Source organism: Deefgea sp. CFH1-16, from assembly GCF_016881365.1.
Classification (GTDB): Bacteria; Pseudomonadota; Gammaproteobacteria; order Burkholderiales; family Chitinibacteraceae; genus Deefgea.
Map to the genome: position 1 here is coordinate 629,901 of NZ_WLYT01000001.1, position 230,686 is coordinate 860,586.

Consider the following 230,686-nt stretch of genomic DNA (forward strand, 5'->3'; position numbering starts at 1 on the left):
TGATTTACAAAATCAGCAGTTAAGATCCGCATAAATCCAGCCAACACCACCAAATCAGGCGCAAAACCATCAATCAAGTTTTGCAACGCCGCATCAAACGCGTCGCGCCCCGCAAAGGTTTTGTGGTCAAGCACGGCCGTGGTAATGCCACGCTCAGCCGCCCATGCCAATCCAGCAGCATCTGGCCGATTGGAAATCACTGCAGCAATCTGCGCGCCAGCAATCTGTGCGTTCACAATCGACTGCATATTGCTGCCACGGCCCGAAATTAAAATAACAATATTTTTTGGCATAAATTCTAACTAATGAGTGACGTATATGAATGCAAACTAGACATAGAAAAGACTACATTCGTATACCCACTAAACGTAGTGCTATGGACTTAAAAATAAAAAAGCGAGACCGACCTTGGTCTCGCCTAGCACCTCGCAAAAAAGGCAGGCAATCCATATTGATGTTTGCCTACCCATTCGCGATCAGCTGCGCGGTAACTTACGCCACTTGTGTTTGATGCTCTTCACCAACACGCGCACGCACAGTACCCAATTGGTAAACCGTTTCACCTTCAGCTTCAAGCAATGCCGTGGCCGCAGCTGCGTCTTGCGCCGACATAATCACCACCATGCCCACGCCGCAGTTAAAGGTTTTGTACATTTCTTGTGGCGCAACATTGCCTTCTTTTTGCAACCATTGGAATAATTTTGGCATCGTCCAGCTAGCGGCATCGATTTGTGCAACCACATTGGCTGGCAATACACGAGGCACGTTTTCAGTAATGCCGCCACCGGTGATGTGCGCCATGCCTTTGACGGTCATCTCGGCCATTAGTTTCAATAGCGGTTTCACATAGATGCGCGTTGGTGCCATCACCACGTCACCCAAGCTCTTGCCACCATCAAATTCTGCCGCGTAATCAGCATCTGCTAGATGCAAAATTTTGCGGATCAGCGAGTAACCATTGGAGTGCGCGCCATTAGAGGCCAAGCCCAACACCACGTCGCCAGCGGCAATCGTCGTGCCGTCGATGATTTTGCTTTTTTCAACGACGCCAACGGCAAAACCCGCCAAGTCGTATTCGCCAACCGGATACATGCCTGGCATTTCAGCGGTTTCGCCACCCGTTAAAGCGCAACCGGCTTGCTCGCAACCGGCGGCAATGCCTTTAATCACTTCAGTTGCGCTAGCAACGTCCAACTTGCCGCAAGCAAAATAATCAAGGAAAAACAGCGGCTCAGCACCTTGAACCAAAATATCATTCACGCTCATACCCACCAAATCAATCCCCACGGTATCGTGACGATTCAGTTCGAATGCGAGTTTGAGTTTAGTGCCCACACCATCGGTGCCAGACACCAACACTGGCTCTTGGAATTTTTTGCTGATTTCAACCAGCGCGCCAAAACCGCCGATGCCGCCAAGCACTTCTGGGCGCATCGTACGTTTAGCAAACGGTTTGATGTTTTCAACGAGCTGGTCACCAGCGTCGATATCAACACCGGCATCGCGGTAACTCAGACTTTGTTTGGACATGGATTAAGGCCTCGTACTGGAGTGATCTGGGCTGAGCGCGGGTAGCTTGGTAATGAGTTAACTCATTGACTGTCAAAACACCCGTCGTGTGCGTTAGAATAGAGAGCACATCAGCTAAACCACGCATTTTATATCAAAATTGACACTTCGCCTGCCCCCATTCACAGGAAGAATGCGTTTTCAACGCATAAATTGCCTCCCAAACCCACAAGGTCGCCCTGAATGAATCAGCTCGTCCTTGATCTGCACCTGCCACAACCCAAAAGTTTTGATGATTTTGTGCGCGGAGAAAATGCCGAACTGCTGTTTCAACTCAGCCAATGGGCCAGCGGCGATCGTACGGTTCGCGCAATTTATATTTGGGGTGAGCACGGCGCAGGTAAAAGCTATCTACTCGCTGCGGCCAAAGAGCGACTTATTGACGCACACACAGTGTATTTAGTGAATGCTAAACGCGACATGTTGCCGCAAACCTTGCCAAGCGATGCAGCATTGATTGTCGATAATGTAGAAAACCTCGACGCCGAACAGCAAATCGTTTTATTTGATCATTACAATACGCTGCGTGAAGGCAATGGCCGAATTTTAGTCAGCGGCCATTTGCCGCCAATGTTGCTGCCGCTGCGCGACGACTTAACCACCCGTTTGGGCTGGGGTTTGATTTATCAACTTAAAACGCTATCAGACACCGACAAAGCTGCCGCACTACAACGCCACGCGCGCAGTCTGGGTTTTTGAGCTGAGTGAAGAGCTGGTTGATTATTTAATGCGCCATGCCGAGCGCGACTTACCTAATTTATACCGACAAATCGACAGCATTAACGCCCTGTCTTTATCTAAGCAACGCCCAGTCACCATTGCCCTATTGCGCGAAGCGCTCAAAAACGAATCGGCTTAGTCATTAACGCTCTTGCTTTAAGACCCGCCACTCGTGCCCACGCTACAGCTCACTCTCCGACGCTGATCTGCCGATGTTTTTCGTTCAGAAAGCCAACTACTTTGCTGGGTCGGCTTTAGCCGACAATCCAAGTCATGCGCCTCGCAGACAAACGAAGCACCAAAAATCGATTGAAGCAGCAGACAGAATCGCCCTCTCAAAGCGATAAGGCACTGCGCCATACCTACAAATCGGTGGTGACACGCTCAGCCATCGCATACGGCAGGTATTAAGGCAAAATCCGTACGCCCATCGTGACCTGTGTCGCGCCTTGCCAACAGTCCGATGTCGCATCGTAGCTGGTGCCAGTCGCCGTGACCGCCCCTGCCGTAGCCGAGCTGCGCATCACGCCCGAGCTGGGAATACCATCATCCAGCAATCGATCAAGCGCACACACAAAGCGCAAATCCACCGCGCCCGTACCCGGCTGCATATAGTTGGTATTGGCTGCATAATTGCCGCTAGCCGCGCCAGCAACAGAGATTTGCCACGGCACACCAAAAATGCTATTTAAATCGGCCGCAGTCAGCATATTGGTGTTTTGTAACAAAATCAGTGCGTCACTCGCTTCGGTCGCATCATTAAGTAAACCATTGCGAGTACCGGCTACACAGTTACTCACGCCATTACCCAGCGCAGGCGCAGTGCCAGTACCTGGGCAACCATCGCCCGGATACGCGCCGTATTTATCAAAATAAGCATTTAAACGCGGTTTGCATTTTACCCACTTGCGCCGCCATATTTTTCACCTTGGCACTATCAATCAAGTCTTTACCTTTAAAGGCCGCGCCCAAAATCAGACCAATAATCACTAACACAATGGCCATTTCGACCAAGGTAAAGCCTCGTTTTTTTTTGCATGTCTGCACTCCCGCTATGATTGACGTTTGATCCATTCACCCATATGCCCTGATCACTGAGCTGGCAATTTCTTTCTTGGAACAACAAAATAGCATTCAATATTTGTCATTATTTGGCGCAAGGCAAGCCAATTTACCGCCCCTCGTCTCCGAAATCGTCAGAGTTCAACCCCAACGCAGCAGTTTTAAAACACGCACTCGGGTATAATCGCCGGATTGTTGTCAGCCATCCGCAGGTCCATTCATGCAAGAACAGTATTCACCGATTGAAGTCGAAGCCGCCGCCCAACAGCACTGGGAAGATGCACGCGCGTTTGAAGTCACTGAAGACGCCAGCCGTCCTAAGTATTACGCCTGCTCAATGCTGCCTTACCCATCGGGCAAGTTGCATATGGGCCACGTGCGTAACTACACCATCAACGACATGCTGGCGCGCCACCTACGGATGAAAGGCTTTAATGTTTTGATGCCAATGGGCTGGGATGCGTTTGGTCTGCCCGCAGAAAATGCCGCGATTGCCTACAACAAATCGCCCGCTGAATGGACTTATGCCAATATCGCCGACATGAAGTCGCAAATGAAACCACTGGGTTTGTCATTTGACTGGTCGCGTGAAATCGCCACTTGCGATCCTGAATACTATAAGTGGAACCAATGGTTCTTCTTAAAAATGCTGGAAAAAGGCGTTGCCTACAAAAAAACCCAAGTCGTGAACTGGGATCCAATTGATCAAACCGTATTGGCGAACGAACAAGTGGTTGATGGCCGTGGCTGGCGCTCTGGCGCTTTGGTCGAAAAACGCGAAATTCCAGGCTACTACTTTGGCATCACGCAATACGCCGAAGAATTGCTGGGCGACATCGATCAGCTCACTGGCTGGCCCGATATGGTGCGCGCGATGCAGCGCAACTGGATTGGTAAATCCGAAGGCGTGCGCTTTGCGTTTAATCACGACATTAAAGATGCCAACGGCGATTTAGTCCAAGACGGCAAATTGTTCGTGTTCACCACCCGCGCAGACACTATTATGGGCGTGACCTTCTGCGCCGTAGCCGCAGAACACCCCATCGCTACCCGCGCTGCTGAACTGAAACCTGAATTGCTGGCGTTTATTGAAGAATGCAAACAAGGTGGCGTTTCCGAAGCTGAAATCGCCAGCCAAGAAAAACTTGGTAAAGCCACGGGCCTGTTTGTAACGCATCCGCTCACAGGCGAAGCAGTTGAAGTATGGATCGGCAATTACGTGTTGATGGGTTACGGTGATGGCGCAGTGATGGCCGTGCCCGCGCACGACGAACGCGATTTTGGCTTTGCCAAAAAATACGACCTACCGATCAAACAAGTCATTGCGATTGAAGGCGAAACCTTCAGTCTTGATGCTTGGGCTGAATCCTACGGCGACAAAACGCGTGGCGTAACGATCAATTCTGGCAAATACGAATGGTTTGAGCTTTAAAGCCGCCGTGGATGCGGTTGCCGCTGACTTGGCTGCTATCGAGGCGGGCGAGAAAAAAAACCACCTGGCGTTTACGTGACTGGGGGATTAGCCGCCAACGTTATTGGGGCACCCCAATCCCAATCATCCACTGCCCATGCTGCGGTGATGTGCCGGTACCGTACGAGCAACTGCCTGTTGTGCTACCAACTGACTGCATTCCAGATGGCTCAGGCAATCCACTAAAACAGCGCGCCGACTTTTTAAATGTCGACTGCCCGAAGTGCGGTACAGCCGCGCAGCGCGAAACCGACACTATGGATACTTTCGTCGATTCGAGCTGGTATTTCATGCGGTATTGCGACCCAAAAAATACCGATGCCATGGTTGGCGACGGCACTCAATACTGGATGGGCGCCGGTTCAGATGCGGCTGGCGGCATGGATCAATACATCGGCGGCATTGAGCACGCGGTATTGCATTTGCTGTACGCCCGTTTTTGGACCAAGGCAATGCGCGATGAAGGTTTGATTAATTTTGACGAGCCCTTCAAAAACCTATTTACCCAAGGCATGTTGCTGCGCGATTGCTATTACCGCGAAGAAGCTTCGGGCAAAAAACGCTGGTTCTACCCGGCGGAAGTAGAAGTACAACACGACGAAAAAGGTCGCCCGATTTCAGCAATTTGCGTCGAAGACGGCCTGCCAGTCGTCATGGGCGGCATCGAGAAAATGTCGAAATCGAAAAACAACGTGGTTGAGCCCAAAGACATTATCGAAAAATTCGGCGCCGATACCGCGCGGCTATTTACGATGTTTGCTGGCCCACCAGAGCAAAGTGCAGCATGGTCAGACAGCGGCGTAGAAGGCGCGTATCGCTACCTGCGTCGTCTATGGGGGTATAGCGTTAAGCATGCTGATGCCATTAAATCAGCAAGCAATACCCTTGATAGCAGTGCGCTGAGCAAAGCGGACAAAACCTTGCGTTTTGAAATCCACAACACGCTCAAGCAAATCAATAACGACTACGAACGCCTGCAATACAACACCATCGTGTCCGGCGTGATGAAAATGCTCAATGCACTCGATGCATATACCGAGAGTAATGCAGCCGTCATGCGCGAATGCTTTGGTATTTTGCTGCGCGCAATCTACCCTGCTGCGCCGCATATTGCACACACTTTGTGGTTAGAGCTTAACTTTGCCGGTGAAATCGCCCACGCAGCATGGCCAGAGCCCGCTCTGGACGCGCTAACGCAAGACGAAATCAAAATGATGGTGCAAGTGAACGGCAAAGTTCGCGGCGAGATTTTTGTCGCCAAAGACGCCAGCAAAGACGCAATCGAAGCCGCCGCATTGGCCGATGAAGCGGTGCAAAAACACTTAACGGGCACGCCCAAGAAAGTGATTGTGGTGCCGAATAAATTGGTCAGTATTGTGGTTTAACTCTGCGCACTCGCATTGCAATCGCAAAGCGTTAACCTTGCTGTGCATCGAGTACGGCAAGGTCAAACGCTGCAACAGCAGCAGCACAAACCGCATGATGCCAAGGCCACCACCTTGGCATCATGCCGATCAGATAGAATCGATACACTAGGCGATCGAATCGACTGAACCGATGCGTAAACAAGCCTCAAAACTTGAATGCACCAGTCAATTCACCGACTCAATACCCTAGCGCGCCTTAAACCGCGAGCATTGAGCCCGCCACTATTTTGGAGTACAGCATGCCCTTACGTTTGAAAACCCTCGTCCTTGTTGGGCTCTGCCTTAGCCTAATGGCCTGCGGCTTTCATTTACGCGGACAAGGGCCGGCTTCGCAACTGAACTTTAAAACCATCCAAGTCAGCGGTGGCGGCAGCGCTGCGCAAGAGTTACGCAAAGCCATCATCGTGCAAGACAACGTTAAATTGGTGACCAGCGACGCACAAGTGGCAGTCAATATCATCAACGAAAGCAGCGATAAGCAAATTTTAAGTGTTAATAGCAAGGGCCAAGTGGTGCAATACCGCGTGTATTACCGCGTTCGCTTTACCGCCACGCTCGACAAACAACCATTGATCGAAGACGGTAGCATCTCGCTGAGCCGCACCTTGCAGTGGGATGAAGACAATATTCTCGCCAATGAAAGCGAAGAAGGTAAGTTGATTACCGAAATGCAGCGTGATTCTTCGCAGCAAATCATTCGCCGCATCAATGCCGCAGCCAAAGGCGTCAATAAAGCAGCAGCGGTATCGGCGGCCTCAGCAACAACATCGGCAGCATCAGCGATTGCGCCTACACAACCATAATGCGTAGCGAAGATTTAGCTGCCACAGCCAAACGCAAGCTCGCCCCGCTGTATATTATTCATGGCGACGAAGCGCTATTGAGCCTAGAAGCGGTGCAAACGCTCAGAGACATCGCACGGCAGCAAGGCTATAGCGAGCGCGAAGTCCTCACCGTGGAAAACGCGGCCCAGTTTCAATGGGAGCAGCTCATTTCTGCCGGGCAATCGCTGTCTTTATTTGCTGAACTGCGAATTTTGGAATTACGCATTCCCAATGGCAAACCCGGCACCGAAGGGGGTAAAGCGCTAGAAGCCTTTGCCAGTAAGCTACCCAGCGATACACTCACGATTATTACCCTACCTCGGCTCGACAAAACCGCGCTCAATAGTAAATGGATGTCGGCGCTGGCTAAAGCCGGTGAAGTCATCGAAGCCAAGCTCATCGAGCGTAGTGCCTTACCGCAATGGATTAGCAAACGGCTCGCCGCCCAAGCACAAAGCCTCAGCCCCGAAGCGATGGCGTGGTTGGTTGATCGCGTTGAAGGCAATTTGCTGGCGGCATTGCAAGAAATCCAAAAACTCGCACTCCTGCACCCTGCTGGCCTGTTAACACTGGACGATCTGACGGCGGCGGTGGCCAATGTGGCGCGCTACGATGTGTTTCAATTGGGCGAAGCGCTACTGATGGGCGACGCCGAGCGCATGGTGCATATGCTCAGCGGGCTTAAAGCCGAGGGCGAATCAGCGGTACTGGTACTGTGGGCGCTGACTGAAGAAACGCGTAATCTCTATCGTTTTGCCCAAGGCCGCGCGCGCAATATCCCCACTGCGCAACTGATCAAAGACTTACGCCTGTGGGGCAATAAACAAAAACTCATCGAAGCCGCCGCCGCCCGCGTTAACCGCCGCCAACTGACCCATGCACTACAACAGGCCGCACGCATCGACAGTTTGATTAAAGGCATTGGCGAAGGTGAAGTTTGGCATGAGCTGTGCAGTATGGCGCTCAGTTTAAGTAGGACGAACAATGCGAATCACCGCTAAGCAACACAGCGCCATCCAAAAAGCCGCTCAACAACACTTTGGCCCTAGTGCCACAGTCTGGCTATTTGGCAGCAGAGTCAACGATGCCGCCAAAGGCGGTGATTACGATTTGCTCATTGAAGCCGATTTAAACGCGGCGCAATTAATCCAAGCCAAATTAGCATTTTTGGTGCAACTGCACAGCCAGCCTTGCCTTGAAGATGAAAAAATCGACGTGGTACTCAGTAGCCCACAACTCACACAAGCCCCCGCCATCGTTGCGGTTGCCAAGCGAGAAGGAGTGATCTTATGAACCCAATTAAACTGCGCAGCATCTTTCAAAGCTGCCAACTGCATGCCAGCACCATGCAAAATGCGCTGCTGCAACTGGAACAATTTGATCACCCCGACTGGGGAAATCTGACAACACAACAACGCCAAATACTAGATCAACTGGCGTATCGCTTTGGTAAACTGCAAGACACATTAGGCATGTTGCTGCTCCCAGCAATCTGTGATTTAGCTGGAGAAGCTTTTCCGCCCAATACGCCATTCGCCGAAAAAACTACAACGGCTAGAGCGTCTGACCGTCATTCCTAGCGTTAACGAATGGAAAACACTGCGTGAAACTCGCAACACGCTAGCCCATGAATATCCTGATGATCCGCAACTGAGTGCCCAATTGATTCAACAGTTTCTAACGGGAACACAGCATTTATTAAGTATCTGGCAGCACATCGCTACGCATCCACTGAGCCAGTCTTTGAGACCACTATGAAAGAACAAATCCTCGTCAATATCACCCCGCAAGAAACCCGCGTCGCTAGCATTGATGAAGGTGTAGTTCACGACATTCATATCGAACGCGCCGCGCATCGCGGCTTGGTCGGTAATATTTATCTCGGCATGGTCAAGCGAGTGCTGCCCGGCATGCAAAGCGCTTTTATTGAAATCGGCCTTGAGCGCGCCGCGTTTTTGCACATTGCCGACGTCATCGAGCAAAGACAAAACCCCAGCGAAGTGCAGCGTATCGAACGGCTGATTCATGAAGGCCAAGCCATTATGGTGCAAGTGGTCAAAGACCCGATCGGCAGCAAAGGCGCACGGCTCTCGACGCAAATTAGCATTGCTGGCCGGTTTTTAGTGTTTTTTACCGCAAGATACGCACATTGGCATTTCACAGCGCATCGGCAACGATCAAGAACGTGATCGCTTTGCGCGTACGGATGGAAAGCCTATTGCCCGACAATCATCGCGGCTACATTATTCGCACCAGCGCCGATCATGCTTCCGACGACGAGCTACGCGCCGATATTGAATACCTCAGCTTGATTTGGGCCGACATCAAAAAAAATTCGATCACCCTACCGGCTCGCTCGCTATTATTTCAAGATTTATCGCTGCAATTGCGCGCCCTGCGCGATATGGTCACCACCGAAACCGACAGCGTTTGGGTCGATAGCCGGGAAAACTTCGCCAAAATGACTGAATTTGCCGGCCGGTTTGTGTCCGACGTGTTACCGCGCATTCAACTGTATTCGGGCGATCGCCCCTTGTTTGAGCTGCACGGCGTCGAAGCCGAAATCGAGCGCGCCATGAGCCGCCGCGTCAATCTCAAATTTGGCGGCTACCTGATCATCGATCAAACCGAAGCGATGACCACGGTAGACGTGAACACTGGCGGCTTTGTCGGCACCCGCTCATTTGACGATACCATTTTCAAAACCAATCTCGAAGCCACGCAAGTCATCGCTCGCCAACTGCGGCTACGCAATTTAGGCGGCATTATCATCGTTGATTTTATCGACATGGATAATGAAGAACACAAAACCGCCGTGCTGAGCGAACTGAATAAAGCGCTCGAAAAAGATCGCACCAAAATCACCGTCTCTAATTTCACTAGCCTGGGTTTAGTGGAAATCACCCGCAAACGCACCCGCGAATCCCTCGCCCATGTGCTGTGTGAGCCCTGCCCTACCTGCCAAGGGCGCGGCGAAATCAAAACCGCACAAACCATTTGCTATGAAATTTTGCGCGAGATTTTGCGCGAAGCCCGGCAATTTAACGCCAAAGAATACCGCATCCTCGCCGCACAATCGGTGGTCGATATGTTTCTGGACGAAGAATCAGCGAACCTCGCGCAACTGGCCGACTTCATCAAAAAACCGATTTATCTGCAGGTAGAAACGGCGTATACGCAAGAGCAATTTGATGTGGTGCTGGTGTAAATGAAAGGGTATATCAAGCCAAGCATTATGAAAAAAGGCTTAGACTAATATACCCAAACAAATTGAATCAAATGCCGCAAGCGAATACATCACCCACTTAGGGTCGCCTTCAGGCGACGAACAAGTCGGCTAAAGCCGACCCTACAAGACGCCGCTGAGCATGACCAACGACGATGTAAATTCATGCCAATGATCGCGCACCACTTGGTCGGGTTCAAAGCCAGACACATAGCACTGTAGCTCCGATAGAGCAAAACGAAATCGCAGGAATGGGCACAACGATTAAGCTCAGCGGACCTACAGTAGCCACCAACAAAAAGCGACCCGAAGGTCGCTTTACTAATCACCACAACTCAACAACTCAACAATTAGTTCGCAGTTGATTTTTCTGTTGGGGCCATATTCACGATTTGATTAGTCGAGCTATTAAATAGCAGTGGCTGCACTTGCAGTGATGAGGTACCTGCAGTGAAAGTCAACTCCCCATAGCCTGGCTTCACATTGGCCGAACCAACGGCAGCAGCAATTTCAGCAGGCGTGTATTGCGCATGAGCACCCGATTTCAACTTAACACCACCCTTCAATGCAGCCGCCGCTGTAGCTACACCATCTGGGCTACGATAGCTAACTTGGATAACTGACTCAGTTGCACCCGTATTTTGAACTCGAGTCAGAGTGTAAAACGGATCTGAAACACCCGCTGGCACATAGTAAGAGCCAGTCGTCACCGATGCACCATTTTCTGACAATTTATACAAATCAATCGTTTTCGTTACTGCAACCAAACTCTTACCATCATTAGCAACAGTAGTACCAGCTGCAATCGTGCTGGTTACTGTTGGAGTTGATGCAGCGATCGTCACTAATGGTGATTTATTAAACTTGGCGCATAAGAATGGCGATACAAATGGTGATGTACCAGCGGCAACCAAGGCCACACTCCACAAGGTTTTATCTGTGGCATCTTGTACCAATGCAGTTCCAGCAGTACCGCAAGTATTTGACGTTGCAGTAAACACCTCACTGGCCGAGCTCAGCGAAGCGCCTTTAATTGAAACTGTCAAAGCACCATAATTCGTCACTAAAGCAGCAATAGCATCCACCGGTGACAAATTGGCGGCATTCGCAATTGCAAGTTGGCCAAGATACAGTAGTGGTGCTGTTGCAGTGCCACCGGTTGTTAATACAGTCCCAGCTGTACCCGCACTAGTCACGTCAATTTTAGCGGTTTGAGTTGCGGCAGTAACTGTCGCTGTCACAGTATCCGCAACTGTAAGTAGTGTCGCAGCGGCTGCTGAGTCAAGAACAGCAGTGCCAGCCGCATTGGTCACTTGAATAGTGACTGTTGGTGCCGAGCCAGCTTTAAGGCCTTTAATTTTACCGCCAGCTAAAACCAAGGTAGCCGAAGTTAAAGTAGCACCAGTAGATAGCGTATCAACTTTAAACTGTAAAGTTTTAGGATTACTAATTAGCACACCATTGTTTGACAAAAATAGCCTGCGTGGTTGAACTACCCGTTGCCGTCATTGTTGAAAGAGCTGGGGTTACCCACTCTCCTTCGCTCAGCGTAACATTCACCAAGGTACCGACAGGCAAAACAATAGCAGTAGAAAATGCGAAACTTGAAGCCGCAGCAGGCAACAAAGTATCAGTAGCAGTCCCTGAATAAAATTCAGCAGCATATTTGGTTGTTGCGGGAGTGGTAGTACCCGCATTCGCAGCAACAGCGACAAAAGCGGTGGCGAAAGCAGCAGCAAGCATTAGATTACGTTTCATTTTTGACATCCCTATAGAAAATAAAAAGTGTTTACTTCGCTTCAACGACAACAAGCTCGCCAACATGGCTAAGCTCGGATTAATTCAAAACAAGCAAATACAAGGTAATTTACAAGAAAGCTACCAACCTAAATATTTACAATCCAAACCACATATCCACCTTAATACTTTCTAAAAAAATATCAAATAATTTCACAAGCTTTCTTCAAGCTATTTTAAAAAAAATAATTAAAACTAACAAAAGCAAAAAACAAGGCACACCCACACAAATTATGACGCATGGATATTTTCGCTTTAAAAGTCATCAAAAAAAACCACAAGCGGCTGATTTAACAGCATTTCTTACAACTTTAAACGACTAAAATCAGCATTTTTTCTGATTGATTAAATTAATTCATGCCGAATTAAAAAATGCTGCACTTGCACATTTACAACAAGATTCAGCGCTTAAATTACTGACTGGTCAATCAGCAACACGCCAAGAATGGTGTGCAATGAGTGTGCGCAAATGCGCCCCCTAAGCATTGCTTTCGTAGGGTGCGCCTTGGCGCACGCGGGTGCGATGCCCATTAGCGCCGTAGCGCCGTAGCTCCGATTAGCGCAGCGTAATCGGAGGCTTTAGCCGCGAATCACTAGCGCAACAGCATCACCCACCGCAGCGGCGTCATGACCAAAAATTCACCCAACATCGCCAATCACCTACGTCATGACCAACACTCACCCACACTGCCGCCCTCATGCGTCCGATTACGCTGCGCTAATCGGACCTACACCGCTCCACCTCTACCCATCGCATCACCTACCGCATCACCCATCGCATCACCCATCGCATCACCCATCGCATCACCCATCGCATCAACAGACATAAAAAAAGCGATTGATTCGTTAAAATCAATCGCTGCTTAAAACGACTCGCTACCGCAAATCACTGATCCATGCCGACCGGCCGTGGATTTGTGGTTAACGCGGCTGTTTCGATTGCGCTATGGCCTCAAGTAACTCGGGGTCGGTAATTATTTGTGCTTGGGGTAATGCATCCGGCGTCAATGTAGACATAGGTTGCGAGGTAATACTCGTCTCATTAGGCATTAATGGCATCACCGCTACGCTGGTTTCCAGCATATTGACGCTACTCGGCTGCATGATCAGTGGTGATAAGGCCACTGGCGTTGCCTTGATGCCAGCTAATGTTTCTAAGCCGGTGCGCGGCACTTTTAAGCTTGCGCCAATGTTTTCTCGCAAAGCACTGGTGATTTGCTCGGCATCTTCATCGCTTTCAATAATGTAGGGCGTTAATAATAAAATCAGCTCCGAGCGCGTCGAGCGGCTGGTATTGGTACGAAATGCTTGGCCGATGACCGGAATGTCTTTTAAATACGGAATACCGGCATCGCCCTCTTCATTGGCTTGGTCCATTAAGCCACCCAACACAATAGTGCGGCCATCCCGCGCAGTTAAGCGCGTATCTAAGCGGCGGGTGGCAAACGTCGGCGTCGTGCTTACGCCGGTGGTCGTTTGCTGCGGCGAGCTGACTTCTTGCATCACTTCCATATCAATGCGCCCGCCAGCATGAATCACCGGCCGAACTTTGAGCTGCACCCCGGTTTGCCGATATTGAATGGTTTGCAGCACCCCGCCAGTCGCCACACCGGTATTACTGTCGCTTTGCTGGCTAGTGATAATCGGCACTTCTTTACCGACATTAATGCTGGCGCTTTCACCGTTGCGCGCCATCAGCCGCGGGCTAGAAATAATCTGAGCGCGGTTATTATTGGCCAAAGCATTAATCACTGCTTTCACTTGGCCGGGCTTAATGTATTTGAGCAGTAAGCCGGCCGAACCGATGCCTAGGCCACCGAGCGTGCCGCCAACCACATTATTATTATCAAACGCCCATTCAATCCCCAGATTCAGATTGTCGCCCAGTGTGACCTCTGCAATGGTGGCCTCAATCAACACCATTTTGCTGGGGCGATCGAGCTCTTTGAGTAAGCCCATCCAGCGGGTGAATTCTTCGGCGCTGCCTTGAATAATCAGCGTATTGGTCGGTTTATTGACCACCACGCGGCTAGCGCGAGGTGCGGCACCGCCACTGGTGGCTGCCACTGGTGCGCCGTTCATGAGTTCTTGTAATGTTTTGGCCAATAACTCAGCATCGGTATGCCGCACCGGATAAGAAAAATACCCGCCGCCCGCATTGGCCGTAGGCTGGTCAAGTTTGATCGACCAATCAGCGACATGCTGTAAAACTTTGTCGCTGGTGGCAAACACCACAATGCTATTAATCGGCCCAATCGGCAGCATCACAATCGGCGCGCCACCACTTGGGCTATTGGAAATAGCAAAGCCCTCAGCGGTTAAAATATCTGACAGCCGCTTGACTAGCTCATCCACCGACCAATAGCTCGGATTAATCCGAATGCTCTTGCGGCCGCGCATTAAAGGCTGGTCGAGAATTTGTAATGTTTCTAATACCGCGCCCATTTCACCCGATTGCGTCGAAATCAATAAGGCGTTTTTCGCGCTGTCTTCCCGAATTTCGATTCGATTATTAAAAACTTGTTTTAAAGTACTGGCAACATCACTGGTTTTAACCGATTCAAGCTCAACAAAATGCCAAACTGGGCGTAGCGATGGTGGGGTTTCTGGATTGCTACTACTACGGCTAATCTCGGCCACATAGCCTTGCTTTTCATCATCGGCCACCGCGCGATAAAAGCCGCCCGATTCAAAAATCGCAATCCCATAGCTTTTGAGTAAGCTACGGGCAATTTTGTCGATTTGCGCAGCGGTCTGCGGCGCGCCAGTACGCACCGAAACTAGGTCAGTGCGTTTTTGTAAATTGGCATCAATCACAATCGGCTTACGCAGCACCGATCCATACAGCACCTGAATAAAAGTGGGTAATGGCACTTGATCAAAATTCAGACTCAATTCAGCTTTGGTTTGATCCAAGCTGCTGGGCGCGGCATCGGGTTTGACTGTGCTATTGCGAGTGGGTAATGGTGGCTTGGGATTATCGCGGCTAATTTGCGCCGCACGCGGTGCTGATTCACCGGAAAATGGCTTGGCTGACGCTGATGCTGCCGACTGCGCCGACACTGCGCTGGCCGAACTACTAGCTACACCAGAGGCAATGGCCGGACGTAAGCCTGCAGGCCAAATCGGCTCGGCACTGCCCGAATAGCTGGACACCGCAAACAGCGAAATGATGCTCAACGAAATAATGCGAAATCGATAATACATTGCTTATCCTATGTGTGATCGATGATCAACAGATCAGTCGCAGTCCCAATTGGCCCTTCTCAGCTAGGGTCTGTTGACGTTTGGTTTTCGGTCGCGCTGGAGCGATTTTCGCGGCAGATCAAGGCATTTTATGCGACCAATAACCCGTTATTCGAGCATGAAATAACGCAGAGATGCCGCGAAAAGCGCCCAGCCCTTAGGGTTTGGCTGCTTTTGGCCTGACTCTGCGTTGAAAAACGCTTGCATAGAATGACTATGCCACGCGTCTTTCGCCTTGTTTCAGGCCAAAATCAGCACAAACGCGATCCGCAAACCAAACGTCAACAGACCCTAACGAGTTTCTAAAGCAGGCCCCGATAATGGCAAGCAAATCACGCCTTTACTCGGTTGTAACAAATAATCTTGGGTGGCCAGCCGATCACCGGGCTGAACCACACTAGATTTTGATTTTTCTGCTTTCGCCACCACGCCTCCGCGAAAAGACACCTTTTCGCCATTGACGATAATGTCGCCCGGCGGCGTTACTGTTTTAACCGCATTCGCCGAGTTGGCTGAGTTAGCCGCTGGCGGCGGTAAATCCAATGTCGCCGGCATCACCACAAAATAAGGTTTGAGCCCCACCTTAATCTCGGCCAGCACATTCCACTGCGCCACAACAGGCAGCGACGCGCCCATTTTGTTCGGCCGAATAACGCTGGTAACGACCGCCACCGCCGATGCCGGACGCCCCTGCGCCACTGTGATCGGACTGGACGCGGCTTTGGTCGCCTCCCGTGCAAAAGGCGCTATGGTCTTTGCCGCCAGTCGAATGCAGATTTCACTATCTCTAATTCGCACAATCTGGCTGCCATCTGGCAATTCATCGCCTTGCTTTAGCTCTTGAGCTGGCAAATCAGCCACTTTGACCACGACATAGCTTTGCTTGGCACGCATAAAGCCGCCCATAATGCGCCAGCTCTGTACTTCATGCTTTTTTGCCCAAGTAATCCATCCCAAAAGCCCAATTCATACAGCGCTAAATAGCTGGCTTGCTGATCAACCGGAGCGACAATCGATTCCAGCGCTGCCATATTAATCAGCTCGGTGCGCGCTTTAGCTTTAACGATTTTTTTAGGCTGCGCTGGCAGCCAAGTATTCAAGCCAATCACCAAGCCAATCAGCACAAAAAACAGGATGAGTAAGCTGCACCAATGCCGATTGGTCATCTTGCTGAGGAATTTATTCATGTTTTTCCTCGCTGGCGTCGCTTTCGCGATAATAAGCACTCACCACTGCCTCGACTCGGGCGGCAGATTGGCCTTTGGGGGATTGGCCTTGTGCGGATTTTTTACCTGGGATAATTTTGAAAGATTCAAAGTGCAGCACTGGAGAGCTGTCCATATCGGCCAAAATAGCGCTGAGCGCTGCATGCTCATAATCAAATGCCAAATTAGCGCGCATACTTTTATAGCCAGCGGGCAATTGCACACTCATGCCACCCAAAATCGCCAAACCAACATCTTGGATCACCCCACTATTGGGATTGCTGGGCTGCGCAGTCTTAAGCATATTATTGAGTCGGTCACTTAAAGCTGCCCGTTGCATGGCTTGATTTTTATTGCGCCAAACCATCTGCTCTAGCTGATTCACGGTGTGCGCTAAGCGCTGAGCGCGTTGCAACCAATGCACTTCGGTGGCCAATTGCTGATAGTTTTTAATTTGTTGCTGTTGCTTAAGATAAGCCGCTTGCAGCTGAACCACCCGTTCTTGCCAAGTGAGTAATTGATAAATCGCCAAAATCGATAAAATCGCCGCCAAGGCCAAACGCGCCCGCAGATTTTTGCGTAAAACACTGAGCCATAAAGACAAAACTTTCATTTTGTATCCTCTTTAGGCGGTGTCATTTTCATACTGAGTTTTCTGCTGTTATTGGCGGCCAAATCAACCTGAACTTCAGAAAACTGCCCTCCTTCTGAAAGTCGCCGCACAATCTCTAAATCAGAGGGTGGACTATTGGGCCAAGTCATCGTGATATTGAGATAATCAGGGCGCCAATCAAATTCTTGCAGCTTGACTTGATCACCCATTACTTTTTGCACCACTTGCATTAATTGCAATGGATTTGAATTGGGTTGCAAAGTGGCTAAATCTTCGATTTTTAACGCCGATTGAATGGCGGATGCTTTGGCTTGATTAATCATCGCCACTTGCTGCTTTAAAGCCTGTAATTTGGGTTGATTTTTAGTAATGGCCTGCTGTAAATCGAGTTGCTGCGCCAATAAATACCAAGCAAAGGTAAAAATCAGCCCCACAATAAAACAATAAATCGTTGATTCATAATAAAGTTTTTGATTACCTAATTCAGAGCCTAAAACAATCGCCCACTGCGGCTTTGGTGCGGCAATTAATTCAATAGCATGAACCGGTTCATGCTGTAATGGCTGAGGTAATTCATTACGCCAATTTTCTGCAGTAAATTCGCTGTGTTTTAACCAACGCGACTGAATTAAATCACCGTTTTGCCATACTTGTATTTCATGCATTCCTGCTGCAGTAGCTGAATAAATACCGTTTTCTTGGCGTGGATAACAACAAGCTTCAGGCCGAGCGCGTGTCCATTGAATACCCGCTCCCGCTGCTTGGCTTATTTTTTCGAGATAAATGGCATCACAAAACCAGATTTCTGCACCTTGGCTATTCCAGTGCAACATAAATTGGGTTTGTTGAAATTGCGCCATTTGTGGCAATTGAAATGACAGCGTAGCCGCCCATTGACTACGCGGAATTCGTTGTAAATCGATAAAGCGAAATTGCAATAAGCTACGCTCGATAATCCAATATTGCAAAAACGGCAAACCGGGCTGCGTTTTAATCCCACTAGAACTGCACAGGTGTAACGTTGGCTTGAAGTGGTCCTTCATATTTTTGTTCCGGCAAGGGTATAAAAGCTGAAGATGATGCAGTACTGGTTAATGGCTGATGCTGTATTCGATAACGATATAACTCATTCCATGGTTTGCTATCAGCAGTGGGCGTAAGAGACAACACAATACGCTGTTGCCAATTATTTTCTGGGCTACTTAAAGTCAAACGCACGTCATCACCGGGGAAATGCGTAATGCCATACCCCATCGACATCGGCTCGCGCCCCAATAAAATTAAGAAGGTATCTGCGGAAAAAACAATACCAGACTTTCTTATTTCCAACAATTTATTTGCAGTTGAGTCGTTAATTCCTAACATTACCTGTAATGCGTGACTAGATGCTGTATTGGGATTAAACCCATTGCTACTGAGCACCGAAACATCGCCCTCAAACTGCGAGCGGCGTAATAAATTGGCCTGATCACGCCAACTAATTAATTCAAAAAGCTCTTGCGGCGTGAGTAACGGTGAATTTCGTGGTCCACGCAGGCCTAGTTGCTGATAGTCCGCTTTTTCTGCGCCATTGACGCGTTTAAAATGGTCGGCATCTTTATAATCTTCTAATACGTCATACAACTGATCTTGCAGTGAACTATTTTCAATGCCGTGTATTTTTAATAAGCGACTGAATACATCATGGTCAATTTTATTTAAATTAATTAAACCGCGAAGATCTTGTAGTTGAACTAAAACACCACTTTTATTTTGATAAATCGAATCATCCAGCAATACTTTATCGCCTTGTATCCCAATACCATCACGGGACTTTGGTGATGTTAACAGGCGGTAAATCATTTCATTTTTTGCATTAAATAATTTTAACTCAGTCGCAACAGCATGCTGTGAATATGCCGCTTGATCTAGCTTTAAATCATAGCGTTCAGCTAAATAATTAATCAATACCGATAAAATCGCCAATATCGACAACACCAAGGGCAAAACAAAGCCAAATACATCACGCTTTATCATTATGGACTAGCCGTAAATTGAGTATTAAATTTTCTTTGCCATGGGTTATTATTCATAGAAAAAAACCATTTAATTGGAAATTCAGATTCACTCAAGCGAAAAACGACATATTTAGGTTGAACCTTGGCATCAAAATTAAAATCAGATCTTTTCCATACTGAAATATCTTCATTTTTATCATTCAAATATAGCCACTCGGCTTTCCCTGCAGTCCATTCAAATAATACGATCGGTGCAGTTTCACCAACTTGATAGTTCAATTGTCCACCGATATTATTATTTTTAATTTGCAATACAAAAGGCACCGGCACACCATCGATCTCATTAATCGATGATAAAGTTAAACCTTGTATTTGACGCGAATCACCTTGCCCACCATGCCCCCATTCATCGTCAAGCCAAACCATGCCAGATAAGGTGCGAGCGATCCAGGCCTGAACCCGATATTGGCTGGTTAGTGTTTCTTGTTCAATTTGTCGATTAAAAATATTTAGCACATTGGCAAAAAATTGAAATGATAAAGTAACCACTAGCAAGACTAAAACTAGCGCCACCAGCATTTCTAGCAATGTAAATGCAAACTGTCGTTTAAACACCGGGCAGACCTAATTTGTCTTTAACTTGCGTTCGGCGATAACCCAATAAAATAATTTCTGCGGTATACACCACATCCTGATCCGCACGTTTCATTTCTAATTCACCAGTAAAGCGCTGCACACTAAATTCACCCACAGTGCTATCGCTTTTTAAAGCTTGCACCGCTTGCCCTATTGGCATAGCGCGCCAATTTAAATGATAATCACCAAAGTCTTCACTCCCCTGCTGTTGTTGCATTGGATTGATGTTTTCCATATAAACTAGACTGCGCTCCAGCATATTTTGATACGCTAGTTCTTGTGCCATTCTGCCTTGTGAACGAACGATTTGGCTTAACCATTCCACCATCGCCACGCCCATAAAAGAGAGAATCACTAAAGAAATAATTGCCTCGAGCAAAATACTACCTTGTTTATATTTCATAAATCTAAACGAGCCGGATAACAATGGGGCGAACGCAACTCCCATCGGTAGGTTTCATCATTACTTTGAATGAACCACCACCCCACCACTACAAAACCCATTGGCTAAATAGCTAATATTTTGCTCCAGCGATAAATGATAATTTTCAGGTAAATCAGGCAGAGAATATATTTCCCCAGTTTGAACCGCGCTTAATTCAAAATCAGGATTTAAAACCAAGTCATTGTTTTTTGATTTAGCCAAATCAGGGATATAACTCAGGATCAAACGAATACGATCAAGTTGGGCGTCTTTTTCTAAAGAGCCCACCATTTTGCTTAGATTTGGCACGACCATTGCCGTTAACAATGACAAAATAACCATCACGACTAATACCTCAATCAAAGTAAAACCATTGATTAAGCCATTAATTAAGCATTTTTTTGTATTGTCACTTAGCTTGCTCTGCGGCACCGTGCTCGAGCTGCGCACCAAAGTGCTTAATCGCAATTAACTTTCACCTAACGGTAAATAACCAATATCGGCATCATTTTCAGTACCGCCTTGCACCCCATCTGCGCCAAAAGAATACAGCGCAAATGGTTTACCGGGTGCGCCAGGAAATGCATATTGATAAGGATTACCCCAAGGATCATCGGGCATTGCTTCTTCGAGGTATGGGCCTTTCCAGCGCTTGGCATATTTACCTTCGGTGGGTGGGGTAATTAATATGCCCAGCCCTTCCTCTGAGGTAGGAAATCGGCCAATATCTAATTTAACGGTATCTAAAGCGCCTTTTAACATCTTAATTTGCGCTTGTGCCGTTTGTATTTTGGATGAATCAACGCGTGAAAATATTTTTGGCCCAACCAAACCGACCAATAAGCCAATAATCACCATCACGACTAGCATTTCAATTAGCGTAAAGCCTTTTTGATTTGAAGAAACATTAACTATTTGCATTGTTTGACTCTCATATTTTAATGTTACTGATACTGGTAATGGCCAACATAATCGCCACCATCATAAAACCAACTACGCCACCGATGATTAAAATAGCCATCGGCTCGAGTAATGAGATAAATCTTTTTTGTGCATCAGCCGCCTTTGTGTCATGAGCCGTTGAAATTTGAATCAACATTTCAGCAACACGACCCGTTTTTTCGCCTACTGTGAGCATATTCAGATCAATTCGATCTAATAAATGATGCATTTTAATAGTTTCAGAAAAGCGAACACCAGCCCGTAGATCTTTTGCCACTAAACGCAAACGATTACCGACAACCGCCACCTCACAAGCCTCGATGGTTAAATCAATTGCTGAAATAATATTAACGCGATTGAGCAATAACATGCCAAGCATGCCACTCCATTGGCTTGATTGACGCTCAACTAACCATGTAGAAATCAATGGAAAATTCCAAAAAAAACTCACCCAATCATATTGACTGGCTATTTTTCGATATACAAAGACCCCGGCAATAGCCAAAAAAACCAGTCCAACACCAATCTCAATTAAATGACTACGAAAATAAATACCCGAACCAATGACTAATTTTGAAATAATCGGTAAATCAACATGGCCATTTTTTAAAATAGTAGCAAACCGTGGCACGACAAATAAAAAAATAGTTACAATTGCCAAAATACCGGTAACAACTAAAATTATTGGATAAATCAAAGCCGTGATCGCGTCTTTTCTGGCTCTAATTTCTTTTTGCCATTGATCGATCCCCGATTGCAATGCGCTACCTAATACTCCAGATTCTTCTCCAGCCTTGGCCAAGTGGCGAATATAAATTGGAAAATTCAGCTCGGGCAGCGCTAGCATTTTAGAAACTGTTTCACCGGATCTTAATCCGGGGAGAATTTTTTGCTGCAAAATTTGGCCTAAGGCAGTGCCATCCCAAGTATCGGCCAAGGTATATAAAGCCTCGCCCATTGGAATACCGGCATTGAGCATCCCTACCCAACTACTTAAAAATTGTATCCGTTCTGCTACGCCAATTTTTTTATTCAGGCCTTCTTTTTTATTTCCTTGCTCTTGCAATGAAGTAATTGATAAACCTTGCTGTAATAAAGTCGCAATTGCAGTATTTTTATCGATTGCATTAAGCTCACCTTTTCTGGTTGAGCCTAAAGTATCGATGGCGGTATAGATAAAAATACTCATTGCATAGGCTCTGCAACAGCATTAACCGCGACCCGACAAACCTCTTCGATTGAGGTCAGCCCCATTCCTGCTTTAATTAAACCATCTTCAAATAATGTGCGAGCGCTGCCAGCCAAAAATGCCATTGCGGCAATTTCGGTTGCCGGTTTTTTGATTACGATGGCCTGCCTTATTTGCTCGTCAACCTTCATTAATTCAAACAAACCCATACGCCCTGAATAGCCAGTTTGGCTGCATAAATCGCAGCCCACCGCCTCACGAAAACGATAACTATTGGCAGTTAATCTGGGGTTTTTGAGTAGTATTTCAGAATACGCAGTAGCATAAATAGCCGGAATTTCAATCGGCTGAGCACAACTGCATAATTTTCTCAGTAAACGCTGGGCCAGTACGCCAGTGAGTGCTGAGGCAATTAAAAAAGGCTCAATACCCATGTCTATCAGCCGGGTTGCAGCACTGGCGGCATCATTGGTATGCAATGTAGAGAAAACCATATGCCCAGTTAAGGCCGATTGAATCGCTATTTTGGCTGTTTCTTGATCGCGAATTTCCCCCACCATAATGACATCTGGATCATGGCGCAAAATGGCGCGCAATCCTGCAGCAAAAGACATGCCGATTTCGTCTTTCACTTGAATTTGCGTAATACCATCAATTTTGTATTCAACCGGATCTTCAACGGTGATGATTTTTCGACTTCGGTCATCCACTAAACGAATTGAATTATAAAGTGTGGTGCTTTTACCTGAGCCAGTCGGGCCCGTTACCAATACAATGCCATGCGGCTCATTAATCATTTTTTAAAAATTCAATTTCATGATCAAGCAACATACCGGTATCGGCCAAATTTGCTACCAATTCCTTTTTTTCTAATAAGCGCATCACAATCGATTCGCCATACACACCAGGAATCGTAGACACCCTAACATCTAAATCTTTACCGCCAACGCGCAGACCAATACGCCCATCTTGCGGTAAGCGCCTTTCGGCAATATCTAATTCTGATATTAGTTTAATGCGTGAAGTTACCGCATCTAAATTGGTAACCGAATATTCAAATAGCGTTCGCATAACGCCATCAATTCTAAATCGTATCTGAAATGAATTGGATCGTGGCTCAAGATGGATATCCGAAGCGGATGATTCGACTGCTTGAGCAAAAATATTATTCACTAACTCAACAATCGGCGCTTCTTCGGCCAATTCTTTAAGATGAGCCGCATTATCATTTGAAATAAATTTTGAGTTATTAATCCCATCGAAAAATCGGATTAAATCAGCAGTGCGCGCTAAGAAAAAATTTCCTGAAAACTCATCTATCGCAGAAAAATAATCTTTAAAAATAGGTTCATTAGGAAATCGTGCGACATAACATAAAACATCGTTATGATAAAAAGGGATCAATAAATTACTCTGGCACCAAGCCAAAGATAAATTTAAGGCCTCAAGGCACTGCTCAAATCCAGCCCTGGGTATTTCTTCATGCCATGTAGGGATATCTAAAAATTGCGACAAAGCGGGAATTAACTTATCTTCGGAAACGACACCCAGCCGAACCAATCGACTTCCTAGTCGCCCATGAATAAGCTGCGCTTGTTCTAGTGCTTTTTCTAAATCTGGTTTAGAAATTAGTTTCTGCTGAACTAAATATTCACCCAAACGCATGCGACGATATCCTTTAATCGATAATCAAAATCAGGCTGCGCTTTGTAAAAATTATTAAAATTTGAAACTAGCCAAAGCAGGCTAAGGCAGTAATCATTCCCCTATCATTTAAAGTAGAGTACGTACCAGAAACACGAAAACAATCATTCACTTTCAGTTCATAGTAACAAATCCTTTCTGTTGGCGTCATCAAAAACAAAAACACTGTCGTCATATTCAACACAAGCTGAATATTTGAGTAATGATGCTCAGTATCCTAGATGCAGTCACCTCAACCTTTCACATCCCAGCCACAAAAAGCAAAACAGCCCAGCTAGCACAATATCTAAGTTTGGAGTGCAAACTAGCCTACTTGTTTAGGCTAAAAATAAGCAGCAACATAAAAAATGGCGCAGAAAATTCAATTTTCTGCGCCATTAAACTTAAAGCGATTTAATTTACTTAGATTAGCCAATGCGAACTTAACAACTCAAGATATAAATCTGGGATAGAAATAAGGTTCGTCTGTTAACGTTCAAACAAATGGTCGCGCACTGCTTGGTCTGGTTTAAAACCCGAAACGCAGCGCTGTAATATTCCGATGATTTGCGCTGAGTCATTACCCACACAAGCAATACTCAGATCGGCAATAACTTGCTCTAATTCATCGAGCTTTAAGCATTGCTCGTTGGCTTTCATAATACGGGCGTGCTCGGTGCCGCTAACATTGTCACCAATCAGCAGTTCTTCATACAGCTTTTCACCAGGGCGTAAGCCAGAAAACTCAATCGCAATATCGCCCGCAGGGTTAGCATCGTCTTTGACTTTGAAGCCAGTGAGGTGAATCATCCGCCGCGCCAAATCCACAATGCGAACGGGCTGCCCCATATCCAGCACAAACACTTCACCACTACCACCCATGGCCCCAGCCTGAATCACCAATTGCGATGCCTCGGGAATCGTCATAAAAAAACGATTAATCTCAGGATGGGTGACCTTCACTGGCCCACCTGCCAAGATTTGCTTACGAAATAACGGTACCACCGAGCCACTTGAACCCAGTACATTACCAAAACGCACCATACTAAATCGCGTTTTTAACCGAAGGATCAAGCGCATAAGCTTGTAAGGCCAACTCAGCCATTCGCTTACTCGCCCCCATAACATTGGTAGGACGAACCGCTTTATCAGTTGAAATGAGGACAAAGGATTCAACGCCAGCATCAATCGCCGCTGCCGCGGCAGCGCGAGTACCGAAGGCATTATTTAAAATCCCTCGGTAATATTAAATTCAACCAAGGGCACGTGTTTATACGCGGCAGCGTGATACACCGTTTGCACCCCATAGCGCGCCATAATCGCCGCAAGGCGTAAGCCATTTTGTACCGAACCCAACACGGGGTGCAGCTCAATCGGTAAGTCTTGTTCACGAATAATTTGGCTTAACTCTTGTTCAATCGTGTAAAGCGCGAATTCGGAAAGCTCGTACAAGACCAAATGCGTCGGTTGATTTTTAATAATTTGTCGACATAACTCTGAGCCGATTGAGCCACCTGCGCCAGTGACCATAACGGATTTACCACTGATATTACGGGCAAGTAACTCATAATTGGGCGGTACGGGTTCACGCCCCAGTAGCTCGTCAACGCCCACTTCACGTGCATCAGCCAAGCGCACTTCGCCACTAACCAAATCGGCCATTCCGGGCAATATTCGCACTTCGACTGCTAAAGGCTCAAGCTGATTAACGATCTCAATCTGCCGCGAGCGCGGCGCAGACGGCATCGCCAATAACACTTGACCAACCCGGCCCATTGTAATTTGGGCGTACATTTGATCGTTGCTAAAGACTTTAAGCCCACCAATTTGCAAGCCTTGTTGAGCGGGTGAATCGTCAACAAAACCAATCGGCTCATACTCTTGCCCCGTGCGCAAAGCAACCGCCAACTGCCGCCCCGCGCTACCGGCACCATAAATCAGTACCGTTTTTTCGCTCTTTAGATAGCGGAGCCAATTTACGCAACAGGCTACGCGCAGCAAAACGACTAATAATAATAATCGCCATGGCCAATAGCCAAAAAATCACTAAAGAACCACGTGGAATACCGGTAATTTGCAACAACTGAATCGCAGCTACAAAACCCATCAGCGCCAAACTCACCGCAGTGGCAATGGTTAACACCGCCCTATCTTCAATATAACGAATCACCGCCCGATACAAACCAAAGCGTATAAAAATCGGTGCGGCAATCATAGAAGGCAAGAAAAACACCCACCATGCAAATTGAGTAGGGTAAGACCAATCATCTAAACGCAGCGCAATTGCCACCCAGAGCGCCAAAGGCAATAAAATAAAATCAAGCGCTAAAATCAATAGGCTTTTAGTTGTTCTAGGTAGTGCAATTGCTTTATTTAACATAATTAACCCGAGCATTAGAGCAAGACAAGCTTATTGAACGGCACATAAATCTTGAAATTAAAATCAATGCGTTATCCCATCTCGACGAATTACTTTTAAGAAAGTAAGTAGCATAATTTTTAAATCAAATAAAAATGACCGTCGCTGCAAGTACTCAACATCAAAACCTACTTTAACCGGGATTGGTAATTCATCACGACCATTAATTTGCGCCCAACCTGTTAAGCCCGGCCGAATACGATCCACACCTTTTTCAGTGCGTAGTGCAATTAAATCATCTTGATTAAATAGCGCGGGTCGTGGCCCAACTAAGCTCATATCACCAACTAAAATACTCCACAACTGAGGTAATTCATCCAAACTCGATTTACGCAAAAAACCACCAATCGGCGTTAAGCAGGCCTTGGGATCTGCCAACAAATGCGTCGCAACTGCAGGCGTGTCAACCCGCATAGAGCGAAATTTAGGCATTTTAAAAATGCGATTATTCATCCCTACCCGATCAGACCAATATAAAGCAGGCCCTTTCGAAGTCAGCCGAACCAATATGGCGACAACAATAATAGGTAAAATAAAAAACAAGCTAACTATTAAAGCCAGTAAAAAATCAAAACAGCGCTTCAACATAAAATACCTAAAAGCAGTTCGTTTAAAAAATTAAGCATTACGCTTCAAAAATTCATCCGCAGTTTTTTGTAAAGCTTCATCCACAGTGAATGGTGGTGTCCAGCCCAATACATTTTTGGCTTTTGAAATATCAACTTGTAATGAGCCACATAAACGCTGCGCCATCGCTTGCTTACCTAATAATCTAGCTCCAAACTGTAAGCACCACATTGGAATAGGAATCAAGCGCGAGGAAACACCCAACGCTTTAGCCATTTTTTGCAAAAGTTCGGTCGTTGATAAATCCTCACCATCACCAGCTAAAAAAATCTGGTTTGCTGCAGCAGGATGATCAATGCAAGTCACAATCAAATCAACTAAATTGTCTAATGCCACCAAACTGCGCTGATTATGAATTGCACCCAATGGTAATGGAATACCTTTATTCAACCATTTCATCATTGCCGCAAAATTAGCTTTTACCCCGGGGCCATAAACTAATGGCGGGCGAATAATAACCACCTCTAAACCCGTTTCTTTTGCCAGCTGAAGCAAGCCCTGCTCGGCCTCACATTTAGAAACCCCATAGGGATCAAGTGGCGCGGCGAGATCATCAGCAAAAAATGGCAATCCTAATTCTGTTGACTCGCCATTCACTTTAATGGAACTAATAAAAATAAATCGACGAACACCTGCAGCAACAGCTTGCCGTGCTAAATTTAAAGTGCCCTCAACATTCACTTGGCGAAACTCGGCAAGCGGATCAAGCGTAGCATCATTCATCACATGAACTCGTGCGGCGGCATGCACAATTACTTCAATGCCTATCAAGGCATCCGTCCATTGCGTGTGTGTATCAATATTGCCAATAACAACATCACCATTATTGCTACTACGAGCAACTGTCCGATATTCAACATTTTGTTGTTTTAAATAAAAACTAACAGCACTCCCAACAAATCCATTGGCACCCGTTATTAGAATTCTATTGATCATGTTTACGCAACATTAAAATAAAAGCGATAAAGCCCAAGCGATCACGGACTCGTCGGCGACAGCTAGAAATTGAAAACAATAATTTAAGCTTATTTAATAGCGAAGGATTTTTAATCCATTGAATAGGAAGTACATCATTCGCATTAATTGCATTTGCAATTAACATAATTTGCTCTAAATACCAGCCACCCGCTAATTTATTAAACCTAGATTTTGCCGCTAAAAATCCATTATTCACACCAACAACATTATTTGCATGCTGCCGATAGCGCATACTTGGTTTAGGATCAATATACCAATTCAAGTCATTATGCCGAGCCCAAGCATAAATAAACCAATCATGCAGCGCAATTCCTTTCATCTTCTCGCTATTATCGTTAAGTAATGCTTTCAATTGATTGGCAACAACGGCCGTCATCACATATGTACAACCTGGACCTGCAGCCTCAAAATAATGATCCCATTTTTTTTGAGCCTGAGCCTTATCAATCAATATTTCTCGACCATCGTCCCAGAATGCGGTCACATTACTTGAATAAATATTGGTGTTCTCTTTATCAAGAGTACTAATTGCACGAATTAGCTTGTCTTCAGCCCAAATATCATCTTGATCGGCAAATGCGACATAATCAAACTCATCAAATGATACATCTCTCAATAATCTAAAAAAATTTGCACCTGCACTACCGTAGCGCTCTCCATATTGCAATAAAAAGATTCTTGGATAAGTTATAGACAAACTATTAATTAATTCTTCAGTTCCATCATTCGAAGCATCCACACTTAAAAAGATAGAAACACCTACAACCGAAGATTTCAATATACTATCCAGTTGCTGACTAACATGGACAACTCCATTATACGCGGCTAACAACACAGCTACTTTCATGTTTTCTCCAAAAAAATCATCGCAACAATCTGCGTAAAGGATACTTAATATTTTCTATTGATTTAGCCAATATACATAAACTGAAAGTTACAAAACCATCTGAATATAAAAGATCCCATGCTGCTTTATATTCACGATGCATTTTAATAAATGAGGCAGAAAGACCAGATTCACCAACTGCTTTTTTATACCCGCCAGCTAGATCTACTTTCATATACAAAAAATTACCATGACTTAAATTTGATACCCAGCATTTAAGGTCTTCTGAGCGAGTTAATCTGACATCAAAGGGTATAAGACCTGACTTCTTAACCATAACTGTTGGTGTAAAAACAGGATTACGAAATAAAAAACTATACAAAGAGATATTTTTTTATTCCCTTACTGCAAGAATTAAATTTATTCTTCTTTAGATCAAAAACATAACCATGACATGAGAAAAAAGCATTCGTGCGTATCATTAGCTCTTCTTGAAGTTCCAATTTATCTGGGTGCCAAATATCATCCGAATCAAGAAAAGCTACAAATTTGCCTACTGACTCTGATACTCCAACATTTCTCGCATACGCTGCACCATAGTTTCCATTCAAATCAACAACTTTGGCAACACCGCCCCATTCATCAACAATAATTTTTAATTCATCAAAATTTGATCCGTCATTTACAATAATAATCTCAAGAGCTTGGCGAGTTTGCTTTGATATTGACTCCAAAGCACGCAACAAAGTTTGAGCAGCATTATAGTACGGAATAACAACGCTCACATTTGAATTCATGTCACATCCCAATTAAAATTATAAGGTAAGAAAGGTGAAGGACCAACGCCTTCACCATCAACAAAATTTTTAACTTTTCCAGAAAATGCTAAAGTACCAATTATAAAAAAACATAATATAGAATACCTAAATTTCGAATAATTTGAACTAAAATTCAACTCAGAAATAGAACAAAAAAAACACAAAAAGAACAAGTAATTGCAAACGCAGGCCAGCGTATGTGTATCGACCCAAAAAAAAGGCACACAATTCAAGGAAAGCAAGGAAAATTAAATATTTCTTTGAAAGCCCTAGCTTAAGAAAATAAACAGCGAGGGCTGTTGACATAAAAATAACAATAGGAACCAAACCTGACAGACCACTAGGAGACTCAAGATCTTGATAAACTAAAAATTTATATAACAGTCTATCAATAAAAAAAAGTAACACTTATAGAAATAAAAATAGTAATTATGAATACATCACGTTTCCTGAATGAAGGTAACAGCAGCAATACAAAAACTAAAATCCCTGACATTTGCATTGCAATGCTCAATACAATCAAAAAACATGTAAATACTATATCTTTATTTTTATATGCAATAGCGGCATGAAATGCTAGCAAAAAAGAAACACCATACCTAATCCCATTCATTGACATGTCATATAAAAAATATGGAAATATCAACATAACAAAAACACAAAATTTCTCACGACTACTTGAAAAAATAAATACAGAATAAATAACTACAAACCCAGAAATAAAATTAACAATAAAGTGAGAGTTAAATCCAAGAAAATCAAAAAACTTCACAACTAAAACAAATCCATACTCGGTATCAACCTCCATCCCCGATAGGATATCAAGAACCATTTGCAGGTATACTGCAGTATCGGTACCAACGTTCCCTCGCAACACAATTATAAAAAATGCAGGGATCATACCAATACTAAAAAAAAAAATGGCAGGTATGATTCAGCCACACTGTCATACTTTATCCAGCATGCAACCCCAAATAAAGCCAACAGATACAAATAAGGGATTATATATACGATCATATTTTAAGCTTATTTTTTTGAGCTCTCACCAAATTTCGTAATTGCTCAGCAGCAGCTTCTGTACTAATTAAACCATTTAGAACAATTACATTTTTTTTAACACGCCGAGCAATCAAGCGATTAAGTATACGTTTAACCCCCCATGCAAACTCAAAAAAGATAGCACAGAAAAAACTGAAGAAAAATTTAAACTTACCCTCGGTACGAATTACTTCCTTCACTGGGATCACTAACCTAGAAATTTCATTAGGATGATAAATCATGCATTTTAAAAAAAGTCGACTAAAATCTGGCTTTAAATTGAGACTAGGGTCGTTTTCATTAAGTATTTCTACCGCCTTCAACAAAGAAAATGACCAAACAGTAGGTACTGAGTAAAAATCAGGAACTCTTGTATCCCAAACAAGATCCTTAAATGGAGAGATATGTGGATTATTACGAAGATCACCACGATGACCGCCATTTGCACTCTGACCAGTTGTACTTGCACCTGAAGCGCCTGGTATTATCACAGGATAATCTACTAAATAGCAATCTTTTGACTCTATTGAAATTAGTGCAGAACTAAAAATATCAGGACTTACACCACCAAATAAAAAACCATATTTTTTAATAATTTTATCAATCAGTTTGGATGAAATCATTCCCGAATAAGCTCTAGGCATTTCAAAAACACCACCTCCGAAATTACACAAAGCATAAGACAATGCCTTACGTGTAGGATGTCGCTCTACAACACCTGAAAATGGAGTGATGTGAAGAGTCCCAGCGTAAGAATCACCTCGCGTCTTATGGTGAAAATCAGGCCAATAATAAAAAGCAGGAAAATTGAACTTCAAACAATCGAAAGAGTTATTGCTAGCCCATTTTGCTAAAAACATAATATCTCATCACTGACAAAATCATCATCACCAATAAATACTAAATAATCACCATCTGCGGCATTTAATGCAATATTAAAATTATCAACAACGCTAATTGAATTAGGTGGACGTACTATTTTCAATTGATCTGAAGAATAACCGACAGAGAAAAAAGGCGAAATATCATCAAACTAGGCTAGTATCTGAAACAACAACTTGAATTTCATCTGAAATGGAGAGTACCGATTTAATCGTTGGGATTGCATAACGTGCTCGATTATGAGTTGGTATGATTACACTTAGCAGCATGATTTTTTCACTTTTAATTCAATACTTTTTTTACATAATCTAATGTCAATAACAGATTTTTAATCTCAACAACATTTAGCATATTTGTATTATGAGAAGTATAATCATCAACATTATTGGCTTCAGGTTGCCCCTCTAAAATAAATTTATCATAATTCAAATCTCGATTATCGGCAGGGATACGGTAATAACGCCCCATATCTTTCGCTTTGACCATTTCCTCACGAGAGACTAAAGATTCATACAATTTCTCTCCGTGCCGAGTACCGATAATATTAACGACTGCATCACTGTTTAATAATTCTTTAATGGCAACAGTTAAATCACCGATAGTGCTTGCTGGTGCTTTTTGGACAAAAATATCACCTTGCTCACCATGTTCAAATGCATGCAACACCAGATCTACCGAATCTTCAAGAGACATTAAAAAACGAGTCATATTGGGATCTGTAACCGTTAATGGCAACCCTGCTTTTATTTTTTCAATAAATAGGGGAATTACGGAACCGCGAGATGCCATTACATTTCCATAGCGTGTTGCACACATTACCGTGCCGCCAGCAGGTACGGTACGCGATTTGGCGACCAATACTTTTTCTGCCATTGCTTTAGAAATACCCATGGCATTAATTGGATATACGGCCTTATCTGTACTTAATAAAATAACGCGTTTTACACCCGCGTCGATAGCTGCATTTAGTACATTTTCTGTACCAATTACATTTGTTCTCACAGCCTCCATTGGGTAAAACTCACATGATGGAACCTGCTTTAATGCCGCAGCATGAAATACATAATCCACGCCCCGCATAGACTGTCTGACACTGGTATAGTCCCGCGTATCCCCGATATGAAATTTTACTTTTGGATTACTAATTGCAATCCTCATATCTTCTTGTTTTTTTTCATCCCGACTAAATACGATGATCTCACGCACATTTGTGTTTAAAAATCGATTCAATACAGTATTCCCGAATGAACCCGTACCACCAGTGATCATCAAGACTTTATCATCAAACATTTACAACTCCGAATAAGCTATTTCAATAAAAATAAACAAATAATAAGAAACAATAATACTGGGCCAATTGCTAGTGATGCGGCATAGACGGTGTACCGTCTAACTTGACGAAGCATTACAGAGCGCCCCCAAGATAAAATAGTCGAACAAGAATGGTATATCGCATAACTCACGCAAATAAAATCTAATCTATTAAGCCATGAGCCTATGAAAATACAGAAAATCAAAATCATTGTAAGTAAGACAGAAATTCTAGCTTGAAAATTAAAATCTTGAATCGAGGTTAAAAATACAAATGGAATAAATCCTAGCGCACCAATGGCTAGCCCAGGCATTAAAATTGCTACATACTTGGACACCAAAGGAACAAAAGGAAAAGAACTAAGCCACATATTTAATATGTCATCACGAAAAAATAGCAAAAATATAGAAATAGATAAAATAACTCCAATCATAGCAAATACAAAATATTTAACTAAATGAAGTATTTCTTCATTTTTTATTTGTGTCACCGCCGAAACTATTTTGGGTTGAAAATATTGTGCAATAGGCCCACCTAAGATTGCCAGTGGCGTCATACAAAATGTCATTGCAAAAAAATAAGCTGATACCTCTGCGGCAGACATATAGTGTGAAATTATTAATTTATCCGCCTGCAATGCTAAAGCACCAGCAACACCAAACAAAAAGAGTGGTCGGCCAGACATGGCCACCTTTTTTAGCCCAGCGAGAGTAATCCGCCCCCTATTTCGACAGTCTTTAAACGTGTTTATTCCAATAAAAACACGATGTAATATTAAAACATGCAGAATACCCAAACTACAATGCACGATTAAAAACCCATTAACTGATGACGTAACATATTTCAACACCAACAATGTACAAATTGCTTTAATTAAAACAGCGACAGCTTGAATGGCACTTGCTAATTTATATTTCTGTATCGAAATGAGTGCCGTTGTGATGGTATTTTGTAAAACACTCGTAAAAAACAACGTAATAGCAAGCAAAAAATTTCCTATAGTTATTTCATTTAAATAATCGAAAAATCCATGTGCGCTTATAAATAAAAATGTAACAACCATATAAATTAGCGTCAAGAAAGCTATAGAGCTAAAATAGGTATTTATTTTTTCTATGGGCTCAGATTCCATAGCTAACTCACGCCCAACAATAGTTGCCATTCCGAAATCTAGCATTAATAGTAATGCTTGAATCGACAAAATAACAACCAATACACTAAACTGATCTACACCTAATAACTTGCTATACAAGGGCAGAAAAACAACCCCCACGAGCACGCCACCTGCTTTGCTAAAAAATAGCATTACTAAGTCAACTAACCCTTTCCTTCTGAATACTGACTGCATTTTTATTCCAATTAAATTTACGCAGCAGCCAAGACTATATCCGCAATATATTTTACATCTGTATTATCAAGCCACCAACCACAAGGCAACGCCATAATACTCGCTTGCAATTTAATTGAATTTGGTAAGTTTCTGCTCGATATATGTTCATTAAAACAACTATATGTGCTATTCAAATTATGTAGAATCGAAGCTGAAATACCTTGCTTTTTTAGCGTTGCCAATACTTCATCACGTTTTGGTGTGCTAATAAGATAAACCCAATAGGCTGGTACACTTTGATCAAGTGGCTTGATTAATTTTATACTGGCATGCGTCATAAAACGTTCATCTAAATACGCAGCATGGCGACGCGCCTTAGCAACTCGTATTTCAACATCAGATAATTGGACAAATCCTAGAGCGGCGCAGAAATTATTCATTGTATAAGCCCAGCCGGCTTCCACAATATCTTCAGCCGGATTGATTTCACCATCAGCGCGCCTGAACTTATTTAAATTAATACCCAAGCGGCGTAACCGACGAGCATCTGCAGCGCTTTCGGGCGTTCGACAAACTAATGCACCACCCTCAGTAGTATTAATTTGCCGATTGGGATAAAAAGAATAAACAGCAAAATCACCCCATGCGCCAACATTTTTGCCTTCATACTTCGCTAAAAGTGCATTATCACAATCTTCAATTAATGCAATACCATGCTCGCGGCAAATCCTCGCAATTTCAGCTACTGGTCCAGGGTAACCTGCAACATGATATAAAATAACGGCTTTAGTTTTAGCTGTAATTAATGAAAGCAATGACTTTGCGTCAATACATACACTTTGTGGAGATACATCGGACCAAACAGCGGTTGCCCCCATAGCAGCAATTGGCGAATTTGTCGCAAGACATGCAAATGGAGAGGTAATGACTTCATCACCAGCTCTTACACCCGAAAGATACAAAGCCAAATGAATCGCACTGGTCATATCGACAGTCGTTACAACATGCTCCACATCAAGCAAGCGTGCCAAGCCAGACTCAAACTTAGGCACATACTCGCCTCCAGCAATACGGCCACTCCGCAATACCTCAATGGCAATGCTTTCCATTTCTGGCGAATTAAATACACTAAATAATGAAACAGGCTTCACACTTAACCCCGCTTTAAAGCATTAACTATTCTTTCTCGATCTTCATCGGTTACCCACCAACCGCACGGGATATGTATCATGCGCTGGTAGTATTTTTCAAGCTGTGGAAGTACTGCTGCATATGGTTTGAATATACTGTGATAGTGATTGGGGCGATGTAATTTGTTAGCGGCCACTCCAATCTCTGAAAGTCGCTTTTCAACATCGGCAGAATCATCAGACAATACCGTATAGAGCCAATAGCTAGGCTTCGCTGCAGCATCAAATTGAGGAATGTACAGTCCAGAAATATTAGAAATATGCTCGTCAAAATAATGACCGTTAGCTTGATGCCGACTAATAACATTATCAATCCTTCAAGCTGCGCCAAACCAATGGTGGCCGCTACATTATGCATATTGTATTTATAACCCACGCTTGTAATATCGATTTCGGTGCGCGGAATACCTTTCTCGAGCCCAAACCATCTAAACTTCTTGGCTGCCCGCAATAAAGACTCATCCTTAAAAGTGAGCACACCACCATCTACCGTCGTCATGTGCTTAATGGCTTGGAACGAGAAGATTGCGAAATCTCCAATACAACCAATGCCTTTATCATTGTATTGAGCGCCAAGTGCGTGAGCGCAATCTTCAATCAAAGGTATCCTATGGCGTTGAGCAATCTCTGCAATTTCTGCTAAGCGAACAGGAATTCCAGCGTAATGAACCACTACAATTGCACGGGTTTTATTTGTTATTTTCCGCTCAATATCCGCCGGATCCAAATTACCAGAATTAATGTCAACATCAGCAAATACTGGAGTTGCTCCAACCTGTAAAATAACTACATTCGTAGGTTCTGCGGTCATGCTCGTAGTAATAACCTCATCATCCGCAGTGACACCGGCCAAAACCAGGGCAGCATGTAATGCAGCAGTACCACTCGACATTGCAATTGCACGATCAAGCCCAAAATGCTGCGAAAATTGACGTTCAAATTCATAAACTGGCTCACCTTCTGCCAACATACCGCTATAAAGCACCTGCTCTAGCATTGGCATTAGTTTATTACTTTCTGGCAAACCTACTTTAATTAGTGGAAGCATTTTTTTCCTAAATTCTATCTAACAAACCAATCCAAATTTTTTCATGTATGGTATTCACATTAAAATTAGAATCGAAAACTAACCACATCTGATTTGCTTCTTCATCAAGAGTGACAACCCCATACTCTTTATCAATTTTTTTTTATTAAACAATCATCGCTAGATAATAAAAATTTAATTCTACGCGGCATCAAATTTCTAATGGCAGAAAATACCACATCGGGATCACCTGACCAATCGACAAGTGTTCTAATAGAACCATTATCTACATAACTAAATGAAGAAACATCAACAACTACTTTACAGCCTGAAATTGCAAATGAAGGAATAACAGCTAAATCAAACTGTTCAAATTTCTGATTAAAAATTAATTCTTCATCAAAAAAAATCTATTGAACCTGAAAATGCTTTTCCTACCATTTCAAAACCTTGCCTAATATATACAGCAGGGAATCGTGTCCATAAAGTGCAAGCTGAAAGACCAATATCTTTCGAAAATTTAATTGAACGATCTAATAATAATTTTGCTATACCACAGCCTCTAAATTCGCTTTCCACACAAACAAGTCCAATAATCCCATAAGCCCCAATTTCAGCATGCACACATCGCTTCAGAACTAAGCCACCAATGACACGGCCAGCTTTTTTACATAGAATAAAATAAATATTATCTGAGCCACTCAAAAGAAAAGGAAAGTGTTTTTTTAATGAAATTCCACGTTCTCTAGATTTAAAGAAAACATCCCAAACCAACTCAGAAAACACTACATTTGACTGTGTGCCAATAAAAATTTCAACATCGTCATTCATTAATAAAATCTTTTAATAAAGCCTGCTGATCAAAGGCAATACCCGCTTGATCTTTTTTGGACAGCTGAGGTTCAATATCTAAAGGCCATTGAATATTTAACTCTTGATCATTCCACAGCAAGCTACGTTCAAACTCTGGAAACCAATAATCAGTCGTTTTATATAAAAACTCAGCAGTTTCACTCACCACCATAAATCCATGGGCAAAGCCTTCAGGGATCCAGAGTTGACGTTTATTTTCTTCCGAAAGTGTTACACCAACCCATTGACCAAAGGTCGGTGACGTTTTACGCAGATCGACCGCCACATCAAATACTTCACCTTGTGTACAGCGAACTAATTTGCCTTGCGGATGCTGAATCTGATAATGCAGACCGCGCAAAACGCCTTTCACCGACTTGGAATGATTGTCCTGAACAAAGTTAACTTTACGCCCAATCGCAGTTTCAAATTTGGCTTGATTAAAGCTCTCATAAAAAAACCCACGTTCATCACCAAATACTTGTGGCTCAATGATTTTAACGTCGGGGATTTGGGTATCAATAATATTCATAGTTCAGGGAGTACGGTGTGGGGAATAGGGATTAAAAATCACCAGCAACCCAACGCCAAATTCTCAGTTCCTTTTATTTATAAGTCGGAGGTGCAGTTCGCTGCGCTTAATGCACCCCACTTTTAATAAATGATTATTTAATCATGCTCAGCAGGTATTGGCCGTAGGCGTTTTTCTTTAGCGGTTGGGCGAGTTTTTCTACTTGAGCGGCATCAATCCAACCTTTGCGATAGGCAATTTCTTCTGGGCAGCAAACCTTCAAGCCCTGCCGAGTTTCAATCGTTTGGATGAACTGGCTAGCATCGAGCATTGACTCATGCGTACCCGTATCCAGCCAAGCATAACCACGATGCATAATTTTTACATCTAATTGATTTTGCTGTAGATAGACTGCATTCACATCGGTAATTTCTAGTTCGCCACGTGACGAAGGTTTAATATTTTTAGCAACATTAATTACGCTATTGTCATAAAAATATAAACCAGTGACTGCATAATTAGATTTCGGTTTCAGTGGTTTTTCTTCGATAGAAAGAGCTTTACCAGTTGCATCAAAATCAACCACACCATAGCGCTCTGGATCATTCACGTGATAAGCAAAAACGCTAGCGCCATTTTCTTTATCCGCAGCGGTTTTTAATAAATCAGCAAATTCATGACCATAAAAAATATTATCGCCCAGCACCAGAGCCACATTATCTTGGCCGATAAATTCTTCGCCAATAATAAAGGCTTGCGCCAGACCATCTGGACTTGGCTGTACCGCGTATTGCAGTTTGATACCCCATTGGCTACCGTCGCCGAGCAATTGCTCAAAGCGTGGAGTGTCTTGTGGGGTAGAGATAATCAAAATATCGCGAATACCTGCGAGCAATAGCGTGCTCAGCGGGTAATAAATCATCGGTTTATCGTAAATCGGTAGCAATTGCTTCGATACGGCGATCGTAGCGGGGTAAAGTCGAGTACCCGAACCACCGGCTAAAATAATACCTTTACGGCTAGGATTTGCGATTAGAGATTGGGGATTAGTCATTTTTGCCATTTTTTGTCATGGATTATGCTTGTTTAAGCCACGAAACGGTTTTACCCGTCGCCATTTCATACAGTGTTTCTGGGCTCACATCAAATCCGCAGGGCCACGCTAACGTGGGCCATTCATCAAGATAAAATTGCGAAAATAGTGCTTTATCTTTCAGTTGCTGGGCAATTGGGTAGCGATTAATCAACTCAGTTAAATCAACAAGACCGATTTCATCGGTATTGAATTTCAATTGAATACAATAGCCATCCAAATATTTTGCGGATTCAATATGTATCATGATTTATCCTTCACACTCGTGGTGCGACTTTATGGAATTCTTTACATGCCCACATTGCCATTAATTCAAAGTTGCACTATCACCCGGGTAGCCAATCCCCCAACACTTCATCACTCGTCCATGGGCAAGCCTCTGGAAAAATATCAAATCCAAGTTGAGTTTCTTTATCGGCAGCTTCACGTGCATCTAGCCATGCATCGTCCCACCAACCGCGATCATTCAAACTCGCTTTTAGGCTGGGGGTATTTTCTAGGCGTCGGCTCAACGCCTTGCGCTGTTCACGGATCGTATTTTTCCAGCTGCTTCCTTGTCTGTCTGGCTGATATTGCCATTTGAGCAAGTGCGCTAGTAGTAATGCCATTCGGTTCGCCAATTCACGTTGTTCGCTTTTACCCACGTCTTCAATCTCCTCGGCAATATGCGCTAAATCCAGCAGTTCAAAGCGCCCTGCACGAATCAACCTCGCTTGCTCGCTAGCCCACGCAACAATGTCTTGTTCATAAGAAATAGTCATTGCAATCTCCTTCACTTTACATCCATCAATTGCGTCATCACTTGCTGCACACCGACTTGCCAATCGGGTAGCTCTAACCCAAAAGTGCTTTGCAACTTTTGCGTATTCAAGCGCGAATTAGCTGGACGTGGTGCGGGAACTGGGTAGTCACTTGCGGGAATCGCTTTAATCGCTTCGCTAGTAATTTTTAGGGTATAGCCCTGCTCGTTAGCAATTTTGTTGATTAGCGACGCATACCCATGCCACGAGGTTTCGCCTGAGGCGACCAGATGATAGGTGCCATTGATGCTAGGGAGTTGGGAGTGGGGAGTGGGGAGTAAGTTCTCAACCACATCTTCGCCACCTACCAGTCTACTTTGATCGACCATCGAGATAGCGGTGCTCTGAAGTAAGTGCGCGGCACTGCCTGCTACTCCCAAATCCCTACTCCCTACTCCCCACTCCCCACTATCCATCACCTGCCGTATCGCATGTGCGGTCACATCCGCGATTAAACTTGCTGAGGTTGGCGCGCCGATTTGATCGGCCACCACGCTCAGCGCATCGCGCTGCTGCATTAAGCGCAGCATGGTTTTTTTAAAAAATTAGCGCCATGCGCGCCAAATACCCAGCTAGTACGGAAAATCAAATGCTGACAACCGCTGGCACGAATCGCGTCCTCGCCGGCCAGTTTGGTTTTGCCGTAGACCGATTGCGGATTTGTTACGTCGTCTTCCAAATACGCACCGTCTTTGCGGCCGTCAAACACATAGTCGGTCGAATAATGCACTAGCAAAGCACCGAGCTTGGCGGCTTCGTCGGCAAAAACCTGCGGCGCGGTGGTATTGAGTAATGTTGCCAGCTCAACTTCAGATTCGGCCTTATCTACCGCAGTATGCGCGGCCGGGTTCACGATAATATCGGGGCGAATGCGTTGCACTAAGTCACGGATGGCATCAGGATTGGATAAATCACAATCATCGCGATCCACCGCAACCACCTCACCCAGTACGGCCAGGCTACGCTGCAGCTCAAAACCCACTTGGCCGTTTTTACCCGTGAGTAGAATGCGGGGAGTTGGGAGTGGGGATTGGGGATTTGTCATATTAATGACGCCATTTTTTTATGTAAGCCCGTCAGCAAACGCGCTGTCGTGCTAATTTGATTAAAAACTGGATGGTCTGCTGGTAAATACTCTAGCATTTTTGAAATTTCCAATTGGGTATCTAACTCTGCTAAAGACCCACGCGCAATATTCAAAAAATGCACATATTCCTTGGTAGATCCTCTAGCAACACCTTCGGCAATATTGGATGGAATCGACACCACTGCGCGTCTCATTTGGTTGGTTAAACTAAAGAGTTCTTCACGCGGATAAGTTGCGGTAATTTGATAAATCATTTTTACCAGCAGCATGGCCTGTATCCATACCTCCAGCTGCTTGTGGGTCTTTTCCATTCCCTACTCCCTACTCCCCACTCACCGCATACTGCTTTTCCACCCACTCACGATAAGCACCGCTGGTTACATTGCTCACCCAGTCTTGATTGGCCAAATACCACTCTACGGTTTTACGAATGCCCGATTCGAAAGTCTCTGCCGGTTTCCAGCCGAGTTCACGCTCGAGTTTTCGCGCATCAATGGCGTAGCGCCTATCATGCCCAGGGCGATCGGTTACATAAGTGATTTGGCTGCGGTAAGTGACGGGATTCGGTATTAGGGACTGGGGATTAACTGCACCATTCCCCACTCCCTCTTCCCCATTCCCCGCCTTACGAGGAGCCAGCTCATCCAGCAAGTCACAAATCGTATGCACCACATCGAGATTGGCTTTTTCATTCCAGCCACCAACGTTATACGTCTCGCCCACTTTGCCAGCTTCAAGCACGCGGCGAATTGCTGAGCAGTGATCTTTCACATACAACCAATCACGAATTTGCTGGCCATCGCCATAAATTGGCAACGGCTTACCTGCCAGTGCATTCAGAATTACCAGCGGAATCAGTTTTTCTGGAAAATGATATGGGCCGTAATTATTTGAGCAATTAGTGGTTAATACCGGCAAACCATAAGTATGGTGCCAAGCACGCACCAAATGATCCGATGCCGCTTTTGATGCTGAATACGGGCTATTGGGTTCAAACGCTTTAGTTTCGCTAAACGCAGGATCATCCGCTGCCAGCGTGCCGTAGACTTCGTCAGTCGACACATGCAAAAAGCGAAACGCCGCTTTTTGCTCCGCAGCCAAATCAGTCCAATAACCGCGCACGCTTTCTAATAAATTAAAGGTGCCAACCACATTGGTTTGTATAAATTCGCCTGGCCCAGTAATTGAGCGATCCACATGCGATTCGGCGGCAAAGTTAATCACTGCACGGGGTTGGTATTCGGCGAGCAATTTGCCAATAATGTCCCGATCACCGATATCTGCACGAACAAATAAATGACGGGTATCGCCCTCTAGCCCTTTAAGGGTATCGAGGTTACCGGCATACGTTAGCTTATCGACGTTAATCACCATCTCGTCACAGCCAGCTAACCAATCTAAAACAAAATTACCACCGATAAAACCAGCTGCGCCAGTTACTAAAATAGTCATTCAATCTCTACCTTTCGTGCAATTTATATAGCCACTATGGCTCTATATAAAACATGTAATTTATTAATTTTAACCGTGCAATTTCAGCAAAATAATTAGCATTTACCTGCATCAACGATGCATTACTTTGCCCTCCAAGCCGCAGCAATTTTGCTTAACAGCGCTAATGACTGGCTATTTTCTCTTGATTTGGTGATGGCTTCAGCAATAAATGCCCATAAAATACTTAAAAAAATAACGCGGCAAATGTTGCCAATAAAATGATTAATACACGCTTCGGACCGGATTTTTCATCAGGCACTTCGGCAGCAGTCATTTTTAATTCATCGCGCTCTTGTTTTTTAATTAAATCAATGCGGCGATCTAAGCGTTCAATTAAAGCATCCCAATACGCTTGCTGCTGCAAAGCACCGACTGCGGCAATCCATAAGCCGGTATTGTTGGCATTGCTTTGTTTTTTCATACTATCAACGACCAATCGCTGCAAACTCGAGAGCTGATCTTGCATTCGCACCAATTCGTTTTGCATCATATCGCTGACGCCACCTTGCAACGTTGATTCAGCCTGAATCGCCGCTAAGCTGGTAATGCCATAACGATCTGCAGCGGACAATTGATTAATCATTGCGGCCAAATCGGCTTGTTTAATTTCGGCATCGTATTTGTTTTTATTTTTTTGCGCCATTTCACGGCGAGTTTCTAAATCATAACGCTGCTTAGAGCTATCCAATAATCGCATTGCATATAAATTACTTTGCAACGCTGAACCCATTTTATTGGCTAACAAAGCCGCAAATTCCGGGTTTTCGTCGGTGACATTAATATCTAAAAAGCCATCTTTGGCATTTAACGTCACTTTAACCGCCTTGCCCATTTCTTTGCGCGTGGCTTGGCGGCCTTTTGTTTCAAAGTGCTCCGCCAGTTTCATTTCTTTGGCGATGGCTTCTTGCACTTGATCGTTGCCCAATACCCAGTTGTACACTGCCGCATTTTTCGACGGTGCAATTTTAAGTGTTGCCGTGTACTGATTGGGCAAACTGAACGCCACCACGGCTGCGATCACGGCCACCAGAATCGGAAGACCAATAATCAGTTTTTTATGTTTGGTTAGGACTAGCACCAGATCCAATAAAGAAATTTCTTCCTCTGCATCTGGCTTGTGATGAGATGTCTCGCTGGCGTTGACTGCAGTCATTGGCGTGTATTCTGTAAAAAGATTAAAAATTCAAAACATCGAAAAATGCCGACCATTATAATCGATGACGTTCAGTTTTGTTTTTTTGTAAGAAAAAAGCCAGCATTTGCGCTGGCTTTTTGATTTAAACCATACAAACGATCAAAATTCAAACGCAGGCATCGTCACCCGCATTCTTGGCAAGTTGTAATCAAAGACCTGCTTTTGCTCAAGCTGGGCACCTGCTTTCTGAAAGCGCGTGGCGTACATCATGGGCTCTTCACCAATCACCGCAATCAAGCTGCCGTTTTGCGCCAATTGCGCCAACAAGGCATCAGGCGCTTGGGCGAACGATGCAGTGGCGATAATCGCGTCAAACGGGGCTTGGCTATTGGCAGCCAAAGCATCGCCAACTTCAGCGCGCGCATTTTTAATGCCAGCGGCTTTCAGCTGGGCATTGATAAATGCCACATATTCAACATCCGCATCCACTGCCACCACTTGCGCACACAAACCGGCAGCCAAGGCCACCAAGTAAGCTGCGCCGGAGCCGACGATCAGCAATTTGTCGGTGGGTTTTAAGTCAATTTCTTGCAAGAAACGCGCTTCAACCTTAGGAGCAAGCATCAGCTGGCCATGTGCCAATGGCAATTCCACATCCACAAAAGCCAGTTCTTTTTTATCCGCAGGAACAAAATCTTCACGGCGTGTATTGAGCACCCGAGCAAGAATCACAGGATTCAACACATTCCACGGGCGAATTTGCTGCTCAACTAAAAGATAACGTGCGTTTTCCCAATCCATGTTTGCTTCACCTCAAGACAAGCCGACTACGGCGATTAGATTATTCAATTTGTCTTGCAATTATCCCACAACTCTTTTAATTTCACATTCATGAATCGCTAGGGGTTCCGATTTAAGCGACTTTTCTTCTGAAAATGCCATTTTTGGCCAATCTCACAAGAAACAACGTCAGCAAATCGGATGAGATATACCCTTGGAACCTGACCCGGTTAATACCGGCGTAGGAAAGCGAGTCGCTGACTTTTTGCGCCCTCACTCCTATGCCGTCTTTTTAAATCACGCGCCAACGAGCGCGACTGAATCACTCACTAGAGTTTGAATCAGTGCACAGGAGAACACCATGAACGCAAAAGCAGAATTTTCCGCCGATTCGGCCGTCGTTGACGAAGCCGCCATCAAGCCGCTGCCTAATTCACGCAAAATCTATGTACCAGGCTCACGCGCTGACATTCAAGTGCCAATGCGCGAAATCAGCCAAGCTGATACCCCATTGCAAATGAGCATCAGCGGCGCGGTGGAAAAAAACCCACCGATTTTTGTGTACGACTGCTCAGGTCCTTACACTGATCCAGCGGCTAAAATCGACGTGCGCAAAGGCTTAGAGCCAATTCGTGCGGCGTGGATTGCCGAGCGCAACGACACCGAAGTGCTTGCGGGCCTGACTAGCGAATTTGGCCGCATGCGCGAAGCGGATCAAAGCCTTGATGTACTGCGTTTCGAGCTCAAACGCCAACCGCGTAAAGCGCAAGCTGGCAAAAACGTATCGCAAATGCATTACGCCCGCCAAGGCATCATCACCCCAGAAATGGAATACGTCGCGATTCGTGAAAACATGAACCGTGCGGCTTACCTAGAAAGCCTCAAAACCGACAGCCCAACCGGCGACAAAATGTTGGCGATGATGAATCGTCAACACAAAGGCGAAAACTACGGCGCGAATATGCCGGATGTGATTACCCCAGAATTTGTGCGCAGCGAAATCGCCTGTGGCCGCGCCATTATCCCGAACAATATTAACCACCCAGAATCGGAGCCAATGATTATTGGCCGCAACTTCTTGGTGAAAATCAACGGCAATATCGGCAATTCTGCAGTAACGTCTTCGATCACCGAAGAAGTCGACAAAATGACTTGGGGTATCCGCTGGGGTGCCGACACGATTATGGATTTGTCGACTGGCAAAAATATTCATGAAACCCGCGAATGGATTTTGCGTAATTCGCCAGTACCAATCGGCACGGTGCCTATCTACCAAGCACTAGAAAAAGTCAACGGCAAGGCTGAAGACCTGACTTGGGAATTGTTCCGCGATACCTTGATTGAGCAAGCAGAGCAAGGCGTGGATTACTTCACGATTCATGCAGGCGTATTGCTGCAATACGTACCGATGACGGCCAATCGTATGACCGGTATTGTGTCACGCGGCGGCTCGATTATGGCCAAATGGTGCTTGGCGCATCACCAAGAAAACTTCTTGTACACGCACTTTGAAGACATTTGCCAAATCATGAAGGAATACGACGTTGCCTTCAGTTTGGGCGATGGCTTGCGTCCGGGTTCAATCTGGGATGCCAATGATGAAGCGCAATTGGGCGAACTCAAAACATTGGGTGAACTCACGCAAATCGCGTGGAAACACGACGTGCAAGTGATGATCGAAGGCCCAGGCCACGTGCCAATGCAATTGATCAAAGAAAACATGGATAAAGAGTTGGACTGGTGCCATGAAGCGCCGTTCTACACCCTTGGCCCATTGACCACCGATATTGCACCGGGTTACGACCACATTACGTCAGCGATTGGCGCTGCGCAAATCGGTTGGTACGGCTGCGCGATGCTGTGCTACGTAACGCCTAAAGAGCATTTAGGCTTGCCAAACAAAGCCGACGTGAAAGAAGGCATCATCACGTACAAACTCGCCGCGCACGCCGCTGATTTGGCCAAGGGTCATCCGGGCGCGCAGATTCGTGACAATGCACTCTCTAAAGCACGTTTCGAATTCCGCTGGGAAGATCAGTTCAATTTGGGCCTTGATCCAGACCGCGCGCGTGAGTTTCATGATGAAACGCTGCCCAAAGACAGCGCCAAAGTCGCGCATTTCTGCTCAATGTGTGGCCCGCATTTCTGCTCGATGAAAATCACCCAAGACGTACGCGAATTCGCCGCCAAACAAGGCATCAGCGAAATCGAAGCGCTCAAGAAAGGCATGGAAACCAAATCCATCGAATTCGTGAAAACCGGTGCCGAGGTATATCACAAGCAATAATACTAGCCGCTGGCTAGCGTGAGATACCCATAAAATAAGGGCAATATTCAGATTTGTTGTTGATGCTGTGTCGCGCTCGTCGAGCTGGGGCTTAATACCCCGTCTAAGCGCACCGAGTGAGGAGAGAGACAAACAGCTATATCGTTTGGCTCACGATGATCGAGGGCACAGCGGAGCTGGGCGAGATCAAAATCGCCTTTCTTTCCCCTCTTTTCTTTGGCGAGTCAAAGAAAGAGGGTGGCCGCCACTGACTGCGACTGTAAATCACCGTGCCGCAGGCACTTAAAACCATCAACAGCTATTTTGAACCGCATCAAAAAAACGCAGCGCAAAAATATTGGTCGCTGCGTTTTTTATTTCCTGCCAGTCCACTTTAAATCTGATTTAAATCCGATTTACCAGGCGTGCGACAGCACCAGCGAGATTTCTCGTTCTTTGCTTGTGCCTTGCGCAGTGCTCACCGGCCATTCGCCCACTAGCCGCACACTATTACCCCTCGACAAACGAAAATTAATCGCGCCGCCAGCGAGCCAATTATTGATTTGATCATTAGTAGCTCTACCGCCACGCGTCACCATGCCACCGGTTTGATATTCTAAAGTCGCCGCCAGCCACATCTCAGGAATCGGGCTGAAACTCGCCATGGTTTTAAAGTGATATATATTTTTTTGTTCAAATCGACCGATTTTATAGTCCGGATTGTCGGCAAACCAAGATAGTCCCGCCACACCCTCAAAAACCCATTGATTTCATCGTCCAAGCCAATTGGCACTCAGGAAACAGCATCCAGCGATTGGCGGTGATATTGGCTGATTGGTTTTTTTCATACGCGGCCGTTGGAATATTGACCTGTACCCCACAGGCGCTACTTAAGCCGTTGCGATCATAGTGTTTGATCGCCTCGCGATCTAAAGCCGGCCGGCGATAGACACCCACACCAAAGCCCAACATTACATCACCAATACCATCGGCCTCAGCCTGCGGGCGGCGACTATTTGCAAACGATTGATCCACAGTCACATACGGCAATTGCACCGCCACATACGCCAATTGCCCCGCAAGATCAAAATATTGCGCTTGCCGCAAGCTCACGCTGCGTTTCTTGACGACCTCAATCTCACGCGGTCCACGTGGCGATTCAATATGTAGCTGACGAAAACGCATCGAGGTGCGACTGGTATCATCCGCCACCAAACCATACTGCCGTGGGTCAACCGCATGCGTTGGCAAACTGATGAATACCCCTAGCACCACACTCCAAGCCACTTCTTATTCATTGCCATATCAAAACCCAAAACCCAGCGAGGCCGCATACAATATACGGACTTTACCTTATATAGCAGCAACACTTACAAACAAAACCAAAATAAACAATGAATTGAGTAAGCCCAACAACACTCGTCAATCCACACCCCAACCCGCACAAAATCATCCCAGCCAATCATACCGCTAAGCCTTTGAATACGTTATACTTCTGCCCCTTCGCCTGACTTGCTCTGGATTGCATTATGCTTTTGCCGCACCAACTTGAATTACTTGCCCCAGCCAAAACCGCCGAAATCGCGCGAGAAGCGATCTTGCACGGCGCAGATGCGGTGTATATCGGCGGCCCAAGTTTTGGCGCGCGGCACAATGCCAGCAATCCCATTGAAGACATCAGTGCCTTGGTGTCTGTTGCGCATCGCTATCATTCACGCGTATTTGTCACGCTCAATACCATTTTGCACGACAACGAACTCGAACCGGCACGCCAGCAAATTATTCAGCTGTATGAAGCCGGTGTCGATGCGCTGATTGTGCAAGACATGGGCGTACTCAAACTCGATATTCCGCCGATCCAGCTGCACGCCAGTACGCAATGCGATATTCGTAGTCCTGAAAAAGCTAAATTTTTATCGGATGCTGGTTTTTCGCAAATCGTGTTGGCGCGAGAATTGGGCGTAAAGCAAATTCGCGAAATCAGCGCGGCCATTGGTGACACCGCGACGATTGAATACTTTATCCACGGCGCTTTGTGCGTGGCGTTTTCTGGGCAATGCAATATCAGCCATGCAGCGACCAATCGCAGCGCCAATCGCGGCGATTGCTCGCAAGCTTGTCGCCTACCGTACACCTTGACCGATCACAAAGGCCAAGTGGTGGCGTTTGATAAGCATTTGCTGTCGATGAAAGACAACGACCAAACCGATAATCTCGCGTTGCTGGTCGACGCTGGTGTGCGCTCGTTCAAAATCGAGGGTCGCTATAAAGACGCGCAATACGTTAAAAACATCACCGCGCATTACCGTCAGCACCTTGATGCTATTTTGGAGCAACGTCCTGATTTAGCCCCGGCATCAAGTGGCCGCAGCGAGATTTTCTTTACCCCCAACGTCGATAAAACCTTCCACCGCGGCCATACCGATTATTTTGCCACTGAGCGTAAAACCGATATCGGCGCGTTTGATTCGCCCAAATACGTTGGCCCTACCTGTGGGAACGATCACTCGCGTCACCGACAAATTCTTTGAAATGCAAATCATCGACCCCACCGAGCCACTGGCTAACGGCGATGGTCTGAATTACATGAAAAAACGTGAAGTGGTCGGCGTGCAAGCCAATACCGTAGAAGCCATTGATAAAGCGGCTGGCCTATTTCGCGTATTCCCCAATGAGGCGATGAGTGAGCTTGTTGGCCTCAAAGCAGGTATTGGCATGAACCGCAATCGGGATCATGCTTGGGAGCAGATACTCAACAAAAAATCCGCTGAACGTAAAATCGGTGTGTGGCTCAATTTGTCTGAAACTGCGACGGGTCTTGCGCTCACCATGACCGATGCCGACGGCTGTACGGTGACTGTTGACGCGCCGATGGCGCTCGAAGTTTCACAGAATGCCGACAAAGCGTGGAGTGGTTTGATTGGTGGTTTGGGTAAACTCGGCAATACGATGTTTTACGCCGAAGACGTATCACTGAACTTGAGCCAGCCTTGGCATGTGGCCGCATCGGCAATTAATGCGCTGCGCCGCGAAGCCGTTGAGCAACTCGAACTTGCCCGCGTTGCGGCATGGCCTAAGCAAGAACGCAAAGTGCCGCTTGAGCCGCCAGCGATTTACCCCGACGAAACGCTGTCGTTTTTGGGTAATGTGTATAACAAAAAAGCCCGTGAATTTTATCAACAGCACGGCGTAAAACTCATCGCTGCCGCCTACGAGGCGCACGAAGAAGCCGGTGAAGTGCCGTTAATGATTACCAAGCATTGCCTGCGGTTTTTCGTTTGAACTCTGCCCGAAACAAGCCAAAGGCGTGATTGGTGTCAAAGGCCAAATCAAGGCCGAGCCAATGACGCTGTCGAACGACAAAGAAAGCTATACGCTCAAATTTGATTGCAAGCCGTGCGAAATGCATGTGATGGGCAAAATGAAACCGCACATTTTTAAAATCGCCACCACCGTCGATTATTCCAGTGCAGACCATTACCTTTCACAAAGCCAAACCTGAACCGGAAGGCTATAGCCATTAAACGACTGCACAAAAAATGCCGCTATGAAATGAGCGGCATTTTTTTAAACGAAAAATACAGTCTTTGACCTAGAGTCTTTGACCTAGGATTGCGCGGCATCCGGCGGCGTGCGCCATGGCGGTAATGGCGCATATTGCGCGAGTAATTGGCTAACGCGCTCAACACCATCGGCGGTCCCCACCAGAGATGCGGGCGACACGCCATTGAGCGCCACATGTGGGCAGGTAATCCACTTCACCACGGTATTTAAATCACCCAATTTATGCTCAGCCATATCAATCACGGCCAGCCAAGGCAGCAATATTTGCGGCTCAAATTGCACCACCGCCATTAAATCGGCATGCAAATCGGGCTGCCCAGCCAGCTCTCGCTCGAGTAATTCAAAAAAAACGCCAATTCGCGTTAAATCCATCATTGCCTCTACTGCGGTTTGTTCTACTGCGGTTCAGGTCTACGCCATCTTGATGCCATCAGCCTTACATTTTTCGGCAAGAAACGGTTCGATCTTCCCTGTGCTTAATAGCGCGCCATATTCGGCTCAACATCATTGGCCCACGCTGCAATCCCGCCGTCTAAATTAATCATATTTTCAAAACCTTGCCGTTCCAAAAATCCCGCCACTTGATAGCTACGCACGCCGTGATGGCAAATCACCACGTAAGTGGCATCAGGATCTAAGCGCGTTTGCTCACTGGGGATGTGACTCATCGGCACATTTTGACTGCCATTAATTTGGCATAAAGCCACTTCCCAAGGCTCGCGCACATCTAATAAAGCAGGCGCTGCACGGCTTGGGTCTTGCAGCCATAGGTAAAGATCATTCGGATTAATATGTTGCATTTTTATTGGCCTTTGCATACCACGACAACGCAAAAAATAATGCGCTGCGTATTTAAAATCGATTCAGTTTGAGCGCCAAATATCGCGACTCCCCCAAGTTGGCTGACCAATCCTTACCGTAATAGCGAGTACATCGATGACAAGCAGACCACGATGCAAACCCACTTTGGCTCAACGATTTGGCGCATGGCGCGCAAATTAAATCAGTTTCAGGCTAGAGGCAATCAATTTAATTCTTTACTATGGCCGCAGCTCGCTGTCGCAAGTCTTTTTTGGAGTTGTCATGACTTATCTTTATAGCTTATTCGCCCTCACCATTGGCCTCATTATTCCCTTGCAGGCGGCCATTAATAACCAACTCAAGTCCGTCATCGGCCACAGTACTTTACTGGCGGCCTTGGTGTCGTTCTCGGTGGGTACGCTGGCCCTACTCTGCATCAGTCTAGCAACTGGGCAAAAAATCAGTGCATTAGCGCAGCTCCCGAAAGCCGAGCCGTGGATGCTGTTGGGAGGTCTACTTGGCGCGGTGTTTGTTTTTGGCACCACCTTGATCGCGCCTAAACTCGGCGCAGCGACGATGTTGTCGCTCATTATCACTGGGCAAATTATTGCCTCAATGCTGTTTGATCGATTTGGCTGGTTTGCTATGCCGATGAAAGATTTGAGCTGGCCGCGCTTACTCGGCGCAGCCTTGATTATTATTGGCGTGGTCTTGGTGAACTTTGGCAATGATTGGCTTCATCCCAAGCCTTAGGCGCTGGCTTGCTAATTACCTCTATCTACCTTTAATTATACTTTTTTATAAGCACGCAAAAACTTTCAACAATAGAAATACTATGAATTAAATCAATACATTACTGACACTTTTATCAATTCACTAGTCTTTTTCATCCCCAGAATATTAATATGTTTTTGCTTACAAAAATCGAGTAGAACGGCAATCGTTTTCTGTCATCACCACCTTGCCATTCAACGAATGCGGCTCTTCTATGGTTCTTGTAATTTAAAAACAGCACTCGGCGGCGTCACGGATCGAAGTGCCATAAAAGGATGGAGACGGTATGTCAGAAATGAATCGTTGGATGTTGGCGGCAATCCCCGCCATGATGATCAGTGCTTATGCCCACGCCACTCCGGCATGGAGCGAAGGCAGTACTTACAATGCAGGAACAATCGTCAGTTACAAAGGGCTCAATTACAGCGCCCTCGTTACTCACACGGCTTACGTTGGCGCCGGCTGGACGCCTGACACCACGGCCACGCTCTGGAAAGTAGCGGCAAATAGCAGCACCGCGCCAACGGCAAAACCGAGCCCTAGCCCAAGCGCCTTACCCACTGCGACTGCGACACCGACACAAATACCAACGCCAACGCCAACGCCAAGCATTGCGCCCACGGCGACACCGACCACAGCCCCCACGACCCCAAGCAATTGCAGCACAACGTGGAATAGCGCCACCGCCTATCAAGGTGGCCAACGCGTGGTGTATAACAACATCTCTTTTGAAGCCAAATGGTGGGTACAAGGCACGATCCCATCGACCAGCGATCAATGGGGTCCGTGGAAAAACTTAGGCAGCTGCAACGGCGCGACGCCGACACCAACGGTAAAACCAACGGCAACGCCTACTGCAACACCAACCGCAACACCAACTGCAACACCAACCGCAACACCAACCGCAACACCAACCGCAACACCAACCGCAACACCAACCGCAACACCAACTGCAACGCCAACTGCAACGCCAACTGCAACACCAACTGCAACACCAACGGCAACACCAAGTTCAGTACCAACGGCAACGCCGACCAGCAGCCCAGTGGCCGCCTACAAGCCGCAAATTAGCTATGTTGCCGCACCCGCTGGCTATCCAAGCGCAGCGCAATTTAGCGCGGCTGAACGTGCTTTGTACGCTCAAGCCGGAGCGGACAGCCAAACCATTGATCGAATTCGCGCGGCGCTTCAAGTTCGCCCCGATAGCATTGTGAATGCCGTTAGCCCCGGCGCAGCGAGCAATCCAGACAACGTTAAACGCGTTGAACGGGTCTTGAGCTTGGCGAAATTTGATTATTTCTTCCCTGTTCGTAATGTGAAATACACCTACGACAGCTTGCTCAAAGGGGTGGCCAAATTCCCAGCCTATTGCGCAACGTATACCGATGGCCGCGATTCCGATTTGATCTGTAAAAAACTGCTGGCCACCTCGTTTGCCCACTTTGCACAAGAAACAGGCGCCAATTGGCCATCACTCACGCCTGCTGTTGCGCGTGGTTATCCCGAGCAAAATAATGCGGTGTTAGCCACACTCGAGCAAAACGTAGCGATCCCGACTTTCCGCCAAGGTTTATGGTTCTTGCGTGAGCAAGGCATGGTCGAAGGCAACGGCACAGGCGGTTATCAAGACTGCTTTAACGGTGCCGGTAGCTCGATTTTCTCGATTTTCTACCCGTGCAGCAAAAATGCCCAAGGCCAGAACCTGAGCTATTTTGGTCGTGGCTCTAAGCAACTTTCTTGGAATTACAACTACGGCCCATTCAGTAAATCACTGTATGGCGATGTGAATGTCTTACTCGATAAACCCGAACTGGTTGCCGATACTTCGCTCAATTTTGCCTCTGCGATTTGGTTTGCGGTGTATCCACAATCGCCAAAACCACCGATGACTTGGGTGATTGATGGCACTTGGGTGCCCAATCAAGTGGACGCGGCCAACAATATGAAACCGGGCTTTGGTGCCACCACCTACATCATTAACGGTGGCATTGAATGCGGTAAAGGCAGCGAAGTCTCGCAATCGCTCAATCGGATTGCGGCGTATAAAGAGTTCACCAAAGAACTTGGCATCGACATTACCGGTGAGCAGCTCACGTGTGGTAATTCCAAAGGCTTTACCGATGGCTCGGCCGCTGCGACCAAAACCTATTTGGATAAAGGCTGGGGTTACAACCCAAATAATCCAGGTGGCGTAGCATGGTCTTGCCAATTGGCGACATATCAAACGCCATTTAGCCTGGCCAATCCGGGTGATTACCAAGCCTGCGTTGATTACTTCTTCCGTGGCCAAGTGAAATTTAACGGCCAAATCGTCATCGACAACAGCAAATAAATTTTCGCCAACGCAGTAAAACCAATAAAAAACGCCGTTCATTGAATGAACGGCGTTTTTGTTCATCAAGCGAATGATTCGATCAACCTAGACTCAGCGTATTTATTGGCATTGGTAATCGCATTGACGCTGCTGCAAACTGATGTGACAGCCGTGCCGCGCTCGTCGGTCTGGGGCTTAATATCCCGTTCAAGCGCACCGAGTGCGGAGTGAGACAAACAGCTTTATCGTTTGGCTCACGACAATCGAGGGCATCGGGGACCGATGCGCGCTCGGGTCACCTTTCTTTTCCCCTCTTTTAGCTACGCAGAAACTTCGTTTTCTTTGGCGAGACAAATAAAAGAGGGTCCTCGCCACTGACTGCGACTGTAAAACAGCCGTGCCGCAGGCACTTAAAATCAGCAACACTGAATCCAAATAATACCGTTTATTAATAGGTATATCTATCTAGATCTTATCAATAAAAGGTTACAGACAAATACCCTTATACCAAACCTTTTTGCTGCGCCCAAAATACGCCAACAATGGTTTTGGCATCGGTAATGCGGCCATCGAGTACGCCAGCAATCAGCTCAGACATACTCATGGTGATGCTTTCTAAAAACTCACCATCATCCAGTTGTCGTTCACCGGCAGTTAAGTCTCGTGCCAAATACAATTTAATTTCTTCGTCGGTATACGAAATAATCGGGTGAATCACCCCCAGATATTCCCAAGACGCGGCGCTATAACCTGTTTCTTCTAATAATTCGCGCTGCGCGCAAGCCAAAGGATCTTCGCCAGCATCGAGTTTGCCGGCAGGAAACTCGATAAACACCCGATCTAAAGGATAACGAAATTGCCGCTCAAGCAATAATCGGCCATCGGCCAGCTGTGGAATCACCATCACCGCGCCCGGGTGCTTAATATATTCGCGCGTTGCGGTGCTGCCATCGGGCAAAAACGCACGGTATCGCAAAAAGCATTGAGCAATTTGCCTTTAAATAAAGGCTGGCTAGAGAGCGTTTCTTCGATTAAATGGCGATCTACTGACATGATATGGATCCATAAAAAAAAAGGCGACCTTGCGGCCGCCCAGTTTAACGCGTTTTGTAAGTGATCAAACAAAAGTTGGCTGACAGCATTACCTTAGCTTGCCATAAAACAGTTTATGAGTGCTTAAAGCTTGACCGCCCGCGTATGCCAAATACGATCAGCGTATTCTTGAATCGTTCGATCCGATGAAAAATGCCCCATTGCCGCCACATTTAAAATGGCTTTTCTCGCCCAAAGATCGGGCTTAGCAAATAGCGCATCCACTTTGGCCTGCATGGCGACATAGGCTTCAAAATCGGCCAATAATTGGTAATGATCGCCCCAATTAACCAAGGTATCAAAAATCACCCGATAGCGCTCTGGCTCACTCGGGCTAAAAAATCCCGACGCCAACATATTGAGCGTATCGCGTAGCGCTTTATTGTTTTCATAAATGCTGCGCGGATTGTAGCCATCGCGGCGTAATGCACTGACTTCTTCGCTGGTATTGCCAAAAATAAACATATTATCGCCACCTATCGCGTCTTGCATTTCCACATTAGCGCCATCCAATGTGCCAATGGTTAATGCGCCATTAAGGGCAAATTTCATATTGCCAGTGCCCGAAGCTTCAGTGCCGGCAGTGGAGATTTGCTCGGATAAATCGGCAGCCGGAATAATCATTTCGGCCAAACTCACGCTGTAATTGGGTAAAAACACTACCTTTAATCGATCAGCAATTCGCTCATCATTATTAATTTTGATGCCAATATCATTAATGAGTTGAATGATCAATTTGGCCATATGGTAGGCCGACGCAGCTTTACCAGCAAAAATCACTACGCGCGGCTGCCATTTTTTATCGGGTTCAGCCAAAATTTGGTTATATCGCGTAATCACATGCAATACATTGAGTAATTGCCGTTTGTATTCATGGATTCGTTTAACCTGCACATCAAATAAAGCGTTTGGATTAATCACGCCGCCTAAAGTACGCGCCACATACATGGCTAAACGTTTTTTATTGGCTAATTTAGCGGCGCGAAATTCAGCCACAAATAGTGGATAATCGGCGTGGGCTTTGAGTTCAACCAGTTCATTTAAATTGCTGCGCCAAGTTTGGCCTATGGTTTTATCGATTAAGTGGGATAAATCAGGATTGGCCAAAGCTAGCCAACGGCGTGGCGTCACACCATTGGTCACATTGGTAAATCGATCTGGATACAAACGCGCAAAATCAGCAAAAATTGATTCCACCATCAGAGCCGAGTGCAGTGCCGAAACACCATTAACTTGATGGCTAGCAATCACCGCCAAATACGCCATCCTGACTTTTCTCTCGCCCTGCTCGTCAATTAAAGAGACGCGACGTAAAAAGTCAAAATCATTCGGGATCATTAAAGCGACTTCTTTTAAAAAAGCCTCATTCAAATCAAAAATTATTTTTTAAATGCCGAGGTAATAATCGCCCCAGCATATTCACTTCCCACGTCTCTAAGGCCTCAGACATCAAAGTATGATTGGTATAGCTAAATACTTTACCGGTAATGGCCCACGCTTCACGCCATTCATAATGATAATCATCAATCAATAAGCGCATTAATTCCGGAATCGCCAACACCGGATGAGTATCATTTAAATGAATCGCGACCTTATCGGCTAAATGATCCAAATTTTCATGGGTGCTTAAATAGCGATGAATAATATCTTGCAAACTCGCGGCAACAAAAAAATACTCTTGGCGTAAACGCAATTCTTTACCGACTAAAGTGGAATCATCGGGATATAAAACTCGCGATACGTTTTCAGAGAGATTTTTTTCCTCTACCGCTGAAAAATAATCGCCCTGATTAAACTTAGATAAATTAATTTCACGCGTAGAGCGCGCCGTCCACAGCCGCAAGGTATTGGTCGATTTAGTGGCAAACCCCGGAATAATAATATCGTGCGCCACCGCCAAAACATCGTGCTGACTATCGAGCCAGCGCACACTCTCGCCCTCTTGCTCGAGTCGCCCACCAAAACGCACGCGGTAACAGACTTCATCGCGCGGGAAATCAACAATATTGACCGATCCCAACCAAGTATCAGGCACTTCAACTTGGCGGCCTTCAATAATGCGCTGCTTAAACATGCCAAATTGATAGCGAATGCCGTAGCCCATACCCGGAATACCCAAGGTCGCCATCGAATCTAAAAAACACGCCGCCAAACGCCCTAAACCACCATTGCCCAAAGCGGCATCGGGCTCTAGACCCACTAATTCATCATAATCAACGCCCATTTTCATCGAGCGCAGTGCGCACCACGTCTTCCATATCCAGCGCCAATAAGGCATTGGATAAGGCGCGGCCAATCAAAAACTCCATCGATAGGTAATACACCCGCTTTAAGTCTTGCGAATATTGCGCGCGGGTGGTTTCCATCCAGCGCTCGACCATTTGATCGCGCACCGCTAAAAAGGTCGCCTCCATCCAGTCTTTGGGCTGCGCGGCACGCGGATCTTTGCCGATGGAATACATTAATTTATTGGCAATGGCTTTTTTCATTAGTTCGGCATCATGCAACTCCGCCGAGTCGTACTGGAAAGGCAAATTCATCAGTAACACTCCCAAACAAATGCAATGGCAAAGCCGCGCGCCATCGGTTTTGAACGAAACATTAAGCGCCTAAGCTGCGATATAAGTTGTGGTATTGTAAGGCTGCGCTATGCCAGCCAAAGTCAGTACGCATTGCTTCTTGCCGCACTGCTTTCCAGTCTTTCGGTCTGGCCCACAAAGCAAAAATTCGGCGAATACCCTGGGTGAGTTCTTCTTTGGAGAAGCCATTAAATACCGCGCCGGTGGCAATACCGTCTTCTAGGTTTTCTAAAGAACAATCCATCACCGTGTCGGCCAAGCCACCCACGCGGCGCACCAAGGGTAGCGCGCCATATTTCAAGCCGTAGAGCTGCGTTAAACCACAAGGCTCAAAGCGACTAGGCACCATCATCACATCACTACCGGCCATGATTTGATGCGAAAACGCTTCGTCATAGCCGATTTTGACCGCCACTTGCTGGGGGTTGTCGGCGGCAGCAGCGACAAAAGCCGCTTCCATTGCAGCGTCGCCACTACCCAGTAACACAAACTGCCCGCCGCGATCGGTGATTTCATTGAGCGCGGCCAACACCAAATGCAAACCTTTTTGCTCGGTTAAACGGCTAACGACGGCAAATAACGGTTTTTCTGTGGCGTGCTCTAAACCCATCACCGCTTGTAATGCCGCTTTACACTTGGCTTTGCCGGTTAATTTATCCACGCTATAGTTCGCGGCAATCAAGGCGTCGCTCTCTGGGTGCCACACGGCCTCATCAACGCCATTTAAAATGCCCGACAATACGTCTTGCCGCGCACGCAATAAGCCATCTAAGCCACAGCCTTGCTCTGGCGTGCTAATTTCTTGGGCATACGTTGGCGATACCGTCGTAATTCGGTCGGCGTAATAAATTCCCGCTTTCATAAACGAAATTTGTCCATGAAATTCCAGCCCATTTAATGCAAAAAAATGCGCGGGTAATTCAAGCTGCGCAAATTGATGAGCCGGAAAAATCCCCTGATAGGCTAAATTGTGAATCGTAAATACGCTCGTAGCCGGACGCCCAGCTGCGGCCAAATATGCGGGCACTAAACCGGCGTGCCAGTCATGCGCGTGCACAATGGCCGGTCGCCAATAGGTATCGATGCCTTCAGCAATACGCGTCGCCACCCAACCCAATAGCGCAAACCGCAGATGATTGTCGGCATATGGATGATGGTTGCCATCTTGATATGGATTACCACCGCGCGCGTATAAATGCGGCGCATCGATGACATACACGCCAATATCATCTGGCGTGCGGCCAAATTTCAAACCGATCTTGCCAGCAAACGTCTGCAACGTGGCGACATCACTCACTGCCGTTAATCCGGCCAATATTGAAGGGAAACCCGGCAATAAAACGCGAACATCGCAAGCCAACGGCGCTAAAGCCAAAGGCAGCGCGCCCGAAACATCCGCCAAACCACCGGTTTTGAGTAATGGAAACATTTCGGCACAAACATGAAGCACTCGCATTATTTAAAACCTTGTCGAAAGTTAATCGTTGGCGCTTGAAGGACTGGAATCTGAGATCTGGGATCTGGAAAAACACCCCACTCCCCACTCCCCACTCCCCACTCCCCACTCCCTACTCCCCATTCCCCATTCCCTACAATTTGGCCAGCATATCCCGCGTCACCAAAAACAACGCCGGTTTCGGTGCGATGAAAGCGGCGCGCATCGTCTTCGGCGTTTTCACCAATAATGGTGTTTTCGGGAATTTCGCATGCACGGTCAATAATGCAGCGCCGAATGCGCGAACCGCGACCGATCACCACTTGCGGCAAAATCACCGTTGAATCAATGGTGCAAAATGAATGAATTCGCACTTGCGAAAACAAGACCGAATTAATCACCAACGAGCCCGAAACAATACAACCGCCCGAAACCAAAGAATTGAGCGTCATGCCGTGGCTACCATTGCGATCTTGCACAAATTTGGCGGGCGGTAATTGCTCTTGCAGCGTCCAGATTGGCCAATCGGTGTCATACACATCGAGTTCTGGCGTGACTGAGGCCAAATCTAAATTGGCCGCCCAATACGCATCCACGGTACCGACGTCGCGCCAGTACGGCTCACCGCTAGACTCAGTCATCACGCACGATAAACTAAACGGATGTGCAAAAGCCTTGCCTTCTAAAACACTTTTGGGAATTAAATCTTTGCCAAAATCATGGCTAGAACCAGCCAGAACAATATCTTCTTCAAGTAAGCGCTCTAAATAACGGGTATTAAAGATATACACGCCCATTGAGGCCAAAGAGACATTGTCATTACCCGGCATGGCGGGTGGCGATTCGGGTTTTTCGATGAAATCGATGATTTTTCGCGACTCATCAACCGCCATCACGCCAAACGCACTTGCCTCGGCGCGCGGCACTTCGATGCAAGCGACTGTGACTTCGGCGCCCAGCAACACATGGTCGACCAGCATGCGTGAGTAATCCATTTTATAAATGTGATCACCCGCCAAAATCACCACGTATTCCGAACGATAAGTGCGCAAAATATCTAAGTTTTGATAAATCGCATCGGCCGTTCCACGATACCAATGCTCTTCGTCAACGCGCTGCTGCGCGGGCAGCACATCAACAAATTCATTCATTTCATTGCGTAAAAAAGACCAGCCGCGCTGCAAATGCCGCATTAAAGAATGCGATTTATATTGCGTAATCACGCCAATTCGGCGCACGCCCGAATTAATGCAATTGGATAAAGCAAAATCAATAATGCGAAACTTACCGCCAAAATAAACCCCGGGCTTAGCGCGATGATCGGTCAATTGCTTGAGCCGAGAACCGCGCCCGCCCGCCAACACCAGCGCCACCGCACGGCTAGGTAATTGACGCGCTAAAGTGGCTTTATCTATCAATTGCATTTCCATGGGTCTTGCTCCGTGTGATTGAGGCGCTGCGCGGTTTCAAGTACCTGCATACTGGTACTTGAAACTTCAGTCCGTAAAACGAATCCGATTACGTCACAACGGTGGCCGCCTCGCGACCTGTACGCGGTTTGATTTGGGCCAATTGCTCGGCAATGGCAATTAATCCCGCCAAAGCGGTTTGCGTTGGCACAGTATGCCCAGCGGCATCGGCGACGAATTTTTCGAGATAAACACGCAGCGTTGCGCCATCCGTGCCGGTACCCGACAAGCGAAATACCACACGGCTGCCATCCGTCATCACCACACGTATGCCTTGCTGCTCGCTGCGTGAACCATCAATCGGGTCGTCATAAGCAAAATCATCGGCCAGTTGCACGGTAAATTCACCGCGGGTTTGCCCCGCCAAAGTCGGCAACTGACGGCGTAAATGCGCCATCAAGTCGTTCGCTGCTAGCGTATCGAGCGCTTCGTAATCATGCCGCGAATAAAAATGCCGGCCATATTCTTGCCAATGCTGCTGCACAATGGCTTCAACCGACTGCCCCGTCACGGCAAGTAAATTGAGCCAAAACAGCACCGCCCACACGCCGTCTTTTTCGCGCACATGGTCCGAGCCCGTGCCATAGCTTTCTTCGCCGCACAACGTCACTTGGCCAGCATCCAGCAAATTGCCAAAAAACTTCCAACCGGTTGGTGTTTCAAAGCAAGCGATACCGCGCTTTTTGGCCACGGCATCCACCGCGCACGACGTGGGCATTGAGCGTGCCACGCCGGCAATACCCTGCGTATAGCCTTTAATTTTCTCAGCATTGGCCGCCATCACCGCCAAACTATCGGACGGGGTGACAATAAAATGCCGACCTAAAATCATATTGCGGTCAGCGTCGCCATCACTGGCCGCGCCAAAATCAGGCACGCTGCTGCCACGCTCGCCAAATAAATGCGCCACCAAATCATCGGCATACACTGGATTGGGGTCAGGATGTAAACCGCCAAAATCGGGAAGCGGAATGCCATTGACCACAGTGCCTTGCGGCGCGCCGAGTAAATCCTCAAGAATGCGTTTGGCGTACGGGCCAGACGCGGCGGACATCGCGTCAAATCGCATCTGATGCCCAGCAGCAAACCAAGCGCGAATCGCGGCAAAATCAAATAAATCGGCCATCAATTCGGCGTAATCGGCAACCGAGTCGAGCACTACCACCTGCATATGGCCAAGGGTATATTCACCAACAGCATCAATATCAAGGTCTGGTGCGGTATACGTCTGGTATTGGTTAATGGTTGTCGTGCGGGTATAAATCGCTTCGGTGATTTTTTCGGGTGCTGGCCCGCCATTACTGACGTTATATTTGATACCGAAATCGCCATCCGGTCCGCCCGGATTGTGCGAAGCCGATAAAACGATGCCGCCCACTGCAGCATATTTGCGAATAATGCAGCTCACTGCTGGCGTTGAGAGCAAACCTGCTTGCCCCACCAACACCTTGGCAACGCCATTGGCGGCGGCCATTTTTAAAATGGTCTGCACCGCGACGCGATTATAAAAACGACCATCGCCGCCCAGCACCAGCGTGGCGCCATTTAATTCGGGCACCACATCAAAGATCGCTTGTACGAAGTTTTCTAAGTAATGCGCTTGCTGAAATACCGTTACTTTTTTGCGTAAACCTGAAGTACCAGGACGTTGACCAGCATAAGGCTGGCTTGCTACGGTTAAAACACTCATTCGATCCTCTTTAATCGCCTTGATTACGGCTTAAATCTCTTTGTAAAATCGTGACGCTGCGCGCCGCAACGCGGCAGTCTTTGCCACTAAAGTCTGACTGTGGGTCGCCCGTACTGGCTAAGCGCATGGCCCAAATACCGGCCGGCAAATGAAAATGAATCTGATGCGCTGACGCATTCATCAGCACCAATAGATTTTTGGCTAAACACACCATCAACGCGCGCCCTGCGGCGTCTTCCCAATCGTGCGCTTGCAACGGCTGGCCCGATGGATTGAGCCACACCACATCTTGAATCTCATCTTCGTCGGGCTGACCCGTCCACCAACGGGTGTTTTGCAACACCGCACATTCTCGGCGAATTTTAATCAGTTCGGCGACATAATCAGTCAGTTTGTGATCGGCTTGCGACCAATTGAGCCAAGAAATCGCATTATTTTGACAGTAGGCATTATTATTGCCCTGCTGAGTGTGGCCGATTTCGTCCCCAGCGAGCAGCATCGGTGTGCCTTGGCTGAGTAATAAAGTGGCTAAAATCGCCTTGGTCGCCCGCATCCGAAGCAACAAAATCCCCGGATCTTCGCTAGGACCTTCCAAACCGCAATTCCAACTGTAATTGTGGCTATGGCCATCGCGGTTATGTTCTTTATTGGCCAAATTGTGTTTGTGGTTGTACGAGACTAAATCGCGCAAATTAAAGCCATCGTGTGCGGTAACAAAATTAAGTGAGGATTTAGGGCCACGGCGCTGTTTATGAAAGACATCGCTTGAGGCCGCAAAACGCCGCGCAAACAAGGCGCGGTTCACGCCATCATGCAGCCAAAATTTCCGCATGGCATCACGATACTGATCATTCCATTCGGACCAAGTCTGTGGAAAATGCCCGACTTGATAACCGCCAGCGCCAATATCCCAAGGTTCGGCAATCATTTTCACTGTGGATAGTTGCGGGTCTTGCGCGATGGCGACAAAAAATGGCGCATTGGCGGTAAAGTGTCCGTCTAATCGCCCCATAATCGGCGCTAAATCAAAGCGAAAACCATCGACATGGCATTCATTCACCCAGTAGCGCAAGCTATCCATCACCAATTGCAACACCCGTGGATGCGAGACATTGAGCACATTGCCACAACCACTCCAGTTTTCGTAATGTGCGGCGTTGCTATGGTTGAGCACGTAGTAATTGGCGTTATCAATGCCGCGAAAAGACAGCGTGGGCCCCATATGATCTTGCTCGGCGGTATGATTAAACACCACGTCTAAAATCACTTCGATGCCTGCTGAATGCAAGGCTTTGACCATATCGCGAAATTCCGACAACGGCGTAGTGCCAGCGCGGTGCGACCAATAACTGGCTTCAGGGCTAAAAAAATTAATGCTGTTATAACCCCAATAATTCTGTAGCTCGAGCTGCTTCAAGCGCGGCTCATCCAAATGCCAATGCACCGGCAACAATTCAATCGCGCTAATACCGAGCTGTTTAAAATGCGCCAGCATCACCGGATGGCCAATCGCCGCGTATGAGCCGCGAATTTCGGCCGGGATCTCTGGGTGCAATTGCGTCAAACCGCGCACATGCGCTTCGTAAATCACTGTTTTTGCCCAATCGGTATGGGGCGCCTCATCATCGCCCCAATCATAGGGCTCATGAATCACCCGCCCCTTCAAAGCCACGGCGGTATTGTCATCAACACTGGCCAATTCTGGATGAGCAGGCTGATACCCAAAGTACAATGGACTATCAACCCATTGCCCGACGATGTCTTTGGCATAGGGATCAAGCACCACTTTATGCGGATTAAACCGCTGACCTTCGGCGGGACGATAAGGGCCGCTCACGCGATAGCCATACACCAAGCCAGGCTGGGCATCGGGTAAATAGCCGTGCCAAATACCATGACTGCAATGCTCAACGGACAAGCTGGCGGTTTGAATTTGTCCCGTTTCATCATATAAACACAAGCTCACAGCGCTGGCGTTTTCACTGAATAGCGCAAAATTGACGCCATCACCGTCAAATGTAGCCCCCAAAGGATAAGGCGTTCCTTTGCTTAGCATGCGGTTTCACTCCAACGTAAATACAGCGTTGCTAATGGGGTATTGTCATGCAAATGGAATTTATCCTGCCATGTGCTGAAATACCCTCACTCAGTAGCAGCACATTCCCCAGATTACTACCACCATAAAAATAGGAATCGCTATTGAGTATTTCTTGGTAAAAACCCGCTTTGGGTACCCCTAGCCGATAACCATGCCTTGGCACTGGCGTGAAATTACTCACCACCAGCACAAATTCATCGGCCACGTCGCCGTGGCGAATAAAGCTAAAAATCGACTGCTCGCCCTCATCATGCGCAATCCACTCAAAGCCACGCGGTTCAAAATCGAGCTGATACAAAGCAGCTTGGCTGCGATAAGTGCGGTTTAAATCCTTCACTAATTGCTGCACGCCGCGATGATGGCCGTGTTCGGCGTCGAGCAAATGCCAATCCAAACTGGTTTCGTGTTGCCACTCAGCCACTTGCGCCAGCTCGCAACCCATAAACAGTAATTTTTTGCCCGGATGGCCCCACATAAAGGCGTAATACGCGCGCAGGTTGGCAAATTTTTGCCAATCATCCCCTGGCATTTTGCTCAACAGCGATCCTTTGCCATGCACCACTTCATCGTGCGACAAAGGCAACACAAAGTTCTCGGTAAAGGCGTACACCAAACCGAACGTCATTTTGTGATGATGATATTGACGGTTAATCGGGTCTTCTTGCATGTACGACAGCGTGTCGTTCATCCAACCCATATTCCATTTGTAATGAAAGCCCAAACCGCCCATCGCTGGCGGGCGCGATACCGCAGGAAATGACGTTGACTCCTCGGCCAAAGTCACGGCAGACGGTCGCTCCACGCCAACGACTTCATTCATCCGGCGTAAAAAATCAATCGCTTCAAGGTTTTCTCGGCCACCAAATTGGTTGGGAATCCATTCACCGTCTTTACGCGAATAATCGCGGTACAGCATCGAGGCCACCGCATCCACCCGCAGCCCATCAATGCCGTAGCGTTCCAGCCAATACAGTGCATTACCGATCAAAAAATTACGTACTTCATTGCGACCAAAGTTGTAAATCAGCGTATTCCAATCCGGATGAAAGCCCTCACGTGGATCGCTATGCTCGTACAACGGCGTGCCATCAAATTGCGCCAAACCATGTGCATCGGCTGGAAAATGCCCCGGCACCCAATCTAAAATCACCCCAATGCCTGCGGCTTGGAATGTGGCCACCATAAAGCGAAAATCATCCGGGGTACCATATCGGGAGGTTGGCGCATAAAGACCTAGCGGCTGATACCCCCATGAACCATCAAATGGATGCTCGCTAATCGGCAATAGTTCAATATGGGTAAAGCCCATATCGAGCACATAGGCGAGTAATTCGGTAGCCAGTTCGCGATAAGTGAGCCAGCGATTGTTGTCTTCTGGGCTGCGCCGCCAAGAGCCCAAATGCACTTCATAAATCGAGATCGGGGCATGAAGGGCATTGGCCGCTTTGCGGCTTTGCCGTGCCTTCAATCCATGCCGGTAATTGCGCTACTCGCGACGCTGTAGCTGGGCGTAATTCCGCCGAAAACGCATACGGATCAGCCTTACACTCCACCTGCCCTTGCTGATCGGTAATTTGATATTTGTAGGCTTGACCAACCTCCACCTGCGGCAAGAAAATCTCCCATACGCCGCATTCTTTACGTAAGCGCATGGCATGACGCCGACCATCCCAGCAATTAAAATCGCCAACCACCGCCACCCGCCGCGCATTAGGGGCCCAAACGGCAAAACTCACCCCAGCAACACCGTCTTGCATACAGCAATGCGTTCCCAAGCGCTCGTAAGGACGCAATTGATTGCCTTCGGCCAATAACCATAAATCCATTTCGCCTAAAATCGGCGCAAAGCGATATGGATCGTCAATATCAAGCGTCTTTTCTTGCCATTGCACGCGCAAATGATACGCAAAGCCATGCACCCGCCGTGGCACCACCACAGCAAAAAAACCGCGCTCATCAATACACTCTAAATCCGCTAGCTTTTTACCGGTTTTACTTTCGATTAAACTGCAATGTTTCGCCGTAGGTAGCCAAGCTCGCACTTGCACCGTGTTGTCAACGATATGCATACCCAAGAAAGAAAATGGGTCCGCATCCTGACCAGAACAAACGGTAGCAACGCGGGCTAAATCAACTGAAATCATCGAAACCTCGATCGGCGGTAGCTTGCGCAATGATTGTTTATAGTCAAACCTAAGACTAACTGCTGAGTTAGCAGCGCTTATCGATCTTATGTGTTTGCTAATAACTTACGCAAGACGAAAAGAACCATAGTCCTATATTGCCGACACATTGGCCCCCGTAAGGAATACCTGCGATGAAAAAATCTGATTGGTGGCGCGGTGCGGTGATTTATCAAATCTATCCACGTAGCTTTATGGATAGCAATAATGATGGCGTTGGTGATTTACGTGGCATTTTGCAGCGCTTACCGTATTTACAATCGCTCAATGTCGATGCCTTGTGGATTTCACCATTTTTTAAATCACCGATGGCCGATTTTGGCTACGATGTCAGCGATTATTGTGCGGTTGATCCGCTGTTTGGCGACTTGGCCGATTTTGATGCGCTGATTCAAGCCGCGCACAAAGCCAAGCTCAAAATCATCATCGACCAAGTGCTATCGCATACCTCAGATCAACACGCTTGGTTTATTGAGAGCCGCAGTTCACGAAACAATGCCAAAGCCGATTGGTATGTTTGGGCTGATCCACAACCGGACGGCACGCCGCCGAACAATTGGTTATCGGTGTTTGGTGGCAGCGCTTGGCAATGGGATAGCCGTCGCTGCCAATATTATTTACACAATTTTTTAAGCAGCCAGCCAGATCTCAATTTTCACTGCAAAGCGGTGCAAAAAGCGCTGCTTGCCGAGCTGGAATTTTGGTTGCTACGCGGCGTAGATGGTTTTCGTTTTGATGCATGTATTTTTCATTTTCATGATGCATTGCTGCGCAACAACCCGCCAGCACTGGTCGCCGACACCACCAGTGTGGCGGCGAGCAATCCTTATGGCATGCAGCAACATTTGTACGATAAATCGCAGCCGGAAAATCTGGCCTTTTTAAAAAAAATCCGCAAGCGACTCAATCGCTATCGCGCCACCAGCATTGGTGAAATTGGTGACGATGATTCACCGAAACGCATAGCTGAATACACCGAGGGCGGTGACAAATTCCATCAAGCGTATAGCTTTGATTTACTCACCGAAACCTTTAGCGCCGCGCATATTCGCCAGCGCGTAGAAATCATGGAAAGCCAATTTGCCGCACTGGCCAACCCCGGCTGGACGTGTTGGTCGCTGGGCAATCACGATGTACCCCGCGTGGCGACGCGCTGGGGCAAAGGGCGCGCCGGCGCGCCCTTTTCTAAACTGATGATTGCCTTGCAAGGCAGCTTGCGCGGATCGGTCTGCTTATATCAAGGCGACGAGCTGGGTCTGCCCGAGGCCGACCCATTCCATTTGAATTATTGCAAGACCCATACGGCAAAACATTTTGGCCCGAGTTTAAAGGTCGCGATGGCTGCCGCACCCCAATGCCTTGGCATATTGACGCACCCTTTGCTGGCTTTAGCGGCACTACGCCGTGGTTGCCAATCTCGCCTGAGCAACAAGCGCTCAGTGTTGATGTGCAGGATAAACCGCGCGATTCAATTTTAAATTTCACGCGGCGGTTTTTCGCTTGGCGACGGAAAAATCGATTATTAGTACTCGGCGACATCACTTTTTTGCCGGCACCTGAGCCGATTTTGCTATTTGAGCGCAGCAGCAATGGCGAAAAAATGTTAATCGCGTTTAACCTCAGCGCTAACGAACACCGCATCAAACTACCCAAACAATGGCAAAACATCGCCACCATGGATGGCCACGGCTTAATGGGCGGCGCCATCGTCAAGCAATACATCGTGCTGCAAGCTTGGGGCGGTTATTTTGGCAAAATTGAATAAGATGATCGCGTGCCGATTTGGTGTTGATGCGGTGCCACTCGCACATTAAACCATCCACACCGAATCAGCACCGAAGCAAAAATGTAAAGTGTATATGCTGGTAGCTACCATTAAATAACAGCTAGCGGCATATACCATCGAAAATACACAGATTACGGATTCATCCAATCCAAAATCACAAGTCACTCAGCGACTTCATTCAATGTCGCTCAATCTTAGCTAATCAAGCTCAAGCCGAGCCGCATTAAAAACTCAATCCCGCGTCCTGCCGTGCCCTACTCCACAAAGCAGCAATCGACAGCGATTGGCAATAAGGGCTGTAGAGCACTCGCTGTAGGGTATAAAACCGAGTAAAATAGTCAGCTTTTCAGCTCCCATTGAAATCCATCCCATGCTTGAGCGTTTGCGTGAAAATATCCGCGTGGTTTTTGACCGCGATCCTGCTGCCCGTTCAACACTCGAAGTCATTACGTGTTACCCGGGATTTCATGCGCTCACTTTGCATTTAATCGCCAATAGCTTATGGCGTCGCGATTGGAAACTGCTTGGGCGTATCGTGTCGCACACTTCACGCTTTTTGACGGGTATCGAGATCCATCCGGGCGCAACCATTGGTCGTCGGGTCTTTATCGATCACGGCATGGGCACGGTGATTGGCGAGCACGCCATCATTGGCGATGATTGCTCGCTCTACCAAGGCATTACTTTGGGCGGCTTAGGTTTGGCCTCCAAACCCGGTAAACGCCACCCAACGCTTGGTAAAGGCGTGGTGATTGGCGCTGGCGCCAAAATCATTGGCCCCATTGACATCGGCGACGATGCCAAAATCGGCCCCAATGCCGTGGTGATTAAAGACGTGCCAGCAGGTGCGACGATGGTGGCCAATTTAGCGCGCATGGTCGACAAATCGCTCGATCAACAACGCGCCGAAAAAGCTGAGCAATTGGGCTTTTCGGCTTATGGCGTGGGCAGTGATATGAATGATCCGATGGTGAAAGCGATTCATGCGCGCTACTGGATCATTCAGTCACCACCGATCAACGCCTAGAAATGGTGTTACAGCGCTTAGAACAACTCGGCGTAGACTGCAGCCAAGAAAGAGCCAGCGTGGATCAATTTGATCCCAAGCATCTGAATCAAATTGTCGATTAAATACAGATTACGTGGCTCGATTGAGCGACAAAAAGTCGGCTAAAGCGTATTTTTTAAGTGAAATCAAAGACCTGCTAACCGGCAACAAAATGTGCTCGACAATCAAGTTTAATCCCGACTATTTTAGTCGGACTTTTACTTGACTAAAATAGTCGGGATTTGATACCATCAAAACAAGATAAATCAGCAGAGAAACCTCATGCGCTTGACCACCAAAGGCCGCTTCGCCGTTACCGCGATGCTTGATCTGGCACTACGCCAAGCCGGTGGTCCTGTTACGCTCGCTGGAATTAGCGAACGGCAACATATCTCACTGTCTTATTTAGAACAATTATTCGGTAAATTACGTCGCCGCGAAATTGGTTGAGAGCGTGCGTGGTCCGGGTGGCGGTTATTGCCTTGCTCGTCCAGCGCCGCCAAAATCAATGTCGCCGAGATCATTCAAGCCGTTGACGAGCCGATCGATGCCACACAATGCGGTGGCAAAGAGAACTGTCGCGACGAAGGCCGCTGTATGACCCACGATTTGTGGAGCGATTTAAAGCAGCACCATTTTTGATTATTTATCTGGGGTGACCTTGGGTGATTTAATCGAGAAACAAAACAACAAATTAAAGCGCTGCAGTGATAAAACCGGTGTTTTACAAGACAAGCGCGCCAGCAATACCGCTAGCCACTGAGCGGCAAATGACTACACGGGGCCAACCCCATCGATTTTGAAATTGGAGCAAGACCTATGAATCTGTCACATCCGATCTATCTTGATTACTCGGCGACAACGCCAGTTGATCCACGCGTTGCGGCCAAGATGATTCCTTATCTGACCGAAATGTTTGGCAACCCAGCAAGTCGCTCGCATCCCTTTGGCTGGGAAGCTGAAGCCGCCGTCGAAGAAGCGCGGGAACAAGTAGCGGCTTTGGTCAATTGCGATCCCAAAGAAATCGTTTGGACCTCCGGTGCGACAGAATCGATTAACTTGGCACTTAAAGGCGCGGCGCACTTTTATAAAGCCAAGGGTCAACACATCATCACAGTAAAAAACCGAACACAAAGCCACGCTAGACACCGTGCGTGAACTTGAGCGCGAAGGTTTTGAAGCGACTTATCTCGACGTACAAGACAATGGTCTACTCGATTTAGACGCGCTCAAAGCTGCGATCCGCCCAGATACCATTTTGATTTCGGTAATGTCAGTCAATAACGAAATCGGTGTGATTCAAGACATCGCCACCATTGGCGAAATCTGCCGCGAACGCGGCATCGTATTCCATGTTGATAGCGCACAAGCTACGGGCAAAATCGCGCTTGATTTGTCGACACTGAAAGTCGATTTGATGAGTTTTTCGGCGCACAAAACCTACGGCCCGAAAGGCATGGGTGCACTCTACGTTCGCCGTAAACCCCGCATTCGTCTCGAAGCACAAATGCACGGTGGCGGTCATGAGCGCGGTTTCCGTTCAGGCACATTGGCAACGCATCAAATCGTCGGCATGGGCGAAGCGTTCAAAATCGCCCGTGAAGACATGCTTGAAGAAAATAAACGCATCGGCGCACTGCGTGATCGTTTGTGGAATGGCCTCAAAGAAATCGAAGAAACGCATTTGAATGGCGACATGGAACAACGCGTTCCGCACAATTTGAACGTGAGTTTCAATTATGTTGAAGGCGAATCGCTGATTATGGCGCTCAAAGACTTGGCAGTTTCATCAGGCTCGGCCTGTACTTCTGCGTCGCTTGAGCCATCGTACGTATTGCGCGCCTTGGGCCGCTCGGACGAATTGGCGCACAGCTCGATTCGTTTCACCATTGGCCGCTTTACGACTGAAGCTGAAATCGACTTTGCAATTGAATTGATCAAAGGCAAGATCGACAAGCTGCGTGCGTTGTCGCCATTGTGGGATATGTATAAAGAAGGCATCGATATTTCTACCATCGAATGGGCCGCCCACTAAAAATTGACTGCGGCTCGTAGCGCCATACTGCGTTGCGCTGCCGCTTGTTTACAGAAGTAAACGGCGCGACATCGCGCCTTGTCTGGCACTACGATCCACGCCAATTTGCACGGATAAATTGAGCAGACATAACAACCGATCCACCCGAAAAAGGTGGTTTGATTCTGGAAATAATTTAAATATTCAAAAATTTTCCAGCAAGGCACTTCAGGCGCAGACAGTACATTGAGTACGGCAAGCCTAAGTAACGCAGCTGGGGAATTTTTGATTTAGCAAAGAGGCACGTAAAATGGCATACAGCGAACAAGTACTCGATCATTACGAAAATCCACGCAATGTGGGTGCTTTTGAAAAAGGCGACGACACCGTGGGTACCGGCATGGTCGGCGCGCCAGCGTGTGGCGATGTGATGAAGTTGCAGATCAAAGTCGGTGCCGATGGCCTGATTGAAGACGCAAAATTCAAAACCTACGGCTGTGGCTCAGCCATTGCATCATCGTCATTGGTGACTGAATGGGTTAAAGGCAAAACGCTAGACCAAGCCTTGGCGATCAAAAATACCCAAATCGCTGAAGAATTGGCTTTGCCTCCAGTTAAAATCCATTGCTCGATCTTGGCTGAAGACGCAATCAAGGCCGCAGTAGAAGACTACAAGCAAAAACATCTGTGAGTCGGGAATTAGATTAGGGCAGTAGCAACGCCTAATCACCACGCCCAACTCCCAATATGGAGCAAATCATGGCACTGACATTGAGCGAAGCGGCTGCAAATCACGTCGCAAACTTTATTAAAAAACGCGGTAAAGGCCTTGGGATTCGTCTGGCAGTCAAAACCTCGGGCTGTTCAGGCATGGCCTACAAGCTTGAATTTGTTGACGCTGAAAGCGATACGGATTTGGTCTTTGAAAGCCATGGCGCCAAGATTTACACCGACGCCAAATCACTCGCTTATCTAGACGGTACCGAATTGGATTACACCAAGGAAGGACTGAACGAAGGGTTTAAATTTAATAATCCCAACGTTAAAAACGAATGCGGCTGTGGCGAAAGCTTTGGTGTGTAAGCGAAGTACAGTGAATGGGGACTGGAGAATGGGGAATGATCAGTATTTGTACTGTCGACTTAGAACTCTCTCCCGTCCTTTTTAATATCAATGTGTCAGCAAAAAAGTATGTTTTTGCTATTCCCTATTCCCCACTCACCCCATCCCCATGATCAACTTCAATCAATCCCATTTCGCCCTGTTTGATCTGCCCGTTGCCTTTGCAGTCGACGCCAAACTGCTCGATACCCGTTATCGCGAAGCCGTAGCTCAGTTTCATCCGGATCGTTTTGCAACGGCTAGCGATACAGAACACCGCCAAAGTTTGCAAGCGACCACGCACATCAACGAAGCCTATCAGACCTTGAAATCAGGCCTGGCTCGAGCGCGCTATTTACTCAAATTGGCCGACATCGATACGCAAGAAGAAACCAATACTGCGATGCCGATGGATTTTTTGATGGCGCAAATGGAATGGCGAGAAAGCATTGCGGAGGCTAAAGCCAGCCAAAATTTAAGCGCACTGGAAAACCTAGCCAGCGAGATGCGCGCCGAAATGCAAGCCCTTGAAGACAAATTGGCCATGCAAATCGATGGGCAAAAAGACTATATCCACGCTGCGCTGAGCGTGAGAAAATTACGCTTTATGGAAAAGCTCGACCAAGAAATTGGCGATGCGATTGAAGCGATAATGTATTGAAATGAGCTTGAGCATCCGCATTGCCACAACTGAGGACGCAGCAATTATTGCGTCAATGAATGCGCAATTAATTCTCGATGAAGGCCATCGCAATCCAATGGATTTAGCGCAACTAAGTGCGCGAATGCATACATGGCTGAACAATGAATACAAAGCCATGATGTTATATAGCGACGATATAATTAGTGGCTACTTATTGTATCGGCTAGATCAAGAACATGTATATATACGCCAACTGTTTATAAAAGCCGAATATCGGCGACAAGGATTTGGCCGGCAAGCCATACACTGGCTGCAAAATGAGCAGCAGAAAAAACTACGAATTGATGTTTTAGTAAATAATCTGAGTGGCCAGAAATTCTGGCAAGCACTGGGATTTCAGAACTATTGCATCACCATGGAATTAACCGACTTGCCTCAAGGCAGCTTCATCACACAAGCCTAGATCAAAGTACGAACAGGATTTTCGCCCATGGCGCTCTTACAAATCTCCGAACCCGGCCTTTCAGCCGCGCCGCATCAACACCGTCTTGCGGTGGGCATCGACTTGGGTACGACCAATTCATTAGTCGCAACAGTTAAAAGCGGCAGCGCGGTCTGCCTGCCCGACCACGATGGTCGCACGCTACTGCCATCGGTAGTGCATTACAGCCAATCTGGGCAAACGCTGGTTGGCCATGCGGCGCAAGCGCAGCAAAATGTCGACCCCAGCAATACGCTGCTGTCGGTGAAACGCTTTATGGGCCGTGGCATCAATGACATCGCCGATTTAGCCACGCCGTATCGTTTTGTTGACGAACCGGGCATGCTGAAAATCGTCACTCGTGCAGGGATTAAAAGCCCGGTGGAAGTGTCGAGTGAAATCCTCAAAAACCTCAAAGCGCGCGCGACTGAGAGCCTCGGCGGCGAACTCGTCGGCGCAGTAATTACTGTTCCAGCGTATTTTGATGACGCGCAGCGCCAAGCGACTAAAGACGCCGCGACCCTTGCTGGCATCAATGTTTTGCGGCTCTTAAATGAACCAACCGCCGCGGCAATTGCCTATGGTTTGGACAATGCGTCTGAAGGCACGTATGTGATTTACGATTTGGGTGGCGGCACATTTGACGTGTCGGTGCTCGAACTCACGCGCGGCGTGTTTGAAGTGCGCGCCACTTCGGGCGATTCGCAACTCGGTGGCGACGATTTTGACCACCGAATTTATTGCTGGATTTTAGAGCAAGCCGGCATTCACGGCCCCAATCCACACGATACCCGCCTACTGCTGACGCGCGCGCGTGAAGCCAAAGAAGCGCTGACTGATCACACCACCAGCACTCAAATTACCGCCGTTTTATCCGATGGGCAGGTGGTGGATTTAACGCTCAGCGCTGAACTCTTTCATAAAATGACCGCCCACCAAATCAGCAAAACGCTGTTGCCGGTGAAAAAAGCCCTGCGCGACGCCAAGCTCGATTTTGCCAGCGTAAAAGGCGTGGTGTTAGTCGGTGGCGCAACGCGGATGCCGCATGTACGCAAAGCGGTGCGTGATTTATTTGGCCAAGAGCCACTGACCAATCTGGACCCAGATAAAGTCGTTGCCATTGGCGCGGCGATTCAAGCCGATGTCTTAGCGGGCAATAAAGGGGACGACGATTGGTTGCTGCTGGATGTGATTCCACTGTCTTTGGGCTAGAAACCATGGGTGGTTTGGTTGAAAAAATCATTCCGCGCAATAGCACCATTCCAACCGCCCGCGCACAAGAATTCACCACGTTTAAAGACGGCCAAACTGCGATGGCGATTCATGTATTGCAAGGCGAGCGCGAATTGGTGAGCGATTGCCGTAGCTTGGCGCGGTTTGAGCTGCGCGGCATTCCAGCGATGGTTGCCGGTGCGGCGCGCATCCGCGTGACTTTCCAAGTGGACGCCGATGGTTTGCTGTCGGTGTCTGCGCGTGAGCAATCGAGCGGTATTGAAGCGAGTATCGCAGTCAAACCGTCGTATGGTCTGACCGACAATGAAATTAGCCGCATGCTCACCGAATCAATGACGCATGCCAATGTAGATTTGCAAGCCAGAAAGCTCGCCGAAGCGCGTGTTGAAGCCAGCAGCATTGTCGCTGCGGTATTGATTGCACTTGAAACTGATGGTCATTTACTCAATTCAAGTGAGCGTGCGCCGATTGATGCAGCCCTAGCCCACTTACAAGCGCTAATTGCTGGCGACGATGCCAACGCCTTAATTGCCGGCACCGAGCAACTGAATGCCGCCAGCGATGAGTTTGCCAGCCGCCGCATGAATGCAGCAGTCAAACGCGGCTTAAGCGGCCACAAAATTACTGATATTTAACGACACAGCGCGCTGCGCTCAATAATCGTTTTTGCTATTGCCAAAACCAGCCGCAAGGATTGCGCTGTTTTAATGAAGGATTGACCATGACTCAAATCGTTGTTTTACCCCACCCGACGCTTTGCCCGGAAGGGGCGGTACTCGAAGTCGAGCCCGGCACCACGATTTGTGATGCACTACTGGCGAACGATATTGAAATCGAACACGCTTGCGAAAAATCCTGTGCCTGCACCACGTGCCACGTATTAATTCGTGAAGGTTTTAATAGCCTGAACGAAGCCGATGAGCTCGAAGAAGACCAACTGGATAAAGCTTGGGGCTTAGAATCTTGCTCACGCCTGTCGTGCCAAGCCGAAGTGGCCGACACTGAATTGGTGGTTGAATTACCTAAATACACCATCAACCATGCGCGTGAGCATCACTAATCGGCTAGGGTATCACCATCTAGCCATCTAAAATAAAAGCCTAGCCGACTATACCCAAGGAGCAAATTATGAAATGGACCGATAGCCGCGAAATCGCAATTCAATTGAGCGAAAAATTCCCTGATACCGATCCAAGCACCATTCGTTTCACTGATTTACGCGACTGGGTACTGGCACTAGATGGCTTTAACGATGACCCGCAACATTGTGGCGAAAAGATTCTTGAGGCGATTCAAATGACATGGATCGACGAAGCAGAGTAAATCAGCAACACTTTCATCAAATCTAGGCTCTGTTGATGTAGGTTTTCCGCCACGCTGGTGCGCTTTGTACCTTGCCTTCGGCCAAAATCCACACAAACGTAGTTGGTAAACTAAGCGTCAACAAATCCTAGGCTGTCATGCAAGAATATAATCAGCTAAACTAACACCATTGTCCTAATTGATGATGGTGTATGACCACTGACTTACTTTCTAGCGCGCAGCATATCTTGGCTGCACGTCAGCTGCTTGCGCCATGTTTAGCGCAAACGCCCAATCAAGCGAGTTTTATTGCGCAAATCAACGCAGTGATCACGCATCTATTGGCCGCTTGCGAACAAAATAGCAATGTGGCGTTAGCGATGATACAGCTTGATCTGAATGGTCCTTATACCGTGCGCCATCCGATCAATGTCGCCATTGTTGTCAATTTAGCGCTTAAAAACTTGGGGCATAGCGAGACTGAGCGCTGGCATTTTATTGCCGCAGCATTAACGATGAACATCGGCATGTATGAGCTGCAAAATGAATTATCCCAGCAAAGTAGCGCCCTCACCCCCGAACAGCTCGGCCAAAAATCAAACTCCACCCAGCACAAGGTCGCGAAACGCTACGCAACTTAGGCGTAGCCGACTCGATGTGGCTCGATTGCGTCTTACAGCATCATGAAGCGCCCGATGGCTCCGGCTATCCGCAGCAACTCGCAGGTGATACCGTGTTATTCGCTGCACGTTTAATTGGTCTTGCCGATCGCTATTGCGCCTTACTTTCGAACAGCACCTATCGCACCAGTCAATCGGCCGACGTGGCCTTACAAACCTCGCTCAATAGTGCTGGCGGTAGTCTGGACCAAAAATTGGTGAATTTATTTAGCCAAACGATCGGTAGCTATCCACCGGGCTCGGTGGTGTTACTCAATAATGGCGAATCTGGCGTGGTGCTTGAACAAGCGATTGGTGCCGCCGCACCGCAAATTCTGGCGCTGTTTGATCGTGATGATCGGCTCTATCCACAAGCCAATCGCCGTAATGGTCAACTGGCTGAATTTAGAATTTTGAAAGTACTTGATAGCCGCATCATTGCTGGTGCCATGTCGCTCAGCCAAATCTGGGGCCCTGACGCCCAGATTTAACGCGCTATTTCTTTACCGCATAAAAAAAACGCCAAGTCAGCTTGGCGTTTTTTTATGCCATCAACTGGCTGGCTTATTGATGATGCATTGGCATCGAAGCGTGCGCTGGCATCGACGCGTGGGCAGGCATTGAGCCATGCCCCATACCGCGATGGCCTTTTTTGCTTGAGCAATTGGCGCGCATAGCTTCACGTGCGGCACGGCGTTCAGCCACGGTCACGGTACCATCTTTATTGGCATCCATTTGCTCAAAGCGGGCATCCGACATTTTTTGATGCTCAGCCTTCGTGATGTCGCCTTTTGGCATTTGTGGGCAAGTTGGCGTAGCAGCAAAAGCCATCGAAGTGGTGAAAACAGTCGCAGCTAATAACAAAGCTTTCATTGAGGTATGCATTTTATTTCTCCAAACCAGCAAACTGCACTATGCAGCATGTTCTGTGTGATATAACGTCGCAATCTTCAATTCGGTTGACGACTAGGATAAAAAAAATGACTTTTGCTGAACAATTAGCACTGATGCCCACCACCATTGATCATTTATCAGCCATTGAGTTACTCGATGGTGAAACCGTGATCGCCCGCATTGACAATCGCCCCGGCCAAGCCGGTAGCGTGCGGCTGTATCATGCCTTGTACCAAGAATTTGGCGCTATTAGTGATATCGCCGCGCAAAAAGGCTTACGCCTATATGCCGAGCACACCGCCGATGCGCAAAGCTTTCCCGGTAAACACCCTAACATCGATCGTTTATTGCTTATCGCCGACAGTGGTCAGCCTTTAGCTATTCGCCTCATTGCCGCTTAAACCGACTCACTATCGCTCTGAGTATCTTATGCCCTGTGCTACATTAAACCGATGTATTGCCCGCTTAGCATTATCAGCAATGGCTTTAAGCGCAATACCTGCACAAGCTGAAATTGATTTAGGTTCTTTGGATTTTTTAGCCAGCGACAAACCGCATAGCCCGATACCCAGTGGACTGATTGTCGGCGGAGTCGTATTCGGTGGACAAGCACGTTATCAAGCAGCACAAGATGCAGCAGGGTATGCTATACCAGGGCTGATTTATTTTGGTGAACACCTCATGTATCTGGGTGATCGAGCCCGCTATTATTTTTATAAAGAAAATAAGCTCGGGCTGTACGCTTACGGCCGGGTTCGTTTTGGCAATCTAGACCCAGAGGATAATGCAGCATTGGCTGGCATGCTCAAACGTAAAGGCCAGCTTGAAGCGGGTGTTGGGCTCAATTACGCCCTGCCGTTTGCGCTATTAAGTATGCGCGTATCGAGCGATATCACTGGCAATAGTCGTGGGCAAGAAGCGCTATTTTGGACGGATTTCCCAATTGTTCGTGACAACCTACTCATCATGCCCGGTATGGGCGTCATGGTGCGCAGTAGCAAGATGGCCAATTATTATTTTGGTGGGGTTTCAGCGCAAGAAGCGAGTAATAGCCGCCCAAGCTGGGATACCGGCAGTACCGTCTCTCCGATGCTGGCCATCATTAGTAGCTACCGATTTAATAAAAGCTGGATTGGCATGGCCGCAGTCAATTACGAGCTGTACGATAAAAACATCCAAAATAGCCCGATTGTGCAACATCGCGGTGAGTTTTATGCCGGAATGGGGCTGGGTTATATCTGGTAAGCCAGCGCTCAATCCGCCGATGGCGAGCAAAAAAAAAGGGCCTTTCGGCCCTTTCGCATTTAATCGGCAATTAACCGTGTTTTTTCGGCAAGAACAACGCTGCAACTTGTGGTGCACGCTTGGGTAATTTAGGCAAATTACTCGGGAAAGCGGGTACTTCGCTGGCATCACGCTGCGCGCGCGATGGCATGCGTTGATATTCTTTTACGCCCTTATCGGTCGTTGGATCAACATGATGACGGCGCTCAGCGCGCGCTGGACGCTCATCGATCACTTGAATCGTACCTGGCGAAAAGCCATGCACTGGAATCAACGGCATTTCGCGATTGAGTAGCTTTTTGATGCCTTCGTAAGCCTTGCCTTCTTCGGGCGCAACCAGTGAAATCGCTACACCGGTAGCACCAGCACGACCGGTACGACCAATACGATGTACGTAATCTTCTGCGTTGGTCGGCAATTCGTAATTCACCACATACGGTAAATCAGAAATATCCAAACCGCGCGCGGCCACATCCGTCGCCACCAGTACTTGCGTTTCACCGGCTTTGAACTTAGTTAGCGCTTCAGTGCGGGCGCGTTGATCGCGGTCACCATGAATCGCTTCGCAATTAAAGCCAGCGCGTTTCAAATCACGCGCCACTTGATCGGCACCGATTTTGGTACGGCAAAACACAATCACTTGCGTCATTTGATGCACACGAATCAAATGCGCCAACAAAGCACGTTTGCGGGCAGTTTCTACCGGATGCAATTCTTGTTTGACCGATTCATTGGCTGAGTTTTGACGTGAAATTTCAATTTTCACTGGCTCATGCATAAATTGCTTAGACAGCTTGATAATTTCTGGCGCAAAAGTCGCTGAGAACAACAGCGTTTGCTTGCGATTGGTACACAAATTGAAAATATTTTGAATATCCAAAATGAAACCCATATCGAGCATGCGATCGGCTTCGTCTAGGACCAAAATTTCAACTTGCGATAAATTAATTGATTTTTGCTGGATATGATCGAGCAAACGACCGGGCGTGGCGACCAAGACTTCGATCCCTTCACGCAGCGCCGGTTGTTGCGCCTTCACATCCACACCGCCATACACCACATGGCTACGCAAACCCGTGCCCTTGCTGTAAGTGGCCACATTGGCATACACCTGATCGGCCAATTCACGCGTTGGCGTGAGAATCAAAGCGCGGATCGGGTGCCGTGCCGGAGAAGCACTGTGATTGGCGTGACGGATAATTCGGGTCAAAATTGGCAAAGTAAACGCGGCAGTTTTACCGGTACCAGTTTGCGCGGCACCTAACACGTCTTTACCGGCCAAAATAACCGGGATCGCTTCAGCTTGAATCGCAGTGGGAGTTTCATAGCCTTGTGCAACGACCGCCTTCAATACTTCAGGCGCCAAGCCTAATGATGCAAATGTGATACTCATTACACTCCAATACACGCGACAAAACTAAAAGGCAGCACTTTACACCAAGCGAGCCCATATGCCTACCTTCGTCTGCAGCCAATGACGCCGATCAGCAATAAAATCCAGCATAAAACCAAGCATTTAACGCTGATTTCCATTCATCGTCGGCCAGCCAAGGCGCACCAATCGAGCACGCGTAATCATTGCGCGAATACGGGCTAGATCAAATTATTCTGTTGAAATGACGGCAAGCTAAGCCAATCACAGTAAACTAGGGTCTGTTGTCGCTTGGTTTGCCAGCCGCGTTTATGCGGATTTTGGCCTGAGGCAAGGCGCGCAGTAACGCAGCATCAGGCAACTTTATTATAAAATCCGCCCCCAACCCTGCGAGCTAGACGCGGCGAAAAACCAAATGCCAACAGACCCTAGCACACTGTCACTACCCCACTTTGGAGCCCAACGTATGTACGATATCGCCCGTGAACATTTACGCACCGTGCGTGATCTGCACCGCTTTGCCGTCAGCCGTTTTAATACCGCTGAGTTATTTTATGGTCACGGCACCACTGAAGCGTGGGACGAAGCAGCTTATTTGATTTTAGCCACGCTCAAATTACCGGTTGACCGTCTCGAGCCGGTGTTTGACGCGCATTTATTGCCAGAAGAAATCGCCCAAGTGCTCGATGTGATTCAAGAACGTGTGGTTACGCGTAAGCCCGCAGCATATTTAACCAAAGAAGCGTATTTGGGCGAGTTTAAATTTTATGTTGATGAACGCGTGATTGTGCCGCGTTCATTTATCGCCGAGATTTTATTTAACGATGGCTTAGAGCCCTATGTCGAGCACCCAGAATTAGTTCACCGCGCGCTTGATTTGTGCACCGGCTCGGCTTGCTTGGCGATCTTAATGGCGCACGCCTTCCCTGACGCGGCCATTGATGCGATTGATCTCTCGCCTGATGCGCTCGATGTCGCGGAAATCAACGTCCTTGAATACGGCTTGGGTGATCGGGTTGATTTGCTCGACTCAAATTTATTCGAAGCGATCCCAGATGAACGCTACGACTTGATTATCTCCAATCCACCGTATGTCGACGCGCATAGCGTAGCCGAATTGCCACCAGAATATCTGCACGAGCCAGAAATGGCCTTAGGTAGCGGTGAAGATGGCCTCGATATCACTCGCGAAATCTTAGCTCAAGCGACCAAGCACTTAAACCCACGCGGTGTATTAGTCGTTGAAATCGGCCATAACCGGGACGAGCTCGAAGCGCAATTCCCAACGCTACCATTTGTATGGCTAAGCACCGAATCCGGTGACGGCTTTGTCTTCTTGCTCACGCGGGAAATGTTAGTTGAAGCAGGCTTGTAATCAATATGGGTATATCAATCTAGGTAATTATTTATAAAGCCTAGGCAGATATACCCACCCATTAAATCAAAGGCAATGTACAGATTTGGTGTTGATGCTGTGCCGCGTTCGTTGAGCAGGGGCTTAAAACCCGTCCAAGCGCACCGAGTGCGGAGGGAGACAAACTGTTTTATCGTTTGGCTCACGACAATCGAGGATACAGCGGAGCTGGGCGTGATCAAAAGCGACTTTCTTTCCCTCTCTTTCTTTGGCGAGTCAAAGAAAGAGAGTCCCCGTCGCGGACTGCGACTGTAAACAGCTGTGCTGCAGGCACTTAAAACCATCAATAGCCAATCAAATTGGGTATATCGACCCAAGCAATTTTTCTAGGTCGATATATCCCATCAATCAAGCTATCTCACCCCACTTCAACACGATTGCGCCCTGCTGCTTTTGCTCGATATAAAGCCGCATCCGCACGCTCAATCAAAGCGCTAAATGCTTCGCCCTCATTGCGCGTTGCGACACCGCAAGAGCACGTCAGTTGAATACCATTGGGCCACGCCACTTGCGCAATACTCTGCCTTAATTTATCCGCCAACCGCGCAGCCGCATCGAGTGGTGTACGTGGGCAAACGATTAAAAATTCTTCGCCACCCCAGCGCACCAATGCGTCGCTTTGCCGAATTTCTTGACGCAGCACTTGCGTAAATTGCTGCAATACGGCGTCACCCATCGCATGGCCAAAATCATCATTGATGCGTTTAAAGAAATCTAAATCAGCAAATAACAAGCTCATTCCCGCTTCATTTGGGCTGTCGCCCTGCCATTGCTGCAATAGAAAATCGCGCAAGCCTTCGCGATTGAGTGCGCCTGTCAGCGAATCAAAACGAACTTGATAACTCAAGGTTTCAGCTTGGATTGCTAATGCACGATTAATGTTTTTTAATTCAGTCATTTGCAAACGTTTGGCATGAATTTGCTGACGATAAATCACCAACTCCAAAAACAACCATGCCATGCCAAACACCAGCCAAACGATCACAATACCGGCCAATAGCTGGGTTAAATTAAGCCATTTACCGCGAAACTCAATCGCCTTAATCGCAATTTTATACTCCCCAGTCACCACGGCATTGGGGGTAATAATCTCCAGATGCGAAACATTGTTTAATTTCATATCGCTATGCACAAAAGGGATCTTTTGATCCACCAACCACCATGACGCCACGCGGAAATAGCGCAATGGAATGGTTAATTGCCCATTTTCCGGCACATCGACTTCAACCTCATTCACCTTGAGCGACAATGGCTCGCTTAAAGTAGAAAATTCAGGTTCGTAATTACGTAAATAAATCCTGATTTTTCGGCCTTTGGGCGAGCTCAGCCCTAAATCAAGATGCATTTCATCCAGCCCAGATAAATCTATGCCATCTGGCGCAATCGCAATCCGCACGCTGGCCTCACAAAACGGCCAAGCATAGGCTTGAGCATCAAGCGCACAAGAGAGCAGCATTGCGTCGCCCTGCCGTGTCACGCTGGACACCGTTTTACCGCCTAGCGGACGGTCATCAATCGGAAAAAAAATCCCCGCATCGTTCTCGGCATCAAAGCGAATAACGCGCGTCATCCCCCAATGTTGCCACATGAGCAACACCACGCTCAGCAACATTAAAGCCACCATAATGCGGCGTAAAAGACGGACTAGTCGTTGCGGCATATTACCTCCTCGAAGTCTTTTGGACTTTTTATAAGCGATTTGCTTTATAAGCATTTCCTAATAATGTAAATCTTACGCAACTCAGCCAAAGCAGCCCAGCACTCAGGGGGTAAAAACCATCTATTACGAGAGAAAAGAGTACAATTCACGCCCATATGCCTAATACTCCGCTGCACATTCTTGAACACACCTTTGGTTATCACGCTTTTCGTGGCCAACAGGGTGAAGTCGTCGACCATATTTGCGCCGGGGGTGATGCGCTCGTCCTCATGCCCACGGGGGGCGGTAAATCGCTGTGCTATCAAATCCCCGCCTTAGTACGAGACGGTTGCGCGGTGGTGGTCTCGCCGCTGATTGCGCTGATGCAAGACCAAGTCGATGCGCTCAAAGAATTGGGCGTGGCGGCGGCTTTTTTAAATTCAACACTGGATGCCAATGCGGCACGTGAAGTTGAGCGCGCTTTTGTCGCAGGGGAACTCAAGCTGCTGTATGTTGCGCCGGAGCGACTCACGACGATTCGCTTTCAATCCTTGCTGCGCCAAGCGCATATCGCCCTATTTGCGATTGATGAGGCGCATTGCGTTTCGCAGTGGGGCCATGATTTCCGCCCCGAATATCTGGCCTTATCGGTGTTGGCTGATGATTTTCCGCAAGTGCCACGCATTGCACTCACCGCCACGGCCGATCATGCCACGCGAACCGAGATGGTCATGCGCCTACGCCTTGAAGGTGCGGCGCAATATATTTCCAGCTTTGATCGCCCCAATTTGCGCTATGCCATTGTCGAGAAAAAAACCGCCCGCGATCAATTGCTGACTTTTTTGCGTCGGGAACACGAGCGAGATTCTGGCATTGTGTATTGTCTATCGCGCAAAAAAGTCGAAGACACTGCCGCTTGGCTTCGAGAAAAAGAAATCCGCGCGCTGCCGTATCACGCTGGGCTCGACGCCAGTGTACGCGCCAAAAATCAACAAACATTTCTGCGCGAAGAAGGTGTGGTGATGGTGGCCACCATCGCCTTTGGCATGGGAATTAATAAGCCTGATGTGCGCTTTGTCGCGCATTTGGATATGCCCAAAAGCATAGAAAACTACTACCAAGAAACTGGCCGCGCTGGCCGCGATGGTTTGCCCGCCAATACTTGGCTGGCGTATGGCTTAAACGACGTCATTTTGCTAGCGCAAATGATCGAGCAAGGCGGTAGCAGCGATGAGCAAAAACACATCGAGCGCCGCAAACTCGACGCTATGCTTGGCCTCGTTGAATCCACTGACTGCCGGCGGCAAACCTTGCTGGCCTATTTTGGCGAAACCATTACCCCGTGCGGTAATTGCGATAATTGTTTAAATCCACCTAAATTAGTCGAAATGAGCGCCGCGGCGCAAAAAGCCTTGTCTTGCGTGTATCGCACTGGCAATCGCTTTGGCGTTGCCCATTTGGTCGACGTGTTACGCGGAAAAACCACGCCCAAGGTCAAAGAATTTTTGCACGATAAACTCAGCACCTTTGGCATTGGCAAAGACGTTGACGAATCGAGCTGGCGCGCCGTGTTTCGCCAACTGATCGTGCGCGGCGCATTACAACTGGCGCCCGAAGGTCACGGCGGTTTGCAGCTGACTGATCTAGCCCGACCGTATTTAAAAGGCGAAACCGCGCTGTATTTACGTGCGCGCACCGAGAAATTTAATTACACCGACAAAGACAGCGACTTTGCCAATCCGCAAGAATTGGCGCTCTGGCAAGCATTGCGCCGACTCAGAAAACAACTCGCCGACGATCAAGACGTGCCAGCCTATGTGGTGTTTGGTGACGCTACGCTCAAAGAAATGATTCGACTGCATCCACGCGATCATTACGAGCTATCGCGTATTTCTGGCGTTGGTGATCGCAAACTCGACAAATATGGCGATGAATTTTTGGCGGTCTTAAACGCACCTTATCCATAAGTTCACGCCGTGGTTTTATCGCTGATGGTCGGCATTCTCTGTACAATGAATCGCATCTAGTAAGTACTAACGCAGTTGATTTGCTGCATCTGTTTTCTGGCAACTCAAAACGACAATGCTAGCCCTTTTTGCTGGCCCACTGAGCATTTTTTGGAGCGCGATATGTATCAAAAAATTGTGGTTCCCATTGACAATAGCGACACCGCTGCCGCCGCATTTGAACATGCTTTAGCCTTGGCCCAACTGGCAAAAAGCGAACTAATTTTGCTGCATGTGAGCGATATTTCGCGCGCCACCATCGCCAGCAGCGTGATGCCCGGCCTTGATCTGCCGAGCTATGACGAGCAACGCGAGCGCGTTGAAGGCGAAATTCAAGCCATGCTCGATCGCCTCAGTCAGCAAGCGCAAAGCCAAGGCGTTGCGTGTAGCAATCGCCTGATTGAGCAACGCGGCGGCAATGCCGCTGATGCGCTACTTAAAGCGGCGGCGCTGGTGCATGCCGATCTGATTGTGATGGGCACGCATGGCTACTCGGGATTTATGAATTTAATCTTTGGCAGCATGGCCGAAAGCTTATTACACCGCACCACGATTCCGGTTTTATTGGTGCGTTTAAATGAAGATGATGACGAATAAATCGCAATAATTACAATCGATTATTCAGGACTGTTGACGTTTGTTTTCTGGGTAATTTAAAACGATTTTTCGATTTGAAATAAGCATAAAAAAAGGCCGGTTCATCGTGAACCGGCCTTTTTTATTGCAATCCACTCGCTCAAACTAAATGCGGAATTTGGGTCATCAAAACGTCGAGTTTATCCACTTTGCGCCATAGCCATTCTTCATCATCCCAATGCGTTGCTGCGGCATGTTTGATGTCGTCAAATAAACTAAAATACGCCAGTCGGGTGCGTAAGCCCGCATCTTGTGGTGATTTGGCGAGATAGGTTGGCAATAATTTAAAATCCGGCCGCACATCCGACAAGTGAAATAAATCCAATTCTTTATGCGCAAAGCGCGCATGACACGGATCGATTACGCCGCATAAACGCTGGGTTTCCGGATCCACTAAAAAATTAGCCGCATGACAATCATCGTGAATCAACGTGGGTAAACCGATCACGGCCGGCGGTAAGGCATCAAATTGCTCCGCCAGCGCAATCAGCCTTTCGCGCAAATGCACGCCCAAACGCTGCGCCGCCCAATTGCTTTTCAACCACTGAATCCGCTGCTGCAAAAAGGCTTGATAGCTGCTGGCAAAATCAGCGTACTGACAGCCATCCAGTCCACTAAAACCTGTCGGCCGAGTGACTGAATGCCAGCTGAGTAATAAATCGGTGCATTCATCAGCAAAGCGATCAATCATCACCGGCGATTCAAGCGCATGACTGGCTGGAATCCCAGAAACATAGGTCATAATCAGTGCTTCACCGATATCACCAGGGGTATGCAGCGCAATCACCTCTGGGATCTTGATCCCATGGCTATACTGCCGCAAAAAATCCAAGCCTGCGGCTTCTAGCTGCGCTTGCCCCGGCAGACGGTAATACTTCAATACGGACCGTACTGACCCTACGGTGACCATATACACATCGGCATAAAAGCCGGTGACTTTTTCAACCTGATGCGGTGTGCCACCCAGATAAGTTTGGCACAGCCGAACCACGGGCCCTTGATCCAAAATCAGCATTGCCCCACCTCATTTCAATACCCTATTTCATCACAGCATGCACCACTCAAACTTGCACGGTTTTGCTTTGGCGCAAACAATGCAGCGGTTTAATCTTTAAGTAACATCATCGGTGTGGTTTGCGCAAAAATACGCAAGCGTCGCCACACGGTTAATGCTGCCAAAAGCATGCCCAGTAGTAAGGTATATAACGGCAATAACAGATTAAGCGCCATCGGGATATTCAGTAGTTGCGTGGCCAAACTCCAACCCAGCACACTGGCGCATACGCCCGCAATCAAGCCGGCCACGGCGCCGAGCAATAGACTTTCCACCCACCACACGGCGGCGAGCCGCTTTGACGTTGCCCCTAAAGCACGCATAATCGCCGCTTCGCGCCGTCGTTCGCTCTCTGTGGTATCTAAGGCGGCGATCAACACGGTTAAGCCCGCCAGCACGCATAAAATTAGCACCAAACGCAGCACTGAACTGGCTAAGGTAATGACTCTTTGCACTTCATTAAGCACCTGCCCCACATCAATGACGGTGATATTGGGCATGGCGCGCACCCAGCTAGCGATCCATTGCGTTTGATTGGGCGGTAAATAAAAACTGCTAATCCAACTGCCGGTCTGCGCTTGCAGTAAGCTGGCACTGCCCATGACAAAAAAAATTCACTTGGAATGATTCCCAAGCCACCTGACGTAAATTAGCCACAGGCGCACTAATGGGTATACCACCGACATCAAAGGTGAGCATATCGCCGACGGCAATACCTAAGGTTTTTGCTAAACCTTCCTCAACTGACCACGCCGGAATATTGGCTTGTAACGGCTGACCGGCCACAATTTTGCCCTGTGTTCGCGCACCGAGCTTGGCGCCACGCTTAGATTAAATTCACGCTCGGCCAAACGCTGCGCGCGCGCTTCGCTATAACGCTCAGGCTCGACCGCTTGCTGATTGATTGAGCGCCAGCCAACGCCCACGGATCATCGGCAATAAAGTCGGCGCAGCTAAACCTTGCTCGGTAAATTGCTGGGCCACGGCGCTGGCTTGTTCAGGCTGAATATTGATTGCAAAATGGTTTGGCGCATTGGCTGGAATTTGCCGCTGCCAAGCGCTTAATAAATCACTTTGCACTACGGTTAATAGCGCAATACCCATCAAGCCCAACGATAAAGCCCCCAACTGGGCGGCAACCAACACACGTTGGCGCTGCAATTGGCGCAAAGCAATTTTCACCGTTGCGCCTGGCAATATCCGCTGTAAGCCACGTAGCAATAACAGCCCTAACCCCCCCGCCAAAGCCAGCGCCACGACCACGCCTACCCCGACCATGAGCGCCAGCTGAATGTCATTGGCAATCCAATACAGTAAGCCAAGCATCAATCCAGCCGTCACCAGCCATTGCAGACCAACACGGGTACTGGGCTCAATCTCGCGGCGCAATACGCGTAGCGGCGGCGTTTGCGCCAGCGCCATTAACATTGGCCCTGCGCAACCGAGCAATAACACCACGCCCAACACACTCGCCAATAGCCACGGCAAACTACTGCCTGCGGGCAAAGGCGCGGGTAAACTCGACTTTAATGCAGCCACTAAAGCCGTTTGCGCCAACCAGCCCAATACGCCACCCAGCAGCGCGGCCATCGCTGCGACTAAAGCCAATTGCGCCAATAAAATCTGCTGCACTTGGCGACGCGTTGCGCCAAAGGTGCGCAGCAACGCCACCATATCGTAATGGCGTAGTGCAAAGCGGCGCGCCGCCAAAATCATCGCCACCGCCGCCAAACAAGCCGCCAATAAGGCGGCTAATTTTAAAAATCGACTGGCTCGATCTAAGGCGTCTTTCAGCTCGGGCCGGGCATCGCTGACGCTTTCTAGCTTTTGCCCGCGCTCTAATTGAGGTGCGGCTTGCAAACGCCACTCAGCCAGCGCCAAAGCATCACCAGCCAGCATTAAGCGGTATTTCACCCGACTACCAAAACCCAATAAACCACTGGCCGCTAAATCGGCGTCATTCATCATCAAGCGCGGTTGTAAACTCGAGAAATCAAATGCCGCATCCGGCTCTTGCCCCAAGATACCGACCACCCGTAACTGCAGCAAACCCACATCCAATATGGCGCCGACTTCAATACCCAGCATGGATTGTAGACGTTGATCAATCAGCGCCTGCCCAAGCTGCGGCGCAGTAGTACGCGTGCCATCTTGTAAACGCAAATCGCCACGTAAAGGATATAAGTCACTGACAGCCTTCACCGAGGCCAAAATCAGCGCTGCCGGTTCTGTTTCAGCTGAAATTGACGAGGCGACTGCATGTTGGTCACCGCTGACAAGCGGCGCGCCGTCCTGCTGATGAACGCCGACCATAGAAGGAAAGGTAGCGGTCTTAGCCACACGCAAACCCTGAACTTGCGCGGCATTACTCAGTGGCGCGGCAATCTCATGATCTGAGCGCAACACCAAATCAGCACCCAAAGTCTCGTTCGCTTGCCCCAGCAATAAATGCTGCACCCGCTCAGTGATTGATCCCACACTGCTTAAAGCGGCGATGGCGATGGTGAGCGCCAATAGCAAAGTACGAAACTCGCCGGCGGCTAAACTGCGGCGAAATAAAATCCAATTCATCGACCACTTCATGCTGCTAAACCTTCGGCTGTGACCACTCGGCCAGCGGCTAGACGCAGCTGAGATTGGCAGCGCGCGGCCAATGTTTCATCATGCGTCACCAGCACCAGCGTGGTGCCCGCTTCGCGATTGAGCGTAAACAATAAATCGGCAATCACCAGCCCCGTGGCCGAATCCAAACTGCCGGTGGGCTCATCGGCAAATAAAATCGCGGGCCCTGGGGCAAAAGCCCGCGCCAGCGCCAGCGCCACACGCTGCTGCTCGCCACCTGAGAGTTGCCGTGGCGTATGCTGCATGCGCTCGCTTAAACCGACTTTAGTCAGCCATTGCTCGGCAAGCAAACGCGCATCCGCCCGATCACTGAGCTCGAGCGGCAACATGACATTTTCTAAAGCGGTTAAATCCGGCAAGAGCTGAAAAGACTGAAACACAAACCCCGCTGTTTTAGCGCGTAATAAGGCCCGACCATCTTCACTCAAGCCACTTAAAGCATTGCCTGCCAAGTAGATTTCCCCTGAACTGGCCACATCTAAACCCGCCAGCAAGCCCAATAAAGTCGATTTGCCAGAGCCTGAACTACCGACAATGGCTAAACTAGCGCCATGAGCGACACTCAAGCTTAAATCGTGCAGAATAGTCAGCTTCGATTTGCCACTGGCAACGGTTTTAGTCAATTGCTGTACTTGCAAGATCGCCGATGTATCAACAGGCAAAGGAATCGTCATGAATCTAGTAATCCGTTTGAAATGGTTAATCAGTAAAGCCTGCGCCATGCTCACAAAGCGCAGTGCCAAATCTTGCAAGGCCAAGCCATACTGCTGGCTAGTTGCTGCCTTGCTCATCGCCAGCTCAGGGGTTTATGCCGCCAAGACGCCAACTATTTTGGTCTTTGGTGATAGTCTGTCTGCCGGATATGGTCTAAAAGCCGAACAAGCTTGGCCACGGTTGCTGCAAACCGAATTACAGCGGCGCGGTAAAAGCGTGCAGATTATCAACGCCAGTGTATCAGGAGAAACCACGGCTGGTGGGCTAACGCGCTTTGCTGCGATCCAAAATCAATACCCTGCGCAATTACTGATTTTGGCGCTTGGCGCGAACGATGGTTTACGCGGTCTACCCACGCAAACCATGCAAAATAATCTAGCAAAAATCATTCGCAGCGCACAAAGCAAGGGCACTGCGGTGCATTTGGTGGGCATGCAAATTCCACCGAATTTTGGTCCACAATACACCAGCGCGTTTGCGGCGAGTTATCAAAAACTCGCTAAAGAGTTTCAGCTGAGTTTCACGCCTTTTTTATTAGCGCCGATAATTAACAATAATGCGCTATTTCAAGCCGATCAATTACACCCTACCGCGCCTGCGCAAAAGCTCATTATGCAAGGGGTGCTGCAAGATTTACTTAAGCAACAAGCGGCTTTATTTAAATAATTCAAACAAAAACAGCGCTCATTTGAGCGCTGTTGATTTAAGCAAAAACCATCCATCAATTTATGGCGTTGTGCCTAAGCTAGGCTCGATTAATTTCACCACCTGCGCCACCCCTGAAACCGAAGCGGCAATATTGGCGATTTGGTTGGCAATTTGCGGTGATGCCAAGCCCAGTAAATAAACCACTTTGCGTTCTGTGACAATTTGCACATGTACGCTCGCACCATCAGGCACTTGCAACATCACAGCACTTTTTACCCTAGCGGTGAGCTGGCTATCATTTAAGCGATCCATCGCACTCGATGGTGGCGCAACCACGGTTTCGTTATAGACTTTACGCGTTTTAGGAAAGCTTTTAGCGATCGTCGTGGCTTCTTGCTGCGCCGCGGCACTTGGCAACTCCCCAACGAGCAATACCGCACCATTAAAGGTGTCGACATTCACATGCGCGAGCTCTTTCCAGCGATCAATGATTTTGGCACTGATATTGGCTGATAAATCGGCATCGTCTTTAATCATCACCGTTTTACGCGGGTCTGAACCAATCCAAGCGCCAACTGCAATCCCACCAACAACGACCAAAGGCACACATGCTGACAAACCTAAACTAGCAACCAAAATCGCGGCCGTGATGCGCCTTTTCATTAATCGCCCCCTAAGAGCATAAAGTCAACGGCATCACATAAAGCGTGAATCGCCGTGATATGGACTTCTTGAATCCGCGCAGTGCGTGGGTGAGGCACACATAAATGCACATCATCACCAGTCAATAAATCAGCAATCTGCCCACCATCGCGGCCGGTAAAGGCCAAAACCACCATATTGCGATCATGCGCGGCATGAATCGCCGAGATCACATTGGCTGAATTACCCGAAGTCGAAATCGCCAGCAAAATATCACCAGCGCGGCCAAGCGCATGCACTTGCTTAGAAAAAACCAAATCAAAATCATAGTCATTGGCAATGGCCGTCAGCGCCGATGAATCGGTCGTCAAAGCAATCGCCGGCAAACCAGGACGCTCACGCTCAAAACGGCCGACCATTTCGGCAGCAAAATGCTGAGCGTCCGCAGCGGATCCGCCATTGCCACAAGCCAAAATTTTGCCGTCGGCAATCAATGATTGCACGATTTTCTCGGCAGCAATCGCAATCGCTGGCGACAAAGCGCCCATTGATAATTGTTTGGCTTCGATACTTTCTACAAAGTGTTGCTGCACACGCTGGATCAAATCCATGAGGTTTCCTTTTTTAAACGTGCCACTCAAGGGCTCACGTGTTATCACGTGGTTGGGGACAATATGGGGCTAATCCGCTTGGATACAATCTTTTAGCCATTGCAAGTGTTCGTTATCAATGCAAATGGCGTCAAAACGACAGACTGGCAAAGATGCCATCGACTGTAAATAGCATTGTGCCGCTCGCAGTAATTTGCCTTGCTTGGCTGAATTAATACTGCCAGCCGCACCGCCAAAACGGGAATTACGTCGCGAACGAACCTCAATAAACACCAAAGTTCGCCCGTCTTGCATAATTAAATCAATCTCTCCGAGTTTACACGACCAATTGCGTGCAATCAGCCGTAAACCCTGCTGCTGTAAATACTCAAGCGCGGCTTGTTCAGCCGCTTGCCCGAGAGAATTCATTGTTTTTCTAGCGTCATCGTACGCAACATCATGTCGCGCACCACCACGCGATCGGGGCCATCATCGTGAGCTGGCCTGTCACCCCATCGATATTGAATGTGGGCTGCGTATCTTTGGCTAAAACACTGGCAATACGCCAAGCATCAACGCCAAAAGCAAATAAACGTTCTAAATCATACGCATTGGAGCGAGTGCGGTTATATAGATCATAGCCTTCGCGCTGCGGCATACCCAACCAGGGCATATCGACATAACGTATTCCAATCAAGTCTACCAGCGCAGTACGTCCTAGGCGACCCGAATCCACTTGGCTGGTGGCATAGATCGCCATATCGTTGCCCAGATAGGGGCGAATATATCGCGCCGACTTGCCATCCATCGCCAAAAAAAATCACATCCGCACCCAGCTGCGAAATTTGCTCACGCAGCAGCGCCGCATCATGACGCGCATCCACCACGGTAATCACCTGCACCTCATTGCCAGTGACTTTTTTCCATTCTTGGCTAAAGCCTTGCGCCATTCTTTGACTTAAGGCGTCCCCCACTTGCAATACCACCGGCCGCATTAATTGATTTTTTTGAATCAACAGCGCCACTTGCGCCGCTTCAGTCTCAACCGACAAGCTAAAGCTATATAAATTGGGCTGCTGCAAAGTCGTTTCATCAAAGCTATTGAGCGCCAAGACCGGAATGGTCAGCAAAGTGCTATCAGACAAATAATTAATTGCCGATTTGGTTAAAGGACCAATCACCGCTTGCGCACCATCTTGTTGGGCCTGTAAATAAGCCAAAATGACGTTTTCTTCTTTCTCATCCGTTGGATAAGCACGCACCAAAGGAATTTTCTGCGCCGCCATGCACCCGCTCAGCAGCCAGCACGCCCGCACGAATTGTATCGCTGACCGACTTAAATGCTTTGGCTTTGCTAGGCAAAATCAGCGCAATAAAGCCTGATGACTGCACCGGCTCCACCGTCAAATCCGTTGCTTGTGCGTGGATGGTAGTGGTCGTAAAGGCCAGCGCCCCGTATAGTATGAGCCCTAAGATCGCAGTATCGCGAAACCACGACACAGCCGCCTTTAAATGGGCAAGGAGAAATTTGGCGTGCATAACCCTGATATCCATGTCAGTAAGTCTTCATTATATGTGGTTGCCACCCCAATCGGAAACTGGGGTGATATGACAGCCCGGGCCATCGCGGTTTTAAACGCTGCCGATGTGATTGCAGCCGAAGATACCCGAGTCACGGGTCAACTACTGAAACAATATGGCATTACTACGCCGATGATTTCGGTGCGTGAACACAATGAGCGGGCCATGGCCGAAAAACTCATTGCGCGCTTGGCTGCCGGTGAAATCGTAGCGCAAGTTTCTGATGCAGGTACGCCAGCGGTATCTGACCCTGGCGCGGTATTGGCCGCCAGTGTGCATGCAGCAGGCTTTAAAGTCATCCCTATTCCTGGTGCATCGGCCTTAACCACCGCCCTATCGGCCAGTGGTTTTAGCTGTGCGCACAGTTTGTTTTATGGCTTTTTACCACCCAAAACCAAACAACGCTGTGATGAATTAACACGGCTGAAAGATTCACCGTATATCACCGTATTTTATGAAGCCCCGCATCGCATCGCCGAATGTGTCGCCGATATGAGCAGCATCTTCGGTGCTGAGCGCGAGGCTGTATTATGTCGTGAATTAACCAAAACGTTTGAAACAATTCGTCGCGGGCCACTCGCCGAACTCGCCGAGTGGATCAAAAACGATCCCAATCAGCAAAAAGGCGAATCGGTTGTGGTGGTGAATGCAGCGCCGCCAGCCGAAAAAGACGAAGCGGCAGCACATGACCAAGTTTTGGTGCCATTGGTTGCCGAATTACCGGTAAAACAAGCCGTTGCCCTGGCACAAGCCATTACTGGCGCGCCAAGAAATGCGCTCTATGAACGCGCTTTAGCACTAAAAAAAGCCGAACAAGAATAAAAACTCACTAAAACACTTGCCAAACTTAAAATACTTGGCTATTATGTCGGCTCGTTATCAGACACCTGCCCGGGTGGCGGAATTGGTAGACGCAGGGGACTCAAAATCCCCCGCCGAAAGGTGTGCCGGTTCGAGTCCGGCCCCGGGCACCAAACACAGAACCCACTTCAGAAATGAAGTGGGTTTTTTTGTCGTCTTTCGTTCAAAGAAAGCACTCCATCAGCTAGCCTTCCTGTTAAATTTAACTAAGCTTGTAGCAGAACAACACTGGGGCACACCATGCTCAAGCCACTACAAGAATGGATTTGTGACTGCTGTGGAAAAATCATTCCCCACGCTGATGCCGGCTATGTCATCTGGCGTCATGATGCAGATCAGCGAGACTTTGATTTTAAAATCATTCATAAATTTGTTTGCGAGCCGCCCAATTATCCGTCATCCACCCCGCTGACTGAATTCCTAGGCACCAAAGGCAGCACCTATTTATTGTCGTTTATTAGCCTAGGCAAAATCAAAGCGCGCGGCCGCTATCGCAATTACTGCCATGTGCTGGATTTTGATGAATATGTTGATTTTTATCGCCGAGTACAAATCCCCTATTACGAAGAAGCGCGAACAAAATTTAACAACCCCGTTTTATTAGCCGAAATGGAAGACGCCAGCGAATTACATCCCTACCAAGAAGATGTTTTAAAACAAATTATTGAACGCTTTTAATATCCTTCAACGCCCATAAGCGCAAAAAAATCAGCAAAATCAACGCAGTTTGACATTAAACCGCGTTGATTTAACCACAATGCATCAACACCCAAACAAAAAAGAAATATTCACGTAAGATATTACTTTTGCTTCCCCTGCCTCGACCATGCCTCAGCTACTTTATCGCCGTGCAACGCCAGCCGACTTAATGTGCATCTGCCAACTTAGCAATGTGGTGAATCAGCTGCACCATGAGCGCTTCCCACAACTCTTTGCCGCCGTGAATGAGCTTGATCGCGATGCCGCGCATTGGCATGCCGCAATTGCCGAAGGCGCTTGCTTTGTGGCCGAACTCGCGCATGAATCGAGCATTATTGGTTTTATCAGCGCACAAATCGGGCAAGAGACATCCAGCATGCTGCAGCCGCAATCGTTTTGTCGTATCGCGACAGTCTGTGTCAGCGAAGTCTATCGTGGGCGCGGTATTGGCACGCAATTAATGCATCACGTTGAGCAGTGGGCAACAGCGCAGCACTGCGCTGAAATTCGTCTGAATGTATTTGAATTTAATCAGCAAGCCATCGCTCTGTATCAAGAGCTGGGCTTTGCTGTTCGCGTGCTGGCAATGAGTAAAAGCTTACTCGTCGCGCCGCAAGCTACGCTCTAAATACGGTTATATACACAGGGTATAGACCGCTTAATTAGTACCATAAAGCCACAAAAGACAATACCCCAAGATCGCCTTGGGGTATTGTTTTTAGCGAGTTCAAAAACTCATGATCAATTGATCAATTCGGCCATTTTACGAACCGATGCGACCACCATCGTCTTTGGTAATCACAATCGTTGCCGAGCGAGGACGTTTACCCGCGCCGTAACCGGCATTGCTTGGCCATTGACTGGTGTATTTCGTTGGGTCAGCCACATCGGCCATCTTGGTGCCTTCACCCGGGTGTTGGATATTAATAAAAATCGCCTTGCCATCGGGGGTTTCGCATAGACCAGTGATTTCGCTATCTTTAGGACCAACCAAGAAGCGCTTGAGTTTATCTGCCGCCGGTTTGGCGCCGACTTGCGTGACCACATTCATCACGCTGGTATCGGCCTTGGTATAACTCAACGTTTTCGCTGCGCCATCGCCCACCTTGCCAGCAATCGCCGCCAACATCATGCAATTACTCACGTCGGTGTAGGCGCCATCATCGGTTTGAATCCAGCAAATACCGGTGTTTTGGCTAAATGCCAAACCATCCGGCGATGAAAAGTCTTGATCATCGGTTAGGTTCGATAAATTCACCATCGCTTTATCGGCATCGGCTTCTGCGCCAAATAAGTACACATCCCAAACAAAAGAGCCAACAGCTGCACCTTCTTTCATGCGCAGAATGTGGCCATTTGGATTGCCCTTGCCTTTATTACCATCGTTATCTTCGTAATAACGTGGATTGGCGCTATCAGGGGTCAATTGCGTGCTTGATGCTGGATCGATACGGCGATTGCTATTATTGGTCAGCGTTTGGTAGTACTCGCCCGTCACCGGGTTAACACCGCCCCACTCAGGTCGATCCATTTTGGTGGCGCCCACGGCATCACCCGCCAAACGGGTATTGACACAAATATCGGCCAAATCAGCAAATGCGTACGTCGCAAAGCCGGCGATCGCTGCATTACTCATCGATAGCTCAATCCATTGGCCCGAACCATCGGCATTAAATTTGGCCACATACAAAGTGCCCTCATTCAGGTATTTATCGCCGGTCGCCATCCGGTCTGCTGGATTGGCATCCGCGGCCACCCACAGCGCTTTGGAGACAAACTTATACATGTATTCATTACGCGAATCATCGCCCAGATACACCGTGAGCGGCTTACCGACAACTGGCAAACCAAACGCTGCGCTTTCATGGGCAAAGCGACCTAAAGCGCTGCGTTTTTTTAGTGGTTTGGTTTTGTCGTACGCGTCCATCTCAATGATGTAGCCTTGAGCATTCATCTCATTGCGATAGTCGTCTGAACCATCGGCGGAACCGCCGATTTTACTGATATTCCAACGCGCATATTGATCACCCGCCCCGGCAGTTTCCCAGCCGTGACGTGATGGATCACCCGCTTTACGGCTATAACGTTTTAATGACGTTACGCTCTTATCATTATTGCGATTGGTATCATCGGCTGCGACCCGGAAGAAATAACCCGCCCAATTTTCTTCGCCCGACAAATACGTTCCCCACGGGGTTTTGCCAGTACCGCAATTATTAATGGTGCCGCGGGTTTTAGTCCCAGTCGTCGAATATTTGGTTTTAAGCAAGGCGTTGCCGCGCGCTGGGCCGCTCATTTCAACTTCAGTGAGCGGCGTCACTCGGCGATTAAATGCCGAGCTTGGCACAGTGGCCCATTTGTTATTGCTCGCTTTCACTTCAACCACTGACAAGCCGTGAATCGCTACTTCTTTATCGACTTCAGCCGCTGGGCGTGGCAAAGCGCCGGTGCCGCCATGTAAAAAGAACGACGACCTGTTTTCATCGGTGGTCGCTTCGTGATTCATTGCCAACAGGCCGCGCTCAACGCCAGCGCTTGACGGTTTGCCGGCGGCATCTAAACCAAAATACTCCATCCCATCGTGATGATCACCGGCACGATTGTCGTAATCGCTATCGCTACCATCATTTTTATACGCCGGGGTGTTGGCCGTTAGCGGATCGCCCAAGGCATAAATCACTTGGTAGCTATACCCCGCTGGAATCACCACTTTATCTAATAAGCTTTTGCCAACGGCAGTAAAGCCCAAGCTGGCCATAATCGGATTGACTGCCACTGGCGGTGTGGCCGTTGGCGTTGGGCTCGGCACAGGGCTGCCGCTTGGGGTTGTGCTAGGCGATACTGGCGGCGGCAAAATCTCACCAGAAGAACAGCCAACCAAACCTAGGCCCATCCCGCCTAAAGCCGCTGCGCCCGACAAGCTCATGCCCAAAAAACGACGGCGATTGATTAATCGCTGTTCAAGCACCGAATCAAATGTTGGGTTCTCTGAGGTATTAGAGTTTTCATCATTAAAATTATTAGACTTAGACATTCGCTGCAATCGCCTTAATGGTAAAAAAAGCGCTACTTTAAAGTCCAAATATGACAACATCACGCCAGTTTGATGACGGTTTTATGAAATAAACAATCTATGTATATACAGCTAGGCTATTTTTTATCTACCCTAAAACAAAATACCCCAAGGTTTTGCCTTGGGGTATTTTTATATTCCTTATATCCGTTTTGATTTACGCCAATTTAAGCGGCGACAGCTCGGCGGCGAAATAGCGGTAAGGGTTGCTCCACGCTGGATTGATAAAACTCAGTAAAGTCATCCAAACCCTTCGCGGCATCAACAATGTCTTTGTCGCTACGCACGTCAAACGCGGTAAAGCCACAGCGCGACAAATAATTGATGGTGTCTTTAAACACATCACCCACCGCGCGCAATTCTCCGGTAAAGCCATGCCGCTCGCGCAGCAAACGGCCAATCGAAAAACCACGGCCATCGGTAAACGCCGGGAAATCACACGCAATCATCACAAAATGATTGGCATCAACGGGCAGGCTTTCTGGCTCGTCATCGGGTGCAAAACACACCGCCACCGCATGACCAGCAGCAGCACGCAAGGTGAGTTCTTCTTGCTTAGATAGCCAGTATTGATATGGAAGCAGCACCGCGCCTTCGCTAGGGACAGATACCACGCCCTCTTCATTGGCAACAACGCGAACCCAACGATTTGCAACCACTGCACGGTCAATAATGACTTGAGGATTTTGATCAAGCATCTGCTTTCTCCCGACGATTGGGTTTGCCTTCATACACTTTGGCTTTAAATGGCTCAGCGCCAATGCGATCAAACAAGTCGATAAACGACTCTTCGCCATTGCGGTTGGCGACAAACACATTGATGATTTTTTCGATCACATCTGGCATTTCATCTTGCGCAAACGATGGGCCAAGCACCTTGGCCAAGCTGGCATCCTTGCCTTGACGGCCACCAAGCGAAACTTGGTACCATTCCGAACCGTTTTTATCGACGCCCAAAATGCCGATATTGCCGATATGGTGGTGACCACAAGCGTTCATACAGCCCGACATATTCATGTCGATTTCGCCCAAATCGTGCAGGTAATCGAGGTTATCAAAACGATCTTGAATCGCTAGCGCAATCGGGATCGACTTGGCGTTCGCCAATGAACAGAAATCGCCACCCGGGCAGCAAATCACATCGGTTAATAAGCCAATATTTGGCGTGGCAAAACCAATCGCTTTGGCCGCTTCCCACAAGGCAAACAAATCAGATTGCTTCACATCGGCCAAGATCAAGTTTTGCTGATGCGACACCCGCAATTCACCAAAGCTATATTGATCCGCTAAGTCAGCAACGGCATCGAGCTGCGCGGACGTCGCATCCCCTGGCGCCACGCCATTGGGTTTCAAACTCAAGGTCACGGCGGCGTAGCCAGCTTGTTTATGGGCAAACACATTGCGCTCAACCCAACGGCTAAAGCCTTTGCTGTCGAGTTTTTGCTGCGTAAATGCCGCGTCGTCGCCCGTGAAGGTTTCATACGCAGGCGCAGTGAAGAATTTATGGTTGCGCTGGATCTCTTCTTGGGTCAACGTCATTGGGCCGTTTTTGGTAAACGCCCATTCTTGATCAACTTTGGCGCCAAATGCTTCTGGTGTCATCGCTTTCACCAAAATCTTAATCCGCGCTTTGTATTTATTATCGCGGCGACCGTAGCGGTTATACACGCGCAACACGGCATCCAAATACGACAGCAAATGTTCTGGCTCAAGCCAAGGCTTGATCAAGCTACCGACAATCGGCGTACGGCCTAAACCACCACCGACATAATTCAAATCCGACTTCGCCTGCGGCATTTTTCACCACATTGATGCCCACATCGTGCACCAACACGGCGGCGCGATCTTCGACTGAACCATTGACGGCGATTTTAAATTTACGCGGTAAATGGGCAAATTCAGGGTGAAACGTCGACCATTGACGGATGATTTCACACCAAGGGCGTGGGTCAACAATCTCATCATGCGCCACACCGGCAAACTGATCGGTCGTGGTATTTCGGATACAGTTGCCCGAAGTTTGAATCGCGTGCATTTGCACTGTAGCCAGTTCAGCCAAGATGTCCGGCACGTTTTCCAGCGCCGGCCAGTTGTATTGGATGTTTTGGCGCGTGGTGAAATGCGCATAATCTTTGTCATATTTACGGGCGATTTCAGCCAGCTTGCGAACTTGGCGGCTGGTCACATGACCATAAGGAATGGCCACTCGCAACATCGGCGCATGTCTTTGAATATAAAGGCCGTTTTGCAAGCGCAATGGGCGAAATTGCTCTTCGGTTAACTCACCGGCTAAGAAGCGTTGCGTTTGATCGCGATACTGCGCTACGCGCTGGTCCACAATCTGCTGGTCGTATTCGTCGTAAATATACATCGTGGTGTGATTCCGTAATGACGGCAAAATATGTGGGTCATAATACCAGTCGGCACTTATAAGCTGAATGACTGTTTTTGTCTAAGATCGAACTTTTTCGGAATATACCTAAGATCAGCAACTTGTCAGCTTTACCTGACATCGCTTTTGCTACCGACGCCCAATGCGGCGAACTCGCACAACCGCACTATTGCCGATTGTTTGTGAATCGATCTCGGTTTAAGCTTGCGACTTTCTGCCATTCCCAAAAAGAGCCGCCCACTATGAGCAGCCGCCAAGCGATTCGTCGTCTCGACTATACCCCCCCGAGCTATTTAATTGACCGCGTTGATTTAACTTTTGAGCTGAGCGATACCCATGCCAAAGTAACATCTCGCCTGATTATTAAACGCAATCAGGGTGTGAGCGCCGATACGCCGCTGGTTTTGGATGGTGAAGCACTGACGCTAGAGAGCATCAAACTCGATGGCGTTCCGCTCACTGCGAGCGATTATCAGCTCGATGATTGCAGCCTCAGCATTCCCCAGATGCCGGATGATGGCATTTTAGAAATCGTGACGCGTTTGCTACCTAGCGACAACACCAGCCTGATGGGTTTATATCAATCCAACGGTAATTTCTTTACCCAATGCGAGGCCGAAGGCTTTCGCAAAATCACTTATTACTTAGATCGCCCTGACGTAATGGCGAAATTCACCACCACCATCATTGCCGATAAAACCAAGTTTCCGGTGTTGCTATCAAACGGTAATCGTGTGGGCAGCGGTGCTTTGGACAAAAATCGCCATTGGGTGAAATGGGTCGATCCATTTAAAAAAGCCGGCGTATTTATTTGCCTTGGTCGCCGGCAAATTGGTGTCGCTATCGGGCAGCCATACCACGCCAAGTCAGCGCACGATTCAAATCGAGATTTATGTAGAACCGGGCAATTTAGATAAATGCCATCATGCGCTGGCCGCCGCGCAAAAAGCCATGGCGTGGGATGAAGAACGCTTTGGGCTGGAATACGATCTCGATACCTATATGATTGTCGCCGTCAGCGACTTTAATATGGGCGCGATGGAAAACAAGGGCTTGAATATCTTTAATACCAAATTTGTTTTGGCCAAGCCTGATACGGCCACCGACGTTGATTTTGACGGTATTGATTCAGTCGTGGCGCATGAATATTTCCACAACTGGACCGGCAATCGCGTGACCTGCCGCGACTGGTTTCAGCTCAGCCTTAAAGAAGGCCTCACCGTGTATCGCGATCAAGAATTCTCTAGCGATATCGGTAGCCGCGCCGTGCAGCGTATTTCCAATGTGCGCGCACTGCGCGAAACGCAATTTGCTGAGGACGCTGGCCCGCAAGCGCACCCCATTCGCCCCGATGAATACCTAGAAATCAATAATTTTTATACGTGGACGATTTACGAAAAAGGCAGCGAAGTGGTACGCATGTACGCCACCTTGCTTGGTACTGCCGGATTTCGCCGTGGTATGGATTTGTATTTTAAACGCCATGATGGCCAAGCCGTTACTTGCGACGATTTCCGCCGGGCAATGAGCGACGCCAATGGCGTGAATCTTGATCAATTCGAGCGCTGGTATAGCCAAGCCGGTACGCCGATCTTGTCGGTGAACGCCGATTACGACGCCGCCGCACAGACCTATACGCTCACCGTAGCGCAGCATTGCCCAGCCACGCCCGGGCAAGAACACAAACTGCCGTTTCATTTGCCTTTAACCGTTGGCTTGATTGATCGCCGTGGCCAAGATCTGCCGCTGCAATTGCAAGGCGAAGCCGTACCCGGTAGCACCACACCGCGTGTTAGAAATCCGCGAAGCGCTGCAAAGCTTTACCTTTATCAACGTGCCGTGCCTGCCGGTACCGTCGTTATTGCGCGATTTCTCAGCGCCAGTGCATTTAAATTTTGCGTATAGCGATGACGATTTGGTGTTTTTAATGGCCAATGACAGCGACGCCTTTGCGCGCTGGGAAGCGGCCAACACCTTTGCCGTACAACTACTCAAAGCGCAATACGCTGCCGCCGGCCAAGGCGAAAAAGTCGCAGCACCAGCGGCCTTTATTGCCGCCTACCAAAAGCTACTCACCAGCGACAAACTCGACCCTGCGCTAGTGGCCTTAATGCTGGAATTGCCGCGCGAAAACTATTTGTTTGAGCAATTGTCCGATGTCGACCCGGTACGGTTATACGATGTTTGCCGCAGTATCAAACAACAAATCGCCCGCGAATTACGCCAAGAACTGCTCGCCGTCTACCAACGGCTGAACGACGCCACACCTTACGTTTACGAAGGCGAACAAGTCGCGCGCCGCAGCTTAAAAAATATCTGCTTGGATTATCTGGCTGAACTCGATGAGCCGATGATCGCGTCTTTACTCGCCCGCCAATACCAACGCGCCGACAATATGACCGATCGCCTTGCGGCACTCAAAGCGCTAGTCAATCGCGACGGCGGTGACGCCCAACTGGCTGACTTTGCCGCGCACTGGAGCACCGATGCGCTGGTGATGGACAAATGGTTTACGCTACAAGCCACCAGCCGCCGCCCCGGCGCGCTAAGCCGCGTGCAGCAGCTCACTGAGCATCCAGCGTTTTCAATCAAAAACCCAAACAAAGTACGCTCACTCATTACCGCCTTTTGTCTAGGCAACCCGCCGCACTTTCACGCTGCCGATGGCTATGGCTATGCCTTTGCTGCCGACCACATTATCCAATTGGACGCCATCAACCCACAAATCGCCGCCCGCCTTGCCAGCTGCTTTAATCGCTGGACCAAAGTCGACGCCGGCCGCCGCGAGTTAATGCAGCAAGAGCTAGAACGGATTCGCGGGACGCAAGGATTGTCGAGTGATACGTATGAGATTGTGACGAAGGCGTTGGGGTAAGTTTTGTTAAGTAAAGCCATCAGTAGACTAAGTCTAAATTTCAAATTACTTATTTTTACTTTCAATACAGGTACTGCATGACTTCATGGCTTAGTTTTATAATTTCTTGCTTAGCATTAGTTATATCTGCCGTCACGGCTTGGCTAACTTTTTTTCGAAAAGGGAGCCTAATGATGACACAGCCAACGACTGTATTCTTTGGACCCGATGGAATAAAATTTGATAGCTCGGAAAACAAAGTATATCTACGTACTTTGCTCTACAGCACAGCGAAAAAAGGCCACGTTCTTGAAAGCCTTTATTTGTCGCTCCAACGAAATGAATCAAAGCAAAATTTCACTATTTGGGTTTATGGTGAAAAAGGAAATTTAAAAAGAGGTAGTGGTTTGTTCATTCCACAAGATGGCGTTACTTTTGACCATCACTTTATGCTACCTATTGATGGAAGTAATTTTTCTTTTCTAGCAGGAAATTACAAAATAATTGTTTATGCCAAATTAGTCGGAGCACAAAACTCTCATCAACTTTCAACGATTAATCTTTCAATTAGCGAAGCTCATGCGACTCAATTATTGGAACCCAATAGCGGAATATATTTTGATTGGGGAGCTGATCAGCAAAATTACCACCCTCATATTGATAAGCGCCCGTTCATATAAGAACGAATTAATGCGTAGTCTTGTAGGTTGGCGCTGAGCTTGCGAAGCCCAACGTTTACTGAGAGATTTTTTAAATAAAACCGCCGGATTGAATCTGGCGGTTTTTGTTTTTTTATGCGGCTACGCCGCGTCGATTTTAACTCGTAAACCGCAATCCCGTAGGGAGCTAATGAGCGCAGCGAATTACGCCGATTACGCAGAGGCAGCCGCATAAGCTGCAAAATAAGCCACGGTGCTATTTGCTGGTTTAATTAGCCAATATCTATCGCGAAAAAACAGCAAACTCACACAGAAAAAATATCTCCATATCCAAACCCATCAAAATACCGCGTATTGTTTTTCAGAGAGTGAAATTGACATCAATGCCGCCCTATTTAAACTAAAAAACAATCCCCACCTCAACACACAAGGCAAGTAGCGTAAGGCCAATTAGCGCCGCGAAATCAAAAACATCACCGATAATTTCTTTCTCTAGCCAAGCATCAGGGCGGCGATGCACAATGGCATCTCGACTTTATTCGAGCTGAAAATGAATTTTGCCAACGCCTGCCGTTTGACTTTACTCGCCGCGATTTGGGGCGCGTCCTTTTTGTTTTTGCGTTTAGCCGTGCCCAGCCTCGGTCCAATTTGGACCATTAGTGCGCGCATTGGCTTGGCCGCGGTGTTTTTAGCCTTGGTAGCGCAAGCACTCAAGCAAGGGTTTGCGTGGCAACACTGGCGCGAATATCTAATTTTGGGCGTTTTTAATACCGCCTTGCCGTTTTTAGCCTACGGCTTTGCCGCCCGCACGCTCAACGCCTCGATGATGTCGATCCTCAATGCCACTGCGCCAATCTGGGGGGCGGTGATCATGGCGTTGATCATCCGAAAAATGCCGACCTTCAAAGTGTGCTTAGGGCTGTTGATTGGTATTTTGGGCGTGGCCGTATTGGTGGGATTTGATCGGGTTGTCAGCCAAACGGGGGCCGCGCTGGGCATTGCAACGTGTTTATCTGCGACCTTGTGCTACGGCATCGCCAGCGCGTATACCAAACTCAAAGCCAGCCACATTCCTTCGTTTCAAGTGGCCCACGGCAGTATGTGGGGCGCAAGTTTATTTTTGTTGCCATTGTTTGCAACTAGCCAGCCCATCAGCACGCCCACGCCTGTAGTTTGGTTGGCCATCGCTGGGCTGGCAATTTTGTGTACCGGTGCAGCGTACTTACTGTATTTTCGCCTCGTACGCGAAATTGGCGCAGCATCAACGCTAACGGTCACCTTTTTAATTCCAGTCTTTGGCATCTTGTGGGGCACGCTGTTTTTGGGTGAACACATCGGTAGCAACACGCTAATTGGTGCGCTAATCATTTTGCTCGGCACAGCCCTCGTCACTGGATTTAATCCGCTAGCGAGCCGCAAATGAGAACAACGCAGCATGAACGCGACCTTGGCTTGAAAGCACAGTAAAATGCGCATTCAAACTGAATAAGGAAAATCGTAGTGAGCATGACCGATGATGAGTTTTACGCCTTTATGGACAGCACCTTTGCCGAGCTCGAGCAAAAGCAGGTGGCATTGAGTGAAAGCTATGGCTTAGGTAATGGCGCTGGGCGCTGGTGGTTTGATCAAGCGACAGGAAAACTGCAGTTTTTTGACGCGGCTGATCAACTTGAGGCCGAAGCCGACGTGATTAACATTGGCAGTTATTCCGCCCAAGGCAATTCATGGAAATGGGCGTGGAGTAATGAAACCGTCTTGCCGGCACTGCGTGAGCGCGCCGCCAAACTCAAAGAGCTCGAAGACCTAACGGGCATTGCGCTGTTTGGTTTGGATCATGTGTTTGAAATTGGCGATGAAGCGATGGCGCGTGGGAGCTGACTGCGATGGCGGTGCATTTTCTCGGCGCATTGGGCTGCTACAAAGCGCCATCGTCCACCGACAATGGCCCTGCAACATTTTTGGCGATTATGGCGATCAAGCCGCTCAGTTAGTCGTGTTACAACGGGCCTGAGATGGATTGATGGAGCTTCGATGCGCGAACAATCCATCGCTGATGGCGCGCAAACTCCTACGAGCTTGTGCGCTAAAAAACGGCGATGTTCAGATTACGTGTTGATCGTTTTTTAAGTGCTGCGGCACCTTGCTTTACAGTCGCAATCCGCGACGGGACTTACTTTCTTTGCGTCGCCAAAGAAAGTAAGCAAAGAAAAGCGCCCCGAGCGCGCCCAGCTCCGCTGTGCCCTCGATTGTCGTGAGCCAAACGATAAAACTGTTTGTCTCCCTCCTCACTCGGCGCGCTTAAACGGGATTTTAAGCCCCAGCTCGACGAGCGCGGCACAGCATCAACACCAAATCTGAATACTGCCTAAAAAACTTAGGTATCAGCCTCTGGCTATTTACTGCCAAGGCTTAGCGGGAAATACCACATAAAATCAGCACAGAACCCATTACTTAAACGGACTCAAACTCCGATACGGCGCGGCCAGTGGATCGCCAATAAACACCCCTTGCGCGGGCCATGCAACGCTTTTCCAGTAGGCTTCGACTGCCGTGGCACCGAATAAATAATGTCCCAACAAAACTTGCGGATGCGGGAATTTTTGTGGGTAGCTATACGGCTCGCTCACCGTGCCGTAGCTGGCTGTTGCGCCGCTTTCTAGCCATTTCATACTACTCATTTGCCCGCTATCGGTCAGCATGCCGCCGTAAGATGTTAAATGATCGGCCAGCGCGCCGGGAACAAAGCGCAGCGTTGCTAGATCAGCCACATTCGCCAAACCCGTTTGGTAAATCAAAATATCGCTTTTATCTTTCAGCGTATTGGCCTTGATATTTTCGATTTTAATGGCAGGTTTTTTAATGATTTGACTCGGTGGAAACAAGGCCGCGCGCGCGAACTGCGGGCTTGATCTGTTGTGGTTAAAAAATACGCCGTCGCTTTGGGTTGATTACCCCAAGCTTTCACACCACGCTCAATCAATTTTTTAGCACTCGACACATCGTTTGCCGCCAACATCATACTGGGGCGGATGCCCAAATCAGTAAAAGGTTGCGTGCTGGGATGATTAAAATAGAGCGATGCTGGCGTTGCTTTGTCCAGATTACTGCAGATGCCTTCAACATAACCGAGCGTAATCCCATAGGTAATGCCGATGCAGTTCACGCGATACGGCTTGCTCCACGCCAGCGCCAGAGCTTGAATTTTGGGCGAAAAATAGCCGTCGATTTGCGCTTTGACTTGCTCTAGTTCGCCCTCCGTAATCCACACCCGATCTGTCGGCAGGCTGATTTCGAGAATTTGCTCTGGTGCTAAATGATGCTGAGTAGCGTAATAGGTGGCGATCTCCAGAGACAGCGGATCGTTTTTATTCACCACCAGACCCAGCTGCTCAGCCCCAATTGATAAGCTGGCGCAGTGGTCTTAGCAGGCGTCGCAGCGAGCGCAGCAGCATTCAAAAATGCCAAACCTAAAGCCAATAAAACTCGCATCGCTCGCGCCAAATTCAATAAAAAATCAATCATAGCGGCAAATGTCACTGTAATAACAAGTAACCCATAAAAAAGCCACGCGACAGTGTGGCATTTCATTGAATGAAGCGATGTTCAGGCTGGGATTGCAGCTTTTTTCTAAGGCTTAAATCTCCGCCCAACCGCGCCAGCGGGTTGGAACAGCACTTGCATCAGCGCAAATACGCTCAATGTCACTCGCCAAGCTCGTGCAGCAATTGTTTGGCGCTGTGGCTTAAATCGCCTGATGGGTCAATGGTTAATGTTCGAGCTTGATCCATTCTTAGGTAGTTATTTTGGCTGCTGCGCTTATAGGCTGGATCGTAGTGTTTATGAATCAGCTCGCTAAACAACTCAGCTTTTTGGCCTTCATCAATCAATTCATGCCAATGCGCCAAAACGGCCTTGCCGTGCATTTCGACCAATCGGGCGAGTTTACTTTTAAAATTGGCGGGGTCGTTAAACAAATGGCTGTAGTCGTCGCACAAAAATCGAATTCGATCGGCAAAGCTCGCTTCAATTTGAATGCAATCGGCGGCGCGAATTGCCAACATCAAGCTGGCTGGCAAGTGAATTAAGCCGATGCGTTTGCTTTCCGCTTCGACAAACACTGGGCGATTCGGATCAAACTGTGCCAGCTGGCGCGTTAATAGGCTATCAAACAATTTTTGTGATGGCTGCGAACTACTTGGGTTCGCGCCCAGCACGGAGCCACGATGCTGCGCCAGCCCTTCTAAATCCAGCGTCTGCGCGCCCGCTTGGGCTAAGGCTGTTAAAAGCCGCGTTTTGCCGCAACCGGTGTGTGTCCGGCCAAAACAATAAAGCGCGATGCGGCTGGCAGCGCAGCCAGTTTGAGCCAACACATCCGTGCGATAGGCTTTATATCCGCCTTGCAATTGGCCGGCTTTCCAGCCGATTAAATTCAGCCACGTAGCCATTGAGCCGGAGCGTTTGCCGCCGCGCCAGCAATAAATCAACGGTTTCCAGTTTCTGGGTTTGTCTTTAAACGTAGTGGCAAGGTGTAGACCAATATTGCTGGCAACCAGTCCTGCGCCGAGTTTGGTCGCCGCAAACGGGTCTTGCTTATACAGCGTGCCGACAATCACCCGCTCTTCATTACTCAGCACAGGCGCATTGATCGCACCGGGAATATGGTCCACGGCAAACTCTAGCGGCGTGCGAACGTCGATCACTTCGTCAAAATGGTTTAGATCGGCCAAGGTCGATAACATTTTTTTCACGTTTTTTCACCTTATCCACTCAATCGGTGGATTATCCCACCTACACGGCAGCCGTGGCTAAATTCATCCCGATGCCCTCTCGCCAAAGCGCGACAGGGCTGCTATCTTGGGCCATTGGTTTCTGACTTAGGGGTGGTAATGAGCACAAAATTAACAACTTTATCGCACGGTGGTGGTTGCGGCTGCAAAATTGCGCCGGCGGTATTATCTGAAATGCTGTCAAAACTCCCCACTGCGGCGATGTTTCCCAAACTGTTGGTCGGCACCGAAACCGCCGATGATGCCGCAGTGTATTGGCTCAATGACGAACAAGCTTTGGTGGCGACCACGGATTTTTTTTATGCCGATTGTGGATGATGCTTTTGATTTTGGCCGCATCGCCGCCACTAATGCCATCTCGGATATTTATGCCATGGGCGGCACACCGATTATGGCTTTAGCGATTGTCGGCATGCCGGTTAATGTGTTGCCGATTGAAGATATCCAACAAATCTTGGCCGGCGGCGCTGCCGTTTGCGCTACTGCCGGCATCCCGATTGCTGGCGGACACTCAATTGATGCACCGGAGCCGATTTATGGTTTGGTCGCCATGGGCTTAGTGCACCCCAAACAACTGAAAAAAACAGCGACGCCCAAGCTGACGACGTGCTGATTTTAGGCAAGCCCTTGGGCATCGGTATTTTGGGTACCGCCATGAAGAAAGGGCTGCTCGATGCTGCGGGCTATCAACAGCTGATTGATACCACGACTCAACTGAATAAAGTCGGCAGTGATTTAGCCAAACTCGCCGGCGTGCACGCGCTCACCGACGTCACCGGCTTTGGCCTACTCGGCCATGTATTAGAAGTTTGCCGTGGCGCTCAACTGACCGCACAAATTTGTGCCGATGATTTACCACTGCTATCGGCCGCCGTTGGTTTTGCCCAACAAGGCATTGGCCCCGGGGCAATTGAGCGCAATTTAGCCAGTTTTGGCCCCGATGTTGAATTTGCTGCCAGCGTTGCCGATTGGCAGCAGCGCATCATGGCCGATGCACAAACCTCCGGTGGCTTATTAGTGGCCTGCTCGGCCGACGCCGCCGACGAAGTCATGGCTTTATTTCAAGCACAAGGCTTTGCCCAAGCGGCAGCGATTGGCTCCTTGCAAGCGGGTGCAGCTAAGGTGAGCGTGATTTAAAACCCCTACTCTCACCCCAACAAAAAGCCCAAGTGATGCAGCAGCATCGCTTGGGCTTCATTTTATACAGCAGTATTTACTTCAAGCACTTAGCCAACCAAGGCCAGCGAGCAATACCCTTATTGCACGGAGCCGGTGGCTGGGCTATCGGCATAGAGCGCACCGATATCCACGGCGTCAAACTCGTATTCTTTACCGCAGAAATCACAGACGATATGCACATTACCGCGCTCGGCTAAGACTTCATCGACTTCATCGCGTTCCATCAATTTAATCATGCCGGCAACGCGGTGACGCGAGCAAGAGCAAGCAAAACGGGGCGTGGTGGGTTCAAATACGCGAACGCTGTCTTCGTGAAATAAACGATACAGCACTTCACGTGCCGGTAGTTCCAGCAGCTCTTCTGGCTTAACGGTTTCTGCCAGCGTCACCAAATGTTCATACGATTGGGTTTCGTCGGCTTCAGCTGGCATTTTTTGCAGCATCATGCCTGCGGCCATTTTGTTGTCGCTTTTGGCATCGCTGCACGCAACCACACAAACGCGTTTCTAGCTGCTCAGACGCGCTCATATAGTGCTCGATAATTTGCGCTACGGATTGGCCACGCTCCATGCCAACCACGCCTTGATACGCTTCGCCCACAGTTGGATCGAGCGTAATCATAAAGCGACCGCGTCCGAGTAATTCAGCCAGTGACGTGCCGGGGCCAAAGGTTTGGATTTTGTCAGCATCCCAGCGTGCCGTGGCGCGCATGGTGCGATCGGATGTGAATTCAATCACGATCAATTGCACGGCACCAGTACCATGCATTTGCATAATCAAAGTGCCGTCAAATTTGAGCATCGCCGATAGCAAGGCGCTGGCCGCCATCAATTCACCAATAATGCGTTGCAGCACCAGCGGGTATTGATGCCGCGCGAGCACTTCTTTGTACGTGGCATCAAGTTGCACTAATTCGCCGCGTACTGGGGCTTTATCAAACAGGAAACGCTCTAAAATATCTTTCATTCGATTCTCTTTATTCATTCATAAGGTAAAGGCCAACAATCAACACCACAGGCGATCAACGCGATTGCCAAGCAACAGGCTTGAAAAAACCAGTGGGAGCCAAAGCCCCCACCATTTCATGCGAATGCGCCGTAACGACAGTAGCAACGCCTCACAACAACGTCTGCACATCGTCTGTGCACTAGAGCGTATTTCTGCCTGGCCACGGTTGTATATCTGGCTGTTACGCCTTCATTTCGACCGAGTACAGCGTCATTGGCAAGCTCGAGGCCACGTCAAACATACAACCGGTTTCAACGCCCACTTTGGCGATTTCACTGGCGCTCAGTTGCGAATACACCGCGTGCATTGCGCCAATGGCATAATCTCGGCCACTGCCGCTGGCCCAAAAACGCTCAAATTCATACACTTCGCGCAAGCTATACACGCCAAAAATACCGTATCGATTCACAATCAATACCGTCATCTGGCTCGACTCATACGCGTCGTCGTCTTCTTCGTCGGTTTTCAGAAAAAAATCGTCTTTTAATTTGCGATGTAATTTGCGGAATGATTCAAAAATGGCGGCGCGATTAGAAAAATCAAGCTTTTTGATTTTTTTTAATGCCGATTGCAAAACCAAATCGTGTGCGGCGCTACCGCAAATGGCGAAATAATTATCGTCATATTGAAAAATCTTATTCCAGCGCGCATCGTCCATCGCGGCTAAACGCGTGTCGCCAAAAGTCGACTGGCTATCAGCGGCAATGGCGCAATGCCCGTCTTTTTTTACTACAACAATGGTCGTCATTGTCAGCTCTCCTGCTAAAACTAATGCTGCGCTCGCTTTATGTGGCTTGTTTTACTAAGGCAACTAAACGCAATAAAGCATGGTATACCGTTGCCATCCTTACTGCTGAACGGTTACCAGCAAATACGTGCTTTTCGGTATGAATTCCTTCTGGCGTTGCAAAGGCAAACCAAACGGTACCAACGGGCTTGTCAACACTGCCACCGGTTGGCCCAGCCACCCCAGAAACCGCCACCGCCCAACGCGCCGCCGCGCCATCGGCAGCGCCTTGCGCCATCGCGGCCACCACCGGCTCACTCACCGCACCGAGCCCATCAATAAACGCTGGCGGCACATCGAGCAGGCTGATTTTGGCTTGATTGGCATAGGTAATATAGCCGCGCTCAAACCAGGCACTCGACCCGGCGATTTCAGTAATCGCGCCCGCAATCAAACCACCGGTGCACGATTCGGCCGTTGCTACCGTTTCACCGCGCGCCAAGAGTAATTGCCCGAGTTCGGTTGCCAAGGCTTCAATTTCAGAACTAAACATGCTGCGGGTCCAATCGAGTCATCAAAAATAGGCCAATGGCCCCGTGGTGAATGCCAGCGTCGATTGACGCTGGATCTGGGCGATGTTTTGCCCAGCAGATTAAGACACTTCTTCAACCGCTGGCGCTTGAATAAAGTGCTCGCGGTAATATTTCAACTCATCAATCGATTCGACAATATCGGCCAAAGCGGTATGTGCGCGCGCTTTTTTAAAGCCTTTGGCAATTTGCGGTTGCCAACGTTTGCAGAGCTCTTTCAGGGTAGAAACATCCAAATTACGGTAATGGAACCAGCTTTCTAATTGCGGCAGGTACTTCACCAAAAAGCGCCGATCTTGATGCACTGAGTTACCACACAATGGCGATACGCCTTTGGGCACGTATTGCGAGATAAATTCAATCAATTGCGCCTCAGCCTGCGCTTCGGTGGTGGTTGATGCTTTTACTTTGGCGGTCAATCCCGAGTTACCGTGAGTTTTAACACACCATTCATCCATTGAGTCGAGCAAGGCGTCGTCTTGGTGAATCACAAAAACAGGGCCTTCGGCGACGATATTTAAATCATTGTCGGTAATGACCACGGCAATTTCGATGACACGGTCGGTTTCAGGCTCCAAACCCGTCATTTCCATGTCGACCCAGATGAGTCGGTTCTGGTCTTGTGGCATACTGAGCAATTCCCGAGAAAAAACATCATTTTACTTCATGACTGACCTTTTTAGCGCTACACAATTTTCACTACTTTTCTTGTTTGCCCTGATGGCGAGTGTTTTATTACAGCTTTGGTTAGCACTGCGTCATGTCAACCATGTAAAACGCCATAGCAAGGTGGTGCCTACTGAATTCGCCGAGCAAATTACCCTCGCCTCACATCAAAGAGCGGCGGCGTATACCATCGCTAAAACTCGGTTTGGCATGCTCACCACTATTTTTGATGCCATGATCTTGGCAGCGTTTACTTTGGGCGGCGGTATTGCGTGGTTATCCAATCTCACCGCACAGTGGTTTACTCCCGATAGCCTCGGCCACGGCATTGCGCTGATTGCTAGTTTAGCGGTGGTCAGTAGCATCTTGTCGTTGCCGTTTTCTTTGGTCTCGACCTTTGTCATTGAGTCACGCTTTGGTTTTAACCAAATGAGCGCCAAGCTGTTTATCACCGACCTGGCCAAAACCACGCTGATCGGAGCCGTGATTGGCCTGCCATTAATTGCGGCGGTATTGTGGCTAATGGGCGCGATGGGCGAATATTGGTGGCTGTGGGTTTGGATAACCTGGCTGGGATTTTCGCTGACGCTGATGTGGGTGTTTCCAACCTTTATCGCGCCGCTATTTAATAAATTCATTCCGATGGAAGACGGCGAAGTGAAAGCGCGGATCACTGCCCTACTGACTCGCTGCGGCTTTCAATCGAATGGCTTATTTGTAATGGATGGCAGCAAGCGCTCATCGCATGGCAACGCCTACTTCACCGGCTTGGGTAAATCCAAACGCATTGTGTTTTTTGATACGCTACTGAAGCATTTATCGCCGTCAGAAATCGAAGCGGTGTTGGCGCATGAATTAGGCCACTTTAAGCATCGCCATATTGTAAAACGCATTGTCTGGACTTTTGCGCTGATGCTGGGCTTTTTATGGCTGTTGGGTCAGCTCAAAACCCAGTTGTGGTTTTATCAAGGTTTGGGCGTGACTACGCCATCCACTGCGGCGGCTTTATTGCTGTTTTTTATGGTGCTGCCGGTATTTACTTTTTTGTTTTCACCGCTGAGCTCGATGATGTCGCGCCGGCATGAATATGAAGCGGATGCCTTTGCGGCCAGCCAAAGTTCCAGCGCAGATTTAGTCAATGCCTTGGTTAAATTGTATCGCGACAATGCCGCAACACTGACACCAGATCCTTGGCATAGCTTGTTTTATGACAGCCATCCGCCAGCCAGTTTACGCATTGCTGCCTTGCAACGACTGGCAGTGTAATTAGGTTTGGGCTTATTCAATAGCTTGGACTACAACAGAGAAAACCCACACTGGAGCTCTGCGATGTCGTTAAATACCGAATCTTGTGTTCAAGCTGCGCCCAAACTTGATGCGCTGGCCGTTGAAATGCTATGTACCGAGCTAGACGATTGGTTTGTCGTGAATGACAGCCTAGAAAAAACGTTTCGCTTTCGCAGTTTTTATGAAACGATGGCGTTTACCAATGCGGTGGCGTTTATTGCCCACCAGCATAACCATCACCCCGATATCCAGCTGAGTTTTAGCCGCTGTAAACTGACATGGAATACCCATTCAGCCAACGGTTTAACTCGTAATGACTTTATCTGCGCCGCGTGCGTAGATGCACTTCCAAAGGCCTCATGACCGAAACAGCCCGCATTGTGACTAGCTACGGCAAGGTTTACATCGTAGAACTTGCCGATGGCCGCCGTCTTTCCGCCTCAACTCGAGGCAAAAAAACCGATTATGCCTGTGGCGATCAAGTTGATATCGACGTGCTCAATCTTGAGCAAGCCGTGATCAATAAAGCATTGCAGCGTAAAACCCTGCTCTATCGCTCCGATGCTTGGCGCAGCAAAATGATTGCCGCCAATGTGACGCAGATTGTGATTGTGGTGGCGACTGAACCGAGCTTTTCCGATGAACTCATTAGCCGCGCCCTCATCGCCGCAGAAGCCGAAGGTATACGTCCAGTAATTTGCCTGAATAAGTGCGATTTACCAGTGGCCGATGCCGCCAGAGCGCGTTTGGCGTATTACACGGGCTTAGGCTACCCCGTGGTTGAGATTTCCGCCAAACAAGATTTAAGCCCACTCACGCCCTGGCTAGAAGGGCAAGTCTCGGTCTTGGTGGGTCAGTCTGGGATGGGAAAATCTACCATTACCAATGCCTTGATTCCAGAAGCCAATGCCCGCGTAAAAGAAATCTCTACTGCGCTCGATTCGGGTAAGCACACCACCCACACATGCCCAGCTGTATAAACTCAATGCCACCTCTGAACTAATCGACTCACCCGGTTTGCAATCTTTTGGTTTGGCACATATTGGAGTGGAAGACTTACCGCGCTTAATGCCCGACATGGCGCGCCACCTTGGACAGTGCCGCTTTCACAATTGTCGCCACCGCCAAGAGCCCGGCTGTGCCATTCATGCCGCGATTGCCGAAGGAACGATCTCACAAGAGCGTTTAAACTTTTTGCAACGCTTGCAAGACGAATTAACTGCCGCTGCCAGTAGCAAGTACTGATTACGAACCAAAACAGAGACGGCAAGGATATAGACGAGAAACAACAAAAAAAACTGACTTGAATCTTTTTATTTTCAATACATAATGTTAATTATTTTCATAAAACTGACTTGTATTGAAATTGATTATGCCAGTAGCATTGCCAATCGCTCAGCTGACCACCGCCAACTTACCCACCGCAGACCGGATTGTCTTGGTTGAATTTGCCGGTGAGCGGTTGATTATCAAACGTCAAGAGCCTGCACGTTCGGCGCTCGGTTATCGCTTACTCAAATGGCTTGGCCAAAATACTGCGCCTGCCCTTACTCTGTGCCGTCCATGCGCCCGGTGGTGCCGCTAGTCAACGTATCGAAATTGAACGCCTAGCAGCACTGCATCGCGCTGGCGTGCCTGTGCCGCAAGTGCGCCATATTGAACAAGATTGGTTTGCCATGAGCGTCGCTGGCGAGCAGTCACTCGAAGAATTGCTGCGCACCTCTGGTCCTGAGCAATTAGAGATTTGGTTAGCAGGGCTACAGGCGATATTGCAAGTCCATCAATGTCACCAAAATCTCAGCCAAGCGTTTACCCGTAATATCATGTGGCAAAATGGTCAGATTCAATTTATTGACTTTGAAGACGACCCAGCCAAAAGCCTGCCACTGGCCTATGCACAAAGTCGAGACTGGCTACTTTATCTGCAATCTAGCGCCTACTATCTGCAAGCCGATAACACCACCCTCGCTCAACGCTTATTACAGCAACTCATGCGCGATGATCCAGAAGTACGCGAGCTGGTTTTGCATAGTGCGCGGCAATTGGCGTTTTTACGCCATCTACCCAAAAATCGCCGCCCATGGGGGCGCGATGTGGTTTTATTGCAGCGAGCGGCCCAAGTGCTGCACGCCCTCAACCAAGCTGGGGCGCAGCTTAGCACTCGCAATACTGCCTGATTTAACTTGGGGAACTAGGGTCTGTTGACGTTTGGTTTGCCAACCGCGTTTGTGCGGATTTTGGCCTGAAGCAAGGCACGAAGCGCGCAGCGTAGTCATTCTACGTCAGCGCTTTGTAACGCAGCATCAGACCAAAAGCCGCCAAACCCTAGCGCCTTTTTCTTTTCTGGTACAGCATCCAATACACCCATAATCGCCATAATAACTGCACGGCAAAATACATCACAATCGCCAAACCAAATGCCAATATAGGCAAGCCAATCAAGAGTGGCATCCCCAGGGCGCCCACCCAATGCCACATCGCCAGCAACCAGCTATTCAACGAGAGCTCGCCCCACTCTGGCATCGGTGCCAGCACCGCCCGCCCTTGGGTATTGCTCACCCAAGCGCCAATTTGATACGCCAGCCAATAAATCGGCGCAATAGTCAGTGGATTGGTATAGAAAGTCCCCAAAATGGCAACCGGTAAATTAACCCGAAAAATCAAACATAAAATCGCCGAAGTAATCACCTGCAATGGCCCCGGAATCAGGCCACCAATCATGCCGACGGCTAAGCCCCCAGCGACGGATTTTCGATTCAGATGAAATAAATTGGGATGCTCAAACCAAGGGGCAAAACGCCGTAAAAAACGATTGTCTAGCATCGCCGCGTGGTCAGGCAGCCAGCGGCGGAGGTATTTTCGAGGCATTCGGTTATTTTTCCAATGATTTAGCTATGACAGACTGTATTATTGCCGCAAAATTCAATGATTCGTTTACGTTGTAGAAAATTATGGTTGCCGTTACTCGTCCTCTAGCCCAATCGATTGCCGAAGCTGCCGATCCTGATCGCTGGTTAATTGCGCTTTCTGAGCGCTATCCACCGCAGGATATTATCCGTTTACGTGAAGCATTAGACTGGGCGGCGGAGCTGTATCAAGACTCAGTCAATCCAGACACGCAAACGTCTTTGTTTATTCATGCCGTGGCCAGCGCGTCCATCGTGGCCGATTTACGCATGGATGCCAATGCAGTGATCGCCGCGTTGCTATTTTGTGCGCCCGATAAACTCAGCAATGCCACCGAACAAATTAATAAGCGCTTTGGCAGCATCGTCACCGCCTTAGTGGAAGGGATTATCAAGGTCAGGCAATTACGCCAATTGGCGCAGCCACAACACGGTAAGGCCGCGGACTACGCGCAGCAAGTTGAAGCGCAGCGCAAAATGCTGCTGGCGATGGTGGAAGATATTCGCGCAGTGCTGATTAAGCTCGCTTGGCGCACGCAAACCATGCATAGCTTGGCCAATGTAAAAACGAAGAACAGCGCCGAATTATTGCCCGCGAAACCTTAGATTTATTCGCACCTTTGGCCAATCGCTTAGGCGTTTGGCAAATTAAATGGGAGCTCGAAGATTTAGGTTTCCGCTATTTGCATACTGATACCTATAAAAAAATCGCCAAATTACTCGATGAGCGCCGGGTGGATCGTGAGCATTTTATTGGCGATGTAATCAGTAAACTGCGAAGCGAATTAGCGCTCGCTGGCGTAACGCATGTTGACTTGATGGGGCGGCCAAAACACATCTACAGCATCTGGAAAAAGATGCAAAAGAAAAAGCTCGATTTTTCTGAGCTGTATGATATTCGCGCCGTTCGCGTACTGGTGGATGATGTTAAAGATTGTTATACGGTACTCGGCATTGTGCATAATCTATGGCAGCCGATTCCCGGTGAGTTTGACGACTATATCGCCCAGCCCAAAGGCAATTTTTATCGCTCTTTACATACCGCGGTAATAGGCCCTGCAGATAAAGCGGTTGAGGTGCAAATTCGCACCTTCGATATGCACGAACACGCGGAATTTGGCGTTGCCGCGCACTGGCGTTACAAAGAAGGCGGCAAAGGCGATTCACGCTATGAAGAAAAAATTGCTTGGCTACGCCAATTGCTCGATTGGCGCGAAGATTTAGCCAATGAAAGTGATTTTTCGGATGCGTTCAAGGCAGAATTATTCGACGATACAATTTATGTCCTAACCCCAGCGGGTCGCGTTATTTCACTGCCTAAAGGCAGTACGGCGGTCGACTTTGCATATCATTTGCATACCGATTTAGGCCATCGCTGCCGTGGTGCCAAAGTCAATGGCGCGATTGTGCCGCTGGGCACGCCACTGGAAAATGGCCAACGCGTTGAGATTCTAGCCGCCAAAGAAGGTGGGCCAAGCTTAGATTGGTTGCATCAAGGTTATGTTAAAAGCCATCGTGCCAGCCAAAAAATTCGGCACTGGATACGGCAGCAGCATCTGGATATTGCCATCGAAGCTGGACATACTTTATTTGATAAAGAAGCGTCTCGCGCTGGGGCAAGTAATATTAGCCAAGAGCTGATCGCCCAAAAACTCGGCTATAAGCAAATCGAGGATGTGTTTGCCGCGCTAGGCCAAGGCGAATGCTCTTGTCGCGCATTAGCGATGGCCTTTGCCGAATCGCTGACACCGCAAGAAGTCGCCGACCAAACACCAGAGCTGATGGTTAAAACCGCCCGCGCTAATCAAAGTGGCGAAGGTATTTTAATCGAAGGCATCGATAAATTAATGACGATGCTGGCGCGCTGCTGCAAACCGGTTCCGCCCGATCATGTGATGGGCTTTGTGACCAAGGGGCGTGGGATTTCGATTCATCGTACCGATTGCAGTGCACTCAAACGGCTAGCGACTGAAGCGCCAGAGCGACTGATTAAAGCCGATTGGGGGCAATCAGCGGGGCATGTGTGTTTTCCGTGGATATTTTGGTGGAAACGCTGGAGCGAGCGAGTATGTTGCGCGATTTATCTGACGTGATGGTCAGAGACAAAATCAATGTGACTGCGGTGCAAACGCAAAACAAAGATGCTCGCTCTCAAATGCGGTTTACGATTGAAATCCGCGATAACGAGCAACTGCAAAAAGTCTTTGTGCGCCTAAAGGATGTCCCAGGCGTGATTCGTGTTTCAAGACAATAAAGTATGAAAAAGAGGCGCACCTCGGTGCGCCTCGATCCATCACGCAGAGCAACTACAGCAGTTAGCGATGCTTAATTTCACCGGCTTTAACGATTTTTAGGCAGTTGGTTCCACCGCCCATACCGACCACATCGCCAAAAGTAAATGCAATCAAATCGCCGACTTGCACGATACCTCGGCGTAGCATTTCTACCTCTGCGCGCACCAATAAAGATTCACGATCAGTATTATCGTGCGACAGCATCACTGGCTCTACGTCACGGAATAATGACAAGCGATTGTAGGTTTCAGCTTCTGGCGTTAAAGCATAAATTGGCACACCACTAATCACGCGTGACATCCACAATGCTGACGAGCCCGATTGCGTCAAAGCGGCAATGACTTTGACATTCAAATGATTGGACGCAAACAAAGCCGCCATGGAAATAGTTTGGTCAACTCGAGAATATTCGCCATCTAAAATAGCCGCATTGCTGACTTTATAATCTTGCGATTTTTCGGCCTCAACACACACTCGCGCCATCGACTCAACGGTTTCTACCGGATAACTACCCGACGCCGTTTCGGCCGACAACATCACCGCATCGGTGCCATCTAATACCGCATTGGCCACGTCAGACACTTCGGCGCGCGTTGGTACTGGGCTAGAAATCATCGACTCCATCATTTGCGTTGCCGTAATGGTGAGCTTATTCATCGCGCGGGCGGCTTTAATCATGCGTTTTTGTAGTGCAGGTACTGCCGCATCCCCCACTTCAACCGCCAAATCACCACGCGCCACCATAATGCCGTCCGACGCAGTCAAAATGTCTTCTAAATTACCAATGGCTTCAGTGCGTTCAATTTTAGCAATCAGCAATGCCTTACTGCCCGCAGCTCGGAGCAATGTGCGCGCCATATACATATCAGCGCCACTTTTAGGGAAAGAAACCGCGACATAATCGGCGTGTAACTTGGCCGCAACTTTGATGTCTTCCATGTCTTTGGCGGTTAAAGCCGGAGCGGTTAAGCCACCACCTTGGCGATTAATGCCTTTATTATTTGAGAGCGTGCCGCCAACTAACACGGTGGTGAATACTTTTGCGCCTTCCACATGATCCACTTGCAGTTTGACTTTACCGTCATCAAGCAGCAATACCACCCCGCTTTCCACATCATTTGGCAGCTCTTTATAATCTAAGCCAACGGTGTTTTGATTGCCCAGCGCGCATTCAGCATCAAGGATAAATTTGGCGCCATTTTTTAATTCAATTTTATTTTTTTCAAACTTACCGACACGAATTTTAGGCCCTTGCAAATCCACCATAATGGCAATCGGGCGATTGAGTTTTTTGGCGATTTCACGCACTAAGGCGGCACGATCTAAATGATCTTGTGCGGTGCCATGCGAGAAATTCAATCGGACCATATTCACTCCAGCCACGATTAGTTTTTCCAAGATCGTGACATCATTGGACGATGGGCCTAAGGTTGCGACAATTTTTGTACTGCGTGACATGAATTTCTCCTGAACGAATGCGCTGGCACTATTGACGTATAGCCTAGGGCAACAATCTCCCCATAGCGTTGATTAATGTCATTTTGCAGCAAGGTAGTCAATTATTTAGCCACAGCCGTGGCAACAGCATCACAATCTACGCGCCATATCGACGAGGTTCGATTGCCATTGGCTTGACCGGCTCAACCCCAATATCAAGCGCTCCGATCACTGCTGGCAGAAGCACCGCCCTTGCGGTACAATCGCCGCCGTAGTCCTCGTAGTACAACGGATAGTACCAGTGCCTCCTAAGCGCTAGATACAGGTTCGATTCCTGTCGGGGACACCAGCAATGACAAAAGCCCCAATATGGGGCTTTGTTATTTCTGTTAATGCCGCGCGGCTAATATCGCCCTAAACGGCTATTAAATTCATCGAGCAGTTTTTGCTCTTGCTGCCCTTCTTTGCGCAGTTCAGCTTGATTGTGCCGATCGCGTAAGGCTTCGAATGCTTTTACTTTGCGCTCGCAGCTTTGCCAGTCATTTTTATGCCGTTCATATTCCAGCGCTAACCGCTCTACTTCAAAGATTTGCTGATCGGCAGCGCCATCGAGTTTGGCCAAAAATAATTGATAATCTCGCCACTGCCCAATCGACATGCCAGTTTGCGCGCTATTGGCCAAGCGAGCGCGGTATTCATTTCGAAAGCCATCCACTTGTTCGAGCTTACTGCGCGCCAATAACCACGCCGCTTGTGCGCGCTTGCATTAAGCGTGCCGCGTCTTCACGCTGATCGATTGCCAGTTGCAATAAAAATGCAAAACGAAATTGAGCCACTCAATTACATCCCAAACAATTGCGCCAACTTCACTCTAGCGCCTTCGTAGCTTTCTTGTTCATGAATCCCTTGTTGCAAAAAAGCTTCAAAACCGGGATGCCGGCGTATCGCTTCATCGAGCACCGGATCGGACCCCGGCACATACGCACCAACACTGATTAAATCGCGGCTACGCTGATAGCGCGCATACAAGTGCTTAAATTTACGTACTAAGTCAAATTCAGGCTGGCTAATAATATCGTGCATTACCCGTGAAATAGAGGCTTCGATATCAATGGCCGGGTAGTGACCAGACTCCGCCAATTGCCGGGATAAAACAAAGTGACCATCTAAAATCGCGCGGGCATTGTCAGCGATGGGATCTTGCTGATCATCGCCTTCTGACAAGACCGTATAAAAAGCCGTAATTGAGCCACCGCCCTCCCGACCATTACCAGCCCGCTCAACCAATTGCGGTAAGCGTGCAAATACCGAAGGTGGATAACCTTTGGTGGCGGGTGGCTCGCCAATAGCCAAGGCGATTTCCCGCTGCGCCATCGCATAGCGCGTTAAAGAATCCATAATCAACAGCACATTTTGCCCTTGATCGCGAAAATACTCGGCAATGCTGGTCGCGTAGGCGGCGCCATACAAACGCAGCAGCGGCGGCGTATCGGCAGGCGCGGCGACCACCACACTACGCGCACGACCTTCGTCGCCCAAAATGTTTTCAATAAAATCTTTAACTTCTCGGCCCCGCTCGCCAATTAAGCCCCCACCACCACCACATCGGCCTTGGTGTAACGCGCCATCATGCCGAGCAGCACCGATTTACCCACCCCAGAACCGGCAAATAAACCCAAGCGTTGCCCACGCCCAACCGTCAGCATGGCATTGATGGCGCGTACGCCAACATCCATCACTTGCTTGACCGGCTCTCTATCCATAGGGTTATACGGGCGGGCAAATAAGGGCTGATAGCTATCAAACTGCAGCGGGCCCTTGCCATCGAGTGGCCGCCCCAAACCATCTAAAATTCGATTGAGTAATCCCCACCCCACAGGCACTTGCCGGCCATGATCTTCAACACGCCGCTGCGCCGCTCTGGGCTTGCCAAATTCGGGCTCCCACGCAGAAAAATCCTCCAGTGGAATCACTGCCGCACCCGGCTCAACACCATACACTTCAGCAATCGGCATTAAAAACAGCCGGCTTTCTTGAAAGCCCACCACCACCGCCTCCACTGAATGGCCATTGGGCGTCATCACTTGGCACGACGCGCCAATGGGTAGCCGTAAGCCGACCGCTTCTAGCACCATGCCCGAAACGCGCGTTAAACGCCCGCGCGGCTGCCATGGCCGAATCGCAGTAATGGCCGAACCACAATCATTGAGATAGCTTTGAATGAATTGAATTGGCGCACTCATAAACTAAGCGCGCTCAGCGTCGGCTGCGGGTGCCAACGGCGATGGCGATGGCGATGGCGATGCATCGATGATCGCTATGGATTCAAGATCAGTGCTTACTGGCGCTGGCGTTTCTAAATGCAGGGCTGCAGGTGCAGCCTGTGTTTCCTCTACGGGGTATTGCCCCCAAGCTAAATCAGCTCTATCGCTACGTCTTAATACCCTCAAAATATTTTCCCAGCGTGATGCCAAAGAAAAAGACAACTGGGTGGCCGGCGTTTCAATTTTGCAGCTGCCACTCAATAAACTAGGATCTGCGACCAAACGCCAAACGTCGTCAGGCAATTCGATTTGTAGCGATGAGTGCAGTAGTTCAAAGTCTTGGGGCGACAAAAATAAGCGCGATGGATGGGTCGCCGTAGGCATCATCGCCAAAGCTTCACGAATCGGTGCCAATAGTTGCTTGGGGTGATTTTGTAATTCGTCACAAATCATTTGTCTTGCCGCAAGCAAAGCCAAATCAAGAACCGATTCGGCCAATTGCGCTTCGCCCTGCGCCAAGGTTTCGGTGATATGCCCTAATAGAGTCAGTAATTGCTGCGTTTCAGCCTCGGCCGCCAAACGACCGGCCTCTAAGCCCGCTTGAAATCCTTCATGCTGGGCCTGCTGCTGAATGGCTTCAATTTCTTCGGCGGTCGGTAGCGGCAAGCTCGGCTCAATAGGCAGGACAGGCTCCGGCGCTACTTCTGGCGGAGGCAGCGGTTCCGGTATCGGCTCTATCACCTCGGGAGTTGCAACAGCAAGAAGGGGGGGAACGGCCTTTGGCGTATCAAGCAGTGAATTAAATTGCCAGCGCTGAAACTCAGATAGCTCTTCGCGTGGAATCACGCGACGATGGGGTCCTGACATGGTGTTCCTTATTCAACTAAGCCCTCGCCACCGCCGCCGCCCAATACAATTTGTCCTTCATCGGCCAGACGACGTACGATTTTAAGAATTTCTTTTTGCTCGCCTTCAACCTCAGAGAGCTTAACCGGCCCTTTTGCTTCCAGATCTTCACGCAACATTTCTGCCGCACGTTGCGACATATTTTTAAATATTTTTTCGCGTAATGCTTGGCTGGTGCCTTTGAGCGCGACCACCAAAGAATCAGACTGAATTTCACGCATCAAGAGCTGGATACCACGGTCATCAATATCCAACACGTTATCGAAGGTAAACATTTTATCTTGGATTTTTTGCGCCAGTTCAGGGTCGTATTCGCGAATATTGGCAACCGCCGAGGTTTCGACTGCGCTACCCATAAAGTTGAGCATATCGGGCCGCCATTTGCACGCCGCCCATGGCGCTTTTTTTCAACTTGTCCGAGCCAGACAACAGCTGCGTTAAAACATCATTCAGCTCTTTTAATGCGGCCGGTTGTACACCCTCAAGCGTGGCAATCCGCAGTAAAACATCATTGCGTAAACGCTCAACAAAATGCCCCATGATTTCAGAGGACTGATCTGGCTCTAGGTGCACCATAATGGTGGCAATAATCTGTGGGTGTTCATTTTTAATCAACTCAGCAACCGCAACCGCATCCATCCATTTTAACGATTCAATCCCGTTATTGTCATTGCCTTGCAAGATACGGTCGAGCAAATTGGCCGCTTTGTCGGTGCCGAGCGCCTTGGTTAATACTGAACGAATATATTCATCGGCAGCGCCCAAATTAGCGCGGTTTTGCGTTGAGGCAATGAAATCCCCCAACACTTTGTCCATATCTTCACGCTTTACCGCGTTCATATTGGCCATGGCAAAGCCAAGTTTTTGGACTTCTTTAGGCCCTAAAAACTTAAAAATTTCAACTGCACAATCCTCACCCAAAGACATCAGTAATAAGGCACCACGATTGACGCCGTCTTCATTCATATTGGCTGCCATCTAGATGCACTCCTAAGACATTTTATTGGGGTCGGATTTCTCCGCATTAACCATCATCCATTCACGCAAAATCGTAGCGACCATGCGTGGATCATTTTTGGCCAACTCTTTGGCTTGTTGCAGTAAGTCAGCAAAGGCAGACATTTTCTGCTGTTCGTCATCGCTCTCACTCGCCTGCCCTTTCGAATCTGGCGAGAAATGCTCACCCGCAGGCATATCCCCCAAATCAAGCTCGGTGGTGCGGGCTTCTTCACGAGAACGCGTGATGTCTTTCATCAGCGGTCGAACGATAAAGAAGAGTAAATAAATGACCGCCACTAAAATCACAACCGCTTTTAAGACGTCGGGGCCATTGTTTTGCACATAATTTAAAGCGCGATCTTGCAATGGTTTTTCTTCCAAAGGAATTGACTCTGCAAAAGCGGCATTCACCACATTCACCGAGTCGCCACGCTCTTTGTTATACCCAATCGCTTCACGCACCAAGTTGTTAATCTGTAGCATTTCTTGCGGCGAGAATGGCACATACGACAACTTGCCATCTTTATCTTTGCCAGCCTTGTAATTGAGTACCACAGCGGCAGAAAGGCGCTTAATCGAGCCAACCGACTGCTTCACATGTTGGATGGTTTTATCCACTTCAAAATTAGTGGTCGCCTCTTTGCGCGAATTACTTTGCGTTGCTGGCAATATCGCGCTCGCTCCCGAGGCAACCGGCGCCGTAATCGGTGCGAGTGCAGCGCCTGGCGGCTGATTAGATAATGCCCCCGGCACGCCCATCGCCATCTCTTCGCTCGATTTACCGGCTTGCTCCAAAGATTGCAAGCTACGAATTGCGGCGGCATTGGGCGGCGAGTTCGGGCGATACGTTTCTGAGGTTTGTTCGATTTCAGAGAAGTCGAGCTGCGCCGTTACCTCGGCACGAACATTCCCTTTACCGACAATCGGCGCCAAAATCGTTTCCAGTCGCTCAACAAAACCTCTTTCAACGGTATTGACATACTGCAGCTGGCGCTGATCTAAGGTGCCCTTATTCAGGTCTGCTGAACGCGATAATAAATTGCCATCTTGATCGACCACCGTCACATTGGTCACCGGCATACCGGGAATACTCGATGACACTAAATGGATAATGCCAGCGACTTGCCCGCCATCGAGCACGCGGCCAGGATGCAAGGTCAGCACAATCGATGCCGATGGCTTTTGTTGGTCGCGCAAAAATACGGTTTGCTTTGGCGTTGCCAAATGTACACGGGCTTTTTCTACTGAAGAAATACTCTCAATCGAGCGAACTAACTCACCTTCGATCGCACGTTGATAATTGACTTGCTCGGTAAACTGAGAAACACCAAATTTCTGATTGTCGATTAACTCAAAACCGGTATTGGCCGCTTTAGGTAAACCCTGCGCAGCGAGTTTGAGCCGTACATCGTAGATTCTTTCTGCGGGAACTGAAATCATTCCAGCGTCTAGCTTATAAGGGATATTGAGCTGCTGCAAAGACTGGACGACAGCACCGCCGTCTTTATCCGGCAAATTGGTAAATAAGATGCGATAAGCCGGTTCGCGTGACCAAAGCAACGACCCCACAACTGCCGCAACAATAATGGCCACCATCACCATGGCCAACATTTTACGCCCAGCAGGCATCTCGCTGAAGCGCTGACGCAGCCCACCGAAATTTCCTGCCCTAACTATGGTGTTATCTGTCGCGACGCCCGCTTCTGCCATACCTTACCGATTTTCAAGGTGTCAGGTTTATACCTGCATATTCATCACTTCTTGATAGGCAGTCACTAACTTATTGCGCACTTGCACCATGGTTTGAAAACTCAAACTGGCTTTTTGCAATGAAACCATCACATCTTGTAAATTCGCGTCCGAATCGCCCGACTGAAAAGCTGCTTGTTGAGCTTGTGCGCCTTGCGAGACTTGGTTCACTTGGTCGATGGATTGTTTTAGTAACTCGGCAAAATCAGGCGCCCCTGCTTCAGCTACTTTCGCTACTGGCTGACCAGATGCTAAAGCAGACATCGACCTTAATTCGCCGAGAACCTGATCTATTCCTTGCACGCTCATAACTACCTATCCTTCTTGGCAAAATTGTAGGGGCGCATGGCGATGGCGGCAAGCAAATACTGCGCCTTGTCGCATCAAATCGGTAAATTTCCGTCTTGTTCACGGTATTGTGCCAATTTATAGCGCAAAGTTCGCTCGCTCATCCCCAATTTCTCTGCAGCGGCTTTCCTCACCCCTTGCGTTGACTTCAATGCTTCAAGAATTAGATTTTTTTCCATGTCTTTAATATTGCCAGAGGAGGTATTGATTTCGGCTGTCTGGCAATCGCTCAAACTAGCGGCAGTATTTGCCGCATCCGATGGCAAATACAAATGCTCGACGGCAATTTCATCCCCTGGCGCTAAAATTAAAGCCCGCTGAATCACATTATCTAACTCACGAATATTCCCTAACCAGCGATGCGCTTTCAGCGCTTGCTCTGCAGCTGGCGTCAAATTAGGTAAGCGGCGCTGGTAGGCAACTGAATACGTAGAAAGCATAGATCGTGCCAAAGGGATTAAGTCTTCCAAGCGCTCGCGTAGCGCTGGAATACGCAAAGGAAATACATTCAAACGATAGAATAAATCTTCGCGAAAACGCCCAGCTTTGACCTCAAGGCTTAAATCACGATTGCTAGTGGCCAAGATACGAATATTCAAGCTAATCGATTTCACGCCACCGACGCGCTCCAACTCTCGCTCTTGCAACACCCGCAGTAATTTGGCCTGCAATGCCAACGGCATCTCTGTCACTTCATCGAGTAATAAAGTACCGCCTTGCGCCTGCTCGAACTTACCAATGTGATGACTTGCTGCTCCAGTAAAAGCACCCTTTTCATGACCAAATAAGGTTGATTCAAGTAATTGCTCTGGAATCGCGGCGCAATTAATCGCCACAAATGGTTTATTCGCCCGAGGGCTGTGGCGATGAATATACCGCGCCATGACCTCTTTACCGACACCCGATTCCCCAGTCAACATAATCGAGGCATCGGCCATCGCCGCTCGTCGTGCAATAGCCATTAACTGGCGCATCGCAGGCGCATCGGCCAACACATCGTCCCCTTCCATATCAGGCAGGCGATATTTTTCCACTTGCGCCAACAATAAATCCGGTTCAAAGGGCTTGGGTAAGTAATGGCAAGCGCCGGCATGCAGCGCAGAGACCGCGCGATCAATGACGCCGTAAGCCGTCATCAACATCACCGGCAACCAAGGATATTGCGCTTTGATTTCTTTCAGAAGGGTATCGCCATCCATCGGCTGCATTTGCACGTCGGAAATGACCATACCGACCCGATGTATTTTTAATAACTCTAAAGCCGCCAAACCATTTTCGGCAGCCAATGCTGGATATCCTCCCAATTCAAGCGTATCAAGCAATGCCTCTCGCAGGGCATCATCATCTTCTACAATTAATACCGGTAAAGCCATGTCCTTCCTTTTTAAATCCTAAGCGCTCTGCCACCATTGCTCGCCAACCATGACAATACTTTTTGCGCCATATCTTTCAAACTGACAATTTCATTCACACCACCCACGGCAATGGCTTCTTTGGGCATGCCAAAGACCACGCAACTGGCTTCGTCTTGCGCAAAGTTATGTGCGCCAGCTTCCCGCATTTCTAACATACCAACCGCACCATCTTTGCCCATTCCGGTCAAAATAACACCGATTGAATTCCGCCCAGCAACATTCGCGGCCGATCTAAATAATACGTCCACCGAAGGTCGATGCCGATTCACCGGCGGCGCTTGAGACAGCTCACAGACATAATTTGCGCCGGATATGCCAAGCAAAAGATGCGAGTGCCCTGGCGCAATATAGGCATGCCCGGCAAAACACGCTCTCCGTGCTCCGCTTCTTTTACCGTAATTCGGCACAGCGTGTCTAAACGATTGGCAAAAGACTTGGTAAACATCTCAGGCATATGCTGTGCAATCAAGATCCCCGGCGCATCCGGTGGCATTGGCACTAAAAACTCTTTTAATGCTTCAGTGCCGCCAGTTGAGGCGCCAACAATAATTAATTTTTCTGACTTCATCAGCGGTCTTACCGTTTTAGACAAGACCGCATCTGCAGTGTAATTCACCGCCATATGCGGCTGAGATAATGCACTTACTTTCGCCTTTGCCGCCATGCGAATTTTCTCTCTAATTTCTTCTGCATAATCTTGAATGCCTTGCGCAATATTTAATTTTGGCTTGGCGATAATATCAACAGCACCTAATTCAAGCGCCCGTAATGCCACTTCTGAACCCTTTTCAGTCAATGAGGAGATCATCAGTACCGGCGTTGGTTTTAAGCGCATTAAACGAGCCAAAAAATCTAAACCATCCATTTTCGGCATTTCTACGTCCAGTGTAATGACATCTGGATTGAGTTCCCTAATTTTTTCTCGGGCAATCAGTGGATCAGGAGCTGCTGCAACACATTCCATATCTGGTGCAGTATCAATCACTTCTTTCAGTAGACTTCGCATCAATGCAGAATCATCAACGACAATTACTTTGATTTTTTGCCCCATTCAGGCCTCCCTAGCGCATTGAGTTCAGTACTCGTCCAAGTTTTATGCTATGCACTCAAATAATAAGAAAGCGCATAAAGGTACTTGGATGAGAGACAATGATGCAAGAAAAATAATGATTTAAGGCTTAAGTAAACAACTCAATATCGCCACCATCATCAATATGTGTCAAACGAGCGCCATAGCTTTTTTCTCGCTCTACAATCGTATTGTTATGAACTTCTTTTAATTTCCGAATTAAAACGCCGGCCTGTTTGCGCAAAAAAATAAACTTTGCGTGGATATATATCCAACAAATCCTCAGCAACAATTGGAATTCGCTCTAAAGATAAAAAACTTTTTACAAACTCAGAATTTTTTAGCCCCACATTAGAGACAGTGAAGCCACGTAACACATTACCACCGCCAAATACCTTGGCCTCTAACCGCGTTTTTTTTGCTCCTTGCTTGAGCAATTGATTAATTAAAATCTCCATGGCATATGTGCCATAACGAGTGGATAAGCCATTCACCGTCGCCATCGATTCTGCAGACTCAGGCAGCATAAAATGATTCATGCCGCCAATCCCAGTTACGGGATCACGAATACAAGCGGCAACACAAGACCCCAGCACCGTCACCAGCAACATATCACGGCCAGTAACATAATATTCACCGGGTAATATCTTTGCCGCTTCAATATCAAAATTTTTATCAAAATATAGAGTGGGTGCCAAAACCTCTTCATAAAGGTGATTTGACATTAGCGGTGTCCCCATTGTGAAATCGCATGCTCTGTTAAGCGATACGTTGTTTTTCCACAAGAAGCATAATAATCAGATAAAAATTGTAAATTTTCCGAATGGCCGACATAAAGATGACCTTCTGGTTTTTAACAAATGTCCCATTTTTTCTAAAATGACTTTTTGGGTTGGCCGATCAAAATAAATCATCACATTTCGACAAAAAATAGCATCAAAATGCCCCTGCAAAGGCCAGGTATCATTTAATAAATTAATTTGTTGAAATTCGAGTAATTCACGTAATATTTTTTTGGCGCGTACCTTGCCAGAATCACTGCCTTTTCCTTTTAAAAAAAAGGCTCTTTTTCGCTCCATGGATAATTTTTCTAATTTATCTAAGGTATAAATCCCAGTTGCCCCTGTGGCTAAAACTTGCGTATCTAAATCCGAAGCGACAATTTCAACGTTGGGGTGGTTGCTTTGATAGGCCTCAATCGCTGTCATCGCCAAAGAATAAGGCTCTTCTCCAGTAGAGGCTGCAGAACACCATATGCGAAATGGCTTGGCTGCGCTTTTTTTCATTTGCTGCGCCAGCATATCAAAATGATAAGACTCTCGAAAAAACGAAGTTAAATTCGTCGTCAGCGAATTAGTAAATTGCTGCCATTCTTCTGAATCTGCATCTTTTTCTAATTGAGCTAGATACTGAGAAAATGAAGTCATATTCAACGCGCGTAAGCGCCGAGCCAGACGGCTATACACCATCTGCTGCTTACTATCATTGAGGCGAATACCAGCACGCTGATAAATCAACTGCACAACCTTGTTGAAATCTGCAGTGGAATAACTAAATTCATGGGGATCACTTAGCGGCGAATTTGAAACCATAATTAAACCTACGTATATGATCAAAGCCATTGATAATCAATGCCTAGAAGCAAATACCATCACAAAATTCTAGGCAAAATGAAGAATAGAAAGCCGCAAGAGCCATTCTGAACCGTTGCGGCAATTTACCGAGCAAACTAAAAAGAGACCACCAGAGCTCGACGGTTAACGACTGAAATCGATGTCAAGCCAAAGAAGTATCTCTCTTTGGCTTGCACTGTCTTTTTTTATTTAATTAAAACTCTTCCCAATTTGCATCATCCCCTCCTAACTGAGGTGGTGCAGAGCGTGGTGGCGCCTTACTAGTTGGTTTCGCAACGGATGCCGATGGCGCAGAATGAACGACTTTAGGTGATCGAACGACAGCTGGACGATGAGACGCTTGCTCTGCCCCTAACTTAAAAATAGCCACGGTTTGCGTTAAGTTACTTGCCTGCTCTTCAAGACTTTCTGCCGCAGCGGCGGCCTCTTCAACTAAGGCGGCATTTTGCTGGGTATTTTCATCCATATGCGTAATTGCTTGGTTGACCTGCTCAATACCTGCACTTTGCTCGCTAGAAGCTGCCGAGATTTCACTCATAATATCCGTCACACGGCGCACCGCACCGACCACATCTTGCATCGTATGCCCAGCTTGATCCACCAATTTAGAACCCGCTTCTACCTTGAGTACCGAGTCGCCAATCAAAGTTTTAATTTCTTTGGCAGCACCAGCCGAGCGCTGCGCCAGATTACGCACTTCGGAGGCAACCACCGCAAAACCACGCCCTTGCTCGCCAGCTCGCGCGGCCTCAACTGCGGCATTCAGTGCCAAAATATTGGTTTGGAACGCAATGCCATCAATCACCGAAATAATGTCGACAATCTTTTTCGCCGAATCATTAATGTCTGCCATGGTTGACACCACTTGGCCAACCACATCGCCCCCTTTCACCGCAATATCAGAAGCACCGATGGCTAATTGATTCGCTTGACGGGCATTTTCAGCATTCTGTTTCACTGTGCTGGTAAGCTCTTCCATGCTCGAAGCCGTTTCTTCCAGACTTGCAGCCTGTTGTTCAGTCCGGCTCGACAAATTGCTATTCCCTGCGGCGATTTCTTGCGACGCCACATTGATGGTGGATGCCGCTTCTTTGATATTGGCGACAATTTCAGCCAAACGCTCACTGGTGGTATTGCAGTCTTCTTTCAACTGCCCCAATAAGCCGCGATATTCGGCGGTAATTTTTTGCGTTAGATCGCCCTGGGCTAAAGCCCCCAAGACGCGCGCTACATCGCTTAAACCCGCCTCATTGGATTCAACGAGCTGATTCATCCCTTCGGCCAATTTCAGCATAAAGCCTTCTTTACCAGTAGGATCAACACGCCGTGTGAAATCACCATTCACCGCTGCGTCAACCAAGCTACCCACCTCAAGCTCAACAGCAACTTCTTGCGTACGATCAATCCATTCAACAACCGAGCCTAATCGTGTCACGCCGTCTTTAGCAAACACTGGACTTGCGACTAATTTAAATGTTTTGCCTGCCACGGTAATTTGTGAAACATAGGTACTGGTTAAATTAGCCAACAAACTCGATTGATGACTTGGATTTTTATGGAAGGTATCAATATTGGTGCCAATTAATTTAGAAACATCAAATGATGGCAATACTTTACGTAAATCATTTTGCACACCAGACAACATCGAAATCACTGATTTATTCATATAAACAATCACTCGATTCACATCCGCGAGCATCACATTGGCCGATGTACCTTCCAGCGCACCTAAGATACGTGCACTTTCATTGGACAGTTGTTGTTCACGCAATTCTGCAGCAAGTGCTTCAGTACGATCCAACCATTCAACCACATAACCTTCACGACCACTTTTCTCATTCACCACCGGATTTACAATCAAAGCAAAAGTACGGCCACCAACAACAATACTGGTTCGATGCTCATTGCTTAAGCGATCTAACATACCGCGCTGATGCGCTGGGTTTTTATGAAAGCCATCGATATTGGTACCAATAATTTGGCGGGCATTAAATTGAGGCAAATCTTTTTTAATATCAGCCTCTGCATTTTGCAACAAGCGCTCAACTGCCCGATTGCAATAAATAATATTACGATCGGCATTAGCAATCATCACGCTAGTAGATACCGAATCCAATGCCGTTTTAATACGTGCATTTTCAACTGATGCAATTTCTGCTGCACGTAGTTTTAATTGCAATTGTTGCAATTTCGCCATCAAGCTCGAGGTATCATGATTAGCGACTAAAATTTCGGCGCTTAAATCACCCTGTGCGATCCTATCCACCACCTGTTGAGCAGCTTCTAAATCCCCACCAAGTTGGGTTTTGATTTTTCGTAATAATAAACAGCCAACACCGATCACTAAAACGACACCAATTATTGCTGAAATCAAGACTAATAATTTTATTGATTCAGAGCTTGAATTAAGGGTAGCAGCATCATCCAACACATTTTTCTGTTGAATTTTTATAAATTCTAATACCTCATCACGATATGCATTATAAGAATCTCGTAGTTCACCCATGACATAAATTCTTGAACCTGCGACATCACCAGAGTCAAATAACGCTTTAAACTTAAGCTGAGCGGCATGAAAATTAGCGCGATTTTCTTTGACATTATCTAAATATTTGGTGGCACCTTTATCTTCATTTATTTTTGCATTTTCTTCCGCCTCTGCAAAAATTTTATCGATAACGACTTTCGATTTTAAGACCCTTTCCCATTCGGCGTCTGCTTTTGCTTTATCTTCCGGTGTTGCATTGCCAATAATTTGCATATTACGCAACGCCCTAGTAACGCCATTCACCTCATTCATCAAATCCTGACTACCAATCAGATGAGGCAGGTACTGATTTTTTAGTACATTAGTTTGGGAAATTGTTTTGCTGCTTGCACCATAGGTAATGCATGCCAGAGCAATAAAAACTAAAACAATGACAGATAACCCCAACACCAGGCATTTACGTAAAGTCATATTGTTCATTGGAATCTCCTTATGCTGCAATAGCTTCAACAAGCGCCATGTCAGCACTCGTCATGAGTTTTTTCAATATCAACCAGAATAATCATTCTATTTTCTACAGTACCTAAACCTAATATATAAGCCGTATCTAATGCCGAACCAAACTCAGGAGCGCTACGTAATTGATCACTGGCTAATGTCATAACGTCAGAAACACCATCAACCACAATACCCATGGTTCTTTGTGAAACATTAATAATAATAACGACGGTGAATTGATCATAAACGACATTGCCAAGTCCAAACTTAATTCTTAAATCTACAATCGGAACAATATTCCCACGAAGATTAATAACGCCCTTAATAAACACTGGCGAGTTTGCAATACTAGTTACCGCATCGTAGCCCCGAATTTCCTGGACCTTTAATATATCAATACCATATTCTTCTTTGCCTAAGGCAAAAACTAATAGCTCGCGGTTGACCTCATTTTCTGACATCATTTGCTCCTATGCAGCCATCTGCGTTAAATATGGCGTTGTTATTTGTTGGGCCATTTGTACTAAAACAGCGATATCTAAAATAAATGCAACATGTCCATCACCCATAATGGTTGCACCAGCCACACCGGCAACCCGGCGATAATTTGTTTCTAAATTTTTAACCACGACCTGATGCTGACCTAATAAATCATCAACAAATAGAGCTATTTTTTGCCCTTCCGCCTCTAAAATAATCGCAATGCCATCTTCGAACGACTTGACTTCCGTTGGCAGATTAAATACTTCATATAAAGCAATTAGCGGTAAATACTCACCACGAACATTAATGACACTTCCACGACCAGCCATACTTTTGATATCAACCATTCTTGGTTGCAAAGACTCAACAATAAAAGTCAGCGGAATAATATACAGCTCAGACGAAACAGATATCGACATGCCATCCAAAATTGCTAACGTTAATGGCAAACGTACACTCATTGTTGAGCCAATTCCCGTCATCGATTGAATTTCAATTCGCCCGCCCATAGATTGAATATTTTTTCGTACCACATCCATACCCACGCCACGCCCAGAAACATCAGTGACTTGTTCGGCGGTAGAAAATCCAGCTTCAAAAATGAGCATCCATACTTCAGAATCAGGCATATTGTCATTAACATTAAATCCACGCTCTCTGGCTTTAGATAAAATTCGTTCTCGATTCAGGCCTGCGCCATCATCACTGACTTCGATAACAATATTGCCGCCCTGATGAAATGCTTTCAGCGTCAAATTACCTTGCGCAGGTTTTCCTTTCGCCAAGCGAACTTCTGGGGTTTCTAAACCGTGATCTAAACTATTTCGAACTAAATGCGTCATTGGGTCAGATAGTTTCTCAATAAAACCTTTATCTAATTCCGTATTTTCGCCAATCATACGTAGCTCAACTTGTTTATTGAGCTTACTGGCTAAATCTCGAACTAAACGTGGATAACGATTAAATACAAATGAAATTGGCATCATCCGAATGGACATGACGGATTCTTGTAATTCCCGAGTATTGCGTTCGAGTTGAGCAACGCCGGAAAGTAATTTTTCATGCACCACGGGATCAAGTAATAATGCATTTTGTGCCAGCATGGATTGAGTTATCACCAATTCGCCGACCAAATTTAAAAGTTGATCTACTTTTTCAACACTCACGCGTATTGAGGAATCTGATTTATCACTGACTGTTGATTTTTCAGCCCCTTTATCAATTACAGTTCGATCACTATTGCGGCGATTTGCTGGCTCAGTAATCGCGGGGGCTTCTATTGCAGGGGGCTCAGGCACAATGGCGGCAACGGCAGTGAAAAAGCCAAACCCTTCTCCGTCTTCTAAGAGTACAGTGGGTTCTGGCGTTGTTTCTGAAGTAAAGAATCCATAGCCTTCATTTGCGGCAGGCTCACTTGCGACAGCATCTTCAAAAAAACCGTAGGCACCATCTTGGCTATTTTTTACATCAGTAACTTTTACAATTTCTTTATCAATTTGATTTTGTCCGTTGTGTATACAAATACGCTCCGGTGAAATTAAAAACGCAATGGAGTCCAGTATATTTTCAGCGGATTGTTCTGTTGCCACCTTCAAGCGCCAGGGGCGCTCATTATCGCCATGTTCAACATTAGAGACTTCGCCATACCGAGCTAGGCCAGTAATTAAATTGTTGATATCAAAAATTTCACCAGCGGCGATTTCAATAAACATGCCTTCTAAAGCAAGCGACGGCTTGTCTTCATTGGAAAAACTGGCTAATTCATGCGTAATTTGCTGAATGGCTATTTCATCGGCGTCGCCCTGCCCTCGATGGGCGGCAAGCATATCTTGCAATACGTCACCAGCACGCAAAAATGCATCCACCATTTCAGGACGTAGTTGCGTTTCTTGTTTACGAATCCGGTCTAGCAGATTTTCAAGGATATGAGTGACTTCGGTTAAGTCATTAAATCCAAATGTAGCAGCGCCACCTTTAATGGAGTGCGCAGCACGAAAAAAATGGCATTTAAGGCTTCAGGGTCCGGATTTTCTACGTCAAGCTTTAGCAGTAATGCTTCAAGGCTGGCCAAATGCTCGGCAGCCTCATCAAAAAAAACCGCAATAAACTGGCTCATATCTATGGTCATTGCTTACTCCTGAATACTGGTGAATTAGCCAATGACTTTACGGACCACTTCAAGTAATTTTTGTGGATCAAACGGTTTTACTAACCAGCCTGTCGCACCTACTGCACGCCCACTTTGCTTCATGGTGTCGCTTGATTCAGTGGTTAACATCAAAATGGGGGTCGTTTTATACTGAGGTAATGCACGGACAGTACGGATTAAAGTTAAACCATCCATACCTGGCATATTCTGATCAGTCAAAATCAGATCAACCTGCTGATTTTTAGCTTGAGCTACCCCAGCATTCCCATCGGCAGCTTCAACCACTTCATAGCCGGCACTTTTTAAAGTAAAGGCGACCATTTGCCGTATCGACGTTGAATCATCCACAGTCAAAACTTTTTTAGCCATCTTGTTTTCCCTTAACTTTTAAAGAATGCAGAGCGATTAAAATAAATCCACTGAACCACTATTCATATTTTGTTGGGCGACAGGGTTACGTTGCAGCGCAGCGCTCAGTTTGCATAGCCTGAGTGTAAATAGCCGACATCATTTCAGCTCCACCATCGAATCCTGAATTTAATATAGACAAATCGCTGTCGATTGCAGAAAGTTTTTGCAGAATATCCTGTACTTCATGAACACGGCTTTGCACATGAAGTAGCAACTGATGTGTTAAATCTTGAAATTGTAGAGAACAAACCGCTTGGTCAATTTGCTGCTCAACTTGTTGTGCGACAAGTCCAAGGCGTTGAACTGTATCTTCAACGGTTTGGTTCAAATTTTGAATTTCGACTAAGGTATGCTCGACTTGAAGTTTGGACTCTAATGAAAAATTCATATCTTGAGAGGCCAGCTTGAATATTGCATTTTCGGCCCCAGAAACAGATGCATGAATGTTTTGTATATTGTCTCTAATTTGCGAGCTAAATTGATTCGTTCGCATCGAAAGGGTTCGTACTTCATCAGCAACAACCGCAAATCCTCGGCCAGACTCTCCCGCTCGAGCTGCCTCTATCGCGGCATTCAGGGCCAGTAAATTGGTTTGTTTTGCGATACCTTCGATCTCACCAAGAACTGATAATACACTGGTGACTTGTGCACCGATTTGCTCCATCTGGTCGACCAAACTCATTGCTGCACTCGAGTTATGCACCACACTATCAACAAATCGCGAGAGAATTTCGGAGGTTTCTAAGACGAATTTCTGAAAATCAAGTCCGCTATGATCGGCCTCAGCCTGCAGCAGCCTCGCAACCATATCACGCTGCAATCGAGACTTTTCAACCATTGAAGTAAAGCCAGCCAATAAGTTAGGTATTGCATCGCTATAGATTGCAATGACCTGCTGTATTTCTTCTTCAGCCAAAATCAGTTGTTCCTGACTTGCCAAGTGAATTTGCTGCTGATCAGCAAATTTAGGCGCATTAATACGCTGATCAGAGTTTGCGCTCAAACCAAACTTTGGACTTAAAATAGAGATAACGTGTACAAACTTGCAGGAAAAATGACGGCCATCAGCAGCGCAAACCACTGAACATCTAGCTCTAAATAAAGCAGGCTGATCGGAAATCCGCAGGCAAAAAGAAGGAGCCAAAACAATTGACGATGTGACATGCGTATCCATAACTCAAATGAATCAAGAAAAAAACCCAAGACCGATCTGATTATTTATAGACACAACAAAATACAAAAGACAGAATTTTGAAATTAACTCGTAATTAAACGCAGTCAAATTTCTTGAGGAGCGTAATAAACCTCGACTTCATTTCCAATACCAACATAATTAACTCGTAATGCCAGTGCTTTAACCAGTGAAATTCCACGACCAAATGTAAACTCCGGAATAGCATCAACGGTATCACCGCCACGTAAAGAACGCGACCAGTCAAATCCTTCGCCACTGTCCTTAACACGGATGCGTAAAATTTCATGCCCTCTGAGCAATACGCCCATCAAATCAATTTCTATTCGTCCTTCTTCGAGCGCGGCTAAACGGCGCACCCGCTCTGTTAAATAATTTTCCATGCCATCGGGATTCATTTTCATTCGAGAATCCATACCAAGTAGGCCATGATCAACGGCATTAACAAACAGTTCGGTCAATATTAAAAAAAAACATCTGATTGCGAACTAGCCAAGGACTTTATTTCTTTAACAAACGTCATCATAAAAGGAATCGTATTTACATAGCGCAACTCTTCAGCAGTTAATACCAAATTGTATCGCCAAGTACTTTGATTTCCTGTTGCAAAATCAGCAGTTAATAACTGGCTAATATCTTCAGACGAATGATGATTAATTTTTAAATCACGATTTGGATTGGCTCCAAAACTCGCTAAAACTAAAGAAACATCATCATGATGCTTTTCTTGCTGTAAAAAATTTAGGAAGATTTCTTGAAAGTATTCAATCGGTTTTAAATTCGATTTTTCTTTCAATAGCTGTAGCAAACGCTCAATACCAAACTCTTCGCCTTGTTGATTTCTAGCCTCAATCAAACCATCCGAACACGCCACTACATATCCAGTGCCATTCGAATAAAATCTTTCTGGAGAAAAATCCATAGAATGTGACGGAATAATACCTAACGGTAAGTTCTTTGATCGACACTCAGAAACTACATCACCTTGTTCATTGACCAGATAAACCATAGGCATGCCGCCATTCCAGATCTCAATACATCCGGTGGTTTCATCAATAGAGATCAAAGTAACGCAAACAAAACGTCCAACAGGTAAAACCTGCCGAACTTTATCGTTCATTTCTAATAAAATATCGCTGATCGCATAACCTTTTTCAGTCATGCTATAAAATGGTTGCGTGAGTGGTAGTACATTCAATGCAGCAGTTAAGCCATGCCCAATCCCATCGGCAAGCATGACATGCAATGCTTGCCCTGGCGTACGAGCAGAAGCAATCAAGTCACCCGATAAACTCTCTGCAGGCGATAGCAAATACTGCAACTGGGGATCTGACAGTCGTTCCGAATTGACTAACTGCTCCATCAAATGCCGAACAACTCGTTTTTCTTCTTCAGCGTTCTCATAGTAGTCAGCAAGCCGTTCGGACTGCTCTCTGACTTTTCTATTTAGCTCTAAAGTACGCCCAAAAGCTTTTAGTTTTGCTTCTAATACTCGAAAATTGACTGGCTTATTGATATAGTCGTCCGCACCTCGCTCAATTGCATCAGCAAGTGCATTTTCCTCACCAATCCCAGTGACAAAAACAATAGGAACCCAGCGTTCTCCCGATTCAGCTTTAATAATAATCGCAGCTTCAGGGCCAGTCATGATCGGCATCATGACATCCATTAAAACCAAATCTGGCTGTTCTAAACGACACTGCTCAATCGCATCTAACCCATTTCTAGCCAATATTGCCTTATGACCCAAGGCTTCTACAAACCGTGAAATGAGCAGTAATATTGCTTCAGTATCATCTACAACCAAGATTTTCATGCAAATTACCTAATGGTGAAAATTTTACCAAAGCATGCAATTTCAAGTACCTGCTTACCGTATCACGGCAATTAACCAGTGCTAAACTTTTGCTGGCAGCCGAAATTTTCTCTTTTAAAAGTAAAAGCATGCCAAGCGCAGAACTATCTAAATAATTGACATTTTGAAAATCAACCAGCACCTCTTTTATTTCTGCATTTGCAATCAAAGACTCGCAAACCTGCCGAAACTCTCGATGCGCGCTGAAATCAAACTGCCCCGATAAAATAACGCGGCCAACGTTACCCTCAATTTGCACGGTAGGTGTCATACGTAATTAACCTTATAACTTGTAGTAAATATATTCACAGTAAACCCGAAAATTTATCAGGCCGATATAAGTGCCAAACTAAATCCTCAACCACTTTCACACCTTAGTTGTAGCTGTCGTTAGTGGCAAGCGAATCTTAAAAGAACTACCAAAATCTAACTTAGATTCAACACTAACCCCGCCACCATAAGAAGACACTAAATTTCTCACAATTGCTAGACCTAGACCAGTACCATCTTTACGTGTGGTAAAAAAAGGCTCAAACAGTCGAACGCAAGTCGCTTCAGACATACCACAACCGAAATCTTTAATTTCAATTTCTAATGTAGACACACCCACAGTTAAACTACAGAGCACCTCCTGCCCCGATACTGATGCCTGAAGTGCATTTTCAAGCAAATTTGCAATCGCACCAGAAAACTCTCTGGCATTCACTTTTGCCCATACCGGAATATTCGGCCGAATCAAAATCAGAGCCACATTTTTAGCATCAAATTGAGGTTGCACATGCTGGATTGCGTCAAGCAATATGCCACCGACTTCTAAGCGCTCTGTAAATTGCTGCTGCCCACGTACAAACCGCAACATATTTTGAATCAAGACCTCTAAATGCCGGAGGCGCTCTAATGATTTTTGTGCAAATCGAATGCGATCGTCACTGCTTAGTTCTTCCCGAACTAAATGGCCACTATATAGAAGCGAGGTTGCCAATGGTGTGCGTAATTGATGCGCCAAGCCAGCAGCCATCTCTCTCCCATTTCAACTAAACGCTGATGCCGACTTAATGCACGGCGCATTTCTGTAGCAGTGGTCACGTCATGCAATAAAACCAAACGAATCCCTTCTTCTGGCACATCAACCTCTTCCAAAAGAAGGTGATGTGCATTGGCCCCATTTTGATACTCCAAAACGCCAGGCTCATCTGTCGCTTGCATTTGTTCGGCCATTACATCAAGCCAATTAAACCGGTAATCACTACGTCCTAATAATTTTTTTGCCGCAGCATTTTGCGTCAATACATCACCGTCTTGATCTAATTCTAAAACCCCAGCGGGCAATCGATCTAGTAGCAAACTTAAGCGTCGCGACAATGCTGACTTCTCTTCAAATTCACGCCGTAGATTACCATTGGCCACTTCTAGCTGCTCAGTAAGAGTAGTAACCTGATCTTGTAATTCAGCATAGGCGATTGATAATTGCTCTGATGCAGCAGTAAATAAAGCAAAAGCCTGCTCTAAATTCTTAGGATCAATGGCTTCTTGGTTTAAACTCATTAGGCAACACTCTTGTCGTCAGCATAGTTATGCATTATAAAGATTTTAGATTACTAATTAGCCAACAAAAAAACAAATTCTGTAAGCAGCTTGAAAAATAAGACTTTTTAAAATAAATTGGTTTTAAGGCTTTATATTTAGAGCTCTAGGCCGATAATGCTATATTCAATCACCCGTAGCCTCTGGGAGTAAAGTCGTGTCAGACCTTCTAAAAAATATCGACGCCCGTACGAAATTGGCAGGGACCAATAAATTAGAAATATTACTCTTTACTTTGGGCCTGGATCAAAGATCAGGCAGAAGAGAAACTTTTGGCATTAATGTCTTTAAAGTTAGAGAAGTAATGAGAACGCCAGAAATCACTCAGGCACCTGATATGCCATCATCAGTAGAAGGCATGGTTAGCTTACGAGGAGTATTGGTTCCTGTTATTGATTTAGCAAAATACGCCGGCATAGCGACAGAAAGCAAACCTGAGATTATGGTTGTCTCAGAATACAATGGACATACACAAGGCTTTTTAGTGGAAGCTGTCGATACAATCTTACGCTTAGATTGGTCAGTCATGCGAGTTCCCCCTGATATGCTCACCATGCAGATGGGGGGACTAGTCACAGCGGTAACAGAATTAGAGAGCGGAAAGCTGGTAATGATGCTCGATGTTGAAAAAGTGTTGGCTGAGACAACCCAAAAAAGCAACATCATTGACACTGCAGCAGTCATTTGTGACTCAAGCATCAGTCATAAAACCGTATTTTTTGCTGATGACTCCTTAGTTGCCCGTAGCCAAATCGAACAAACTTTAGATGCAATGAATGTACATCATATGCACGCAATAAATGGTAAACGTGCATGGGAGGATTTACTTAAGCTAGCCAAGTCTGCTGAAGTGCAAGGAAAAATGGTTAAAGATTTGTTGCACTTGGTATTAACCGACGTTGAAATGCCAGAAATGGACGGCTACATGCTCACCAAGCAAATTAAAAGTGATCCTCGTTTTGCAGGTATCCCTGTTTTGATGCACTCCTCGCTATCAGGTCTTTCTAATCAAAAGCTAGGACAATCTGTTGGGGTTGATGGTTATGTAGCGAAATTTGAGCCCCATAAACTATCAGAAAGTATCACAAATTTTTTGCGCCGCGAATAATCGCAAAAACACCAGGCTGAGGTGACTTATGAGCAAACCACAACAAACTAACTTACTTGATACCGTCGATGCTCGCACACAAAGCTTGCGGGATCTAACAAAATGGAAATTTTGCTTTTTTCCTTAGGTACACGAGAAATTTTTGGAATTAACGTATTTAAGGTACGTGAAGTTTCGCAAACGCCCAAAATAACTAAAACGCCAAATATGCCGCATGGTGTTGAAGGTGTTCTTTCTTTGCGCGGGAACATTATCCCAGTCATTTCATTAGCTCGATTTATTGCAACGCATGAGGAACCAGTTGGTGATACATCAAGTACGATGATTGTGACTGAGTTTTCAAAACATACTCAAGCATTTTTAGTTCATGATGTTGATCGAATTATTCGAGTTGACTGGGATAAGGTACGCGCCCCTGAAACAATGCTAGCTGGAAATCAAGCTTTGATCACCGCAATTACTGAATTGCCTGATGGTAAATTGGTTTCCATTCTCGATGTTGAACAAATTTTAGCAACCGTAATTGGCGAGCCTTTAATTCCAGAGCTGCCACCAACACAAATAAATCCAGATACATTTATGTTTTTTGTTGATGACTCAATGGTTGCACGCAAAGAAATTATTGGTGTTCTCGACAAAATAGGAATTAAGTATCATCAAGCCAATAATGGTAAAGAAGCGTGGGATAAACTACAGAATTTAGCTAATAGAGCAGTTCATGATAGCGAAAATTTGCGAGACAAACTAAAATTAATATTAGTAGATGCTGAAATGCCTGAAATGGATGGTTATGTCCTTACTAAATATATAAAATCTGACCATCGATTTTTAAAGGTATTCCAGTGGTAATGCACTCTTCTCTCTCATCTAATGCAAATCGTGCAATGGGTGCAAGTGTTGGTGTCGATGCTTATGTTGCTAAATTTGATGCACTCATTTTAGCCGATACTCTTTCCCCGATGTTGAGTAGCCAAGGCTAAATCAACGTCTTCGTAATAAAATAATTATATGCGTATATCAATTGCGATAACGCAGCTGGAGTTAAGTTATGGCAGATCAGAACATGCGTTTTCTCGTGGTAGATGATTTTTCTACCATGCGTCGCATCGTCCGAAATCTTCTAAAGGAGCTTGGATTTACCAATGTGGATGAAGCAGAAGATGGGCAAGTAGCACTACATAAATTAAAAAATGGTCAATTTGAATTTGTAGTGACAGATTGGAATATGCCCAATATGACCGGTATTGAATTATTAAGAGCGATTCGAGCCGATGCTCAACTTAAACATCTACCAGTATTGATGGTGACTGCTGAAGCCAAAAAAGAAAATATATTATCGAAGCAGCCACTGCCGGAGCAAGCGGTTATGTTGTGAAACCTTTTACAGCAGCCACACTGGATGAAAAGCTGAAGAAAATTTTTGTCAACATGGCAAAATAATTTTTCACAAGACATGATAACAATCAGTAGGAGGCACTGTGAGCGATAATGCACTAAATAATGGGGACTCCCCAGACCTTGAGGCGCTTTTTGATAGCATTTTGGAATCAAGCCAAGTAGAAGTTTCCTCACCAGTCGCCTCGGTAGACTCAACCAATAACCAAGAAGACACACAATCATTGATGGCGGAGCCTGCCAAATCAATGTTTTCACACATTGGTCAAATTACACGCAAACTACATGACACATTGCGTGAGCTTGGTTTAGATAAGTCGTTAGAATCTGCTGCTGCATCGATCCCTGATGCGCGAGATCGACTATCCTATGTTGCGACAATGACAGAACAAGCAGCAGAACGTACTCTCAATGCGCTAGATATTGCCAAGCCACTACAAGATAACATCACCGAAAGCTCGAAAAAATTGTCTCAACAATGGGATCGATTTTTCAATAAAGAACTTAGTATTGATGAATTTAAATCATTAGTTGAAAACACTAGAACACACTTATCAAATACAGCAAAACAATCAGACGAAGTTAGTACACAGATGCTTGAAATCATGATGGCACAAGACTTCCAAGATTTAACTGGACAAGTAATCAAACGTGTTTTAACGATGGCAAAAGATATGGAAAGCCATTTGCTTGATTTTCTGCTGATGTTTAATCCGCAAGGAACGAATAAAGTAGACGAAAATAGCCTATTAAATGGCCCTGTTATCACAACAGAAGGAAGAACCGATATTGTTACTAACCAAGAACAGGTTGATGACCTCTTGGAAAGTCTCGGTTTCTAAGTCTTATTACCGCGCATAAGGGGTATATCATGAGTGTTTTCGGCGGAATGGAAGACCTATTACAGGACTTCTTAACTGAGTCTTCAGAGCTTTTATCTGAAGTCGATAATAAGTTAGTTGAGCTAGAAAAACGCCCTGATGATAAAGCGTTACTCAATGATATTTTTCGCGGTTTCCATACAATTAAAGGTGGCGCTGGCTTTTTAAATGTCGACTCCATGGTGAGTCTTTGCCACAGAACAGAAAATCTTTTTGATAAACTTCGTAATGCCGAGCTCACGCTAAACCCAGAAATTATGGACGAAATTTTAGCGGCAACGGGTGTCGTCCGTGAAATGTTTGGTGAGATGTCCCAAGGCCGTCAACCTGCACCAGCGGACCCTGCACTACTCAAAGCTTTAGACGATGTGCTAGAAGGAAAAAGTAGTAATACATCTCCTGCATTAGAACCCCCAGCAAGCACACATACAGCTGTCGTCCCCACGGACAACAAGTCCGATCATGACTGGAAAAACTTGTACGATGTCTTACTTGATGACAAAGAGGTAACAACTCAAGTGACTACCGAGCCATTATCAAGAGATGTTGAAGTAATCAGCGTTGAGCATAGAGAAATCTTGGCTCCAACCACGGCAATACTAGAGCCGATGCAAAGCTTAAAACCTGCTGCTGCGGCAACCAACGCACGACCTCAAGGCAATACACAACAACTTGCGACTCAAGAAACAACCATCCGAATCGACACAGTTCGCTTGGACCAAGTTTTAAATTTATCCGGTGAAATTGGCCTGACAAAAAACAGGCTCACCACTTTGCGTGCAGACATTATGTCTGGAAAAATGGATAGCATTACGCTCAAAGCGCTTGATGAAGCTATTGGTCAGCTCGACTTACTCGTTGGTGATTTACAAAATGCCGTAATGAAAACACGGATGCAGCCAATAGGTCGTTTATTCCAAAAATACCCACGCCTGGCTCGTGATTTAGCTCGCCAAATGGGGAAAGATGTAGAGCTCGTGATATCAGGTGAAGAAACTGAGCTCGACAAAACGATGCTCGAAGATCTTAATGATCCATTAGTACATTTAGTACGCAATGCAGTTGATCATGGCGTTGAAACGACTGAAGAGCGCATTGCTAGCGGCAAGCCCGCCAAAGCAGTTGTTGAACTAACCGCAACTCAAGTTGGCGATCACATTCGAATTGAAATTATTGATGATGGGCGAGGTATGCGCCCAGATGTAATACGTCGAAAAGCCATTGAAAAAGGTTTAATTGATATCGAAACGGCAAATAGCCTAGATGACAAACAAAGCTTACAGCTTATTTTTTCTTCCCGGTTTTTCGACTAAAGATCAAATTTCAAGCGTATCAGGTCGCGGCGTTGGAATGGATGTCGTAAAAACGAACATTCAAAAGCTAAATGGGCGTGTAGATATTCAATCTGCAGTGGGTGAGGGATCTCGCTTCACTATTTCTCTGCCACTGACGCTTGCGATCTTACCTGTACTCGTTGTCAAAGTGTGCGATCAGCCTTTTGCCGTTCCACTAGCAATGGTTAGAGAGATCATTACTATTCGTCAAGAACATGTACAAGAAGTATCAGGAAGAGCAACAATCGTCGTTCGTGACGAAATTTTATCAGTACGCTCACTAGCCAATTTAATTGGCTGGGAAGAAGTTCAATTACCTCAATTTGGCGTATTAATGCAATCTGCGGAGCATTCATTTATTTTAGCTGTAGACAGCTTTATTGGAAGAGATGATGTAGTCATCAAACCATTACAAAACATTCGTCCGAAAGGAGTCGCAGGAGCAACCTTATCAGGAGATGGCTCAATCGTCTTAGTCCTTGATATGGAAGATCTATTGGCATCTGATACAGCAGAAAATTCAGCAATAAAAACCTCTCGTTTTATCGAGCAATTTGTTTAATTTAATAAAAATTGACATAAAACTATTCCAACGAACTAGGAGCATGGCATTTAGCCTGTTACCAGAATATGACGCAAGAACATGCATTTATTGGACGTCAACCCATACTGAATCGTCAGCAACAAATTATTGGCTATGAATTATTATTTCGCTTAAATCAAGAGGCAGTTTCCGCTGAATTTTCAAGTGATATGCATGCAGGCACAAACGTATTGGTAAATACAATATCCAATATGGGCACAGATTGGCTAGTTGGCAATAAACTAGCATTTATTAACGTCGCAGAATCAATGCTTGAAAGTAATTTTTTAGAGCTATTACAACCTCAGCGCGTAATTTTAGAAATTGTTGAAACCACACAGCCCACTGAAGATTTATTAAATCGTTTGCGTGATCTGCGTGCACAAGGTTTTGGCATTGCACTAGATGACTTTGTTCTGACTCCTCAAACAGCATCGATGATTGAATTTTCTAATTACATTAAATTAGATATCCAGCAGTTAGGAATGGAGCAAGTTCCTATTTTATCGAAGGAATTACGCCGTTTTCCATTGCTTCAAGTTGCTGAAAAAGTTGAAACCAAAGAAGAATTCACGAAGTGCTTTGACATAGGGATGGATTGTTTTCAAGGTTATTATTTTGCACATCCAGAAACTTTATCAGCCAAAGTAATTAACCCAGGTTACGCAAATATTTTACAACTTTTAAATATGTTACGTAACAATGCTGAAATTAGAGATATCGAAAATGCACTTAAAAGAGATGTAGCTCTTTCATTCAAACTTCTTCGTTACATCAATTCAGCTGGTTTTGGACTATCTTGTGAAATTCAATCATTTCGCCATGCTGTAACTATATTAGGATACCAAAAACTATATCGCTGGCTTACGCTATTACTCGTAACAGCTGGAGCGGACACTGGTACGCCACCTGCTTTATTGAAAACGGCAGTTACACGTGGTCGATTAGTCGAATTATTAGGCTCACATCTACTCGATGGGCAGGATAAAGATAATTTATTTATTGTTGGGATGTTTTCTTTACTTGATGTATTACTAGATATGCCAATGGATAAAATTTTAGAAACTTTAATTTTGCCTGAAACTGTCACCGATGCATTAATGGAACACACCGGAATCTACGGTCCATTTCTTGAGCTAGCTGAAGCCTGTGAAGATCCTGAGATGGCCGAAGTACCAAGACTATGTGAGCAATTACAAATAACTCCAGAAATGCTTAACCGATCACATGTGCAAGCTCTAAATTGGGTGGAAGAACTAGGTGTTTAATTTTCAACCAATCTAATTTATGCATTAAATATAAAATGCACGCTTATCATAAATGTTAAGCGCGCTTTTTATTAAAAAATTTATTTTTAATAACAAAACTATTATCAATCTTTTACTTCATGGGAAAATTGTCATAAAAAGATAAACAGAGAAAATCATTAAATGAACAAGCCCTTGCAAAACGGTGGTCCTACCATTGCCTAATGACAAAGTTGAAACAATCAATGTCAGCACCAACAATACTGTTGATTTAGCATCAATACCAAGCATTAAAGGCCAACCATTCAGAATAGATACAATTGCAACTGCGGGTATCGATAAGCCAATACTAGCCAATGCAGAACCCAATGCTAAATTTAGACTAGTTTGTAATCTATTACATTTTGCTGCACGCAATGCTGCCAAGCCTTCAGGCATCAACACAATGGCTGCGATAATAACACCTACTAGTGCTGCTGGAGCACCAATACTAGCAACACCAGCCTCAATCACTGGAGAAATTGATTTTGCTAATAAAACAACCGCGATTAAGCCTATGACTAATAAAACAGCGCTCAAGATCGCAACTTTAGTTGTTGGTGGTATTGCATGAATATCTTCATCACTCACGCCTTGTTGAGGTAAAAAATAATCGCGATGACGAACAGTTTGCACAAAAAGAAAAGTCCCATATAAAACTAAAGAAACTAATGCCACGAATGCTAATTGGTTTGAACTATAAATTGGCCCAGCCACAGTAGTTGTATAGTTAGGTAAGATTAAAGTTAATACTACAATGGCTGCTAAAGTAGATAATGAAGCATTAACACCCAACATTCCAAATCGCTGCTCCCCAAAGCGATTACCTCCAACCAATAAACATAATCCAACAATACCATTTAGGATAATCATTACTGTTGCAAAAATGGTATCGCGCGCTAATGAAGATGCTGCTTCTCCACCTGTGAGCATTAGCGTCACAATCAGTGCAACTTCAATTGCTGTAATTGCAGCAGCCAGTACTAAAGTTCCAAACGGTTCACCGACACGATGTGCAACGACCTCAGCATGATGAACGGCAGCCAAAACACCAAAAAATAATCCGGTTGATAATAAAATTAAATACCATTCACCAAAAACAATCGATTGTCCAAGCAGTAATAAACACCCTATAAACGGTGTAGCAACAGTCCAAAAAGGTAATTGCATTATCGATTTAATCATTTAATCAACCTTATAACACTCAAAAATATAAAACTTATTCAACAGAATAAAAATATCGAAATCACTAGTTATCTATTCTTATTTTTTGAAAAAAATAAACTACAGCGCCAACAACTAAGCCAGCACATCCAAATATAAAAATTTTCATATTAAAGTTAGACAATAGATATAGCGATGACAAAATAGCTAAAATCGGCACAGTCCTCCCTCCAGGAATAACAAACCCAACAGGTAAATTTTTATCATTTCTTAATTTAAGTACAGCCAATGCTGTTGGTATATACTGAACAAAAGAAGCAAAAACAGCCAAAGAAATTAGGAATAAATAATCACCACTCAAAAGCAGAACTGAGCATAAAGCAAAAGTGATCATTAGTGCATTAACAGGTCGATTATACTTATTTTTCTCACCAATAAACTCAGGTAGTAACTGATGTTGTAATGCTAGTGATGATGCAATTAATGGAACACTAAATGAAAAAGCTAAAATAACACCACCTATAGAAATCAGCATGCCAATCACAATTAAGTTATACCCCCAACTCCCTACCATTTTTGAAAATGCATCTGCAACAGGCAAAGATGATACTGCCAGATTAGATCCTAAAATACTAATTGAAACTACAACCAACAGAAAATAAATAACGCTGCATGTCATAATAACGGAGATTAAAGCCAAAGGAATATTTTTCTGTGGATTATCCATACGTGCCGCAGCAATAGGTAAAAAAGAGAACCCCGTAAATGCATAAAAAATAACACCAAGTGCAGCACCAACTGAAGAGTAAAAAGAATCATTAGATACAACTTCGGGTAATACAAACGGCTGAAATTTACTAAGATCAAAATAAAATATACCAACTGCAACAAATAAAAATATAACAATTAATTTAGAAATCGAGGATAAATTATTCAAAAACTTAGCAAGACTAATACCGAAATAATTTACAATTACAAGAAAAATACAAATTAACATTGCAGATAAATCATACAAGGAACTATCTTTAAGTTCCGGAAAAAAGCCTGCTAATGCGGTTAAAAAACCAGCTATTTCAGAAGATAGTATTATAATACCCAAAATCCAAGCATAAAATCCGACTTCAAATCCAACAAATCGACCAAATGCTCTATAGCTATAAATCCATGCTGCACCATTTTCAGTAAATTTACTGGCTAATTCGGCATAACATAACGCGATAACAAGGACTAGTAACGATGCAACTAATACAATAGCAATGCTAGCAGCACCGATTTTTGCATACACTTGATTTGGTAGTAAAAAAAATGCCTGAACCTATAATTCCATTAATACCTAATAAAAAAATGCTAACAAAACCAATTTTATTATTAGCTATTGGATTTTTAGCCATATTTAACATTGAATTTACTGACATTGATCCACCCCAAAAATTTGAGCATCATGAGTTTAGTCTAGTCAAAATTTATGTGTTGTACAAAACTTAGCAATATGCACTCCGTTTTTCTTTCTAATTACCAACATAGTATTACATCAATGTAAACTTAATAACAGTAAAAAAAACACAAATTTTCAAATCAGTTTTGTCGTCAGCTATTGTCAAACTTCGAACTATATCGCTCATACTCCGTGAACGTGCCTTTAATTGATAAAATTGTGTCGTTAATAATTTTTCTCACTTTTTCTATGCAGGTTGCAAGCAGATTTATTACGACGTAATGTTTCATGAATTGAAAAAAACAGAATATATTATGAAGGATACAAAAGAGTACATATCTAAGGTGAGTAATATGTTTTTGATTTGAAATTATTGGTAATCCCCCATTTTTAAGCTCACTTAAAAGTAGAGGTCAGGCATGTAATGCCAGTTTTTGTTTCGGGGTGATGCCACCCAAACCCATGTGCGGGCGTTCGTTGTTGTAACTCCAAAGCCATTGTGTGGCAACCTCTTGCACTTCAGCAAGACTTTCAAAGTCATCGCAAGCCAGCCATTCATGCCGCACGGTCCGATTATAGCGCTCGATATAAGCATTTTGCTGGGGATTGCCCGGCTGAATATACGCCAACTCAATCGAATGTTGTTCCGCCCAGTTTTTTAACAATTGACTAATATATTCAGGCCCATTATCTGAGCGAATCCGTTTTGGCTTGCCTCGCCATTCAATAATTTGATTCAAACTACGCACCACACGCTCGGCCGGCAAAGAGAAATCAACATCAATTGCTAAACCTTCCCGATTAAAATCATCAATCACATTAAACAGGCGAATGCTGTGGCCATCGGCCAATTGGTCGTGCATAAAATCCATCGACCACGTTTCATTGATTTTCTCAGGCACTGCTAATGGCGCTGGCGTTACACGAATTAAGCGTTTATTAGGCTTAATTCGCAGATTTAATTCTAAATCGCAATAAATCCGGTAGACCCGTTTGTGATTCCAAAGCTTTTTCTTGACGTTTCGTAGATGCAAAAAGCACAGACCAAAGCCCCAGTTGCGATGAACTTCGGTGAGTTGCAGTAACGAATCTGCAATTTTTTCATTTTCTGCGTCTAGTTTTGCCACATAGCGATAACAAGTCGTGCTGATCGCAAAGCTAGCGCAAGCTGCACGAATCGAAACGGCTTTGGTTGCAACGGCCCAGCGCGCCATCTCACGCCGCTGAGATGGCTTCACCACTTTTTTGACATGGCTTCCTTGATGATGTCCGCCTGCATTTGAGCTTCGATATACATCTTTTTAAGGCGCTTGTTTTCATCTTCCAGCTCTTTCATGCGCGTCATCATCGAGACGTCCATGCCGCCAAACTTAGCGCGCATTTTTATAAAAGGAAGCCGAGCTCATGCCGTGTTCACGGCATAGATCAGGAACAGTGGAGCCGGCTTCGGCCTGCTTTAAAATCGCCATAATCTGGCTGTCAGAATAACGTGCTGCTTTCATGTAGAAGCTCCTCAAAGACTGCGAGAAAATTCTACTTAAAAACGGTAATTGTCAAACTAGTTGTCGCCTCAATCGTTAAATCCTATGCCATCTTTTGCGCCATTTTTTCCCTTACAAGTAAGACCTCTGTATCGGATAGCTTTTCTGGATTCAAATGCACAATTTTCGTCCTTTCCCAGTTGCGCGTTTTGCTTGACCACCGCCGTGGATTCTTAGCTCGCGCCGCTTCATAAACGGCAATTCGTTGCGCCAACAACGCCTGATCTTCGCCAGCATGGCGCTCGGTCGGTGTGACGTATTTTATGCTGCTATGACGATGCTCTTCGTTGTACCAATGCACCACTTGCGTCGCCCATTGCCGTGCCGCCAGTAAATCTTCAAATGGCTTGGGCAACTGCATCGGGCGGTATTTCAGCGTTTTAAATAACGACTCGGAGTACGGGTTGTCATTGCTCACTGCCGGTCGACTAAATGATGCCGCAACCCATAAATTTTGCAGCGTCGCCAGCATCGTCGAACCCTTCATTGAACTGCCATTATCCGAGTGCAATATCACCTGGTCGCGCGCGATGCGTTCACGTCGGCAAATGTCTTGCATCATGTCGCTGGCGTTTTGACTGCTTTCTTCTGCGTATACCTGCCAGCCGATGATTTTTCGGCTGAATATATCGAGAAATATATACAGGTAAAAATACTTTCCCTGAATCGTGCTCGCCAAGTAAGTGATGTCCCAGCTATACAATTGATTCGGTGCGATGGCGCACAAGGCCTTCGGTTTACTGCGCACTTGCGCCGGACGCTCGGCGCGACGATGTTGGAGTTGATCCGCTGCGCGCAGCACCCGATAGAACGTTGATTCTGAAGCAATATAACGTTGCTGATCGGCTAATCGAGGGACTATCTGGCTCGGTGGTAAATGCGCAAATTCGGCGGAATTAGCCACCGCCAAAACAGTCGCTCGCTCGGCTAAAGTCAACTTGTGGACGGGCACTGTCTTCTGCAATGGACGCTGATCAATCATCACCGTATCACCGTCAGTCCAGCGCTGAATCGTGCGGATATTGAAGCCGAGAATAGCGCAAGCCAACGTCTGTCGAGCCCCTGCCAAAATGGCCTCTTGCAGCAAATCAAGGCAAAGCTGGCGCTCGGCCAGCGCCGTCATTCGTCCGCGCCCTCCAGGTAGGCATTGAACTTTTTTTGCAAAATCAGCAGCGCCGCAGCCTCCGCCAATGCCTTGTCTTTGCGGTTCAATTCACGCTGCAACTGTTGATTGGCTTTCTTCAGCTCACGCATCGACTGAACATCGACTTTACTGTTTTGAATGGCTGGCGGAGTACAAAATTCCGCTCGCCACTGACTTAAATGATGGGGAAACAAACCCTGCTGACGGCACCACGCATTGAGCTCAATTTCAGGTAAGCCATGACTCTGTTGCAGAGCCAAAAGGCGTTCCTCAATCGACCAATCTTCAGGTCGTTTCGCGCGCTCAATCGGCGTTGGAATTTGTGTTTTCTTAGCGGCAGCCATCCAGCCCTTCAGGGTAAATTTAGAAAGATTAAGTTCCTGAGCTACCGATTCAATCGTGCGACCTTGGCGTTGATAAACTTTGCTCAAAGCCTGCTGTTTAAAGTCGTCAGAATACGTGATTTTTTGCATGTTGAAGCCTCTGTTTTTTCAAGCCAATGAAAATTCAGAGGCGACAACTAGTCTGACATAGGGGGAAAATGAGCTGGTTTGGTGGGGGATTACCGTACGACTTGCCGATCGACAATAATCCAATCGAAAACGCGATCCGGCCGAATAGTCGGATTGATGAATTACTGCCGTTGCGCGGCTAATCCAAATCAACACTGAAGAATAGGTTGTCACGCCAGACGCATACATTATTAATTTAACGCACAGCAAAAAGCCCGACTCTTTCGAATCGGGCTTCTCTATAGGGAAGTCTGGCAATGACCTACTTTCACACGGGCAATCCGCACTATCATCGGCGCTGAGGTGTTTCACTGTCCTGTTCGGGATGGGAAGGAGTGGGACCACCTCGCTATGGTCGCCAGACATTAAACTGTCTGGTGCAACTCTTTCGAGTCACACGAGAGTTATCGCATTCAGCTTCTGCTCTTGACTTGGAATCTTATTTCCTCATCTCACAACCGCCTACAACGCTAACTCGTAAAATCAATAGAAGAAGTAATTATACTACACTTTCCAACCACACTGTTTCAGTATTTGTCTTCGTATTCATGCACTTACGTACATTCCTACGTATTTGGGTCGATTATATCCATCGTCGCATACGCGCTTCAGGTTATAGGATCAAGCCTCACGAGCAATTAGTATTGGTTAGCTTAACGCATTACTGCGCTTCCACACCCAACCTATCAACGTCCTGGTCTCGAACGACTCTTTAGAGGATTTAAAACCCTAGGGAAATCTCATCTTGAGGCAAGTTTCGCGCTTAGATGCTTTCAGCGCTTATCTCTTCCCGACTTAGCTACCCGGCAATGCCACTGGCGTGACAACCGGTACACCAGAGGTCAGTCCACTCCGGTCCTCTCGTACTAGGAGCAGCCCCTCTCAAATTTCCAACGCCCACTGCAGATAGGGACCAAACTGTCTCACGACGTTTTGAACCCAGCTCACGTACCACTTTAAATGGCGAACAGCCATACCCTTGGGACCGGCTACAGCCCCAGGATGTGATGAGCCGACATCGAGGTGCCAAACTCCGCCGTCGATGTGAACTCTTGGGCGGAATCAGCCTGTTATCCCCGGAGTACCTTTTATCCGTTGAGCGATGGCCCTTCCATACAGAACCACCGGATCACTATGTCCTGCTTTCGCACCTGCTCGACTTGTCGGTCTCGCAGTTAAGCCGCCTTTTGCCATTACACTATCAGTACGATGTCCGACCGTACCTAGGCGACCTTCGAGCTCCTCCGTTACAATTTGGGAGGAGACCGCCCCAGTCAAACTGCCTACCATGCACGGTCCCCGATCCGGATAACGGACCAAGGTTAGAACCTCAAAGGGGTCAGGGTGGTATTTCAAGGACGGCTCCACTGAAACTAGCGTCTCAGCTTCAAAGCCTCCCACCTATCCTACACAAACCACTTCAAAGTCCAATGCAAAGCTACAGTAAAGGTTCACGGGGTCTTTCCGTCTAGCAGCGGGGAGATTGCATCTTCACAAACACTTCAACTTCGCTGAGTCTCGGGAGGAGACAGTAGGGCCATCGTTACGCCATTCGTGCGGGTCGGAACTTACCCGACAAGGAATTTCGCTACCTTAGGACCGTTATAGTTACGGCCGCCGTTTACTGGGGCTTCGATCAAGAGCTTGCACCCCATCAATTAACCTTCCAGCACCGGGCAGGCGTCACACCCTATACATCCACTTTCGTGTTGGCAGAGTGCTGTGTTTTTGATAAACAGTCGCAGCCCCCATTTCTCTGCGGCCTTATATAGCTCCAAACGCAAGGTTCTTCACCTATAAGGCACACCTTCTCCCGAAGTTACGGTGTTAATTTGCCGAGTTCCTTCTCCCGAGTTCTCTCAAGCACCTTAGAATACTCTTCCTACCCACCTGTGTCGGTTTGCGGTACGGTTCAATATAAGCTGAAGCTTAGTGGCTTTTCTTGGAAGCAGGGTATCAGTTACTTCATCACCTAAGTGAATCGTCATCATGCCTCAGCGTTAACAGCGTCCCGGATTTGCCTAAGACACCCGCCTACACACTTAAACCAACTATTCCAACAGTTGGCTAACCTAACCTTCTCCGTCCCCACATCGCACTTATATCAAGTACAGGAATATTAACCTGTTTCCCATCGACTACGCATTTCTGCCTCGCCTTAGGGGCCGACTCACCCTGCGCCGATGAACGTTGCGCAGGAAACCTTGGGTTTTCGGTGAGGGAGCTTTTCACTCCCTTTATCGCTACTCATGTCAGCATTCGCACTTCTGATACCTCCAGCATCCTTCTCAAGACACCTTCACAGGCTTACAGAACGCTCCTCTACCATATGCCATAAATGGTCATATCCGCGTCTTCGGTTATCAATTTGAGCCCCGTTACATCTTCCGCGCAGGACGACTCGACCAGTGAGCTATTACGCTTTCTTTAAATGATGGCTGCTTCTAAGCCAACATCCTGGCTGTCTGTGCCTTCCCACCTCGTTTTCCACTTAATTGATCATTTGGGACCTTAGACGGCGGTCTGGGTTGTTTCCCTCTTGACCCAGGACGTTAGCACCCCAGGTCTGTCTCCCATGCTCGCACTTGACGGTATTCAGAGTTTGCCATGGTTTGGTAAGTCGCGATGACCCCCTAGCCATAACAGTGCTTTACCCCCGTCAGTGATACATGAGGCACTACCTAAATAGTTTTCGAGGAGAACCAGCTATTTCCAAGTTTGTTTAGCCTTTCACCCCTATCCACAGCTCATCCCCTAACTTTGCAACGTTAGTGGGTTCGGACCTCCAGTGCGTGTTACCGCACCTTCATCCTGGCCATGGATAGATCACTTGGTTTCGGGTCTACGCCCAGCAACTATGCGCCCTATTCGGACTCGGTTTCCCTACGCCTCCCCTATTCGGTTAAGCTCGCTACTGAACGTAAGTCGCTGACCCATTATACAAAAGGTACGCAGTCACCCCATTTTTCAAGGGCTCCCACTGTTTGTATGCATCCGGTTTCAGGTTCTATTTCACTCCCCTCCCGGGGTTCTTTTCGCCTTTCCCTCACGGTACTGGTTCACTATCGGTCGATGATGAGTATTTAGCCTTGGAGGATGGTCCCCCCATCTTCAAACAGGATTTCTCGTGTCCCGCCCTACTTCTCGTACGCTTAGTACCACAATTGACTTTTCATATACGGGACTATCACCCACTATGGTTGGACTTTCCATTCCATTCTATTAAGTCTACTGCTATCACGTACAGGCTCTTCCCATTTCGCTCGCCACTACTTTGGGAATCTCGGTTGATTTCTTTTCCTCCGGTTACTTAGATGTTTCAGTTCACCGGGTTCGCTTCGCTAGACCTATGTATTCAGTCTAGGATGACCCAAAAGGGCCGGGTTTCCCCATTCGGAAATCGTGGGATCAAAGCACTTTGCCAGCTCCCCCACGCTTATCGCAGGCTATCACGTCCTTCGTCGCCTATCATCGCCAAGGCATCCACCAGATGCACTTATTCGCTTGATCCTATAACCTCAAACACGTAAAACGTATCTCAGATTAATGAAATCGTATTTGCGACTTGCAAGTGAGTTCTCATTTCACTTGCGGTTCAGTTCCACTGGCATGAGACCAGCACAACTGAACAGATACAATCAACCCAATATTTTTACTTTGAAACTAAACTCAACAACAACTGCAAGCAGTTATTCTCAAATCAAATTCCATTACAATGTTTATTGGAATTAATTACTTCTTCTATTTTGTTAAAGAGCGATATTTAATTAATCATTAAATGAATAATCATTCTAATTTTAGAAACCAGAATAAAATACACTGCACACAACAACGTGCAATACATAGAATTCTATTTTCTACAGCAGACAATGGTGGAGGTTAACGGACTCGAACCGTTCACCCCCTGCTTGCAAAGCAGGTGCTCTACCAGATGAGCTAAACCCCCGTGATACTGGTGGGTCAGATAGGAATCGAACCTATGACCCCCGCGTTATCAACACGGTGCTCTAACCAACTGAGCTACTGACCCATATCGTCGTCAAACCAACTCAATGTCAAAGTATCTAATTGCTTAGTACTTCTTCATGTCGTCAAGCCGACATTCTTCAAATCTACAGCCGATGAGTGTGAGTACTTAATCTACCAATCTTTCTCTTGAAAGGAGGTGATCCAGCCGCAGGTTCCCCTACGGCTACCTTGTTACGACTTCACCCCAGTCATGAATCCTACCGTGGTAACCGGACTCCCGAAGGTTATCCTAGCTACTTCTGGTAAAACCCACTCCCATGGTGTGACGGGCGGTGTGTACAAGGCCCGGGAACGTATTCACCGCGACATGCTGATCCGCGATTACTAGCGATTCCGACTTCATGCACTCGAGTTGCAGAGTGCAATCCGGACTACGATCGGTTTTGTGAGATTAGCTCCCCCTCGCGGGTTGGCGACCCTCTGTACCGACCATTGTATGACGTGTGAAGCCCTGGTCATAAGGGCCATGAGGACTTGACGTCATCCCCACCTTCCTCCGGTTTGTCACCGGCAGTCCCATTAAAGTGCTCAACTGAATGTTAGCAACTAATGGCAAGGGTTGCGCTCGTTGCGGGACTTAACCCAACATCTCACGACACGAGCTGACGACAGCCATGCAGCACCTGTGTTACGGTTCCCGAAGGCACTCCTCTATCTCTAAAGGATTCCGTACATGTCAAGACCAGGTAAGGTTTTTCGCGTTGCATCGAATTAATCCACATCATCCACCGCTTGTGCGGGCCCCCGTCAATTCCTTTGAGTTTTAGTCTTGCGACCGTACTCCCCAGGCGGTCTACTTCACGCGTTAGCTGCGTTACTAAGCTCCGAAAAGCCCAACAACTAGTAGACATCGTTTAGGGCGTGGACTACCAGGGTATCTAATCCTGTTTGCTCCCCACGCTTTCGTCCATGAGTGTCAGTATTAGGCCAGGGGGTTGCCTTCGCCATCGGTGTTCCTCCACATCTCTACGCATTTCACTGCTACACGTGGAATTCCCCCCCCTCTCCCATACTCTAGCGAGACAGTCATAAACGCAATTCCTAGGTTGAGCCCAGGGATTTCACGTCTATCTTATCAAGCCACCTGCGGACGCTTTACGCCCAGTAATTCCGATTAACGCTTGGACCCTACGTATTACCGCGGCTGCTGGCACGTAGTTAGCCGGTCCTTATTCTTCGGGTACTGTCATCCCCAGTAGTTATTAACCACTAGGATTTCCTCCCCGACAAAAGCGCTTTACAACCCGAAGGCCTTCTTCACGCACGCGGCATTGCTGGATCAGGCTTTCGCCCATTGTCCAAGATTCCCCACTGCTGCCTCCCGTAGGAGTCTGGACCGTGTCTCAGTTCCAGTGTGGCGGATCGTCCTCTAAGACCCGCTACTGATCGTTGCCTTGGTAGGCCTTTACCCTACCAACTAGCTAATCAGCCATCGGCTGCTCCAATAACGTGAGGCCTTGCGGTCCCCCACTTTCCCCCTCAGGGCGTATGCGGTATTAGCACTCCTTTCGAAGCGTTATCCCCCATTACTGGGTACATTCCGATGTATTACTCACCCGTTCGCCACTCGTCAGCGGTGCAAGCACCCTGTTACCGTTCGACTTGCATGTGTAAAGCATGCCGCCAGCGTTCAATCTGAGCCAGGATCAAACTCTTTCGTTTAATCTAGCTGAATTTACATACTTGGCTTAGTACTCATTACTCAAAGAAACACTTGGTTAAAAACCAAGATTTCTTTTAAATCTTGAGTGTAAGCACTTGTTTGACTGGCAAACCAAGCACTCACACTCATCGGCTGTATTTTGTTAAAGATCAGTGGCTTAGACACCGAAACCAGCTGGAAAACCGCTTGTTTCGTTTGCTGTGTCAGCAGCAGAGAGGCCGAACTATACCCACCCACCTAAAGTCCGTCAACACCTAGTTGCAAAGAAAACCACACAAAGGTGCTAAGTTGTTGAATTACATACGATCTAATTTCAACATTAATTCTGCTGCCGCGTAAAAAACAGAACGATGCCAAGCCTCGATTACGGATATATATAGCGCCAAATGCTTATTTCGCCGTTTTTGCCCCTAAATTCGCTAACATTTTCGCCGCTATACGACGAAATCAACGCTGCAGCACAACAAACGACGGACTTCAATTGCTACTCGGGAGGACCAAAGAAATAAAAGGCTAAGGATATCCACATAGACCTTATTGCTAAGTACAATCTCATTTGATAATCGTCTAACCCACAAAACATCGGAGTCACCATGCCCTTGCTAGATAGCTTTACTGTTGACCATACAATCATGAAAGCGCCTGCAGTCCGTATTGCAAAAAAAATGACAACTCCTCACGGCGATGCAATTACCGTTTTTGATCTTCGTTTTTGCGTACCGAATAAAGAGATATTATCTGAACGAGGGATCCACACTCTTGAACATTTATTTGCAGGGTTTATGCGTAACCACCTCAATGGGGATGGTGTAGAAATTATTGATATTTCCCCAATGGGCTGCCGCACAGGGTTTTATATGAGTTTAATTGGCACTCCAAATGAACTGCGAGTGGTCAATGCCTGGCAAGCTGCCATGGAAGATGTACTTAAGGTAGCTCAGCAATCTGAAATTCCTGAGCTTAATCTTTACCAATGTGGTACCTATGAGATGCACTCATTAGACGAAGCAAAAAAAATCGCTCAGGATATTCTTAACCGCGGCGTTGGCGTCAACCTCAATGAAGAGATTAAACTGTCAGCTGAATGGCTAGACAAAAATGCTTAAATAAGTTGCAGATAAGATAAATATTCAAGTCAAGGCTTGGTAATACTGAACCCATTAAATTTGTGTGTGTTTTCAGTATTTATTAATCAATGGCTTGTGAGCTTAAATCGTATTACAACGGCAAGAGCCTAAGCTACTATCACTTAGACTCTTGCCACTTAAAACATAAATATCAATCATAAATATAACGGCCTAAATCCCATCAGCGTGCACACCGTACTACCACTTCCATTGCAATCCCAATTCAGCCTTGCCTAGCTGCTGACCTCGAGCCCAACTGCCGCCTAGTAAACCATAGTAACTCCCCCAGTTAGTCTGCTTGCTATACCCTAATTGCATTTGCCACGTCGTACTTGGCCCTGCCGCAGGCAAATACAGATTGGGAGCGGTTAAATTGAGTGCACTATCACGCCCAAATTGATGTGTAACACCAGAGCGAAGCCAAATATTTTCTTCTGTATTTATTCTCCGCTCAACTCGAATACTTGCTCCACCATACCAATGTGAAGTTTGTTCAAAGCGCCCTTTAATACTTTCATCCTGTAAATCCCAATTAAAATTTGCGTATCCAATATTTAGCTGTGGTGCGAGCGTCCAATTATCAAACACTTCAAACACCTTCCCGACACCAAGACTCATTGCCCAAATAGGCGCAGTCAAGGTATTGCTATAGGCATCTTCTGTTTTAACCTTTGCACGCTCATACCCTAACAAAGCAATAGCACGCCCATACCAACCATCCTTTTCCAATTGACCATATAAGCCAGTCTGAAAACTATTAACATCCAGATCAGCACTAGCACGTGATTGAATAAGCGCCCCCTCTCCGGATGTGTTGAGTTGATTGTGACTCCAAGCTAAAAAAGCCCCTCCCCGCCACGACTTACTATCATCGAGCTGACCATCTCGATCAATACCTATTGTTACAGAACTCCCCCAACCATCAAACGAAAAGCCATAATCTTCACTTTGCTTTAAATGAGTGGCATCGATTTTTATCCAAAGATCATTAGCTACATTTGGGACGGCATCTAATCGTTGCTCTAGAGTGCTTAAATTACTACGCAAAATGATTTCGGATACCGCAGGCAAAATGCCATATACAGGTATTTCTGGCAGTAAGCGAACAGGTTTTAACGTGGGAGATACTTCTGGAGATACAGGTACAATAATTGGGACAGGAGGAGTCAGCGGAGGCTGCACTGGCTGCGATGGCTTACCGGCATTAGCATCAGGTACCACAGGGGGGGCAAATGGAGTCTGCAAAAACCAGTTCGTCTGTCCATTTTCATTTTTTTGTACAATTTCCCATACATATGGACTCCCCTTCAAACGGACATCATATATATTGCGCGCCCCAACTGGGTTGGCAGCAATAAAAGTATCGCCCCGTGTCACAGTATTAAGAGATGATTGAGCAAAACGAATTTGTTCCCCTAATCGGCCTGAAGATCCATCATTATTAAATTGAACACGTGTTGTTCCAGATAAGTTACCGTCAATTTGCAACATCGATGACTTTTCAAGATTTGCTGAAACATGATCAATTAAAAGGCCATTGGTACTTTGAAATGGGCCTAAGACATTTAAAGTAGAAAATTGCCCTCCGCCCCCTAAAGAAATCGTCCCAGCATTATTCAGTCCGGCAGTCAGTTTCGCATTCACTGGCACATTCAAAGTGCCTGAATTAGTTAACGTTGCATTACTTGCTAAAGCCAAATTACCTGCCATCGCCAAGGTCGCACCGCGATGAATGAATGTTAATTGCCCCCCAATTTTGTAAATCAAGTACATTCGGTCGCGAACGACCATCGGCTGTCGTTGCGACAGAAATAACCGCACCATTTAAAAGTGATAATTGATTTAATCCAGTGCTATCGCGCAAGTTGTTAATACCGGAAAGATCAGTTTGAAGTAAATCAATCTGATTATCTCGACCGGCAATAGTTAGCGTCCCGTCGACCTTACCACCCTGTAAAATCAATTGATTATTTGTGCCTGACACTATTGTTGTGCCTGCCAAAGTTCCCGCAGCCAACCAAGCTTGCCCTCCGCTACCCGAAATATTCAGTTCATTCACTGTGCCATTATTCAGTATACGTCCGCCATTCAAATGGACTCCTGTAGCGATACCGCCTAGCGATACAGTCTGCCGTCCGCCCGAATTGATACTTGTATTCTCAGCAGCCCCGCCAGACAAAACAAATTGGCTTGCGGAGACTAGCTGTGTATCAATCACTCGCCCTCCCGATGCGATCTGCTGCGTGCCTGCATTGAAGGTATTGCCACTGGCAATGCCGCCAGCCTCAATAAACTGACGCCCACCATCAATCACCGTGTTATTAGCACGCCCGAGCACGACTTGATCGGCTGCGCCCAAAATAGTCGAACTAGCAACACCACCCAATTCTATTCTTTGATTGCCTGCAGCCACGGTGGTTGCTGAAGCCAGCCCGCCCGACAAAACCTGCTGGGAACCGCCATTCAGCAAAGAATCGTTTGCAATACCACCCGCACTAACAAACTGCCGACCACCTTGCGCAATCATATTGCGCGTAGCAATACCTTCAATCGTTTGATCACTACCACTGCCAACCGTAGTATCAAATGCTTGCCCACCTGCGCCAACATCCTGATTACTATCATTTAGGATCGTTTGCCGTGCAACACCACCAGACAAAATACTTTGATTGCTATTACTATTTAACGTACTGGATACAGCAGAACCCCCAGCAACCAGCTGATCTGCCCCTGCATTTAAAGTCGTAAAACTAGCCACGCCAGCAAGAATATCTTGAGAGCCACCTGAAATGACCGTATTACTCACCGAGCCTTGCACATTCTGCGCGCCATTTTGCTCAATCAAGGTATTCGTCGCCGAACCGCCAGCAAAAATGCTTTGAGTTCCCGAAACCACCTGCGCCCCGGATGCCAGACCTCCACTATAGATATTTTGATTACTTCCAGATAAAACGGTGGTATTGGTTGCCACACCTCCGGCTGAAATAATCTGGCTGCCAGAAATCACCGTCGTTGTTGTCGCCAAACCACCTGATAGCACTCCTTGATACCCATTACTTACCACCGTCTGTACTGCTTGTCCGCCACTCTGCACCAACTGAACACCACCCCCAACAATATTTGTATTGTTGGCTAATCCAGCGTTATATTGATAACCCGTGTTAATTAAAGCGGAGTTCACCACCCCTCCCGCAGAAATATACTGTCGGCCGGTAATGTTACTTTGATCTGCCCGCCCTCCTGAATTCACATACTGACTTCCCACCACATCATTTGCTTGTAACAGGCCGCCAGAATAAACAATTTGTTTGCCATCGATATGTGATGACCTCACTATCCCACCAGACAACACCTCTTGTGTCGCTGGCGTCGTTACCAATCCATTACCCACCACGCCACCATCAATCACAAACTGAGTGCCAGAGTCGACGGTCTCACCAGAAATAGTACTCGTCACTGGTGTGGTATATGCCTGCACCAACGATGAAGGAATCAAAAGCACAAACAATAAACGAGAAAGAAAAATCGATTTGGAAAAACAACGAAAGCCATACCGCAAATTTTGAGAGCGAAATTTCATTGATTACCTCTTTCACTTAGACGATTAGAGCTCGCCGTGGAACACGATTTAATGTATCGATCACTTGCAACGGTGTAATTAACCGCGTGCATTCAAATTGCCTAGGCGTATCTTTATGCCGAGGACACCAAAAAAAATCCGCATGATCAAAACTATGCCGCGGATCATTCCAACAACTATTGCAAGTGTGATGATTGAAAATACGATAAGGGGTATAAAATTCATTGATTGGATGAGTAAAGCCGCTAATCAAAGCGACAGGCGTTCCTACCGACCACGCTAACCAAGCAAGTCCACTTGACAATCCAACAAAAAACTCAGCATTGCGAATTAACTCCGCCCGCTCCAGCAACGGCAAATCCCCAGTAAAATCTTCTGCACCATGAGGTAATGTAGTCCAAGTTAAACCACTGCCATGGCATGATTTTTGGTCAATACATAAAACACGCAACCCTTGCCCCTTAAGGTGCTTCACAACCTCAATCCACCCCGTCGGGTGATTCCAATATTTGCATTGCGTAGAACTTTGCACCGCAATACAAACATAAGGCTCAACAACTCGCCGAGGACCATCCAACGATGTAATTTTTGCAGGCTCTTCGCTAGGATCAACTCCCAACAAATGCCCAGCGGTACGATGTAAACCAAAACCAAACGAAAATCCCCAGGTTGATAATGATGTTCCTCATCACCAAAAAAATAAACCCAAGTAATAAGTCGCATAAAATTCAAACGTATTAATTTCTTCTGGAGTAAAAAAACGAATCGTTGGATTTGCTTTAGCAAAAAGAGGAATTAAATTTGCAGCCATTGAACATGTAAGGTGACACCGATGCTCGGCAGCAAAACGTGCCGCATAAGGAAACCAAGCCAACACATCCCCTAAAGTACCCACCGGAAACTGAATCAAAACAGGCTGGTCTTGCAAACTCAATCGATGATCCAAGATTTTCTGATCTTTGTCCCACACCTCTATATGAAACGGAACAAAGTACTTCTTACTACTCATAACCATGCCTGCGCGAATTTGTGTTTCAAACAAAATGTTATGGGTTTGCAGATCAGATAACCTTACTCGCCAGTCGCCATCGGGCAACTGAATACGCGCACCATCATTAAAATCAAAGAAAATCTTAGATTCAGACAACTGCGTTGGTGGATTGACTGCAGGAACAAAACAAGTCAAATGCACAGAAGAAGATAAAGGAGCGCTCATCTGAATAGCTAAATTTAAGAAAAATATTTTTTAGCTTAGACCAGTAAAAAATAGTTGCTGCAATAAATAAAGACAATCCTGATTTCGGAAAACATTAATTTGTAATGCTTATAAGACCAGCATCTAAATTTGATAAGCAACTACTTAAACGGGGTTACTTGGTGGTTACTTGGGTATTTTTAGATAAAAAAAGGACCTAGCATTGCTGCTAAGTCCTTGATTTTATTGGTGGGCCTTCACGGACTTGAACCGTGGACCAAAGGATTATGAGTCCATGTAGTCCGCCCGCCATTAAGCCCCAACATACGCCAATAGCCTGATTTAAATCATAAATTCGCCCTTCAAAACGCCATTAATCGCCACTGTCCGCCTGTATCGTTGACGATTGGTTGACACTTTATTCACTATTCATTGCTAGGCTCAGAAGATACATCAACTTTGCGAACTAACATTGCATCAATACTGGCTTCAATCCCAACTAGAAAAGCCCCTAACTCAGCACAAGCAACTTCATATTGATCAGACTCTAATAAGTTAAAAGGTTTTTCTAGCAAAATGATTTCGCCATCAAAAGAAAAATCATTGGGATGATCCTCAACCGCCAAAATAAGTTGTTGCTCTTCTGGTGTACGCTTAACAATGAAATTTAGCATCTGCGTAAGATGTCCAGCATCCTGCCCCTGTTGATTTGGTGAATCAACGACAACAGGAAACAACTTAGAATCACCCTTCTCATAAGCTGTATGTAAAATAGCAAATTGATACGCAAGTAATGACCGGGGCAAAGCGCTTCCACTAGCCGAAACACTAGCATCTGGGCGTTTTTTTACATCTTCACGTAAATCCTGAACCTCTAATTCACTAGCAAATAGCTCAATTCTTTCAGAATAAAAGTCGTTGATGGTTTTTGTACGTTCAGGCGAATCAAACTGTGAAACTTTATCTTTCAATGAAGCAACAGCATCCTCCTGCTGAGTTAGCTGCCGTTTAAGTGCATCCAAATCCTTTGCAAAAGCACCTCGTATTACGTCAGAGCTATGACTATCAATGACATCTTTTAGACGTAAAAGCCCTTTCTTAGTCTGTAGAATTCTTTCAATTTCCAACGTTTTACGTTTTATACGGTTAATCTTTACCTGTACATTTGCAAGGTGCTCTTCGCATTTATGTTGATCCGCAACAAGTTCCGCTAACACATTCCTAAGTGTTACAGCATCATCTATTAACTCAAGACGAACATGAAAGCCACTTTCATGAGTCGTACCGCAGGTCGGACATGTTAATAATGGATCAGTTTTAAATTCTGTTAAATATTTTAAATCACCCTCTAAATCACGCAGCGCATTACGTGCCATTACTATCTGGCTAGTCAGCAACTCTTTTTGAGTTGCATATTCAAAGGCCTTAACTCTAAGTGAATCTTGCTCGTTCCTTAAATGCGTAGAATCTCTCAACAGCTCGGCAATTTCATTTTTAAACCCCGTAATATCTAAGGCTACCGCAGGTCTTGGCAATGCTTTTTTTTACTCGAGACAGAGCGACTTGAACAACGCTCATTTCTTGATTCAAATTATTTACTGCAGCTTTTGCTATAGATTCTTTAAATTTAGCGACATAATACCCATTAGGACGCTGACCAGTTACATATGCCGCAACGGGTTTCTTCCAATTAGAAAATTGTGACAACTTATCAAATGAATTCCATTGCTGTAGCCAACTCCCATCTTGATCCATATAAAATGGAAGAAATAAATAAGGTGGCGTAGCTTGTGACAATGTTTCTTGGTGTGTTGGCAGCATTAATCGAAAATCAAATAAAGCTGCAATTATCTGGGACCACTCTCGGGTAACTCGTAGTCACACTAATTCGCTGAGTTGAATCATCTCGAAGCGCATAGACATTTGCGCGTCTATAGGCAGTATATGATTTTCCGTCAAGCTCAAACTCTACAACAGATACTGCAAGCTTATCCCATCTATCAGTCTTTCCCTTAACCTCACACCCCAATGTTCGGAAGAGATGCTTGACGATAGTCGATTTTCCCGTGTGATTTCTTCCCACCAGTAGAGTCCTCTGCTGGTTGAATACAATCTTGCGCGCCGCTCTCGCAATGTCTGAAACGAGCCAAAGTTTTTTGAATCGCAAACGTGTCATGTTTGCCTTTCCTTAAATTTCGTACAAGCCGAAGGGTGTTAGAAGTATGGTTATTCATTGTTCCATCCAATAAAGAACCGCAGCAAGTAGATAATCTTTTTCTAGCATTCCAAACGATAATTTCTTGGAAGAGCTCATGACCTGATCCACAACCCAATTAGCAACGTCCCAAGATGTCACCAAATGATCAGGCACTGATTGAAGTGTCAAAGAAACTAATTGCTTAAGCGATGCAAGTACATCAGAAGCTATCCCAGCTTTTTCCACCAAAAATTGTCGAGCAGCACGTTTTATTGCTTCACGCCGATTATAAGGGACATTTTCTTGGGCAAGATTAGCTAAACAAAAACTAATAATTTCAGAGTCAGGTCGACGAGACAATGTTATAGAGAGCATACTTGTAAATTGAGATTTAGAAATGCCCCTGATCCGCCCTAAGTCCTCAAATGTTCCTGCATCTTCTGTAGATGTCGCTTTAATCTTAATCTCACTATAAAGTGCTTTACAAAATACATCCGCCCTAACTACGTGATCAGGGAATTTTTCAGCAAGATAAGATGAAACTCGACCAATCGCATGATTTTCTAAATCATCAATTGCTAGTGGGCTGCGAACAAATTTAAAAGAGCTAAAATCAATATCAGATTCAATAACTCCCAATTCTTTAGCAATAGACTGACGCAACGAATTAGACAAAACTGGATCAATATCTGACCCCAAAAATTCACTGCGGGTTGTAGAGTCATCAGTAGTAATTAACTTCAAATCAACTGGAGCATTACTAACAAAAGCAATAATTTTCGTTTCGTTTTTTACAATACTTTGAGACTCATGAAGCTTAGTAAGAATCGATTTACCGACTTTGGGTGGTTTAGATAATGTCGTTTTTGTCCATTTTCCACCAGCCCCTTCTTTTTTCTTTAACTGAAACAAATCAATTTCGGTTGGATAAACTTCATCATTTAATACTGCAACATCTTCAATAAACTCTAACAAAAAAAGGTAGTTATCTTTTTCAAGGTCTACCTTCAATAGATGGCACAATGCCCAATAACGCTGAAACTCGTGGCCCTTTCCCCCATGTCGTCCCCCACGTTCTTTTGTAAGCGAATCATTCAATGTGTCAAGAAATGCCATCTAGTTGCTCTGTAGTTAGCGAAATAAAGATACCCGCGCTAGTACAACATAAACTTTCGAGACAGTGCAAGGAAAAACAAAGTTTCACACCTATAATTACTTGCAAAACCCTGACTTCAGTTGAACATCATGCAAGTATTTTTGCAATCCATGTTTCTGAATCACTTCCAGTAGTTTCAAAGCCATGCCACTAGGGCGCTTTGCGCCTGACTCCCATTTTTGCACTGTCGATTCACTGGTGTTCAGGTAGCGGGCAAACACAGGCTGGCTGACATGGTTGAGTTCGCGCAACTCTTTAATTTTGGCAGGCTCCAGCTCAAGCGGTACAGCAAAACAGGAGTCATTAAAAGTACGCATGGTTGCTTTATCAATCGCACCGACTTTAAGCAAAGCACTGGCCGATCCATGGATAACCGCGAAAGCTTCGCTTTTGAATTTAGGTTTTGTCATGGCATATCTCCATCAAGTCTTTGTCTTGCAATAATTGTACAAGCTGGCTGTTCGTCATCCCTTCATAAGCCTTGGCAAGCAAGCGAAAACTAGCCAGTTCATCGGCTTCAATATTGGCGCGGTCTTTCTTGGCGAACAAGTATTCGTATACCCAATATCGACCCGCCTTAGCCAAAATAATCGAACGATGCATATTGCTGTTCAGACGCTTCTTATAAACGCCACCGCCCAGATCATCAGCTTGACCTTGCAGCACCTGCCGGATGGCATCACACAGCTCGGTGTCGGATATATGAGCTTTTTTTGCGGCCTTGGCAAACCATGCCGTTTTAAAGGCACGCGCACAGGATTCTGATAAATTTGACATACTTTATAGTAGCACTTGGTGCTACCAAAAAACAAGAAGGATACAGAAAATCAATGAGGAAGATCAGTATTCATGACGGGCTAAGATCTACGCATAAACGCTCAGACTCTTTGATTTTATTATGTTTTTTTAATACCAATATCACATCAACACGCATAAACTGCCGCGCTTCGCTTGTCGGCTACTCAAAAAATAGTGAACAAAAGACCGTTCACCATCTTTTGACCAGCTCCTATGCCAGAATTTGGCTATATCGACACATTAGCAATCACCGTGTATGGACTATAGTCACGCATAAACACTCAGATTTCATTGCGTTTCAGGCGGTCTTGCAACTGAAGCAGAACATGCTGCGCGGATAAGCCTGTGTCACTTGACGTTTGAATCAGTTTATCTAGGTCTGCTTCGCCCCAATGCTCACCATGGTCGTCAATAGCTAGCCAGTTCTGAATCCGATAAAAATCGACCCACCGCTTAATTTGCTGATACCGACTTGCAGTGCTCCAGTAAGAATATGGCAAGCCTCGGTTGTAATTGGACACGCAACGGACATGATGCCATGTTGAACCTATAACTCGTTCACGTAGCAAAGGCGGAAGACATCCCCGCACAGGAATATATTCAAGCCAGCGCCCCCAGCTTGTACTCAAAACAATTCGTACATCAGGGTACTTTTGAAGTGACTGACTAAGCAGGTCTGCCCACATGAAAAGCGCGCCGCTCCCCTTCAATACAGGACACCGACTAGTGTCTAAAAATACAGAATCGGGATGAAGTACGCCATCAAAATCAAGGAACAAAATCATGGTATTCCAATGAAATCAGCCGCACACGACCCCATGTGCTTAATGTAAGCGGAGAACATTTTCCCTTCCTTGACGTGTTGACTTTCTTTCTAAAAAATTCCGCATAACTTGTAACAAAAGAAATAAAGCAATACCCTACGTTACCCCCCAACAAGTCACGTAAGGAAAGCAAGTTATGAATGCAATTATGAAACTAGCCCTTGTTACCGCATTCTTATGTGCGGGCATAAGTGCTTACGCTGCTGATGCCAAGCTTGCGGCCGCAACAACCGTTGAAAAGGCGCTTTCTTGCGAGTTGCCCAAGGGAAAATACAAGACAGTACAAAAGGCGCTTGCAACACTAGGCACAAAGGCCAAAGACGAGGTGTACACGCTCAGCACACCTATAAACGTATTCGGACTGCAAGTAACTCAAATAAACATTAGCAATGATGATGTTGAGATTTACATCTCAAATATACCGGGCGCAAAACTTGATGAAGTAGGTAAAGCGGCAAAGCTTCAACCACTTGCTGGTGATTATCAGCTTGATACAAAACATGGTCAATTACGCGCAGCAATTCGTGACCACAATGTTGTTTCCTTAAGTTGCACAGTTAAAAAATAAGTTTTATTGCATGCAATTTTATTAATCAATTTCAGGAAATAAAAATGTCAGGATTAGCTCGTACAGCAGGAGTAACAGCTCTCGGAAATTTAGCCGTTCCTGTTGGGCTTTTTTCAGCAATTGCATCGATCGGTTCTTTGGCCTTACTGATACTTGTATCAGACGCTAGAAGAGGATCAACGTTTGCCTTCTTTATTGCGGCCACGGCTATTTGTTTTTTCTCAATAAGATTTCTTCAAACATTAGCAAGTAAGGCACGAACACTTATTGAAAAAATAAATAAACAAGAGGGATTAAACCTGAATCCTCAAAATATGCTGGGCTACCCAAGCCCTGCATTTCTTGTTTTTGACAAGAACAATAGAAAAATCGCTATTTGCAATACAAGCACAGAAGAATATTTATTGCGGGACTTTTCATATCTTCTTTCATGGAATTACGAATGGACAAATGTCAATAAAATGCAATTTTCAGGATTGGGGAACAGGCTTCCCGGAACAACTATGCAAGCGCCAACTTTTGAGAAAACAGAACACCAACAAGGGTTTTGTTTTGTTATTGAGGTCGCAGATGAAAACAATCCACGCCTAACCTTTCCGATGACAGAGGCCAGAGCAAAGGAATGGCATTCAAAGTTTAATGCCATTTTTAATGTATGAGTTATTTTAATATAAACAATACGATTCAGAACGATATACGTACATATACGAATTAAAAACATACAACAAAAAGGAAAAAATAAAAATGTCAACCTTTGAAATAGTAGCACTTGTAGTGCCAATGTTTATAATTGGTTATCTAGTTTTTTTCCCAAGCTGGCTAAAAGAGGCGACAGAAAAAATATTAACGGTCGCGATGGGACTTTCAATGGACTCAATAAAATTCACTGAAACAATCGTTGAGATAACGATGATCATGGCTCATTTTCTAGGTCGAATAGCAACCACACTACTACTAATTGGTGCACTAGCAGTATTTTTCAATGAAACCTTGCCTATTTTTGGTCTAGGCACCCAATTTATATGGAGTGAATACAATCTATTGCGAGAATTATTTACTAAGCCATACACTTGGGCTGCAGCAACTACTATTATCACATCAACTGTTGCAATCGGACATTTAAGAAAACTCGATATCGACCGCCAAGAAAGGGAAGAAAAGCAAATTGAAAAGATAGAGTCCAAAATAAAAGAAAGGATGGAGAAAAATAAAATTCCTTCTTGCAAAAATAGACCATTGTTCTAATAAATTTCAAATGCGTTGCAATTGCAAAACTAATAAAAACTCCGTTCTACCTTTGTCTCCAGTCTTGGAAAATGGCCAGCGTGGTAAAAATGAAAGCCCCGTCTGGCCTATCGTTTCTTTCTCTTCCGAAAGACCTCCCAACAAAATTACCTCACCATCAGCCATGCTGACAGATGTCCGAATTTCACGCTTAATCAAGGTAGGGCTGTCATTGACGCCATTTTCTGTTTTCACAAAATTAGATAACTGCTGCGCTAAATCAACATCAATCACGCTCTGCCTAACCGCTGGACTTATATCAAAAATAACACCTGCCGATCTGTATTCAACGGACTGCACCGGCGCAGCGCTTCCATTGGGATAACTGACCGCGCCAACAATCGGCACCTCACTACCCACCATCAATCGTGACGATGCTCCTGAACGCACACGCAGACGCGGGGAGGTTACGATTTTAAAACGGGTATCCGTAGAAAGAGCAGAAAGGACAGCATCAACACTTGAATTACTAAACTGAATTGTGTTTTCTAGGGCTTTTACGCCAAGTTTTATCGAAAATTTTCCGCCGAGCAAATTCAAAGCAAGTGAGAATGCTGATCCTTCAGTCTTAGTCGTTGAAACTTCATAAATTGCGCCACTAACCATTACCTCGCCAGTTGAAACATCAACCGATGCTAATAGTCGCTTTAATTTTGCAATTTCATCAGCAGTCCCTTGAAAAAGAAGCGTATCTGACTGTTGATTCTGTATAAGCCCAGCTGCAGATGCAGGAGGTGGATTGGATGGAGTCTGCTCCCCTGGCAGCGTCTTCACGGATCGCTGCACAGAAAATGCACCATTACGAAAAACCGCACTAAGCAAATCAACTAAATATGGTAATGAGCGATATTTCGGCTGATAAACAAATACATCATAATTTTCAGCTGCAATTTCTTGCTTTTTTAATGATACAAAATCAATGCCATTACATGTTTCTACGGCAATGCCCAATGACTCAAGAAAAGCTCGCCAAAATTGGCGAAGATCTCCTTTCTCTGATTCAAACCGAAATGAAACAACACGTTCATCACGCAGCACATCTGGCGAAATAACATACGGCTGATGTAATGCTTGCAAATATACAAGCCCCACTACCTGAGCGACACTGACCTGTTGAAAATCGAATTTAACAGGCTTTAACTGGGCTGAATTTACTGTCGTCGACAAAAACAGGATTATGATAAAAAATACTCTTTTCATTTTACCGCCTCAGTCTGAATGATTGCTTTTAAAGGCGATCCGGAAAATCGTGTAACTCGCTCACCATCAATTTCACCGATCATGGCAATATCGCTAGCATGAAATATGCTCGGCGACTCCACCCGCAATCGACCTGAATTATCGACAACAACAGACCAGCGTTCACCATCAGTTTCAAATGATCCTACGACACGCCAATTTTCAGAAAAAAGCTGCTTTTCCTTGGGCGGAATAACAGAAGGAACTGCAGACGTGGATACCGCAATGGAATCCTTAAGTGAACTAGGTTTAGACGTAGAAGGAGGATGAAAAAAACGCCACGTTGCAACGCCAGAAATAAGCATCAAAATAATTAGAAATATGGCATAAACCCATAACGTTTTATTTGCAAAGATATTCTGGCGTTTATCAATTACCGTTTCTTGACCCTGACCACCTGTATAGGATTGGTACAATGGAAATATTTTCGGATCATAACTTTTTTGGCGGGTATCAATACGCGTTTTGCTATTTAATTTCCACCCTTCATGGATATCGACACGATACCTTTTTGAGAAGCCAAGGCTTTTATGCTTCTGCATCCGAAATGTGAATTCAATTACATTTTTAACACTACGGTGTAACCCAGTTACATCTTGGGTCATCAAAACAACATCGCATGCAACCGCTGTCTTTTCATGAACATAATGACGATGCATTCTAAAATACTGCATATGCTCATGACTTAACTTACCATTGTCCGTTCCCCAGAAACGCCAAGCCTCATCAATGGCAACTAAATCACCACCTTCGACAACAGATTCCAAATCAGGTTTTTCTTCATCAGGAAAAAAACAAGCCTGTGATACTCTTTCATTTGTTACATGAATAATGTGACCGAGTTTATCTGACTCTATATTTTTATTATTTATTAGATACTCATGGATTTTATCTTCATTTATCCCCGCGACATTCGTAACCACACGACGACCATTGGAAATCGCCTCAAGGATGACCGACGAAACAACTTCAAATGATTTCCCTGACCCTTGCAATCCAGCATAAACGTTAATTGCCATTAGCCAATCACCGGAATTCTGCGAATAATAAATCGGGTAACATAGGCAGAAAGAATTAATGGCACTCCAGCAGACACATTGAACAAATCTAAAAAATACCAAACAGATGCAGGAATAGCACCAAGAGAAGACGAAATTGAATTTGCATGCGGCAACAAACCTGAGCCGATCAAAACTTGTATAAATTCAGTAACGACAAAAAACAATCCGAAAAACAAAACAAACTTAACAATAATTGATCTAATAACAAATCCAAGTATTGTATTTAGAGCCGATAGTAAAATCCCATACATGCGTCAAGCCCTCAAAATAATTATTGCCGCAGCCAACAACCAAACAGCTCCCATCACGGAAAACAAAATGAGCGCTGCTCCTCTGCAATGTTGCAATGCGACTCCAGAATATATGTTGAACCAAATGCATTAAACGACGGCTTTGGGCATACGGATTGATGAGAAGGCATGACAAAAGATCGAAAATCTGGGAATAAATTAAATAGAGGTTGCAAAATCTGCTGAGCTGTCGGAGTCGCTTCCAAATTAGGGGTGCCAATATTTGGATCAGGGCCAAGGTTTTGCAAGGGATTATTGGCCGCCGGATTCGTATTCGGTGATGGATTTTGGCTTGGGTCTTGCGTAGTTGACGTTGGAGCAATTGGCAAAGTCCACGGTTGGTTTGTTGCTGGCTGAGGTGCGACAAAATCCTGTACTGTCGGCCAATTTTGTGGGTTTTGCTGCCGCCACACGTCAAGCTCCTGCGCTGTTATTGGGTCATTAGCCAAGTATGGCAAACCGGCATAACCCGGCTGAGCAGCAGCATCTCGCCACAGCTTATCAGCAAGCGGAGCCACAATTTCAGGTGATAGTGGTTTTGCTAATTCAACTGGTGATAAATTATTAATTGCCTGTTGTGCAGATAGCTTTAAATTATCTGGTGCATTATCAGGAACAGTCTGCGGTGCAACACAAGAAGTAGCATTTGATACTTGCCCTTGAGGACAATTACGAGGCGCGCCACTTGCAAAATATGAGGCACGGAAATTTGAATAGTTCGTGGCAGTACCATCTGCTTTTGAAACACGTTTCACAATACAGTTGAAGGTGGTAGAAGAATCGGCTGCACATCCATCTAGATAAAAACTATAAGTAGTAAAATTTGCATATGTTGAGTTATATGTGTCAGCAAAAGCAGATTGAATTGTGGACATGGCATCTGAAGCCATGTAATTGTTTGTTTTCCAATAGGCTCCGCCAGCAATTAATCCACCAGTTGTTGAAGGTGAACCGCTCGGTTGTATTTTTTTCTTTTGGGTAATTGGGGTAGCATCTTTTTGATCAGGTGAGAATAGCCAGTCTACAACTCCATTAATCGCCAGCGTAACTCCAACAGTAACCACAGCACCAACACCAGCAGCAATCGCAACCGTAGCCCAAGCTGGGGCTGTAATAGCTCCTGCCACGACAGCTGCAGCAGTTGTTCCAGCAACGCTGGCTGCCCCCAGAGACATAGAATTAAGAGTAGCCCCGAACCTCGGATCATTAACTGCGAACCCCCGTTTTACTGCCTTGATTTGTACACCCGCCGAGAAAACCCTCTGCATTGGACTAACTGGAAGCGCCATGCCAGCTAGAATGTTTTTTGAAAACAATAAAACAAAAAATACAATTATTAATTTCTGCAATTTAAACATCATTTTTAAATCCAGATATTGCAGCCCATGCACAAACAATGCCCCATGCAAAAATAAATAAATACCATAACTGATTTATTGTCATTTCAAGCACTCCAAAAAATTGATGCGACTTTCGCCGCACCAATTTTAAATATCAACAGATATTAACCGCCTTTAATCATACCAATCACAATTTTTGCACCTTTGATTGTGATATAAACGCCAGCCAGCATTCCGGCGATTGCCAATAGAGCGGTAATTACAGTACCAAAGTCAACAGCGCTTGTTAAAGCGGTTAAATCTGGGCCTGTTCCAGCAGCAAATGTTACTGGAGCCAAAACAGCGGCAATTACTAACAATCCTGCTTTTTTAAGTAATTTCATTTTTCATCCTTTATTTAAAATACTGAGAAAACGCTCAGCGCGCTTTACTACGATTAGCCACGACGAATCATGCCAATAACTAAGCCAATTCCATGACTAACAAAATATAAGCCTATGACTGTTGAAAATGACATAGCCCAAATAGCCGATGCATATCCATAATCGAATTGAGCAAAGGCAGCTTCAAAGTTATTTTGTTGTGATGTATCCAATAAATACGCCTGTGTTTGACGTGGCTGATAAAACTGGCTGCCAATTTTTGGACAAATTTGCTGCTGAATTTGAGTGGGTGTAGCTGTAGTGGGAACGCACACCAGCACATTTGCAACCGTGCCAGCGTTCATGTGACACGCTCCATTTGCTGACTCATCGCCCTGATCATTTGATTGCCGCAACTTCTTGGCTTCAAATTCATATGATCGAATTCTGCGCAATTGGCAACTGCCAATTTATTATTTAAATCAATAAATGAAGGTATATTTTTTTTATTAAATTCAATGGATTGATTGAGAGTACAGTTATTGACACTAGTCCGAGGAAGTTCAAAATCAGAAACACCCCCAAAAACCAATTCCCATTCGCGCTCGCGCGTGATAATTGAATCTCCTGTAGCAACATCAATAAGTCCCTTCACTTTTTCTACAGGCTCGCGATATTTATTTAATCCATTATCTTTTTTTAATAAAACTTTACGATCAACCTTCATGATCCTTGTGAATTCAGCCCAATCGCCGTGATCAGCTGCATCTGCTGCTGCAGTAAATTCTTCACTAATTTCGCCGTCAATTCGACGTAACTCACGCCATACGCCAACTGGAGGAGTTCCGACAAATTGAAACTGACGAATCGCCCAACAAGATGACCACGCATTAACGCGCTCGGCCGCACTAACAATATTTAAGTCAGAATCAAAATCAGCCTCAGCAAACCCCTGCACATCAACCATTCCTTGGCCGTCGATGTTTTTACAAATATATTTAATAAGATAGCCAGCAGCACTGCCGCGACTCCAATCGATATCTTTAACATTAAATCTGTGTTTCCATGCCATCGGTTCATCTTTGTCCATTGCGCGAAAATACCTTCGGCATAAACGCACAAACACTCCGCGATGTTTTCGTTCGACAAAAATAAGTAAATGCCAATGCGGGCAGCCATCATGATGTGGCTCAGCAACACGAACACCATAAATCTCTATTCCGCGATTTGATAACGCTGTTCGAAGCAATCCCCACGTTTCACACAAATATTCCTGGGCCTGCTTTGGACTTGAAGCTAATTCCAAATATTTATCATTGCTAATTGGCACTTGCCAGAATTAACTAGTTTTTGTGCGTGAAATTTAGAAGGGCAAGTAAGTGTAATAAACAAACCACAGTGCCCTGCCCCTTGAGCAATTTCTTCAATGCCAGCAACACGCGTCATCAACTCCGCAATCCTGAGTTGCGGATTCGATACAGAACGAGCAACTAAGTCAGCAAGCGTAAACTCTTGCCCTAAATCATTAACAGCAATCGTAGTCGCCAACATTTCTTTGTTTCTTAAACGTTGAGATCTAAAGCGCAGCAACTCGGAATCCGAAACATAAGCTGACAATGATTTATTTACTAAACCTGCTTTGATTCGCTCATGCTCAAGCGCTTGCTTTTGATGAACACGTAATTTTCTTGTCCACCACGCAGAATCCATTAAACGTAAGATCGCCCCTTCCTGCTCTTCACTATCAACGGGAGCTAGATATTTCTGTAATGCATATTTAATTGTTTTTTCAGCAGCCACTTCTTCAGAATTCTGACCAACTGGATTTAAGCGAATGGATAAATTATTAATATCCATGACTCCAGCCAAAAACTTCATCTCCCCTTGCGCTGAACTAGCGCTGATTTCCCCACCAGCAAAACCCAAACGATTGCGTCCATAGACCTCTTTCATCTCATTTGCCCGTTTTTTTGCCAATGCTTTTAAATCGGCATCATCTGCCGCCAAATCCGGTGAGAACGGAATAGTACTTAGCGAATCACGATATTGGCGAAGCCAAAGATTTGCTGCTGGCTCATTGACGGTATCGTGAAGTTCTTGCCATTGATTCCGTAAATATGGATGCAGTGATGAGTGAATCTTTTTTCAGCACGCCATCAACAAAAAGCAGCTTTACTCGCAGCTTGCCGCTGCTGAACTTTTTCAGGGTGGAAGAAATCAGAAGAGGAGGCCATTTCTAGTCCTCGATAGCCATATAAGAATTGACCACCGGACGGCGGGTAAAACGTTCGCCGGTATCCTTGTCTTGATAATTGAATGGCTTGCCACGGTAGCCGCCGCAACTCACATTGATTTGAACCGTTTCGCCGATTTGTCCAAGACGTTTTTTGCTACGAATTTCAATCGTTGCTGGTTGACTGTATTCATCAGCAGAAGGAAGAATAACCTCGGTATAAACAGTGTCATCAGACTTACGCACTGCATTTACTCGTCCACATAAAAGGGCTTTATTTACAATCACTTTGGTTTCTTGTGGGGCACTCATGACTGAAATCCTTTTGAAAAAATGGGTAATAAACGTGAAATAAAGGTAATGAAATAAAACTACTAATACCGCTCATTGCATCTGCTGCCGCAGTCCTCGCGCTCACGCGCTCCGGGCTGCGTCATCAGTGCGATGAGCACGAAGGCTCACAATATTTGTGTCCAGTGTCTTGAACTCCTTATCTAAGCAGCGCTCATTCACCAAAGCTAAATTAATCAAAGACCAGCGCCCCAGTGGAACGGTCGGAAGATAACCTCGATCACACCACTTATTAACAACATCAAGAGTTACACCCACTAACTCAGCAAAACGTTGCCGTGTAACAACCGGAGTTGTGGCGGGTGGTGGCAATAGAGGGACACTTGCATCTTGTACAATCTGGTTCATAATGTTCTCAGTAGACCCTAAATATCGTCTCAATAAGACGATATTCATACAAAGGAGGACGATTTGTCAACAACTAATATTGAAGAGCGACTAATTGTTGTGTTGAAAGCAGAAGCACAAGCGCACGGATTCTGGTCAAAGCTTGAAAGTGAAACGGGAGTTTCCGCCCAGCGATGGCGAAAAGTAGTAAGTGAGCGCCAAAGGCCGACTTGCGACATGATTGAAGCTGCAGCCAAACGTTGGCCACAATTTTCACTTTGGCTTACAACCGGTATTGCATATGCGGAAATTGGACAGATACGGCCCCCTGCCGATGAATACCGACGAACACCAAAGCAAAAAAACCGTGGACCGCTCAATTTTTGAAGTTGCAGATTTCATTGCATGAAGAGTGCAACGTAAGCGGGATTGATCCGGACAAAATTGAAGTGAATTCTCAACTGGCAAGGAAATATTCATCTTCTATCAGTACAGCGAAAAAAATGAGTGCTCAGGAAATTTCTGCTTTTTTAAATGATGCTGAATCAAACTGGGAATCAGAAGATGTAATTGCCATAACAAACGAAGTAGAAGAAGGCAGCAAACTAAATTCCCTGCCAAGGTTTTGAAATGTCCATAAAGAAATATGCAAGTGGCGGATGGATTGTAGATATCCAACCGGGGGGAAGAGGCTTCAAACGTTACCGCAAGACATTTTCCACAAAAGCTGAGGCTCTTGCATGGGAAACGTGGGTAAAAGGTCAGGTTCAGCAAGAACCAGATTGGCAGCCCCAAAAACGAGATACACGTAAACTTTCCGAGCTGCTTGAAATTTGGTGGATCAACCACGGCCAGCAACTTCGAGCGGGCAAGAATACCCACTCTCGCTTGCAGCTGCTCATTAACGCAATTGGGCAATCCTGTCGCAGATAAATTTTCAGCCGATGATTTCGCGCGCTACCGGTCCAAGCGACTTGAAGCAGGTATTTCAGCCAATGCCATCAATCGTGAGCATGCCTACTTACGCGCCATGTTCAATGAGTTGAAGCGATTGAACCACTGGAACAGTGAAAACCCATTATCCGAAATTCGCAGCTTTAAAATTGTTGAGAAAGAATTAACTTTTTTGGCTAATGACCAGATAAAGCTGCTTTTTGCTGCTCTATCCGAAAGTAGCAACCCCGACACTTTACTAGTCAGTCAAATTTGCCTCGCAACCGGTGCACGCTGGAGCGAAGCAGAAGGGCTCAAGCCTACACAGCTTCGGCAAGGTGCAATTGAATACGCAGTAACAAAGAGTGGTAAAAACCGCACTATCCCGATTTCAGCTGAACTAGAGACTGAACTTCAGCAGCTCGCCAAGGATGGGCGAGCACGGCTATTTGTGAACTGTTATTCCGCGTTTCGAGAAGCCGTAGACCGATCTGGGCTTGCTCTTCCGGCTGGGCAACTCACGCACGTACTGCGGCACACCTTCGCGAGCCACTTCATGATGAATGGGGGAAATATTTTGACGCTGCAAAGAGTGCTAGGACACAGCGATTTGAAGATGACAATGCGCTACGCCCACCTGTCACCGGAACATTTGCAGGAAGTTCGCAACCTGAACCCTCTGGCGCGGTTGACACTTGGTTGACAGTAGGCAAGAAAAAAGGACTTAGCCGAAGCTAAGTCCTTGATTTTTGGTGGGCCTTCACGGACTTGAACCGTGGACCAAAGGATTATGAGTCCTCTGCTCTAACCAACTGAGCTAAAGGCCCGAAAGGATTGCTATTCTACTGTTCGCTGGCGTTATTTTCAATAAAACTCTTTAATCTTTCTGAACGAGTTGGATGACGCAGCTTACGTAGAGCCTTGGCTTCAATTTGACGAATCCGCTCACGCGTTACATCAAACTGTTTACCAACTTCTTCGAGCGTATGATCAGTACTCATATCAATACCAAAACGCATGCGTAACACTTTGGCTTCACGTGGCGTTAAGGTATCAAGCACTTCTTTGGTCGCTTCACGCAAACCGGCATAAACAGCAGCATCAGCAGGCGCCATATTATTAGCGTCTTCAATAAAATCACCGAGGTGTGAATCATCATCATCACCAATCGGCGTTTCCATTGAAATCGGCTCTTTGGCGATTTTAAGGATTTTGCGAATTTTGTCTTCCGGCATTTCCATGCGTTCAGCCAATTCTTCAGGCGTTGCTTCGTTACCTGTTTCTTGCAAAATCTGGCGCTGAATACGGTTCATCTTATTGATCGTTTCGATCATATGTACCGGAATACGAATCGTACGTGCTTGGTCAGCAATCGAGCGAGTAATCGCCTGACGAATCCACCATGTGGCATATGTTGAGAACTTATAACCACGGCGATATTCGAATTTATCTACTGCTTTCATCAAGCCGATATTGCCTTCCTGAATCAAATCAAGGAATTGCAAACCACGGTTGGTGTATTTTTTTGGCGATAGAAATCACCAAACGCAAGTTGGCTTCGATCATTTCACGCTTAGCGCGTTTGGCCTTAGCTTCACCCGTCGACATATGGCGGCTAATTTCTTTCAACTCACGAATACTCAAACGCGCTGACTCTTGCAGTTCGTTGAGTTTTTGCTGTTGCTCCATGATCGCGTGTTTATAACGGAACATGATGCCGGAGTAACTTTTTTCTGCCGCGATTTCTTCCGAAACCCACGTCAAATCAGTTTCACGTCCAGGGAAGTTTTTGATGAAATAATCACGCGGCATACCGACACGGCGCGTGCATAAATCCATGATTTGGCGTTCATGCGTGCGAATATCATCGACCATTCCGCGCAATACATCGCATAGCGATTCAACTTGACGAGCAGAAAAACGAATTTTCTGGAACTCAATCGCAATCGATTGCTGTAGCAAGATATAGGTTGGTGATGCTGTGCCGTGATCAATCAATGCCTCAAGCATCCGACCGTAAAGGTCGTTAATCACTTCAAAATGTTCGCGCGCTTGAGTTTTAAGTAGCTCTAGGTTGGCACTAGCAGCTGCGGCGCCACCATCATCTTCCGCTTCTTCCTCCTCATCATCACCATCACTCTCTTCGAGCACGGCATCAGGATCAGGCAAATCTAACGCAGTCTCTTCTTCTTCAACCGCGTTTGGATCGATAAAGCCGTCGATGACATCATCAATACGAATTTCATCATTCAAACCACGTTCGACCAAATCAATAATTTGAGCAATCGTCGTTGGACATGCTGAAATGGCCGTGATCATGTGCTTTAAGCCGTCTTCGATACGCTTGGCGATTTCAATTTCGCCTTCACGCGTCAAGAGCTCAACGGTTCCCATTTCGCGCATATACATGCGGACAGGATCCGTTGTACGGCCAAAGTCAGCATCGACGGAAGACAGAGCAGCTTCAGCTTCTTCCGCTGCATCTTCATCAGCCACCGCGGCAGGCGCGTCGGACATCAACAGATCTTCAGCATCAGGAGCTTCGTCGTAGACTTGGATCCCCATATTGGAGATCATACTGATAATGCCTTCGATTTGCTCGGCATCCAACATGTCTTCTGGGAGGTGATCGTTAATCTCGGCGTACGTGAGGTAACCACGTTCTTTACCGAGGACGATTAGCGTCTTAAATTTGGCTTTGCGTTCTTCAGGGTCGAGTTTTTCCTCGGCCTGTTTGCCGCCGTTTAATTCAAGATTATCTTTATTTAGTTTTTGATCTGCTGCCATGACTCTGCTTGGGTGTCTAGCAAAACCGAGAATTATACCAGACATCGAAGGGTTTTGTCCCCGACATCGGAAGTGAAGGGCCCATTTGACCCCTTCACTTAGCTAGCGACGCAACAAAAGCGTCAAATATTCTTGCGATTCTTCATCAGTCAAACCGCGACTGGCCGAGAGCGCATCAAGCTCTTCTTTCCGACTTAGTGTAGACCCTAGCGAAAAATTTTGCGTAGCAGCCATCAATGAGTTAGAAATTTCAATGAGCAATTCGTCTTGGTCAAACTTATCAAATAAATGATGTGATTCATTCAATATCGGAGCTAATCGTGCAAACCCCGGTAGATCCTGACAACGTTCGACCAATTCAGCACCTAGAAGTTCGACATCTAATCGAGCGCGCATCAATACACAACGCACCAAACCACTGAATCCCTCATTAGGCCAAGCCAATTCACATTCATCCTGCCCTTGTAAAATCGACGGACGAAATAAAACCAACTGCAAAACACGCAACAACGGATCGTGCTGAGCGGCGGGCTTTAAGCGTGGCCGATCTTCTTCTGCTCGCCAAGATTTACCTCTTGCTCCGCGCTTAAAACCGCCATTAGAACGTGGCTGCCAAGACCGCTTTACTTGGCCTTGACCCTGCCACGCATCATAAACTGGCGCAGAATCAAACGCGGTGTCTGCGGACATCTCCGGAAAAACCGGCACATCCACCGACGGAGCAACAGTCAACGACGCAAACTCGGCAGTGGATAATTGGCACATTTCTGCCAACCGTTTACTGAGCATTAACTTTAATATGGGGGCTTGTATCAATTGATCAAGATGCGGACGTGCAATATGTACTAAACGCGCCCGACCTTCTTCCATCGTTAGGTCAACCTGTGCCGACAATTCTTTTAATAAGTACTGCGACAAAGGCAATGCCGCCTCATCAATCAACGACTCAAATGCGGCACGACCAAATTCCTGTACGTAAGAATCCGGATCATGCTCGGCTGGCAAAAACAAAAATTTTAGCTCTTTGCCGTCTTTCACTTCGGGCAGGCTATTTTCTAGCGCTCGCCATGCAGCCTTGATACCGGCTTTATCACCATCAAAGCCAAACACCACTTCATCGGCCAATTTAAGCAATTTACGAATATGCTCAGGCGTACATGCCGTACCTAGCGATGCAACAGCGTACTCAATACCATGCTGATGCAGCATCACCACATCCATATAGCCTTCGGCAACCAAGGCTCGGTTGTGATCGCGAATTGCGGTACGCGCCTGTGGCAAACCATACAACTCTCGGCCCTTACTAAATACTGGCGTTTCAGGTGAGTTCAAATACTTAGGCTCACCCTGCCCCATCACCCGACCACCAAAACCGATGATCTGACTACGTTGATTCATAATTGGAAACATTACGCGCTCACGAAAACGATCGTAGCGACGCTTTGATTCTTCTTTATCAATCACTAAGCCTGCCTCAGCTAAAGTGACATTCCAGTCATAATCGGGGTATACCGCCTTAAGCGGCTGCCAATCATCGCCGCCAGGTGCATACCCTAAGCCAAACTTAGCCGCTGTTTTACCCTCAACACCACGTCGTTTGAAATACTCAATCGCCGCTGGTGCAGTTTTGAGTTGCGCCCGATAAAAATCAAACGCAACTTTCAGTACATCGTAAATGCCGGGGACTTTTTTTTGTTCTGCCGATTGTGGCCGATCTTCAACCGGCACTTGCATGCCGACCGACTCTGCCAATTGCCTAACGGCCTCAGGAAAACTTAAAGCCTGCAACTCCATGATGAAAGTTAACGCCGATCCATGCACCCCACAACCAAAGCAGTGATAAAACTGCTTGGTTTGGCTAACCGTAAAAGAAGGTGATTTTTCTTTGTGAAACGGGCAGCAGGCCATGTAATTTTGGCCGGCCTTTTTTAGCGGCACATAGCGCTCGACCACGTCAACAATATCAACGCGGTTCAATAAATCCTGAATAAAATCATCGGGAATTCGCGCCATATACCTTAGCTCGGGACCGCAACAAAACCAGTTTTAACGCCATCAACAAAGCCACAGCGTCGATAAAACTCCAGCACACCTTCGCTACGCGCACTGGTCGACAACATGACTTTATAACAATTTGCCTGCCATGCTTGCGCCAGTGCAAACTGCAGCACCGCACGTGCATAGCCTTGCCCACGATGAGCCGACAAGGTGACTACATTTTCAATTAACGCATAAGGACGTGCATTGCGCGTTAAGTTTGGCACAACGAGTAAAGTACAGGTTGCCACCAAGTCTCCATTAAGCTCAACGACATACACCGCCAAACCCGACTGAGCCAACATCACTCGCCAATTCGCAACCGCCACTTCAATACTTAAGGCTGGATCGTCAGGATTTAGCTCGCGCAATAGCCGCAAAATGGCGGCAAGATCACCTTCATCTGCACGCCGTAACTGCATAAATTAAGCCATCCGCGCTTTAACGAGTTTACTCACTTCAGCCATATCGGCACGGCCGGCGAGTTGGGGCTTGATTTCGGCCATGATTTTACCCATCGCAGCAGCTGTTGCCCCATGCGTTGCAATCGCGGCGTCGACAATAGCGCCAATTTCTTCAGCGCTGAGTTGTTGCGGCATATATTCAATCAAGATCGCCACTTCAAATTTTTCTTTATCTGCCAAATCTTTGACGTGCGGCGGCGGCTTCAAATTGCGTGATACTGTCTTTACGCTGCTTGAGCATTTTGTCGATGATGGCGGTAATCGCGGCATCATCCAGCTCAATCCGTTCATCCACTTCACGCTGCTTGATCGCAGCAAGCAATAAACGAATAGCACCAAGACGATCAGCTTGCTTTTCTTTCATTGCTGTTTTCATATCAGCAGTAATTCGGGCTTTTAAAGTCATCACACGTCCTTAATTTGATGCAGTCATAACAAAACGTTGTACGTCTTCACGCCGCGCGACCAACACGCTTTGCGATTCCTTAGCTTCAATTTGGACCGAAATCGTCAAAATCAATTCACACCGCTTAGTAATGACAACGCTAAGTGCAGAAAAAAACAAAAGGTCGCCTAGGCGACCTTAAGTACAAACAACAGCTAGCTTAACTCTTAGTAGAGTTTTGCTGGCAATTGTTGGCTACGCAGACGCTTGTGTTGACGCTTTACAGCGGCAGCAAGCTTGCGTTTACGTTCAGCAGTTGGCTTCTCGTAGAATTCGCGTGCACGAAGTTCGGTGAGGAGGCCAGTCTTTTCAACAGAACGCTTGAAGCGGCGCATCGCTACTTCGAACGGTTCGTTTTCTTTAACGCGTACGGAAGGCATTAGTCGAATCCTAGTAAACTTTTAAACTCTAGCCTCGTTAAAGACCAAAGATCGGGAAAGGGTGCGATTATCCGGTATAAATTCTGAATTGTCAAAAGGAATAGAGATCAGCCCCTTTCGTGTTGCATCTTTGCCCGTTAATATAAGCAGATTGATCATCTAATAATGAGTGCGCCATGCTGGTATTAGGCATTGAATCTTCTTGCGACGAAACTGGCGTTGCGCTGTACGACACCGAAGCAGGCCTGTTGGCCCACCAACTGCATACCCAAATCGCCATGCATAGCGAGTATGGCGGCGTGGTGCCTGAATTGGCGTCACGCGACCATATTCGCCGCGTACTACCTTTAACTGAAAGCTGTTTGGCACAAGCGGGCAAGCAGCTCGATGACATTGATGCCATTGCCTACACCGCAGGGCCCGGTCTTGCCGGCGCTTTACTGGTTGGCGCATCGGTGGCCAATGCGCTGGCGTTTGCGCTGGGCAAGCCAACGATTGCAGTCCATCACTTAGAAGGACACTTATTATCGCCTTGCTTGGCCGACCCTGCGCCTGAATTTCCATTTATTGCTTTATTAGTATCCGGTGGCCACACGCAATTGATGGCAGTCCACGGTGTTGGGCGCTATGAATTACTCGGCGAAACCGTTGATGATGCAGCGGGTGAAGCGTTTGATAAATCGGCAAAACTAATTGGTCTAGGTTATCCCGGTGGCCCGGCGCTGTCCAAACTTGCCGATACTGGCGACGCAACGCGCTTTACTTTGCCACGACCCATGCTGCATACGCCAAACTTAGATATGAGTTTTTCCGGCTTAAAAACCGCAGTACTTAATTTAGTCACCCAACAATCGCCGCTGGACGACGTAAAACTCGGGCAGATATTTGCGCGGCATTCCAAGAAGCGATTGTTGAAGTGCTGGTTAAAAAGTCACTCAAAGCACTCAAACAAACCGGCATGAAGCGTTTAGTCATCGCTGGCGGCGTGGGTGCCAATCGACAATTGCGTGCTGCATTCGATGATGCGGCCAAAAAACGCGGCTTTACGGTGTTTTATCCGCCACTTGAATTGTGCACCGACAATGGCGCAATGATTGCTTATGCTGGCGCACAGCGACTCAGCGAGCGACAAGTTGCCGGCTCTTTTGCTGTCAAACCACGCTGGGACTTAGCCAGCCTTGCCAGCGCCGACTAGATCTATTCACACTTGGTTTGTTCACTGCACCGACCAAGCCACTGTCGCTAATCGAGGGTATTGTCATCTAAGCAATACGTCAAAATGCTGAGATTGATATACCCATAAAAAAACCCGCTATTGCGGGTTTTTCATTGTTGGCGGCGTGATGACTGCAATTACGCCACGACAAAAGACTGCTCAAGCTGATTGGGCCACGCCAGATTGAGCGTTTGCCCCGAACGAATCGGCCCAACCCCTTCTGGGGTGCCGGTATAAATCAAATCGCCGGGCTGCAAAGTAAACTTACTGGAAATCCACGCAATCAAGGTGGCAACGTCAAATGCCATTAAGCGCGTATCGGCGGCCTGGCGCAGCTCACCGTCAATCGTCAGCGTAAATTGCTGCTGCGTCGGATCAATCCCGTCCGCAGCGACAAAATCAGTCAATACCGCAGCACCATCAAAGCCTTTGGCCAAAGTCCAAGGCTGGCCATTTTTTTTCGCCAGCGCCTGCACATCGCGCGCGGTCAAATCTAAGCCCAAACCGTAGCCCGCAATATGCGTGAGCGCATCGGCCTTCGCAATCTGCGCGCCGCCTTGGCCAATTAACACCACCAACTCTAATTCGTGATGCACCTCATTGGACCATGACGGCAACACCAACGCGGCCCCGGGCTGCACCACCGCTGAATTGGGTTTAATAAACACCATCGGCTCTTCAGTGATCGCCGAACCCATTTCTTTGGCATGGGCAACAAAATTGCGCGCCACACAATAAATATTATTCACTCGCCATGCCGTGGCACCCAGTTGAATCTCAGCCATTGCTTAGCCCACCCATTGAGAAATACTAAATAACAAAATCACCGCCAACCACAAAATCGCCGCGCGCCACACCAGCGCCACCGCGCTGCTTAAATAATCAGGATTAGCCGACTCGCCAACCCCTAATTCAGGGCGATATTTCACCGTATGATCTTGATGCAACGCTTCGCCCAAGCGAACCCCCAAAGCGCCAGCGGCGGACGCCAACAAAATCCCGTAATCTTGATCCATCCATTGCTGCGCCTGTGAGCGCCAGCAATAAACTGCATCTTCAAAATTACCCACCACGGCAAATGAAATCGCCGCCAAACGAATCGGAATAAAATCCAAAATATCCATCACGCCATCGGCAAAGCGGCCCAAACACATCACCATGCCCGCCCCATTTTTGCTGCAATAAACACGCCGCACGATAAGCCACAGCACCAGCAGGACCGGCAATCCACGCCAAAGCGACAAACCAAAAAATAGTGCCAAACACATAGCGATAAGAATCAATCACCCCTTGCTCAATCGTCAAACGCGCCACTTCATCTTCATTGAGCTCTGAAGTCGATTGTCCCGTCCAATCCCCCAGCATGCTGCGCGCCGTATTTAAATCATCGGCCTGCAATGCTTTTGAGATTTTGGTGAAAGCATGGCTAAACTGGCGAAAGCCCATCGTAAAATATAAAATCAACACATTCCAAGCAATCGCTAGAAACACGTTATACCGCAGCAAAACCCAATACCCACCCGCAGTAATCGCCACCAGCGGCACCACAGCCAGTAGCCAGGCATATACCCCATTGCGATATTCACCCGCATTGAGATTACGCCCCATGCCATTGGCGGTGCGAATAAAACCCAAATACAGTGGATTACGGCTGCTAATCGGCCGCAGTTGCTCTAATAGCAAAGCTAAAATCAAAGACAAAATACTCATAAACTTAATCCTAAATTGCGCCCAAGCTAAAAAAATCAGCTCATAGCCGTACATACTTTATGTTTCAAAGATAACATAGAGCCCTTGCGAGCAGAAACAATATAGACAGCTCTTGAAAAAGCACGCCACAGTGCCATATCGTCAATACCACCCTCAACCGGAGAAACAAATGGAACATCAACTTCCTACACTGCCTTACGCACAAGATGCTTTAGCGCCATTTATGTCAGCTGAAACTTTGTCTTATCACTATGGCAAACATCACCAAACTTATATTACCAACCTGAACAACCTCATCAAAGGCACCGACAACGAAAACAAGTCGCTTGAAGAGATTGTAAAAACTGCACCTGCAGGTGGCTTATATAATAACGCCGCACAAACTTGGAACCACACTTTCTTTTGGTTTGGCTTTGCACCTAACCCAACTGGCGAAGATCGCGCACCTGCTGGCGCATTGGCAGATGCCATTGCCGCTAAATGGGGCTCATTGGATGAATTCAAAAAAGCCTTCAATGCATCAGCAGCCGGCAACTTTGGTTCAGGCTGGACTTGGTTAGTTAAAAAAGCCGACGGTTCACTCGACATCTTGAATACTGGCGCAGCAGGCACCCCACTCACTACTGGCGAAACAGCACTGTTGACCTGTGACGTTTGGGAACACGCTTACTACATCGATTACCGTAACAGCCGTCCTAACTACCTCGAAGGTTTCTGGAAACTGGTTGACTGGAATGTCGTTGCCGCACGTTTAGCAGCATAAAAATAAGCAACAGCTGAGCTATATGTCAGCTTTTGTATACAGATTTTAAAAAAGACGATCACCTGATCGTCTTTTTTTTTTTTCGCTCGCGGTTTACCCTCTAAAACAAGCGCAAAAACAGTGCACGAAAAGTCAAACTGGTATTTCTCCTTATATTTCAATGGCATTAGCCACGCGCCTCGCGCACCAAGTTGCAGCGCAATAATTAGCATTTCATGATATGTACTGGTAATTATTTCAAACGCCTTTGTTTTTCTTACTCAACATTTAAGACTATGAATTTAAACTGTTTTTAAATTAATTCATCGAGTTGACAAGACAAATGTAGTTTGAGAAATTAGCGCTACGAAACGTAACAGCCGCGAAAGCAAATGCAATTCGCAGCAAAGATTACGTGCGACGACTGGTATTAAACAAAACAAAATCCAGCGTCAGCAATGAGCCGAGTGTACGAGCCAAAAAACCAAGAACAAACAGGGGCTACTCGCAGTGCACTCGGGTCAAACCCTGTTTTGAAGACCATGCACCTCACGGTGTAATTGAAATTCTTACTAAACAAATGATGGATGAGAGGAAATATCAAATGAACTTCCGTTTAGCCGCAATCCCGGCAGCCATTGCCTTTGTCTCAATCAGCGCTTTTGCTGCTGATGCATGGAATAGCGCAACCGCCTACCCAGGTGGCGCCGTCGTCACTTATGCAGGTAAAGATTACAAAGCAAAATGGTGGACTCAGGGCAATGTACCTGGTGCAGAACAATGGGGTCCTTGGGAAGCAACAGGTACTGCCCCAACAACAGCACCAAGCACAGCCCCAACAACCGCGCCAAGCACTGCACCAGGCGCTTGCACTAGCGCTCAATGGAATTCAAGCGCCGTTTACACTGGTGGCAACTTAGTGAGCTACAACAACCGTAGCTACAAAGCAAAATGGTGGACACAAGGCAACGCGCCAGGCACCAATGATGTTTGGCAAGACATGGGCGCATGTGGCACGACCACAGCAACACCAACTGCAACACCAACTGCAACACCAACTGCAACACCAACTGCAACACCAACTGCAACACCAACTGCGACACCAACTGCAACACCAACTGCAACACCAACTGCAACGCCAACTGCAACACCAACCGCAACACCAACTGCAACACCAACCGCAACACCAACTGCAACACCAACTGCAACGCCAACTGCGACACCAACGACTTCTGCAACGCCTGTTCCACCAACTGGCGCGAAACAAGTCGGTACCTATTTTGCTGAATGGTCAATTTACGGCCGTCAGTTCTACCTGAAAAACATGCAAGACAGCGGTCAAGCGGCCAAGTTGACGTTCTTGAACTACTCATTTGGTAACGTCTACAACCGTGGCGGCAAATACGTTTGCGATGCCACCATCAATAAACTCGAAGCCGGTGGCCAAGACGGTGGCGATGCATGGGCGGTTTACCAAAAAGGCTTTGGTGCTGGTGAATCAGTGGATGGTGTTGCCGATAAATACGGTTGGGATAAATGGGATGATCCTCGCCAAGGCAAAGCCGGCCCACTCAAAGGCAATTTAAATCAGCTGAAAAAACTTAAAGCAAAAAACCCGAACCTGAAAACCTTGATTTCATTGGGTGGCTGGACTTGGTCGAAATGGTTCTCTGCAGCTGCGGCAACACCAGAACTACGCCAAGCTTTAGTGAGCTCGTGTATCGACGTGTGGATCAAAGGTAATATTCCATTCGATTCAGGCTCAAATGCGGGCGGCTCTTACGTTGATCCAACCACAGGCAAAACTGTTTACGCCGCTGCCGATGTATTTGACGGGATTGATATCGACTGGGAATACCCAGCGGTACAAGGTATCGGCACGAACACAGTTTCTCCAGCCGACAAGCAAAACAACACCTTGTTGATGCAAGAATTCCGCAAACAATTGGATGAGTTAAGCAAAACCACTGGCAAGAAATACTTGTTAACCGTTGCCATTGGTGCCGGCGATGAGAAAATCGCCGCGACAGAACCAGCCGAATACAGCAAATACCTCGACTGGATCAACATCATGTCGTACGACTTTAACGGCGGCTGGGATGCACAAGGTCCAACCGACTTCCAATCGAACCTGTACCAAGATCCTGCCAGCCCACGCACGATTGATCCTAAAACTGGCAAAGTCAGCAAGTACTACACTGACGCAGCAGTAAAAGATCTGATTGCCCGTGGTACACCAGCGGCGAAACTGCACATTGGCGTGCCATTCTACGGTCGTGGTTGGACTGGCGTGAAAAACGTGAACAATGGTCTGTATCAAACTGCGACCGGTGCAGCCAAAGGCACGTATGAAGCCGGTATTGAAGACTACAAAGTACTGAAAAACGCACCAGGTACTGAGTACATTCACCCAGTAACACAACAAACCTATCGCTTTGATGGCTCGACATTCTGGTCTTACGACACACCTCGTGATATCAAACTTAAAGCTGACTATGCGAAAAAAATGGGTCTAGGCGGTATCTTTAGCTGGGAAGCTGATGGCGACACTGCCACTGGCGAACTAGTGGAAGCGATGACGCATATCAACAAATAAAATATGGTTGTAAAGATTGAACCCCACTTTTTAAGTGGGGTTTTTTTATCGCTAAATCCGCAATAATTACACCAAACAAACAAATTTTAAACGTTTAGTGAAATGATACAAAAAACCCTGCAAACCAAGTAAATACAAGCCTTCACCGCTCGCACACCCCCCCAAAAAATCCTTGCTCCAGAGGCCTTTAAGCTTTAGCATGTGGCTCTATAGGGAATCAATCCAGCGCATCTCGCACGATAAAACTTAGACCGAGATTGAAGATGAAAACGCAATATTTCTTACATAAAAAAAATGGTTTCACACTACTAGAATTACTCGTAGTTCTTCTTATTATTTGCGTTACTTGCTGGTTATGTTGGCCCCAAACTGTTTGGTGAAGTCGGCAAAGCCAAAACCAAAACGGCGGCCAGTCAAATGAAATCCATCGCCGGGGCATTGGATCAATATCGCCTCGACACCGGCCGCTACCCGAGCACTGAATTGGGCCTCAATAGCTTAACCAAAAAACCGGCTGACGAAAGCAAATGGAGCGGCCCTTACCTGATGAAGGATGTCCCGAACGATCCTTGGGACAAACCTTACATTTACACCATTCCGGGTGAAAATGGTCATGACTACGAATTAATGAGTTATGGCTTAGATGGCAAACCGGGCGGTAGCGGCGAAGACGCCGATATCAGCTACTGGTAAACCATGCGTTATCAAGTTAAAGCCCTCAGCGCAGGCCAACTGCGCGAGATGACGCTGGATGCCGCCAACGTGGACGACCTGCGCGCACGGCTGTTAGAGCAAAATTTGCAATTGGTGAGTTGTAAGGCTGAACGCACCTTCAGCCTGTCTTTGGGCAAGAGTGAATTTCAAGTTTCACTCTTTACCCAAGAGCTGATTGCACTGCTCGAAGCGGGTTTGACGCTGGTTGAAGCGATGGAAACGCTGAAAGAAAAAAGCAGCCACGATCAAAATCGCAGCGTACTGACCACCATGATTGAAGGTCTATACCAAGGTCTACCTTTATCTAAAGTGCTGGCGCAAATGCCGAATTTATTCCCGCCGCTGTATATTGCCAGCGTGGGTTCGGCAGAAAAAACCGGCCATTTAGCCGATGCCTTAAAACGCTATCATCATTACGAAACCCGCTTAAGCGCCGTCAAGAAAAAGGTCGTCGCTTCCTTGGTCTACCCGATGGTGGTGATTGGCATTGGCGGCAGCATTATGCTGTTTTTGCTGTTTTATGTGATTCCCAAATTTAGCCAAATTTACGCCTCAATGAAAAACCTGCCTTTCGCCGCGCAAATGATGCTGTGGTGGGGCGACTTGGTGCATCAGCACGGCCAAGCGATGTTTTTACTCATCATCACGAGCTTAATCGCCATTGTGATGGCGTTTCGCACGCAGGCCATTCAAACGATTTTACTGACCTTATTTTGGAAGCTACCGCGACTGGAAGAATATCGGCGTTTATTTGCGTTAACTCGCTTTTATCGCACCGTGGGGCTGTTGCTTTCTGGCGGTTTAAATTTGGTCGCGGCACTAGAATTGGCGGCACAATTACTGCCAAACAGTATGCGCTTTGCGCTGTCGCAAGCCATTATCGACATCAAATCAGGCCAGCAACTTTCCAATACCCTACCCAAATACCAACTCACCACACCGGTATCTGAACGTCTATTACGCGTTGGCGAACAAAGTGGTGAGCTGGCCACGATGATCGAGCGTGCCGCGCAATTTTGTGATGAAGAACTCGATCGGGCGATTGAAATGTTTACGCGTTTGTTCGAGCCCATTTTGATGTTACTGATTGGAGTATTGATTGGTGGCATCGTCTTTTTGCTTTATATGCCGATTTTTGAGTTGGCTGGGAATATGCAATGATTACGCTCGATTTAATTCAGCATTTGCGAGCCACCAGCGGCAATCAGCCCTTGCCGGTGCTACTACAACAATCGCTCGGACTAAATAATGAGGCGTATCTACTTGCAGTCAGCGGCTACCTTGGCCTGCCGGCCATTACCTCATTAGAACTTAAAGCACTCAAGCCACGCTATGATTTGCTCGCCTTTGGCGATGCCGTCGCTCACCAGTGTCTGTTGGCGGAAATACCGCAGCATGGCTACGTGCTCATTTTATCAGACCCATTTAGCCCAGTCGTTCGCAACTGGGCACAGCAAAAAATCAGCGTCGCTTTTCGCGTGGCGTTTGCGCTATTTGATGATTTGCAGCAGTACTTTACTGAATATGAAACATCGCACCGCGCGATGGATCAAATGGCGGTCGGTGAAAACCAAGAAAGCAGCAAAGAAGGCATTACCGAGATCAATTTAACGACGCTGTCACAAGATGATAAACCCGTCGTCAAACTGGTTAACTCCACACTCTATGACGCCCTCAAAGCCAAAGCGTCCGATATCCATATGGAAACCACGCCACAAGGCATGACGATTAAATACCGCATTGACGGTGTTTTGCTGCATGCCGGCGGGGTGAGTGGCGTTGAAATGGCCGAACAAGTCGTGTCGCGGATTAAAGTCTTGGCCGAATTAGATATTTCTGAACATCGCGTACCCCAAGACGGACGCTTTAAAGCCAAAGTGAATCATCGCGATGTCGATTTTCGCGTGTCGATCATGCCATCGATTCATGGCGAAGATGCCGTGTTGCGGATTTTGGATAAACAAGGCGGCGGCGATACATTCAAGGCATTGCGTCTTGAAACCCTCGGCCATGAAGCGCAAACCATGGCCGCCATTCGCTCGCTATCGCATGAACCTTATGGCTTGCTACTGGTGACTGGGCCAACCGGATCGGGTAAATCGACCACGCTGTATGCCACGCTCTCTGAAATTAATAATGGTGAAGAAAAAATCATCACCATTGAAGATCCGGTTGAGTATCAACTGCCCGGCGTGTTGCAGATTCCAGTGAACGACAAAAAAGGGCTGACTTTTGCCCGTGGCTTGCGCTCGATCTTGCGCCATGACCCCGACAAGATTTTAGTCGGCGAGATTCGTGATGGCGAAACCGCCAATATCGCCGTCCAAGCGGCACTCACCGGCCATTTGGTACTGACCTCGGTGCATGCCAACAATGCGTTCTCGGTGATTGATCGTTTTATTCATATGGGCGTTGAACCCAATAGCTTTGTCGACGCGCTGATTGGTGTGGTCGCGCAGCGTTTAATTCGCAAAGTCTGCTCGCACTGTGTGGGTGATGATCAGCCGGATTTGGCGTTACTCGCCGCATCGGGTTTAACCCGCCAACAAGTCAGCACTTGGACTTTTCGCAAAGGTCGCGGCTGCCCCGCTTGCCGCAACACCGGTTATTTAGGCCGCAAAGCCATTGCCGAAGTATTGCGACTGGATGATGAACTCAAACAAGCGATTGCCAAACACGCGCCAGCGGTCGAACTCAAAAAAATTGCCCTCAGCAAAGGTTTTATTTCGATGCGCCAAATTGCCCTTAACGCCGTTGCCCGCGGCGAAACCACCTTACAGGAAATCAACCGTGTCACCTTTGTTGATTAAGCATTGTGCATGGTTTAGCAAACAGCGCATTCGAATGGCCAGTCGGCATTGGAGCGGTACCGTGCTTACGCGGCAGCGTGCCAGTGTTGATCCGGCATCGGATCTACTGGTCAATCGCTTTCAAGAGCTACTCAATCAAGTACCGCGTGGCCAATTGGGATACGATCAAGTCGACCTGATTTTAGGCTCGCCTTGGGTGCGCTATGTGTGTTTACCGTGGCAAGACGGTTTAAATTACGAACGCGATTGGGAAAGCTATGCCCGATTATTACTGGCCCAACATTATGGCGTGAGTAGTGAATCGTGGCGGATTCGCATTGCGCCAGGCGGATATGGCGAGCCACGCATTGCCGCCGCTTTTGATGAGGGGCTGTACCAAACGCTGCTGGAACTGTGCCGCGCCAGCAAAATGAAACTCGGCAAAATCGAGCCTTTATTTACGACGGCAGTCAATCAGCATCAGCGGCAATTAAAAGCCGCAGAACATGCCTTGGTCATCTTAGAAACCGGACATGCCTTAATCGGTTTTTATCGTGAGCATGCTTGGCAAGGGATTATCACTTTGCCGATACAGCTCGATCATGACAGCCCAGAAAATCAAACCTTATCGCTCGCCGCCTTGGTGCGCGAAGCGGCGGTGTTAAGCGGGCAGTTTTTACCCGAGCATATTTATCTCACCTCATCCGAATTCACGCTGCGCAGTGTTAAATCGGCGGATTTTGACTTTGAATGGCTCGGCGCCGTGCAGCCGCTGTTTATTGCCGGGGATGCCAGTCAATGAAAAAACTGCAACTGGATTTTAACTTACAACCGACCCGTACACCTTGGCTGGGTCTATTGCTGTGCGTACTGGGTGTGATTGCTGTGTTGTGGGTGATGACGCAAATTGACGTCGCCAAAGAACAAAAAAATCAACTCGAATTGCAAGAAGACAGCATCGCACTACGAATCAAGCAACGCGATAGCAAAATCAAAGCCGAACTTAATGCTTCGCCGGTTTCGGCCAAGGTGGAAAAAATCCGTCGGGATCAATTACTCAGCCATGCCCCGGCATTTGATTTATTAGAGCGCGTTTGGGAAAAAGAAATCGCTTTTAGCCGGCTGGAAATCGCCACAGTTGAGCGCGATATCAAAATGGATTTAGAAGCCAAATCACTTAATGACGTCTTACTGTTGGTCGATCGCTTTGAAGCGGCGCCAGAAACCAAGCATGTAACCCTCGCTCGCAATAGCTTAAAAATTGGCGACCCACAGCGACCCGCCGTCGCGGCGATTGAAGTGTTATGGCTGGCCGATCCCGCTGTACCCACCAACAATGCCAGCGCGGCCAACACGGCTAGTCGTCCGAGTGTGCATTCAGCCAGTGCGGCATCGGGAGTGCATTGATGACTAAAGCACAATTATTTTGGTATTTACGCCTCATCCCTCGTTACTCGGGCATATTGGGTATTGCCGGCTTAGCCTTATTGGGCTTTGCCTTGCTGCTCTATACCCAAGAATTAAAGCCGTACCAACGCGATTTAATCGATAGAGAAAATGCGCTCGCGCAGCGCTTTCAACAATTACGCGTTCCCGCTGTTGCCAGCAGCGTTAGCGATGCGCTGCCCAAGCTCAATCGCAGCGATACCTTTACCTTTTTTTTACGCGCCCTCAATGAGCTGGCGGCCAAAAATCAAATCGTGATCACGCAAGTCGATTACAAAAATCAAGTCGAAGCCGATGGTAAATTGCAGCGCTACAGCCTGCAATTTCCAGCCAATGCGCGCTATATGCAAATTCGCCGCTTTATGCTGGAACTACAAACCATCCCCGGCGTGCGGATTGAAACCGTCAACCTGCAACGCCAGCAAATTTCCGACGACCAAGTCGCGCTGCAAATTCAGCTGTCGTATTTGACGGAGGCCCATTAATGCTCTCTCGTCCAATGCAATACCTGCTCGGTGCCACCTTAGCCATCACGGCGTATACCTTTTGGCAAGACCGCACCGAGCCTGAATTAGATAGCACGGCAAAACCTGCAGCGCGGCGCGCGCTCGCGGCAGAAATACGCGGCGCCTCAATGCCAAATACGACCGCCAGCCAAGCCAGTGCCACAGCATCCGGCGCCAGCATTGCCGATTTATTCCCTAAGCAATCGTGGGTGCCACCACCACCGCCGCCGACTAAGCCCCCTGCGCCGACCCCGACACCAACCCCAGTGGCTCCGCCATTGCCGTTTGTAGTGACCGCGACATGGCTAGAAAAAAACAGCTTATACATTGTCGTTGAAGCGCAAGGGCAATCCATCGTGCTCTGTAGCCAATGCGATACTTTAGGCCGAATACAACCGGGCGAAAGCCTACTTGGCAATTACCGCCTCGATAAAATGAGTCCCACTATGCTGACGTTTACTTTTTTACCGCTCAATCAGCAACAAACCCTGTCAATGGGAGGCGCACTGTGAAACGAGCACTGATGTCCTCAATCATTTCGGTGGCCTTTTTAGCGGGCTGCGCCGCCGATATGGCGCGCTATAAAGCGGAAAACCTGATCCAAGACGAAGGCAACCCAGAGGCCGCACTCAAAGTATTGCAGGCCCAAATGGCCAGTAGCCCTGCTGATTTAAAGCTAAAAATGGCCTATCAAAGCAATTTGCAGCAGTATTTGGCGCGCTTACAAGTAGAAGGCGATCAAGCGCGTTCACGCGGTGATACCGCATTGGCGATGAGTCGTTACCAGCAAATTTTAAGCTGGGAGAGCAATAACGATCGCGCGCGTGAAGGGATTCGTTTGATTGAGATCGGCATTCGCCATAACTCAATGCTCAAATACGCACAAGAAATCAAAGACAGCCGCCCGGATGAATCGCTGAATTTAGTGCTGCAAATCTTGGCGGAAAACCCACGTAATGTGCAAGCGCAAGTACTACGCAACGAAGTAGAAAGCCGTAAAGCACGTGAAGTCAATTTGCGCCCGGCTTTAGCGCAAGCACTGAAAAGCCCGATTTCGCTGCAGTTTCGCGATCAAAGCATGATGAGCGTGTTTGATATTATTTCGCGCATTGGTAAGGTTAATTTTATCTTTGATAAAGACGTCGCCCCCAATTTAAAAAACCACGATTTACGCCCGCGATACCACCGTGGAAGACGTGATTAATCTGATTTTGGCGACCAATCAGCTGGATAAAAAAATCCTCAATGACAACACCATTCTGATTTATCCCAAACGGCCAGATAAAGATCGCGATTACAAAGACATGGTGATGCGCACCTTCTATTTATCCAATGCCGACCCCAAGCAAGTGCTGTCCATGATCAAGCAAATGATCAAAACCCGCGACGTGTATATCGACGAGCGTTTATCGATGTTGGTGATGCGCGATACCCCCGAAGCCATTGCGGTGGCCGAGCGCTTGATCGCGGCGCAAGATCTTCCACAATCGGAAGTCTTAATGGATGTCGAAGTGCTTGAAGTCAGCAATAGCGACGTGCTCGATTTGGGTATTCAATACCCGAACTCGATCAGTGCCACGGTGTATGGCAATGCAATCGGCGCCGTACCTACTGTTACGACCAATACCGTCGGCAATATCACGACGTCGACCACCACCAACAACAGCAAAATTGCCGGCTCGGTCACGCTGGATCAAATTGGTAATCTGAATAAAGGCGATGTACTGGTTAATCTGGGCTCGCCAACAGTGACGGCCAATTTCTTGCAAAGCAAGGGCAAAACCAATATTTTGGCCAACCCGAAAATTCGGGTTAAAAACCGCGATAAAGCCAAAATCCTCATTGGCGATCGCGTTCCCGTGGTCACCACCACAGTGTCCAATGGCACCAGCACCGAAAACGTCAATTACCAAGACGTGGGTTTAACGCTCAATGTTGAGCCGGTACTCACCATTGATAATGAAATCAGCGTGAAAGTCACGCTGGAAGTGTCCAATATTGTTAAAACCATACCGACCAAATCAGGCTTGTTGGTTTACCAAATCGGTACTCGCCGCGCCGAAACCAATATGAGTGCGCGTGATGGTGAAACCCAAGTCTTAGCGGGGCTGTTGTCGCGCCAAGAAGCTGAAACAGGCTCTGGCTTACCGTTCCTGAGTGCTTTACCGGTGCTGGATCGAATTTTTGGTACCAATAAAACCGAAAAAAGCAAAACCGAAATCATTTTGTTGATTACGCCACGAGTCGTGCGATCTTTGCCAATTCCATCGTCGTATATCACCAATTTTGAAAGCGGTACCGAAGGCAGTATCAGCACCGACCCATTGCGCCTGCGTAATTCATCGACGGTGTTAATCAATAGCCAAGGTGGCTCGCCAGCGCCGTATATTCCTCCGGCACCAGCGCCAGAACCACAAGCACAGCCGCAACCGCAGCAACAACCCGCGCCGACCACGCCAACTGAAGCCACGCCGGCGGCAACGCCTATCCCACGGGGTGGCGGCATGGGTCGTCGATAAGATGCGGTTTGCTGCTGGATTTACGCTGATTGAATTGATGGTGACGTTAACCATTCTGGCCGTCTTAGCGACAGTGGCTTTGCCATTGTCGCAAGTGGCAGCAACGCGCAATCGTGAAGACGATTTACGCCGAGCGCTCTGGCAAATTCGTAATGGCATCGATCAATACAAAGCGGCGGTCGATGCCGGGCGCGTGAATAAATCACTCGATGAATCGGGCTTTCCGCCAACGCTAGACACCTTGGTGGAAGGCGCGAAAGATTTAAAAGACCCAGCGGGGAAAAAAATCTATTTTTTACGTCGCTTACCGCGTGACCCATTTTGCGACTGCCCCAGTAAAAGCAATGCCCAAACTTGGGGACTACGCAGCTATGCCAGTCCACCCGAAGCGCCAGCTGAGGGGCGCGACGTGTATGATATCTACTCGATTTCAACGCAAACGGGTTTAAATGGAGTGCCATATCGTGAGTGGTAAGCAAAGCCGAGGCTTTACGCTGATTGAACTTTTGGTGGTGTTAGCGATTATGGCTAGCCTATTGACGCTGGTGGTACCGCGCTATTTTCAGCAAACTGACCGCGCGCAAGAAACCGTCCTCAAGCACAATCTGGTCGCGGTGCGTGATGGGATTGATAAGTTTTATGCCGATACTGGCCGCTACCCGAATAATCTGGACGAATTAGTCAGCCGTAAATATTTGCGCGAAGCACCGCTCGACCCGATCACGAGTCGCCGTGATTCATGGATTATTGTGCCGCCCGAAACGGGCACCGGCGTCTACGATTTAAAAAGTGGTGCTCAAGGCACAGCCAAAGATGGCACCCAGTACAACACTTGGTAAGCGCGTGACGACGTGCCGCCAGCAGCATCGTGCACAGCAAGGATTTGCCTATGTCTGGGCCTTGATGTTGGTCTTGATTATGGGGATTTACCTGGCGCAAGTCGGCGAGGCGTGGCAAAACCGCATTCAGCGCAGTAAAGAAGAAGAACTGATGCGCGTTGGCAATGAAATTCGCCTTGCCATCAAGCAGTACAGCGAGCAAAACAGCGCCGCTGGCCTGCAATACCCCAAAACGCTGCAAGATTTAGTGCAAGACCCGCGAGTCCCCTTCCCTCGGCGCTATTTGCGTAAAGCGTATAAAGACCCCATTACGGGCGGCGATTGGCTAATGATTGGCGGCCCCGGCGGCGGCTTTATGGGCGTGCAAAGTCCATCATTGCAAAAACCACTGAAAAACGATCAATTTATCCAAGAAAATGCCAGCTTTAAAGACGCCAAGTCTTACCAAGACTGGCGCTTTGCCCACTGGCCCAATCAAGGTGGCGGCCGCAAGTAACTCTGCCGTGCCGCAAGCTAAAATCGACGCCAGCGCATCAGCTTAAACCTGCGTCAACAGCGTCGAAGCGTTTCGCTCAAGCTGGATTTGACTTCGACTGGCCTTTGGCATGATCAAGCGCTGACTTGAGCCTTGGCGTTTCAAGCCCAAGCTGGCGCTGTATTGCTTCATTCAATCTCAAAGCTTTACCAATAGGTATTGACCACTAGCCTTTAGCTTAAATGACCTAGCGGCCAATACCCTATTAGGCGTAATAACGTTGCGAAAACTCCAACATCCGCTCAATTGGTAAGCGCGCTGCTGCCATATCGCTGGCAGAGAGATAATCAATCTCGGTGCCCTGCCCCGCTTGAGCACGTTTCACCGCTTCAATCGTGTTCATTTTCATGTACGGGCAAGAATTACACTGGCAACCGGCGTAAATCGGCGCTTGCTCGATATTCAAGTCGGGACGCGCTAAGCGCATATTGTACAAAATGCCATCTTCGGTCGCGACGAAGATCACCGCATCGGGCTCTTTGTCGAACGACTTGATCCAGTTCAACATGCCTGAGGTCGAGCCGACGTAATCGGCTTGCTGCAGCACCGGCAATGGGCTTTCAGGATGGGCAATTAAGTATTTGGCGGTGGTGCACGCAGCAAAGGCTTCATCGAGCGCCGCTTGGTTAAACTTATCATGCACTTCACACACCGCCGACCATAACGGCATATCGTAGCCATGCTGGAAGTTCAAATACGCGCCCATATTCCGATCTGGCGAGAAAATGACTTTTTTTACCTTCGGCATATAAATGCGCAATGATGTCGTCCACATTGCGGCTGGTGACAATCCAGTCCGACAACGCTTTGTGCTCAGCCGAGCTATTGATATACGACACATGCACATGATCAGGATACGATTCGCGCCAAGCTTTTAGCGCGCTCACATCGGTTTGCGTCACCAAAGAACAGGTTGAACCGGCATCGGGCAAAATCACTTTGGCATTTGGGTTCAAAATTTTGGCGGTTTCCGCCATAAAACGCACACCGGCAAACACGATAATATCGGCGTCGGCATCGCGAGCAAACAACGACAATTCCAAACTATCGCCAACCTTATCCGCCATTTGCTGGATTTCAGGCTGGGTATAATAATGAGCAAGCGTCACAACGCGTGGCATGGGACTATCCTTAAGCAAGCTACAAAAATAAAGGCGATGCAATCAATACACCGTCATCAATACGCGAATCTTACCATGCTTGCCCCCCGCTTTTTTGCCAGAAATGCAGGGGCAAGCACGATTATTTTGCAATTGAGTAGAAAAATATTGCAGTTCCTCTTGACAGCCTCGTCGCCCTTGTCCATAATTCGCCTCCTCTGCAAATCACATCGATCTGCAGACACGGATGCGGGATTAGCTCAGTTGGTAGAGCGATACCTTGCCAAGGTATAGGTCGAGAGTTCGAGTCTCTTATCCCGCTCCAAAAAAAAAAGAAAAAAAATGGCGTAGTACAGTAACAGCAGTTTAGGCTGCGGGATTAGCTCAGTTGGTAGAGCGATACCTTGCCAAGGTATAGGTCGAGAGTTCGAGTCTCTTATCCCGCTCCAAAAAAATGGCGTAGTACAGCATCAGCAGTATCGATGCGGGATTAGCTCAGTTGGTAGAGCGATACCTTGCCAAGGTATAGGTCGAGAGTTCGAGTCTCTTATCCCGCTCCAAAAAATGGCGTAGTACACAGCATCAGCAGTATCGATGCGGGATTAGCTCAGTTGGTAGAGCGATACCTTGCCAAGGTATAGGTCGAGAGTTTCGAGTCTCTTATCCCGCTCCAGATTTTAATATTAATGAAGTAGTTATTCATTAATCAGCATCACCCCTGGCGGGGTAGCAAAATGGTTATGCCGCGGCCTGCAAAGCCGTTTACGCCGGTTCGATTCCGGCCTCCGCCTCCAACACTAAAGTACGAGATATCGGACTTTAAAAAATGCTGAAGCAGTAATGCACAGCGCTCGGATGGTGAAATTGGTAGACACAAGGGACTTAAAATCCCTCGCCGAAGGGTGTGCGGGTTCAAGTCCCGCTCCGAGCACCACTAAATACAAGGCTTTCAGCCATATATACACACCCAAGGTATAAAGCAAGATTAGAATTTGGGGAACGATGTGGGGAACGATATAATCGCTCCCCTATTTTTTTGCCTAAAATTCTACTCAAAAAAAATTTCTGCAATCTAGCCCCCCACTCCTCGCAACACAGCCCCAAACTCACTTCAATAGAGCATTAGAACTCCCCACCATTCGCCCGCTCCAAACTCTTGATGATAGCCCGACCAATTTGGCATGTGCTCAGCCACCAGCGCCCAAAACGCTTTTGAGTGGCTTTTCTCGACCGTATGGCATAGCTCATGCACGATGATGTAGTCCTGCACCGCCGCAGAAAACTCCATAATGCGTGGGTGAAACTCGATGATGTTGTTGGTGTCACAACTTGCCCAGCGGCCCTGAAAGTGTTTAATGCGCCCGCCGTGCGATACCAAGCCCGTTTTTTTTTTCCCAATAGCGCAAGCGTGGCAATAACTTGCTGTGAGCACGCTCCATATAAAAACGGGTCAGAAATGGCGCTAACTGCGCTGACTTAATACTTGTACCTGTGGGGTTTGAAATCACAAATCGGGAAGCAGTAAAACGCAGCGCCACCCCTTTTGCATCAGGCTGATGTTGCACTTCAACGTAATAGCTACGGCCTGCATAACGCAGTCGGCTACCCGTAACAATGATTTCTTCAGCGACCAGTTGATTGACTTGTTGGCGCTTCTCGCAAATCCAGCGCGCTCGCTGTCGTATCAACTGTGTTTGTTCTTCAAGTGAGGCATCAGGCCCACGCAACAGCACCAGCTCGCCGCGCTCAACGGTGATGTAATGGCGCTTGAGGTCGGGGGCCAGCTCAAAGCGCCATTCGATGAGTGTTTGACCGTATTGAAACTGCGGCATTTTAGTTTTTCAGCAAAATATCAAACAATTGATTGGCATGTTCACGCGCCACGGTGCGCTCCCAGCCTGCCAGCGGCATTAATAATCGGCGTAATAAGTCGCGTACTTCAGGGTGAACATCACGCATCTGCTTCCAGTTGTGCGCGGCCAAGGTATTGCTCAACTCCACATGCTCAAACACCTTGGTCGTAATGACTTTAGCCACATCACCAGTCAACTCTTTGGCCAAATAGTGATACGCCGCCGTCTGCGCTGCATTTGCAAAACCAGATTTATCTTTATCGCGGATTTGCTGCCCAAATAGCTCTAGCTGCTCTAAAAACTGCACCTGCGTAATACGCCCCGCTTTTTCTTCGAGTAGTAGTTTTGCCAACTCTTCAGCCAGCTTGTCAAAAAATGCCGGGTCTTTATCTCGGCCCGTCACAATCGTATGCTTGAGCTGATTTTTCATCGTCAGGGCTTGGCTGCCTGCGTTTGCACCGCGCTTGAGGCGTGCCATATCACTGGCATCCAGTATCGACACCTCATGCCCTAGCAGGCTTTTGGCTGGGCTGGAGGCGATGTATTCATCCAGTAATTGCTGAAGTAGTGCCGATTCCAGTTTGGTAATCCGCTCCTGATATGCATTGCTTGGTAACTTATCGCGCAACATCAGGCGAATTTCGCCAAACAACGTGAAATACGGTTTAAATGGAATACCACGTACATCGGGCAAAATAATGTCGAGTGAGCGGTTAAATTGCTTCACCAGCGCGATAAATTCTTCGACGCTATCAAGGCGGGTATCGGGGTCAAGATACTGCTCGGCGTCGTCTTTATAATCTTCGCGCTGCGTCACAGGGTCGTGCTTGCGCGGCAGCAGCTTTAAAATCCGCTCTAGCGTCGCCTGCGCTTTCGGGATTTCACTTTCTACGCCTTCCCACACTTGCGATGGTTTTACTTCACCACCGTAGATTTTTAGCGCATGGTCGAGGTGTTCGACTACGCCATGGTAATCGACGATATAACCCGCATTCTTGCCCGCCAAGGTTCGATTCACCCGCGCAATGGCTTGCAGCAGCGTATGTTCCTTCAATGGCTTGTCCAGATACATCGTACCCACAATCGGCGCGTCCCAGCCCGTCAGCAACATATCCGACACAATAATCAGTCCGATATTATTGGCGTGAATTTGGCCGTCGCGGCCTTTGCTTTCATCACCAAAGGGCAGCGGGAATAGCTTACTCACAAAGGTGCTAATTTCATCAGGCAAGATAGCGACAGGCGTTGTCTTGGCTTTGATTTCAGCTTTAATACGTTCTTCAATTGAGGCAATCTCGGCGACATCGACCCCGCGTTTTTCAGCCTCTTCGGCTTCGGTATGCCCAGTACGTTTTGAGGTAATTCCTGCTAGCGAAATCACGACGCGGCTTTCAAATGTCGGCAAACCTGCCTTAGCCCGTTCCATCATTTTGGCGTCGAGCAAATCTTTGTACGCAACAGCCATATCGCGGCCATCGCAAACCAGCATGGCCTTGAGTCCTTTGGCCTGCACATTGGCTAAAAAATGCTCGGTCAAATGTTCGGCGACTTTTTCCAGTCGGCCAGCCGCTGCGCGCCACTGCCTTAAAAGCTCTTTTTTGAGGGCTGCTTTCTTGGCTTCTGACTCTTCGGCAAACATCGCTTTAAATGCTTCATCCAGCCCGATACTGGCAACTAACTCAATCCACGCATCCAAATACTTAATCGGCAGCGTCGCGCCGTCGGCTACTGCTTCATGTAGACGGTATTCGTCAATATATTCACCACCGCCAAACTCACCCAGCGTGTGCTTGTCGTCTTGCAGTAGCGGCGTACCTGTAAACGCCACAAACTTGGCATTAGGCACGCTGGCGCGCATAAAAGCGGCCAAAAAGTCGTATTGGCTACGGTGAGCCTCATCGACCAGTACATAAAAATTAGCTTTATTACTCAGCACACGGAAGTTGATTTTCTCCCGCGCTACCTCGACCCATTTCGCCTTGAGCAACACGCCGTCAGCATCAACTTTGCCAAAATGGGCGTTGGTTTGCTCAACGATATAAAAATCATTGTCGACCCGAATCCGCACATGCCGCGCGGCTTGCTCGTTCGGTTTTAAAGTATCGCCGTCATCGGCTTCATCAGCAACTTCAGGCGTATCAGGCCCATCACTCTCAGCTTGGTCGTCTTGCTCTTGGAATTTATGCACCGTGCTAGTCAGCACGCTACCGTAGTCATTCGACAAAATTTTAATCAGGCCGTCGACCGAACCTGCTTTCATCGTCTTGATGCCAATGGCGCAGAACGTCTCAAAAATCTGTTGGTCGAGGTCTTTGCGGTCGGTGAGCACCAATACGGTCGGGTTATTCAAGCCCAAGGAATCACTTCTTAAATACCGTGCCAGCAGCGCCATCGTCAGCGACTTGCCGCTACCCTGCGTATGCCAAACCACGCCAGCAACAGGTTTAACCGCAGTCAGACGGGCCACTGTTTTACGAATCGCCCGCCATTGCTGATAGCGCGGCAGTTTCTTCATCACCTTGCCGTCGCGCACTTCAAACAACACCAAATGCGTAATCAGCTCTAAAAATCGGCTCGGCTCAAATAGCGCCCATAGCAATTCATCTTGCTCGCTTGGCTCATCACCCAGCACCGCAATCACCTGCTGGCGCTCCGCCTCTTGCAAGCGATAACGGGCGTAGTAATCGGGCTTGGTGGCGATGGCGGCATAACGGCCTTCACGGCGGTTGAGGCCCACCAGCACTTGATTAAATACGAACTGCGGCGCAAAGCTGCGCTGATACCCGTCGAGCTGCCCGAGCGCCTCTTCCATCCTGTGGTGCGATGCTTTGCACTCAATCATCGCCAATGGCAGGCCATTCACAAACAGCAGCAAGTCAGGGCGAAACGCATCACCGTCGGCATTGGCACCGACAAACTGGTCAACCACATGAAAATCATTATTCGTGGCATCGGTCGTATCAAAAAAACGCACGCTTTTCATAAAGCCCTGCGCGTCTTTAACCTGAATATCGCGACGGTGAACAACCTGCTCCCAAAATGCACGGTTCGCGGGTATCAACTCATCATTCACCCGCTTTTTAAGCTCAACCACCGCCGCCGCAACACCGCCCGCCGTATCGGCTAGCCATGGGTTCAGCACCAGCAAACGCGTTTGCAACACATCCAGCATGATGGGGGCCAAATGGCGCGGCTCAGGCTTGATGGTCTTGCCCGATAGATGCTTGTAACCCAGCTTCACCAAACTGGCGATGGCAGGGTTTTCTACGCCGATTTTTTCAGCTTGGCTCATTCAATATTCTCAGTAAGCGCATTTCTAAGTAGCAAGACAAAAATCTTCACGCATCGTTGCTTCGCCTTGCCGTACTACCTGTAATGTCTTCGGCTCTGCGCCTTGCTTGAAAACTTTTGTACCAATTACGTGTTTTACAAAGTGGTTTCCTGCAAAATAGCCAAACGTATCAAGCTGCAGGAAACAGTAGGTATTGCCTTGTACAGATTAAAATTAAACGGCTACTGAGGCATACCCAACATAAACCAATACGGCTTAAAGCCTTCTTTGACGCATTCCGCCACCAGTGCCACAAACGGCGCTAGGTCGCCATCGACGCAGGCGGTATCAAGGGCTTCGTAATAGGCCAAGCGGCGCTCGACAGGCAATACAATGGCTGGGAAGCCTGATTTAATCAGCTCTAGGTTCAGCAGCAAGCGCGCAGTGCGGCCATTGCCGTCGATAAATGGATGGATTTTGACGAAATCTAAATGCAGCTTGGCGGCGCGCTCAATAGGATGCAGCGCGTGCGCCTCGGTATCGTACTGACTTTGTTCATACCATCGCAGCAAAGCCGCCATTTGCTCTGGCACTTGCAACATATCGGGCGGGATATGTCTGGCACCTGCAATCGTCACATTCAGCTTGCGGTAGCTGCCTGCATTGTCGTCGTCGATTTGCTTCAAAATCAGCCGATGCAAATTGCGGATTTGCCACTCGCTAAATGCCTCTTCGCGGCGGGCAATCTCTTCCACATACAAAATCGCATCGCGATGATTGATGGCCTCAAAATGCTCGCGCAGCAATTTACCGCCCACGGTAATGCCTTCCAGCACCACCTTGGTTTCCATTAGCGTCAGCGTATTGCCTTCAATCGCGTTCGAGTTATACGTCCAGCGCAGCACCAGCTCATCGTGCAAATTGCGCACCGCAGCAGGCGGCAAGGGGCGCAACGCGTCGAGTTTGGCTTTGCTCGCATCCAACTCAATCAGCCGTGCCGCCAATTCATTTTTCACCGTCATATCCTTGTCTCCTTGCGACCCGACACACCACGACCGCCAACCATTAACCGCACCATATCGTTGCTTTTTTAGCTACGAATGTAGCTTTAAAAGCTACAAGATGGCACTCCTATTCAATTCAAATAACCCCAACGCTTAAATTGCGACTGCAAATCGGGGTCATTTTTAAACGCGGCAAAATAGACATACTCAGGCGCTAAATCGAGACCATTTGGCCAGACAATGGTATTGAGTTCAGGCTCAACGCTCACTTGCGCAAATAGTGCCGTGTCGCGCAGCGCTTGAAATAGACCTTGATTTAAAGCGGCAGACAAATCGGCTTCACCGCGACGGCCATCATCAAACTCCACCGCCAGCGTGTAATCGCGCAGATAACGTGCTTGTTTAATATGCAGCATTGAAATTACTCCAAAGGGGCAATCGGTTTCGGGGTTTGGCTTTGCGCGCACAGCGCCCAGTCTTCCAGCAACTCATCCTTGTGCAACTCATACCATTCCAGCACAAAAAGCGCGCAACGCCCGCTTCGGGAACGTGCCACTAATCAGCCCACTATGAATCTCGACGGTGATTTCATACTCACCATAGCGCGCATGAAAATGCGGCGGCGCGTGGTCGTTCCAATACATCACAATAATGATGCCTAAAAACCGGCTAATAATCGGCATGCTCTACTCCTGAATTAAAAAAAGCCACTCAGCCCAAACTAAACGCCCCTTGTTCGCGCAGCTCGGTATAGCTGGCGGTGAAGTCGCGCTTGTAGTTCGGCCCTAGCAGCGTCAACCCTGCCAGCAGGCCATCGCTGACCCAGCGGCCATTTAGCTTCATCAGCCCCATTTCGATAATGACGGCGGTTTGGCCTTGGGTTAAGTCGCGCAGGCGCTCGGTCAGGCCCAGTACACCGTAGGCAGCTTCGCCCTCAATCGGTAGGCAAACCGAATAGCTGCGCGTGTCTTTCAGGTACACAAAACGGCCAATCTGCATGTCAGCAATCGCGTCCAGCATTTCATCGTCAAGCACCAGCCGCCGCATTTTTCTGCGCTGAGCATTGGCGGCGCGGTAGCGGGTTAGCGCTTCACGGTCTGCCGCGTAACGAGAGCGCGCCAGCACCAGCCATTGCGTGGTGCGCTGGCTAGCTCGTTCTTCCTCGCTGACCAACGACCCCAAAAAAGCCATATACGCGTCGATAAAACGATGCACCATCACCGAATCAACAACCATTACGATGTATATCCGCCAAAACTAATATTAACAATGGCTACAAGCCAATAAATGCTCAAGCGACTTTGACCCGCCACTCGCCCGTCAACAGCTTTTGCATCAAGCCGCGTTTTAGGGTTTGGTAGTGGGTTTGTTTTTGCGCTAACACATCAAGCTTCGCGTCCACTCCATCCAAAATCGAGGCTATTTTTTGTTGCTCGGGTAGTACGGGCAACGGAACGTCAAAGCTACGAATTTGCTGATAATTCAAGCCTTCGCGATTACCACCCGCTTGAAAACGATTTACTTGATTCTGGCCAGCCTCAGAATTGAGGTAGTGGCAAAGATAAGTCGGGTCCAGCTTGGGTTCTGTACGGATAATACAAACGTGCTGATTGACGTTACCCTCGACAAAATCAGCAGGCAATTTTGCGCAACGGCCAATTGAAGCTCCTGTAATGTTCAGCAAAACATCATTTGCCTGCAATGCCGAATTGCGCATTTTGTCATGCTGCTCTTGGCTGATGAACGCAACGTCATCAAGATAAAGCGCTCCGACTAGCACGTTTTGGCTACGAATAAGTGGGATACCTTCATCCAAATAGGCATCACTTCCACCTTTAGGCGTTACGCCACTGCCAACTTTGCTGGCCAGCGCCCCGAGTTTTTCAGCGTTCCACCCCAGAGGAATTTCGCCCAGCTCGGTTTGCTGAAATTCGGTATGGGGGTGCCATTGGCTGGTGGCGTCTTGGGTGCCGACGCCTTGGCTGAACAGGGTTTGCATCAGGCCGCGCTTGAGCGTATTAGTCGCGTCAATCTGCCGCGCAATCACATCCAGCTTGTCGTCCACCGCGCTCAAAATAGCCGCGATTTTTTCTTGCTCGGGGAGCGGAGGAAATGCTGTTTGCTCTTTATGAGCAACATTACGATTTAATGTCGGTACGCCTGTGCCTGTGGCAAATTTTTCAAGGCCAATTTGGCTTAGTTTGAAATACACAAACTTAGGATTATTTCCTTTGAAATCTTTAACGTAAAGCGACGTATTCAGTGGCCAATACTTCTCTTCGGTATAAAAGAGCTTACCAATTGTGCCAGAACGGCCAGTAATAACACCGGGACCTGATGCAACGAAGGTATCGTGCCACCCCAAAACACCATTAGAACCAAAAATTGGATAAATTCCATTAGTTCTATTTTGCAAGGGTAAATCCACACCCCGTTGCAAAACTAGAAAATCAAGCAACTCACCAGAAGTCCACTCGTGTGGAACATCCTCTTGTAGACTAAGCACACTCATCGCAACACCTCATCATGGGTATCACCTTGTAGCTCATAATGAAAAGCATCTATAGACTGATACCCCATTACTTCACCTCATCCAGCAAACCCAACTCGGCCAGATAGCCGTTTAGGCGCGCGTCGATGGCGGCTTCTTCATCGCTCAAGGCGGCGAGCTGCGCCAGCGTGGCGGGTACATCAACCACATCTTCGACTTCGCCGTTGTCGACATAACGGGCGATGTTCAGGTTGCCGTCGTTGCCACGAATTTCGGTCAGCGGTACGACGCGGCAGTAATGGTCGACTTCGATTTGCGAGGTAAACGCGGCTTGGTGCGTGGCGCTAATGCGCGCAATGTCTTGGTCGCGCAGGCTGTTTTGCGCTTTGCCCTCGGCATAATCAGCGCTGGCGTCAATGATGATGACTTTATCTTTTAGTGCGGCGGGTTTGGCTTTGTTCAGCACCAGCACGCAAGCGGGAATGCCGGTGTTGTAGAACAGAGCCGACGGCAGACCGATGATGGCTTCTATCAAATCGCCCTGTTGGTTTCCACTGGCTGCGTCGGAGCCAAACAACAGCCCGTCGCGGATTTTGCCTTCTTCACCACTACGGAACAGCACGCCATGCGGCAGCACGACGCACATACGGCCATTGTCTTTCAGGCTAGCCAGCATGTGCTGCACAAAGGCCAAATCGGCATAACCACGCGGTGGTACGCCGTACACAAAGCGGCCATACAGGTCGCTGACCTGTTTGTAATTGGGCGACTTCGCTTTTTGCCCATTTTCGCTTTCCGCTTCGGCGGCCAGCTCCAGCGGTGCCCACCATGCTTTAGCCGAAAATGGCGGATTGGCAATGACGCGGTCAAAGGTGCGCAGGTAAGTGCCGTTCAAGTGCTTGGGGTCAACCAGCGTATCGCCTTTGGCAATGCCGTCAACGCTCATGTTGTGCAGGTAAAGATTAAGCTTGGCAATGGCCCACGTACCGAGGTTTTTCTCTTGACCGAACAGCAGCACATTGGGCTTGCCCATCACCAAGCCATTGGGCTGCGCGGCAACGTGGTGCGCGCTTTCGACCAACATCCCGCCACTGCCACAAGTCGGGTCATACACATGCTGCCCCGCCTGCGGGTCGAGAATGTTCACCAGCAATTGCACCACGCCCTTGGGCGTATAGAACTCGCCGCCTTTTTTACCCGCGTCGTCGGCGAATTGCTTAATCAGGTATTCATAGGCATCGCCGAGCATATCGGCTTTATACAGGTCGTCATTGCCGAGTTTGTATTGGTTAAAGTGGCGCAAAAAAGGCGCTGCAATACATGGTCAGACAATTTTTGCTTGTCGCCGTATTGGGTGGCGGTCAGCACGTATTGCAATTCAGGGTTGTATGCCTCGATGGCGGCGAAGGCTTTATCCAGTGCCTCGCCGAGATTTTCGGTGCGAATAATCAGCGACGACCAGCGGGCATCAATCGGAAACGTGCCGTGCTTTTCTTGTACTTCGTCTTCAGCTTCGCTGCCTGATACGCCTTCTGCCGCGACCAAGGCGCGAACGCGTTCTTCAAATACGTCGTTAAAGCGTTTCAGAAACAAGAGGCCAAAAATGTAGTTTTTGAAATCAGACGAATCAATCGAACCGCGCAGAATATTGGCCGATTCCCACAGCCAAGATTCAAGGTTTTCTAGCGTTAATTTTTCAGACATGGGTCACTTTGCAAAATGTATAACAAGCCGCACAGCGCAATGCGCCGAGCGTAAATATCGGTGGTCAGCATGATGCTGACGCAAAGGTGACATGGTAATGGATTGGGTCACTAACAGGGGATTTAAACCAAGAAAAGCCAAGCAATTGCAACTCATACTCAAGCGGCCAGTTGCCTAATTCACATTCAGCCTACAACGGAAAATATAAGCGCGTTTTTATGCAATAGCCCTAGTTGCGCCTATCTGCCGATTAGCACGGGCATCAATGAATAGCGTTGCGAGTCGCCAAATACCGCCCTATTTTTAAAACCGAAACTGGGGAATTGAAGATGACTAACGAGGAAAAAAGTCGTTTGGAAAAGTGGCTGCGCATTTGGCAACGCTGCAGTTACGACACGCAATTGGCATTGGCCGAGCTACATTACTACGCAATTCGTTCACCCCAAAAGGCCGACAGAGCGCCGTATTTGTCGCAAGCGCTGAACAGTTGGCGACCCATGACAGCAGATTGGCCGTCACTACTGTGGCAAGGCTACTGCAAACGCAAACAGCGCCACCCGCAATACACCCACCTAAAATCCATCATTGTTTACACGCGGCTATTAATTAAAGAAGTGCTGAAATAGCGGTGTTTTAGCGCAGAAATAACCCATCAATCGCCCTCTCAGACTGACCAATTCTGTCATAAAACCCAGAGTTTTAATGCTAGGTGAAAATGACTCGTTTAGACTGCGTGACAGGCCGCAGTCGTCCAAGAGCAGCCACTTAAGTAAATTCTGTTGATTGGATTTATATGAGTAATGAAACTCTTCACCCAGTACTGGCTGGTCTAGCAGCCAATCTATATGGCTCTTTGCTAGGAGCTTTTTTTTCTTACTCTTGCAGGATATACTGGCTACGTTGATACAATCAATCAGGTCATTGGAGGGACTATGGCAATTGCTCTCTATGGCTACATCCTTGCATTGCCATTTATTTTTCTTTATGGAATGCCAATCTATGCAGGTCTTAAACATTTTGGCTGCGCAAACTATTATTCGGCCATTATTTTTGGCGCAACCCCTGGCATTGCGTGGATTTCATGGACGCATGGCAGTTGGCTCGACCCAATATTGTGGAACGGCATACTAATTGCATTTTTTTTATACCACGATACGTTTGCGTGAAGCGGCTTCAACTACATCGTCACCGTTAAATCGTACTCATGACTGAATGTCGGCAATGGGTCGAAAGCTGCCTGTATTTGCGTTTATGGGCTTGTTTCAAGCATGATATGAGTCACAGGCCGCAGTCGGCCCAGACTGTGTAAAAAACGCGCCTTGTAGTATGATTTTGCATGACCAAGGGACGAGGTGTTTGTTTTGAAACGCTTTATCGAAGGCGAGAGCCGAACGCAGACTACCTTACTCCCAGAATGCCTTGATGACTACATTTCCGAAGCTAATCCAGTGCGCGTGGTTGATGTTTTTGTCGATGAACTCAATTTGGCTCAGCTCGGTTTCGACGGTGTCGCGCCAGCCATTACGGGACGGCCTGCATATCACCCTAGTGTGATGCTCAAGATTTATATTTACGGCTATTTAAATCGCATTCAATCGAGTCGTCGCTTAGAGCGCGAAGCCCAGCGTAACGTCGAATTGATGTGGCTGAGTGGCAAATTAACCCCAGATTTCAAAACCATCGCCAACTTCCGCAAAGACAATGGCAAGGCCATCATCAAAGTCTGTCGACAGTTCGTATTACTCTGCCAGCAACTCGGTTTATTCACCGAAGCCATCGTCGCGGTCGATGGGAGTAAATTCAAAGCGGTCAACAATCGAGACCGCAATTTCACCAGCGCTAAACTACAGCGCCGTAGGGAAGAAATTGAATGCAGCATTCAGCGTTATTTGACTGCGCTTGATTCTGCTGACCGCCAAGAGCCCGCCACTGCAGCGGTGAACGCCGAACGCTTGCAGAATAAAATCGCGGCTTTAAAAGCAAAGATGGCGGAATTGAAAACGATTGAAGTGGCGTTGAACCAAGCACCCGATAAGCAAATATCACTGACCGACCCAGATGCTCGCGCCATGAAATCACGAGGCAATGGCATCGTTGGTTACAACGTACAAACGGCGGTGGATACCAAAAACCATTTGATTGTTGCACATGATGTGAACAACGAGGGCTCAGACCGTTCGCAACTGAGCAAGATGGCGCAACAAGCCAAAACGGCAATGGCGGTTGAGACGCTCACCGCGATTGCAGACCGTGGTTATTTTAAAAGCGAAGAAATTCAGGCTTGCGATGAAGCCCAGATTAGCGCCATCGTTCCTAAATGCAAGACCTCCGGCGCGAATGCAGAAGGCCGATTTGATAAATCCGATTTCATTTATGACGCGCAGACCAATGAATATCAGTGCCCTGCAAATCAACGACTCATTTGGCGATTTACCACCGTTGAAAAGGGATTGAAGCTCCATAAATATTGGAGCTCACACTGCCAAGGTTGTCATTTAAAAGCACAGTGCACACCGAGCAATAATCGGCGCGTCACCCGCTGGGAGCATGAAGACATCTTGGAAGAGATGCAAACTCGGTTAGACCAAATGCCTGATGCCATGCGAATCAGGAAATCAACAGTCGAGCATCCGTTTGGCACTTTAAAGGAATGGATGGGCGCGACACATTTCCTCACCAAAGGCCTGGAGCATGTCCGAACAGAGATGAGTTTGCATATTCTGGCGTACAACATGAAGCGGGTGATGAAGATTGTAGGAATTGAGAATCTGATGGCTGCAATGAGAGCCTAAAAGGCTTTTATTTGCTACTAATTGCGGCTAAGTTTGCGAACGAATTGGCAGTGAAACTAAAAAAAACGATAGCACGGGTAAAATGGGCATTGCCTGCCTCTGCGTTTTTACACAGTCTGGGCCAATAGCGGAAGTAAAGCTGCGCTTGTTCATACTCGAATGAGCGTCGGCTGCCCTTCTGATAGCTGACGCCAGTAGCTCGGTTGATACGTTAGTAACGCTTGAGGCTTTTGATTGTAGAAGTTGAAGTCGCTATGTAGAACATGGCACTGATTTTGAAAGAGTTTGGCGCTTAGAGCATGGCTGGCCTCTACTCTGTCGCCACTAAAAACCTCTAACAACTTGTTCAAATCGCTCGCTGTGCTCGCTGGGACGGGCTAAAGCCCGCCCCTTAACCAAACGTTAGCAAATCAGAAGGAAATAAAATGAGTAGAGATTCAATTCCAGCAGAAATACGTCGTGCTGTTCTTGTAGAGGCTGGGCATCGATGTGCAATTCCTACATGTCGCGCAACCACAACAGAAATCGCACATATCGTTCCGTGGGCAGAATCTCATGATCATTCGTTTGAAAATTTAATAGCTCTATGCCCAAACTGCCATACACGTTTTGATCAAAAGAAGGAAATGGATAGATTGGCAGTAAAAATGTATAAACATAATCTGGGAATTTTAAATAATAGATATGGTGAGTTTGAAAGAAGGCTTTTTGAGGTCTTAGCAAAATCGAACGAACGTGTTTTTGTACTTGGCGCTGCTGGTGATTTATTGGTAGCAAATGCCGTTAAAGACGGCTTTTTTGAAGACAAGCATGTGCAAGGTATGAGCTTAGATATCAATGGAGACAATGGCTTCTCTAAAAGCTTTCCAATGACTTTTACTTATTGGGTTACCGACGCGGGTGTTGAATTTATAAAACGCTTTTCAAATGGAAATGACATTGCCTAGCAAAAGCGGCCGCACGCCATTTAAGGGAAATCAAATTGAAAACTAACTATAAATTTATTGCTCCATGTTTAGCTTTTTTATTAGCATCTTCACTTGCAAATGCTGCGAGCACTAATTACACGACATCTGGAAATTTAGAATCTACATCTACCATTGGATGCGAAACTAAAAACAAGCTAAACAGCAAATTGACACCCGCCGACTTATACTCAGCCCTCCCTATTTGCGTGAAAAAAACGGAATATGAAAGAGGTGTTTTTATTTTTGCATTGGCCGGTGTATATGCCTATTTTGATGGGCTGCGCGTCGCAGACAAAAGTGCCCGCCAAGCTGCAAAGGTATTGACTATGCTTTCGTTTGATTCCATGGACAAAGAAGGGCAAGAGTTATTTAAGAAGCAAATAAATACCACGCTTAGTAATGATTCCAATCGAGCTGGAATTTGCAAAGAAATTAACTCAATAGGAATTCCTCAATACTATCCTCGTTATATGGTTCAACACGGAATGAAGGCATTTCAAGCGGGGGAGCAAGATAATCAAGGACTTGTTGCAGATTTCGACAGCAAACTTGCATGGCAGCAAGCATTGTCGGGTTACTTGAATTGTCCTGTGATGTAGACTTTTTGCAGTCTGCTATGGGTCGGGTGCTGCCACTAAAGCCCACAAGTTAAGCCTATAAGTTCGAGTTGCAACATTCGGCGCAGCACCCACAACGCTCAGCAATACTCTTAAAGCTCAAGACCGTACAATTTGATTTCACGCTTTATTTGTTTCATCGTCCGCATGACCTCCCGCAAACGCCCCCGCACTCGTTCACTACAAAACCCATGCACCGTCGCATTCTGGCTAGCTATAGTCTTGCCCTCTGGCGTGATAGGGCCTGTCGACTTGCGCCAAGGTTGTGTGCGTTGTATCAATTCACGCTGCCGTTGTCGTTGTTCATCAGTCCAAACGCGTGCCATGTTCAACTCCCCGTTCAATTGTTGTTCAATTAATAGTTCGTTCGCGGAAACGGGGTTAGTGAACCGCTAGCGATTGCATTAACCCCGATTTAAGCTCTTTTAAGACAGAAGACAATCGCTATAACTCAGCTAAATTGCCTCTTTGATTGACTAGTTATCCACGACAGTTTGGCTACCAACTTCATTAGATAAATCTTGCTCATGATTTGCTGCTTCTTTAGCTTGGCGACCGAGTATTGGACGATAACTCTCCCAGTCGAAAACAATTTCTTCTCCCCCGTCTTCACGCAAGCGGTCAATGACACGAGCGCCTAGATAACTGATGTACTTGTCACGGCTAAGGTTGGTAATAAAAATCGTCGATTTATTGTGCGTATAGCGAAAATTAAGGATCTCAAACAACATACTTAATTCATTGTCAGAGCCTGACTGAATACCTACTTCATCCAATATAAGTAACTTTGGTTGTGCGTAACGGTTCAGCACCTCACTTTCGCTCACTTCGCTATCAGAGCGCCATGTGGCCCGTACGCGGCGAATCATGGTAGCAACCATCGTATACTTAGCGTAACAGCTTTCTTTACGCATCAAGGCATTGGCAATCGCTATTGCGAGATGGGTTTTTCCTGTACCCATTTGGCCTGAGAAAATAAAGCAGCGCCCCTTATAAATAGTGTCAAAGCCCGCAACAAATTCTTTTGCAAAGTTGAGGGTCGCAATTTGTTTTGGCAAAGTCGCTTGATATGTTGAAAGCTCGCACTCTTCGAAACGAGGAGGAATATCAGCCTGGTTTTTGCGTATGTTCCAGCGCTTGATGTACTCATTGTGCTCTTTCAATTCCCGCTCCAGCTTAAAGCGTTCGCCTTCACACACTGTACACCTCCGATTCCAGAGTGACTGCCAGCCATGTTGAGCGCACTCAATCATATCCTCCTTGGGCGCTGGTTCACACTCCACCATATCGTTTGATTGCGTTTCTTCCTGCCCACACCCAATCAAATCGTCCTCTTCGTAGTCATCAATACAGTTTACAGTGGTCATTATAATAAGCCTCCTTGGCCATAGTTTTGAGATGAAAAGTTATCGTGATTACCCGTCTTGACCTTGGATTTAGCAGGCGTTAACTCTAAAACCCGACTAAACCAGTTAGTCAAAAAACTGGCGTAGTTCGATTTTTTCTTGCTTGGATTAGCAATTAGCCATGCAGCGGCTTTTGCCATTTCTTTTTCAATGTCTACAGTTGGGTGTGCTTTTGTCCACGTCTCCAATTGAGCGTCACTAATGTCAGAAAATTTTCCAGTACCCATATCGAAGTTCACTTTCTGCTGCGATGAACGCTTGCGTTCAGTTGGTGCTGCAGAGTCATGCTCTTGATATGTTTCTTGTTGCTGTTCTTGCTCCTGATTAGGCAAACCGTTATCGAAACCGTTACTCGAACCGTTACCTAAACCGTTACCTAAACCGTTCCCCGAACCGTTCCTCGAACCGTTCCTCGAACCGTTTGTATTTAGTTTTGTGCTCAATGGATTTACTGCACGGTAAAATGCAGTCAAGAAAGTTTTTTGGGCGCTCGCACTCCCCCCTAAAGTCTGAATAAATTGCTCAAAGTGCTGTAGAGCCTCGGTCTTCAAAGCACACTCTGGCAGCTCGCCAATATCACTAGTCCAACCTATAATTACATTCGGATTGGCAGGTGCATTATGTTTAATTGCATTTGGTAGCCAAACAAGTCGCACATCAAAATCAACCTTCACCATGCCTTGCTCAATTAACTCAGCCAAAACACGGTCAAGGTCTGCCAAATCCCAATTCAGTTCTTCGGCGAGAGCCGCCCGACCTAAACGAAATAGACCAGGAATGATTTTAGTGTGCGGCCCAGTTAGTAAATACAACCACAATGCTTGCCCACTTGGCTGCATTGCAGACAGCGAGCGAAATTTCGTATCAGACCAAATACTGGTCTTTACTTGGCGATATCGGCTCATAATTACTCCATGCTTTCAATTATAAAAAAGCCTCAACATTCACAAATAAACGTGAATGTTGAGGACAGATGCGCTGATAAAAGTAATGTTTCGATTTGAGTTAATGCCGATTACGATTTGGTTGATGGGCGAGAATTAACCCATGCTTGTACCTCATCAGAGCGCCAAGCAACCGACTTGGCAGTTAAGCGCACAGGAGCAGGAAAATCACCTTGGGCCACAAGCGCATAAATGGCAGAACGGCCCAAGCCTGTGATGTTCTCGACCAGAGGACGGCGCAACAAATGAATATATTCATCCAAATTTTGGTGCTTCATGCTGAATCCTTTATTAGATTGTTAAAGAACAGGTAAGCTCACCTCGTGCAGTGACGGAAGTGACAAGACAAATTTTATGCCCAAAAAAAAGCCGAACTTCCCAGTTCGGCTAATTCGGCTAACGCGGTTTTTTATGCGGGTTTTAAACGGCATCAACTAATTCTTCTTTTCTATTTTTTCGCCATCTATCAAGCGCATCTTGAATATTGTTCAAGGTAGTTTGGGTCTTTGCCTTACCTTTATTTTTATCAGCATCCCAATAAAAGCAACGATTAGCGATATCAACACTCAGTAGTCGTCCCATTTCACGCTCAACCCATTGTGGGTGCAGGTATGTATGTTCATGCCATTCGTTTAACAAATTCAATATCTCAAATATGCTTGCTGTGCGGCCATAAGTTTCAATTACCCAAGCCGCCGCGATGACGATTCGCACATTGGCATTTTTGCACCGATTAAAACAAGGTGGTTCTGCTAGCTCGCTTTTATCAACGATTGTTGCTGAAACCGAACCAGCATCAAACTGGTGTTTAGTCTCCGCTTGAGATTTAGCACTCGTATTTGCCAACTCTCGTACAAGCGTGTAAATCGGCAACTGAAAAGCATCGGCCCAAGTAATCCAATCAGACAAAGCTCCAATCTTAGGTACGGGCTGACCATCATCTAGTTGCCGCTGAATTGCTTGCATAAATTGATAGGCTAACTTGGCCGCAGCAGTCGTTGCGTTATGTTTACGCCAGCCGCCTTGCGCCTCTAATCCACTTAAATCTGACAATCCATACTGTGAATTGATATTTAATTTTAAGTGGTCCGGTGGTGGCAAGCCTACCAATAAAAATGCCGCTTCAGCAGCGGCAATCATTGAAGAATTCTGATATTTATCCCAATCAACGGGTGATAACGCAGCAAAAAATGTATCTCCAAGGAGAACACCAGTATCGTCAAATGGATAAAATGCTTTAGTCGTCATAATCAGAGGTGTCCAAAGTTTTTTTTAATTGTAACTGAGCCACCTCCTCCATCACATTCCACACAATACCAAGATATTATTTGTCACATTTAAGCAACTTTTAGGTTTAATTCGATGACGTTACCAACATATAACTCTGTCAAATAGGCCTCCCAGTTAGACAACACAGTGCGTTTTTCCTCTAAATAATCGTACTTATCATAATGCCGTGCTTGAATACCACCCAAGCCATGCGACTGTAGTTGTGCCCGCAAATCGCGTGAAACACCGCGAGCGGCCAAATGTGTTTCAACAGTACGCCGTATATCCCCACCACGAAATGGCTCAGTAGATGACCCCTCGGCTAACATCGCTTTGTTAATTTGAGAAATTCGACTAGAAACAGTCTTTACAAAGTCCGTAGCAGAAATTGCATCCAAACAAAATAACTGACCATTTCGTGAATTAACGATTTCCAAGGCCTCTCCCTGAAGAGGCAAAACGTGGCGTCGAGCCTGCTGACGGCGACCCTTGCTGTCACGAATAACAATAACTGGATTACCCTCAGTATCTTTTTCCAGCCCTGCTGTAGCCAACTGCGTAAACCGTTGGCCACCTAACAATATGGCCAAGCGTAAAACATCACGAACATCTACATTTTTGATGTTGAGAATGTGCTTTTGAAGTTCAATCAACTCGGAACGACTTAAGCTGCGCTCGCCTGCTTTATTATGCTCAGATAGGGCCTTAATGCGGTCTACGGGATTATGCGTCAGCTTGAAACCAAGCATGGCTGATGGGGCATTGGGGTCGTCAGGGGCGGTTAATGCCATTTCAAACGCGCTTCGTAAATAACTGCGTACTTTAGCCGCTGTACGACCTTTACCATCCTCGAGTAATTTACGAATAATCGGAATCAAATCATCACGTGTGATAGCGGCGGCGTTTTTTGATCGAAGTTTTTCGGGAATGTGGCAGTTGAGCGCATTTTCAACCTCACGGAATGATACTTTCCCACGCTTGGCTAGCGTGGTCACATAGGCTTTCAATAGCAAGCCCAAAGAGTAACTTTTCAGCTCTTCCTCCGCTTGTTTTTTCTGAGCGCGTGCTGTTCGAGGGTCAACCCCAACATCAATTAATGCTCTTTGCTCTGATGCCCAATCTCGAGCAGTTTTTTCGCTATGGTCAGTCAGGCTACCCAAAACCATCTTGGCGCGAGAACCGTCACTGGCCGTGTAAATAAAGATCCAGTCTTTAGTGCCAGATGGGCGAACCCGTAAGAAAAGACACTCACCATCAGACAGTAAAAAGTCTTTATCAACTGGCTTGATTTTGCCTTTATAAGTCATGCCAGGTTTAGCATTTTGTATCGTCTTCGCCACTTAGTAATTTGGCTGCCATATACCCACCCACCCTATCTAATTTGGGGAACACTCTGGGGAACATTTTACTCTAGAAGCACATGGAACACCATAGCCACAAAACAACATAAGTCATTGTTTTATATACACTAAAATGATTCCAAGCAAGTCCAAGAAAAGCTAAAATGACGGACTTAAAATCCCTCGCCGAAAGGTGTGCGGGTTCAAGTCCCGCTCCGAGCACCACTAATAAAATCAAGGGTTTAGCTAAAAAGCTAGACCCTTTTTTTGCCTAAGTAGTTAGTCCCCCCCCTCATGGGACATTCTTGGGACATTGGCTTAGAAACCAGCAGCACAATGTCACCGTCTATTGACTCACGGATAAACTTACAAAAACTGCTTTTATTTCGATTAATAAATACAATACAGCAAACAATTAATTACTAATAATGTAAAAATATTTGTTTTTTTCTTAGAGCTACCGCCGCAATGCACTAGATTGATACAAATCCCGTCTGGGTCGGGATATTGATTGAGGTGCACTATGTTTTTTAAGCAAAATCGGTTAATTAGCCAACTAGACAGCGCGGCCGAAGCGGCTTTACGTGGCGATATGCCACGCTGGACGATGGATGGCGACGAGAAATGGCGTGCCATTGGCGATAAATTACATCGCATCTGGCATAAAAACAGCGAAGCGCTTTCTGCTGCCCTGCATGAAAAACGCGCTTTACATGATGAAGTAAGCGCATTGCAGGAAGAATTAGCCAAGGAAAAAACGCAGTACAGTGCTTTAGAAAAACGTTTTGATCTGGTGAATCAGGCATCCAGCGAAGGTCTGTGGGATATGAGCGTAGTAGCGGGCGATCCGCTTAATCCTGCCAATGTATTTTGGTGGTCACCGACCTTCAGGCGTTTACTCGGGTTTACCGATGAGCGAGATTTTCCGAATGTACTGGGCAGCTGGGCCAACCTTTTGCACCCAGAAGATAAGGACACCACACTCATGGCCTTTGCTATCACTTAAATGACAAAAGCGGGCGCACCCCCTACGACATTGAATACCGGCTGCAATGCAAAGATAAGCAATATCGCTGGTTCCGGGCCAGAGGCGCGACACAGCGTAATAGCGAAGGCGTACCGCTCAGAGTGGCCGGCTCATTGGAGGGGATTTCCCTGCGCAAAAAAAAAACGAGGCTGAGCTGAGTAAAACATTGACCCGATTCGAGCTAAGCAGTGCAATGCTATCTGAAGGCTTATGGGATATGGAAGTTGATGTGGATAACCCTGTTAACCCGCAAAATGCGTTCTGGTGGTCGGAACAATTTAGGGCTTTATTGGGTTTTCATTCGGTTAACGAGTTTCCGGATGTGCTGGAAAGTTGGGCCAGCCGCTTACACCCAGATGAAAAACAAGGCGTACTGGATGCGTTTGCCGCGCATTTAAACGACAAAACCGGCAACACCCCCTACAACATCGAATACCGCCTGAAGTGTAAAAACAACGAATATCACTGGTTTCGCGCCAGAGGCAAAACCCGCCGTGACAGCAATGGCGCCCCACTGCGCGTAGTGGGGGCTTTGGCCGCTATTGATGCCGAAAAGCAATCCGAAGCGCTGAGTGGCGAAAGCGTGCAAAGGCAGAGCCTAGAAAAAAGCCTTGCCGAAATCGCCACCATCGTCGGCACCATTAAATCGATTGCCGATCAAACCAATTTGCTGGCACTGAACGCGGCCATCGAAGCCGCTCGCGCTGGCGAGGCTGGCCGCGGCTTTGCCGTGGTGGCCGATGAAGTCAGAAAACTAGCAGAAAGAACCAGCGCCGCAACGCTAGATGTAGAAAGCCTTGTCAGACAGAGCAAATAAACCGGTAGCGTTGAGATCGCATCGATAGCTGGCGAGGGTCGATGCACGAAACGCTCCGAACCAGCGATAAAGGGTTTAGCTGAAAAGCTAAATCCTTTTTTTTTCTGTCAGTTAGACCTAATTACATCGCTTTTGGTCGCTGATTCATATACGTCATTGATTTTGGCCTCTGTATGATGCCTATATCTTATCAAGTCAGCAGATGCTTCTGGCCTATGTTGAACCAAGACATCAAGATAATCCGATAGGCGATTTATCATCTGCTGATTCGAAAAAATTGAATCATTTCTTGCAGCTGTGACGCTTGCTCATTCATTTCTTCCGAAGTGGCAGACAACTGCTCTGACGCATTGGCATTGATTTGAGTTGCTTGTACTAATTGACTAATTGCTGAGTTGATTTGGTCCAATCCGCAAGTTTGTTCACGAGAAACCGCACTAATTTCTTGCACCAAACTCGCAGTTCTACAAATAGAGGGCACCATCTGCTCAAGTAAGTCACCAGCTCGCTCAGCAAGTAACACACTATCGCGTGCGACTTGAGATATCTCTTGGGCTGCCAATTTACTATTGCCAGCCAGTTTGCGCACTTCAGCCGCCACCACAGCAAAACTATGACCATGAATGCCTGCTCGAGCAGCCTCAATTGCGGCATTGAGCGCCAATAAATCAGTGCGATATGCGATCTCATCAATAACGCTGATTTTTTTCTCAATTTGTCGCATCGCGTCAACGGTTTGCTTAAAGACCTCACCCCCTTCAAATTGCACTGACTGATGATTGACTCGCAATTTCATCAGTTGCAAGCGCATTTTCAGAAGCCAAGGCAATGGAAGACGAAATTTCTTCGACAACGGCACTGGTTTGCTCGACACTCACCGCCTGCTCTGATGCACTTTGACTCAAAGACTGTGATGCAGCCAAAATTTCGGTCGATGCCGACATCAGTAACGAAGCGGCTTGGCTCACATTTGCAATCACATCCGCTAAACGCGCTACCATCATTTTGGTATGGTAAAGCAAGCTCACATTGTCATTTTTTTCTAAATCAATCTGAACAGTAAGGTCGCCCCGAGCAAGGGTTTGGATAATATGAGAAGCGCGCTGTGGCTCACAGCCCAGACAGCGAAAAATGATTCGATACGCCAGAATTAATAAGCCAACAATGAAAATAAGTCCTGCTGCCAATAGCGCAAACATGAAGTAGCTAATCTGGGATGCTCGTTGCTCTGCTTGATCAATCGCTGTTTGTGTTCGGTTGTCTAACAAGATAAAAAAACTCATCGACCGGTTTCATAATCATGATTTTATTTTGGTGGTATTTTTTATCGTGCATAATTTCAGCGGCCATTTTCATATTTGGCGCACCTTTAATCGTGAATTGTCCAGTTGCATCACGAAAGAGACCTTTGACTGCATTCATTGCAATCACTTCCGTCTTGACTAATTCATCGGAATTATTCGCGGCCTCCACCAGTTTTTTCATTTCAGCTTCAGTAAAACCCGTTTCACGCATCAGCTCGGTTAAAGCGATTTTTACCTGACTATCAGGACGTGGCGGTTGATTACCGTTGGCAACAAAGTCCCAGTAGATACGCTGATACGCTTCAGGTCGAAAGCGTACACCATTGCGAATATCTAAAATGGCCATGTATTGCGCTTCATAGCGTGCATCGCCAGTGAGCACATAAGTTCTCGCCAAGCGGGTTAAATCATCAGAGCTTTGACGTAATTCGTCGGCCAGTAAATACGACTCGTAACGAGATTTTTGTGCCTTAATAATCTCTGAATTGGCAACATTGGAGAGATGATTGGTCAATATGATCATGCCCAATAGCACCACAATGGCAATCGCTAAGATACAAAAAATCTTTTTAATACTCATTGACCATGACAGCAAAAACGACATTTCAACCACCAACCTTAATCATTAATTTCTAAGTTAGAAATAAATCTACCTGTAATGATTTATAGCTGCCTCGCAGTGAATAAGCACGGGGAAAGTAAAGTTTGGAAAACAAAGCAAACTACTGTGCAAAATTAGCGCCAAGGTCAAAGACCAAAACTGAAAATGGTCTTCAAGTCACAGCAGATCATCATCCTTTAAACAACAAAACCTGATCCCAAACCACCGAAGTTTAAGATACGCTGACTTAAAATTGGCGTTCTCCAAGCAAGGCTGACGATATGCTCGATGCACTTATTAAATAGGCAATATCGCTTGACGCCCCTGCGCTGCGAAACAGAAAATCCGACCAAAATCAATACACTCGACAGATAACAAGGTAGAATTCGGGCTTGAGCTGGGCTGGCCAAATGTCGAACGATTAAACCGCGCTAGCGCAGCAAGAAAGTAAACGCTCACAAACCCTAGACCGCGCTGGCGACTGGGGTTTTTTGTTTTGTGATGGATTTAGTTGCCGATGCCCTTGGGTATTTGCAGCTAGATTTTGATATACCTTATTTAGCAGCAGATACCCACTCTAGGCCTGATATGAGCAAGATCGATACCGCCCGCGTTTTATCTATCATCCCACCGATGACGCAATTGAATACGCCCTATCCATCCACGGCGTATTTAACGGGCTTTTTGCGCTCGCAAGGTGTTCAAGCGCAGCAAAGCGATCTGGCACTGGCCTTGATGCTCAAGCTGTTTTCTAAAGACGGTTTGCTCGACATTCGCCAGAAGATCGACAAAATTCCGCCCAAAAAACGCACGCCGCAGGTAGCGCTATTTGACGCGACGTTTGATCGCTACCTCAGCACCATTACCCCGACCATGGCGTTTTTGCAGGGCCGCGACTCCACCATCGGCCACCGCATTTGCAGCCGTAATTTTTTGCCTGAAGGTGCGCGTTTTGCCCAGCTCGACGCCTACGTCGACGATGAGGGGGGCGACCCGCTGGCGTGGGCCTTTGGTGCGCTGGGTATGCAAGATCGCGCGCGGCATTTAGGTACCTTGTATTTAAACGATATTGCCGATGTAATCCGCGAAGCGGTGGATTCGCGCTTTGAATTTGTTCGCTACGCCGAGTCATTAGCGATGTCGCAAGCCACGTTTGATCCTCTGGCACGCGCATTGGCTGCGCCCACCACGCTGGTTGATGATTATTTGGCGGAACTGACACTGCAATCCGCCCTGCAGCACCAGCCCAATATCGTCTTGCTGTCTGTGCCCTTCCCAGGCGCGGTATATGCCGCTTTCCGAATCGCTCAAACGATTCGACGGCAATACCCTGATATGGTCATCGCACTCGGTGGCGGTTTTGCCAATACCGAATTGCGCGAACTGAAAGAGCCACGCGTTTTTGATTACTTTGATTTCGTCATGCTCGACGCCGGCGAGCGCCCGTTGCTGGCGCTGCTGGAGCACTTAAAAGGCAAACGCTCGCAACAGCGTTTGGTGCGCACCTTTACCCGCGTTGATGGCGCGGTGAAATACATCAACTTTGTCGAGCCTGAAGTGCCGTTTGGCGAAGTCGGTACGCCAACGTGGGATGGCTTGCCGCTGGATCGCTACCTATCGCTACTCGACATGCTCAACCCAATGCACCGGCTGTGGTCAGATGGCCGCTGGAATAAACTCACCGTGGCGCACGGCTGCTATTGGAAAAAATGCAGTTTTTGCGATATTACCCTCGATTATATTTCGCGCTATGAAACCACCACCGCCGAAGTATTGGTCGATCGCATTGAAGCCATCATCGCCGAAACCGGACAAACCGGTTTTCACTTTGTCGATGAAGCTGCGCCACCGAAGGCGCTTAAAGCGTTGGCCGAAGAACTGATTCGCCGCAATATCTCGATTTCTTGGTGGGGCAATATTCGCTTTGAAAAAACCTTTAGCCCGGATCTATGCCGATTGCTCGCCGAAAGTGGCTGTATTGCGATTTCTGGCGGGCTTGAAGTTGCATCGGATCGTTTACTGACCTTGATGAAAAAAGGCGTGTCGGTCGAGCAAGTGGCCAAAGTGACGCAAAGTTTTACCGAGGCCGGCGTGCTGGTGCATGCGTATTTGATGTATGGCTTCCCAACGCAAACGGTGCAAGACACCGTGGATGCGCTCGAATACGTGCGGCAACTATTTGATAATGGCTGTATTCAATCGGGCTTTTTCCATCGTTTTGCTTGCACGGTACACTCCCCGGTTGGCAAAAATCCAGAAGAATTTGGCGTCACGCTGGAAAAGCTCCCCGAAATCAGTTTTGCCACCAATGATATTGGCTTTATTGATCCTACTGGGGTTGATCACGATGCACTCGGTCGAGCGCTCAATAAAGCGCTGTATAACTATATGCACGGCATTGGTTTAGATGACGATGTGCGAGTTTGGTTTGATAGCAAAGTGCCGCGCACCACCATTGCCAAACATCGCCTCGCCAAAGCATTGCAACAATATTAAGTCGACGCGGCCATCGTTGCGTATTCGTAATCAAACGATGGTCGGTGTTGAACCGGTAGCTGCAACCGGTTAAATAATGCGTTGAATCGACAACAAAGGAATGCGCTGTCTTTGCTCGATACAGTCGCTGTCACCCGCTTCATATTCACGACAAATCCAAGGGCGCTGCGCATAAATCGTACACAACATATTGCTGCGATTCAGCGCCGCGCACCAACCATCGGCCAAGCGATGCATAATCTCGCCACCCCATGCGTCCACTTCAATGAACTCGGCGGGCACATCATCATCACCCGCAATCAGCATCACTTCTAATTGGCAACAACAGGCTTTACAACTACTACACGATACAGCATCAGACATAGACCTCCATGGGTATATTATTACAACCTATATTAAATAAAACTTACTGCTATATACCCTAAAAGACTAGGGTTGTTCCGATTACGTTTTGATAGTTTTTTAAGTGCCTGCGGCACGGCTATTTACAGTCGCAGTCCGCGACGGGGACCCCATTTTCTTTGACTCGCCAAAGAAAATGGGGGAAAAGAAAGGCGACCCGAGCGCGCCCAGCTCCGCTGTGCCCTCGATCGATCGTGAGCCAAACGATAAAACCGTTTGTCTCTCTCCGCACTCGGTGCGCTTAGACGGGATTTTAAGCCCCAGCTCGACGAGCGCGGCACAGCATCAACACCA

General features: G+C 47.0%; 225 protein-coding genes, 12 tRNA genes, 3 rRNA genes, 26 pseudogenes and 1 riboswitch (1 of these 267 running past the window's edge). Of the genes and pseudogenes, 95 read left to right on the top strand and 171 right to left on the bottom strand.

The features are described from left to right. Both purN and purM read right to left on the bottom strand, forming a co-directional pair. Nucleotides 1–293: pseudogene (gene purN / locus GKO28_RS03345) on the bottom strand (phosphoribosylglycinamide formyltransferase); it reaches 349 nt to the left of the window's first position. Between the two features lie 199 nt (nucleotides 294–492). Continuing rightward, entirely contained in the window at nucleotides 493–1,530 is a 1,038-nt protein-coding gene (gene purM, locus GKO28_RS03350; RefSeq protein WP_182075351.1) for a phosphoribosylformylglycinamidine cyclo-ligase, read from the bottom strand. Between the two features lie 222 nt (nucleotides 1,531–1,752). On the opposite strand from purM, the gene GKO28_RS03355 reads away from it, so the two are divergent. Both GKO28_RS03355 and GKO28_RS21010 read left to right on the top strand, forming a co-directional pair. Beyond that, entirely contained in the window at nucleotides 1,753–2,268 is a 516-nt protein-coding gene (locus tag GKO28_RS03355; RefSeq protein WP_182075352.1) for a DnaA ATPase domain-containing protein, read from the top strand. A 28-nt stretch (nucleotides 2,269–2,296) separates the two neighbouring features. Then, nucleotides 2,297–2,428: a hypothetical protein gene (locus GKO28_RS21010; RefSeq protein ID WP_282099219.1), complete on the top strand. Its 132-nt coding sequence runs from the start codon at nucleotides 2,297–2,299 to the stop codon at nucleotides 2,426–2,428. Between the two features lie 268 nt (nucleotides 2,429–2,696). Here GKO28_RS21010 and GKO28_RS03360 read toward each other — a convergent pair whose 3' ends face one another. Then, complete coding sequence (locus GKO28_RS03360; protein ID WP_182075353.1) at nucleotides 2,697–3,089, bottom strand: hypothetical protein; 393 nt, start codon at nucleotides 3,087–3,089, stop codon at nucleotides 2,697–2,699. Between the two features lie 67 nt (nucleotides 3,090–3,156). Next, nucleotides 3,157–3,363 carry a type II secretion system protein gene (locus GKO28_RS03365; RefSeq protein WP_182075354.1) on the bottom strand — a complete coding sequence of 69 codons (207 nt, stop codon included), beginning with the start codon at nucleotides 3,361–3,363 and terminating at the stop codon, nucleotides 3,157–3,159. 208 nt (nucleotides 3,364–3,571) lie between these two features. On the opposite strand from GKO28_RS03365, the pseudogene leuS reads away from it, so the two are divergent. The 6 genes and pseudogenes from leuS to rng all read left to right on the top strand — a co-directional run bounded on the left by leuS (nucleotide 3,572) and on the right by rng (nucleotide 10,281). Continuing rightward, a pseudogene (gene leuS, locus GKO28_RS03370) lies at nucleotides 3,572–6,207 on the top strand (leucine--tRNA ligase). Between the two features lie 281 nt (nucleotides 6,208–6,488). Next, nucleotides 6,489–7,052: an LPS assembly lipoprotein LptE gene (gene lptE, locus GKO28_RS03375; protein WP_182075355.1), complete on the top strand. Its 564-nt coding sequence runs from the start codon at nucleotides 6,489–6,491 to the stop codon at nucleotides 7,050–7,052. Next, a complete protein-coding gene (holA, locus tag GKO28_RS03380) occupies nucleotides 7,052–8,074 on the top strand; it encodes a DNA polymerase III subunit delta (RefSeq protein ID WP_182075356.1) in 1,023 nt (340 codons plus the stop codon). The genes lptE and holA overlap by 1 nt, the downstream gene beginning before the upstream one ends. Continuing rightward, nucleotides 8,058–8,366 (top strand): nucleotidyltransferase domain-containing protein, encoded by a 309-nt coding sequence (locus GKO28_RS03385; protein WP_182075357.1) that lies wholly within the window; start codon nucleotides 8,058–8,060, stop codon nucleotides 8,364–8,366. The genes holA and GKO28_RS03385 overlap by 17 nt, the downstream gene beginning before the upstream one ends. Continuing rightward, on the top strand, nucleotides 8,363–8,653 hold the full coding sequence (locus tag GKO28_RS03390) for a hypothetical protein (protein WP_182075358.1): 291 nt from the start codon (nucleotides 8,363–8,365) through the stop codon (nucleotides 8,651–8,653). The genes GKO28_RS03385 and GKO28_RS03390 overlap by 4 nt, the downstream gene beginning before the upstream one ends. A gap of 174 nt (nucleotides 8,654–8,827) precedes the next feature. After that, nucleotides 8,828–10,281: pseudogene (rng, locus tag GKO28_RS03395) on the top strand (ribonuclease G). A 368-nt stretch (nucleotides 10,282–10,649) separates the two neighbouring features. On the opposite strand, the gene GKO28_RS03400 reads toward rng, so the two are convergent. From GKO28_RS03400 to GKO28_RS03595, 41 genes and pseudogenes are all read right to left on the bottom strand, one after another. Beyond that, nucleotides 10,650–11,771 (bottom strand): hypothetical protein, encoded by a 1,122-nt coding sequence (locus GKO28_RS03400; protein WP_182075359.1) that lies wholly within the window; start codon nucleotides 11,769–11,771, stop codon nucleotides 10,650–10,652. Continuing rightward, the gene (locus GKO28_RS03405; protein WP_203563884.1) at nucleotides 11,746–12,057 is read right to left on the bottom strand and encodes a hypothetical protein; all 312 of its coding nucleotides are present in this window, start codon (nucleotides 12,055–12,057) and stop codon (nucleotides 11,746–11,748) included. Before GKO28_RS03405 ends, GKO28_RS03400 begins: the two co-directional genes overlap by 26 nt. A 960-nt stretch (nucleotides 12,058–13,017) precedes the next feature. Then, complete coding sequence (locus GKO28_RS03410) at nucleotides 13,018–15,303, bottom strand: secretin N-terminal domain-containing protein (protein ID WP_182075361.1); 2,286 nt, start codon at nucleotides 15,301–15,303, stop codon at nucleotides 13,018–13,020. A 330-nt stretch (nucleotides 15,304–15,633) separates the two neighbouring features. Continuing rightward, nucleotides 15,634–16,236 carry a hypothetical protein gene (locus tag GKO28_RS03415; protein ID WP_182075362.1) on the bottom strand — a complete coding sequence of 201 codons (603 nt, stop codon included), beginning with the start codon at nucleotides 16,234–16,236 and terminating at the stop codon, nucleotides 15,634–15,636. Next, nucleotides 16,176–16,529: a hypothetical protein gene (locus GKO28_RS03420; RefSeq protein ID WP_182075363.1), complete on the bottom strand. Its 354-nt coding sequence runs from the start codon at nucleotides 16,527–16,529 to the stop codon at nucleotides 16,176–16,178. The genes GKO28_RS03415 and GKO28_RS03420 overlap by 61 nt, the downstream gene beginning before the upstream one ends. Beyond that, nucleotides 16,522–17,160: a hypothetical protein gene (locus GKO28_RS03425; RefSeq protein ID WP_182075364.1), complete on the bottom strand. Its 639-nt coding sequence runs from the start codon at nucleotides 17,158–17,160 to the stop codon at nucleotides 16,522–16,524. The genes GKO28_RS03420 and GKO28_RS03425 overlap by 8 nt, the downstream gene beginning before the upstream one ends. Continuing rightward, nucleotides 17,157–18,203, bottom strand: a complete 1,047-nt coding sequence (locus GKO28_RS03430; RefSeq protein WP_182075365.1) for a hypothetical protein — start codon at nucleotides 18,201–18,203, stop codon at nucleotides 17,157–17,159. The genes GKO28_RS03425 and GKO28_RS03430 overlap by 4 nt, the downstream gene beginning before the upstream one ends. Then, nucleotides 18,160–19,176 carry a type II secretion system protein GspK gene (locus GKO28_RS03435; RefSeq protein WP_182075366.1) on the bottom strand — a complete coding sequence of 339 codons (1,017 nt, stop codon included), beginning with the start codon at nucleotides 19,174–19,176 and terminating at the stop codon, nucleotides 18,160–18,162. Before GKO28_RS03435 ends, GKO28_RS03430 begins: the two co-directional genes overlap by 44 nt. Next, nucleotides 19,176–19,772, bottom strand: coding sequence for a prepilin-type N-terminal cleavage/methylation domain-containing protein (locus tag GKO28_RS03440; RefSeq protein WP_182075367.1), 597 nt, complete (start codon nucleotides 19,770–19,772; stop codon nucleotides 19,176–19,178). Before GKO28_RS03440 ends, GKO28_RS03435 begins: the two co-directional genes overlap by 1 nt. Beyond that, the gene (locus GKO28_RS03445; protein WP_182075368.1) at nucleotides 19,765–20,196 is read right to left on the bottom strand and encodes a hypothetical protein; all 432 of its coding nucleotides are present in this window, start codon (nucleotides 20,194–20,196) and stop codon (nucleotides 19,765–19,767) included. The genes GKO28_RS03440 and GKO28_RS03445 overlap by 8 nt, the downstream gene beginning before the upstream one ends. A gap of 60 nt (nucleotides 20,197–20,256) precedes the next feature. After that, entirely contained in the window at nucleotides 20,257–20,685 is a 429-nt protein-coding gene (locus GKO28_RS21015; protein WP_282099220.1) for a type II secretion system protein, read from the bottom strand. Further along, nucleotides 20,686–21,138, bottom strand: coding sequence for a type II secretion system major pseudopilin GspG (gspG, locus tag GKO28_RS03455; protein WP_182075369.1), 453 nt, complete (start codon nucleotides 21,136–21,138; stop codon nucleotides 20,686–20,688). 10 nt (nucleotides 21,139–21,148) lie between these two features. Beyond that, nucleotides 21,149–22,348: a type II secretion system F family protein gene (locus tag GKO28_RS03460; RefSeq protein ID WP_182075370.1), complete on the bottom strand. Its 1,200-nt coding sequence runs from the start codon at nucleotides 22,346–22,348 to the stop codon at nucleotides 21,149–21,151. Further along, nucleotides 22,345–23,145: a GspE/PulE family protein gene (locus GKO28_RS21020; protein WP_203563885.1), complete on the bottom strand. Its 801-nt coding sequence runs from the start codon at nucleotides 23,143–23,145 to the stop codon at nucleotides 22,345–22,347. Before GKO28_RS21020 ends, GKO28_RS03460 begins: the two co-directional genes overlap by 4 nt. Next, nucleotides 23,138–24,013 carry a GspE/PulE family protein gene (locus tag GKO28_RS21025; RefSeq protein WP_203563886.1) on the bottom strand — a complete coding sequence of 292 codons (876 nt, stop codon included), beginning with the start codon at nucleotides 24,011–24,013 and terminating at the stop codon, nucleotides 23,138–23,140. The genes GKO28_RS21020 and GKO28_RS21025 overlap by 8 nt, the downstream gene beginning before the upstream one ends. Nucleotides 24,014–24,520: 507 nt before the next feature. Further along, a complete protein-coding gene (locus tag GKO28_RS19125; RefSeq protein WP_247646322.1) occupies nucleotides 24,521–25,075 on the bottom strand; it encodes a polysaccharide biosynthesis protein in 555 nt (184 codons plus the stop codon). Between the two features lies 1 nt (nucleotide 25,076). Next, nucleotides 25,077–26,032 (bottom strand): annotated as a pseudogene (locus tag GKO28_RS19135) (polysaccharide biosynthesis protein). Then, the gene (locus GKO28_RS03485; protein WP_203563887.1) at nucleotides 25,953–26,411 is read right to left on the bottom strand and encodes a hypothetical protein; all 459 of its coding nucleotides are present in this window, start codon (nucleotides 26,409–26,411) and stop codon (nucleotides 25,953–25,955) included. Before GKO28_RS03485 ends, GKO28_RS19135 begins: the two are co-directional and overlap by 80 nt. Before the next feature lie 63 nt (nucleotides 26,412–26,474). Beyond that, nucleotides 26,475–27,038, bottom strand: coding sequence for a sugar transferase (locus tag GKO28_RS03490; protein ID WP_247646326.1), 564 nt, complete (start codon nucleotides 27,036–27,038; stop codon nucleotides 26,475–26,477). A gap of 30 nt (nucleotides 27,039–27,068) precedes the next feature. Next, entirely contained in the window at nucleotides 27,069–28,013 is a 945-nt protein-coding gene (locus GKO28_RS03495; protein ID WP_182075372.1) for an SDR family oxidoreductase, read from the bottom strand. Next, a complete protein-coding gene (locus GKO28_RS03500; protein WP_182075373.1) occupies nucleotides 28,003–28,902 on the bottom strand; it encodes a glycosyltransferase in 900 nt (299 codons plus the stop codon). The genes GKO28_RS03495 and GKO28_RS03500 overlap by 11 nt, the downstream gene beginning before the upstream one ends. 16 nt (nucleotides 28,903–28,918) lie before the next feature. Then, on the bottom strand, nucleotides 28,919–29,116 hold the full coding sequence (locus GKO28_RS03505; protein WP_182075374.1) for a hypothetical protein: 198 nt from the start codon (nucleotides 29,114–29,116) through the stop codon (nucleotides 28,919–28,921). Between the two features lie 139 nt (nucleotides 29,117–29,255). Beyond that, a complete protein-coding gene (locus GKO28_RS03510) occupies nucleotides 29,256–29,678 on the bottom strand; it encodes a glycosyltransferase family 2 protein (RefSeq protein ID WP_182075375.1) in 423 nt (140 codons plus the stop codon). A 409-nt stretch (nucleotides 29,679–30,087) separates the two neighbouring features. Continuing rightward, nucleotides 30,088–30,633, bottom strand: coding sequence for an EpsG family protein (locus GKO28_RS03515; protein WP_307839076.1), 546 nt, complete (start codon nucleotides 30,631–30,633; stop codon nucleotides 30,088–30,090). Between the two features lie 79 nt (nucleotides 30,634–30,712). Beyond that, the gene (locus GKO28_RS03520) at nucleotides 30,713–31,597 is read right to left on the bottom strand and encodes a hypothetical protein (RefSeq protein WP_182075377.1); all 885 of its coding nucleotides are present in this window, start codon (nucleotides 31,595–31,597) and stop codon (nucleotides 30,713–30,715) included. Continuing rightward, on the bottom strand, nucleotides 31,588–31,722 hold the full coding sequence (locus GKO28_RS22625; protein WP_374220708.1) for a hypothetical protein: 135 nt from the start codon (nucleotides 31,720–31,722) through the stop codon (nucleotides 31,588–31,590). Before GKO28_RS22625 ends, GKO28_RS03520 begins: the two co-directional genes overlap by 10 nt. Nucleotides 31,723–31,901: 179 nt before the next feature. Further along, nucleotides 31,902–32,909 carry a polysaccharide biosynthesis protein gene (locus GKO28_RS03525; protein WP_182075378.1) on the bottom strand — a complete coding sequence of 336 codons (1,008 nt, stop codon included), beginning with the start codon at nucleotides 32,907–32,909 and terminating at the stop codon, nucleotides 31,902–31,904. Nucleotides 32,910–32,926: 17 nt separating this feature from the next. Then, a complete protein-coding gene (locus GKO28_RS03530) occupies nucleotides 32,927–34,279 on the bottom strand; it encodes a lipopolysaccharide biosynthesis protein (RefSeq protein WP_182075379.1) in 1,353 nt (450 codons plus the stop codon). A gap of 17 nt (nucleotides 34,280–34,296) precedes the next feature. Beyond that, the gene (locus tag GKO28_RS03535) at nucleotides 34,297–35,412 is read right to left on the bottom strand and encodes a DegT/DnrJ/EryC1/StrS aminotransferase family protein (RefSeq protein ID WP_182075380.1); all 1,116 of its coding nucleotides are present in this window, start codon (nucleotides 35,410–35,412) and stop codon (nucleotides 34,297–34,299) included. Between the two features lie 2 nt (nucleotides 35,413–35,414). Then, nucleotides 35,415–36,499 (bottom strand): annotated as a pseudogene (locus GKO28_RS03540) (DegT/DnrJ/EryC1/StrS family aminotransferase). Between the two features lie 378 nt (nucleotides 36,500–36,877). Beyond that, the gene (locus tag GKO28_RS03545) at nucleotides 36,878–37,309 is read right to left on the bottom strand and encodes a GNAT family N-acetyltransferase (protein ID WP_182075381.1); all 432 of its coding nucleotides are present in this window, start codon (nucleotides 37,307–37,309) and stop codon (nucleotides 36,878–36,880) included. Next, nucleotides 37,302–37,862, bottom strand: a complete 561-nt coding sequence (gene rfbC / locus GKO28_RS03550; RefSeq protein ID WP_182075382.1) for a dTDP-4-dehydrorhamnose 3,5-epimerase — start codon at nucleotides 37,860–37,862, stop codon at nucleotides 37,302–37,304. The genes GKO28_RS03545 and rfbC overlap by 8 nt, the downstream gene beginning before the upstream one ends. 133 nt (nucleotides 37,863–37,995) lie before the next feature. Beyond that, on the bottom strand, nucleotides 37,996–38,895 hold the full coding sequence (gene rfbA, locus GKO28_RS03555; protein ID WP_182075383.1) for a glucose-1-phosphate thymidylyltransferase RfbA: 900 nt from the start codon (nucleotides 38,893–38,895) through the stop codon (nucleotides 37,996–37,998). Nucleotides 38,896–38,917: 22 nt separating this feature from the next. Beyond that, on the bottom strand, nucleotides 38,918–39,181 hold the full coding sequence (locus GKO28_RS03560) for a DUF2442 domain-containing protein (RefSeq protein ID WP_182075384.1): 264 nt from the start codon (nucleotides 39,179–39,181) through the stop codon (nucleotides 38,918–38,920). 79 nt (nucleotides 39,182–39,260) lie between these two features. Beyond that, the gene (locus GKO28_RS03565) at nucleotides 39,261–39,695 is read right to left on the bottom strand and encodes a DUF29 domain-containing protein (protein WP_182075385.1); all 435 of its coding nucleotides are present in this window, start codon (nucleotides 39,693–39,695) and stop codon (nucleotides 39,261–39,263) included. An 11-nt stretch (nucleotides 39,696–39,706) separates the two neighbouring features. Next, nucleotides 39,707–40,264, bottom strand: coding sequence for a sugar nucleotide-binding protein (locus tag GKO28_RS03570; protein WP_247646328.1), 558 nt, complete (start codon nucleotides 40,262–40,264; stop codon nucleotides 39,707–39,709). Continuing rightward, entirely contained in the window at nucleotides 40,252–40,779 is a 528-nt protein-coding gene (locus tag GKO28_RS03575; protein ID WP_247646331.1) for an NAD(P)-dependent oxidoreductase, read from the bottom strand. Before GKO28_RS03575 ends, GKO28_RS03570 begins: the two co-directional genes overlap by 13 nt. Beyond that, the gene (locus GKO28_RS03580) at nucleotides 40,776–41,132 is read right to left on the bottom strand and encodes a four helix bundle protein (RefSeq protein ID WP_182075386.1); all 357 of its coding nucleotides are present in this window, start codon (nucleotides 41,130–41,132) and stop codon (nucleotides 40,776–40,778) included. The genes GKO28_RS03575 and GKO28_RS03580 overlap by 4 nt, the downstream gene beginning before the upstream one ends. 10 nt (nucleotides 41,133–41,142) lie before the next feature. Then, complete coding sequence (gene rfbB, locus GKO28_RS03585) at nucleotides 41,143–42,273, bottom strand: dTDP-glucose 4,6-dehydratase (protein ID WP_182075387.1); 1,131 nt, start codon at nucleotides 42,271–42,273, stop codon at nucleotides 41,143–41,145. 226 nt (nucleotides 42,274–42,499) lie between these two features. Then, nucleotides 42,500–43,468, bottom strand: coding sequence for a Wzz/FepE/Etk N-terminal domain-containing protein (locus GKO28_RS03590; protein ID WP_182075388.1), 969 nt, complete (start codon nucleotides 43,466–43,468; stop codon nucleotides 42,500–42,502). Between the two features lie 141 nt (nucleotides 43,469–43,609). Next, nucleotides 43,610–44,251 carry a protein-L-isoaspartate O-methyltransferase gene (locus tag GKO28_RS03595; RefSeq protein WP_182075389.1) on the bottom strand — a complete coding sequence of 214 codons (642 nt, stop codon included), beginning with the start codon at nucleotides 44,249–44,251 and terminating at the stop codon, nucleotides 43,610–43,612. A gap of 90 nt (nucleotides 44,252–44,341) precedes the next feature. Further along, a riboswitch (TPP riboswitch) is annotated at nucleotides 44,342–44,495 on the top strand. Between the two features lie 96 nt (nucleotides 44,496–44,591). Here GKO28_RS03595 and thiC point away from each other — a divergent pair. Further along, nucleotides 44,592–46,517: a phosphomethylpyrimidine synthase ThiC gene (gene thiC / locus GKO28_RS03600; protein ID WP_182075390.1), complete on the top strand. Its 1,926-nt coding sequence runs from the start codon at nucleotides 44,592–44,594 to the stop codon at nucleotides 46,515–46,517. Nucleotides 46,518–46,912: 395 nt separating this feature from the next. Here the strand turns inward: thiC and GKO28_RS03605 are convergent, their stop codons facing one another. Further along, a complete protein-coding gene (locus tag GKO28_RS03605) occupies nucleotides 46,913–47,245 on the bottom strand; it encodes a hypothetical protein (protein WP_182075391.1) in 333 nt (110 codons plus the stop codon). Between the two features lie 4 nt (nucleotides 47,246–47,249). Beyond that, nucleotides 47,250–47,783 (bottom strand): transporter, encoded by a 534-nt coding sequence (locus GKO28_RS03610; protein ID WP_182075392.1) that lies wholly within the window; start codon nucleotides 47,781–47,783, stop codon nucleotides 47,250–47,252. A 242-nt stretch (nucleotides 47,784–48,025) separates the two neighbouring features. On the opposite strand from GKO28_RS03610, the gene GKO28_RS21030 reads away from it, so the two are divergent. From GKO28_RS21030 to GKO28_RS21040, 3 genes are read left to right on the top strand one after another with little or no spacing between them, the layout of a single operon-like run. Beyond that, nucleotides 48,026–49,027, top strand: a complete 1,002-nt coding sequence (locus GKO28_RS21030; RefSeq protein ID WP_282099221.1) for a peptidase U32 family protein — start codon at nucleotides 48,026–48,028, stop codon at nucleotides 49,025–49,027. Continuing rightward, nucleotides 48,990–49,778, top strand: a complete 789-nt coding sequence (locus tag GKO28_RS21035; RefSeq protein WP_307838940.1) for a DUF3656 domain-containing protein — start codon at nucleotides 48,990–48,992, stop codon at nucleotides 49,776–49,778. Before GKO28_RS21030 ends, GKO28_RS21035 begins: the two co-directional genes overlap by 38 nt. A 25-nt stretch (nucleotides 49,779–49,803) precedes the next feature. After that, a complete protein-coding gene (locus tag GKO28_RS21040; RefSeq protein WP_282099222.1) occupies nucleotides 49,804–49,998 on the top strand; it encodes a hypothetical protein in 195 nt (64 codons plus the stop codon). A 104-nt stretch (nucleotides 49,999–50,102) separates the two neighbouring features. Here GKO28_RS21040 and GKO28_RS03620 read toward each other — a convergent pair whose 3' ends face one another. Both GKO28_RS03620 and GKO28_RS03625 read right to left on the bottom strand, forming a co-directional pair. After that, the gene (locus GKO28_RS03620) at nucleotides 50,103–50,435 is read right to left on the bottom strand and encodes an MbcA/ParS/Xre antitoxin family protein (RefSeq protein ID WP_182075393.1); all 333 of its coding nucleotides are present in this window, start codon (nucleotides 50,433–50,435) and stop codon (nucleotides 50,103–50,105) included. A gap of 101 nt (nucleotides 50,436–50,536) precedes the next feature. After that, complete coding sequence (locus tag GKO28_RS03625; RefSeq protein WP_182075394.1) at nucleotides 50,537–50,860, bottom strand: rhodanese-like domain-containing protein; 324 nt, start codon at nucleotides 50,858–50,860, stop codon at nucleotides 50,537–50,539. 283 nt (nucleotides 50,861–51,143) lie between these two features. On the opposite strand from GKO28_RS03625, the gene GKO28_RS03630 reads away from it, so the two are divergent. Continuing rightward, a complete protein-coding gene (locus GKO28_RS03630) occupies nucleotides 51,144–51,614 on the top strand; it encodes a DMT family transporter (protein ID WP_182075395.1) in 471 nt (156 codons plus the stop codon). 307 nt (nucleotides 51,615–51,921) lie between these two features. After that, nucleotides 51,922–53,967, top strand: coding sequence for a glycoside hydrolase family 19 protein (locus tag GKO28_RS03635; protein ID WP_203563889.1), 2,046 nt, complete (start codon nucleotides 51,922–51,924; stop codon nucleotides 53,965–53,967). Between the two features lie 484 nt (nucleotides 53,968–54,451). Here GKO28_RS03635 and GKO28_RS03640 read toward each other — a convergent pair whose 3' ends face one another. The 11 genes from GKO28_RS03640 to GKO28_RS19145 all read right to left on the bottom strand — a co-directional run bounded on the left by GKO28_RS03640 (nucleotide 54,452) and on the right by GKO28_RS19145 (nucleotide 66,456). Next, nucleotides 54,452–54,853, bottom strand: a complete 402-nt coding sequence (locus GKO28_RS03640) for an NUDIX domain-containing protein (protein WP_182075396.1) — start codon at nucleotides 54,851–54,853, stop codon at nucleotides 54,452–54,454. Then, nucleotides 54,853–55,002 carry a hypothetical protein gene (locus GKO28_RS19140; RefSeq protein ID WP_182075397.1) on the bottom strand — a complete coding sequence of 50 codons (150 nt, stop codon included), beginning with the start codon at nucleotides 55,000–55,002 and terminating at the stop codon, nucleotides 54,853–54,855. Before GKO28_RS19140 ends, GKO28_RS03640 begins: the two co-directional genes overlap by 1 nt. Nucleotides 55,003–55,125: 123 nt before the next feature. After that, nucleotides 55,126–56,379 (bottom strand): glycogen/starch/alpha-glucan family phosphorylase, encoded by a 1,254-nt coding sequence (gene glgP, locus GKO28_RS22125; protein ID WP_307838941.1) that lies wholly within the window; start codon nucleotides 56,377–56,379, stop codon nucleotides 55,126–55,128. A gap of 34 nt (nucleotides 56,380–56,413) precedes the next feature. Continuing rightward, nucleotides 56,414–57,271 carry a glycogen/starch/alpha-glucan phosphorylase gene (locus GKO28_RS22130; RefSeq protein ID WP_307838942.1) on the bottom strand — a complete coding sequence of 286 codons (858 nt, stop codon included), beginning with the start codon at nucleotides 57,269–57,271 and terminating at the stop codon, nucleotides 56,414–56,416. Further along, nucleotides 57,255–57,581 (bottom strand): hypothetical protein, encoded by a 327-nt coding sequence (locus tag GKO28_RS22135; protein ID WP_307838943.1) that lies wholly within the window; start codon nucleotides 57,579–57,581, stop codon nucleotides 57,255–57,257. The genes GKO28_RS22130 and GKO28_RS22135 overlap by 17 nt, the downstream gene beginning before the upstream one ends. 61 nt (nucleotides 57,582–57,642) lie before the next feature. Next, nucleotides 57,643–59,076 carry a glycogen synthase GlgA gene (glgA, locus tag GKO28_RS03650; protein WP_182075398.1) on the bottom strand — a complete coding sequence of 478 codons (1,434 nt, stop codon included), beginning with the start codon at nucleotides 59,074–59,076 and terminating at the stop codon, nucleotides 57,643–57,645. Continuing rightward, nucleotides 59,076–60,485: a glucose-1-phosphate adenylyltransferase gene (gene glgC, locus GKO28_RS03655; protein ID WP_182075399.1), complete on the bottom strand. Its 1,410-nt coding sequence runs from the start codon at nucleotides 60,483–60,485 to the stop codon at nucleotides 59,076–59,078. The genes glgA and glgC overlap by 1 nt, the downstream gene beginning before the upstream one ends. A gap of 88 nt (nucleotides 60,486–60,573) precedes the next feature. Further along, complete coding sequence (locus GKO28_RS03660; RefSeq protein ID WP_182075400.1) at nucleotides 60,574–62,214, bottom strand: alpha-D-glucose phosphate-specific phosphoglucomutase; 1,641 nt, start codon at nucleotides 62,212–62,214, stop codon at nucleotides 60,574–60,576. A 10-nt stretch (nucleotides 62,215–62,224) separates the two neighbouring features. Next, nucleotides 62,225–64,270 (bottom strand): glycogen debranching protein GlgX, encoded by a 2,046-nt coding sequence (glgX, locus tag GKO28_RS03665; protein WP_182075401.1) that lies wholly within the window; start codon nucleotides 64,268–64,270, stop codon nucleotides 62,225–62,227. Nucleotides 64,271–64,301: 31 nt separating this feature from the next. Further along, the gene (glgB, locus tag GKO28_RS03670; RefSeq protein ID WP_247646333.1) at nucleotides 64,302–65,780 is read right to left on the bottom strand and encodes a 1,4-alpha-glucan branching protein GlgB; all 1,479 of its coding nucleotides are present in this window, start codon (nucleotides 65,778–65,780) and stop codon (nucleotides 64,302–64,304) included. Further along, complete coding sequence (locus GKO28_RS19145; protein ID WP_247646335.1) at nucleotides 65,719–66,456, bottom strand: hypothetical protein; 738 nt, start codon at nucleotides 66,454–66,456, stop codon at nucleotides 65,719–65,721. Before GKO28_RS19145 ends, glgB begins: the two co-directional genes overlap by 62 nt. A 173-nt stretch (nucleotides 66,457–66,629) precedes the next feature. On the opposite strand from GKO28_RS19145, the gene GKO28_RS03675 reads away from it, so the two are divergent. The 14 genes and pseudogenes from GKO28_RS03675 to GKO28_RS03735 all read left to right on the top strand — a co-directional run bounded on the left by GKO28_RS03675 (nucleotide 66,630) and on the right by GKO28_RS03735 (nucleotide 77,253). Continuing rightward, nucleotides 66,630–67,973: an alpha-amylase family glycosyl hydrolase gene (locus tag GKO28_RS03675; protein ID WP_247646336.1), complete on the top strand. Its 1,344-nt coding sequence runs from the start codon at nucleotides 66,630–66,632 to the stop codon at nucleotides 67,971–67,973. Continuing rightward, nucleotides 67,943–68,260, top strand: coding sequence for an alpha-glucosidase C-terminal domain-containing protein (locus tag GKO28_RS22140; protein ID WP_307838944.1), 318 nt, complete (start codon nucleotides 67,943–67,945; stop codon nucleotides 68,258–68,260). The genes GKO28_RS03675 and GKO28_RS22140 overlap by 31 nt, the downstream gene beginning before the upstream one ends. A 391-nt stretch (nucleotides 68,261–68,651) precedes the next feature. Further along, a complete protein-coding gene (gene cysE / locus GKO28_RS03680; protein ID WP_247646337.1) occupies nucleotides 68,652–69,308 on the top strand; it encodes a serine O-acetyltransferase in 657 nt (218 codons plus the stop codon). A 303-nt stretch (nucleotides 69,309–69,611) separates the two neighbouring features. Next, nucleotides 69,612–70,092, top strand: a pseudogene (gene iscR / locus GKO28_RS03685) (Fe-S cluster assembly transcriptional regulator IscR). A gap of 62 nt (nucleotides 70,093–70,154) precedes the next feature. Further along, nucleotides 70,155–71,364: pseudogene (locus GKO28_RS03690) on the top strand (IscS subfamily cysteine desulfurase). Nucleotides 71,365–71,653: 289 nt separating this feature from the next. Then, complete coding sequence (gene iscU, locus GKO28_RS03695) at nucleotides 71,654–72,034, top strand: Fe-S cluster assembly scaffold IscU (RefSeq protein ID WP_173532107.1); 381 nt, start codon at nucleotides 71,654–71,656, stop codon at nucleotides 72,032–72,034. 68 nt (nucleotides 72,035–72,102) lie between these two features. Then, nucleotides 72,103–72,426, top strand: a complete 324-nt coding sequence (iscA, locus tag GKO28_RS03700) for an iron-sulfur cluster assembly protein IscA (protein ID WP_173532108.1) — start codon at nucleotides 72,103–72,105, stop codon at nucleotides 72,424–72,426. A 148-nt stretch (nucleotides 72,427–72,574) separates the two neighbouring features. Continuing rightward, entirely contained in the window at nucleotides 72,575–73,105 is a 531-nt protein-coding gene (gene hscB / locus GKO28_RS03705) for a Fe-S protein assembly co-chaperone HscB (RefSeq protein ID WP_182075402.1), read from the top strand. 1 nt (nucleotide 73,106) lies between these two features. Next, nucleotides 73,107–73,550, top strand: a complete 444-nt coding sequence (locus GKO28_RS03710; protein WP_182075403.1) for a GNAT family N-acetyltransferase — start codon at nucleotides 73,107–73,109, stop codon at nucleotides 73,548–73,550. Nucleotides 73,551–73,577: 27 nt separating this feature from the next. Next, nucleotides 73,578–75,436, top strand: a pseudogene (gene hscA / locus GKO28_RS03715) (Fe-S protein assembly chaperone HscA). 86 nt (nucleotides 75,437–75,522) lie between these two features. Further along, nucleotides 75,523–75,861, top strand: coding sequence for an ISC system 2Fe-2S type ferredoxin (fdx, locus tag GKO28_RS03720; RefSeq protein ID WP_182075404.1), 339 nt, complete (start codon nucleotides 75,523–75,525; stop codon nucleotides 75,859–75,861). 68 nt (nucleotides 75,862–75,929) lie between these two features. Further along, the gene (gene iscX, locus GKO28_RS03725; RefSeq protein WP_173532112.1) at nucleotides 75,930–76,124 is read left to right on the top strand and encodes a Fe-S cluster assembly protein IscX; all 195 of its coding nucleotides are present in this window, start codon (nucleotides 75,930–75,932) and stop codon (nucleotides 76,122–76,124) included. 191 nt (nucleotides 76,125–76,315) lie between these two features. After that, nucleotides 76,316–76,744, top strand: coding sequence for a hypothetical protein (locus GKO28_RS03730; RefSeq protein ID WP_182075405.1), 429 nt, complete (start codon nucleotides 76,316–76,318; stop codon nucleotides 76,742–76,744). After that, complete coding sequence (locus GKO28_RS03735; protein ID WP_182077387.1) at nucleotides 76,699–77,253, top strand: HD-GYP domain-containing protein; 555 nt, start codon at nucleotides 76,699–76,701, stop codon at nucleotides 77,251–77,253. Before GKO28_RS03730 ends, GKO28_RS03735 begins: the two co-directional genes overlap by 46 nt. A 73-nt stretch (nucleotides 77,254–77,326) precedes the next feature. Here the strand turns inward: GKO28_RS03735 and GKO28_RS03740 are convergent, their stop codons facing one another. Then, nucleotides 77,327–77,635 carry a hypothetical protein gene (locus tag GKO28_RS03740; RefSeq protein WP_203563890.1) on the bottom strand — a complete coding sequence of 103 codons (309 nt, stop codon included), beginning with the start codon at nucleotides 77,633–77,635 and terminating at the stop codon, nucleotides 77,327–77,329. A gap of 107 nt (nucleotides 77,636–77,742) precedes the next feature. Here GKO28_RS03740 and GKO28_RS03745 point away from each other — a divergent pair, with 107 nt between their 5' ends. Both GKO28_RS03745 and GKO28_RS03750 read left to right on the top strand, forming a co-directional pair. Further along, complete coding sequence (locus GKO28_RS03745) at nucleotides 77,743–78,057, top strand: DUF2322 family protein (RefSeq protein ID WP_182075407.1); 315 nt, start codon at nucleotides 77,743–77,745, stop codon at nucleotides 78,055–78,057. 79 nt (nucleotides 78,058–78,136) lie between these two features. Next, on the top strand, nucleotides 78,137–78,901 hold the full coding sequence (locus GKO28_RS03750) for a MipA/OmpV family protein (protein ID WP_182075408.1): 765 nt from the start codon (nucleotides 78,137–78,139) through the stop codon (nucleotides 78,899–78,901). A gap of 70 nt (nucleotides 78,902–78,971) precedes the next feature. On the opposite strand, the gene GKO28_RS03755 is transcribed toward GKO28_RS03750, so the two are convergent. After that, entirely contained in the window at nucleotides 78,972–80,333 is a 1,362-nt protein-coding gene (locus GKO28_RS03755) for a DEAD/DEAH box helicase (RefSeq protein ID WP_210768886.1), read from the bottom strand. 445 nt (nucleotides 80,334–80,778) lie between these two features. Here GKO28_RS03755 and prmB point away from each other — a divergent pair, with 445 nt between their 5' ends. After that, entirely contained in the window at nucleotides 80,779–81,687 is a 909-nt protein-coding gene (prmB, locus tag GKO28_RS03760; protein ID WP_173532118.1) for a 50S ribosomal protein L3 N(5)-glutamine methyltransferase, read from the top strand. 397 nt (nucleotides 81,688–82,084) lie between these two features. Here prmB and GKO28_RS03765 read toward each other — a convergent pair whose 3' ends face one another. Continuing rightward, on the bottom strand, nucleotides 82,085–83,386 hold the full coding sequence (locus GKO28_RS03765; protein WP_182075409.1) for a GGDEF domain-containing protein: 1,302 nt from the start codon (nucleotides 83,384–83,386) through the stop codon (nucleotides 82,085–82,087). A gap of 155 nt (nucleotides 83,387–83,541) precedes the next feature. On the opposite strand from GKO28_RS03765, the gene recQ reads away from it, so the two are divergent. Then, the gene (gene recQ / locus GKO28_RS03770) at nucleotides 83,542–85,332 is read left to right on the top strand and encodes a DNA helicase RecQ (RefSeq protein ID WP_182075410.1); all 1,791 of its coding nucleotides are present in this window, start codon (nucleotides 83,542–83,544) and stop codon (nucleotides 85,330–85,332) included. A 162-nt stretch (nucleotides 85,333–85,494) separates the two neighbouring features. Continuing rightward, nucleotides 85,495–85,968, top strand: coding sequence for a universal stress protein (locus GKO28_RS03775; RefSeq protein WP_182075411.1), 474 nt, complete (start codon nucleotides 85,495–85,497; stop codon nucleotides 85,966–85,968). A gap of 139 nt (nucleotides 85,969–86,107) precedes the next feature. On the opposite strand, the gene GKO28_RS03780 is transcribed toward GKO28_RS03775, so the two are convergent. The 5 genes from GKO28_RS03780 to GKO28_RS03800 all read right to left on the bottom strand — a co-directional run bounded on the left by GKO28_RS03780 (nucleotide 86,108) and on the right by GKO28_RS03800 (nucleotide 90,357). Next, nucleotides 86,108–87,022 carry a phosphotransferase gene (locus tag GKO28_RS03780; protein ID WP_182075412.1) on the bottom strand — a complete coding sequence of 305 codons (915 nt, stop codon included), beginning with the start codon at nucleotides 87,020–87,022 and terminating at the stop codon, nucleotides 86,108–86,110. An 89-nt stretch (nucleotides 87,023–87,111) separates the two neighbouring features. After that, nucleotides 87,112–87,663 carry an FtsX-like permease family protein gene (locus tag GKO28_RS03785; RefSeq protein ID WP_182075413.1) on the bottom strand — a complete coding sequence of 184 codons (552 nt, stop codon included), beginning with the start codon at nucleotides 87,661–87,663 and terminating at the stop codon, nucleotides 87,112–87,114. Continuing rightward, a complete protein-coding gene (locus GKO28_RS03790; protein ID WP_182075414.1) occupies nucleotides 87,617–87,847 on the bottom strand; it encodes a hypothetical protein in 231 nt (76 codons plus the stop codon). Before GKO28_RS03790 ends, GKO28_RS03785 begins: the two co-directional genes overlap by 47 nt. Nucleotides 87,848–87,940: 93 nt before the next feature. Further along, a complete protein-coding gene (locus GKO28_RS03795; protein WP_182075415.1) occupies nucleotides 87,941–89,632 on the bottom strand; it encodes an ABC transporter permease in 1,692 nt (563 codons plus the stop codon). Nucleotides 89,633–89,640: 8 nt separating this feature from the next. Then, nucleotides 89,641–90,357, bottom strand: coding sequence for an ABC transporter ATP-binding protein (locus GKO28_RS03800; protein WP_182075416.1), 717 nt, complete (start codon nucleotides 90,355–90,357; stop codon nucleotides 89,641–89,643). A 109-nt stretch (nucleotides 90,358–90,466) separates the two neighbouring features. Here GKO28_RS03800 and GKO28_RS03805 point away from each other — a divergent pair, with 109 nt between their 5' ends. Beyond that, nucleotides 90,467–91,063: an arylesterase gene (locus GKO28_RS03805; RefSeq protein ID WP_247646339.1), complete on the top strand. Its 597-nt coding sequence runs from the start codon at nucleotides 90,467–90,469 to the stop codon at nucleotides 91,061–91,063. A 60-nt stretch (nucleotides 91,064–91,123) separates the two neighbouring features. On the opposite strand, the gene GKO28_RS03810 is transcribed toward GKO28_RS03805, so the two are convergent. The 6 genes and pseudogenes from GKO28_RS03810 to GKO28_RS03835 all read right to left on the bottom strand — a co-directional run bounded on the left by GKO28_RS03810 (nucleotide 91,124) and on the right by GKO28_RS03835 (nucleotide 93,816). After that, complete coding sequence (locus tag GKO28_RS03810; RefSeq protein WP_182075417.1) at nucleotides 91,124–91,708, bottom strand: BON domain-containing protein; 585 nt, start codon at nucleotides 91,706–91,708, stop codon at nucleotides 91,124–91,126. After that, on the bottom strand, nucleotides 91,708–92,298 hold the full coding sequence (locus GKO28_RS03815) for a phosphoheptose isomerase (RefSeq protein WP_173532127.1): 591 nt from the start codon (nucleotides 92,296–92,298) through the stop codon (nucleotides 91,708–91,710). The genes GKO28_RS03810 and GKO28_RS03815 overlap by 1 nt, the downstream gene beginning before the upstream one ends. A gap of 69 nt (nucleotides 92,299–92,367) precedes the next feature. After that, entirely contained in the window at nucleotides 92,368–92,706 is a 339-nt protein-coding gene (locus GKO28_RS03820; protein WP_182075418.1) for a YraN family protein, read from the bottom strand. A gap of 28 nt (nucleotides 92,707–92,734) precedes the next feature. Next, nucleotides 92,735–93,085, bottom strand: coding sequence for a penicillin-binding protein activator (locus tag GKO28_RS21045; protein ID WP_307838945.1), 351 nt, complete (start codon nucleotides 93,083–93,085; stop codon nucleotides 92,735–92,737). 124 nt (nucleotides 93,086–93,209) lie between these two features. Beyond that, a pseudogene (locus GKO28_RS21050) lies at nucleotides 93,210–93,563 on the bottom strand (penicillin-binding protein activator); the annotation flags it as partial. Next, nucleotides 93,517–93,816: a hypothetical protein gene (locus GKO28_RS03835; protein WP_182077536.1), complete on the bottom strand. Its 300-nt coding sequence runs from the start codon at nucleotides 93,814–93,816 to the stop codon at nucleotides 93,517–93,519. The gene GKO28_RS03835 and the pseudogene GKO28_RS21050, both read right to left, overlap by 47 nt. Between GKO28_RS03835 and rsmI the strand changes: the two genes are divergently transcribed. The 4 genes from rsmI to GKO28_RS03855 all read left to right on the top strand — a co-directional run bounded on the left by rsmI (nucleotide 93,790) and on the right by GKO28_RS03855 (nucleotide 96,046). Next, nucleotides 93,790–94,680, top strand: coding sequence for a 16S rRNA (cytidine(1402)-2'-O)-methyltransferase (rsmI, locus tag GKO28_RS03840; RefSeq protein ID WP_173532130.1), 891 nt, complete (start codon nucleotides 93,790–93,792; stop codon nucleotides 94,678–94,680). The two genes, GKO28_RS03835 and rsmI, sit on opposite strands and share 27 nt — an antisense overlap. A gap of 67 nt (nucleotides 94,681–94,747) precedes the next feature. After that, nucleotides 94,748–94,832, top strand: a tRNA-Leu gene (locus tag GKO28_RS03845). A gap of 127 nt (nucleotides 94,833–94,959) precedes the next feature. Then, entirely contained in the window at nucleotides 94,960–95,397 is a 438-nt protein-coding gene (locus tag GKO28_RS03850) for a hypothetical protein (protein WP_182075420.1), read from the top strand. Between the two features lie 148 nt (nucleotides 95,398–95,545). Continuing rightward, nucleotides 95,546–96,046, top strand: coding sequence for a GNAT family N-acetyltransferase (locus tag GKO28_RS03855; protein ID WP_182075421.1), 501 nt, complete (start codon nucleotides 95,546–95,548; stop codon nucleotides 96,044–96,046). 135 nt (nucleotides 96,047–96,181) lie between these two features. Here the strand turns inward: GKO28_RS03855 and GKO28_RS03860 are convergent, their stop codons facing one another. The 4 genes and pseudogenes from GKO28_RS03860 to GKO28_RS19160 all read right to left on the bottom strand — a co-directional run. After that, nucleotides 96,182–98,452 (bottom strand): PhoX family phosphatase, encoded by a 2,271-nt coding sequence (locus GKO28_RS03860; protein ID WP_182075422.1) that lies wholly within the window; start codon nucleotides 98,450–98,452, stop codon nucleotides 96,182–96,184. A 206-nt stretch (nucleotides 98,453–98,658) separates the two neighbouring features. Then, entirely contained in the window at nucleotides 98,659–99,189 is a 531-nt protein-coding gene (locus tag GKO28_RS03865) for a DUF934 domain-containing protein (protein ID WP_182075423.1), read from the bottom strand. Then, nucleotides 99,182–100,093 carry a nitrite/sulfite reductase gene (locus tag GKO28_RS19155; protein WP_307839078.1) on the bottom strand — a complete coding sequence of 304 codons (912 nt, stop codon included), beginning with the start codon at nucleotides 100,091–100,093 and terminating at the stop codon, nucleotides 99,182–99,184. Before GKO28_RS19155 ends, GKO28_RS03865 begins: the two co-directional genes overlap by 8 nt. Nucleotides 100,094–100,108: 15 nt before the next feature. Continuing rightward, nucleotides 100,109–100,862, bottom strand: a pseudogene (locus tag GKO28_RS19160) (nitrite/sulfite reductase); the annotation flags it as partial. A 263-nt stretch (nucleotides 100,863–101,125) separates the two neighbouring features. Here GKO28_RS19160 and pepN point away from each other — a divergent pair. The 4 genes and pseudogenes from pepN (at nucleotide 101,126) to GKO28_RS03890 (ending at nucleotide 106,274) form a co-directional block, all read left to right on the top strand. After that, nucleotides 101,126–103,758, top strand: a pseudogene (gene pepN / locus GKO28_RS03875) (aminopeptidase N). Between the two features lie 170 nt (nucleotides 103,759–103,928). Then, a complete protein-coding gene (locus GKO28_RS03880; RefSeq protein ID WP_203563891.1) occupies nucleotides 103,929–104,417 on the top strand; it encodes a hypothetical protein in 489 nt (162 codons plus the stop codon). A 529-nt stretch (nucleotides 104,418–104,946) separates the two neighbouring features. Continuing rightward, nucleotides 104,947–105,819, top strand: coding sequence for a DMT family transporter (locus GKO28_RS03885; RefSeq protein WP_182075425.1), 873 nt, complete (start codon nucleotides 104,947–104,949; stop codon nucleotides 105,817–105,819). An 83-nt stretch (nucleotides 105,820–105,902) separates the two neighbouring features. Further along, on the top strand, nucleotides 105,903–106,274 hold the full coding sequence (locus GKO28_RS03890) for a DUF6882 domain-containing protein (RefSeq protein WP_374220755.1): 372 nt from the start codon (nucleotides 105,903–105,905) through the stop codon (nucleotides 106,272–106,274). A gap of 569 nt (nucleotides 106,275–106,843) precedes the next feature. Here the strand turns inward: GKO28_RS03890 and GKO28_RS21055 are convergent. The 4 genes from GKO28_RS21055 to mnmH all read right to left on the bottom strand — a co-directional run bounded on the left by GKO28_RS21055 (nucleotide 106,844) and on the right by mnmH (nucleotide 109,135). Continuing rightward, nucleotides 106,844–107,278, bottom strand: a complete 435-nt coding sequence (locus GKO28_RS21055) for a TIGR03790 family protein (protein WP_182075426.1) — start codon at nucleotides 107,276–107,278, stop codon at nucleotides 106,844–106,846. Further along, the gene (locus GKO28_RS21060; RefSeq protein WP_182075427.1) at nucleotides 107,209–107,769 is read right to left on the bottom strand and encodes a TIGR03790 family protein; all 561 of its coding nucleotides are present in this window, start codon (nucleotides 107,767–107,769) and stop codon (nucleotides 107,209–107,211) included. The genes GKO28_RS21055 and GKO28_RS21060 overlap by 70 nt, the downstream gene beginning before the upstream one ends. Continuing rightward, the gene (locus GKO28_RS03905) at nucleotides 107,766–107,933 is read right to left on the bottom strand and encodes a hypothetical protein (protein ID WP_203563893.1); all 168 of its coding nucleotides are present in this window, start codon (nucleotides 107,931–107,933) and stop codon (nucleotides 107,766–107,768) included. Before GKO28_RS03905 ends, GKO28_RS21060 begins: the two co-directional genes overlap by 4 nt. 164 nt (nucleotides 107,934–108,097) lie before the next feature. Then, nucleotides 108,098–109,135, bottom strand: a complete 1,038-nt coding sequence (mnmH, locus tag GKO28_RS03910; RefSeq protein ID WP_182077390.1) for a tRNA 2-selenouridine(34) synthase MnmH — start codon at nucleotides 109,133–109,135, stop codon at nucleotides 108,098–108,100. A gap of 147 nt (nucleotides 109,136–109,282) precedes the next feature. Between mnmH and GKO28_RS19170 the strand changes: the two genes are divergently transcribed. Further along, nucleotides 109,283–109,501 (top strand): hypothetical protein, encoded by a 219-nt coding sequence (locus GKO28_RS19170; RefSeq protein WP_247646342.1) that lies wholly within the window; start codon nucleotides 109,283–109,285, stop codon nucleotides 109,499–109,501. Nucleotides 109,502–109,520: 19 nt separating this feature from the next. Continuing rightward, nucleotides 109,521–110,317 (top strand): annotated as a pseudogene (locus GKO28_RS03915) (AIR synthase related protein); the annotation flags it as partial. A gap of 122 nt (nucleotides 110,318–110,439) precedes the next feature. On the opposite strand, the gene GKO28_RS21065 reads toward GKO28_RS03915, so the two are convergent. The 5 genes from GKO28_RS21065 to orn all read right to left on the bottom strand — a co-directional run bounded on the left by GKO28_RS21065 (nucleotide 110,440) and on the right by orn (nucleotide 113,316). Continuing rightward, complete coding sequence (locus GKO28_RS21065; RefSeq protein WP_203563895.1) at nucleotides 110,440–110,808, bottom strand: Hsp33 family molecular chaperone HslO; 369 nt, start codon at nucleotides 110,806–110,808, stop codon at nucleotides 110,440–110,442. Beyond that, a complete protein-coding gene (locus GKO28_RS21070) occupies nucleotides 110,783–111,328 on the bottom strand; it encodes an Hsp33 family molecular chaperone HslO (protein WP_203563896.1) in 546 nt (181 codons plus the stop codon). Before GKO28_RS21070 ends, GKO28_RS21065 begins: the two co-directional genes overlap by 26 nt. 223 nt (nucleotides 111,329–111,551) lie before the next feature. Beyond that, a complete protein-coding gene (locus GKO28_RS03930) occupies nucleotides 111,552–112,118 on the bottom strand; it encodes an MFS transporter (RefSeq protein WP_173532144.1) in 567 nt (188 codons plus the stop codon). Between the two features lie 37 nt (nucleotides 112,119–112,155). Next, the gene (locus tag GKO28_RS03935; RefSeq protein ID WP_182075429.1) at nucleotides 112,156–112,650 is read right to left on the bottom strand and encodes a CinA family protein; all 495 of its coding nucleotides are present in this window, start codon (nucleotides 112,648–112,650) and stop codon (nucleotides 112,156–112,158) included. A 99-nt stretch (nucleotides 112,651–112,749) separates the two neighbouring features. After that, nucleotides 112,750–113,316, bottom strand: a complete 567-nt coding sequence (orn, locus tag GKO28_RS03940) for an oligoribonuclease (protein ID WP_182075430.1) — start codon at nucleotides 113,314–113,316, stop codon at nucleotides 112,750–112,752. A gap of 37 nt (nucleotides 113,317–113,353) precedes the next feature. Between orn and GKO28_RS03945 the strand changes: the two genes are divergently transcribed. From GKO28_RS03945 to GKO28_RS03960, 4 genes and pseudogenes are all read left to right on the top strand, one after another. Beyond that, nucleotides 113,354–114,619 carry a M48 family metallopeptidase gene (locus tag GKO28_RS03945; protein WP_182075431.1) on the top strand — a complete coding sequence of 422 codons (1,266 nt, stop codon included), beginning with the start codon at nucleotides 113,354–113,356 and terminating at the stop codon, nucleotides 114,617–114,619. Nucleotides 114,620–114,682: 63 nt separating this feature from the next. Further along, nucleotides 114,683–115,003, top strand: coding sequence for a 4a-hydroxytetrahydrobiopterin dehydratase (locus GKO28_RS03950; protein ID WP_182075432.1), 321 nt, complete (start codon nucleotides 114,683–114,685; stop codon nucleotides 115,001–115,003). Beyond that, a pseudogene (rsgA, locus tag GKO28_RS03955) lies at nucleotides 115,000–115,885 on the top strand (ribosome small subunit-dependent GTPase A). Before GKO28_RS03950 ends, rsgA begins: the two are co-directional and overlap by 4 nt. A gap of 278 nt (nucleotides 115,886–116,163) precedes the next feature. Beyond that, the gene (locus GKO28_RS03960; protein WP_182075433.1) at nucleotides 116,164–116,817 is read left to right on the top strand and encodes an RIO1 family regulatory kinase/ATPase; all 654 of its coding nucleotides are present in this window, start codon (nucleotides 116,164–116,166) and stop codon (nucleotides 116,815–116,817) included. A 148-nt stretch (nucleotides 116,818–116,965) separates the two neighbouring features. Here the strand turns inward: GKO28_RS03960 and GKO28_RS03965 are convergent, their stop codons facing one another. Next, the gene (locus GKO28_RS03965; RefSeq protein WP_182075434.1) at nucleotides 116,966–117,508 is read right to left on the bottom strand and encodes a DUF2062 domain-containing protein; all 543 of its coding nucleotides are present in this window, start codon (nucleotides 117,506–117,508) and stop codon (nucleotides 116,966–116,968) included. 83 nt (nucleotides 117,509–117,591) lie between these two features. On the opposite strand from GKO28_RS03965, the pseudogene GKO28_RS22630 reads away from it, so the two are divergent. Further along, nucleotides 117,592–119,800 (top strand): annotated as a pseudogene (locus GKO28_RS22630) (bifunctional (p)ppGpp synthetase/guanosine-3',5'-bis(diphosphate) 3'-pyrophosphohydrolase). A gap of 61 nt (nucleotides 119,801–119,861) precedes the next feature. On the opposite strand, the gene pyk reads toward GKO28_RS22630, so the two are convergent. Then, nucleotides 119,862–121,298, bottom strand: coding sequence for a pyruvate kinase (pyk, locus tag GKO28_RS03975; RefSeq protein WP_182075435.1), 1,437 nt, complete (start codon nucleotides 121,296–121,298; stop codon nucleotides 119,862–119,864). Nucleotides 121,299–121,551: 253 nt separating this feature from the next. On the opposite strand from pyk, the gene GKO28_RS03980 reads away from it, so the two are divergent. Then, nucleotides 121,552–121,626 (top strand) — tRNA-Arg (locus tag GKO28_RS03980). Between the two features lie 54 nt (nucleotides 121,627–121,680). Here GKO28_RS03980 and fliJ read toward each other — a convergent pair. From fliJ to GKO28_RS04080, 23 genes and pseudogenes are all read right to left on the bottom strand, one after another. Then, entirely contained in the window at nucleotides 121,681–122,016 is a 336-nt protein-coding gene (fliJ, locus tag GKO28_RS03985) for a flagellar export protein FliJ (protein ID WP_182075436.1), read from the bottom strand. Nucleotides 122,017–122,117: 101 nt separating this feature from the next. Beyond that, complete coding sequence (locus tag GKO28_RS21075) at nucleotides 122,118–122,816, bottom strand: hypothetical protein (RefSeq protein WP_282099224.1); 699 nt, start codon at nucleotides 122,814–122,816, stop codon at nucleotides 122,118–122,120. A 44-nt stretch (nucleotides 122,817–122,860) separates the two neighbouring features. Further along, a complete protein-coding gene (locus GKO28_RS21080) occupies nucleotides 122,861–123,520 on the bottom strand; it encodes a hypothetical protein (protein ID WP_282099225.1) in 660 nt (219 codons plus the stop codon). Between the two features lie 3 nt (nucleotides 123,521–123,523). Then, nucleotides 123,524–124,408: a flagellar assembly protein FliH gene (locus GKO28_RS03995; protein ID WP_182075437.1), complete on the bottom strand. Its 885-nt coding sequence runs from the start codon at nucleotides 124,406–124,408 to the stop codon at nucleotides 123,524–123,526. Between the two features lie 8 nt (nucleotides 124,409–124,416). Continuing rightward, nucleotides 124,417–125,413: pseudogene (fliG, locus tag GKO28_RS22635) on the bottom strand (flagellar motor switch protein FliG). 24 nt (nucleotides 125,414–125,437) lie between these two features. Next, nucleotides 125,438–127,156, bottom strand: coding sequence for a flagellar basal-body MS-ring/collar protein FliF (gene fliF / locus GKO28_RS04005; protein ID WP_182075438.1), 1,719 nt, complete (start codon nucleotides 127,154–127,156; stop codon nucleotides 125,438–125,440). 27 nt (nucleotides 127,157–127,183) lie between these two features. Beyond that, nucleotides 127,184–127,504, bottom strand: coding sequence for a flagellar hook-basal body complex protein FliE (gene fliE / locus GKO28_RS04010; protein WP_182075439.1), 321 nt, complete (start codon nucleotides 127,502–127,504; stop codon nucleotides 127,184–127,186). Between the two features lie 74 nt (nucleotides 127,505–127,578). Continuing rightward, nucleotides 127,579–128,916, bottom strand: a complete 1,338-nt coding sequence (locus GKO28_RS04015) for a sigma-54 dependent transcriptional regulator (protein ID WP_182075440.1) — start codon at nucleotides 128,914–128,916, stop codon at nucleotides 127,579–127,581. 11 nt (nucleotides 128,917–128,927) lie between these two features. Then, nucleotides 128,928–130,009: pseudogene (locus GKO28_RS04020) on the bottom strand (chemotaxis response regulator protein-glutamate methylesterase). Nucleotides 130,010–130,221: 212 nt separating this feature from the next. Then, nucleotides 130,222–130,812: a chemoreceptor glutamine deamidase CheD gene (gene cheD / locus GKO28_RS04025; protein WP_247646357.1), complete on the bottom strand. Its 591-nt coding sequence runs from the start codon at nucleotides 130,810–130,812 to the stop codon at nucleotides 130,222–130,224. Between the two features lie 12 nt (nucleotides 130,813–130,824). Then, complete coding sequence (locus GKO28_RS04030) at nucleotides 130,825–131,649, bottom strand: CheR family methyltransferase (protein ID WP_247646359.1); 825 nt, start codon at nucleotides 131,647–131,649, stop codon at nucleotides 130,825–130,827. 205 nt (nucleotides 131,650–131,854) lie between these two features. Then, nucleotides 131,855–134,629 carry a methyl-accepting chemotaxis protein gene (locus GKO28_RS22640; RefSeq protein WP_374220709.1) on the bottom strand — a complete coding sequence of 925 codons (2,775 nt, stop codon included), beginning with the start codon at nucleotides 134,627–134,629 and terminating at the stop codon, nucleotides 131,855–131,857. Nucleotides 134,630–134,670: 41 nt separating this feature from the next. Further along, nucleotides 134,671–135,111 (bottom strand): chemotaxis protein CheW, encoded by a 441-nt coding sequence (locus tag GKO28_RS04040; protein ID WP_247646362.1) that lies wholly within the window; start codon nucleotides 135,109–135,111, stop codon nucleotides 134,671–134,673. A 6-nt stretch (nucleotides 135,112–135,117) separates the two neighbouring features. After that, nucleotides 135,118–136,983, bottom strand: coding sequence for a chemotaxis protein CheW (locus GKO28_RS04045; RefSeq protein WP_247646365.1), 1,866 nt, complete (start codon nucleotides 136,981–136,983; stop codon nucleotides 135,118–135,120). 18 nt (nucleotides 136,984–137,001) lie between these two features. After that, nucleotides 137,002–137,109: pseudogene (locus GKO28_RS22155) on the bottom strand (Hpt domain-containing protein); the annotation flags it as partial. Continuing rightward, nucleotides 137,070–137,258 carry a hypothetical protein gene (locus GKO28_RS19210; protein ID WP_247646366.1) on the bottom strand — a complete coding sequence of 63 codons (189 nt, stop codon included), beginning with the start codon at nucleotides 137,256–137,258 and terminating at the stop codon, nucleotides 137,070–137,072. The gene GKO28_RS19210 and the pseudogene GKO28_RS22155, both read right to left, overlap by 40 nt. 24 nt (nucleotides 137,259–137,282) lie before the next feature. Then, a complete protein-coding gene (locus GKO28_RS04050; RefSeq protein ID WP_182075441.1) occupies nucleotides 137,283–137,648 on the bottom strand; it encodes a response regulator in 366 nt (121 codons plus the stop codon). Between the two features lie 85 nt (nucleotides 137,649–137,733). Then, complete coding sequence (locus GKO28_RS21090; RefSeq protein ID WP_182075442.1) at nucleotides 137,734–138,864, bottom strand: methyl-accepting chemotaxis protein; 1,131 nt, start codon at nucleotides 138,862–138,864, stop codon at nucleotides 137,734–137,736. Nucleotides 138,865–138,968: 104 nt separating this feature from the next. Next, nucleotides 138,969–139,298 carry an ATP-binding protein gene (locus GKO28_RS04060; RefSeq protein WP_247646367.1) on the bottom strand — a complete coding sequence of 110 codons (330 nt, stop codon included), beginning with the start codon at nucleotides 139,296–139,298 and terminating at the stop codon, nucleotides 138,969–138,971. Nucleotides 139,299–139,345: 47 nt separating this feature from the next. After that, nucleotides 139,346–140,698 (bottom strand): PP2C family protein-serine/threonine phosphatase, encoded by a 1,353-nt coding sequence (locus GKO28_RS04065; RefSeq protein WP_182075444.1) that lies wholly within the window; start codon nucleotides 140,696–140,698, stop codon nucleotides 139,346–139,348. Beyond that, the gene (locus GKO28_RS04070; RefSeq protein WP_247646368.1) at nucleotides 140,676–141,008 is read right to left on the bottom strand and encodes an STAS domain-containing protein; all 333 of its coding nucleotides are present in this window, start codon (nucleotides 141,006–141,008) and stop codon (nucleotides 140,676–140,678) included. Before GKO28_RS04070 ends, GKO28_RS04065 begins: the two co-directional genes overlap by 23 nt. A 96-nt stretch (nucleotides 141,009–141,104) precedes the next feature. Continuing rightward, the gene (locus tag GKO28_RS04075) at nucleotides 141,105–141,743 is read right to left on the bottom strand and encodes a sensor histidine kinase KdpD (RefSeq protein ID WP_203563897.1); all 639 of its coding nucleotides are present in this window, start codon (nucleotides 141,741–141,743) and stop codon (nucleotides 141,105–141,107) included. Continuing rightward, the gene (locus GKO28_RS04080) at nucleotides 141,686–142,282 is read right to left on the bottom strand and encodes a hypothetical protein (RefSeq protein WP_182075446.1); all 597 of its coding nucleotides are present in this window, start codon (nucleotides 142,280–142,282) and stop codon (nucleotides 141,686–141,688) included. The genes GKO28_RS04075 and GKO28_RS04080 overlap by 58 nt, the downstream gene beginning before the upstream one ends. Nucleotides 142,283–142,478: 196 nt before the next feature. Between GKO28_RS04080 and GKO28_RS04085 the strand changes: the two genes are divergently transcribed. The 6 genes and pseudogenes from GKO28_RS04085 (at nucleotide 142,479) to GKO28_RS04110 (ending at nucleotide 148,890) form a co-directional block, all read left to right on the top strand. After that, nucleotides 142,479–143,429 carry a chemotaxis protein gene (locus tag GKO28_RS04085; protein WP_173532168.1) on the top strand — a complete coding sequence of 317 codons (951 nt, stop codon included), beginning with the start codon at nucleotides 142,479–142,481 and terminating at the stop codon, nucleotides 143,427–143,429. Between the two features lie 28 nt (nucleotides 143,430–143,457). Then, a pseudogene (locus GKO28_RS04090) lies at nucleotides 143,458–144,409 on the top strand (chemotaxis protein). A gap of 83 nt (nucleotides 144,410–144,492) precedes the next feature. Next, nucleotides 144,493–144,869: pseudogene (cheY, locus tag GKO28_RS04095) on the top strand (chemotaxis response regulator CheY). Between the two features lie 38 nt (nucleotides 144,870–144,907). After that, on the top strand, nucleotides 144,908–145,666 hold the full coding sequence (gene cheZ / locus GKO28_RS04100) for a protein phosphatase CheZ (protein ID WP_182075447.1): 759 nt from the start codon (nucleotides 144,908–144,910) through the stop codon (nucleotides 145,664–145,666). A gap of 29 nt (nucleotides 145,667–145,695) precedes the next feature. After that, nucleotides 145,696–147,601: pseudogene (locus GKO28_RS04105) on the top strand (chemotaxis protein CheA). 68 nt (nucleotides 147,602–147,669) lie between these two features. Beyond that, nucleotides 147,670–148,890 (top strand): EAL and HDOD domain-containing protein, encoded by a 1,221-nt coding sequence (locus tag GKO28_RS04110; protein ID WP_182075448.1) that lies wholly within the window; start codon nucleotides 147,670–147,672, stop codon nucleotides 148,888–148,890. Between the two features lie 117 nt (nucleotides 148,891–149,007). On the opposite strand, the gene GKO28_RS04115 is transcribed toward GKO28_RS04110, so the two are convergent. The 9 genes and pseudogenes from GKO28_RS04115 to GKO28_RS04155 form a co-directional block, all read right to left on the bottom strand. Then, nucleotides 149,008–150,093: a calcium:proton antiporter gene (locus tag GKO28_RS04115; protein WP_182075449.1), complete on the bottom strand. Its 1,086-nt coding sequence runs from the start codon at nucleotides 150,091–150,093 to the stop codon at nucleotides 149,008–149,010. Between the two features lie 64 nt (nucleotides 150,094–150,157). Further along, the gene (locus GKO28_RS04120; RefSeq protein ID WP_182075450.1) at nucleotides 150,158–151,357 is read right to left on the bottom strand and encodes an APC family permease; all 1,200 of its coding nucleotides are present in this window, start codon (nucleotides 151,355–151,357) and stop codon (nucleotides 150,158–150,160) included. Between the two features lie 563 nt (nucleotides 151,358–151,920). After that, a pseudogene (locus tag GKO28_RS04125) lies at nucleotides 151,921–153,009 on the bottom strand (IS3 family transposase). An 82-nt stretch (nucleotides 153,010–153,091) separates the two neighbouring features. Then, nucleotides 153,092–154,665, bottom strand: a pseudogene (locus GKO28_RS04130) (IS3 family transposase). Between the two features lie 288 nt (nucleotides 154,666–154,953). Then, nucleotides 154,954–155,067 (bottom strand): 5S ribosomal RNA (rrf, locus tag GKO28_RS04135). 254 nt (nucleotides 155,068–155,321) lie between these two features. Further along, nucleotides 155,322–158,214 (bottom strand): 23S ribosomal RNA (locus tag GKO28_RS04140). A gap of 360 nt (nucleotides 158,215–158,574) precedes the next feature. Continuing rightward, a tRNA-Ala gene (locus tag GKO28_RS04145) sits at nucleotides 158,575–158,650 on the bottom strand. Between the two features lie 7 nt (nucleotides 158,651–158,657). After that, nucleotides 158,658–158,734 (bottom strand) — tRNA-Ile (locus GKO28_RS04150). A gap of 128 nt (nucleotides 158,735–158,862) precedes the next feature. Further along, nucleotides 158,863–160,395, bottom strand: a 16S ribosomal RNA gene (locus tag GKO28_RS04155). Together the 16S, 23S and 5S rRNA genes with 2 tRNA genes alongside form the textbook arrangement of a ribosomal RNA operon. A 594-nt stretch (nucleotides 160,396–160,989) precedes the next feature. Between GKO28_RS04155 and luxS the strand changes: the two genes are divergently transcribed. Then, entirely contained in the window at nucleotides 160,990–161,502 is a 513-nt protein-coding gene (gene luxS, locus GKO28_RS04160; protein ID WP_182075453.1) for an S-ribosylhomocysteine lyase, read from the top strand. Between the two features lie 219 nt (nucleotides 161,503–161,721). Here luxS and GKO28_RS04165 read toward each other — a convergent pair whose 3' ends face one another. The 10 genes and pseudogenes from GKO28_RS04165 to GKO28_RS04215 form a co-directional block, all read right to left on the bottom strand. After that, nucleotides 161,722–163,233: an autotransporter outer membrane beta-barrel domain-containing protein gene (locus tag GKO28_RS04165; protein ID WP_182075454.1), complete on the bottom strand. Its 1,512-nt coding sequence runs from the start codon at nucleotides 163,231–163,233 to the stop codon at nucleotides 161,722–161,724. Next, the gene (locus GKO28_RS04170) at nucleotides 163,223–165,103 is read right to left on the bottom strand and encodes a hypothetical protein (RefSeq protein WP_182075455.1); all 1,881 of its coding nucleotides are present in this window, start codon (nucleotides 165,101–165,103) and stop codon (nucleotides 163,223–163,225) included. The genes GKO28_RS04165 and GKO28_RS04170 overlap by 11 nt, the downstream gene beginning before the upstream one ends. 16 nt (nucleotides 165,104–165,119) lie before the next feature. Further along, nucleotides 165,120–166,319, bottom strand: a pseudogene (locus GKO28_RS19230) (autotransporter strand-loop-strand O-heptosyltransferase). Between the two features lie 226 nt (nucleotides 166,320–166,545). Beyond that, nucleotides 166,546–166,618, bottom strand: a tRNA-Leu gene (locus GKO28_RS04185). Between the two features lie 105 nt (nucleotides 166,619–166,723). Continuing rightward, nucleotides 166,724–167,833 (bottom strand): hypothetical protein, encoded by a 1,110-nt coding sequence (locus tag GKO28_RS04190; RefSeq protein ID WP_182075456.1) that lies wholly within the window; start codon nucleotides 167,831–167,833, stop codon nucleotides 166,724–166,726. After that, nucleotides 167,793–168,119: a hypothetical protein gene (locus GKO28_RS04195; RefSeq protein WP_182075457.1), complete on the bottom strand. Its 327-nt coding sequence runs from the start codon at nucleotides 168,117–168,119 to the stop codon at nucleotides 167,793–167,795. The genes GKO28_RS04190 and GKO28_RS04195 overlap by 41 nt, the downstream gene beginning before the upstream one ends. A 409-nt stretch (nucleotides 168,120–168,528) precedes the next feature. Continuing rightward, on the bottom strand, nucleotides 168,529–169,611 hold the full coding sequence (locus tag GKO28_RS04200; RefSeq protein ID WP_182075458.1) for a DUF4297 domain-containing protein: 1,083 nt from the start codon (nucleotides 169,609–169,611) through the stop codon (nucleotides 168,529–168,531). Between the two features lie 96 nt (nucleotides 169,612–169,707). Next, a complete protein-coding gene (locus GKO28_RS04205; RefSeq protein WP_182075459.1) occupies nucleotides 169,708–170,061 on the bottom strand; it encodes a DNA-binding transcriptional regulator in 354 nt (117 codons plus the stop codon). Beyond that, nucleotides 170,048–170,428 (bottom strand): type II toxin-antitoxin system RelE/ParE family toxin, encoded by a 381-nt coding sequence (locus GKO28_RS04210; RefSeq protein WP_182075460.1) that lies wholly within the window; start codon nucleotides 170,426–170,428, stop codon nucleotides 170,048–170,050. Before GKO28_RS04210 ends, GKO28_RS04205 begins: the two co-directional genes overlap by 14 nt. Before the next feature lie 302 nt (nucleotides 170,429–170,730). Further along, nucleotides 170,731–171,234: an HAD domain-containing protein gene (locus GKO28_RS04215; protein WP_182075461.1), complete on the bottom strand. Its 504-nt coding sequence runs from the start codon at nucleotides 171,232–171,234 to the stop codon at nucleotides 170,731–170,733. A gap of 175 nt (nucleotides 171,235–171,409) precedes the next feature. Between GKO28_RS04215 and GKO28_RS04220 the strand changes: the two genes are divergently transcribed. The 3 genes from GKO28_RS04220 (at nucleotide 171,410) to GKO28_RS04230 (ending at nucleotide 173,086) form a co-directional block, all read left to right on the top strand. Beyond that, nucleotides 171,410–171,841: a hypothetical protein gene (locus GKO28_RS04220; protein ID WP_182075462.1), complete on the top strand. Its 432-nt coding sequence runs from the start codon at nucleotides 171,410–171,412 to the stop codon at nucleotides 171,839–171,841. Between the two features lie 44 nt (nucleotides 171,842–171,885). Continuing rightward, complete coding sequence (locus tag GKO28_RS04225; RefSeq protein WP_182075463.1) at nucleotides 171,886–172,500, top strand: hypothetical protein; 615 nt, start codon at nucleotides 171,886–171,888, stop codon at nucleotides 172,498–172,500. A gap of 85 nt (nucleotides 172,501–172,585) precedes the next feature. Then, nucleotides 172,586–173,086 (top strand): hypothetical protein, encoded by a 501-nt coding sequence (locus GKO28_RS04230; protein ID WP_182075464.1) that lies wholly within the window; start codon nucleotides 172,586–172,588, stop codon nucleotides 173,084–173,086. 6 nt (nucleotides 173,087–173,092) lie between these two features. Here the strand turns inward: GKO28_RS04230 and GKO28_RS04235 are convergent, their stop codons facing one another. The 9 genes from GKO28_RS04235 to GKO28_RS04275 form a co-directional block, all read right to left on the bottom strand. Further along, nucleotides 173,093–174,325: a type II secretion system protein GspD gene (locus GKO28_RS04235; RefSeq protein WP_182075465.1), complete on the bottom strand. Its 1,233-nt coding sequence runs from the start codon at nucleotides 174,323–174,325 to the stop codon at nucleotides 173,093–173,095. Next, nucleotides 174,322–175,383, bottom strand: coding sequence for a zonular occludens toxin domain-containing protein (locus tag GKO28_RS04240; RefSeq protein WP_182075466.1), 1,062 nt, complete (start codon nucleotides 175,381–175,383; stop codon nucleotides 174,322–174,324). Before GKO28_RS04240 ends, GKO28_RS04235 begins: the two co-directional genes overlap by 4 nt. Next, nucleotides 175,383–175,676 carry a DUF2523 family protein gene (locus GKO28_RS04245; RefSeq protein WP_182075467.1) on the bottom strand — a complete coding sequence of 98 codons (294 nt, stop codon included), beginning with the start codon at nucleotides 175,674–175,676 and terminating at the stop codon, nucleotides 175,383–175,385. Before GKO28_RS04245 ends, GKO28_RS04240 begins: the two co-directional genes overlap by 1 nt. A 53-nt stretch (nucleotides 175,677–175,729) precedes the next feature. Then, nucleotides 175,730–177,076 (bottom strand): hypothetical protein, encoded by a 1,347-nt coding sequence (locus tag GKO28_RS04250; protein ID WP_203563901.1) that lies wholly within the window; start codon nucleotides 177,074–177,076, stop codon nucleotides 175,730–175,732. 143 nt (nucleotides 177,077–177,219) lie between these two features. Then, complete coding sequence (locus tag GKO28_RS04255; protein WP_182075469.1) at nucleotides 177,220–177,438, bottom strand: hypothetical protein; 219 nt, start codon at nucleotides 177,436–177,438, stop codon at nucleotides 177,220–177,222. Nucleotides 177,439–177,491: 53 nt separating this feature from the next. After that, nucleotides 177,492–177,782 carry a hypothetical protein gene (locus tag GKO28_RS04260; RefSeq protein ID WP_203563902.1) on the bottom strand — a complete coding sequence of 97 codons (291 nt, stop codon included), beginning with the start codon at nucleotides 177,780–177,782 and terminating at the stop codon, nucleotides 177,492–177,494. Then, complete coding sequence (locus tag GKO28_RS04265) at nucleotides 177,779–178,723, bottom strand: replication endonuclease (RefSeq protein ID WP_182075470.1); 945 nt, start codon at nucleotides 178,721–178,723, stop codon at nucleotides 177,779–177,781. The genes GKO28_RS04260 and GKO28_RS04265 overlap by 4 nt, the downstream gene beginning before the upstream one ends. Beyond that, a complete protein-coding gene (locus GKO28_RS21095; protein ID WP_182075471.1) occupies nucleotides 178,714–179,424 on the bottom strand; it encodes a replication endonuclease in 711 nt (236 codons plus the stop codon). The genes GKO28_RS04265 and GKO28_RS21095 overlap by 10 nt, the downstream gene beginning before the upstream one ends. Before the next feature lie 229 nt (nucleotides 179,425–179,653). Then, the gene (locus tag GKO28_RS04275; RefSeq protein ID WP_182075472.1) at nucleotides 179,654–179,962 is read right to left on the bottom strand and encodes a hypothetical protein; all 309 of its coding nucleotides are present in this window, start codon (nucleotides 179,960–179,962) and stop codon (nucleotides 179,654–179,656) included. 450 nt (nucleotides 179,963–180,412) lie between these two features. Between GKO28_RS04275 and GKO28_RS04280 the strand changes: the two genes are divergently transcribed. The 4 genes from GKO28_RS04280 to GKO28_RS04295 are packed head-to-tail and all read left to right on the top strand — an operon-like array spanning nucleotide 180,413 to nucleotide 181,964. After that, a complete protein-coding gene (locus tag GKO28_RS04280) occupies nucleotides 180,413–180,715 on the top strand; it encodes a hypothetical protein (RefSeq protein ID WP_182075473.1) in 303 nt (100 codons plus the stop codon). After that, the gene (locus tag GKO28_RS04285) at nucleotides 180,712–180,957 is read left to right on the top strand and encodes a hypothetical protein (protein ID WP_182075474.1); all 246 of its coding nucleotides are present in this window, start codon (nucleotides 180,712–180,714) and stop codon (nucleotides 180,955–180,957) included. The genes GKO28_RS04280 and GKO28_RS04285 overlap by 4 nt, the downstream gene beginning before the upstream one ends. Nucleotide 180,958: 1 nt before the next feature. Beyond that, nucleotides 180,959–181,261, top strand: a complete 303-nt coding sequence (locus GKO28_RS04290; RefSeq protein WP_203563903.1) for a hypothetical protein — start codon at nucleotides 180,959–180,961, stop codon at nucleotides 181,259–181,261. Then, a complete protein-coding gene (locus GKO28_RS04295) occupies nucleotides 181,239–181,964 on the top strand; it encodes a tyrosine-type recombinase/integrase (protein ID WP_203563904.1) in 726 nt (241 codons plus the stop codon). Before GKO28_RS04290 ends, GKO28_RS04295 begins: the two co-directional genes overlap by 23 nt. Before the next feature lie 47 nt (nucleotides 181,965–182,011). On the opposite strand, the gene GKO28_RS04300 is transcribed toward GKO28_RS04295, so the two are convergent. From GKO28_RS04300 to rpsU, 6 genes and pseudogenes are all read right to left on the bottom strand, one after another. Continuing rightward, nucleotides 182,012–182,088, bottom strand: a tRNA-Ile gene (locus tag GKO28_RS04300). A 15-nt stretch (nucleotides 182,089–182,103) separates the two neighbouring features. Next, nucleotides 182,104–184,048: pseudogene (rpoD, locus tag GKO28_RS04305) on the bottom strand (RNA polymerase sigma factor RpoD). A gap of 102 nt (nucleotides 184,049–184,150) precedes the next feature. Next, nucleotides 184,151–186,061, bottom strand: a complete 1,911-nt coding sequence (gene dnaG / locus GKO28_RS04310; protein ID WP_182075475.1) for a DNA primase — start codon at nucleotides 186,059–186,061, stop codon at nucleotides 184,151–184,153. 5 nt (nucleotides 186,062–186,066) lie between these two features. Further along, complete coding sequence (locus tag GKO28_RS04315; RefSeq protein WP_182075476.1) at nucleotides 186,067–186,507, bottom strand: GNAT family N-acetyltransferase; 441 nt, start codon at nucleotides 186,505–186,507, stop codon at nucleotides 186,067–186,069. A gap of 3 nt (nucleotides 186,508–186,510) precedes the next feature. Then, nucleotides 186,511–186,955 (bottom strand): annotated as a pseudogene (locus GKO28_RS04320) (GatB/YqeY domain-containing protein). Between the two features lie 206 nt (nucleotides 186,956–187,161). Further along, nucleotides 187,162–187,374 carry a 30S ribosomal protein S21 gene (gene rpsU / locus GKO28_RS04325; protein WP_157670867.1) on the bottom strand — a complete coding sequence of 71 codons (213 nt, stop codon included), beginning with the start codon at nucleotides 187,372–187,374 and terminating at the stop codon, nucleotides 187,162–187,164. Between the two features lie 176 nt (nucleotides 187,375–187,550). On the opposite strand from rpsU, the pseudogene tsaD reads away from it, so the two are divergent. After that, nucleotides 187,551–188,569 (top strand): annotated as a pseudogene (tsaD, locus tag GKO28_RS04330) (tRNA (adenosine(37)-N6)-threonylcarbamoyltransferase complex transferase subunit TsaD). 158 nt (nucleotides 188,570–188,727) lie between these two features. On the opposite strand, the gene GKO28_RS04335 reads toward tsaD, so the two are convergent. From GKO28_RS04335 to GKO28_RS21105, 3 genes are read right to left on the bottom strand one after another with little or no spacing between them, the layout of a single operon-like run. Beyond that, nucleotides 188,728–189,375, bottom strand: a complete 648-nt coding sequence (locus tag GKO28_RS04335; protein WP_182075477.1) for a fumarylacetoacetate hydrolase family protein — start codon at nucleotides 189,373–189,375, stop codon at nucleotides 188,728–188,730. 3 nt (nucleotides 189,376–189,378) lie between these two features. Further along, nucleotides 189,379–189,738, bottom strand: coding sequence for a regulatory signaling modulator protein AmpE (gene ampE, locus GKO28_RS21100; protein ID WP_282099226.1), 360 nt, complete (start codon nucleotides 189,736–189,738; stop codon nucleotides 189,379–189,381). Continuing rightward, nucleotides 189,653–190,300, bottom strand: coding sequence for a cobalamin biosynthesis protein (locus tag GKO28_RS21105; RefSeq protein ID WP_282099227.1), 648 nt, complete (start codon nucleotides 190,298–190,300; stop codon nucleotides 189,653–189,655). The genes ampE and GKO28_RS21105 overlap by 86 nt, the downstream gene beginning before the upstream one ends. 169 nt (nucleotides 190,301–190,469) lie before the next feature. Between GKO28_RS21105 and GKO28_RS04345 the strand changes: the two genes are divergently transcribed. The 15 genes from GKO28_RS04345 (at nucleotide 190,470) to GKO28_RS04410 (ending at nucleotide 202,947) form a co-directional block, all read left to right on the top strand. Continuing rightward, entirely contained in the window at nucleotides 190,470–191,063 is a 594-nt protein-coding gene (locus tag GKO28_RS04345; protein ID WP_182075478.1) for a superoxide dismutase, read from the top strand. A 583-nt stretch (nucleotides 191,064–191,646) separates the two neighbouring features. Next, nucleotides 191,647–193,638 carry a glycosyl hydrolase family 18 protein gene (locus tag GKO28_RS04350; RefSeq protein WP_182075479.1) on the top strand — a complete coding sequence of 664 codons (1,992 nt, stop codon included), beginning with the start codon at nucleotides 191,647–191,649 and terminating at the stop codon, nucleotides 193,636–193,638. A gap of 263 nt (nucleotides 193,639–193,901) precedes the next feature. Further along, complete coding sequence (locus GKO28_RS19235) at nucleotides 193,902–194,018, top strand: prepilin-type N-terminal cleavage/methylation domain-containing protein (protein ID WP_247646370.1); 117 nt, start codon at nucleotides 193,902–193,904, stop codon at nucleotides 194,016–194,018. Beyond that, nucleotides 194,008–194,331, top strand: a complete 324-nt coding sequence (gspG, locus tag GKO28_RS04355; RefSeq protein WP_247646688.1) for a type II secretion system major pseudopilin GspG — start codon at nucleotides 194,008–194,010, stop codon at nucleotides 194,329–194,331. The genes GKO28_RS19235 and gspG (GKO28_RS04355) overlap by 11 nt, the downstream gene beginning before the upstream one ends. Nucleotides 194,332–194,334: 3 nt before the next feature. Further along, complete coding sequence (locus GKO28_RS04360) at nucleotides 194,335–195,513, top strand: type II secretion system F family protein (protein WP_182075480.1); 1,179 nt, start codon at nucleotides 194,335–194,337, stop codon at nucleotides 195,511–195,513. After that, the gene (locus GKO28_RS04365) at nucleotides 195,510–197,162 is read left to right on the top strand and encodes a GspE/PulE family protein (RefSeq protein ID WP_182075481.1); all 1,653 of its coding nucleotides are present in this window, start codon (nucleotides 195,510–195,512) and stop codon (nucleotides 197,160–197,162) included. Before GKO28_RS04360 ends, GKO28_RS04365 begins: the two co-directional genes overlap by 4 nt. Continuing rightward, nucleotides 197,143–197,943: a hypothetical protein gene (locus GKO28_RS04370; RefSeq protein ID WP_182075482.1), complete on the top strand. Its 801-nt coding sequence runs from the start codon at nucleotides 197,143–197,145 to the stop codon at nucleotides 197,941–197,943. The genes GKO28_RS04365 and GKO28_RS04370 overlap by 20 nt, the downstream gene beginning before the upstream one ends. Continuing rightward, a complete protein-coding gene (locus GKO28_RS04375) occupies nucleotides 197,940–198,548 on the top strand; it encodes a hypothetical protein (protein ID WP_182075483.1) in 609 nt (202 codons plus the stop codon). Before GKO28_RS04370 ends, GKO28_RS04375 begins: the two co-directional genes overlap by 4 nt. Further along, complete coding sequence (locus tag GKO28_RS04380) at nucleotides 198,548–199,072, top strand: hypothetical protein (RefSeq protein WP_173532193.1); 525 nt, start codon at nucleotides 198,548–198,550, stop codon at nucleotides 199,070–199,072. The genes GKO28_RS04375 and GKO28_RS04380 overlap by 1 nt, the downstream gene beginning before the upstream one ends. Continuing rightward, complete coding sequence (locus GKO28_RS04385) at nucleotides 199,072–199,605, top strand: hypothetical protein (RefSeq protein WP_182075484.1); 534 nt, start codon at nucleotides 199,072–199,074, stop codon at nucleotides 199,603–199,605. Before GKO28_RS04380 ends, GKO28_RS04385 begins: the two co-directional genes overlap by 1 nt. An 11-nt stretch (nucleotides 199,606–199,616) precedes the next feature. Continuing rightward, nucleotides 199,617–200,297, top strand: coding sequence for a hypothetical protein (locus GKO28_RS04390; RefSeq protein ID WP_182075485.1), 681 nt, complete (start codon nucleotides 199,617–199,619; stop codon nucleotides 200,295–200,297). Then, nucleotides 200,281–201,612 carry a type II secretion system protein GspD gene (locus GKO28_RS04395; protein WP_182075486.1) on the top strand — a complete coding sequence of 444 codons (1,332 nt, stop codon included), beginning with the start codon at nucleotides 200,281–200,283 and terminating at the stop codon, nucleotides 201,610–201,612. The genes GKO28_RS04390 and GKO28_RS04395 overlap by 17 nt, the downstream gene beginning before the upstream one ends. A gap of 1 nt (nucleotide 201,613) precedes the next feature. After that, nucleotides 201,614–202,087 (top strand): type II secretion system protein, encoded by a 474-nt coding sequence (locus tag GKO28_RS04400; RefSeq protein WP_173532196.1) that lies wholly within the window; start codon nucleotides 201,614–201,616, stop codon nucleotides 202,085–202,087. Beyond that, a complete protein-coding gene (locus GKO28_RS04405; protein ID WP_307838948.1) occupies nucleotides 202,077–202,451 on the top strand; it encodes a prepilin-type N-terminal cleavage/methylation domain-containing protein in 375 nt (124 codons plus the stop codon). Before GKO28_RS04400 ends, GKO28_RS04405 begins: the two co-directional genes overlap by 11 nt. Beyond that, a complete protein-coding gene (locus GKO28_RS04410) occupies nucleotides 202,426–202,947 on the top strand; it encodes a type II secretion system protein (RefSeq protein ID WP_182075488.1) in 522 nt (173 codons plus the stop codon). The genes GKO28_RS04405 and GKO28_RS04410 overlap by 26 nt, the downstream gene beginning before the upstream one ends. Before the next feature lie 42 nt (nucleotides 202,948–202,989). On the opposite strand, the gene GKO28_RS21110 is transcribed toward GKO28_RS04410, so the two are convergent. The 3 genes from GKO28_RS21110 to nadA (GKO28_RS19245) form a co-directional block, all read right to left on the bottom strand. Then, nucleotides 202,990–203,118, bottom strand: a complete 129-nt coding sequence (locus GKO28_RS21110; RefSeq protein ID WP_282099228.1) for a hypothetical protein — start codon at nucleotides 203,116–203,118, stop codon at nucleotides 202,990–202,992. 73 nt (nucleotides 203,119–203,191) lie between these two features. Next, nucleotides 203,192–203,734 carry a quinolinate synthase NadA gene (nadA, locus tag GKO28_RS19240; RefSeq protein ID WP_247646371.1) on the bottom strand — a complete coding sequence of 181 codons (543 nt, stop codon included), beginning with the start codon at nucleotides 203,732–203,734 and terminating at the stop codon, nucleotides 203,192–203,194. Continuing rightward, nucleotides 203,631–204,107, bottom strand: a complete 477-nt coding sequence (gene nadA, locus GKO28_RS19245; RefSeq protein WP_247646372.1) for a quinolinate synthase NadA — start codon at nucleotides 204,105–204,107, stop codon at nucleotides 203,631–203,633. Before nadA (GKO28_RS19245) ends, nadA (GKO28_RS19240) begins: the two co-directional genes overlap by 104 nt. Before the next feature lie 228 nt (nucleotides 204,108–204,335). Between nadA (GKO28_RS19245) and GKO28_RS04420 the strand changes: the two genes are divergently transcribed. The 6 genes from GKO28_RS04420 (at nucleotide 204,336) to GKO28_RS04445 (ending at nucleotide 205,020) form a co-directional block, all read left to right on the top strand. Next, nucleotides 204,336–204,411, top strand: a tRNA-Gly gene (locus tag GKO28_RS04420). A gap of 48 nt (nucleotides 204,412–204,459) precedes the next feature. Further along, nucleotides 204,460–204,535 (top strand) — tRNA-Gly (locus tag GKO28_RS04425). Between the two features lie 35 nt (nucleotides 204,536–204,570). Then, nucleotides 204,571–204,646, top strand: a tRNA-Gly gene (locus GKO28_RS04430). A gap of 36 nt (nucleotides 204,647–204,682) precedes the next feature. Further along, a tRNA-Gly gene (locus GKO28_RS04435) sits at nucleotides 204,683–204,759 on the top strand. A 47-nt stretch (nucleotides 204,760–204,806) separates the two neighbouring features. Next, nucleotides 204,807–204,880, top strand: a tRNA-Cys gene (locus tag GKO28_RS04440). A 55-nt stretch (nucleotides 204,881–204,935) separates the two neighbouring features. Continuing rightward, nucleotides 204,936–205,020 (top strand) — tRNA-Leu (locus tag GKO28_RS04445). 177 nt (nucleotides 205,021–205,197) lie between these two features. Here the strand turns inward: GKO28_RS04445 and GKO28_RS04450 are convergent. The 10 genes from GKO28_RS04450 to GKO28_RS04495 all read right to left on the bottom strand — a co-directional run bounded on the left by GKO28_RS04450 (nucleotide 205,198) and on the right by GKO28_RS04495 (nucleotide 214,409). Then, entirely contained in the window at nucleotides 205,198–205,464 is a 267-nt protein-coding gene (locus tag GKO28_RS04450; RefSeq protein ID WP_203563905.1) for a M48 family metallopeptidase, read from the bottom strand. Then, nucleotides 205,439–205,918 carry a YgjP-like metallopeptidase domain-containing protein gene (locus GKO28_RS04455; protein ID WP_203563906.1) on the bottom strand — a complete coding sequence of 160 codons (480 nt, stop codon included), beginning with the start codon at nucleotides 205,916–205,918 and terminating at the stop codon, nucleotides 205,439–205,441. The genes GKO28_RS04450 and GKO28_RS04455 overlap by 26 nt, the downstream gene beginning before the upstream one ends. A 1-nt stretch (nucleotide 205,919) precedes the next feature. Beyond that, complete coding sequence (locus tag GKO28_RS04460; RefSeq protein ID WP_182075489.1) at nucleotides 205,920–209,231, bottom strand: type I restriction endonuclease subunit R; 3,312 nt, start codon at nucleotides 209,229–209,231, stop codon at nucleotides 205,920–205,922. Between the two features lie 221 nt (nucleotides 209,232–209,452). Further along, nucleotides 209,453–210,232: a Fic family protein gene (locus GKO28_RS04465; protein ID WP_203563907.1), complete on the bottom strand. Its 780-nt coding sequence runs from the start codon at nucleotides 210,230–210,232 to the stop codon at nucleotides 209,453–209,455. Between the two features lie 113 nt (nucleotides 210,233–210,345). Next, nucleotides 210,346–210,630 (bottom strand): DUF2442 domain-containing protein, encoded by a 285-nt coding sequence (locus GKO28_RS04470; RefSeq protein WP_182075490.1) that lies wholly within the window; start codon nucleotides 210,628–210,630, stop codon nucleotides 210,346–210,348. A gap of 87 nt (nucleotides 210,631–210,717) precedes the next feature. Further along, nucleotides 210,718–210,897: a DUF4160 domain-containing protein gene (locus tag GKO28_RS04475; RefSeq protein WP_203563908.1), complete on the bottom strand. Its 180-nt coding sequence runs from the start codon at nucleotides 210,895–210,897 to the stop codon at nucleotides 210,718–210,720. Between the two features lie 28 nt (nucleotides 210,898–210,925). Further along, nucleotides 210,926–211,450: a hypothetical protein gene (locus tag GKO28_RS04480; RefSeq protein ID WP_182075491.1), complete on the bottom strand. Its 525-nt coding sequence runs from the start codon at nucleotides 211,448–211,450 to the stop codon at nucleotides 210,926–210,928. A gap of 55 nt (nucleotides 211,451–211,505) precedes the next feature. Continuing rightward, nucleotides 211,506–212,726 carry a restriction endonuclease subunit S gene (locus tag GKO28_RS04485; RefSeq protein WP_182075492.1) on the bottom strand — a complete coding sequence of 407 codons (1,221 nt, stop codon included), beginning with the start codon at nucleotides 212,724–212,726 and terminating at the stop codon, nucleotides 211,506–211,508. A 67-nt stretch (nucleotides 212,727–212,793) separates the two neighbouring features. Continuing rightward, nucleotides 212,794–214,008 carry an N-6 DNA methylase gene (locus GKO28_RS04490; RefSeq protein WP_203563909.1) on the bottom strand — a complete coding sequence of 405 codons (1,215 nt, stop codon included), beginning with the start codon at nucleotides 214,006–214,008 and terminating at the stop codon, nucleotides 212,794–212,796. Next, on the bottom strand, nucleotides 213,927–214,409 hold the full coding sequence (locus GKO28_RS04495) for a type I restriction-modification system subunit M N-terminal domain-containing protein (protein ID WP_203563910.1): 483 nt from the start codon (nucleotides 214,407–214,409) through the stop codon (nucleotides 213,927–213,929). The genes GKO28_RS04490 and GKO28_RS04495 overlap by 82 nt, the downstream gene beginning before the upstream one ends. Nucleotides 214,410–214,762: 353 nt before the next feature. Between GKO28_RS04495 and GKO28_RS04500 the strand changes: the two genes are divergently transcribed. The 5 genes from GKO28_RS04500 (at nucleotide 214,763) to GKO28_RS04520 (ending at nucleotide 218,768) form a co-directional block, all read left to right on the top strand. Beyond that, nucleotides 214,763–215,035, top strand: a complete 273-nt coding sequence (locus GKO28_RS04500) for a hypothetical protein (protein WP_182075493.1) — start codon at nucleotides 214,763–214,765, stop codon at nucleotides 215,033–215,035. Between the two features lie 306 nt (nucleotides 215,036–215,341). Continuing rightward, nucleotides 215,342–215,575, top strand: a complete 234-nt coding sequence (locus GKO28_RS04505; protein WP_182075494.1) for a hypothetical protein — start codon at nucleotides 215,342–215,344, stop codon at nucleotides 215,573–215,575. A 195-nt stretch (nucleotides 215,576–215,770) separates the two neighbouring features. Beyond that, nucleotides 215,771–217,201 carry an IS1182 family transposase gene (locus GKO28_RS04510; RefSeq protein ID WP_182075495.1) on the top strand — a complete coding sequence of 477 codons (1,431 nt, stop codon included), beginning with the start codon at nucleotides 215,771–215,773 and terminating at the stop codon, nucleotides 217,199–217,201. Nucleotides 217,202–217,626: 425 nt separating this feature from the next. Then, nucleotides 217,627–218,148, top strand: coding sequence for an HNH endonuclease (locus tag GKO28_RS04515; protein WP_182075496.1), 522 nt, complete (start codon nucleotides 217,627–217,629; stop codon nucleotides 218,146–218,148). Between the two features lie 35 nt (nucleotides 218,149–218,183). Continuing rightward, nucleotides 218,184–218,768, top strand: a complete 585-nt coding sequence (locus GKO28_RS04520) for a hypothetical protein (protein ID WP_182075497.1) — start codon at nucleotides 218,184–218,186, stop codon at nucleotides 218,766–218,768. 494 nt (nucleotides 218,769–219,262) lie between these two features. Here GKO28_RS04520 and GKO28_RS04525 read toward each other — a convergent pair whose 3' ends face one another. The 5 genes from GKO28_RS04525 to GKO28_RS04545 form a co-directional block, all read right to left on the bottom strand. Then, nucleotides 219,263–220,153 (bottom strand): ATP-binding protein, encoded by an 891-nt coding sequence (locus tag GKO28_RS04525; protein WP_182075498.1) that lies wholly within the window; start codon nucleotides 220,151–220,153, stop codon nucleotides 219,263–219,265. After that, nucleotides 220,153–221,097, bottom strand: coding sequence for a hypothetical protein (locus GKO28_RS04530; RefSeq protein WP_182075499.1), 945 nt, complete (start codon nucleotides 221,095–221,097; stop codon nucleotides 220,153–220,155). Before GKO28_RS04530 ends, GKO28_RS04525 begins: the two co-directional genes overlap by 1 nt. 110 nt (nucleotides 221,098–221,207) lie before the next feature. Next, nucleotides 221,208–221,414, bottom strand: coding sequence for an AlpA family transcriptional regulator (locus GKO28_RS04535; protein ID WP_182075500.1), 207 nt, complete (start codon nucleotides 221,412–221,414; stop codon nucleotides 221,208–221,210). 142 nt (nucleotides 221,415–221,556) lie between these two features. Beyond that, nucleotides 221,557–222,384: a hypothetical protein gene (locus GKO28_RS04540; protein ID WP_182075501.1), complete on the bottom strand. Its 828-nt coding sequence runs from the start codon at nucleotides 222,382–222,384 to the stop codon at nucleotides 221,557–221,559. An 89-nt stretch (nucleotides 222,385–222,473) separates the two neighbouring features. Next, entirely contained in the window at nucleotides 222,474–223,745 is a 1,272-nt protein-coding gene (locus GKO28_RS04545) for a tyrosine-type recombinase/integrase (RefSeq protein ID WP_374220711.1), read from the bottom strand. A gap of 523 nt (nucleotides 223,746–224,268) precedes the next feature. Here GKO28_RS04545 and GKO28_RS21115 point away from each other — a divergent pair. Genes GKO28_RS21115 through GKO28_RS22650 form a run of 3 tightly spaced genes read left to right on the top strand, consistent with a single transcriptional unit; the run spans nucleotide 224,269 to nucleotide 225,589 of the window. Next, a complete protein-coding gene (locus GKO28_RS21115) occupies nucleotides 224,269–224,751 on the top strand; it encodes a PAS domain-containing protein (RefSeq protein ID WP_203563911.1) in 483 nt (160 codons plus the stop codon). Nucleotides 224,752–224,792: 41 nt separating this feature from the next. Next, nucleotides 224,793–224,930, top strand: a complete 138-nt coding sequence (locus GKO28_RS22645) for a hypothetical protein (protein ID WP_210768923.1) — start codon at nucleotides 224,793–224,795, stop codon at nucleotides 224,928–224,930. A gap of 35 nt (nucleotides 224,931–224,965) precedes the next feature. Beyond that, nucleotides 224,966–225,589, top strand: coding sequence for a methyl-accepting chemotaxis protein (locus GKO28_RS22650; protein ID WP_203563912.1), 624 nt, complete (start codon nucleotides 224,966–224,968; stop codon nucleotides 225,587–225,589). A gap of 256 nt (nucleotides 225,590–225,845) precedes the next feature. On the opposite strand, the gene GKO28_RS04565 is transcribed toward GKO28_RS22650, so the two are convergent. From GKO28_RS04565 to GKO28_RS04575, 3 genes are read right to left on the bottom strand one after another with little or no spacing between them, the layout of a single operon-like run. After that, on the bottom strand, nucleotides 225,846–226,400 hold the full coding sequence (locus tag GKO28_RS04565) for a methyl-accepting chemotaxis protein (RefSeq protein ID WP_203563913.1): 555 nt from the start codon (nucleotides 226,398–226,400) through the stop codon (nucleotides 225,846–225,848). Next, nucleotides 226,348–226,872 (bottom strand): methyl-accepting chemotaxis protein, encoded by a 525-nt coding sequence (locus GKO28_RS04570; protein ID WP_203563914.1) that lies wholly within the window; start codon nucleotides 226,870–226,872, stop codon nucleotides 226,348–226,350. Before GKO28_RS04570 ends, GKO28_RS04565 begins: the two co-directional genes overlap by 53 nt. Beyond that, nucleotides 226,826–227,497 (bottom strand): hypothetical protein, encoded by a 672-nt coding sequence (locus GKO28_RS04575; RefSeq protein WP_182075503.1) that lies wholly within the window; start codon nucleotides 227,495–227,497, stop codon nucleotides 226,826–226,828. Before GKO28_RS04575 ends, GKO28_RS04570 begins: the two co-directional genes overlap by 47 nt. A gap of 498 nt (nucleotides 227,498–227,995) precedes the next feature. Here GKO28_RS04575 and GKO28_RS04580 point away from each other — a divergent pair, with 498 nt between their 5' ends. After that, nucleotides 227,996–229,990, top strand: coding sequence for a radical SAM protein (locus GKO28_RS04580; protein WP_247646373.1), 1,995 nt, complete (start codon nucleotides 227,996–227,998; stop codon nucleotides 229,988–229,990). Between the two features lie 69 nt (nucleotides 229,991–230,059). Here the strand turns inward: GKO28_RS04580 and GKO28_RS04585 are convergent, their stop codons facing one another. Further along, entirely contained in the window at nucleotides 230,060–230,353 is a 294-nt protein-coding gene (locus GKO28_RS04585; protein WP_182075504.1) for a YkgJ family cysteine cluster protein, read from the bottom strand. Nucleotides 230,354–230,686: the final 333 nt, after the last annotated feature.

Bases quoted from the DNA above. Each gene is read 5' to 3' on its own strand.
- GKO28_RS03365 (WP_182075354.1), bottom strand. From the start codon at position 3,363: ATGGATCAAACGTCAATCATAGCGGGAGTGCAGACATGCAAAAAAAAA.
- GKO28_RS04455 (WP_203563906.1), bottom strand. From the start codon at position 205,918: ATGCCGCAGTTTCAATACGGTCAAACACTCATCGAATGGCGCTTTGAG.
- prmB (WP_173532118.1), top strand. From the start codon at position 80,779: ATGTACGATATCGCCCGTGAACATTTACGCACCGTGCGTGATCTGCAC.
- GKO28_RS03640 (WP_182075396.1), bottom strand. From the start codon at position 54,853: ATGGTGATTCCACAGCTGGCCGATGGCCGATTATTGCTTGAGCGGCAA.
- GKO28_RS03390 (WP_182075358.1), top strand. From the start codon at position 8,363: ATGAACCCAATTAAACTGCGCAGCATCTTTCAAAGCTGCCAACTGCAT.
- GKO28_RS04350 (WP_182075479.1), top strand. From the start codon at position 191,647: ATGAACTTCCGTTTAGCCGCAATCCCGGCAGCCATTGCCTTTGTCTCA.
- GKO28_RS04170 (WP_182075455.1), bottom strand. From the start codon at position 165,103: ATGAAATTTCGCTCTCAAAATTTGCGGTATGGCTTTCGTTGTTTTTCC.
- GKO28_RS04070 (WP_247646368.1), bottom strand. From the start codon at position 141,008: ATGACACCTACCGTGCAAATTGAGGGTAACGTTGGCCGCGTTATTTTA.
- GKO28_RS03580 (WP_182075386.1), bottom strand. From the start codon at position 41,132: ATGGAAAAGACCCACAAGCAGCTGGAGGTATGGATACAGGCCATGCTG.
- iscU (WP_173532107.1), top strand. From the start codon at position 71,654: ATGGCATACAGCGAACAAGTACTCGATCATTACGAAAATCCACGCAAT.
- GKO28_RS04245 (WP_182075467.1), bottom strand. From the start codon at position 175,676: ATGTATGGGATTTTACTATCGGCTCTAAATACAATACTTGGATTTGTT.
- GKO28_RS03625 (WP_182075394.1), bottom strand. From the start codon at position 50,860: ATGCAACATATTAATCCGAATGATCTTTACCTATGGCTGCAAGACCCA.
- GKO28_RS03460 (WP_182075370.1), bottom strand. From the start codon at position 22,348: ATGAGTATTTTTATCTATACCGCCATCGATACTTTAGGCTCAACCAGA.
- GKO28_RS03660 (WP_182075400.1), bottom strand. From the start codon at position 62,214: ATGAGTGTTTTAACCGTAGCAAGCCAGCCTTATGCTGGTCAACGTCCT.
- GKO28_RS04110 (WP_182075448.1), top strand. From the start codon at position 147,670: ATGACGCAAGAACATGCATTTATTGGACGTCAACCCATACTGAATCGT.
- GKO28_RS03710 (WP_182075403.1), top strand. From the start codon at position 73,107: ATGAGCTTGAGCATCCGCATTGCCACAACTGAGGACGCAGCAATTATT.
- GKO28_RS04575 (WP_182075503.1), bottom strand. From the start codon at position 227,497: ATGTCGTTTTTGCTGTCATGGTCAATGAGTATTAAAAAGATTTTTTGT.
- GKO28_RS04240 (WP_182075466.1), bottom strand. From the start codon at position 175,383: ATGGCAATTAACGTTTATGCTGGATTGCAAGGGTCAGGGAAATCATTT.
- GKO28_RS21070 (WP_203563896.1), bottom strand. From the start codon at position 111,328: ATGAAAGATATTTTAGAGCGTTTCCTGTTTGATAAAGCCCCAGTACGC.
- GKO28_RS03765 (WP_182075409.1), bottom strand. From the start codon at position 83,386: ATGCCGCAACGACTAGTCCGTCTTTTACGCCGCATTATGGTGGCTTTA.
- GKO28_RS03745 (WP_182075407.1), top strand. From the start codon at position 77,743: ATGACTTTTGCTGAACAATTAGCACTGATGCCCACCACCATTGATCAT.
- luxS (WP_182075453.1), top strand. From the start codon at position 160,990: ATGCCCTTGCTAGATAGCTTTACTGTTGACCATACAATCATGAAAGCG.
- GKO28_RS04335 (WP_182075477.1), bottom strand. From the start codon at position 189,375: ATGGCTGAGATTCAACTGGGTGCCACGGCATGGCGAGTGAATAATATT.
- GKO28_RS04465 (WP_203563907.1), bottom strand. From the start codon at position 210,232: ATGACGGTGAAAAATGAATTGGCGGCACGGCTGATTGAGTTGGATGCG.
- GKO28_RS03785 (WP_182075413.1), bottom strand. From the start codon at position 87,663: ATGGGCAGTGCCAGCTTACTGCAAGCGCAGACCGGCAGTTGGATTAGC.
- GKO28_RS03595 (WP_182075389.1), bottom strand. From the start codon at position 44,251: ATGGATTGGGAAAACGCACGTTATCTTTTAGTTGAGCAGCAAATTCGC.
- GKO28_RS04040 (WP_247646362.1), bottom strand. From the start codon at position 135,111: ATGATGTCAGAAAATGAGGTCAACCGCGAGCTATTAGTTTTTGCCTTA.
- GKO28_RS03675 (WP_247646336.1), top strand. From the start codon at position 66,630: ATGAAAAAATCTGATTGGTGGCGCGGTGCGGTGATTTATCAAATCTAT.
- cysE (WP_247646337.1), top strand. From the start codon at position 68,652: ATGCTTGAGCGTTTGCGTGAAAATATCCGCGTGGTTTTTGACCGCGAT.
- GKO28_RS03435 (WP_182075366.1), bottom strand. From the start codon at position 19,176: ATGATAAAGCGTGATGTATTTGGCTTTGTTTTGCCCTTGGTGTTGTCG.
- GKO28_RS04195 (WP_182075457.1), bottom strand. From the start codon at position 168,119: ATGCTGCCAACACACCAAGAAACATTGTCACAAGCTACGCCACCTTAT.
- GKO28_RS04165 (WP_182075454.1), bottom strand. From the start codon at position 163,233: ATGGCAGGTAATTTGGCTTTAGCAAGTAATGCAACGTTAACTAATTCA.
- GKO28_RS04475 (WP_203563908.1), bottom strand. From the start codon at position 210,897: ATGCCGATTATTAGCCGGTTTTTAGGCATCATTATTGTGATGTATTGG.
- GKO28_RS21010 (WP_282099219.1), top strand. From the start codon at position 2,297: ATGCGCCATGCCGAGCGCGACTTACCTAATTTATACCGACAAATCGAC.
- GKO28_RS04290 (WP_203563903.1), top strand. From the start codon at position 180,959: ATGTCCATAAAGAAATATGCAAGTGGCGGATGGATTGTAGATATCCAA.
- GKO28_RS04345 (WP_182075478.1), top strand. From the start codon at position 190,470: ATGGAACATCAACTTCCTACACTGCCTTACGCACAAGATGCTTTAGCG.
- GKO28_RS03500 (WP_182075373.1), bottom strand. From the start codon at position 28,902: ATGAAAGTAGCTGTGTTGTTAGCCGCGTATAATGGAGTTGTCCATGTT.
- GKO28_RS03510 (WP_182075375.1), bottom strand. From the start codon at position 29,678: ATGAATTCAAATGTGAGCGTTGTTATTCCGTACTATAATGCTGCTCAA.
- GKO28_RS03815 (WP_173532127.1), bottom strand. From the start codon at position 92,298: ATGGATTTGATCCAGCGTGTGCAGCAACACTTTGTAGAAAGTATCGAA.
- GKO28_RS03795 (WP_182075415.1), bottom strand. From the start codon at position 89,632: ATGAATTGGATTTTATTTCGCCGCAGTTTAGCCGCCGGCGAGTTTCGT.
- recQ (WP_182075410.1), top strand. From the start codon at position 83,542: ATGCCTAATACTCCGCTGCACATTCTTGAACACACCTTTGGTTATCAC.
- GKO28_RS03620 (WP_182075393.1), bottom strand. From the start codon at position 50,435: ATGATGGATTTAACGCGAATTGGCGTTTTTTTTGAATTACTCGAGCGA.
- GKO28_RS03445 (WP_182075368.1), bottom strand. From the start codon at position 20,196: ATGAAATATAAACAAGGTAGTATTTTGCTCGAGGCAATTATTTCTTTA.
- orn (WP_182075430.1), bottom strand. From the start codon at position 113,316: ATGCCACAAGACCAGAACCGACTCATCTGGGTCGACATGGAAATGACG.
- GKO28_RS21110 (WP_282099228.1), bottom strand. From the start codon at position 203,118: ATGAAGCAATACAGCGCCAGCTTGGGCTTGAAACGCCAAGGCTCAAGT.
- rfbC (WP_182075382.1), bottom strand. From the start codon at position 37,862: ATGAATATTATTGATACCCAAATCCCCGACGTTAAAATCATTGAGCCA.
- GKO28_RS04210 (WP_182075460.1), bottom strand. From the start codon at position 170,428: ATGTCAAATTTATCAGAATCCTGTGCGCGTGCCTTTAAAACGGCATGG.
- GKO28_RS03880 (WP_203563891.1), top strand. From the start codon at position 103,929: ATGATGACACAGCCAACGACTGTATTCTTTGGACCCGATGGAATAAAA.
- GKO28_RS03630 (WP_182075395.1), top strand. From the start codon at position 51,144: ATGACTTATCTTTATAGCTTATTCGCCCTCACCATTGGCCTCATTATT.
- lptE (WP_182075355.1), top strand. From the start codon at position 6,489: ATGCCCTTACGTTTGAAAACCCTCGTCCTTGTTGGGCTCTGCCTTAGC.
- GKO28_RS19235 (WP_247646370.1), top strand. From the start codon at position 193,902: ATGAAAACGCAATATTTCTTACATAAAAAAAATGGTTTCACACTACTA.
- GKO28_RS04230 (WP_182075464.1), top strand. From the start codon at position 172,586: ATGTCAACCTTTGAAATAGTAGCACTTGTAGTGCCAATGTTTATAATT.
- GKO28_RS03420 (WP_182075363.1), bottom strand. From the start codon at position 16,529: ATGAATAAATTCCTCAGCAAGATGACCAATCGGCATTGGTGCAGCTTA.
- GKO28_RS03885 (WP_182075425.1), top strand. From the start codon at position 104,947: ATGAATTTTGCCAACGCCTGCCGTTTGACTTTACTCGCCGCGATTTGG.
- GKO28_RS04315 (WP_182075476.1), bottom strand. From the start codon at position 186,507: ATGCAGTTACGGCGTGCAGATGAAGGTGATCTTGCCGCCATTTTGCGG.
- GKO28_RS03730 (WP_182075405.1), top strand. From the start codon at position 76,316: ATGACCACTGACTTACTTTCTAGCGCGCAGCATATCTTGGCTGCACGT.
- GKO28_RS22130 (WP_307838942.1), bottom strand. From the start codon at position 57,271: ATGAAAATGGGCGTTGATTATGATGAATTAGTGGGTCTAGAGCCCGAT.
- GKO28_RS03820 (WP_182075418.1), bottom strand. From the start codon at position 92,706: ATGAATTCTCTCGGGCAAGCGGCTGAACAAGCCGCGCTTGAGTATTTA.
- GKO28_RS04200 (WP_182075458.1), bottom strand. From the start codon at position 169,611: ATGGCATTTCTTGACACATTGAATGATTCGCTTACAAAAGAACGTGGG.
- GKO28_RS04580 (WP_247646373.1), top strand. From the start codon at position 227,996: ATGGATTTAGTTGCCGATGCCCTTGGGTATTTGCAGCTAGATTTTGAT.
- GKO28_RS03485 (WP_203563887.1), bottom strand. From the start codon at position 26,411: ATGTTAAATAAAGCAATTGCACTACCTAGAACAACTAAAAGCCTATTG.
- GKO28_RS04390 (WP_182075485.1), top strand. From the start codon at position 199,617: ATGTCCTCAATCATTTCGGTGGCCTTTTTAGCGGGCTGCGCCGCCGAT.
- GKO28_RS04380 (WP_173532193.1), top strand. From the start codon at position 198,548: ATGACTAAAGCACAATTATTTTGGTATTTACGCCTCATCCCTCGTTAC.
- GKO28_RS03750 (WP_182075408.1), top strand. From the start codon at position 78,137: ATGGCTTTAAGCGCAATACCTGCACAAGCTGAAATTGATTTAGGTTCT.
- GKO28_RS04205 (WP_182075459.1), bottom strand. From the start codon at position 170,061: ATGACAAAACCTAAATTCAAAAGCGAAGCTTTCGCGGTTATCCATGGA.
- GKO28_RS03545 (WP_182075381.1), bottom strand. From the start codon at position 37,309: ATGAATGACGATGTTGAAATTTTTATTGGCACACAGTCAAATGTAGTG.
- GKO28_RS04220 (WP_182075462.1), top strand. From the start codon at position 171,410: ATGAATGCAATTATGAAACTAGCCCTTGTTACCGCATTCTTATGTGCG.
- GKO28_RS04375 (WP_182075483.1), top strand. From the start codon at position 197,940: ATGAAAAAACTGCAACTGGATTTTAACTTACAACCGACCCGTACACCT.
- GKO28_RS19210 (WP_247646366.1), bottom strand. From the start codon at position 137,258: ATGACCATAGATATGAGCCAGTTTATTGCGGTTTTTTTTGATGAGGCT.
- GKO28_RS04505 (WP_182075494.1), top strand. From the start codon at position 215,342: ATGGCAATTGCTCTCTATGGCTACATCCTTGCATTGCCATTTATTTTT.
- GKO28_RS22135 (WP_307838943.1), bottom strand. From the start codon at position 57,581: ATGAATTTGCCTTTCCAGTACGACTCGGCGGAGTTGCATGATGCCGAA.
- GKO28_RS04540 (WP_182075501.1), bottom strand. From the start codon at position 222,384: ATGACGACTAAAGCATTTTATCCATTTGACGATACTGGTGTTCTCCTT.
- iscX (WP_173532112.1), top strand. From the start codon at position 75,930: ATGAAATGGACCGATAGCCGCGAAATCGCAATTCAATTGAGCGAAAAA.
- rfbA (WP_182075383.1), bottom strand. From the start codon at position 38,895: ATGACTAATCCCCAATCTCTAATCGCAAATCCTAGCCGTAAAGGTATT.
- GKO28_RS04065 (WP_182075444.1), bottom strand. From the start codon at position 140,698: ATGAAAATCTTGGTTGTAGATGATACTGAAGCAATATTACTGCTCATT.
- GKO28_RS21080 (WP_282099225.1), bottom strand. From the start codon at position 123,520: ATGAGTGCGCCAATTCAATTCATTCAAAGCTATCTCAATGATTGTGGT.
- GKO28_RS04225 (WP_182075463.1), top strand. From the start codon at position 171,886: ATGTCAGGATTAGCTCGTACAGCAGGAGTAACAGCTCTCGGAAATTTA.
- GKO28_RS04410 (WP_182075488.1), top strand. From the start codon at position 202,426: ATGGCACCCAGTACAACACTTGGTAAGCGCGTGACGACGTGCCGCCAG.
- GKO28_RS04525 (WP_182075498.1), bottom strand. From the start codon at position 220,153: ATGACCACTGTAAACTGTATTGATGACTACGAAGAGGACGATTTGATT.
- GKO28_RS21065 (WP_203563895.1), bottom strand. From the start codon at position 110,808: ATGATGCTGCAAAAAATGCCAGCTGAAGCCGACGAAACCCAATCGTAT.
- thiC (WP_182075390.1), top strand. From the start codon at position 44,592: ATGAACGCAAAAGCAGAATTTTCCGCCGATTCGGCCGTCGTTGACGAA.
- GKO28_RS19145 (WP_247646335.1), bottom strand. From the start codon at position 66,456: ATGATTTCAGTTGATTTAGCCCGCGTTGCTACCGTTTGTTCTGGTCAG.
- GKO28_RS04365 (WP_182075481.1), top strand. From the start codon at position 195,510: ATGATTACGCTCGATTTAATTCAGCATTTGCGAGCCACCAGCGGCAAT.
- GKO28_RS03775 (WP_182075411.1), top strand. From the start codon at position 85,495: ATGTATCAAAAAATTGTGGTTCCCATTGACAATAGCGACACCGCTGCC.
- GKO28_RS04015 (WP_182075440.1), bottom strand. From the start codon at position 128,916: ATGGCTTTACCGGTATTAATTGTAGAAGATGATGATGCCCTGCGAGAG.
- GKO28_RS03405 (WP_203563884.1), bottom strand. From the start codon at position 12,057: ATGAAACGTAATCTAATGCTTGCTGCTGCTTTCGCCACCGCTTTTGTC.
- GKO28_RS21105 (WP_282099227.1), bottom strand. From the start codon at position 190,300: ATGAGTATTTTGTCTTTGATTTTAGCTTTGCTATTAGAGCAACTGCGG.
- GKO28_RS03590 (WP_182075388.1), bottom strand. From the start codon at position 43,468: ATGACTGCAGTCAACGCCAGCGAGACATCTCATCACAAGCCAGATGCA.
- GKO28_RS19125 (WP_247646322.1), bottom strand. From the start codon at position 25,075: ATGGTGCGTTTTGGTAATGTACTGGGTTCAAGTGGCTCGGTGGTACCG.
- GKO28_RS21090 (WP_182075442.1), bottom strand. From the start codon at position 138,864: ATGGATACGCATGTCACATCGTCAATTGTTTTGGCTCCTTCTTTTTGC.
- GKO28_RS04515 (WP_182075496.1), top strand. From the start codon at position 217,627: ATGAGTAGAGATTCAATTCCAGCAGAAATACGTCGTGCTGTTCTTGTA.
- glgX (WP_182075401.1), bottom strand. From the start codon at position 64,270: ATGCTAAGCAAAGGAACGCCTTATCCTTTGGGGGCTACATTTGACGGT.
- glgA (WP_182075398.1), bottom strand. From the start codon at position 59,076: ATGCGAGTGCTTCATGTTTGTGCCGAAATGTTTCCATTACTCAAAACC.
- fliF (WP_182075438.1), bottom strand. From the start codon at position 127,156: ATGGCAGAAGCGGGCGTCGCGACAGATAACACCATAGTTAGGGCAGGA.
- GKO28_RS03965 (WP_182075434.1), bottom strand. From the start codon at position 117,508: ATGCCTCGAAAATACCTCCGCCGCTGGCTGCCTGACCACGCGGCGATG.
- rsmI (WP_173532130.1), top strand. From the start codon at position 93,790: ATGGGCAAGGAGAAATTTGGCGTGCATAACCCTGATATCCATGTCAGT.
- GKO28_RS04400 (WP_173532196.1), top strand. From the start codon at position 201,614: ATGCGGTTTGCTGCTGGATTTACGCTGATTGAATTGATGGTGACGTTA.
- GKO28_RS21025 (WP_203563886.1), bottom strand. From the start codon at position 24,013: ATGCGTTTGGGTGAATATTTAGTTCAGCAGAAACTAATTTCTAAACCA.
- gspG (WP_182075369.1), bottom strand. From the start codon at position 21,138: ATGCAAATAGTTAATGTTTCTTCAAATCAAAAAGGCTTTACGCTAATT.
- nadA (WP_247646372.1), bottom strand. From the start codon at position 204,107: ATGCCACGCGTTGTGACGCTTGCTCATTATTATACCCAGCCTGAAATC.
- GKO28_RS21030 (WP_282099221.1), top strand. From the start codon at position 48,026: ATGCTTTTGCCGCACCAACTTGAATTACTTGCCCCAGCCAAAACCGCC.
- dnaG (WP_182075475.1), bottom strand. From the start codon at position 186,061: ATGGCGCGAATTCCCGATGATTTTATTCAGGATTTATTGAACCGCGTT.
- fliE (WP_182075439.1), bottom strand. From the start codon at position 127,504: ATGAGCGTGCAAGGAATAGATCAGGTTCTCGGCGAATTAAGGTCGATG.
- GKO28_RS03800 (WP_182075416.1), bottom strand. From the start codon at position 90,357: ATGACGATTCCTTTGCCTGTTGATACATCGGCGATCTTGCAAGTACAG.
- GKO28_RS04585 (WP_182075504.1), bottom strand. From the start codon at position 230,353: ATGTCTGATGCTGTATCGTGTAGTAGTTGTAAAGCCTGTTGTTGCCAA.
- GKO28_RS04250 (WP_203563901.1), bottom strand. From the start codon at position 177,076: ATGATGTTTAAATTGCAGAAATTAATAATTGTATTTTTTGTTTTATTG.
- GKO28_RS04235 (WP_182075465.1), bottom strand. From the start codon at position 174,325: ATGAAAAGAGTATTTTTTATCATAATCCTGTTTTTGTCGACGACAGTA.
- glgP (WP_307838941.1), bottom strand. From the start codon at position 56,379: ATGATCCCGAATGATTTTGACTTTTTACGTCGCGTCTCTTTAATTGAC.
- GKO28_RS03530 (WP_182075379.1), bottom strand. From the start codon at position 34,279: ATGCAGTCAGTATTCAGAAGGAAAGGGTTAGTTGACTTAGTAATGCTA.
- GKO28_RS04255 (WP_182075469.1), bottom strand. From the start codon at position 177,438: ATGAAATTACTTAAAAAAGCAGGATTGTTAGTAATTGCCGCTGTTTTG.
- GKO28_RS04530 (WP_182075499.1), bottom strand. From the start codon at position 221,097: ATGAGCCGATATCGCCAAGTAAAGACCAGTATTTGGTCTGATACGAAA.
- GKO28_RS03430 (WP_182075365.1), bottom strand. From the start codon at position 18,203: ATGAAGGACCACTTCAAGCCAACGTTACACCTGTGCAGTTCTAGTGGG.
- GKO28_RS03935 (WP_182075429.1), bottom strand. From the start codon at position 112,650: ATGTTTAGTTCTGAAATTGAAGCCTTGGCAACCGAACTCGGGCAATTA.
- GKO28_RS03810 (WP_182075417.1), bottom strand. From the start codon at position 91,708: ATGAAAAGGCGCATCACGGCCGCGATTTTGGTTGCTAGTTTAGGTTTG.
- GKO28_RS04495 (WP_203563910.1), bottom strand. From the start codon at position 214,409: ATGTCTGAAAAATTAACGCTAGAAAACCTTGAATCTTGGCTGTGGGAA.
- GKO28_RS04260 (WP_203563902.1), bottom strand. From the start codon at position 177,782: ATGAACGCTGGCACGGTTGCAAATGTGCTGGTGTGCGTTCCCACTACA.
- GKO28_RS03860 (WP_182075422.1), bottom strand. From the start codon at position 98,452: ATGTCTAAGTCTAATAATTTTAATGATGAAAACTCTAATACCTCAGAG.
- GKO28_RS04565 (WP_203563913.1), bottom strand. From the start codon at position 226,400: ATGCGCTTGCAACTGATGAAATTGCGAGTCAATCATCAGTCAGTGCAA.
- GKO28_RS04470 (WP_182075490.1), bottom strand. From the start codon at position 210,630: ATGCTGCATATTAAACAAGCACGTTATCTGCGCGATTACACGCTGGCG.
- mnmH (WP_182077390.1), bottom strand. From the start codon at position 109,135: ATGTTATCGACCTTGGCCGATCTAAACCATTTTGACGAAGTGATCGAC.
- GKO28_RS04485 (WP_182075492.1), bottom strand. From the start codon at position 212,726: ATGAGTGTGCTTAGTCTACAAGAGGATGTTCCACACGAGTGGACTTCT.
- GKO28_RS04460 (WP_182075489.1), bottom strand. From the start codon at position 209,231: ATGAGCCAAGCTGAAAAAATCGGCGTAGAAAACCCTGCCATCGCCAGT.
- iscA (WP_173532108.1), top strand. From the start codon at position 72,103: ATGGCACTGACATTGAGCGAAGCGGCTGCAAATCACGTCGCAAACTTT.
- GKO28_RS04215 (WP_182075461.1), bottom strand. From the start codon at position 171,234: ATGATTTTGTTCCTTGATTTTGATGGCGTACTTCATCCCGATTCTGTA.
- GKO28_RS03890 (WP_374220755.1), top strand. From the start codon at position 105,903: ATGACCGATGATGAGTTTTACGCCTTTATGGACAGCACCTTTGCCGAG.
- GKO28_RS03740 (WP_203563890.1), bottom strand. From the start codon at position 77,635: ATGAAAGCTTTGTTATTAGCTGCGACTGTTTTCACCACTTCGATGGCT.
- GKO28_RS04480 (WP_182075491.1), bottom strand. From the start codon at position 211,450: ATGGTTGTTGATTCGGTGATGGTGCATCGTTTTATCGACGCGTATATG.
- GKO28_RS04275 (WP_182075472.1), bottom strand. From the start codon at position 179,962: ATGAGTGCCCCACAAGAAACCAAAGTGATTGTAAATAAAGCCCTTTTA.
- nadA (WP_247646371.1), bottom strand. From the start codon at position 203,734: ATGCCGAAGGTAAAAAAAGTCATTTTCTCGCCAGATCGGAATATGGGC.
- GKO28_RS22650 (WP_203563912.1), top strand. From the start codon at position 224,966: ATGCTATCTGAAGGCTTATGGGATATGGAAGTTGATGTGGATAACCCT.
- GKO28_RS03995 (WP_182075437.1), bottom strand. From the start codon at position 124,408: ATGTCAGGACCCCATCGTCGCGTGATTCCACGCGAAGAGCTATCTGAG.
- GKO28_RS03930 (WP_173532144.1), bottom strand. From the start codon at position 112,118: ATGACGACCATTGTTGTAGTAAAAAAAGACGGGCATTGCGCCATTGCC.
- GKO28_RS04385 (WP_182075484.1), top strand. From the start codon at position 199,072: ATGCTCTCTCGTCCAATGCAATACCTGCTCGGTGCCACCTTAGCCATC.
- GKO28_RS04570 (WP_203563914.1), bottom strand. From the start codon at position 226,872: ATGAGTTTTTTTATCTTGTTAGACAACCGAACACAAACAGCGATTGAT.
- GKO28_RS03565 (WP_182075385.1), bottom strand. From the start codon at position 39,695: ATGACTATTTCTTATGAACAAGACATTGTTGCGTGGGCTAGCGAGCAA.
- GKO28_RS03385 (WP_182075357.1), top strand. From the start codon at position 8,058: ATGCGAATCACCGCTAAGCAACACAGCGCCATCCAAAAAGCCGCTCAA.
- holA (WP_182075356.1), top strand. From the start codon at position 7,052: ATGCGTAGCGAAGATTTAGCTGCCACAGCCAAACGCAAGCTCGCCCCG.
- GKO28_RS03415 (WP_182075362.1), bottom strand. From the start codon at position 16,236: ATGCGTGCCAAGCAAAGCTATGTCGTGGTCAAAGTGGCTGATTTGCCA.
- GKO28_RS03520 (WP_182075377.1), bottom strand. From the start codon at position 31,597: ATGTTTTTAGCAAAATGGGCTAGCAATAACTCTTTCGATTGTTTGAAG.
- GKO28_RS03495 (WP_182075372.1), bottom strand. From the start codon at position 28,013: ATGATCAATAGAATTCTAATAACGGGTGCCAATGGATTTGTTGGGAGT.
- GKO28_RS03505 (WP_182075374.1), bottom strand. From the start codon at position 29,116: ATGAAAGTAGATCTAGCTGGCGGGTATAAAAAAGCAGTTGGTGAATCT.
- GKO28_RS03850 (WP_182075420.1), top strand. From the start codon at position 94,960: ATGCTCAAGCCACTACAAGAATGGATTTGTGACTGCTGTGGAAAAATC.
- GKO28_RS03355 (WP_182075352.1), top strand. From the start codon at position 1,753: ATGAATCAGCTCGTCCTTGATCTGCACCTGCCACAACCCAAAAGTTTT.
- GKO28_RS03635 (WP_203563889.1), top strand. From the start codon at position 51,922: ATGTCAGAAATGAATCGTTGGATGTTGGCGGCAATCCCCGCCATGATG.
- GKO28_RS03410 (WP_182075361.1), bottom strand. From the start codon at position 15,303: ATGTATTATCGATTTCGCATTATTTCGTTGAGCATCATTTCGCTGTTT.
- GKO28_RS19140 (WP_182075397.1), bottom strand. From the start codon at position 55,002: ATGTCAGTAGATCGCCATTTAATCGAAGAAACGCTCTCTAGCCAGCCT.
- GKO28_RS19170 (WP_247646342.1), top strand. From the start codon at position 109,283: ATGAGCACAAAATTAACAACTTTATCGCACGGTGGTGGTTGCGGCTGC.
- GKO28_RS03570 (WP_247646328.1), bottom strand. From the start codon at position 40,264: ATGCTGCGCTTAATGCAGCAGCGCGATGCGCTGAGCGTGGTGGCCGAT.
- GKO28_RS03950 (WP_182075432.1), top strand. From the start codon at position 114,683: ATGTCGTTAAATACCGAATCTTGTGTTCAAGCTGCGCCCAAACTTGAT.
- GKO28_RS04360 (WP_182075480.1), top strand. From the start codon at position 194,335: ATGCGTTATCAAGTTAAAGCCCTCAGCGCAGGCCAACTGCGCGAGATG.
- GKO28_RS03490 (WP_247646326.1), bottom strand. From the start codon at position 27,038: ATGTTGAAGCGCTGTTTTGATTTTTTACTGGCTTTAATAGTTAGCTTG.
- glgC (WP_182075399.1), bottom strand. From the start codon at position 60,485: ATGGAAATGCAATTGATAGATAAAGCCACTTTAGCGCGTCAATTACCT.
- GKO28_RS04535 (WP_182075500.1), bottom strand. From the start codon at position 221,414: ATGAAGCACCAAAATTTGGATGAATATATTCATTTGTTGCGCCGTCCT.
- GKO28_RS21020 (WP_203563885.1), bottom strand. From the start codon at position 23,145: ATGATTAATGAGCCGCATGGCATTGTATTGGTAACGGGCCCGACTGGC.
- GKO28_RS04050 (WP_182075441.1), bottom strand. From the start codon at position 137,648: ATGGCTAAAAAAGTTTTGACTGTGGATGATTCAACGTCGATACGGCAA.
- purM (WP_182075351.1), bottom strand. From the start codon at position 1,530: ATGTCCAAACAAAGTCTGAGTTACCGCGATGCCGGTGTTGATATCGAC.
- GKO28_RS04030 (WP_247646359.1), bottom strand. From the start codon at position 131,649: ATGGCTTTGATCATATACGTAGGTTTAATTATGGTTTCAAATTCGCCG.
- pyk (WP_182075435.1), bottom strand. From the start codon at position 121,298: ATGTCACGCAGTACAAAAATTGTCGCAACCTTAGGCCCATCGTCCAAT.
- GKO28_RS03560 (WP_182075384.1), bottom strand. From the start codon at position 39,181: ATGATACATATTGAATCCGCAAAATATTTGGATGGCTATTGTATTCAA.
- GKO28_RS03525 (WP_182075378.1), bottom strand. From the start codon at position 32,909: ATGTTTGATGATAAAGTCTTGATGATCACTGGTGGTACGGGTTCATTC.
- fdx (WP_182075404.1), top strand. From the start codon at position 75,523: ATGACTCAAATCGTTGTTTTACCCCACCCGACGCTTTGCCCGGAAGGG.
- GKO28_RS19155 (WP_307839078.1), bottom strand. From the start codon at position 100,093: ATGACACCAGAAGCATTTGGCGCCAAAGTTGATCAAGAATGGGCGTTT.
- GKO28_RS03855 (WP_182075421.1), top strand. From the start codon at position 95,546: ATGCCTCAGCTACTTTATCGCCGTGCAACGCCAGCCGACTTAATGTGC.
- GKO28_RS21045 (WP_307838945.1), bottom strand. From the start codon at position 93,085: ATGGATGGCAAGTCGGCGCGATATATTCGCCCCTATCTGGGCAACGAT.
- GKO28_RS03780 (WP_182075412.1), bottom strand. From the start codon at position 87,022: ATGCTGATTTTGGATCAAGGGCCCGTGGTTCGGCTGTGCCAAACTTAT.
- GKO28_RS03575 (WP_247646331.1), bottom strand. From the start codon at position 40,779: ATGACAAATCCCCAATCCCCACTCCCAACTCCCCGCATTCTACTCACG.
- GKO28_RS03835 (WP_182077536.1), bottom strand. From the start codon at position 93,816: ATGCACGCCAAATTTCTCCTTGCCCATTTAAAGGCGGCTGTGTCGTGG.
- GKO28_RS04080 (WP_182075446.1), bottom strand. From the start codon at position 142,282: ATGAGTTTAAACCAAGAAGCCATTGATCCTAAGAATTTAGAGCAGGCT.
- rfbB (WP_182075387.1), bottom strand. From the start codon at position 42,273: ATGACTATTTTAGTAACTGGCGCAGCTGGTTTTATCGGTGGTAATTTT.
- hscB (WP_182075402.1), top strand. From the start codon at position 72,575: ATGATCAACTTCAATCAATCCCATTTCGCCCTGTTTGATCTGCCCGTT.
- GKO28_RS04115 (WP_182075449.1), bottom strand. From the start codon at position 150,093: ATGATTAAATCGATAATGCAATTACCTTTTTGGACTGTTGCTACACCG.
- GKO28_RS03425 (WP_182075364.1), bottom strand. From the start codon at position 17,160: ATGAAAGTTTTGTCTTTATGGCTCAGTGTTTTACGCAAAAATCTGCGG.
- rpsU (WP_157670867.1), bottom strand. From the start codon at position 187,374: ATGCCTTCCGTACGCGTTAAAGAAAACGAACCGTTCGAAGTAGCGATG.
- GKO28_RS03945 (WP_182075431.1), top strand. From the start codon at position 113,354: ATGACTGACCTTTTTAGCGCTACACAATTTTCACTACTTTTCTTGTTT.
- GKO28_RS21115 (WP_203563911.1), top strand. From the start codon at position 224,269: ATGTTTTTTAAGCAAAATCGGTTAATTAGCCAACTAGACAGCGCGGCC.
- GKO28_RS03865 (WP_182075423.1), bottom strand. From the start codon at position 99,189: ATGCTTGATCAAAATCCTCAAGTCATTATTGACCGTGCAGTGGTTGCA.
- GKO28_RS22640 (WP_374220709.1), bottom strand. From the start codon at position 134,629: ATGAACAATATGACTTTACGTAAATGCCTGGTGTTGGGGTTATCTGTC.
- GKO28_RS03755 (WP_210768886.1), bottom strand. From the start codon at position 80,333: ATGAGTATCACATTTGCATCATTAGGCTTGGCGCCTGAAGTATTGAAG.
- GKO28_RS04060 (WP_247646367.1), bottom strand. From the start codon at position 139,298: ATGGATTCTCGAATGAAAATGAATCCCGATGGCATGGAAAATTATTTA.